The organism is Kitasatospora sp. NPDC008115, assembly GCF_042957205.1.
Lineage (GTDB): Bacteria > Actinomycetota > Actinomycetes > Streptomycetales > Streptomycetaceae > Kitasatospora.
In genome coordinates this window covers 1-230,686 of sequence record NZ_JBIBHU010000002.1, presented here as the reverse complement: position 1 = coordinate 230,686, position 230,686 = coordinate 1, and the positions used below count along the sequence as shown (strand labels likewise).

Here is a 230,686-nt window from a genome sequence, read left to right as displayed (position 1 = left end):
CGACCACGAGGACTACGCGATCACCGCGGCGGAGGCCGAGCGCCGTTCGGAGGACGAACTCGCCGAGGCGCTGCGGGCGGTGGAGCGCGGGCAGCGGATCGGGCCGGTCGGCCGGCGGGAGCGGCTGGCCGCCGGGCTGCGCAGGCTGGCGGCGGCGCTGGAGGGGTCCGCGCCATGATCTGCCCGCGCTGCGAGGCCCGGCTGCTCGCCCGCGAACGCACGGCCCTGACCTGCGGCCGCTGCCGTCAGCCGTTCGCCCTGGAGCCGAAGCTGGCCAAGGGTCTGCAGGACCTCCGGCTGACGCGCACCGTCGAGCGGCTCGGCGACGAGGGGCGGATCGTGCTGACGGTCGACCAGCTCCGCTGGGCGTTCGAGGAGCGGGGCCGGCCGGCGGCCCTGCCCCGCGAGGTGCCGCCGGGGCGGCCGGGCGCCCCCTTCTTCGACGGCGTCGGCGACGTGACCGGCGGCCTCGTCCTCGCCGTCGTCTCACTGGCCACCTCCTACTTCCTCGGCGTCCACGTGCCCGCCGCCATCGTGCTCACCATCCTGGCCGCCTGCTTCGGCCTCGGCCTGATCGCGACGATGGCGCGACCGGCGTTCCGGCTGCTGCGGCGCCGGCGGATCGAGGAGCGCTGGAAGCAGGACCTCCGCGCCTGGGAGCAGTGGCGGGACGCCCTGTGGCGGGAGCAGGACAAGTGGACCGCGCCGCTGGCCGACCGGACCCGCTGGAGCGTCGGGGAGTTCCAGGGCATGGTCGTGAACCGGTGGAAGCAGGTCTACGGCGGCCTCCCGGCGGGCGTGGTCGAGGACTCCGCCGTCACGCCCGTCGTGCCGCAGGGCCCGCCGGCCCTCGCGGTGCTCTGCCCCGACCCGACGGTGACCGCCTTCCTGCACGCCAACGCCTTCCCGGAGCGGCACGGGGCACTGATCGTCGCCACGCCCGGGGAACTGCCCGGGGACCTGCCGGTGGTGGTGCTGCACGATGCCTCGCCGCAGGGCTGTCTGCTGGTCGCCGAGGTCCGCGCCGCGCGGCCGGACCACCCGGTGGTGGACGCCGGACTGTCGGCGCGCGCCGTCCTGACGGCGGAGGACCGCGCCGTCCAGCTGTTCGTGCACCAGCGGCGCGAGCCGCTGGAGGAACTGCTGCGGGGGCTGCCCCGGCTCACCGGGGCGGAGCGCGACTGGTTCGCGGCGGGCCTGTGGAGCCCGCTCGCCGCCGTTCCGCCCAAGCGGCTGCTGGCGATGGCCGAGCGGGCCGCCGAGCGGGCGCTGAACCGCCATGTCGGATTCCTCAGCTGGCCGGTGCCGGAGGTGCCGCGATGATCTGCCCGCACTGCTCGAAGAACCTGCTCCAGCGCCAGCGCCCCAAGCGCCGGTGCTCCTACTGCCGCGCGGAGTTCGCGCTGGATCCCAAGCTCGACGGTACCGGCCTGCACGACCTGCGGATCCGCAAGGTGACGGAGAGGCTCTCCGACGGAGGCCGGCTGACCGTCACCAGCGGGCAGCTGAACTACGCCCTGCAGCACCGGGGCCGGCCGCCGCAGAGGTTCCGGGGCGACAAGGGCAACGCCGTCTCGATGATCGGCTTCGGCGTGATCGGGCTGCTGGTGGGCAGCGCGCTGCTGGACGCACCCGGCTTCGCGCTGGTGCTGGTACTCGTCGCGCTCACGCTGATCGGCTTCGGCACGCGCAGCTGGATCCTGTCCGCGATGCCCGCGCCGGACACCTCGGTGGAGTCACGCTGGACCCGGGAGGAGTTCCAGGACACCGTGCTGAACCGCTGGCGGACGGTCTACGGCACACTGCCCGCCGGACTGGTGGAGGACACGCTGGTGCGGCCCGGACCACCGCCCACCGCCCCGGCGTTCGCCCTGCTCTGCCCGGACCTCACCGTCCGCGTGTTCCTTCGCGCCAACGGCTACCCCGAGCGCCACCGCGCGCTGATCGTCAACAACCTGCGGGCCGTCCCGGCGGGACTGCCGCTGGTGGTGCTGCACGACGCCTCGCCGCAGGGGCACCTGCTGGTCGCCGAGGCCCGGTCCGCGCGCCCCGGCCTGCGGGTGCTGGACGCCGGGCTGTCGGTGCGCACGGTGCTGGTCGACGAGCACAAGTACACGCTGCTGCGCGACCTGGACCGGCCGCGGGAGCTGACCGCGCGGCTGGAGCGCGAGGCGCCCGAGCTGACCGCGAGCCAGCGCGACTGGTTCGCCGCCGGCTGGTGGACCCCGTTGGCCGCGCTGGCGCCCAAGCGGCTGATGGCCGTCGCCGACCGGGCCGCCGAGCGGATCACCGCGCCGCCGGCGCCCCGGGACCCTGCGGCCCTCCGCAGCGGGCCGGTGCGCTCTCCGGCCGCGGGCCGGCCGGAGAACCCGCTGGAGACCCGCCGCCGGGCGCTCGCCGTGGGCTTCATGACCTGGCCCGAGCCCGGGGCGGGCGACGTGTCCGAGGGCGGGGGCCGACCGGACGGCCCCGATCCGCGCAGGGGCCCCGCGTGACGGCGGGGACGAGGAGAGGCAGGAACCCCATGACGCTGCGTCCACTGCTGGACGGCGCGCTGACCGTCGCCGCCACCCGGGCCGGGGCGCCCGGCGGGCTGCGGTACACCGAGCGGCAGCTCTACTACGAGCTGTGCCGGGTGCTCCAGCCGCTGCACGCCGGACCGCGCCGGATCCCCTACACGCTGGCGCCGCCGGTCCGCTACGCCCGGTTCGCGGCCGCGCTCGCCGCGCGCCGCGAGGAGCTGCCCGGCCTGCTGCCGCCGCCCGCGCCCCGGCCGGCCGCCCCGCGGGGGGCCGCGGGCACCGAGCCCGACCTCTACGACTACGGGCTGCCCCGGCTGCTGGTCTGCCAGAGCCCGGAGATCACCGCGATGCTGCTCGCCAACGACCTGCACCTGGAGGCCGCCTGCCCGATCGTCGCGGCCGGTGAACTCCCGCTGGACGAGAGGCTGGTGGCCGGGCTGGAGCGGGCCGGGGGCGCCGTGGTGCACGTGCTTCACGACGCCAGCCCGTCGGGGCTCACCTGCTTCGAGGACGTCCGGGCCGCGTACGGGCCGGACGCCGCGCGCAACGTCCGGGTGCGCTCGATGGGCCTGGTGCCCCGGCACGCCGCCACCCTGCACCTCACCTCCGGGCGCGGCCCGCACGGCTACCGGGGACCGCTGCCCGCCGGGCTGCGCCCCGAGGAGCGGGCCTGGCTGGGCAGCGGGCGCACCATCGAGCTGGCCGCCGTCGCCCCGGCCCGGCTGCTGCACACCGTGATCCGCCAACTCCGCGGCGCGGGCACGGCCGGCCCGCGCCGCACCCCGCTGCGCCGGCGCGTGCGCACCGCCCGCGGCAGCGGCTTCCTCAGCTGGCCCACCGGCTGAGCGCCCGACCCCGCCCGACTCCCGTCCCGATCCGTGAGGACCCCGCACCCATGAGCAACGCACGCCACCTCGGCTACCGCGACGAACTGCTGGCGGACGGCCAAGTGCACCGCCGGTACGAGGACGGCCGCAGCGAGTGGCGCCGGCGCGGCACCGACCGGCAGATCCACTGGCACGACAGCCTCGGCCGCTCCGGCACCGACGAACCCCTGGGCCGCGACCTGGTGAAGCGCCGGTACGCGGACGGCGCCACCGAGTACGGCCGCGACATCGGCTACGGCCGCACCGTGTGGGGCGGCGGGCTGGTCACCCTCAACCGCAGCTCCTTCGGCGGGCGGCTCGGGGTCGTGGTCGGCGCCCTCGGCGTGGCCGGCGTCGCCGCGATCACGGCCGCACAGCTGCCGCCGGACGCCCTGTCCGAGGACGAGGAGGAGGAACTGCGCGCGCAGGCCCGGCAGCAGGCCTCCACCTCCAGCGGCGGGGGCGGTGACGCCGGTGGGGAGGCGGTGGTGGGCCACGACGACCCCGCGGCCGGCGACCCGGACGGCGACCCGGCCGACGCCGACGACTTCGGCGACTGGAACGACTCCGACGACGGCTGGGACGGCGACGACTTCGGCTGAGCCGCCACCGGAACCCGGCCCCGCCCCGCCCCGCCGCACCCCGCCCCGGCGCGGGCCGCCCCTCGACGAAAGGCACCGCACCACCATGCCCCGCTGCTGCGCCTGCGCCGGCCCCGACGCCGACCGGGCCCGCGCCCACCTCGCCGCACTCACCGGCTCCCCCGCGCCCGACGGCGCGCAGGCCGCCCTGCTCCCCGCCGAACCCGGCTTCGCCACCGGCCCGTTCACCGTCGACGGCACGACCGCCGTCGGCGAGGTCACCCTGCACAACCGGCCCGAACTGCTCGCCGCGCTCACCGCGGCCGGCTCCCCCGCGCCCGCCGGCTGCCCGGACGGCGAGCTGCTGCTGCGCCTGTGGCTGCGGCTCGGCGCGGACGGACTGCGGCGGGCCGACGGCATGTTCGCGCTCGCCGTCGTCGACGGCGCCGACCTCGTCCTGGTCCGCGACCACACCGGCACCCGCACCCTGTTCTACGCCCGCGCCGACGGCTGCTGGGCCGCCTCCACCTCGCTGCGCGCCCTGCGCCACTGGCCCGCCCTCGGCACCGGCCTCAACCTGGCCGCCGTCCGCTCCTTCCTCACCTTCGCCTACCTGCCCGGCGAGGAGACCCTGCTGCGCGGCGTCCACGAGGCGCTGCCCGGGCGGGTGCTGCGCCTGGCCGCCGACGGCACCGCCCGCCAGGAGCCGTTCTGGGAGCCCGCCGAGCGGCTGCCCGAGGGCGGGGCGCCGCCCGCCGAGGTGTACGCGCGGGAGCTGCGCGCCCTGCTCGAACAGGCCACCGCGCGGCGGCTGCCGGCCGGCGAGGCGGTCGGGGTGCTGCTGTCCGGCGGCGTGGACAGCTCGCTGGTCACCGCGCTCGCCGCCAAGCTGCACGACCACCCGGTGCACACCTACTCGATCAGCTTCGGCGACCGGCTGCCCAACGAACTGGGGTACTCCGGGCTGGTCGCCGACCACTGCGGCACCCGGCACCGGGTCCTCACCGTCTCCGGCGAGGAGGTCGCCGCCCGGCTCGCCGACACCGTCGCCCTGTTGGACAGCCCGGTCGGCGACCCGCTGACCGTCCCCAACCTCATGCTCGCCGAGGCCGTCGCCGCCGACGGACTCACCGTCTCGCTCAACGGCGAGGGCGGCGACCCGGTGTACGGCGGGCCGAAGAACCTGCCGATGCTGGTCCACGAGATGCACCGGGACGACCCGGCCCCCGAGGCGCGGGCCGAGGCCTATCTGCGCTCCTACCGCAAGTGCTACGAGGACCTGCCCCGGCTGCTCACCGCCGACGCCCTGCGCGCCCTGGCCGGCGAGCCGCAGCCGCGCCGCTTCGTCGCCCCGTACCTGACGCCCGGCCCGATGAACGCGCTGCTCAACCAGCTGCTGCACTGCAACCTGCGGACCAAGGGCGCCCACCACATCCTCACCAAGGTCGAGCGGCTCACCGCCTCGCGCGGGGTGCAGGGCCGCTCGCCGCTGTTCGACCGGCTGGTCGTCGACCACGCCTTCGCCACCCCGCCGACCCTCAAGCTGCGCGGCACGGTGGAGAAGTGGGTGCTCAAGGAGGCCGTCCGGGACCTGCTGCCCGCGGCGGTCGTCGACCGGCCGAAGAGCGGCATGCGGGTGCCGGTCCAGCAGTGGCTGCACGGGCCGCTGCGCGAGCTCTCCGGCGAGCTGCTGCTCGGCCGCACCGCGCGCGAACGCGGACTGGTCCGCCCGGACACCGTCCGCACCTGGATGCGGCGCGAGGGCACCCTGCTGCCGCGCCAGGGCGGCAAGCTCTGGCTGGTGCTCACCCTCGAACTCTGGCTGCGCGCGTACGACCTGTGACCCGCTCACCCGATTCCCCTGCTGCCCCGGCCCGGGAGGCCCCGTCATGGCACCGACCACCAACACCCCCGAAGCACCCGAAGCACCCGAAGCACCCGAGCTCCACCTGACCGACCCGCGCACCGGCCACACCCGGGGCACGCTCGTCCCGGCGCGCGCCGGTCAGGTCGCCGGGACCGCCGCCCGCGCCCGGGCCGCCGCCCCGCGCTGGCGCGCGCACACCCCCCGCGAGCGCGAGCGCCGCCTCGACGCGCTGGCCGACCTGATCGAGCGCCACCTCACCGAGTACACCGTCCTGGAGCAGGCCGGCACCGGCAAACCCGAGGCGGAGGCCGCCGCCGAGATACGCGAGGTCGCCGACCTGTTCCGGTTCTACGCGGGCGCCGCGCGCGCCGGCACCGCGCCCGCCGCCGGCCGCTACCTGCCGGGCCACGAGAGCTGGGTGCGCTGGGAGCCGGTGGGCGTGGTCGCGGCCGTAGTGCCGTGGAACTACCCGCTGCTGATGGCCGCCTGGCGCGCCGCCCCGGCGCTCGCCGCCGGGAACACCGTCGTCGTCAAGCCCGCCGAGACCACCCCCGACTCGGCGACGCTGCTCGCCGCGCACGCCGCCGAGGCGCTCGGCGAGGGCGTACTCACCGCCCTGCCCGGTGACCGCGAGACCGGCCGGCTGCTGGTCACCGCCGACGTCGACCTCATCGCCTTCACCGGCAGCGCGGCCGCCGGCGCCGACATCGCGGCCCGGGCCGGGCACCGCCGGGTCAGCCTCGAACTCGGCGGCAACAGCCCCGTCCTGGTGCTCCCGGACGCCCCCGCCCACACCTGGTCCGCGCTCGCCGCCGCCTGCACCTACAACGCCGGGCAGAGCTGCGCCGCCCCGGCCCGGGTGATCACCCTCACCGGGCACTACGAGCGGACCGTCGAGGCACTCGCCGCCGCGCTCGCCGAACGCGAGGCCGGCCGCGACTTCGGCCCGCTCAACAACCCCGACCAGGCCGCCCGTTACGACCGCATCCTCGCCGCCTCGGCCGCCAAGCGCTCCCCGGCCGCGCCCGGCCGCGCCGACGGCCTCTGGCGCCCCGCCCGGCTGCTCGCCGACCTGCCGGACGACGACCCCGCGGTGCTGGAGGAGGTGTTCGGCCCGCTGCTCACCGTCCAGCACGCCCCGACCGTCGACGCGGCCCTCGCCCTCGCCAACGCCGTCCCGCAGGCCCTCGGCGCCAGTGTGTGGACCGCCGACCTGTCCGCCGCCCTCGACCTCACCGCCCGCCTGAACGCCGGTGAGACCTGGATCAACTGCCACCTCGCGCAGTCCGCCGAACTCCCGCACGGCGGCCGCGGCGCCTCCGGCCAGGGCACCGACCTGTCGGTCCTGGCCCTGCACGAGTACCAGCGCCCCAAGACGGTGACGGCCCGGCTCTGAGTACTCCGCACACCCCGGTCTGAGTACCCGACCCCTGCCCGGCGGCCCGTTCGCCGGGCAGGATCGGGGCCATGACGAGGACAACGGCCCCCGAGCGGGGCGACTGGTCACGGGTGCCGTCGTTGTCGACCCTGGTCACCACGGCCTGCCTGATGTTCGTGCTTCCGCTGCGCGGGTTCGCCGAGATGGCGACCGACCCCTGCTACGAGCCCGGCTCCTGTCCGCGCACTCACGCCGCTCTCGCCCTCGCCGACCGTCTACTGCTGGCCGCCGTCCTCCTGACGGCCCTCCAGTGGCCCCTCGCCTACCTGTCCCGCCGCGCCCGCCTCCCGGCGGGACTCGCCCCCGGCCTCACCCTGCTGGCCGTGGTGGTCGTGCTGTTCACCCTTGAGCCCGGGGCCTGATCCCGGCCGCGGGGACGTGGGGGGTCACCCGTTCGCGCGGTTCGGCGGACGGGCGGGCCCCGGTGCCCTATGGTCGGTGCGGCAAGTGGTCCGAGTGACAGGGGGTACGGCTGGTGCGGTACGGAATCATCGGGACGGGCGGGGTCGCGCGGACGATCGCGGACAGGCTGGTGGCGCTCGGCCACGAGGTGACGCTCGGCTCGCGCAGCAAGGACAACGAGGCAGCCGTGGCATGGGCCGCGCAGGCCGGGGCCACCGGCCACCACGGCACCTTCGCGGACGCCGCGGCGTTCGGCGAGGTGGTGGTCAACGCCACGCCGGGGACAGTGGCGGTGGAGGCGCTGCGGGCGGCGGGGGCTGAGCACCTGGCGGGCAAGCTGCTGGTCGACCTCTCCAACCCGCTGGTCTTCTCCCCCGAGGGCGAGCTGACGCTGGACCCGGTGAACACCGACAGCGTCGGCGAGCGGATCCAGCGGGAGTTCCCCGAGGCGCTGGTGGTGAAGACCCTCAACACGCTGACCGCGCCGCTGATGGTGGACCCGTCCCGGCTGGAGGGCGAGCACAACGTGTTCGTGGCCGGGAACGACGCGGACGCCAAGGCGCGGACGGTGGCACTGCTGGGCTCCTTCGGCTGGCCGGCGGAGTGGGTGATCGACCTGGGCGACATCACGGGGGCCCGGGCGATGGAGATGACGATGCCGTTCTGGATCCGGCTGATGGGGGCGTTCGGCACCACGGAGTTCAACTACTCCTTCAAGCGCGCCCGGTAGCGGCCCGCCGGCACACGGAGGCGCCCCCGTCTCCTCCTCCGCGGAGGAGGAGACGGGGGCGCCTCCTGTCGTGCTCGTGCTCGTGCCCGTGCTCGTGCTCGTGCTCGTGCTACCGGCGGACCGTCGAGGCGTGCACCCGGTCGTCCGAGTCGTCGTCCTCGACCGGTTCGGGCGTGCCCGACGGGCGCGGCACCCGGACGGCGCCGGGGGCGCGGCGGCCCTTGCGGGCGGCCTCGGCGAGGGCGAGCTGCCGGTCGGCCTCGGCCTGGATGGCGTCCTTGTCGCCGATCTCGGCGTCCGGCAGCGCGTCCGGGAGGATGTCCTCCAGCAGGCGCAGCGGCCGGTAGGCGAGGCCCAGCAGACCCCAGACGAAGAGCACCACGCCGACCACCACCAGCAGCAGGCCGGCGCCGCGGCCCGGTCCGGTGCCGAGCACCAGGCCGACCGTGTCGGCGAGCGCGCCGCCGGGGCGCATCAGCGGCTCGAAGACGTGGTCGGAGAGCGGGCCCGCGGTGAGGAAGCCGAGCGGCATCATCGACATGGCCAGCATCTGGTTGGTGGCCAGGACGCGGCCCTGGAGCTCCATGCCGACCTTGGTCTGGATCAGCGACATCCAGTGCGAGTTGAGGATCATCATGGCCGCCCAGAGGACGAAGAGTCCGCACGCGGTGAGGGCGGTCTCGGGGCGGCTGCCGGTGAGGACGGCGGCGAGGCCGACCACCGAGGTGAAGCCGATCATGCCGACGGTGCGGCGGCGGGTGCCGCCCCAGAGTCCCATGACCAGGGCGCCGATCATCGCGCCGAGGCCGCCGAGGGCGGTGATGACGCTGAGCTGGAAGGGCGTTCCGGTGGCCAGCACCATCGGGGTGATCAGCACCGTGGCGACGGCGAACAGGTAGTTGAACACCACGAAGAAGACCACCATGGCGACCAGGCTGTGCCGGCGTGCGATGTACCGCCAGCCGGTGACCACCTCGCGCAGCAGCGGCTCCTCCTGCTTGTCGAACATGGCGTCCGGGAAGCGGACCAGCAGCAGGCAGGTGACGCCGATGAGGAAGGTGGCCATGTCGAACAGCACGACGCCGTGCAGGCCGACCATGGAGACCAGCACACCGCCGGCCAGGATGGCCATCATGTCGCCGGCGCCGGTGCCCAGCTGGGCGAGGCCGTTGGCCTGGCCGAGGTAGCGCTTGGGCACCAGTTGGGTGATCGCGGCAAGGTAGGCGGGCCGTTGGAAGGCTCCACAGGTGGAGCCGATGCAGGCCACGATGTAGATGTGCCAGATCTCCAGGAGGTCGGCCCAGAGCAGCAGGCCGAGGCTGAGCATGCCCGCGGCGGCCACGGTGTCCGTGGCGATCATGATCTTGCGCCGGTCGACCCGGTCGGCGAGCGCGCCGGCGATCGGCAGCAGCAGGACGGCCGGCAGCACCGCGATGAACGAGATCATCGCGAAGTCGAAGGCCGAGTTGGTCTGCTGGTAGACCCAGACGCCGAGGGCGAAGGTGGAGAGGCTGGTGCCGATCATCGAGACGAACTGGCCGATCGCCACCTTGGCGAAGATGCCCAGTTCGGCACGGGCGGCCGGGCGCTTGACCGCGGCCGGGTCGGATATCGCGCCGGTGGCGGAGAACTCCGCTATCACCCGGGCGAGCTCGTCGGCCTGGTGCTTGAGGAAGTAGTGCCCGGCGCGCGGGACGACCGCGAGGTCGACGCTGTCGCCGAAGTGCTCCCACTCGGCGTACCGCTCCTCGTAGAGCTGGGTGGCGCGGTCCTTCTCGCCGACCACGCACAGGATCGGGGCGTCGATCTTCGCGGGCCGCTCGTCGCCGTAGGCGCGGGTGTAGAAGTCCTCGGCCTGCCGGACGTCGTGGCGCAGCGCCCGGACCAGGAAGTCCTGCTCGGCCTGGTCGTAGACGTCGGTGAAGCCGCCCATGGCGCGCAGGTACTCGAGGTAGCCGCGGTTGGAGAGCACCCGGTCGCCCGGCATCCGGCGCGCCATCCACTCGGCGAAGCGGCCGGGCAGCCGGGCGGCGGGGAAGGTGCCGCCGAGGGCGAGGCCGCGCAGGTCGACGCCGGCCGCCTCCAGCCGGGAGCCGAGGGCGGTGGCGAGCGCGCCGCCCAGGCAGTGGCCGTAGAGCAGGACCGGGCCCTCGACCTTCTCCAGCACCTGGGCGGTCAGCGTGTCGGCGAGCTCGTCGAGATCGGCGAGCTCGTCGTCGGGGCGGCTCGGGTCGTGGCCGGGCAGCTCGACGGCGTACAGCCGGTGCCCGGCGGGCAGCGCGTCGGCGAGCGGCTGGAAGGTGATCGGGCTGCCGCCGCCGTAGGGGACGCAGACCACGTTGATCCCGGCCGGGGCGTTGCCGCGGGTGAGCTTGTGCAGCAGGGTGCGCGGGCCCTCGTCGGCGGTGCCGGCGGCCCGGGCGTCGATCAGCGCGGCGAGTTCGCGGACGGTGGGGTGCTGGAAGAGGTCGATGACAGACAGGCCGCCACCGATCAGGCGCACGGCGCGCACGGCGGAGAAGGAGTCGCCGCCGAGCGCGAAGAAGTCGTCCGCCGCACCGATCTCGGCGGCCTCCAGCACCTGCCGGTAGACGTCGGCGACCGCGTGCTCGGAGTCGGTGGTCAGCTCGCCGCCGCCGGAGACCGGCTGGGCGGCGACCGGCTCGGGCAGGGCGGCCCGGTCGACCTTGCCGTTGGCGTTCAGCGGCAGGGCGTCCAGGACGACCAGGGCGGCCGGGACCATGTAGTCGGGCAGCCGGGTGCGCAGCGCGGCGCGCAGCTCGCCCGGGTCGGGCGCGGCGGCCGGGTCGGCGGGCACCAGGTAGCCGACCAGGGAGCGGGCGGCGCCCTCGCCGCGGGCGACCACGACGACCTCGCGCACCTCGGGGCGGGCGGTCAGTTCGGCCTCGACCTCGCCGATCTCGACCCGGAAGCCGCGGATCTTGACCTGGTGGTCGATCCGGCCGAGGAACTCGATCGCACCGTCGGCGCGGCGGCGCACCAGGTCGCCGGTGCGGTAGGCGCGGCGGCCCTCGATCTCCAGGAAGCGCTCGGCGGTGAGGTCGTCGCGGCCGAGGTAGCCGCGGGCGACGCCGCCGCCGGAGACGTACAGCTCGCCGGGGACGCCGACCGGGACGGGGCGGCGGCGGGCGTCCAGCAGGTGGGCGCGGACGTTGCCGAACGGCCGGCCGAGCGGCGCGGTGGCCGCGTCGCCGAGATCGGCGGGCACGGGCGTGCCGAGCATCGAGACGGTGGTCTCGGTGGGCCCGTAGTGGTTGTGCAGCGGCAGGTCCGGCCGGGCGGCGCGGATCCGGGCCACCAGGTCGGGCCGCAGCGCCTCGCCGGCGCAGATGAGCAGCCGGGCGGGGAGGATCGCGCCGAGGCCGGTGCCGTGCGCGGCCAGGCCCTCCAGGTGGCTGGGGACCAGCTTCATGGCGTCGATCCGGTGCTCGGCCGCGTAGGCGGCGAAGGCGTCCGGGTCGGTGGCCTGGTCGCGGGTCAGCAGGTGCAGGCAGCCGCCGCCGGTGAGCGCGCCGAACACGTTGGTGGTGCCGAGGTCGGCGGCGAAGGTGGAGACCAGCGCCCAGTTCCAGCCTTGCTGGTCGCCTCCGATCCGCTCGCGCAGGCCGTGCAGGTAGTTGAGGTAGTTGCGGTGTTCGACGGCGACGCCCTTGGGCGCGCCGGTGGAGCCGGAGGTGAAGATCAGGTAGCAGAGGTGCTCGGGGCGGACGTCCGCCCCGGGCGCCTCGGCGCGCTCCTCGCCGTTCGGGACGACCACCGGCAGGTCGCCGGTGAGCCGCTCGCGCAGGTCCTCGGTGGTGACGACGGCGGCGGCGCCGGCCGCGTCGAGCAGGCCGTGGATGCGCCCGTCGGGGTAGACCGGGTCGAGCGGCAGGTAGGCGCCGCCGGCCTTGAGGATGCCGAGCATGCCGACGACCAGGGCGGCGGAGCGTTCGACCAGCAGGCCGACCGGGCGGTCCGGGCCGACGCCGTGCGCGCGCAGCCGGTGGGCCAGCGCGTTGGCGCGCCGGTCGAGTTCGGCGTAGCTGAGCACGCCGTCGGCGCCGCGCACGGCGGGCGCTTCGGGGGTGCGGCGGGCCTGCTCCTCGACGAGGCCGTGCAGGGTGGCGTCGAGGTCCCAGCCGCGCAGGGTCTCGTCGTCCCAGGCGGCGAGCTGCCGCTGCTCGGACGGGGTGAGCAGGGGCAGGTCGGCGAGCGGGCGGTCGGGGCCGGCGGCCATCGCGTCGAGCACCGTGGTGAGGTGGCCGAAGACCCGGCGGACGGTGGCCTCGTCGTACAGCTCGGTGCGCCAGATCAGGTCGGCGGCGAGTTCGCCGCCGGTGTCGACGACGGCCACCGAGAGGTCGAACTTGGCGGTGTCGGTGCTGACCGGCCGCCAGTGGACGCCGTGCCCGGGGAGCTCGGGGCGGGCCTCGGCCTGGTTGTGGACGTTGAGCAGGACCTGGAACAGCGGGGTGTGGGCGAGTTCGCGCTCCAGGCCGAGGGCGTCGATCAGCCGCTCGAACGGGAGGTCCTGGTGGCCGTAGGCGCCGAGGGTGGCGTCCTTGACGCGGTCCAGGAGTTCGCGCACCGTCGGGTCGCCGGAGAGGTCGGTGCGCATCGCCAGGGTGTTGACGAAGCAGCCGACCAGCGGCTCGGTCTCGCTGCGGGTGCGCCCGGCGATCGGGGTGCCGACGGTGATGTCCTCGCTGCCGGTGTAGCGGCCGAGGACGGTCTGCAGGGCGGCCAGCAGCACCATGTAGACGGTGGTGCCGGTCTGCTCGGCGAGGGTGCGCACGCGCCGGCTTCGCTCGGCGCCGAGTTCGGCGGTGAACCGGGCGCCCGCGGTGCCGGCGACGGCGGGCCGCGGCCGGTCGGCGGGCACGGTGACGGTGGCGGTGGCGCCGCGCAGGCGCTCCTGCCACCAGGCCTGCTGGCGGTCGAGTTCGGCGGCGAGTTCGGTCCGCTGCCAGTGCGCGACGTCCGCGTACTGGACGGGCAGCGGCTCGAACGCCGGGGCGGCGCCGGTGCGCCGGGCGCCGTAGGCGGTGGCGAGGTCGCCGAAGAGCACGCCGATCGACCAGCCGTCGGCGGCGATGTGGTGCAGCACCAGGCTGAGCACGGCGCCGTCGCCGGTGCGCAGCAGGGCGGCGCGCAGCGGCAGGTCGGCGGCGAGGTCGAAGGGGCACTGGGCCTCGGTCTCCAGCCAGGCGTCGACCTGGTCGGCGGGGACGTCGGCGGTGGTGAGGGTGAGGCGGTCGGCGGGCAGCACCGCGGGGCGCACCTCGCCGTCGGCCTCCGGGTAGACGGTGCGCAGCACCTCGTGCCGGGCGACGACGTCGACGAGGGCGGCGCCGAGGGCGGCCTCGTCGGGTTCGCCGTCGAGGTGCAGGGCGAGCGGGATGTGGTAGGCGGCGCTGTCCGGCTCGTACTGGGCGAGGAACCACATCCGGCGCTGGGCCGAGGAGAGCGGCACCGGAGTGCCCTCGGGGCGCGGGGTGATGGTGTGGCGCTCGGCCGTGCCGGCCGCGGCCGCCGCCTTGGCGGCCTTGGCCTTGGCGAGGCGGCGGCGCAGCAGTTCCTGCCGTCTGACGGCGGGATCCGGTTCCGGGACGGTCCCGGCGGTGTTCTGGTCGGTCATGCGCTCTCCCCCGTTCGGGCGCCGGTGTCGCCGGCGGCCGGGCGTGCGTTCTTGGTTCCGGGCTCCCCGGTGTTGCCGGTGGTTCCGGATTCGGTGCGGTGGGTCACTGGGCGCTCCCGGCGGTCTCGTTGAGGTCGAGGCCGTCGAGGTCGCCCAGCCCGTCGAGGTCGAGGTCGTCGATCTCCTCCAGCAGGCGCTCCTCGACCCGGCGGGCCAGGGCGGCCAGGGTCCGGTCCTCGAAGACGACGCGCAGCGGCAGTTCGGTTTCGAAGGTGTCCCTGATCCTGGCGAGCAGCCGGGTGGCGAGCAGGGAGTGGCCGCCGAGCGCGAAGAAGTCGTCGTGCCGGGAGACCCGTTCGACCTTGAGGACCTCGGTCCACAGGTCGGCGAGCAGTTCCTCGCAGTCGCCCTCGGGTGGTGCGCCGGCGCCGCCGAGCTGCGGCACGGGCAGGGCGGCCCGGTCGACCTTGCCGGCCGGGGTGAGCGGCAGCGCGTCGAGCAGGACGAGGCCGGCGGGGACCATGTAGTCGGGCAGCCGCTCGATCAGGGCGGTGCGCAGCGCGTCCTCGGTGAGGCCGGGGGCGACGGCGTAGCCGGCCAGGGCCGGTCCGGCCGGGGTCTCGATCAGCCGGGCGGCGCCCGCGCCGACGCCGGGGACGGCGGTGAGCGCGGCCTCGATCTCGCCCAGCTCGATGCGGAAGCCGCGGAGCTTGACCTGGGCGTCGGCGCGGCCGTGGTACTCCAGGCGGCCGTCGGCGCGGCGGCAGGCGAGGTCGCCGGTGCGGTACATCAGGGCGCCGTCGGTGCGGCCGGGTTCGGCGGTGAACCGTTCGGCGGTCAGGTCGGGCCGGCCGCGGTAGCCGAGCGCGACGCCGGCACCGGCGATGCACAGTTCGCCGATGCCGTTGACCGGCACGCTCTGCCCGGAGCTGCCGAGCAGGTGCAGCCGGGTGTTGGCGATGGGCGCGCCGAGGGCCACCACGCCGCCGTGGGCGGCGAGTTCGGGGGTGACCCGCTGGACGGTGGACCAGACGGTGGTCTCGGTCGGGCCGTACAGGTTCCACAGGGCGCCGGTCCGGTCGAGCAGGGCGCGGGCGAGGTCGGCGGTGAGCGCCTCGCCGCCGCACAGGGCGGTCAGCCCGGGGCGGCCGGCCCAGCCGGCCTCCAGCAGCATCCGCCAGGTGGCGGGGGTGGCCTGGAGGTGGGTGACGCCCTGCTTCTGGACCCAGGCGCCGAGCGCGGCGCCGTCGGTGGCGGTGGCGCGGTCGGCGATCTCCACCCGGGCGCCGGTGACCAGCGGCAGCCACAGCTCCAGGCCGGCGATGTCGAAGGTGACGGTGGTGACGGCGGCCATCACGTCCCGCCCGGTGAGGCCGGGTTCGCGGCCCATCGAGGTCAGGAAGTTGACGATCGCCCGGTGCGGCACGGCGACGCCCTTGGGGCGGCCGGTGGAGCCGGAGGTGTACAGCAGGTAGGCCGGGTCCTCGGGGCCGACGGTGACGGCGGGCGCCCCGGTGGGGGCGGCGGCGTGCTCGGGGCCGTCCACCAGGACGCTCTCGCGGCCGTGCAGCAGTTCGTCGCCGGCCGTGGCGCTCTCGGCGACCAGCAGGGTGACGCCGGCGTCGTCGAGCACGCCCCGGTTGCGGGCGAGCGGCTGGTCGACGTCGAGCGGCAGGTAGGCGGCGCCACTGCGCAGCACGCCGAGCAGGGCGACGGGCAGCAGGCGGCCGCGTCGCACCGCAACGGCGACGAGGCTGCCGGGGCCGGCGCCGCGGGCGGCCAGCAGGTGGGCCAACCGGTCGGCGGCGGCGTCGAGTTCGGCGTAGCTGAGAGTGCCGTCGGCGGCGGACACGGCGGGCGCGTCCGGGGTGCGGGCGGCCTGGGCGGCGACCAGTTCGTGCAGCCGGGCGTCGGGGATCGGCGCCTCGGTGCGGTTGACCGGCTCGTCGGCCGCGACCTCGTCGGCGGAGAGCATGGCGAGCTCGCCGAGCGGGCGGTCGGGTTCGGCGACGGCGGCGGCGAGCAGCGCGACCAGGTGGTCGAGCGCGGCGCGCACGGACCGCTCCTCGTAGCGGGAGGTCCGGTACTCGGCGGACAGCAGCGGGCCGTCGGCCGGGAACTCCAGGAACAGCGAGAGGTCGGTCTTGGCGGTGCTGTTGCACACCTCGGCGACGAACGTCAGGTCCAGGCCGGGCAGCTGGACGCCGGCCACCGGGTGGTTCTGGACGGCGAGCAGCACCTGCGAGATCGGCGAGGAGGTGAGACCGGGCGAGCCGCCGTAGCGCCGGGCGTGGTCCACGAAGGGGTGGCCGGTGTGATCGGCGGCCTCCAGGACGACCGGGCGGACCCGGGCGACCAGCTCGCGGAAGGTGTCGGCACCGGCCACGTCGAAGCGCAGCGCGACGCTGTTGATCAGCGAGCCGATCACCGTCTCCAGCTCGGGCACCGGGCGGACGGCGAAGGGGCTGAGCACGGCGACGTCGGTGCGGCCCGTGTAGCGGTGCAGCACCCCGCCGAGCGCGGCGAGCACCACCATGTAGAGGCTGGCCCCCTCCTGGGCGGCCCACTTCCCGACGCCCTCGACGAACCCGCTGTCCAGCCGACGGGCGATCCGGCGGCCGGCGACGTCCTGCGGGTTGGGGTGCGGGCGGTCACCGGGCAGGAACTGGTCGCCCTCGACGCCGCGCAGCCGCTCGCCCCAGCGCTCGCCGCCCTCGCGGCCGGCCTCGACGTCGCGCAGCTCCCAGCGTGCGACGTCCGACAGCTGGATCGCGGGTTCGGGCAGTTCGCCGTCCCGCAGGGCCCGGGCGGCCTCGGCGAGCAGCAGCCCGGCGGCCCAGCCGTCCGCCGCGGCGTGGTGCACGGTGAGCAGCAGTTCGTGCCGGTCCGTGTCGGTCCGCACGGCGAGGGCCCGCAGCAGCCGGCCGCCGGCGAGGTCGAGCGGGCGGGCGGCCTCGGCGCGCAGCGCGTCGTCGATCGCCTCCTCGTCGGCCACCTGCCCGTGGAGGCCGGTGAGGTCGAGCAGCGGCACCTCGACCGGGTACGGCGGGCGGACCTCGGCGACGGCGTCGTCGTGCTCGCTCGGGTTCTCGGCGCCGTACAGGGCGGTGCGCAGCGCCTCGTGGCGGCGGACCACCTCGGTGAGCGCGCGGCCGAGGGCCTCGCGGTCCAGGGCGCCCTCGGCGCGGATCCGCACCGGCACGTTGTAGAGCGGGCTGCCGGGCTGCACGGACTCGTGCAGCCACAGTTCGCGCTGGAACTCGGTGGCGCGGGCGGGCAGGTGGGCCTCGCGCTTCGGGGGTTCCACGGAGGCCCGTCCGCCGCCGCCGTTGGCGACCCGCACGGCGAGGGAGGCGATGGTCGGGGCGGCGAAGAACTCGGCGAGCGGCACCCGGGTGCCGAACTCGCGCTCGATCCGGGCGAGCAGGCCCGCGGCGAGCAGGGAGTGGCCGCCGAGGTCGAGGAAGACGTCGTGGACGCCGACCTCGGGGACGCCGAGCAGGCCCTGCCAGAGCTCGGCGATCCGGGCCTCGACGGGGGTGCGGGGGGCGACGAACAGCTCGTGCCCGCCGCGGCTGCGGGCGACCGGGGGCAGCGCCTTGCGGTCGGTCTTGCCGTTGGGGGTGAGCGGCATCGCCGCCAGGACGGCGACGGCCAGCGGCACCATGTAGCCGGGCAGGGCGGCGGCGCAGTGGGCGCGCAGCTCGGCGGGCGTCGGCTCGGCGGCGCCGGGGGCGGGCTGGACGAAGGCGGCCAGGTAGTCGCCGGCCTCGTCGCGCTGGACGACGGCGGCGGCGGCCTCGACGGCGGGGTGGCCGGCGAGCACGGCCTCGATCTCGCCGAGCTCGACGCGGAAGCCGCGGACCTTCACCTGGTGGTCGACGCGCCCGTGGTACTCCAGGTCGCCGTCGGGCAGCCGGCGGACCAGGTCGCCGGTGCGGTAGCAGCGCAGGCCGTCGACGTGGACGAAGCGCTCCTCGGTGAGGTCGGGGCGGCCGTGGTAGCCGCGGGCCAGGCCCTCGCCGGAGAGGTAGAGCTCGCCGATGCCGCCGTCCGGCACGGGGGCGCGGTGCTCGTCGAGGACGTGGCCGAGGGTGCCGTCGAGCGGGCGGCCGATGACCGGCTCGCCGTCCGTGTCGCGGGCGACCAGCGACCAGGTGGAGTAGACGGTGTCCTCGGTGGGCCCGTACAGGTTGTAGAGGCGCTCGACGTGGGGCTGGTCGTAGACCTTGTCGGCCACGTGGCGGGGCAGCGCCTCGCCGGCCAGGTTGACCACGCGCACGGTGCCCGGCAGACCCCCGCCGCCGGGAAGGCCGTCGCCGCGCAGCAGCGCCGCCATGGCGCTGGGCACGGTGTTGACCAGGGTGACCTCGTCCCGGGCGGGCAGCTCGGGCAGGGCGAGGACGTTCTCGGCGACGACGATCGTGCCGCCGACGGAGAGCGGGAGGAACAGCTCGTACACCGAGATGTCGAAGCACACGGAGGTGCCGAACAGCACGCCGGCGAGGTCGGCGGCGGTGTAGGTGCCGGCGGCCCAGCGGAGCATGGCGTTGACGCCGCGCTGGGTGACCGAGACGCCCTTGGGGCGGCCGGTGGAGCCGGAGGTGTAGAGCACGTAGGCGAGCGCGTCGGTGGCGGCGTCGCCGGTGGTGGGCCGCCCGGCAGCCGGGTCGAGCGGGGCGGCGGGGCTCTCTCCGTCGACGTACAGGAGGGTGGCGCCGGCGCCGTTCAGCAGGTGCTCGTGGGCGCGGTCGGTGACCACCACGGGGGCCTGCGCGTCGCCGATGACCAGTTCGAGGCGGTCGCGTGGGTACGCCGGGTCGAGCGGTACGTAGGCGCCGCCGGCCCGCAGCACCGCCAGCAGGCCGACCACGAGGTCCGCCGTCCGCGGTAGGCAGACCCCGACCAGTGTCTCGGCGCGCACGCCGGCGGCGGCCAGCCGGCCCGCCATCGCGTCGGCCGCGGCGTCCAGCTCACGGTAGGTCAGCCGGCGCGTGCCGTCGATCACGGCGGTGGCGTCCGGGGTCCGTCCGACCTGCGCGGCTATCAGGGCGGCCAGTGGTGCGGCCGGATCCAGCGGGGGAAGTCCCGTCGAACTCATCAATCTCTCCCGAGGGTGCTGCTGCATCGACTTGTGGTCGGCGAGAAATGGGCGGTGTGCCCTGGGAGATGGTGGGGTAAAGATCTACGAATCACCAGCACATTTCCGCCACTCGTTCGATATGCCGGAAAGATCACCCTCTTCTCCCCCGTCAGCGGTGCTGAAGCGTGACGGTTCGTTGGCGATTTCTTACAGATTGTCAGCCCGCCCGACGCCTCCTTGGCAGAGTCAGTTCGGACCGCTACCGTTCTCGCCAACGGTCCGTCAGCTACGGCACACGTGCGCCCTGCCGACGCCGCAAGCAGATTTCCGGACTTTACGTTGTCCGAGGACAGTCAATCGACCGGGATGGTGGCGAGGCTCCGGGAAGTACGCGAACGGGACCGGCGCCCGGCGGGTACCGGGCACGCCTCCCAAGGTCCGTCACCCGCTGTCCCGGACGCCTGGGGCACCGGCCGCGTTCCGGCCCCGGCCCGGCGGCCGCCCCGTCCCGGGCACCCGCCCACGGCGTTCCGGGACGGCCCGGACCGGACGCCCGGCACGCGCGACCCCCGCGAGGCGCCACAATGGCCCCATGTCCCGACGCCGTTCCGACGCCCGCGCCACCGCCCCCGCGCCGCGCCTGCTGCCCTCCTCGCCCTGCCCCTGCGGCCTGCCCGCCGGCTACGCCGACTGCTGCGGCCGGTTGCACCGCGGCCAGGCCGCCGCGACCACCGCGGAGACGCTGATGCGCTCGCGCTACAGCGCCTTCGCCGCCCAGGACGAGGCCTACCTGCTGCGCACCTGGCACCCGGACACCCGGCCGGACTCGGTCGACTTCGACCCCGGGCTGCGCTGGCAGCGGCTGGAGGTGCTCTCCACCACCGAGGGCGGGCCGTTCCACGCCGAGGGCACGGTGGCCTTCCGGGCCCACTACACGGAAGGGCGGGAGGAGGGCGTCCTCACCGAGCACAGCCGGTTCGTGCGGCACGAGGGCGCCTGGGTGTACCTGGACGCCCTCTCGCTCGGCTGAGGCCCGACGGCCCGTCCTACAGGTAGTCGTCGAGCCGGGCCAGCGCGAAGCCCTGCGCGGTCACCTCGTCGACCACCTTGCGCAGCAGGTCGGGCATGCTGCCGCTCCACAGGTCGGTGCCGCGGAAGTGGGTGAGGATGATGTCGCCCGGGTGGAGCCGCTGGTCCGTGTGGCGGTACTCGATGCGGTCCGGGAACGCCTCCTCGTTCCAGAGCGGCACCGCCTCGATCCCGCAGGAGGCGGCCGCCCGCAGGGTGTCCTCGTTGTACTCGCCGTACGGCGGGCGGAACAGCCTCGGGCGGATGCCGATCTGCTCCTCCAGCTGGTCCTGCTGGCGGCAGATCTCCTCGCGCTGGGTGGCGTAGCCGAGCAGCTTGAGGTTGCGGTGGTTGACGGTGTGGTTGTTCACCGCGTCGCCCTGGGCGGCGAACCGGCGGAAGTAGCCGTAGTCGGAACGGGCCAGGTAGTCCGCGACGAAGGTGGACAGCGGAATGCCCAGCTCGGCGGCCATCCGGTTGAACTCCGGGTCCTTCTCCGCGCCGTCGTCCACGGTCAGGAAGACGATCCGCTCCTCGGTGGGCACCCGGTAGACCACCGGCGGCAGCCCGTCCGCGAGCTTCACGCCCTGGGCGGCGAACAGCTCGGGACGGCTCGCCGGGCTCGGCGGGGCGGGCAGCGGCGGCTGCGCCAGGCCCCAGCGCGCCGCGGTCTCCAGTACCGCCCTGGCGGCCTCCGCCTTGCGGGCCACCGCCTCGCTGCTGGTCTCCTCCTCCGCCCGGGCGGGCCCCGGCAGCACCAGCGGCGCCGCGGGCGGCCTGGGCCCGCCCCGGTCCGCCGCCGCGCTCGCCCCGGTCCGCCCGGCCGACGGCGCCGCGCCGCCCCCGCCCGGCCCGCCGCACCCCGCCACCGCGGCGGCCAGGCAGACCGCCGCGACCAGCCCGTTCCGCCCCCGCCGACGCCCGCGCCCCGCCAACCCCCCACTAATACGACTATCTGATGGTCTGTCCATAGCCCCACTGCTCCCCCGCCACGCCCACCGGCCAATCCCCCCGTCACCCGCCCGGCCCACCGGGGCGCCATGATCGAAAACGGCTCGCGGCGGGAGCGCCGGGCGCCCGATAATGCGCGCATGACGATCAGCACGCAGCGCGGTACGACCGGACTCTGGGCGATCGCGCCCGCCGACGTCGGCTCCCCGGCGGCCCTGGCGCTGCTGCGCGACTACTACACCGACGTCGCCAACAGCTACTACCGGCGGCACCTCGGGCGGGAGGGGACGCCCGAGGAGATCGAGACCGGCCTCGCCGGCTCCCCCAGCGACGACCTCGCGCCGCCCACCGGCGTCTTCCTGCTCGGCCGGTACGACGGCGAGGCCGCCGCCTGCGCCGGGCTGCGGGTCGTCGACGCCGCCACCGTCGAGCTGACCCGGGTCTACGTCCGCCCGGCCCGGCGCGGCACCGGCGGCGGCAGGCGGCTGATGACCGCCATCGACGAGGCGGCGCGGGCGCTCGGCGCCGGGCGGATCGTCCTGGACACCCGGCTCGACCTGGTCGAGGCCCGCGCGCTGTACACCCGGCACGGCTACCGGGAGATCCCCGCCTACAGCGAGCGCCCGTACGCCGAGATCTGGTACGCCAAGGACCTCGCCCGTGCAGACCGTTGAGCTGCTCTGCGACCCGCCGCTGGACCGCGCCGTGCGGGCGCTCTGGCGGCGGCTCGCCGACGGCGGGGTGGACAGCCTCGCCGACAACCCGCACCCCGGCCACCGCCCCCACCTCACCCTGGCCGTCTGCGCCCGGATGCCCGCCGACGCGGGCGAGCGGCTGGACGAACTCCTCGCCGACGCCCTGCCGCTGACCGTCCGCCTGACCGGCCTGCTCTCCTTCGCCGCCCGCAGCCGGCGCCGGGTGCTCAGCTGGTCGGTCGTCCCGACGCTCGACCTGCTGCGGCTGCACCACCGCGTCTGGGAGGTCCTGGAGCACGCCGAGGCCCCCGACCCGCACTACGTTCCCGGCCGCTGGTCCCCCCACCTCGGCCTCACCCGCCGCCTCACCCCGGACGCCGTCACCCTCACCCACACCCTCCTCGGCCGCCACCCCGACCTCACCGGCACCTTCGACACCGCCCGCACCTTCGACTCCGACACCCAGCAGACCCGCCCCCTGGGCACCCGCGCCGCCTGATCCCGTCCGCACCGGCTCCCACGCCACCACGGACGGCGATCCCCACGGCCGCGCCCGCACGACAGCCGCCGGCCCGCCTGACCCGGCACCGGGCGGCCGGGCGCGGGCCCGCACGACCATCCCTGTCGGGTGGCGCCCTCGTTGTTGCCCGCGGGGGCGGCGGCCCCCGACTGCACGACCGGACCTCGACCGCACACCGGCATCCGGCCGGCCCGAACGCCACAGCCGTCACCCGTGCCCCGTCCACGACCGCCCGCCCGCCCCGCCGCGGGCGACCGACGGTCGGGGGCTCACGCGGGACGGCACGACGGACGCTCGGCCGCCCGCAGGGGGGACGCGGGCGGGGATCGGCGGTCCCGGGCGGTCCCCCTGCCGCCGGTCGACGGGCGGCGGCAGGAGAACGGCCGGCGCGGCAGCGGTGCGGGAACCGTCCCACCACCGGCGCGCCGGACAGGACAACCGGGCATGCGGGGGCGGCGGGCAGCACGCCGGCCGACTCCAGGTGCGCGCGGATCAGCCGCCCGTACGGGTCGTCGGCCGGCTCGGTGAGCAGCGCGACCGGCTCCCCCAGCCGCGCCGGCCCGTACGCGACGTTGGCCGGGCTGCCGCCCGGGTGGACGGTGTCGGGCGCGCCGTCGCCGGTGCGGACGACATCGGCGACGCACCCGCCGATCACCACGAAGTGCGGGCTGCTCACGGGCGCGCTCCTGCCGGTCCGGTGCGCCGGCGGGGCTGCTGGGCGGTCGGCGCGACCGCCCGGCCTACGAGTCGGCGGGGGCGGGCGCGGCGTGCGGGCATGAGTACGGCCGCCGGTCCTGGCCAGGCGCTCCGGCGGCCGTGGCCCCGTCCGTCAGGGGGCGGGACTCTTCGACGGTATGACACTGCGCAGCCGCCCGGCCACCACAGTGCTCCGTCCGGGCGATGAGGTGTGTCGGCCGGATTGTCGGTGCCCTCTGTTACGGTCCGTGCCCGGAGGATCGCTCAACGGGACCGGCCCCGCCAGGGGCCGGACGCGGGTCCGTACGACACGAGAGAGGTGATCGCCCTTGTCCAGGAACCGTTCCGGGCACCGTTCCGTCCTGGCTGCCGCGCTCGCGCTGGCGGCGCTGCCGCTGGTGGCGTTGCCGGCCGCGGCCGCGCCGGTCGCGGGCGGCGGGGACCCCGTGTTCCCCTCGCTCGGCACCACCGACTACGACGCGCTCGGCTACGACCTGGCGTTCGACTACCGCCCGGCGACCCGTACGGTCGACGGCACCACCGTGCTGACCGCCCGCGCGCTGACCCGGCTGGCGGAGCTGGAGCTGGACGCGCTGGGCCTGGAGGTGCGCGCCGTGCGGGTCGACGGCCGCCCCGCCGGCTTCAGGACGCACGACGAGAAGCTGACCGTGCGGCCGGCCCGGCCGGTGCGGGCGGGCACCGTGCTGCGGGTGGAGGTCGAGTACAGCGCCGACCCGCGCGCGGCGCTGCCGCACACCGGGTGGGTGGTGACGCCCGACGGGTTCGCGGTGGCCGGGCAGCCGGACGGCGCGCACACCGTGTTCCCGTGCAACGACCGGCCGGGCGACAAGGCCCGCTTCACCGTCGCCGTCACCGCGCCGGACGAGCTCCTCGGCGTGGCCAACGGCCTGCTCACCGCCACCGAGCCGCACCCCGACGGCACCACCACCCGGCGCTACGCCTCGCGCGAGCCGATGGCCACCGAGCTGCTCCAGGCCTCGGTGGGCCGCTACACGGTCCGCGAGCGCCAGGGCCCGGACGGGCTGCCGCTGCGCGACGTCGTGCCCACCGCGCGCGCCGCCGACCTGGAGCCGGCCCTGGCCCTGACGCCCGGCCAGCTGGCGTGGGCCGAGCAGCACCTCGGGCGGTTCCCGCTGGAGACGTACGGGCTGTTGCCCGCCGACACCGACGACCCGGCGGCGTTCGGCTTCACCGGGCTGGAAACGCAGACGCTGACGCTCTACAAGCCGAACTTCCTGCGTCAGCCGGAGCGGCTGATCGGCTCGCACATGATGCACGAGCTGGTGCACTCCTGGTTCGGCAACAGCGTCACCCCGGGCACCTGGGCCGACCTGTGGCTCAACGAGGGCCATGCCGACCTGTACGGCCTGATGTACCGCTACGAGCACGGCTGGCCGGACTCCGGTGGCTTCACCACGCTCACCGACCGGATGCGCAACGTCTACGCCCAGGGCGACCAGTGGCGCCACGACTCCGGTCCGGTGGCCGTGCCGACCGCCGCGACGCTGTTCGACAGCCAGCGGTACACCGGCGGCGCGCTGGTGCTGTTCGCCCTGCGGGAGCGGGTCGGCCAGGAGGTGTTCGACCGGATCGAGCGGGCCTTCCTGCGCCGCCACCGCCACGGCACCGCCACCACCGCCGACTACCTGCGGGTGGCCGACGAGGTCTCCGGGCAGCCGCTGGGCGGCTTCCTGCGCGAGTGGCTCTACGGCGAGCGGACCCCGCCGATGCCGGGCCACCCCGACTGGACGGTGAACCCGGTCGATCCCGGTGCCGCCGAGCGGACGGGGGGTGCGCCGCGCGGGTCGGGGACGCTCTGAGGGGACGCTCCGAGGGAACGCTCCGAGGACGCTCGACAGGAGACGCCCGGAAGGGACGTGCGGGAACGCGAGGGACGGCCCGGGGGCACGCTCCGGGCGGGCGGCGTGAGGCGGACGGGGCCACCTCGCCCGGCGCGCCCTGCGGGTGCCACCGGGCGCCCTCCGCGCGCCCTTGGCGGCCGGCGGCGGGCGGCGGATCGTGGTGCCCACGGCCCGCCCGCCGCCCGGCCGAGTCCCGGCCGGCTCGCGGGCCGTCCAGCGTCCGCGCCCGGCCGCCACCGCCACCGGCCCGGCGCCCCGCGGAACCGCGGCCGGACCGGCCCGGGAAAATGGGCCCGCCGACCGGACAACCCGCAACGGCCCCCAGCGCGTTCAGCAGCCGTGAGAACGACAGTGAGGATCCGGCGGCCATCGCCGACCGGTAGGACCGCCGCCACGGACGTGGCGGCACGGGTGACGGAGACGGCGGCGGGGACGGCATGGCAGGGACGGCAGGATGAAGGGCGCGACACCGGACTTCGAGGAGTTCGTCGCCGCCCGCAGCCCCCGGCTGCTCCGGACGGCCTGGCTGCTGACCGGCGACCCGCACCAGGCCGAGGACCTGCTGCAGACGGCCCTCGCCAAGGTGTGGCCGCGCTGGGAGCAGATCGCCGTCGACCGGCCCGAGGCGTACGTCCGCCGGGTGCTGGTGAACGCGCACGTCTCGTGGTGGCGCCGCCGCTGGCACGGGGAGCTGCCGCACGACCGGCTGCCCGAGCCGCCGACGGCCGAGGACCCGTTCGACGACGTGCTGATGGGCCAGGTCGTGGTGGCGGCTGTCCGGGCGCTGCCGGCCCGGCAGCGGGCGGTGGTGGTGCTGCGCTTCTTCGAGGACCTCAGTGTGGAGGACACCGCCGAGGCACTGGGCTGCAGCACGGGCACCGTCAAGAGCCAGACGCACCGGGCGCTGCGGGCGCTGCGGGGCCGGCTTCCCGCCCGGGAACTGCTCCTGGACGGGAGGCGTCATGACGGGGCATGAGTTCACCCCGCGGGACGCCCGGGCCGGGGAGGACACCGGGGAGGGCGCCGAGCTGACCGCCGAGGACCGCGAGGTGGCGGACGAACTGCGGGTGCTGCTCCAGCTGGCCGCCCCGCACCTGTCGGCGCCCGAGGACCGGATCGAACGCGTGCTGGCCCGGGCGGCCCGCACGCGTCGGCGCCGCCGCCGGGCCTCCCTCGCGAGCGGGCTGGCGATCGGCCTGACCGTGGCGGTCCTGGCCTCGGCCCCCGCGCTGGCGCCCGGGCCGAAGGACACCGCGCTCCGCCCGGTCGCCCCCGGACCGTCCGTCGGCGGAGCGCCGACCCCGTCGCCGACCCCGACCCCGTCCCCGGGCCTCGGGAGCGGGGGCGGATCCGCCGAGACGAAGACCGTGTTGTTCAACGCGCTGGACAGCCTGGTGGTCGACGTTCCGGCGGACTGGTACGACCTCACGGTGCGGCCCTTCCCCGGATCGGCCGAACCCGTCGGCTACCTCTCCTCCCAGCGGATGACCGTCCCGGCCGCCTGTCCGGACCGCGGCGACGCGCCGGTCTGCGTCAGCTCGGGGGCTCTCGACGCCGACGGCGTGTTGATCGCGGTCCGGGTGATCCGCGAGGAGAACGCCCCGGGCAACTACCTGGGCGAGGCGGGAGCACCGGCGAGCATGCCGCCCGACAAGGGGTGCGTCGTCTGGGGCGGCACCCAGCAGACGCGTGCGTACCGGCCGTTCACGCCAGCCAAGGAGGAGGCGGTCGTCCAGCTCACGGCCTGTCTGCGCCAACCGTCGGCGGAGACCCTCAGGACTCTGGAGAAGACGTTCGCCTCGGTCCGCCCGTTGACGACGCCCGAGCTGCCGAAGTGACCCCGGGGCGCGCCGCCGACGCCGCGCGCCCCCAAGAGCGGCCGGTCCGTAACCCAGGTGGCGGAACGTCGTTGGACGGGGCATGAAGAAGCGCAGCATGCTCGCCGTCGCCTCGCTCGCCGTCGGCGTCGTGGCCTCCCTGACCGCCCCCAGCGCCCACGCCGCCGCCCTCGGCGGTCCGGGCGACCTGGCCGGACCGCTGACGGGCGGACCGCTCGCCTCGGTGCCGGACGCCCTGCCGGGGCAGGTCGGCGACGCCGGCGCGGTGGTCGGCCAGGCGACCGGCCACGTCACGGGCGAGGCGCCCGGTCTCGTCGGCCTGCCGGGCTGACGGCCTGCCGGTGACGGACCGGGTCAGCCGAGCGGGGTGCCGAGGTCCTGGGTCCAGTAGAGGCCCCCGGGGCCGGTGGCCACGCCGATGCCGACGTCCTTGAACGCGCAGTCCAGCATGTTCGACTGGTGGATGCCGCCGTCCATCCAGCGGGAGAAGACCTCGGCCGGGGAGCTCGGTCCCCGGTCGAGGTTCTCGCCCCACTGCGACCAGCGGTAGCCGGCGGCGGTCAGCCGGGCGTCCGCCCGGCCGCCTCCGGGGGCCACGTGGTCGAAGTAGGAGCGGGCGACCATGTCGTCCGAGTGCTTCTGCGCGGCGGCGTGCAGCCTGGGGTCGATCCGCAGCGGGGCGCAGCCGCGCCTGGCCCGCTCGGCGTTCACCAGGTCGACCAGTCGGCGCTCCAGGTTGGCCGCGCCCGCCGGGGCGGTGCTCGGCCTGGCGCTGCTCGGGCTCGCGGTCGGGGTGGCCGCCGCGCCGGTCCCGATGGCCGGGGTCTCCGCCGGGGCGGGCGCCACGGCGGCCGGCGGGGTCGCGCTCGGGCTCGGTCCGGGCGGCTGGGCCTCGGGGGCCGGCGCCGCAGAGACCGCCGCCGTCGGCGCCGGTCCGTCGAGGGCGGTGGCCGGGGCGGCCGGTTCGGGTCCGGGGTCGCCCGGTCCGGTGTGCTGGGGCCAGACCAGCGCGAGCGTCGCCACGGCGAGCACGGCCGCCGTTCCGCCCGCCAGCACGGTCTTCCGGCGTGCGAGCCCGGCCCAGCCGCCCGCGCCGCCGGCCGGGTCGGCGGGTGGCGCGCCCGCCGCCGGGCCGGACGCGCCACCCGAACCGGAGGAGACGCCGGAGCCGGAGGCCGGGGACCCGCCGACCGCCGCGCCCGCGGCCTGGAGGGCGAACCCGCCCCGGGCGTCCATCGGTACCGGGACCAGTGCCAGCCCGGCCAGCAGGCCCTCGGCCGGGAAGAGGTCGCGCCCCAGCCCGTCGCAGGCCGCGCAACCCCGGATGTGCCGGGCTATGCGCTTGCGCCAGACCGAGTCCGGCGTGCCGTCCCAGCCCGTCGTCAGCTCGGCGAGGTCCGGGCAGCGCGGGTAGGCCCCGAGCGCGCGGACCACCACCCGGCCGGCCTCCAGCTGCTTCTTCATCCGCTGGACGCGGACGGCGGCGTGCTGCGGCGTCAGGTCGAGCGCCTCGACGAGTTCGGCGCGGGTCAGCTCCCCGGCGGCCTCCAGCCACCACAGGGCGAGCAGTTCCCGGTCGTCCGGGTCCAGCCAGCGGGTGGCCTCGGCGACCTCCCGGCGCTGGCCGGAGAGGCCGAGCCGGAGGACGGTCAGATCGGTGAAGTCGGCACGCGGGTCGGCCAGCTCCCAGCTCTCGTCCAGACCGCCGACGGCCGCCTGCTGCTGGCCGGTCGAGCGGCTGCGGACCTGGTTCATGGTGATCGCGACCAGCCAGGACCGGAACGCCTCCGGGTCGCGCAGGCCCTCCAGGCCGTCCAGGGCCCGGATCATGGTCTCCTGGGCGACGTCGTCGACGTCGGCGTGGCCGTTGAGCGCCCGGCCGGCGACGTTGTAGACCAGCGGGAACCAGGCGGCCACCAGCGCCTCGCGCGCCTGCGGGTCGCCCGCCTGGGCCGCGAGCACCAGGGCCGTCCCGGCCCTGCTCTGCACGTCAACGTTCATGGGTCCGCACTCCGTCTTGCTGTCGTCCGTCCGCCGCTGCCTCCTCGGAGACCTCCGGGGAGTGATCAGATAACAACAATTCGCGCTGATTCGGAAAATCGGGGTGGGCGGGGTCAGGACGGTGCGGCGAAGACCTGGGTCCACCAGGGTCCGCCGGAGCCGGTCCGCACGCCGACGCCGATCTGCTGGAAGGAGCAGTTGAGGATGTTGGCGCGGTGGCCGGGGCTGTTCATCCAGGACTCCATCACCGCCGCCGGGTCCTTCTGGCCGCGCGCGATGTTCTCGCCCCAGGTGCTCCAGCGGTAGCCGGCCGCCTCGATGCGGTGGTCGGCGTGGTTGCCCTCGGGGCTGGCGTGGTCGAAGAAGCCGCGGTTGGCCATGTCGTCGCTGTGGACCTGGGCGGCGGCGGTCAGCCGGGCGTCGACGCTGAGCGGCCCGCAGCCGGCCTGCGAGCGCTGGACGTTCACCAGGTCGACCACCTGCTGGGCGAAGGAGCCGTTGGCGGAGCCGCCCGGGTTGCCGGTGGTGGTCCGGCGCGGGGCGGTCGTCGTCGGCTTGGCGGTGGCGGTGGCGGTGGCCGGCGCGGGGGCCGTGCCCGAAGCGGTGGCGGTGACCGGCGCGGGGGCGGCCGGCGTCTGCGGGTCCGCGGTGGGGCCGGGCGCCGTGCTCGCGGCCGGGGCGGGCGGCGCCGCGGAGCCGCTCCGGCCCGGGGCGGCGGCCGGGGCCGACGGCGTCACGGGGGCGGCCGGCGCGGTCGCGGGCGCGCCGGTGGACGCGGGGTCGGCCGTGGCCGCGCGGGCCGGGTCGGCCATGGCCGGGACCCGGTCCGGGCCGGCGGCGCCCGCGCCGGGCACCTGGATGCCGTTGCGGTCGCCCGCCTCCGCGGCGACCAACGGTTCGTAGGCGACCGCCCGGGCACCGGCGTCGGTCCCCTCCTCGCCCCGGTACACCGCGTACCCGGCGCCGGTCAGCGCGGCGATCACGCCCGTCCCGGCGACGGCCGCCATCACGGCCGCCACCGGCCCGACCGCGCCGCGGCGGCGCCGGCGGCCCTGGCCGCGCCGCCGTTCCGCGGCACGCCGCGCCGCGCGCCCGCCGGGGCCGCCGGGGCCGCCAGGGCCACCGGGACCGCCGGGGCGGCCGCTCGCGGGGAGGATGGTGGTCCGGTCTTCGCTGTTCACCTGCGCACGCTTCCTGTGTTCGGGACCGTCGGGTCCGCCGGAGGGTCCGTCGGACGATCCGGCGGAGGATCCGCCGGTCGGGTGCCGACACCTGGGAGACCGGCGGGCGGTGACCGGATAACAGAAAAGTGCGAACGGATTTCGGAACGGGAGGGCCGGGCGGCCGGGCGGTCCGGTCAGACGCCGGCCGGGGGCATGTCGTAGGTGACGAACCCGGTGCGGGTGGCGACCTGGTCGTACTTGCTCCGGGCGCGGTAATTGTCCTCCGCGGTGATCCAGCGGACGGCGTTCCAGCCGCGCTCGGCGGCGATCTCACGCAGCCGGGTGAGCAGGAGGTCGACCGCGCCGGTGCCCCGGGCGGCGGGGGCGACGTACAGGTCGTCGAGGAAACCGGCGACCGCGCCGTGCAACGGACGGACGAACGGCCGGTAGTGGGCGAGGCCGACCGGGGTGCCGTCGGTGTCGCGGACCAGCAGGCCGTCCAGTTCGTGCGCCGGGTCGGTGAGCCAGGACCACACCAGCTCGGCCTTCCCGTCGGGGACCGGCACCCGGTAGAAGGCGCAGTAGCCGCGGAACAGCTCGCGCCAGGCGGCGAAGTCGGCGTCGGTGGGGGTGTCCACGGTCCAGCGGGCGGCGGCCGGGTCGGTGGCGGCGGTCATGGGTCCTCCCAGGTGGGTGAGTGTGCGGGCCGGCTGCGCGCCAGCATGACGGTCCGTCGGCCCGCGGCCGATCGACGGCGTGGCCAAGACCGCCGCGCCACTGCGCCGAACCGGCGGCCGGGCCGGTCGCGGACCCGTGCGGGGCCGAGCGCGCCCGGCGCGCGCCGACGGCCCGGATCACCGATCCTGGACGCCGGGCCCGCCCAGCCCGTGCCACCCGGCCCGCCCTCCCCAGGAGGCCCGCGTTGCTGCTCCACCGCCTGGCCCTGACCTCGCGCGCCGTGGCGGCCGAGCCCGGCCGCCGGGCCAAGACCGGGCTGCTCGCCGACTGCCTGCGCGAGCTGGGCCCGGACGAGGCCCCGGCGGCGGTCGCCCTGCTGTCCGGCGAGTCGCAGCGGCTGCGCACCGGCCTCGGCCCGGCCGCCCTGCGCGACCTCCCGCCGCCCGCCGCCGAACCGCGGCTCGGGGTGCGGGAGGCCGAGCGGGCGCTGGAGGCGATCGCCGCCGTGCACGGGGCGGGCGCCCGGGCGGAGCGGCGCCGGCTGCTGACCGGTCTGTTCGAGCGGGCCACCGGGGTGGAGCAGGCGTTCCTGCGCGCCGTCCTGGTCGGCGACCTGCGCCAGGGAGCGCTGGACGCGGTGGTCGCGGACGCGGTCGCGCAGGCCGCCGGGGTGCCGGCGGCGTCGGTGCGCCGGGCGCTGATGTTCCGCGGCTCGGCGCGGGCGGTCGCCACGGCCGCGCTGACCGGCGGGGAGCCGGAGCTGGCCGCGTTCCGCCTGGAGGTGGGCCGACCGGTGCGGCCCATGCTGGCGGCCTCGGCGCCGGACGTGGGCACCGCGCTGGACCGGTTCGAGGGCCCGGCGGCCCTGGAGTGGAAGCTGGACGGCATCCGGGTGCAGGTGCACCGGGACGGCGGCGACGTGGGTGTCTTCACCCGGTCGCTGGACGACATCACCGCCCGGGTGCCCGAGGTGGTCGAGGCGGCGCTGGCGCTGCCGGTGCGGTCGGCGGTGCTGGACGGCGAGGCGATCGCGCTCGGGCCGGACGGCCGGCCGCGGCCGTTCCAGGAGACCGCCGCCCGCACCGCGGCCCGCCGCGACCCTGAGCGGCTGCGCGCCGAGGTCCCGCTCAGCGTGCACTTCTTCGACCTGCTGCACCAGGACGGCGCGGACCTGGTGGACCGCCCCGGGCGGGAGCGCTGGACCGCGCTCGCCGGGGCCGTCCCGGCCGGGCTGCGGGTGGCGCGCGCCGAGACCGGGGACCACGGCGAGGCGTTGGCGTTCTTCCGGGACACCCTCGCGCACGGCCACGAGGGGGTGCTGGTGAAGGACCCGGCGGCCGGCTACCAGGCCGGGCGGCGCGGGGCCGGCTGGGTGAAGGTCAAGCCCCGGCACACCCTGGACCTGGTGGTGCTGGCCGCCGAGTGGGGCAGCGGGCGGCGGCAGGGATTCCTCAGCAATCTGCACCTGGGCGCCCGGTCGGGCGGCGAGCCGGGACTCGGCCCGTGGGTGATGCTCGGCAAGACCTTCAAGGGACTCACCGACGAGATGCTCGCCTGGCAGACCGCGGCGCTATTGGAGCGCGAGGTGGAGCGGGACGCCTGGACCGTCCGGGTGCGGCCCGAACTGGTCGTGGAGATCGCCTTCGACGGGGTCCAGCGCAGCCCGCGCTACCCGGCGGGCCTGGCCCTGCGGTTCGCCCGGGTGGTGCGCTACCGGCCCGACAAGGACGCGGCGGACGCGGACACCGTCGCCGCCGTCCGGGAGCTGGGCTCCCGGTAGGCACAGGACCCCCTCGACCGCCCTCCGGGCTTCCCCCGGCCCCGGACAACTCACCGGACAACTCATCTGACGAATGATCAAACTTCATTAATCCCGCACTCGTTCACGACCAGAGGCATATCGGCCATTCTTCGCGAGATGGCCACGCACCCTTCGTGTGCGACAGGGGGCGGGGATAGCTTGACCATGACAGCGGAGGGCGGCCCGGCCCGGGCTGGTGCCGCGCCACGGAGAAGACCGGTGCCACACCACGGAGAGGTGTCCGACATGCAGGTGAACGTCGAACGGGACCGCTGCTGCAGCTCCGGCCAGTGCGTCATGACGGCGCCCGAGGTCTTCGAGCAGGACGACCGGGACGGCCTGGTGACCCTCCGCCGGTCCGTCGTCCCCGCGGAGCTCTCCGCCGACGTGCGCCTCGCCGCCGACCTCTGCCCGGGCGGCGCGATCGCCGTCACCGGGGACGACCGGCCCGGCACCGCCGGCTGACGCCCGCCCCGGGGCCGTGAGCCCTCCCGCCGTCTCCCACCGCCTGGCCACGGGCACCGCCTGGCCACGGGCTCCACCCGTCACGCGAGGAGACCACCTTGAGCATGTCCACCGTTCCCGTCACCCCGATCCCGGCGCGGCACGACACGGCCTGCCCGTTCGCGCCGCCGCCCGCGTACACCGAGGCCGCGAGCACCGGCCCGGTCAGCCGTGCGGAGCTCCCCGACGGCGGCCACTGCTGGCTGGTGACCGGCTACCAGGAGGTCCGCACGGTGCTCTCGGACCGCCGGTTCAGCGCCGACGCCCGCCGGCCCGACTTCCCGTTCCTGAACGAGGGGCGGCGCGAGCTCGTCGCCGCCAACCCGTCCTTCCTGCGCCTCGACGACCCCGAGCACGCCAGGCTGCGCCGCATGGTCACCGGGGAGTTCCTGGTCAAGCGGGTGGAGGAGCTGCGGCCCGGCATCCAGCAGATCGTGGACGAGGCGCTCGACCGGATGACGGCCGGGGGCGGCCCGGCCGACCTGGTCGCCGGCTTCGCGCTGCCGGTGCCCTCGCTGGTGATCTGCCTGCTGCTCGGCGTCCCCTACGAGGACCGGGAGGCGTTCCAGGCGAACAGCCGGCTGCTGCTGACCACGGAGGGCGACAACGACGGCGTCGCCCGGGCGCAGGACGAGCTGCTCGGCTACCTGGCCCGGCTCGCCGAGCGGAAGCGGTCCGAGCCCGGCGAGGACATCCTGAGCCGGCTGGTGCGGCGCGAGGACCTCACCGTGCGGGAGATCGCCTCGACCGGGGTGCTGCTGCTGGTCGCCGGGCACGAGACCACCGCCAACATGATCGCGCTCTCCACCGCGCTGCTGCTGCGCCACCCGGAGCAGGCCGCCCGGCTCGCCGACCCGGCGGCGGTGCCCGGGGCGGTGGAGGAGTTGCTGCGGCTGCTCACCATCGTGCACACCGGGGTTCCGCGGGTGGCGGTGGAGGACGTCGAGCTGGGCGGCACGCTGGTCCGGGCCGGGGAGGGCGTGATGGCGATGCTGTCGACGGCCAACCGGGACGGCGGGCTGTTCGGCGCCGAGGGCCGCCGGGGCGTCGACGAGGTCGACCTCGACCGGGAGGCGCGCCGCCACCTCGCCTTCGGCTTCGGGGTGCACCAGTGCCTGGGGCAGCCGCTGGCCCGGGCGGAGCTGCAGATCGCGCTGGCCACGCTGTTCCGGCGGCTGCCGGGGCTGCGGCTGGCGGTGCCCGAGGAGGAGTTGGACTTCCGCTCGGAGACGCTGATCTACGGGCTGAGGTCGCTGCCGGTCGCCTGGTGACCGGCCGGGCCGGCGGGGCGGGCGGCGCGCCCCGAACCGGCCCGGTTGGCCCTCGACGGGGCGTGGAGGCAGGCTTGAGGGGCGAGAGAGCGAAACCGGCCCGGCGGCCGCCCGGCACCACGGCGTGCCGCGGCGGGTCCGGCCGCCCCAGCCGACCGAGCAGAGGGAGCCCGCGATGACCGACATGAGCGCACGCTCCGAGGTGAGCACCGACCGGGACGAGGACGTCCGCGCGGCCGACCCCGAGGAGGGCATCACCTCGATGCAGAACCAGCACGCACAGGACACCTCGCAGGCGGAGGGCGAGCCCCGGGAGGAGCCGGCGGCGGGCGGCTGAGCCGCTCCGGCACCGCTTCGGCACACGAGTTGCCACAAGGCCGCCCGGCACCGGGGCGGCCTTCGCGACCGCCGGTGCCGTCGCCCGGGCGGCGGCGGACGGCGAGGGAGGATGGGCGCATGACCGATCAGCAGCAGGGCACGGCAGGACAGGTCCCGGGCCCGGCGGGCGGGCCGGGCGGGACGGCCGGGCGGGTGGAGCCCCCGCGCGACCCCCGGGCCTCGTGGGCCACCTGGACCACCCAGTCGATCATCAGCGGGCCCGGCGGGGTCACCACCGTCGAGATCGGCCCGATCTCGGGCGACCTCACCGTGCACACCACCTGGGTGGACGGCGAGGCACGGCTCACCGTGCAGTACACCGGGGCGCTCGACTGGTACTCGGTGGCGGGCAGCCCCGTCCCGGCGGCCGACGAGACCACGGCGCGGGCGGTGCACCAGGCGATGGTGAACGCCGTCAAGACCGGGCGGGGCTCCGGGGCCCCGCAGTCGCCGACCGGCTGACCCGGGCGCCGGACCGGCCGGTTCCGCCCGGGGCCGGCCGCTCCGGCGTGCCCGCCCGCCCCGCCCCGCCCCGCCCCGCCCCGCGGTCAGTCGCCGCGCTCCAGCCGGGGGGCGGGGGCGGCGGCCTCCCAGTACCCCGGGTCCGCCGGGGTGTGCTCGCGCAGGAACGCGCGGACCTCGCGGGCCACCTTGCGGGTGTCGCGCAGATTGATCGTGGCGCCGATGCCCGCGCCGACCAGCAGCGGGGTCAGCGACGGCAGGCGGCGCAGCGAGCTGCGGGTGAGCCGGCGGCGCACCTGCTGGCGCACCTCGCTGCCGAGCGCCATCGCGGCCAGGCCGGCCGGCTTGGCGAGCAGCGTGGGGTCGATGCCGCGCCGGTTGGCCCAGGCGCCGACGTAGGCGCCAGCCCTCTGGGAGGCGGTCCCCTGCGCGGGAAAGCCGTACACCTCGTGCAGTTCGGCGATCAGCTTGATCTCGACGGCGGCGACGGCGATCGTCTCGGCGGCGATCTCCACCGGCATCGCGGGCGGCACCGGGAGCATCGCGGCGGCGCCCACGCCGGCCCCGAGCGCGCTGGAGGCCCGGCTCGCGCCGGTGATCAGCAGGTCGGCGAGCTTCTCCGGGTCGGCGGCGCCGGGGTGCTGGGCACGGAGTGTGGCGAGGTTGCGGACCGGGATGCGCGGGGCGGTCTGGAGCAGTTGCTCGGTGAGGGCCCGGCCGCCGACCGCGGCGCCCTTGGCGGCGGCCCGCCCGCCGGTGCCGAGCCGGCGGGCGATCGCGCCGACCAGCCGGGCGCCGCGCCGCCGGCCGCGTTCGGTCTCCGCCCGGTACTCGGCGAGCTCGCCGGGGCCGCCCTCGCCGGGCTCGCCGGGTTCGAGTTCCTCGACCAGCCCGGCCAGCTCGTCGGCCACGCGGTCCTGGGTGGGCTCGGGCTGCCCGGGGCGTCCCGGTCTCCTGAAGATTGCCATGCCGTGGCCGTACCCGGCGGCGCGCGGCGATACGCCCCGGGGGTGTCCCGGTCCTGCGACAGGACGATGACGGGCGTGTCCCGGGGGCCCTTCGGCCCTCAGCCGCCCGCTCGCTCCCGGGTCACCCGGTGATCTCCACGCCCCGCCAGAACGCCACCCGGCCGCGGATCTGCTCGGCGGCGGGGAAGGGGTCCGCGTAGTACCAGGCCGCGTCCGGGTTGGTCGCCCCGTCGACGTGCAGCGAGTAGTACTCGGCGGTGCCCTTCCAGCCGCAGACGGTGGTGGTGTCGGACGGGCGCAGGTACTCGCCGCGCACGGAGTCGGCCGGAAAGTAGTGGTTGCCCTCGACGACGACGGTGTCCTCGCTCTCGGCGACGACGATGCCCTGCCAGCGCGCTGTGGTCATGCCGGGAGTCTGCCCCACGGGGCGCGGCGCTGTCAGCAGGGCGTCGGGGAGGCGGGCGTCGGGGAAGCAGGTGTCAGGGAAGCGGCTGGGCGTGCATCGGGCAGTGCAGGGTCTGGTGGCCGCCGCTGGCGAGCATCCGGACCTCCCCCGCGTCGCTGATCTCGGCCCGGACGATGCCGGTGGCGTCCTCGTACACCGGGTGACCGCCCGGCCCGGTGGCACCGGTCCGTTCGACCACGACCACGTCCTGCGGGGCCTGGGTTCCGGGGGTGCCCGGGAAGGTGAGTGCGTAACGGGTGACGGGGCTGCTCATCGCCGACCTCCTGGTGCCTGTGGGACGCCGTCCCTAGGCGCCGGCCCGGGCCGGGTGGGCGGGGGCACCGCGGACCTCCAGCTCGGCGAGCAGGCGTTCGGTGGCCGCGGTCACGGCGTCCACGGCCCGGTCGAAGGCCTCGCGGTTGTGTGCGGCCGGGGCCCGGAAGCCGGACACCTTGCGCACGTACTGGAGCGCGGCCGCGCGGTAGTCCTCCTCCGTGGCGTCGGGCGTCACGGGCGGTCTCAGCGTCTTGATACTGCGGCACATGACCCCAGTCTCCCGCGCGGGCGCCCGGGTGGCGACCCCCGTCCGTCACCGGACCGCCTCCCGCACCTCACGGGCGCGTCATCCGGTCCGATTAGGATTCCGGACGAACAATCCCGGCCCGTCCCGTTCCTCCCGGAGTACCCCCTTGCCTCTCGCGCTGGTCGCCCTGGCCGTCACCGCGTTCGCCATCGGAACCACCGAGTTCGCCGCCATGGGGCTGCTCCCCCAGGTCGCGGACGGCCTCGACGTCTCGATCCCGCAGGCCGGCTGGCTGATCTCGGCCTACGCGCTGGGCGTGGTGATCGGGGCGCCGCTGCTCACCGCGCTGGCCGCCGGGCGGCCGCGGAAGGCGGTGCTGGTCGGGCTGGCGGCCTTCTTCGCCTTCGGGAACCTGCTCTGCGCGCTCGCCCCCGACTTCTGGACGCTGGCCGCCGCCCGGCTGGTGACCGGGCTGCCGCACGGGGCGTTCTTCGGCGCCGGGGCGGTGGCGGCAGCGGAGCTGGTGGCGCCGGACAAGCGGGCCAGGGCGGTCGCGGTGATGTTCTCCGGCCTGACCCTGGCCAATGTCGTCGGGGTGCCGGCCGCGACGCTGCTCGGCCAGCACCTGGGGTGGCGGGCGACGATGCTGGTGGTGGTCGCGATCGGCGCGGCCGGGGCGGTGGCGATCGCCCGGCTGGTTCCGGCGCTGCCGCCCCCCGCGCAGGCGGGCCTGCGGCACGAGCTGGGCGCGTTCCGCAGCGGGCAGCTCTGGCTGGCGCTGGCCACCGTGGTCTTCGGCTGCGGCGGCTTCTTCGCCTGCTACTCGTACATCACCCCGCTGCTGACCGAGGTGTCCGGCTACGCCACCGGCTCGGTGACGCTGGTGCTGGCGCTGTTCGGGGTGGGGATGACGATCGGCAACCTGCTCGGCGGCTACGCGGCCGACCGCGCGCTGCGGCCGACCATGTGCGCGGCGTTCGTCCTGCTCGCCGCCGTGCTGGCGCTGTTCGCGGTGACCGCGCGGGCCCAGTGGTCGGCGGCGGTGACGGTGGTGCTGGTCGGGCTGTTCGGGTTCGCGATCGTGCCGGCCGTGCAGACACTGGTGATGCGCGAGGCGCACGGCGCGCCGACGCTGGCCTCGGCGACGGTGCAGGGCGCGTTCAACCTGGCCAACGCCCAGGGCGCGTTCTTCGGCGGGCTGGCGCTGGACGCGGGGCTGGGCTGGACCTCGCCGTCGCTGGTCGGCTCGGGCCTGGCGGCCTCGGGCGCGGTGATCGCGGTGGCCGCCTGGGCCGCCGCCCGGCGGCGCGGGAAGGCGCCGACGGTCGTGGTCGCCTCGGGCCTGGTGCCCGGGCCCGCGCCGGCCCCGGACGACCGGGTCGGCGCGGGCCGCGGCTAGCGGGTGTCAGGCCTGCGGCAAGGGGCGCAGCCCGCGGTGGCCGTCGGCCAGCAGCAGGTAGCCCTCGGCGTTGAACGCGATGCCGGCGCGTTCCTCCTCGGTCAGCTCGCGGCGGATCCTCGCCGGCACCCCGGCGACCAGGGAGCCGGGCGGCACCTCCATGCCCTGCGGCACCACGGCGCCGGCCGCGACCAGCGAGCCGGCGCCGATCCGGGCGCCGTTGAGCACGGTGGCGTTCATCCCCACCAGGACGTCGTCCCCTATCACGCAGCCGTGCAGCACGGCGTTGTGGCCGACCGAGACCCGCTCCCCCATCACCAGCGGGAAGCCGAGGTCGGCGTGCAGGGTGCAGTTGTCCTGGACGTTGCTGCCCGCGCCGACCGTGATCGCCTCGGCGTCCCCGCGCAGCACCGCGCCGTACCAGACGCTCGCCCCGGCGCCGACCGTCACGCTTCCCACCACGACGGCGTTCGGTGCGACGAAGGCGCCCGGGTCGACGGCGGGCACCCGGCCCCCCACCTCGGCGATCAGCGGCTCTGCCATCTCTCGTCCTCCTCGCGACGACTGCCCATCAGGTGCGGGCCATGATCGCAGCCCCACGCTGCCGGTGCGGGGCCGGGTGGCCCTGGTCGGACGCGGGTCACGTCGTCGGCCCGCGGTCCGGACCGGCCGTGGGTCAGCCGGCGCAGGTTCCGGCGGCGAGCAGCTTCCCGAAGGCCTCCTCGGTGGCCGGCGGGGTCGAGGCGCCCTTGGCGTTCATCGAGACCGCGAGCTGGCGGCGGAGGTCGGCGCTGGTGTACAGGACGGTGTTGTAGCCGGGGATGCCGCCGGTGTGGCCCCAGAGCACACCGCAGTCCGAGGGGGCCCGCTCCAGGCCGAGGCCGTACCGGCCCCCGCTCTGCGGGGTGGCCTTCATCATCTCCGCGAGCTGCGGCCGGGGCAGCAGCCGCCCGCCGACCAGGGCCGAGATGAAGGTGTTGAGGTCGGCGGTGGTGGAGATCCCGGCGCCGGAGGAGCCCGCCATGCTCGGGTCCAGCTCGGTGACGTCCGCCGGTCCGGTGGGCAGGTCGTAGTAGCCATGCGCGTGCGGGCCGGGGACGGCCGTCTCGTGGTCGGGCATGGAGGTGCCGGTCAGGCCCAGCGGGCGGATCACCCGGCGCTCGACCTCGCGCTGCCAGCTGCGGCCGGTCGCCCGTTCGATGATCTGTCCCACCAGGACGTAGTTGGTGTTGGAGTAGTGGAAGCCCTGGCCGGGAGCGAAGTACGGCTGGTGGGCGTTGGCCAGCGCGACGAGCTGCTGCGGCGTCCAGCGGGTCCAGCGGCCGGACTCCAGCCACTGCTCGACGGCGCCGGGCCGCTCGAAGTCGAAGGCCTGGTCCTCGGTGTAGTTGAACACCCCGCTGGTGTGGTCGAGCAACTGCCGCAGGGTGATGTCCGCGCCGTTCGGCACCGCGCCCGGCAGCAGCTTCTCCACCGGGTCGTCGAGGCCGAGCCGTCCCTCGGCGACCAACTGGAGGGCGACGGTGGAGACGAAGGTCTTGGTCACGCTGCCGATCCGGAACCGGCCGTCCGCGGAGGCGGGGGCGCCGGTGGTGCGGTCGGCGACGCCGGAGGCGCCCTTCCACAGGGTGCGGCCGTGATCGCCGACCCTGGCCAGCGCGGCGGAGACACCGCCGGAGTCGGTCATGGCGTTCAGCGCGCCGTTCAGCGCCCTGGTGTCGACGCCCTTGCGCGGTCCCCGGCCGGCCGCCTCCGCCGCCGCGGTGTCCTGGACGCCGGTCACCGCCACCGTCCCGGTCGGCTCCGTCGTGCCGAGGGCGCCGGCCGCGGGGGCGGTCACGCCCACCAGGCCCGCCCCCGCGAGCGCGAGCGCCACCAGGCGCGCGGCCGGGCTCCGCCGCCGGCGCCCCGTGCCCCCGCGACCGTCCGGCTCCGCTCCGCTCCCGTGCTCCGCCACGCCCATGCGTCCTCCCGTGTCCGTGTCCGGAGGTGTCCACAACACCCCGTTTGGTTTCGGCACTTGACACTGTGGCAGGCGGCGGCGGAGGGGGCGTCCGACCCTGGGCCGAGCTTCGCCCGGCGCGCCGCTCCCCCTCAGGGAGGGGCCGCCCCCGGGGTCCGCTCAGGGGCTACCCCGAGACCCCGCTCGGGGGCGCCCCCTCCGTCCGGTGGTCAGGCGACCGGGGCCTTGACCCGTAGGACCTCGATGAACGCCCGCAGCCACGCCGGGTGGTCGGGCCAGGCGCGGGCCGAGACGACCACGCCGTCCACCACCGCCTCGCCGTCCACGTACGTCGCGCCCGCCGCCTTCACGTCCGGCTCCAGGGCGGGGTAGGCGGCGCTGGTCCGCCCGCCGAGCACCCCGGCCGCGGCCGACACCAGCGCGCCGTGGCAGATCTGGGCGACCGGCTTCTCGCCCTCGAAGAAGTGCCGGACGATCCGCTGCAACTCCGGGTCGTTGCGCAGGTACTCGGGGGCGCGCCCGCCCGGGATCACCAGGGCCACGTAGTCGGCCGGGTCGACGTCGGCGAACGCCACGTCGGCGGGCCAGGTGTAGCCCGGCTTCTCGGTGTAGGTGTCGAACCCCTCGACGAAGTCGTGCACCACGAACTGGAGCCGCTTCTTCGCCGGCGCCGCGATGTCGACCTGGTAGCCCTCCTCGCGCAGCCGCTGGTACGGGTAGAACACCTCCAGCGACTCCGCGGCGTCCCCGGTGACGAGCAGGATCTTCGATGCCATCGCCGACATCCCTCCGAAGTGATCGATCGTCAGTTCCATTGCCGCCCCGGGCCCGAGACCTGCGAACCGGGACCGCACCAACCTCCCCCACCCGGTACCCCCACGCAACGGCGCGCACCGCCCGAGCACGGCGCACTTCCCCGGGCGCACGCCCCCGAGCCCGGGCGCCGCCGGGCCGGAAACCCGGATGCGGCGGCCCGCGCTGCTCTGGGAACATGCCGGAATGTCCCAGCGTCTCGAATCCCTGGTCGTCCGACACACCCTCCGCCTGCCCACGCCCGACGGCCCGGCCGGGAACGGGGAGGCCGCGGCGCGCCAGTTCGACGCCGCGCTGATGTCCGCGGGCTTCAAGCTCTCGGCCGAGTCGCTGGCCCGGCTGTCGGGGCTGAGCGCGCGGACCGTCCGCGAGACGGCCGTCCGCACCCTGGCCACCGTGCGCGAGCTGGCCGGCGACCACGTCCGGCACAACGCCTACTTCATCGACTTCCCCGCCAACGTGCCGGACACCGTCCACTTCTGGATGCGGTGCATCCGCGAGGCGCTCGCCGACGACGACACCCGCGAGAGCACCCTCGCCCGGCTCGACGCCGGTGTGGTCGACCTGCTGACGCTCCCCCGCTACGGCCGCTACCAGCACACCTACGCCGAACTGCTCGCCGCCCACGACGCGCTGATCGCCGCCGCCGGCGACCGGATGACCGTCCTGCACCCGGGCGGCGCGCTGGAGGACGAGGTCACCGCCCTGTACCTGGCGCTCGCCGGCAGCGCCACCCCGCTGGGCGAGCAGGCCCTGCTCGACCTCGGCGAGCTCGCCGGGCACCGCGTGCACGGGCCGCAGCCCGGGGCGATCCCGGTCCGGGAGAACCGCGCCGTCGTCAACCGGGCCCGCCTCGACGCCGGGGCGGACCTCCTGCTGGACACCGTCACCGACGTGCTCCGCCTGGCCTGCGCGCTGTCGGACGGGGACGTCACGCTCGCGCAGCCGACCCGGTTCCGCCCGTTCCCCCGGCCGGTGCGCCGCGCGCTGCTCGCGGGCCTGGACGCGGTGGTCGCCGCGGCCCCCGCCAAGCTCGGCGATGTCGCCGCGCACCGGGAGATGTTCAAGCGCCTCGGCGAGCGGCTCCACCCGCACGAGTACCCGCGGTGGCCGCACGCCGCCGAGGTGTTCGCGGTCGCCCGGGGCGAGCGGGAGGCCCCGTCCTTCGACAGCCGCGTCGAGCGGGCGCTCGGCGCGGGCGACGTCACCGCGGCGGTGCGGCTGCTGTCCGCCGCCCCGGGCAAGCTGTTCCGCGCGCTCGACCACCTGCTGCGCGCCTGCGCCGGCGAGGAGCAGCGCGAGGCCGTGGTGGCCGCCGCCGAGTCCGCGGCCGGGCGGGTGTCCGGCCGCCTGCTGCTGTCGGTCCGCGAGCACCTCCAGAACCGCGGCGACCGCGCCGAAGGGGACGGGGGGCACCGGGTCTTCGTCAACCGGGCCGGCCGCGGCCGGGTCGTCGCCGACACCCGGCCGCCGCTGCCGCCCGCCGAGCGCGGGCGGCTGATCGCCGCCCTGGACGCCGAGGTGGGCCGCCGTCTCCCGGACCCGGGGCACCTGCTGATCGACCCGGCCGTCCTGGACGTCGCCCTGCCGCTCAGCGGGAACGCCACGTCCGCGGGCCTGGGCGTGCTGCCCCGCGGCTCGCTCTGCCCGGTCGACGGCGAACTGCTGCGCTTCTTCATGTACTGGAAGCAGCGCGAGCGGCGCACCGACCTCGACCTGTCGGCGCTGATGCTGGACGAGTCGTACGAGACCGTCTCCTGGCTCTCGTACACCTCGCTCACCGAGATCGGCGGCGAGCACTCCGGGGACATCACCAGCGCGCCCGAGGGAGCGTCGGAGTTCATCAACCTGCGGCTCGACGCGGTGCTCGGCGCGTTCGTCGTCCCGCAGGTCCACGTCTACGCGGGCGAGGGCTTCGACGAGGTCGAGGAGTCGTTCTTCGGTTTCATGCTGCGGGACGGCGAGCAGGCGGGGCAGCCCTTCGAGCCGCGCACCGTGCGGATGAAGTCGGACCTGCGCGGCCGGGGGCGGATCGCCCTGCCGCTGGCGTTCCTGCGCGGGGGCGACGGCCGCTGGCGCGCCAAGTGGCTGCACCTGCACCTCGCCGGGATGCCGAGCGCCAACCGGGTCGAGGAGAACCAGATGTCCATCGCGACGCTGCTGCGCGGCGTCGTCGAGCGCGACCACCTCACGGTCCGCCACCTCACCGACCTGATGCGGCAGCGGGGCGCGGCCGTCACCGTGTGGGACGGCGCGGTGGTCCCCGCCGGGCCCGTGACCTGGATCGGGCTGGAGCGACCGGAGGGGCTGCACCCGGACTCCCGGGTCGTCACCCCCGAAAATATGCGCGACCTGATCCCCGCCTGACTGGTAGCGTGAGCCGCGGCGAGGCCATGAAGGGGCTTCCTTCTCACTCCAATTGAATCCAGTCCCTTCGCTCTCCTCGCCCTCGACCTCATCGCCGGGGTGCGGCTTCCGCGCCCCGGCGTCGTCGTGTCCGTCCCCGTGACAGCCCCGGAGGGATCGCGCCCCGATGTCGGACCGCACCACCTACCTCGTCCTGCCCGGCTACCAGGGCTCCGGACCGGCCCACTGGCAGAGCCGCTGGGAGGCCGCCGACCCGGCGTCGTTCGTCCGGGTGCAGCAGGAGGACTGGGACCGCCCGGAGGCGGACTCCTGGGTGGCCCGGGTGGACGCGGCGGTCGCCACGGCGGCGGCCGACGGCCCGGTGGTGCTGGTGGCGCACAGCCTGGGCTGTGTGACGGTGGCCCGCTGGGCGGCCGGGGCACCGGCCGGGCGGACGGCGGCCGTGCGCGGGGCGCTGCTGGTGGCGCCCGCCGACGTCGACCACGCGGACGTCCCCGAACTGCTGGGCTTCCGCCCGGTGGCGCTGCACCGGCTGCCGTTCCCGGCCACCGTGGTCTCCAGCACCGACGACCCGTGGGTCGCCCCGGAGCGCGCCCGGCGGTTCGCCGAGGCCTGGGGCGCGCGCCACGTCGAGCCCGGCGCCCTCGGGCACCTCAACGCCGACTCCGGGCTGGGCGACTGGCCGCTGGGGCGGGAGCTGCTCGCCGGGCTCTGAGCGCACGGGCAGGCCGGGCAGTCCGGGTGGTGGGTGCGGGAACTTCTCCCGCAGTTCGCCCGACGGCCACCCGTCCGGGCCCCGCGGCTCCTAGTCTGCGGGCGGCACCCACACCGCGACGCCGACAGCGCGCCGAGCGCGACCTAGGAGCATCCATGACGTACCGTCCGTCCGACGGCAGCACCCCGGCGGAGCCCGCCGGCGCCACCGCCTCCTCCCGCCGGTCCTTCCTGCGGGTCACCGGTGCGGCCGGGATCGGCGCGGCGGCCTTCGCGGCCGGCGCCGGCGAGGCCTTCGCCGCCTCCGGGGACCAGCCGGGCGACGAGCAGTACGGTGCCGCCGACGAGCGCGGCGCCGCCGCAGGCCGCCCGGGCGGCCTGCGCCCGCCGGTGCGCACCGGTACCGGCCTGGACCGCCTGCCGTACCCGCTGATCGTCGGCCACCGCGGCGCCCCCGGTTACCGCCCCGAGCACACCCTGGGCTCCTACGACCTGGCGCTGCAGCTGGGCGCGGACGTCATCGAGCCGGACCTCGTCCCCACCAAGGACGGCCACCTGGTGGTCCGCCACGAGAACAACATCACGGACACCACGGACGTCGCCGACCACAAGGAGTTCGCGGACCGCCGCACCACGAGGACCATCGACGGCGCGGCCCAGACCGGCTGGTTCACCGAGGACTTCACGCTCGCCGAGCTGCGCACCCTGCGCGCCAAGGAGCGCCTGCCGCAGCAGCGCCAGCGCAACACGCTCTACGACGGCCGCTGGGCCGTGCCGACCTTCCGCGAGGTGGCCGACTTCGCCCGCAAGCGCGGCCGCGAGCTGGGCCGGGACGTCTGGGTCTACCCCGAGACCAAGCACCCGAGCTACTTCCGCTCGATCGGCCTGCCGCTGGAGGAGCGCCTCGCCGACGACCTGCGCCGCACCGGCCTCGCGGGGCGGAACGGCCGGGCGATCCTGCAGTCCTTCGAGCCGAGCAGCCTCCAGCGGCTCGCCAAGCTGGTCGACAACCCGAAGGTCTTCCTGCTCAGCGGCCCGACCAGCCGACCGTACGACTTCGTGCTCTCCGGCGACCAGCGCACGGTGGCCGATCTGGTGAAGCCCGAGGGCCTGCGCTGGATCTCCTCCTTCGCGCACGGCATCGGCCCGACCACCACGCTGATCGCGCCCGTCGACGCGACCGGCAAGCTGCTGGCGCCGACCACCCTGGTCAAGGACGCGCACGCGGCGGGCCTGCTGCTGCACCCGTACACGGTGCGCAACGAGAACGGCTTCCTGCCGCTGGACTACCGCCGGGGCACCGATCCCAACGCGTACGGCGACGCGATCGGCTGGGCGCGGTACCTGTACGACCTCGGCGTGGACGGCTTCTTCACCGACCAGGCGGACAGCAGCGTGCTGGCCCGCCAGGACTTCTGGGCGGCCAAGGGCGTGCACTGACGCACCCCGGTCCGACCGCGACCGCGCCCCGGGACGTCCGTCGACGTCCCGGGGCGCGGTGCTGTGCGGAACTCAGCCGTCCTGGTGCTGCTCTTCGGGCGGCGCCTGCTCGCCCTGCGGCTGCTCCTGCTGCTGTTCCTGCGGCGGCTGCGCCTCCTCCTGCCGGGTCTGGGGCTGCGGCTGGGCCGGCTGGGTGGGCTGGGTGGGCCGCGGGTTGGGGTTGCGCGACGGCCGGCCGGGCGTCTGGGGGCGTCCGGGCCAGGTCGGGGCGACGTCGGTGGGCGAGCCGCTGCCCGAGCCGGCGCTCGCCGAGGGGTCCTGCTTCGGCGCCGGGTTGGGGATGTAGACGGTCTCGAACTCCTTCTCCGGCATGCCCCGGACGGCGTCGTTCATCGCCATCTGCCAGATCGGGCCGGGCCCGGTGGCGCCGAAGACCTCGTCGAACCACTTGCCGCCGATCCGGATGTTGCGCATCTTCACGCCGCCGGCCGGGCCGCCCAGCCAGACCGAGGCGGCGAGGTTGCCGGTGTAGCCGCTGAACCAGGCGGACTTCTTCTCGTCGGAGGTGCCGGTCTTGCCGGCGATCTGGCGGTCGTCGGCCAGGCCGAGGTCGCGCCCGGTGCCGCCCTTCTCGGTCACGCCCAGCAGCACGGTGTTGATGACGTCGGCGGTGCTCTCGGAGAACACCCGCTCGCACGTGGCGGGACTGACCGGGACCTCCTTGCCGTCCATCGTGGTGATGCCGCTGATCGCGACCGGTGTGCAGTAGGTGCCGCGGTTGGCGAAGGTCGCGTAGACGTTGGCCATCACCAGCGGGCTCACCTCCTGGGTGCCCAGGCCCAGCGCGGGCAGCTCCTCCAGCGGCTTGCCGCTCGCCTTGGTCAGCACGCCCAGCTTGTTGGCCATCTGCTTGACCGCGCAGAGGCCGATCTCCTGCTCCATCTGCACGAAGTAGGTGTTGACCGAGAGCGCCATCGCCTCCTTGAGCTCGTACGGGCCGACCTCGCCCGCCGACTCGTTGGGGATGGCGCCGCCCTTCTTACCCTTCTCCAGGTTCTTCCAGGTGCCGTCGCAGGTGCTCATCGTCGGCCAGTCCATCTTGTTCGGCGACGGGTAGGACTGGGTGGAGGTGAGCCCCGCCTCCAGGCCGGCGGCGGCCACGATCGGCTTGAAGTTGGAGCCCGGCTGGAAGCCGTTGCCGCCGCCCATCGCCGCGTCCACGTTGTAGTTGACGACCGTCTGGTTCTTGCCCGGGTCGATCCCGTACGGGCGGGTCTGGGCCATCGCCAGGATCTTCCCGGTGCCCGGTTCCACCATGGTGATCGCCGCCGACACCTCGTCGGTGACCTTCACCCTGCTGGTCACCGCCTTGAGCGCGGCCGCCTGCTTGACCGGGTCGAGGGTGGTGTGGATGGACAGGCCGCCCATGTCCCACAGCTTCTTGCGCTCGGCGGCGCTCTTGCCGAAGACCGGGTCCTGCTTGATCACGTGCTTGACGTAGTCGCAGAAGAAGCCCATGCCCGCGTCGGCGGTGATGCAGCCGTTCTGCGGGGCCTGGTAGTGCAGCACGACCGGCCCGGTCTTGGCCTCCTTGGCCTGCTCCGCGGTGATGTGCCGGTTCTCCAGCATCTTGTCGACCACGGTGTCGCGGCGCTTGCGCGAGGCCTCGGGGTGGGCCTTGGGGTCGAACTGGGAGGGGTTCTGCACCAGTCCGGCCAGGGTGGCCGCCTCGGCGACGGTGAGGTCCTTGGCGTTCTTGCTGAAGTAGCGCTGGGAGGCCGCCTGGATCCCGTACGCCTGCTGGCCGTAGTAGGTGATGTTCAGGTAGTTGGTGAGGATCTGGTCCTTGGTCAGCTCCTCCTCCAGCTTGATGGCGTACTTCAGCTCCTGGATCTTGCGGCCCAGGGTCTTGCGCTGGGCCTCCCGGACCGCCACCTTGTCGTCGCCGGCCTTCTCGACGTTGACGTTCTTCACGTACTGCTGGGTGAGGGTCGACGCGCCCTGCACGGCGGTGCCGCTCTCCGCGTTCTTGGTGATCGCCCGCAGGACGCCCTTGAGGTCGACCGCGCCGTGCTCGTAGAAGCGCGCGTCCTCGATGTCCACCTGGGCCTGGCGTATCAGCGGGCCCATCTCCTCGGCGGTGATCACCCGGCGGTCGCGCTCGTAGACCTTGGCTATCTGCTGGCCCTTGGCGTCGTATATCCAGCTGGCCTGGGTCAGCGGCGGGGTCTTGAGGTCGTCGGGGATGGTGTCGAACTCCTCCACGGTGCCCTTCATCCCGAGCCCGAGCGCACCGGCCGCGGGCAGCGCGATGCCCGCCAGCAGGACGCCCGCGAGGGTGCTGTAGCCGAGGAACTTCACGCCGTGGCCGAGCAGGCCGAGCGGGGTCTCGCGGCGCCGGGGGCGCGGCACCCAGGTGTCGAGGGGCTCCGGGGAGGGCGTGCGGCGGCTTCTCCGTGACATAGTCGGAACACTACGTCCACGAAAACCGCCTGTGGGGCCGGTGTTGGCCAACCTTTGTCACAAATCGGCGACAGATCGGCACTGTTGGGCGTGGCGGGACGGGCGGGTCGGGGCCGCATCCGGCCGGGGAAGGGTCGTTCGCCGACGTCCGACCGCACGGGGTGCCGGCCGGAGCGTCCGGGCGGCGCCGCGCCGTCAGCCCTCGCGCTTCCTGCGCCGCAGCCCGAACACCGCGCCGGCCACCGCGAGCAGGAACGCCACCCCGAGCACCTGGTCGCCGGTGCCGGCCGAGGAGGACGGCGGGCCGGCCTCGCCGCCCCCGGACGGCGAGGCGGACGCCGGGGCGGACGGGGCGGGCGTGGCGCTCGGCTGCGGTTCGACCGTGTCGGGCAACTGGTCGTCGTCCAGCGGCGACCGCCAGACCGGGCTGTCCTTGCCCTCGGTGCCGTAGAGCAGCGCCCGGCCGTCGGCGCTGAAGGTGACCGACTCGCCCTGGCGCTGGAACGGGGTGGAGAGCGACTCGCCCCCGCTCGGCGCGCCGTCCTTCCAGCGGTAGAGGGTGGCCGAGAAGTAACCGCGCAGCACCAGCCGGGTGCCGTCCGGCGAGAAGGCGCCGTCGGTGGTCCACGGGGCGTCCGCGATCCGGCGGAAGGTGTTGACGCCGGTCGCGGAGAGCTGCTCGGGGCCCTGGTAGAGGCCGCCGCCGCCCTGCTTCTTGCTGGCGATGTAGGCGCGGCCGGTCACCGGGTGGACCATCAGCGCCTCGGCGTCGCGCGGGCCGTCCTCGTAGCGAACCTTGTAGCGGGTCACCTGCACGGTCTGGTCGTGGAGCTCGGCGGGCTCGGCGAAGGCGTAGATCCAGACCTCGGGCCACTTTCCGCCGAGGTTGTCGCCGATGTCGCCGACGTAGAGCCGGCCGTCCGGGCCGAGCGAGACCGCCTCGACGTCGCGCGGCTCGACGCCGCGCAGGGTGACGGTGGCGACGGTGCGGCCCCGGGAGTCGACGGCGTAGACGTAGGGGCCGTCGTCGCTGTCGTTGTGCGTCCAGTGGACGCCGGGGTGCCGCCGGCTGGCCGCGAGGCCGCTGGACTCGGTGATCCGGGGGTCGTTGATGGTGAACGCCTCCCCGGCGCCGTCCGCCGCGCGGGCCGGCGGGGCGCCGAGCACGGCGGTGCCGCAGGCCGCGGCGGTCGCGCAGGCGGCGGCCAGCAGCGCGGCGGGGAGCCTCGTCGTTCGCATCCTCAGCACCGGTCGATCCTCCCACGCGCCCCGGCCGGGGAACCGGCCGGACCTTTTTCGTCATCTTGACGAGAATGAGTTCCGGCCAATATCGTCATCACGACGATAAGGAGCCTTCCATGGCCGACATCACCAAGCGCTTCGGGCTGCGCCACCTGCGCGCCCTGCCCACCGCCCACATCCGCCACGTCCGGCGCGGCCGCCTCACCCACGACGGCACCGGCCTCGCCTTCTGGTTCCGCCCGCTCACCGCGGCGCTCTCCGAGGTCCCGGTCGACGACCGCGAGCTGGCCATGCTCTTCCACGCCCGCACCGCCGACTTCCAGGACGTCACCGTCCAGGGCACCCTCACCTACCGGATCACCGACCCGGCCACCGCCGCCGCCCGCGTGGACTTCGGCATCGACCCCGACACCGGCGCCTGGCGCTCCGCCCCGCTCGACCAGCTCGCCACGCTGCTCACCGAGACCGCCCAGCAGCACGCGCTCGGCCTGCTCGCCCGCACCCCGCTCGCCGCCGCGCTGGCCGACGGCGTCACCGCCGTCCGCGAACGGATGGCCGCCGGGCTCGCCGCCGAACCCCGGCTGGCCGAGACCGGGCTCGCGGTCATCTCCGTCCGGGTGGTCGCGCTGCGCCCCGAACCGGAGGTGGAGCGCGCGCTGCGCACCCCCGCCCGCGAGCTGGTCCAGCAGGAGGCCGACCGGGCCACCTTCGAGCGGCGCGCCGTCGCCGTCGAGCACGAGCGCGGCATCGCCGAGAACGAGCTCGCCAACCGGATCGAACTCGCCCGGCGCCAGGAGCAGCTGATCACCCAGCAGGGCGCCAACGGCCGGCTCCAGGCCGAGGACGAGGCGGTCGCCGACCGGATCCGCACCGACGCCGAGGCGCAGCGCCGCACCCGCCTGGCCGGCGCCGAGGCCGACGCCGCCCGCGCCCTCGGCGAGGCCAGGGCCGCCGCCGAGGCGGCCTGGCTGGCGGCCCACCAGCAGGCCGACCCGGCCGTGCTGCGGGCGCTGGCGCTGATGCGCCTGGCCGAGCACCTGCCGCGGATCGACAGCCTCACGCTGACGCCGGACGTGCTCACCGGCCTGCTCGCCAAGCTCGGCGCGACCGGCGGCGAGGGGGCGGCGCGATGACGCTCGCGCCCAGGGTGGTCCTGGTCCACCGCCGCACCGAGTACCAGGAGCTGCTCGACCACCACGGCACGCCCGGCCAGGCCGCGTACTTCCTGAGCAGCCGGGGCCGGTCGGTCGAGGAGATCGAGCTGCGCCACCGGCGGCAGGGCCTGGCACTGGCCGAGGCGGCCGGCGCGGTGCCGCTCGACTGGCGGCGCACCCGGATCGAGCGGGCCGACCTGCCGCGGTTCCTCTTCGAGCCGGAGGACGTGGTGGTCGTGGTCGGCCAGGACGGCCTGGTCGCCAATGTCGCCAAGTACCTGGACGGCCAGCCGGTGGTCGGCGTGGACGCGGACCCCGGCCGCAATCCCGGCGTGCTGGTCCGTCACCGGGTGGCCGACCTGGCGCGGCTGCTGCCGGCCGCCGTCGGCCCGGGCCGCGAGCGGCGCACCGAGGAGCGGACCATGGTGGAGGCGGTGGCCGACGACACCCAGCGGCTGCTGGCGCTCAACGAGGTGTACGTCGGCCAGCCCGGGCATCAGACGGCCCGCTACCGGCTGGCCGTCGAGGAGCCGTCCTCCGGCGCCGCGGACGAGGGCGAGCCGCAGGCCTCGTCCGGCGTCCTGGTGGGGACCGGGACGGGCGGCACCGGGTGGTGCCGCTCGGTCTGGCTGGAGCGCGGCGGCCCGCTCGCGCTGCCGGAGCCGGGCGCCCCGGCGCTCGCCTGGTTCGTCCGCGAGGCCTGGCCCTCCCCCGCCACCGGCACCGGGCGGGTGCACGGGCTGCTCGACGCCGGCCGCCGGCTGGTCCTGACGGTCGAGTCGGACCGCCTGGTGGCCTTCGGCGACGGCGTCGAGAGCGACGCGCTGGACCTGGCCCGGGGCCAGAGCGTGCGGGTGGGCGTGGCCGCCACCCGGCTGCGGCTGCTGGGGTGAGCCCGGGCCGGTCCTGCGCGGGGTCAGTCCTGCGCGGGGTCAGTCCTGCGCGGTGTGCTCCGCCGCGCCCTCGGCCGTGCGCTCCGCCGGTTGGCGGACGACGACCACCGGGCAGTGCGCGTGCTGGATCACCGCCTGGCTGGTGGAGCCCAGCAGCAGGCCCGCGAAGCCGCCCCGGCCGCGGGCGCCGACGACCAGCAGCTGCGCCTCGCGGCTCGCCTCGATCAGCGCCGGCCGGGGGTGCGCCTCCACGACCTCGGAGTGCAGCTCGACGTCCGGGTACTTCTCCCGCCAGCCGGCCAGCGCCTCGGCGAGCACCCGTTCCTCCTGGTCGGGCCAGCTCGTGCTCGGGTGCGCGATGTGCAGGGCGGTCAGCGGGGCGCGGCGGGCGGAGGCCTCGGCGAAGGCGAAGCCGAGCGCCTCGGCGCCCACGCCGGTGCCGTCCACCGCGGCCAGCACGGGGCCCTCCGGGTCCGGCCGGCCACGGACGATCAGCACCGGGCAGTCGGCGTGCGCGGCCAGGTGCACCGCCACCGAGCCGATCAGCAGCGCGCCGAACCGGCCGAGCCCGCGGCTGCCGACGACCACCAGCGCGGCCTGCCGCGACCAGCGGGCCAGCACGGTCAGCGGCTCGCCGGTGACCAGTTCGGTCTCGACCGCCAGGTGCGGGTCCAGCGCCTCGGCGCGGGCCCGGGCGTCCGCCAGGACGCCCTCCGCCTGGTGCCGCAGCCCGCCCTCGGGCGGCCCGTCCTGGGCCGGGCCGAGCGGTACCCGCATCAGCGGCCAGATGAACGCGTGCACGATCCGCAGCCCGGTGCCGCGCAGCCGCGCCTCGCGGACCGCGACGTCCACGGCGGCCAGGCTCGCCTCCGAGCCGTCGACACCCACCAGAACCGGGTCACTCATCGCCGGCCTCCTGCTGCTGCTTCTCGTCCCGCTCGTAGGGGACGACGGCGACCGGGCACGGCACGTGGTGCAGCACGGCGTGCGCGACCGCGCCGACGTGCGCGCCGATCGGCGTGCGGCGGACCCGCCGCCCGATCACCACCAGTTCGGCGCCGGCCGCGCGGTCGGCGAGCACCTTGGCCGGGCGGGCGTTCACGGCCTCCTCGACGACCTCCACCTGCGGGTACTTGTGCCGCCAGGGCTTGACCACCCGGGTCAGCTCGCCCTTGGCGTAGACGAGCATCTCGCCGGTGACGTCGACGCTGGCCGCGATCCCCGCGTACTGGTACGTCGCGGGCAGCGTCCAGGAGTACACGGCCCGCAGCGGCAGTCCGCGGCGCTCCGCGACCTCGAAGGCGTGGGCGAGCACCGCGTCCGCGCCCTCGAACGGGTCGACGCCGACCACCACCTCGCGCGGCCCGGCCTGCTCCTCGCCGTCCTCTCCCCTGCGCACCAGCACCACCGGGCAGTCCGTCCGGGTGAGCACCCGCTGGCTCACCGAGCCGACCAGGAACCCGGCCACCGCGCCGAACCCGCGCGAGCCCAGTACCAGCAGTTCGGCCGGCGCACCGTCCGGCTCCTGGGCCCCGCTCACCTCGTCGACCAGCGCCCGCACCGGATCGGTGGGCACCTGGACGGCCTGCACGGTCAGCTCGGGCCACCGCTCCCGCACCCGCAGTTCGGCGTCGCGCAGCGTGACGTCCGCCTGCCGCCGCGCCAGGTCCACCGTGCCCAGCACCGACAGCGGCGTCACCACCGTCGGCCAGGCGAGCACCACCTTCAGCCGTGATTCCCGCCGCGCCGCCTCCTCCGCCGCCCAGTCCAGCGCGGCAAGGCTCTCGGGCGAACCATCGACACCGACGACGACGAACCTTGGCATGACGACCTCCGGCAGTTGCGAACGGGTTGCGGCCGGGCCGGGTGGAGGCCCGGCCGCAACCACCACCCTTCCCGCTCCCGACCAGCACACCCAGGGTCCAAGGTCCCCGCAACCCGGCCGACGGTCCCGCCCTCCGGCCGGAGGTCGTCAGCCTTCCCGCCAGTTCCGGAGCCCGTCCCGACGGATCGCTCCGACGTCACACCCCGCGATCCGGACCACGGCGATCCACCACGCGATCACCGGGTGAGCGCGGGAGGTCCTCGATGAGCAGAGGCCCCGGATGGAAAGTCGCACTGCCAGGCCCCAGCACCTCTTCACCGGCCAGATAGCGGTAGAGCCACTCGGCGAATCCGAAGTCATACTCGTGGAAACCCTCGCCGTCACTCGAGAAGCCGACCACGTGCCACGGGAGGTCAGGTGTGTCCCGGAAGAGGAAGACGACCTCGCCGCGGTCCGTCCGCGCCACCGGAATCAATCCGCCAGGACCTCCGAAACGGGGAACCTCACCACGGAATCCGACCCCGACTGCCCGCCAGTCAATCCCTTCAAAAACCTGGATTTCCTGTGCCACGTTTTCAGCCAGATTGAAGAACCTGGTGGCCGGGTGCCAGAGGATCAGGTGGCCGTTGAGCTGAACCGGCGCATAGGACGCCGCGACCTCCTTATAGTCATCCGGAAAATCTACGCCCAACCCGGCTTCCACCTCGAGCCACTCACACGCCGCCGGCCTCCCGGATCCTGGCGCGCCGAGGACCCTGACCAGCAATTCCACATATTCAGGCATGCTTCAATCCACCCTTATCACATATTGGGGCAACCGCCATTGGCGGTTCCACCCGTATTGCGCGATCGAGATCACACGGCAAAGACGATCGAACGTGCACGACCGGGAACGAGCCCGCCCCCTCAGGGGAGGGTGAGGATGCGGGGGCCGGTCTCGGTGATGGCGACGGTGTGTTCGATGTGGGCGGCGCGGGTGGTGTCGGTGGTGCGGAGGGTCCAGCCGTCGGGGTCGGTGGTGTGGGTGTCGGTGCCGCCGGCGATGAGCATGGGCTCGATGGCCAGGACCAGACCGGGCTTCAGGGGGAAGCCGCGGCCGGGGCGGCCCTCGTTGGGGAGGTGGGGGTCCTCGTGCATGCGGCGGCCGATGCCGTGGCCGCCGAAGCCTTCGAGGAGGCCGTAGCGGGCGGTGCGGGCGACGGTGCCGACGGCGTGGGCGATGTCGCCGGTGCGGTTGCCGACCAGGGCGGCGGCGATGCCCGCCTCCAGGGCGCGGCGGGTGGTGTCGATCAGGCGGAGGTCCTCCGGGCGGGGCGTGCCGACGGTGAAGCTGACGGCGGCGTCGCCCGCCCAGCCGTCCAGGACGGCGCCGCAGTCGACGCTCACCAGGTCGCCGTCGCGCAGCCGGTAGCCGTCGGGGATGCCGTGGACCACGGCGTCGTTGACGGAGGCGCAGATGACGGCCGGGAACGGCACCGGGGCGAAGGACGGCCGGTAGCCGAGGAACGGCGAGGTCGCGCCGGCCCCGCGCAGCACCCCGCGGGCCACCTCGTCGAGTTCCAGCAGGCTCACGCCGACGGCGGCCGCCCGTTCCACCGCGCCCAGCGCCGTGGCGACGACCCGCCCGGCCTCGCGCATCGCGGCCAGGGCCGCCTCCGACTTGAGCTCCACCATGAGGTCCTCCGACCGGCTTCGATCCAATTCTTATACCGGTGTTTGTATCACGGTCGAGCGGTGGGGAATTCGGGCGACAGGAGGGCCGGGTTCGGGGAGGATGGCGCCCGATGAGCGCGAACGACGGTGTGGCCGCAGCGGCGGGGTTCCTGGAGGCGCTGGACGGCGCGACCTGGGACGGGCCGGAGGTGCCGCAGGCGCTGCGGCGGATCGCCCACACGGGTGGGCGGGCGGCGGAGGAGGACTGCTACCCGCTCCACCGGCTCCTCACCCGGGAAGGGGCGCCGTCCGCGGCCCCGGTCGCCCTGCCGTTCGTCATCGCGCTCGCCGCCGACCCGGCGCTGGGCGCGCGGGTCGCCGTCGTCGAGCTGCTGGTCGCCCTGCGGACGCCCGAGCTGGCGGACCGGGACTGGTCGGGCGCGCTCGCCCTGCTCGACGATCCGGACCCGGCGGTGCGGCGCGCGGCGCTGCCGCTGGAGCGCGGGATCGCGCGACTGCTGGAGCGGTGGCGGGTGGAGGAGGACCCGGCGGTGCGGCTCCCGGTGCTGCTCGCCCTCGGCAAGGCCGTGGCCGTGGCCTCCGACGGGACGGGCCCGGCGGCCGACGACGCGAGGGCGGTGCTTGCGGACGTGCTGGGCGGGGACGATCCGGTGCTGCGGGTCGCGGCCGTGCACGCCGCGGCGGAGTCCGACCGGGACCTGCCGGTGCGGCAACTGGACCGGCTGGTCGAGGTGTTCCGCGATCCCGCGCTGCGCCCGCGGTTCGCCGAGGTCTGGCACACCCCGGGCGCCGAGGGCCCGTGGAGCCGCGAGGACGTGGTCCGGTCGACGACCTGGCTGCTCGCACACCGGCCCGAGGCCGAACTCGCCTTCGCGGTGAGGCTGGTGGAGGCGGCGGATCGTACCGGGGACCACGCGCTGTGCCGGGAGGCCCTGGACGCGGCCTGGCTGATGCTCACCCGGCGGCGTTCCGCGGAGGCCGCGCTGCTGCCGCTCGCGGGCGGACTGCTGGCCCACCCCGACGCGGGCGTACGGCTGCGTGCGGCCAATCTGCTGGCGGCGCTCGGCCCGGTGTCGGCCCCGTACGCCGACGGGCTCGCCGCGCTGCTCGACGACGACGGGGAGGACGAGTTCCTCGACGGCACGGTCGGCGCGATCGCCCGGTGGGCGCTGACCCGGGTCGGTGACCCGCGCGCCCTGCCCGGCCTGATCGCGCGGCTCCGCGCCCAGGCGGAGGAGCAGGGCCGCGGCTACGTCGTCGGCGAGCCGAGGCGTCCCGAGGTCGTGGACGTGCTGGTCCCGCTGCGGGCGCACGCGGACGTGCTGCTGCCCGCGATCCGGGAGGCGATCGGCGAGGGCGGGCCGCGGAGCGGGGCGACCCGGGTGTTCCTGGAGGTGCTGGAGGCCTGGGGCGAGGCCGCCCTGCCGGCCCTGCCCGAGGTGCTGTCGCTGCTCGCCGACGACTGGTCCGCGCCGCGGGCCGCCGGGGTGCTGCGGGCGATGGGTCCGCCCGCCGCGCCGACCGACGTACCGCCCGGCTCCGGCCCGACCGCGGAGCAGGTCCGGTCCGTCCTGGAGAACGCCGTGCACCTGCCGCGCATCGACGCGGCGGTCGCCCTCTGCTCGATCACCGGGGAGGCCGGACCCAGCCTGTCGGTCCTGGCGGAGTTCGTCCTGCCGGTCGCGGAGGGCGGTCGCGGCTTCCTGCACTTCCGCGCCGCCCTCCGGGGTCTGCTCCGGATCGGCGCGATCGGCCCGGCGATCCGGGCCGCGCTGCTGACGGTCCGGCGGTCGGACCGCCGGCTGGCCGACGAGGGCGGGTACCCGATGGTGCTGCGCGACCAGGAGCTGCGCGCGCTGGTCGAACGGGCCCTCGCGTGCCCGGATCACCCGTCCGGCGGAGCGTCCTGACCGCCGTGGCCTACCATCGGGGGCATGGTGAGGACTCCGCTGACCCCCGGGGAACGCGAGCGCGGGGAGCGTTTCGGTGTGCTGCTGCGCGAGGCGCGGGGCGGGCGCAGCATGGTCGAGGTGGCGGCGGCGGCCGGGGTGTCGGCCGAGACGCTGCGCAAGATCGAGACCGGCCGGGCGCCGACGCCGTCGTTCTTCACCGTCGCGGCACTGGCGTACGCGCTGGGGCTCTCGCTGGACGAACTGGCCGCCGCCTGCGCGGCCCCCGTCGAGGACGAGGACCAGGCCCTGTCGGCCTGACGCGGCGGCGGCCGGTGGTCCGGCGCGCCAGGCGGGTCGGGCGGCTCAGGCGGTGATGCCGCCGTCCAGGACGAGGTCGGCGCCGACGGTGAAGGCGGACTCCTCGGAGGCGAGGTGGAGGACGGCGGCCGCGACCTCCTCGACGGCGCCGGCACGGCCGGCCGGGACGCTGTCCTTCATCCGGTCCGCCTTGTCGGAGGCGCTCTCGCCGGGCCGGGAGGACATCGTGGTGTCGATCGGGCCCGGGCTGACCAGGTTGATCCGCACGCCGTCGGCGATGTGGTCGCGGGCGGCGCTGCGGGTCAGGGTGGCGACGGCGGCCTTGGAGACGGCGTAGGCGCCGAGGTCCGCCACCCGCAGGTGGGTGCCGAGGTTCGAGGAGATGTTGACGATCGCCCCGCCGCCGTTGGCGCGCAGGTGGGCGATCTGGTGCTTCATCGCGTACCAGGTGCCGTTGAGGTTGATGTCGATCAGCCGCCGCCACTCCTCGTCGGCGACGTCGGCGATCGGGCCGAGGCCGCCGAGGACGCCCGCGTTGTTGACCGCGACGTCCAGGGCGCCGAGGTGCTCGACGGTCTCGCGGACCAGGCGGGCGGCGTCGGCGGGGTCGGCCACCGAACCGGTCAGCGCGACGGCGGTGCCGCCCTCCCGCTCGATCAGGGTGACGGTCTCGGCGAGGGCGCTCGCGGTGCGGCCGGCGACGGCGACGCGGGCGCCCTCGCGGGCGAAGGCGAGGGCGACGGCTCGGCCGATGCCACTGCCGCCACCGGTGACCAGGACGGACTTGCCGGTGAAGCGGGTGGTGCTGCGGGTCATGCGAGTACTCCTCGATCGAGAGTCTAAATTGACCGTTCGGTTCAGAATAGAGACAGCAGAAAGAGCACGAGCGGGAGCGAGGCAGGGCGGCCGGTCAGTCCAGCAGGGCCAGCGCCTGCTCGGCGGCGTCGCGCAGCCGGGCGGAGCCGTCGCCGGCCTTGCCGATCACCCGCATGCCCTGGAACAGCACCAGCAGCATCCGGGCGAGCGCCTGCGGGTCACGGCCCTCGGGCAGTTCGCCCTGGGCCTGCGCCCGGACCAGCGCCGACGCCAGCACGGTCTCCAGCTGTTGCAGGCTGGTCTCCACCCGGCGGGCGGCGCCCGGGTCGTGCGGGGCCAGCTCCACCGCGGTGTTGGTGACGAAACAGCCCCGCCGCACGCCGCACTCGCCGTCCGCGGCGGATTCGCCGGCGAAGCGGCGGACCAGGGCGCGGACGGCCGGGAGGACCGGTCCGGGCTGCGACAGCTCGGCCAGCAGCACGGGTTGCTGCTGCTGCCCGTACCGCTCAAGCGCGCGCAGGTAGAGCTCGCGCTTGCTGCCGAAGGTGGCGTAGACGCTGGCGCGGGCGATCCCGAGGTGCTCGACCAGGTCGGCCATCGAGGTGGCCTCGTAGCCGCGCCGCCAGAACAGCTCCAGTGCCGACTGGAGTGCCGCGTCGGGGTCGAATTCCTTGGTTCGCGCCATGTCTGAAAGGTAGTCGATTCCAGATCGATCGGTCAAGAAAGAAGCCGAGGGGCCGGCCCGCCCCGGCGGGGGGCGGGCCGGCGCGGGCGGTTCATCCCCCGGCGAGGTGGCGTTCCACGGTGGCGACCTTGCTGGTCAGGCCGTCGGTGACCCCGGCGCGGTCGTCGATCTTGATGACGGTGCTGACCCGGCTGCTGTAGGCCTTGACCGCCTCGATCGCCTCCCGGATGACCGGCATCACCTCGTCCCACTCCCCCTCGACGCTGGTGAACATGGCGTCGGTGCGGTTGGGCAGCCCGCTCGCGCGGACCACCTTCACGGCGGCGGCGACCGCCTCCCCCACGTCCTCGCCGACCCCGAGCGGGGTGACCGAAAAGGCTGCGATCACGGCTGCGTCTCCTCCCAGTGCGACCCGATGGCCGGGCGGCCCGGGTCGGCCGCCGGGCCGTGGGCCACCAGGCTAGGGAGCGGAGTCAGACGACGGTCGGCAGCGGCGGGTCGACGGCCAGCGGGGCGGAACTGCGGGCGCGGTGCTGGGCCGCCCAGGTGGTGAGGGCGACCGTGCAGGCGTGGTCGAGGTGGCGCAGCCCGGACCAGTCGAGCTCGACCGGCCGGTCCGCCGGGAGGCGTTCCAGGGTGTCCAGCAGCCGGGGCAGCCGCAGGAAGGTGGCGTTGCCGCTCAGCCGCACGCGCAGGGGGCGCTCGCACGCGCCGGGGGCGGACGGCGGTTCCTCCACACCGATCTGCAGGTGGGAGGTCTGCCAGGCGGACTTGGCCACGGCGAGGCCGACGCCGATCAGCACCCCCTCGAACAGGTCGGTGGTGATCACCGAGACGGTGGTGACGACGAGCACCGCCGCCTCGCCCCGGTGGTCGCGGCAGAGCGCGGCGATCCGCCGCAGCGGGATGAGCTTGGCGCCGGCGTGGACCAGGACGGCGGCCAGCGCGGTGAGCGGGACCAGGTCGAGCACCCCGGGCAGCAGGGCGGTGAACAGCAGCAGCCAGCCGCCGTGCATCACCCGGGAGGCCTTGGTACGGGCGCCGGCCTGGACGTTGGTCGCGCTGCGGACGATCACGGCCGTCATCGGGAGCGCGCCGAGCAGGCCGCAGAGGGTGTTGCCGACGCCCTGGGCGGTGAGCTCGCGGTCGTAGTGGGTGCGCGGGCCGTGGTGCATCCGGTCGACGGCGGCGGCGCTGAACAGGGTCTCGGCGGAGGCGATCAGGGTGAAGGCGAGGATGGTGCCGACGCCGGCCGTGGTGGCCAGGGCGCCGAGCGCGGCGTGGTCGGGCAGCCGGACGACGTCGAGCAGGCCGGCCACCTCGACCCGGGCCACCGGCAGGTCGGCGACGGCGGTGACGGCGGCGGCCAGGCCGACGGCGCCGAGCGGGCCGGGCAACGCGCGGGCGAGGCGCGGCGGCAGGTACTTCCAGGCGACCAGCACCAGCAGGGTGGCCGTGCCGAGCGCCACCGCGCTGGGGTTGGCGGCCCCGGTGACGGCGTCGCGCAGCAGCGCGGGCAGGCCGGCGATCTTCTCCGGCCCCGAGGCGGGCCCGCGGCGGTCGGCGAGCGCGTACAACTGGCCGAGCACCAGGGTCAGTCCGATGCCGGCCAGCATGCCGTGCACCACCGAGGCCGACATGGCGCGGAACCAGCGGCCCAGCCGCAGGGCGCCCATGGCGAGTTGGAGCAGGCCGGTGAGCAGGACCAGGACGCCGAGGGCGCCCAGGCCGTACTCCTGGACGGCCTCGTGGACGAGGACGGTCAGGCCGGCGGCCGGGCCGCTGACCTGGAGACTGCTGCCGGGCAGGGCGCCCACCACCAGTCCGCCGACGATGCCGGTGACCAGGCCGAGTTCGGCGGGTACGCCGGAGGCGACGGCGACGCCGACGCAGAGCGGGAGGGCGACCAGGAAGACCACCAGGGAGGCGGGCAGGTCGTGGCGCCAGGGCACGGCGCGCAGGACGGCGGCCGGGCGGCGGTGCGGCGGCACCCGGCGGGGGCGGGGGGTCGGGTCGTTCACCGGCGCACCCCCGTCGAGACGGTGGGAGCGGCGGGAGCGGCGTGAACGGCGGGCGTGGCGTGAACGGCGGCGAGGGCGGCGGTGGCTGGAGCGGCGGGGCAGGCGGGCAGGGCACAGCGACAAGGCATGAGGAGCTTCCTTCCGCGCACCCGGCACGGCGGCGCGCCGCGGGCGGCGCATCGCTGCGGGTGCGTTGCTGCGGGTGCGTTGCTGCGGGTGCGGTGCTGCGGGTGCGGTGCTGCGAGGTGCTGCTGATGGCTGCGGTGCTGCGATGGCGGCTGGGACGCGCGGGACGGGCCGGCCGGCGCGGCGGGCGTGCTGCGGAGACCCGACGGCCGGAGCACCCCCGCTCCCTGGACGGCCCCCAACCCCCTTGCCGTGACCCCCTGTTGAACATGGCAACCATGACGGGTCCGGCGTGCCACCGACGGTACCCAGCACCCCGGAGCCGGCCAACCTCGCACACCATCCCTTCACCCGAGCGGCACACCGGGGGCGCTTCCGGGCCGGAATCCCGCCGTCGGACGGGTACGCACGTTCGCCCGTCGAGCAGGCGGACGAACCCGCGCCCGCCCGCCGTCGCGCCCCCGCCCCGGCACCGCCGGGCGTTCCGTCCGCAGGCGGTGCGGGTACGTACCAGGGACCGCCCGCGCGCGACGCCCGCGCGCGGGCCTTCCTGCCCGGGAGGCCCCACCGTGTCCTTCGCGATGACCCGTACCGCGTGCGAGCGCTTCCTGGCCGGCGTGCACGTCGGCGTCCTGTCCGTCGCCGGCGCCGAGCCCGGCCAAGCCCCGCTCACCGTGCCGATCTGGTACGCCTACCACCCCGGCGGACTGGTCACCGTGCTGACCGGCCGGTCGTCCGTCAAGGCGCGCCGGATCCGGACGGCCGGCCGCTTCACGCTCTGCGCCCAGCAGGAGGAACCGCCCTGCCGCTACGTGAGCGTGACCGGGCCGGTGGTGGCGATCGAGGACGCCGTCGACCCGGACGAGCGCGCCGCGCTGGCCCACCGCTATCTGCCGCCCGCCACCGCCGCCGCCTATCTGCTGGCCACCGCCGAGCAGTTGACGGCGGACGTCACCGTCCGGATGCGGCCCGAGCGGTGGCTCAGCGCGGACTTCACCACCGTCACCGAGCAGATAGCCGTCCTGGAGCGCACGGCCGGACAGCCCTCGCCGGAACACCCGCCGGCCGGGCGCGGTTGAGCGGGTGGGCGCGCCGGGCGGGATACCGTACCCGCGCGGGCCCGCCCGCCCGCGCACCACCGACAACCGACGACGACCTGCGATCCGCTCCGAAGGGGACCCCACCGTGAGCCTGTACGACATCCCGCTGCGCACCCTGTCCGGCGAGGCCGCCTCGCTGGCCGACTACAAGGGCAAGGCGCTGCTGATCGTCAACGTCGCCTCCAAGTGCGGCCTGACCCCCCAGTACGCCGGCCTGGAGCGGCTCCAGGAGCGGTACGCCGAGCGCGGCTTCACCGTGCTGGGCTTCCCCTCCAACCAGTTCGCCGGGCAGGAGCCGGGCAGCGCCGAGGAGATCCGGACCTTCTGCTCCACCACCTACGGCGTGACCTTCCCGCTGTTCGAGAAGACCGACGTGAACGGCGACGACCGGCACCCGCTGTACGCGCGGCTGACCGAGACGGCCGACGCCGAGGGCAAGGCCGGGGACGTGGCCTGGAACTTCGAGAAGTTCGTCATCGGTCCGGACGGCGCCGTGGCGGCCCGGATCCGGCCGCGCACCGAGCCGGAGGCGGACGAGGTGACCGCCGCCATCGAGGCCGTGCTGCCCGGCTGAGCACACCGTGACCGGGGGCCGGGCCGTCCGCTCTACAGCAGCAGCCTGGTCCCCGGCGGGAGTTCGCCGTCCCGGGCCGCGTCGTGCAGGTGCGCCAGCAGGGTCGCCCGCAGTGCCTCGGCCGCCCGGGTCGGCGGCACCTCGTGGCCGTGCGCGACGGCGATGGTGCGGCCGAGGCCCGGGCCGGCGAACGGGGTCACCGCGAGGCCCGAGCGGTGGGCGACCATGCCGGGCACCACGGCCGGCCCGAGCCCGGCCCGCACGAAGCCGAGCACCGCGTCCATCTCGCCGCCCTCGACGGCGAACTCCGGCTCGAAGCCGGCCGCCCGGCAGGCCGCCAAGGTGGCCTCCCGCACGTCGTAGCCCTCCCGGAACATCACCAGCGGCCGCCCGCGCAGCTCCGCCACCCGCACCGTGCGCCGGGCCCGCGGCTGCGCCGAGACCAGCACCAGGTCCTCGTGCAGCAGCCCGGTGACGGCCAGCGCCGGCGCCGCCTCCCCGCGCGGCGGGGTGATGACCAGCGCGAGGTCCAGCTCGCCCGCCGCGAGCAGGCGCACCAGGTCCCGCGAGCCGCCCTCGCGCACCACCAGCGCCACGCCCGGGTAGCGGTCCCGGAACACCCGCAGGACGTCCGGCACCAGGCTGGTGCACAGGCTCGGCGGCGCGCCGAGCCGCACCCGGCCGCGGCGCAGCTGCACCGTCTCCTGGACGGCCAGGCGGGCGCTCTCGGTGTCCGCGAGGATGCGCCGGGCGAGCGGCAGCAGGGCGTCCCCGGCGTCGGTCAGCGCGATGTTGCCGCGCGTGCGGTGGAACAGCTCAGCGCCCAACTCCCTTTCCAGCGAACGGATCTGTTGCGAGAGGGACGGCTGGGCGACATGCGCGGCCTCGGCCGCGCGGGTGAAGTGGCGGGTCTCGGCGACGGCCACGAAGTAGCGGAGTTGCTGGAGCTGCACACGGCCAGGATAGGCCGCTTCGATAGCCGATGCCTATGGTGGCCAGCCGCATCATGTCTTGGACGCACCCTCGCCCGCCTCCTTACCGTTGTCGCCATGACAACCGCGACTCGGACGGCCCGGCACCCGTCCACCCTGGCGACCCTGTGGCGGTCGACCGTCGGCAAGAAGGCGGTCATGGCCGTCAGCGGACTGGTCATGCTGCTGTACCTGGTCGCCCACATGCTCGGCAACCTCAAGGTCTTCTTCGGCCCGGACGACATCAACGGCTACGCGGCCTGGCTGCGCACCCTCGGACAGCCGTTCCTCGGGCACGAGTGGTTCCTGTGGATCGCCCGGGCGGGCCTGCTGGCCGCCGTCCTGCTGCACGGCGTGGCCGCGTACCAGCTGAGCCGGCGCGACCTCGCCGCCCGCCCGAACAAGTACGCCCACCAGCGGCGGCGGGCGAGCTACGCGACCCGGACGATGCGCTGGGGCGGGGTGATCCTGGCGCTGTTCATCGTCTGGCACATCCTGGACCTGACCACGCTGACCGTGAACCCCGCCGCCGAGCACGGCCGGCCGTACCAGAACATCGTGGCGTCCTTCGGCACCTGGTACTCCTGCGTGATCTACGTCGTCGCGATGCTCGCCGTCGGCCTGCACATCCGGCACGGCTTCTGGAGCGCGGCGCAGACCCTCGGCGCCAACAACGCCCGCCGCCACCGCGCGCTGAAGCTCACCGCCAACGGCCTGGCGCTGGTGCTGACCGCGGGCTTCCTGTCCGTCCCCGTGGCCGTGATGACCGGAGTGGTGAAGTGAGCGAGTACCCGGACTACACCGTCGGCGAGCCGATCGCCGATACCCGGGCCCCCGCGGGGCCGATCGAGCAGCGCTGGGACCAGCGGCGCTTCGAGGCCAGGCTGGTCAACCCGGCGAACCGGCGCAAGCACACGGTGATCGTGGTCGGCACCGGCCTGGCCGGCGGCGCGGCCGGCGCCACGCTCGCCGAACAGGGCTACCACGTCGTCCAGTTCTGCTTCCAGGACTCCCCCCGGCGGGCCCACTCGATCGCCGCCCAGGGCGGCATCAACGCCGCCAAGAACTACCGCAACGACGGCGACTCGATCCGCCGGCTGTTCTACGACACGGTCAAGGGCGGCGACTTCCGCGCCCGCGAGTCCAATGTCCACCGCCTGGCGCAGGTCTCGGTGGAGATCATCGACCAGTGCGTGGCCCAAGGCGTGCCGTTCGCCCGCGAGTACGGCGGCCTGCTGGACACCCGCTCGTTCGGCGGCGTGCAGGTCTCCCGGACGTTCTACGCCCGCGGCCAGACCGGCCAGCAGCTGCTGCTCGGCGCCTACCAGGCGCTGTCGCGGCAGATCGCCGCCGGGAACGTGGAGATGCACGCCCGCACCGAGATGCTGGACCTGCTGGTGATCGACGGCCGGGCGCGCGGCATCGTCGCCCGCGACCTGGTCACCGGCGAGATCACCACCCACACCGCCGACGCCGTGGTGCTGGCCTCCGGCGGCTACGGCAACGTCTTCTACCTCTCCACCAACGCCAAGAACTCCAACGCCACCGCGATCTGGCGGGCGCACCGGCGCGGCGCGTACTTCGCCAACCCGTGCTTCACCCAGATCCACCCGACCTGCATCCCGCGCTCCGGCGACCACCAGTCCAAGCTCACCCTGATGAGCGAGTCGCTGCGCAACGACGGCCGGATCTGGGTGCCCAAGGCCAAGGGCGACACCCGCCCGCCGGCCGAGATCCCCGAGGAGGAGCGGGACTACTACCTGGAGCGGATCTACCCGGCGTTCGGCAACCTGGTGCCGCGCGACATCGCCTCCCGGGCCGCCAAGAACGTCTGCGACGAGGGCCGCGGCGTCGGCCCCGGCGGGCAGGGCGTCTACCTGGACTTCGCCGACGCCGTCCGCCGGATGGGGCGGGACGCGGTGGAGGCCAAGTACGGCAACCTGTTCGAGATGTACGAGCGGATCACCGCCGAGGACCCCTACCGGGTGCCGATGCGGATCTTCCCGGCGATCCACTACACGATGGGCGGGCTCTGGGTCGACTACGACCTGCGGACGACGGTCCCCGGCCTGTTCGCGATCGGCGAGGCCAACTTCTCCGACCACGGCGCCAACCGGCTCGGCGCGAGCGCGCTGATGCAGGGCCTGGCGGACGGCTACTTCGTGCTGCCGCCGGTGCTCAACGACTACCTGGCCGGTGAGCGGCTGCCCGCCGTCCCGCCCGGCCACGAGGAGATCGCCTCGGTGGAGGCCGAGGTCACCGACCGGCTCAACCTGATCCTCGCGGTGAACGGCGACCGCACGCCCGACTCCTTCCACCGCGAGCTCGGCGAGCTGCTCTGGGACGAGTGCGGGATGGCCCGCGACGAGGCCGGGCTGCGCCGCGCGCTGGAGCGGATCCCGAAGCTGCGCGACGAGTTCTGGCGCCGGATCAAGGTGCCCGGCACCGGCCAGGAGCTCAACCAGTCGCTGGAGAAGGCCAACCGGCTGGTCGACTACTTCGAACTGGCCGAGCTGATGTGCCTGGACGCGCTGCACCGCGCCGAGTCCTGCGGCGGCCACTTCCGCACCGAGAGCCAGACGGCCGACGGCGAGGCCGCCCGGCGCGACGAGGAGTACTCCTACGCCGCCGCCTGGGAGTTCACCGGCACCGGGCGGGCGCCCGTCCTGCACCGCGAGCACCTCGACTTCGAGTACGTCCACCCCACCCAGCGGAGCTACGCGTGAACCTCACCCTTCGGATCTGGCGCCAGGCGGGCCCCGACACGCCCGGCTCGATGACCACCTACCAGGTCAGCGGGATCAGTCCGGACATGTCCTTCCTGGAGATGCTGGACACCCTCAACGAGGAGCTGATCACCCGGGGCGACACCCCCGTCGCCTTCGACCACGACTGCCGCGAGGGCATCTGCGGCGCCTGCGGCATGGTCATCAACGGCCAGGCGCACGGCCCCGAGCGGACCACCACCTGCCAGCTGCACATGCGGCACTTCCAGGACGGCGACACCATCGACGTCGAGCCGTGGCGGGCGGCGGCCTTCCCGGTGGTCAAGGACCTGGTGGTGGACCGCTCGGCCTTCGACCGGATCATCGGCGCCGGCGGCTACATCACCGCCCCGACCGGCAGCGCGCCCGAGGCGCACGCCACGCCCGTCCCCAAGGAGACCGCCGACACCGCCTTCGAGCACGCCGAGTGCATCGGCTGCGGGGCCTGCGTGGCGGCCTGCCCCAACGGGTCGGCGATGCTCTTCACGTCCGCCAAGGTGGTGCACCTGAACGTGCTGCCGCAGGGCGCGCCGGAGCGGAGGTCCCGGGTGCGGGACATGGTGGCCACGATGGACGCCGAGGGCTTCGGCGGCTGCACCAACACCGGCGAGTGCGCGACGGCCTGCCCCAAGGGCATCCCGCTGCCGAGCATCGCGGCGATGAACCGCGAGTTCCTGCGCAGTTCGCTGGGCTGAGAACACCGGGACGGCGCCCCTCCCTTTCCGGGGAGGGGCGCCGTCGTCGCCGTTACGCGGGGTCCGGCAGCGCGGCCAGGGTGCCGGCCAGGGCGTGCAGGTCCGCCGGGCGGACGGACGGGCCCATGGCGGCGAGCCGGAACGGCGAGAGCCCGCCGAGCATCGCCTGGAGGCCGGGGTTGGCCAGCATCGGCAGCCGCGCCAGGACGGCCTCGCGCGCCTCCTCGTCCGCCAGCAGCGCGCGCAGCGGGGTGTGCACCGAGCGCGGGCCGTCGGCGAAGTCGCCCGCCTCCGGCAGCGGCTCACCGGCGGCGAGCGCCTGCGGCCGCTGGGCGCGCGCGAGCAGGTGCTCGGCGGTGACCGGCCCTTCGGCGGGCAGGCCGAGCCGTTCGAACTGGTCGGCAGGTGCGTCGCCCTCGCGCAGCGCCTCGGTGAGCAGCGTGGCCATCCGCAGCTCCAGCTCGTCGTCGACCAGCGGGTTCTCCTGCTCCGGGTCGCTCTCCAGGTCGAACAGCAGGGTCCCGAACGCGTACGGGTTGCCCCAGGAGGAGGCCGGCATCCGCAGCACGGGCACGCCCTTGGTGAAGGGCAGCGGACCGGCCAGGGTGGCGCCGGCCAGTTCCCGCGGGGTGAAGTGGCCGCGCATGTGGGTGGGCATCAGGGTGTGCTCGAACAGCGGCCGGTTGGACGGGTCCTTGCAGGCGCGCATGTAGACGTGGCGGCCGTCGGTGATGCTGACGTGCCCGCCGAAGACGCCGAACAGGCCGTGCGGGCGGACCGGGGCGTCGGAGGCGACCGTGTCGACGAGCGGGCGGCCCTGCATGTCGGGGGTGCGCGGGACGTCGAAGTACTCCAGCAGGGTCGGCCCGAGGTCGATGGTCTGCACGAGGGAGGCGCGCCGTCCGGTGGCCCGGCTGCGCGGGTCCCAGACGAACAGCGGGGTGTGGATGTTCTCGTCGTACCAGGGCTGGACGTTCTTGCCCCACCAGCCGCGCTCCCCGAGCAACAGGCCGTGGTCGGTGCAGACGATCAGCAGGGTGTCGTCCCACAGGCCGTGCTCGTCGAAGGCGTCCAGGACCCGGCCGAGCGAGTCGTCGCACATGGTGAGCAGCGCGGCGTACTCGTTGCGGGCGTGCTCGACGGCCTCCGGGCTCTCGGTGACGCGCTTGTAGTCGGGCCAGTCGAAGTGCGGGCCGTCCCAGTCGTGCGGGTAGTGCTTCTTGTGCTCGGCGTAGGAGTAGAACGGCTCGTGCGGGTCGAAGCACTCGATCTGCAGGAACCAGCGGTCCTGCTCGCGGTTGGTGGCGATGAACTCCAGGCCGGCGTCGAAGGTGCGGGTCTGCGGGTGGTCGGCGACGTCGGCCAGGTACTGGCGGTTGACCCAGTCCTGGCGCCACATCGGGCCGTCGCGCCAGGAGAGCGTCTCGGGGATGTCCGGGTCGGCGACGTGGCCCTTCCACTTGTCGCCCTCCTGGCCGCGGAAGAACTCGTAGCTGTTGTAGCGGTTGTGGTAGGTGGCGCCGCCGTCCTCCCAGTAGTGCTGGTGGTCGGTGACCAGGTGGGTGTAGACGCCCGCCTTGCCCAGCAGGTCGGGGACGGAGTCGTCGAAGGGCTCCAGCGGGCCCCAGGAGCGGTGCAGGAAGTTGTAGCGGCCGGTGTGCATCTCGCGGCGGGCCGGCATGCAGGGCATGGAGCCGCCGTAGCAGTTGTCGAAGGTCGCGGCGCGGGCGGCGAGGCGGGCGAAGTTCGGCGCGACGGTCCAGTCGCAGCCGTAGGGCGGCAGGAACCGGCGGTTGAGGCTGTCGAACATGACCATGACGGCTTTCACCGGGGCGTCTCCTCGGGGCTGGTGGTGCTGGTGGTGGGGATGGTTCCGTCGGCGAGCAGCCGGCGGACCCGCTCCAGCCAGTCGATCCAGGTGTCGACGGCGGAGGTGCCGTACTCGTGGGTGAGCTCGCGGATCATCCGCAGCCGCCGGACGTCCGACTCCGGGGTGCCCTCGGCGAAGACCAGTGAGCGGTCCCGGGGGCGCATGAGCGCCACCTGGCGGCGGCGGTAGTCGAGCTCGGTGTCGATCAGCGGGATCAGCTGCTCCGGCGCGAGCTGGGCGGAGAAGTAGAACCGGGCCATGAAGTCCGGGTCCTGGAAGCGGCTGGCCGGTTCGAACGGCGAGCGGGCCTCCCGGATCAGCTCGGCCCGGCCGGCGTCGGTCAGCCGGTAGACCTTGGCGTCCGGGCGGCCGTCGCGCGGGTCGGTCTCGTAGACCACCCAGCCCTGGTCGGCCATCCGCTTGAGCAGCCGGTAGATCTGGCTCGGGTGCGCGTGGGAGCGGACGAACTGCCCCTCCCCCGCCAGCCACTGCTTGAGGTCCCAGCCGCTGCGCGGATGGATGGCCAGCAGGCCCAGCAGGACGTGGTCGAACTTCACCGGTGCCCTCTCCCCGGCTCTCACCGGTTCCTCGGATCTCGATAGGTGCATTCTCACCTAGGTGCAAAGTGCTATAGCTTGGGCCCATGAGTCAACCCCCCGCCGCACGCGCCTGCTGCATGCCGTCGGCCCCGGCCGGCCCAGAACCCGTCCCGCTGCTCCCGCCGCCGACCGCGCCGCAGCTGCCCGAGCACCCCGAAGTGGCGCTTCCCGGCGGGGTGTTCGCGATGGGGGACGCCTTCGGGGAGGGGTACCCGGCGGACGGCGAGACGCCCGTGCACGAGGTGGAACTGGCGCCGTTCACCATCGACACCGAACCGGTGACCACCGCCCGGTTCGCCGCCTTCGTCGCGGCCACCGGCCACCGCACCGACGCCGAGCGGGCCGGCTCCTCCGCCGTCTTCCACCTGTTCGTCCTCGCCGACCCCGCCGACGTGCTGGGCCGCTCCCCCGCCGCGCCCTGGTGGGTCGAGGTGCGCGGCGCCGACTGGCGTCACCCCTTCGGCCCGCTCAGCGACGCGGAGGACCTCCAGGACCACCCCGTGGTGCACATCAGCCACCGGGACGCGCTCGCGTACTGCCACTGGGCCGGGCGCCGGCTGCCCACCGAGGCCGAGTGGGAGTACGCCGCGCGCGGCCCGCTGGCCGGCCGCCGCTACGCCTGGGGCGACGAACTGCGCCCGGACGGCGCGCACCGCTGCCGGATCTGGCAGGGCCGCTTCCCCGACCTGCCGACCGGCGAGGACGGCTGGTACGCGACCGCGCCGGTCGGCCACTACCCGCCGAACGGCTTCGGCCTGGTGGACGTGGCCGGGAACGTCTGGGAGTGGTGCGCCGACCGGTTCGACCCCGCGTACTACGCCCGCTCGCCGCGCTTCGACCCACGCGGGCCGGGCGAGGGGGGCGGTGCTGCCGCGGCTTCGGGGCGGCGGGTGCTGCGGGGTGGCTCGTACCTGTGCCACGACTCCTACTGCAACCGCTACCGGGTGGCCGCGCGCACCGGCAACACGCCCGACTCCACCAGCGGCAACTGCGGCTTCCGCACGGTGGCACGCTGAACTGCGGGACAGCGCGCCGAATCGGGGCACCCTCGAACGCCCGTACGCGGCGCACGGGTTCGGCGCGCACGCCCGGTTCTTCGACTGTTCGTCAGGATCGGTGCTGACTCCCCAAATTTCGCGCTACCGTGGTCCCCGCCGAAAAGGAGTGTGCATATGCCCGAGGTCAAGGCCTGCTCCGGATGCGGCGGGTCCGGGGGAACCCAGAAGACCGAAGCCACGGTCGAACGGGACGAGGAAGGAAGCATGGTGCCCAAGATCCACGTCTACTGGTCACCCTGTGGTCGGTGCCACGGGTCCGGGACGGTGATCGTCGGATGAGGTCGGTCTTCGAGTGCGTCGAGTGCGGCAGCCACTACCTGCCGCCGGAGGCGATGGCGTACCCCGACGGGCCCGCCTCGCCGATCTGGTGCGCCCGTTGCCAGGCCGCGAAGCGCGCGGCGGGCGTCCGGGAGGACCCACTGCTGGCACGGATCGCGCTGGCGACCGCCCGGACGTACGAACTGTCGCGCGGGCACGGCTCGGAGGAGCCGGCGGACGCCCGGCGGGACGTCCGTCCGTCGCGCCCGCCGGTGTCACGGCGGGCCCGCTCCGGGCCGGGCGCGCTGCGCGGCAAACTGGCCTAGGGCTGCCGGTTCTCCCGTGGGGGAACCCACCGGGGTCGGCGGGCCCACCGGGTCAGAACAGCGCCTCCTGGGTGTCCGGCTCGGCCGGGCGGACCCGCTCGCTCAGCGCCAGCCCCGAGGACGGCCGCCCGCCCGCCGGGGTGAGCGTCCAGCCGGTCAGCAGCCGGGTGTCCAGGAGCAGCGGCGCACCGCCGTCCGGCTGGTCGAGCAGCAGGTGCCGGCCGATCGGCGGGCGCAGCCGCCCGGCCAGCACCGCGCCGTCCGCCAGCCCGTCGACCGCCCGGTAGACCGGCGGGGCGCCACCGGTCAGCCCGAAGACCTCGACGTGGTCGGTGACCGGGTGGTCCGCCAGCAGCTCCACGCCGTGCCCGCGCAGCAGTTCGTGCGCCCGGGCCCGGGCGTCGGTGAGCAGCGCGCGGCGGTGGCCGGCGTCGCCGTGCTCCCACCAGTGGTCCACCTTCATCCGGCTCTTGAACCGCTCCCGGGCCAACCCGGAGGCGGCGACCGTCAGTTCGGCGCGGCGGACGGCGGGCAGGGCGCCCCGGGCGGCGAACGTCCAGGCGAGCGCCCCCTGTTCGAGCAGCCGGCTGGTGCCGCGCCGCTCGGCGGTCAGCCCCACCTTGAGCAGCCCCTCGCCGAACCAGGCGAGGTAGAGCCGGTAGGTGCGGCCGTCGTCGAGGATCTGGTCACGGGCCAGCGCCAGCCCGCGGTCCACGCTCTGGCAGGACGCGCACTGCACGGCGGCACCGTCCGGCGCGATCACGGCGTGGTGCGGGCAGGGCGTGCGCGCGTCCTGGCCCTCCAGCAACGCCCCGATGCACCGCCGGGGCCCGCCGAGCAGCCAGCCGACCTCCACCCCCGGCACCACCTCCCGCTCATGCACCCGCCGCCCGTGCACCGCACTCAGCACGGCCCGCCCGTCCCGCCACCCCAACCCCGTGGACACCCACCCATCCACCACGCTCACCGCCACCTCACCACGCCACACCGTCCGAGCCCCCGAGGCTACCGCCGCCCACCGACACCGGGGACCCCGCCGTGTCGCCGCCCCACGAGAGCGGCCGGCCCGTCGGCGCCCTCCTCGCCCGCCGGACCGGGGCCACCGCCCAACGGCGGCAGCCCTTCACCACGTCAAGCGCTCCCCGGGTAGCACGGGCGGCGCCCCTGGCCGACGAGCCGGGCCCGGCCCTCCGGCACGACGGTCCGCTAAAGCGTCCCCGACAGCCACCTCAGCCGGGAGGGCACGAAGCTACGCCACCATCAGCGGCCATCCGGCGATCGACGGCCACCGGGATCACGGCGCTCAGGGCGACACCCACGCGCCAGGTCGACCAAACCAACTCGGCAACCAGGCTGGTACAGCGGGCTCTGCGGCCGGCGGGTCTCGGCGACAGCAGCGGCCGTGCGGGGGGGGGCAGGGACGGCACGGCTCCGCCGCCGAGGCCTGGGCGGAGGGGCAGCCGGTCGGCGGCGGAGCGGGTGGGGTCAATGGTCTTGGCGGCTCCGGGGCGTGCCAGTGCCAGTGCCGGAGCGCAGAAGGCAGGAGCGCAACGAGCCGGCGCCTTCCGTGAGACGACGAAGGCCCTCCGGCCCCGCGGGCGGAGGGCAGCCGATGCGATCACGACGGCCGGGTCGCCTCCCTGGCGGAATGCGGGAGGCCGGGGCCGGAGGCACTGCCGGTCGGCGGCGGAGCGGGCGAGCCTCCACGGCTCCGCCGCCGGGGGCAGCCGGTGGGGCTGCCGCCTCGGCGGCGGGGCGGGCGGGGTCCGCGGGGGTCAGCGGGGGTCAGTGAGGGTGGCGAGGGTGGTGGCGAGGTCCGGGGTCTGGCCGGGGCGGGGGCGGTTGTGCGGGAGGCGGGAGAGCAGGTTGCCCATCGCGCAGGTGTTGGTGACCGCCGAGAAGACCAGGCCCGCGCCGACCGCCGCCGAGACCCAGCGGGTGCCGGGCAGGGCGAGGTCGACGAGCAGACCGGCCAGGACCAGGCCGCCGGCCGTGAAGCGGACCTGCCGGTCCATCGCCCACGGCGTCCGCGCCGGGGCGCCCTCGGGCCGCTGCACCTCGTGGCCGGCGGCGGCCCAGGCGCTGGTGCCGCCGACCAGGGTGGCGGCGGGGATGCCGGCCGCCGCCAGCGACTCGCAGGCCTTGCCCGAGCGGTTGCCGGAGGCGCAGACGATGAGGAGTTCGCCGCGCGCGGCGGCGGTGCGCAGCGCGGGGAGGGCCTGGTCGAGCTTGTCGAGCGGGATGTTCAGGGCCCCGGGGACGTGGCCGGCGGCGTACTCGCCCGGGGTGCGGACGTCGACGACGGTGAGGGCGGCGAGGCGGGGGTGCGCCTGGGCGGGGGTGACTTCGGTGAGCGTGGCCATGGGGGCTCCTTACGAGTGCGACAGAACGGTGCGACAGAACGGGGGGACGGGAGGTCTTCGGGGTCAGAGCAGGGCGTCCACGCCCATCACCGCGGCGACGGCGAGCAGCAGGACGGCGAAGGTCCGCTGGAGGACGGCCCCGGAGAGGCGGGCGGCGAGCCGTTTGCCGTCCCAGGCGCCGAGCACGGCGGCGGCGGTGAACGGGGCGATCACCGCCCAGTCCAGTCCGGCCGCGCCGCCGCCCCGGGTGGCCAGGGAGGCGGAGGCGTTGACGGCGATCACCGGGAGGCTGGTGCCGATGGCGGCCTCCATGGTCAGCCCGACCGCGCCGACCAGGGCCGGGACGGCCAGGAAGCCGCCGCCGACGCCGAGCAGGCCGGTCAGGGCGCCGAGTCCGGCCCCGGACGCGGCGGCCCGTCCCCGGCGGGCGCCGGGCGCCGGCGCGTCGGCCGACACCGGGCGGGGCGGGCGCAGCATGCGGACCGCGGCGAGCGCGGCGACCAGCGCGAAGGCGGCGGTCAGCACGTTCTGCGGCAGCTTGGCGGCGGCCGCTCCGGTGAGGGCGGCGGGGAGCAGCCCGGCGGCGGCGAAGGCGAGGGCGGTCCGCCAGCGGATGGTGCCGGCCTTCATGTGGGCGACGATCGCGGAGATCGAGGTGGCGAGGACGATCAGCAGGGCGGCGGTGGTGGCGGCGGCCGGGGAGAGGCCGAGCAGGTAGATCAGCGCGGGGACGGCGAGGATGCCGCCACCGCCGCCGAGTCCGCCGAGGACCAGTCCGACCACCGCCCCGGCGGCGAGCGCCAGCAGCAGCGTGGTCATCGGCATCGCCCGGGGAGGCGGGCCGTGGTCCGGCGGGGGCCGGCGGAGTGCGCGGGTATTCGGGGGGTGGGTGGTGCGGGGTGGTGCATGGTGGTGCTCCTGCGGGGGTGGTGCCGGGCCGGGAGGGGGCTCAGGCGGTCACGACGGTGAGGCCGGCCTCGGCGGCGGAGGTGAAGGCGTCGTCGACGGCGACGACCTCGCGTCCGGCGGCGTCCAGCAGGGAGGCGGCGATGGCGGCCCGCATGCCGCCGGCGCAGTGCACCCAGACGGGGCCGTCCGGCAGTTCGGTGCCGCGGCGGTGGAGCTGGTGCAGCGGGATGTGGTGGGTGCCGTCGAGGTGGGCGGCGGCCCGTTCGGCGGCGCGGCGGACGTCGAGCACGACCGGGGCCGGCCCGCCGTGGCCCTCACCGTCACCGTCACCGTCCGCGGCCGTGAGGGCGGCGGCGAGGTCGGCGAAGGTGGCGCGGCGGAAGGCTCGCGGCTGCGAGCCGGGCAGCAGCCAGTCCTCGGGGCCTCCGGTGGCCGCCGCGGCGGGGCGGTCGATGCCGACCCGGGCGAGTTCGCGCTGGGCGGCGGCGAGCTGGGCGGGGCTCTCGGCGAGCAGCGTGACCGGCTTGCCCCACGGGATCAGCCAGGCCAGGTACGTGGCGAGCTGTCCCTCCGCCTCGATGTTGAAGGACCCGGCGAGGTGCCCGGCCGCGAAGGCGGTGCGGGCGCGCAGGTCGACGACCCACTCGCCGGCGGCGAGGCGGCGGGCGAGTTCGGCCGCGGCGGCGGGGGCGGGCGGGGTGAGGTCGACGGGCGCGGGGCCGGCGGCGTTGAGCGGGCCCATGTGGGCGTAGTAGGCGGGGATGTCGTCGAGGCCTGCGAGCAGGTCGGCGACGAAGGTGTCGACGTCCTTGACCAGGGCCTCGTTGCGGTGCCGCTCGGCGCCGATGGTGGTGGCGGTGCCGGCGCTCCGGCCGGCGGAGCAGAAGCTGCCGAAGCCGTGGGTGGGCAGCACGGCCACGTCGTCGGCGAGGCCGTCGGCGAGCCGGTGGGCGGAGGCGTGCTGGGCGCGGGCGAGGTCCTCGGTGAGCCGGGGCTCGACGAGGTCGGGGCGGCCGACGGTGCCGATGAGCAGCGATCCGCCGGTGAACGCGGCGACCGGGCGGCCGGCCTCGGCGAGCACGTAGGAGGTGTGGTGCGGGGTGTGGCCGGGGGTGGCGACGGCGCGCAGGGCGAGGCCGGCGGCGGGGTCGACGTCGAACTCGTCGCCGTCGTGGACCAGCACCCGCCGGAAGGAGACGGCCGCGGCGGCGGGGACGAGGTAGTGCGCGCCGGTGATCCGGGCGAGTTCGAGGCCGCCGGTGACGTAGTCGTTGTGGACGTGGGTCTCGGCGACGTAGGCGATCCGCACGCCCCGGCGGGCGGCCGCGGCGATGACCTGGTCGATGTCGCGCGGCGGGTCGATCGCGACCGCTCCGTCCGGGCCGCCGGCCAGGTAGCTGCGGTTGCCGAGGCCCTCGATCTCCAGGGTGTCGACGAAGAACACGTGCCTCTCCTTCTCAGAGTCGTCTCGGAGTCTTCTCAGAGTCGCTGTACCCCCCGGGGTATCTGTCATCGACTGTAGCAGAGATACCCCCCGGGGCATCGAATGCCGCAGGCGCACCCTGGCGGGTAGCGTCCGGGGCATGATCACCACCGGCCCCACCCCCACCGGCCCCACCCCCGACGACCCCACCCCCGACGGCCCCACCCCCGACGACCTGGCCGCCGTACTCCGGCTCGCCGTGGACACCCTGAGCGCCGCCCCGGCCGGCGCCGACTGGTCCCGCCCCGCCGGCGGCGTCGACTGGGACTGCTGGACCACCGTCGAGCACCTCGCGGACGACCTGCTCGCCTACGCCGCCCAGCTCGGCCCCCAGGAACCGCCGCGCGACCGCTACGTGCCGTTCGTCTCGCGGCGGCCCTTCCCCGGCGGGCCGAACAGCTTCGTCTTCGCCCGGCGCGAGGACGGCCCGCGGGGCCTGCTGGAGGTGCTGGAGGCGAGCGGCGGGCTGATGGTCGCGACAGCCCGCACCAGGACGCCCGAGGTCCGCGCCTTCCATCCCTGGGGGCTCGCCGACCCGGCGGGGTTCGTCGCGATGAGCCTGGTGGAGACGCTGGTCCACCTGCACGACGTCGCCGAGGGCCTCGGGCTGCCCTGGGACCCGCCGGCCGACGTCTGCCGCCGCACCCTCGCCCGGCTCTTCCCGGACGTGACACCCGACCCGGCCGCCGGCTCTTGGCGGACCCTGCTCTGGGCCACCGGCCGCACCGAACTGCCCGGCCGCCCACGCCGCACCGACTGGCGCTGGTACGCCGACGTCCCGATGCCCGCCGAGCGAGTCTGACGCCGCCTCAGCACCGGCCGACGCCGCAGGTCGCGGGCCCTTTGCGCACCCCCCCGGTGCACGTTCTATTGTGGCGGGCGCGGCGGCGGCGCGGCCGGGAGGCGGGCGCCGCGGCGGACCGGCGTGGAACGAAGGGGTGGACGTGGCGGGGCGGCGGAACAACGGGGTGCTGGCGGTCTGGGCCGAGACACAGCGGCAGGAGCAGCGCCGGGAGGAGGCCCGGTGGCGCGCGCAGGTCGCCGAGCAGCGCCGGCGGGAGAAGGAGCAGCGCGACGCGCAGAAGGCGGCGGCGCGCACCGAGCGCGAGGCACAGAAGGCGTACCAGCAGTCCCGGGAGGCCGAGGCGGCCCGGCGGACGGCCGAACTGGACGTCCGGGTGGAGGAGTTGCGCGGCCTGCTGGCGGCCGGGCTGAACGCTCCCGCGTTCCGGGCGCAGAGCCTGCTGGCCCCGCGTCCGGTGCCGCCGTTCGAGCCGGGGCGCCTCGGCGAGCCGGTGCCGATGCCGGACCAGTCCCGCTACCAGGTGCCGCCGCCGGATCCGGCGCAGGCCCGCAATCCCGGGGTGTGGCGGCAGTACGAGCAGTACGTGGCGCAGGCCCGGGCCCGCTTCGAACAGGACTGGTACGCGGCGCAGGCGGCGGAGGCCGACCGGCAGCGCCGGCTGGCCGAGTACCACGGGCAGTACCTGGAGTGGGTGGCCGGGTTCCGCCGGGAGGACGAGCAACGGGCCGCCCGGACCGAGGAGTTGCTGCGCCGGCTGCGGTCCGGCGAGGCGGAGGCGGTGCAGGAGTACTTCACCGCCGTGCTGTACGCCTCGGCGGGCTGGCCGGAGGGCTTCCCGCACCGGCTGGTGGCGGCCTGGGAGGCGTCCAGCCGCCAGCTGGTGGTGAACTGGGAGCTGCCGGGCACGGACGTCGTCCCGGCGACCGCCCGGGTGCGGTACGTGAAGTCGGACGACCGGGAGGCCGAGGTGGCCCGCCCGGCGACCGAGCGCAAGGCGCTGTACCGGGAGGTGCTGGCCCAGACCGCGCTGCGGGTGGTGGCCGAGCTGTACCGCGCCGACGGGGACGGGATGCTGGCCTCGGTGGTGCTGAACGGCTTCGTGCGCGGCATCGATCCGGCGACCGGCCGGGAGGCGGAGCGGTTCCTGACCACGGTGACGGTCGACCGGGGCGAGTTCGCCGGGCTGGCGCTGGACCGGGTGGCGGCCGTGGAGTGCTTCCAGGGCCTGGGCGGGGTGCTGTCGGCGCGGCCCGAGCGGCTGGACGAGGTGCGGCCGGACCGGCTGCCGGAGACGGTCGGCGGCAGCGTGGCCGGGCAGGGCGGCGAGGACGACCCGGACCTCTTCGCGATGGACCCGATCGAGTTCGAGGAGCTGATCGCCGAGCTGTTCCGGCTGCGCGGCTTCCGGGTGATGACCACGGCGCGCAGCGGCGACGCGGGGGTGGACGTGGTCGCCGAGGACCTCGACCCGGTGACCGGTGGACGGATCGTCATCCAGGCCAAGCGCTACCGTTCGACGGTCTCCCCCACCGCGGTGCGCGACCTCGACTCGACGGTGCGCCACCACGGCGCGATCAAGGGCATCCTGGTGACCACCGCGGGCTTCGGGCCGGGCTCGTACGAGTACATCCGCAACAAGCCGCTGACGCTGGTGAGCGGGCCCGAGCTGGTGGAGCTGCTGGCGGAGCAGGGGCTGCGCGGGCGGCTGGGCGAGCGTCCGAACGGCGGCGGGCCGGCGGCCGGACGCGAGGCCGCCCCGAGCGCCCCGGCCACCGCGACCACCACGCTGGCGCTGTCCTGGCGCAGCCGGACGGCCGGCGGGGACCCGGTCGAGCTGGACGTCTCGGCGTTCCTGTGCGCCGGCGGCCGGGTGCTGGACGACGAGCACTTCGTCTTCTTCAACAACCCGCAGGACCCGCACGGGGCGGTGCGGCTGCACCCCACCCGCTCGGTGCCGGGCGAGCCGGTCCGCCGCGCCGAACTCACGCTGGAGCCGGGCCGGTTGGCGCCGGGCGTGGACGAGGTGGTGGTGGCGGTGTCCACCGAGGAGGAGGAGCCGCCGGTGCTGCCGCTCGGCTATGTGCACGGACTGGCGGTGACCGGCGCGTTCGGCCCGGACGCGGACGGCCCCGCCGAGTGGGCCGCGCAGACCGGCGGGGTGTCGCAGAGCGCGATGGTCCTCGGGTCGTTCCAACGGCGCGGCGGTGTCTGGCGGTTCACGCCGGGCGGGACGCCGGTGCAGGACGGGCTGGCCGGGCTGGCGGTGCGCTGGGGCGTCGCGGTCGAGTAGTCCCTGCACGGTTCCTCAGGGTCGGAGGTCATACCTGAGGAGGAGAAGCGCCCCCGCCGGACCGCCGGGACGGCGGGGGGAGCCCGTACCCGGGAGCGACAAACCGGACGGTGACCGGTCGGGAGAATGTAAAGGGAAGGCAATCTTCCGATTGTCCTACTCGTATCTCCAGGGAGCCCTCTCGTGACGATGCCCGCAACCGCCGTCCGCACCGGCCAGGCGGCCGCCCGCGCCACCGGTCTGAACAAGGTCTACGGGGAGGGGGAGACCCGCGTCGTCGCCCTCGACAACGTCAGCGTCACCTTCCCGCAGGGCGAGTTCACCGCCATCATGGGCCCCTCCGGCTCCGGCAAGTCCACCCTGATGCACTGCATGGCCGGCCTCGACACCGTCACCTCCGGCTCCTCCACCATCGGCGACACCGAACTCGTCGGCCTCAAGGACAAACAGCTCACCCAGCTGCGCCGCGACCACATCGGCTTCATCTTCCAGGCCTTCAACCTGCTGCCCACCCTCACCGCCCTGGAGAACATCACCCTCCCGATGGACATCGCCGGCCGCAAGGCCGACAAGCAGTGGCTCGACCGGGTCGTCGAGACCGTCGGACTCTCCGGCCGGCTCTCCCACCGCCCCAGCCAGCTCTCCGGCGGCCAGCAGCAGCGCGTCGCCTGCGCCCGCGCCCTCGCGAGCAAGCCCGACATCATCTTCGCCGACGAACCGACCGGAAACCTCGACTCCCGATCCGGCGCCGAGATCCTCTCCTTCCTGCGCAACTCCGTGCGCGAACTCGGACAGACCGTCGTCATGGTCACCCACGACCCCGTCGCCGCCTCCTACGCCGACCGCGTCGTCTTCCTCGCCGACGGCCGCATCGTCGACGAACTGCTCCACCCGACCGCGGACACCGTCCTGGACCGCATGCGCCGCTTCGACGCCAAGGGCCGCACCAGCTGACGCCCCGCGTCCGCCGCCCGCCCCGTTCCCGAACCGGCCGCCGTCCCCACGACCCTCAGGACTGACACCACCCCATGTACCGCACCGCACTGCGCAATGTGCTGGCCCACAAGGCCCGACTGCTGATGACGACGCTCGCCGTCCTCCTCGGCACCGCCTTCGTGGCCGGCACCCTCGTCTTCACCGACACCCTCGGCGACGCCTGGCGCTCCCAGAGCGCCAAGAGCTACACCGACATCGCCGTCACGGTCAGTGACCGCGATGCCGTCGGCCGGGGGTACGACCACGGTGGCAGGACGTCCGGCGGCCCCTCCCTCACGGAGGACACCCGCAAGGCGGTCGCCGCCCTGCCCGACGCCGCCGACGCCCGCGGCGTGGTCAGCGGCTTCGCCGGCATCGCCGACCGCAAGGGTGCGCTGATCGGCAACGGCTTCTCCACCACCGGCACCAACTACGTCCCGGGCGCCGACGGCACCGACCCGCGCTTCCCACTGGTCGACGGCCGCGGCCCGCGCACCTCCGGCGAGGTCGCGCTGGACGCCAGGACGGCCGAGAAGGGCGGCTTCAAGGTCGGCGACACCGTGCGCGTCGCCGTCAACGGCCCGGTCATGGAGCTCAAGCTCACCGGCACCCTGCACACCAACGACCCTCGGGTGGTCTCCGGCGGCTCGCTCGCCGCGTTCGACACCGCCACCGCCCAGCAGCTCTACCTCAGCCCCGGCCAGTACGCCGAGATCGACGTCAAGGGCAAGCCCGGCGCGGACGACACCGCCCTGCTCGCCGCCGTCAAGAAGGCGGTCCCCTCGGCCGACTCCATCGAGGCCCGCACCGGCCGCGAACTGGCCGCCGAGCAGGACCGGATGATCGACGAAGGCACCCAGGGCATGTCCACCGTGCTGCTGACCTTCGCCGGCATCTCGCTCTTCGTCGGCATCTTCATCATCGCCAACACCTTCACCATGCTGATCGCCCAGCGCACCAAGGAGCTGGCATTGCTGCGCGCCGTCGGCGCCAGCCGCAAGCAGGTCACCCTCTCCGTGCTGGCCGAGGCCCTGCTGGTCGGCCTGACCGCCTCGATCGGCGGCCTGGTCGCCGGCATCGGCATCGCCTCCGGCCTGAAGGCGCTGCTCAACGGCCCGTGGGAGGCCAACCTGCCGGACGGCCCGCTGGTGATCGCCCCGTCCACGGTGATCGGCTCGCTCGTCGTCGGCGTCCTGGTCACCGTGCTGGCCGCCCTGCTGCCCTCGCTGCGCGCCTCCCGGATCGCCCCCGTCGCCGCGATGAGCTCGGCCGAGCAGCCCGCCACCCAGAAGTCCCTGCTGGTGCGCAACATCATCGGCCTGCTGTTCGCCGCGATCGGTGTCGGCGGCCTGCTCGGCGGCGCGGCCGCCAAGGAGGTCAACCTGGTGGGGCTCGGCGCGGGCGCGCTGATGATCGGCGTCTTCGTGCTCACCCCGCTGCTGTCCCGCCCGGTGATCGCGCTGTTCGCCCCGGTGCTGCGCCGGCTGTTCGCCACCCCCGGCAAGCTGGCCCGCGAGAACGCCGTCCGCAACCCGCGCCGCACCGCCGCCACCGCCTCCGCGCTCACCATCGGCGTGACCCTGATCACCGCGCTGACCGTGGTCGGCGCCTCGGTGAACAAGGCCGCCGACGAGGCGTTCGCGAGCGACCTCAAGGCCGACTACGCCGTCGCCATGGACAACTTCTCCATGCTCGCCCCCGAGGTCGCCGAGCAGATCGCCAAGACCCCCGGGGTCGTCGCGACGAGCGTGGAGCGCCAGGTGCCGGTGGACTCCGCCACCGACGAGGACGACACCAGCTGGCTCACCGCCGTGAACGCCGAGTCCTTCGACCAGCTGATCGGCCTCAAGGTCACCGCCGGCAACGCCGACGCCCTCAAGCAGGGCCAGCTGCTCGCCACCACCCGCTACGCCGAGCGCAACCACCTCACGGTCGGCTCCACCGTCGACGGCACCTACCCCGACGGCACCCGCGCCACCCTGACCGTCGGCGGCCTGGTGGAGAGCAACAGCGAGATCTCCGGACTGGTCGCCCCCGACCACGTGGTCGGCCCGCACGCCGCCGCCGGCTCCGGCCTGCGGAAGGTGCTGGTCAAGGGCGACCAGGGCGCGACGCCCGAGCTCAAGCAGGCGCTGCGCGACGCCACCGGCGGCAACCCGCTGATCACCGTCAAGGGCGAGAAGGACATCAAGGAGGAGAACAGCCGGTCGGTCACCGCCGTGCTGAACGTCATGTACGGGCTGCTGGGCATGTCCGTGGTGGTCGCCGTCCTCGGCGTCGTCAACACCATGGCGATGTCGGTGTTCGAGCGCCGCCGCGAGATCGGCATGCTGCGGGCGATCGGCCTGGACCGCCGCGGCATCGGCCGGATGGTCCGCCTGGAGTCCCTGATCATCGCCCTGTTCGGCGGCGTGGTCGGCGTCCTCCTCGGCATCGTCACCGCCTGGGCCGCCGTTCGCACCATCTCCGAGGCGCTCAAGAACATCACCATGGTCGTGCCCCCGGTGCAGATCGTCTCCTTCCTCGTCGCCGCCGCCGTCATCGGCCTGCTCGCCGCCCTCTGGCCCGCCCGCCGCGCGGCCCGCATGGACATCCTGGGCGCGATCAAGAGCGAGTAGCCCCGACGCGAACCGCCCCCGAACACACGCCGCCCGCCGGGATCGCCCCCGGCGGGCGGCGTGCTGTCGGGCGCCATGGCTCAGGATTCGGTGCGGGCCGCCGCGCCACCGGTGGCGTCCTCCGGCGCAACGTCTCCGCCGGGTGGTCGCCCGACCTCCTTCAGGGTGGACTGGGCCCGTTCGTCGACCAGCCGGGTCACCAGGTGCTGCGCGGCGCCGAAGGCCACGCCCCAGGCGAGGACCTGGGCGCGGCTGTCGAGGTCGCTCAGGCCGGGGACGAAGGCGCCGCGGATCAGCAGCAGGCCGATCAGCGCGGAGAGGGCGCCGGTGGGGAACTTGAGGGCGGCGGCGGCCAGCGGCAGCAGGAAGGGCGCGCTGGTGCCCTGGATGCGGCGCAGCGAGCCGATCACCGTGAGCGCGGCGCCGGCCAGGCCGGCCACCTCGACGGTGATGATGTCGCCGCTGGTCGCGTAGTTGCCGGCGATGACGCCCTTGGTGCCCCAGACGAACTCGCCGGACGGGCAGACCACCAGCCGGGTGGCGGCGGGGTCGGGCACGACCAGGGCGGGGGCCTGGGTGACGGCGGGAGTGGGGTTGGGGCTGAAGCAGAGGCTCAGCGACTTGGGGTTGAACCAGCCGTAGACCGCCAGTCCGGCCACACCGACCAGGACGCAGAGGGTGGCCGCCCAGAGCAGGTTGCGCAGGCTGCGCACCCGGGCGTACTCGGCGTCCAGGGCCGCGTAGGCGGCGTCGAGGGTGCGGATCAGCAGGTTGCGGTCGGGTTCGCCGATGTTCGCGGCACCGACGCGCTTGGCGAGTGCGACGGTGCGCAGGTCCTTGCGGCCGAGGTGGTTGCGGGCCATGGCGAGGATGTCGATGGCCCGGTCGGGCAGCAGCGCGGCGGGGACGAGTTCCAGCAGCAGGACGTCGGCGGCGCGGACGTTGGCCCAGGCGCCCTCCAGGGCGGTGGCGCCGGACCACGGGCGACGCCAGTGGAAGCGTTCGACGGTGGACGCGGCGGCGCTGTCGAGGCGGGCGCGGGCGCCGTCGGCCAGGACGCGGCGGCGCTCGGCGCCGACACCGGGGAGGTTGTCGGGGAGACCACCGGGGAGGTTCTCGCAGGTCTCGCGGTCGAGCAGGACGCGCAGGTACCCGATCCGGGCGAGTACGCGCTCGCGCCAGGCCGATCGGGGCGGCCGTAATCTGATGCTCTCCCGTACGACGTGCCAGGTGCGGGTGTACCACCTGGGCCGGGCGGCGGTGTTGCCGCTCATCTCGACCACGCTCCCAAGCCGAGACGTTCTCTCCCTCCACCGTAGGCCCATTCGCGGGGCAATGGGGCACCGGCGCCCCCGTGGTGACGGTGGGGCGCCGGTGCATCACAGGGAGCGAACGTTTCCTCAGCAGCCGCTGAGGACAGCGGAGAGGGCGCTCTTCTCGGCGCTGTCGACGGAGAGGCCGTAGTAGTACTTCACCTGGACCCAGGCGCGGGTGTAGGTGCAGCGGTAGGAGGCCTGCGGCAGCCAGCCGGACGGGTCCTGGTCGCCCTTGGAGCGGTTGGAGCTCGCGGAGACGGCGATCAGCTGCGGGCGGGTCAGGTCGTTGGCGAAGGCCTGGCGCTGGGCGGTGGTCCAGGCCCAGGCGCCGGAGCGCCAGGCCTCGGCGAGCGGCACCAGGTGGTCGATGTCGAAGCTCGACGAGACGGTGGTGGTGACGTTGTCGTAGACCGAGAACCAGCTGCCGCTGACGGCGCCGCAGCTGGAGTCGGTGACGACGTTGCCGCCGTCGCGCTTGAGGACCGTCTCGCGGGTGTTGCAGGCGCCGGAGACGGTGATCCAGTGCGGGAAGAGCGCGCGGTCGTAGGTGCTGGTGTGGGAGTCGGCGGCCACCGCGATGGTGGCGAGGTAGCCGCGGGCGGTGGCGGCCGAGACCGGGGTCGGCAGGGCGGCCTGGGCGCTTCCGGCGCCGGCCAGCAGGGTGGTGAGGGCGAGCAGCAGGGCGCCGAGGGCGGCGGCCAGGGCGCGGCGGGGCGCGGCTATGGCGGAGATCGCGGACATGCGGGGGACTCCTGGGTCGAGGAGGGCAGGGGAAAGCCCCCGGGCGGGAACCGGCCCGGGCTGCCAACCAGGATGGGGGCCAAGGGGTTTACGCGGGTAGATCCAGGAGGTGAACTTTTTGACCGACCGTCAGCCACGCCGTCCGCCGGGGGCGCGGGAACGCCGAACGCCCCGTCCTGCGGTGCGAGGACGGGGCGTTCTGCGGTGTGCGGCGGGCCTGCCCGCGGCGTGAACTGTTCGCTCAGACGGCCGAGTTGGCGGTATCCGGCTTCGGGGCGACCGGCTTGGCGGGGCGGCCGCCGAAGACTCCGAAGAAGAAGGCCAGCGTCGGCACCAGGTAGGCGAGCCAGACCACCACCTGGAGGACGGTCGGGTCCGGCTGGAAGTTGAACACGCCCTTGAGCAGGGTGCCGTACCAGCTGTCCTTGGGGATGGTGGAGGAGATGTCGAAGGCGCGGTCGTGCAGGCCGCCCAGCCAGCCGGCCTCCTGGAGGTCGTGCACGCCGTAGGCGAGCACACCGGCGGCGACCACGACCAGCATGGCGCCGGTCCAGGTGAAGAACTTCGCCAGGTTGATCTTCAGCGCGCCCCGGTAGAACAGCCAGCCCAGCACCACCGAGGTCAGCAGACCGAGCGCCGCGCCGATGATCGGGTTGTAGCCGTCCTCGGTGGCCTGCACCGCGGTCCAGATGAACAGCGCGGTCTCCAGGCCCTCGCGGCCCACCGCCAGGAAGGCGGTGACCACCAGGGCGCCGGTGCCCATGGCGAGGGCCGCGTCCAGCTTGCCGTGCAGTTCGGCCTTCAGGTGGCGGGCCGTGCGGCGCATCCAGAACACCATCCAGGTGACCAGGGCGACGGCGATGATCGACAGCGTGCCGCCGAGCGCCTCCTGGGCCTCGAAGCTGAGCTGGGTCGAGCCGAACTGGAGCACGGCGCCGAAGCCGAGGCTCAGGGCGACGGCCACGCCGACGCCGGTCCAGACCGGGGGCAGCCGGTCCTGGCGGCCGGTCTTGACCAGGTAGGCGATCAGGATGCAGACGACCAGGCTGGCTTCGAGTCCTTCGCGCAGGCCGATCAGGTAGTTGGCGAACACGCTGGCTCCCTGGGGGGTGAAGAGGTGGTACGGGCGAGACGGGTGGGGGGTCGGCCTCAGCCGAAGAGGGCCTGGCCCCACCACTCGCCGGGCTTGCGGACGCCCGCGGGGCAGGCGAAGTGGGCCGAACCGACGTGCTGGATGTACTCGTTCAGCGCGTCGGAGGCCGCGAGCCGCTGCTGGAGCGGGACGAACGCCTTGCGGCTGTCGCGCTGGTAGGCGAGGAAGAACAGCCCGGCGTCGAGCCGGCCGAGGCCGTCGGTGCCGTCGGTGAAGGAGAAGCCGCGGCGCAGGATCATCTGGCCGTCGTTGGAGTCCGGGTGGGCCAGGCGGACGTGCGCGTCCACCGGCATCGCCTTGAGGTCCGGGTCGTCGTGCTCCTTGGTCCGCCCGTACGCGGCGCCCTCGCCCTTGGTGCGGCCGAAGACGTCCTCCTGCTCCTTGAGCGAGGTGCGGTCCCAGGTCTCGATGTGCATCCGGATCCGGCGGGCGACCAGGTAGGAGCCACCGGTCATCCACTCCGGGCCCTCGCCGGGGGCGACCCAGACGTGCTCGGCGAGCCTGGCGGTGTCGGTGCCGGCGATGTTGTGGGTGCCGTCCTTGAACCCCATCATGTTGCGCGGGGTCTGGGCGTCCGGGGTGGTCGAGGAGGTCTTGCCGAACCCCAGTTGCGACCAGCGGATGTTGACGGTGCCCATGCCGATCCGGGCCAGGTTGCGGATCGCGTGCACGGCGACCTGCGGGTCGTCGGCGCAGGCCTGGACGCACAGGTCGCCGCCGCTGCGCTGCGGGTCGAGGTTGTCACCCTTGAACCTGGGCAGGTCGATCAGGGCCTCGGGGCGCCTGGCCTTGAGGCCGAAGCGGTCCACGCCGTCCTTCTCGAACAGGCTCGGGCCGAAGCCGATGGTGAGGGTCAGCCGGGAGGCCGGCAGGCCCAGGGCCTCGCCGGTGTCGTCCGGCGGCGCCTCCGGCAGGCCGCTGGCCGCCCCGCTGCCGACCTCGCGGCCGCCGGTCATCGCGGCGGCGGCCTTGGTCCACTCCTTCAGCATCCGGATCAGCGAGTCGCGGGTGGCGGACGAGGAGACGTCGAAGGCGGCGAAGTGCAGCCGGTCCTGGACGGGGGTGGCGATGCCGGACTGGTGGTCGCCGTAGAAGGGGATGTCGCCGCCGGCCGGGGCCGGGGCGGCCGGGGTGTCGTCGTCCTGGCGGGTGGCGGCGGCGACCGAGCCGACGCCGGCCGCGCCCAGGGCGACCCCGGCCCCGGCCCAGCCGATCACGGCGCGGCGGCTGACCGCGGTGCGGTCGGTGCGGCCCGCGGGGGCGACGGCGGTGTCCGGGGCGGCGCCGTCGGTGGCCGGCGTCCCGTTCTGCTGCTGGTTCTCGGCGTCCATCGGCGGGCGGGCCCTTCTCTGTGCTGGACTCACGGACGCCGTGGCGGCCACCGGGGCCGCCACGGCGCAGTGCGGGTGTGGTGCGCGGGTACGGTGCCCGGTGCGCGCCGACGGGCGGGCGCACCGGGCTGCGGGCGTTACTTCGCGACCACCGCGGCGGCCAGCTTCGACAGCGGCTCGCCCAGCGCGTTGACGGCGTCGGACAGGACCTTGCGCTCCGGCTCGGCGACCTTGTCGTAGGAGGTGTAGGTGCCGTCGGCCTGCTTGTACTTGGCGAGCAGGGTCTCGATGGCGGCGAACTCGGAGTCCAGCGTCCTGGCCAGCTCGGCGTCCTTCTCGGAGGCGACCGGCTTCAGCAGCTCATAGGCCTTCTTGGCGCCCTCGACGTTGGCGGCGAAGTCGGCCAGGTCGGTGTGGCTGTAGCGCTCCTCCTCGCCGGTGACCTTGCCGGTGGCGACCTCGTCCAACAGCTCCTTGGCGCCGTTGGCCATGCTGGTCGCGGTGATCTCCGCCTCGGGGATCTTCTTCTGCCAGTCCTTCAGGTCGGCGACCAGCTGGTCGGCGAGCTTCTTCTCGGCGTCACCGATCGCGCCGTCGGCCCACAGCGACTTCTCCAGCTTGTGCCAGCCGGTCCACTCCTGGCCCGGCTCCAGGCCGTCCTCGCGGGCGTCGGTCTTCGGGTCGACGTCGCCGAAGCTCTCGGCGACCGGCTCGGTGCGCTCCCAGCCCATCCGCGAGGGGGCGTAGAGCGACTTGGCCTTCTCCAGGTCGCCGGCGTTGATCGCGGCGGCGAACGCCTCGACGGCCGGGATGGTGAGGTCGGCCTGCTCCTGGGCGTAGGTGCGGTAGGCGTCGACGGCCGCGGTCAGCCGCGGGTCGGCCGGGGCGGCGGAGCCGCCGTCGCCGGTGACGGTGATCTTCTGGCGGATGCCGTCGCCGACCATGCCCGGCTTGCAGGCGATCTCGTACGTGCCGGCCTTGATCTCGGCGGTGATGCTCGCCTTGGTGCCCGGGCCGATGTTCTCGCGCTCGGTGACGATCTTGTCGCCCTCGGCGTAGACGTAGACCTCGGTGACCTTCGAGCCCTTGTTGGCGATGTCGAGCACGACGTGACCGGCCGGGAAGCTGGTCTTCGAGACCTCGCAGGCGGTGTCGGTGGCGTTCACCTTGACCGCGTCCGACGATGCCTTGTCGTCCTTCTTCTGCGAGCAGCCCGCCAGTGCGGCGGTCGCCACGGCGAGGGTGAGCAGCGTGGCTGCGGTGGAACGACGGGCGGACATGCGGGCTCCAGCGGTCAGGGCAGGGTGGTTCAGGGCAGGGCTGAGCACGGGTGGGAGTGATGGCACGGAAGGGCAACCCACCCACTTAGCTAAGGCATACCTTAGGGATATCGGATTTTGCCGTCTACACCGGGGGCGGTCACGAAACGGTGCAGGTGGGAGTAGGCCTGCGGCCTCCCGGCGGTCGGTTCACCGACGATTTTCGGCCACCGGGGGCGCGTCAGGGCGTGGCGAGAATGGCAAAGAAGTGGTAAAGGGGGCGCGCACCGGCGGTGCGCGCCCCCTTCGCAGGCCCGTCCGATGTCAGAGCGCCCCGGTGCGCCCCGACCGCCGGGGGGCGGCGGCCCGGGCGGTCCAGCGGCCCTCGTGCCGGGTGATCCGGATCGGGTGCCCGAAGGTGGCGCTCACCAGATCGGTGGTCATCACCTCGTCCACCGGCCCGGCCGCGACCGTCTCCCCGTCACGCAGCAGCAGCGCGTGCGTGGTGGACTCCGGCAGCTCCTCCAGGTGGTGGGTGACCAGCACGCTGGCCAGCTCGGGGTGCTGGTGGCGCAGCAGGTCCAGGCTGTCCAGCAGCAGCTCGCGGGCCGTCAGGTCGAGCCCGGTGGCGGGCTCGTCGAGCAGCAGCAGCCGCGGACTGGGCATCAGTGCGCGGGCGATCAGCGCCCGGCCCCGCTCCCCCTGGGAGAGCGTGGTCCACGCGGACTCCGCCGCCGCCGTCATGCCGAGGGTGTCGATCAGCAACTCGGCCCGGTCCAGCTCCTCCGGTGCGGGCTTGCGGTGCAGGTCCGGCTCGATGGTGTTGGTCACGCCGGTCAGCACCACCTCGCGCACCGTCAGCGGCGAGCGCAGCGGGTGGCGGGGGTTGACGTGGCCGAGATGGGCCCGCAGCCCGCGGATGTCGACCCGGCCGAGCCGGCGGCCGAGCACGTCCACCTCGCCCCGGGTGGGGTGGGAGACGGCGCCGAGCAGGGCGAGCAGGGTGGACTTGCCGGCGCCGTTGGGGCCGAGCAGCGCCCAGTGCTCGCCGGGGTGGATGGCGAGGTCGATCCCGCGCAGCAGGTGGCGCCCGTCGCGGACGACGTCGACGGCCCGGGTGCGCAGCAGCGGCTCGGCGGCGGACGGCGGCGCCGTGTCCTGCTCGGACGAGATGCGCGGGTCGGGCGTGCTCATGCGGGCGGCCTCCTACGGAACCGGGGCGGGTCACGGGCGCGGCACCGTACCGGAGGACCGGCACGGACCGTCCGCGTGCAGAGTACAACCGTCGGCCCGGACGGCAACCGGCGTGTCCGAGCGGTGGACACCGCGCCGGGGCCGGGCGCCGGGAACGCGGCGAGCCGATCAGCAAGGTGCCGAATTCACGGCGCTACGCTCTGCAGTGGATCGGGTGCCCACGGCGATCCCCCCGGTTGGAGAATCGGCGGGTGGGAGTTCTTCGCCGTGCCTGCCCGGCGTTCAAGTCCGGGACGCACGACGGCCGCAGGAAACCAGCCGGACCGAAACCGACTGCCCCCGCGACCGCCCACCGATCCGCGAAAGCCACCCCTTCGTCCCGGGAGAGAACCGCCATGCGCCAGATCCCATGGGAAACGGCCGATATCGCGCCGGGGCGCGTTGTCCAGTGGCGCATCGGCCCGACGGGCCTGACGGGCCCGCCCCACCGCGAGGAGCGGAACCGAAGAAGCGCGTCGTTCAATCAGGACAAGCACCACGCGCTGATCGACGAATCCCGCAACACCGACGAGCCCCTGGCCTCTTGGCTCGCCGTCACGTTCGAGATCGGGGGAACGCTGAACCGCGCGGCCCTGGAGTCGGCCCTGCTCTACCTGGTCCGTCGGCACGACCTCCTGCGCTGTGAGTTCCACCGGGTTCCCGAGAACCTGTCCTACGCCGTGCACCGGCCCGACGGCATCGGGATCGAAGCCGTCGACCTGGGCGGGTTCGACACGTCCCAGGAGATCCGCGCGTTCCTGGGGGACGGCTTCAGGAAGAGCATCGACACGATGGCCTGGCCGCCGTACGTCATGGGCGCCGTCCTGCGGGACGGCGGCTCCACGACGGTGTACCTCGCCTTCGACCACATCGTGTCCGACGGCATGTCGATGCCGAACGTGGTCCGCGACGTCCAGGTCGCGTACGCCGCGTACTGCCGTGGCGAGGATCCCGGCCTCCCGCGCCCGGGAAGCTACCTGGAGTTCGCCCGCGAGCAGCGCCGGTGCTACGACTCCATCGGTGTCGACGACGACCGGCTCGTCTACTGGAAGGCCTTCATCGGCCGGAACGGCGGAGTCTTCCCGCGGTTCCCGCTGGACCTCGGGGTCGAGCCCGGGCGGCTGTACCCGCCGGTCAACGACACCGCGACCCTGTTGGACGACCGGCAGGCCGAGGCGCTGGAGGCCCGGTGCCGGGACGTGGGCGGGAAGCCGTTCATGGGAGTCCTCGCGGCGGCGGCCGTGGCCCTGCGGGACGAGGGCGGGCCGGACCTCTACCGGGCACTGATGCCGCTCAGCGAACGCGGCCGGGCCACCTGGCGGGACTCCCTCGGCTGGTTCGTGAACACCCTGCCCATCGAGTTCTCCGCCGCCCGGGACCTCGCCTTCGGACAGCTCATCAGGGGGGTCCGGGACGGATTCACGACGATGATGGAGAGCATCGACGTGCCCTTCATCCGAGCCTGGGAACTCTTTGCGCCGGAGCACTTCACGGGCCGCTGCTGGCCGTTCCCGGTCAATTTCCTCTCCTACATCGACATGCGGAGGTGCCCGGGAGCCGAGCACCATCAGCAGTGGCGGCCGACGGCCTACGTGTGGGTGTCTCGCGTGAACGGCAGCGCCTCGTGGTTCCAGCGGGACTCCGCCGGGCTGCACATCAACTCGATCTACGTCGACACCCCGCAGGCCCACCGGACCATGGCCGCTCTCCAGGGCAGGCTGCGCGAGACCCTGCGGGCGATGGCCGGCCCCGTGGCGCTGGTGAGCCCCAGGCCGATGCCTGCCGTCCTCCTGCAAGCCTGACGACACCCCGCTCCCGCACACCTCTTTCCCGGTACCGGAGTTGACGGCACGATACGGGAACCGGAACAGGTGCGCGGAGCGTGGAACCGGTGCGGGACGGCCGGAGGGGGCGGGCATGGCAGGGACGGGAAAGCCGGTCGAGGCCGGAGCGGGACGCGCCGGGACACTGCCCGGACGCTTCGAGGAGCACGCGCGGAGCGCCCCCGGGGCGGTCGCCGTCCGGTGGGCCGGACGGGAGCTGACCTACGGCGAGCTGGACGCGCGGGCCGACCGGCTGGCCCGCCACCTGGCCGGCCTCGGGCTCGGCCCCGGCGGGCGGGCCGCGGTCGCGGTCGGCCGGGGCACCGAGGTGTACGTCGCCCTGCTGGCCGTGCTGAAGGCGGGCGCCGCGTACGTGCCGCTGGAGCCGGGCGCGCCGGACGCGCTGCTGCGGCACGTGCTCGACGAGGCCTCGCCGGCCGTGGTCGTCACCGAGGAGGCCCACCGGATCCGGCTGACCGACGCCGGCGCGCGGGCGCTGGTCTGCGTGGATTCGGCCGCCGCCGCCCTGACGGAGCCGCCCGCCGGGCCGCCCCCGGTGGCGGTCGGGCCCGAGGACGCCGCAGTGGTGTTCACCACCTCGGGCACCACCGGCGCGCCGCGCTGCGCGGTGGTCGAGCACCGCAACCTGCTGGCCGCCCACCACGGCTGGAGCGAGGCCTACGGCCTCTCCCCCGCCGACCGGGTGCTGAGCACCGCGAGCCTGGAGTTCGACGTCTTCACCGCCGACTGGGTGCGCGCGCTCTGCTCGGGCGCCACCCTGGTGGTCGCCCCGCGCAATCTGACGCTGGACCGCGGCGCCGACATCGCCGACCTGCCCGCGCTGGTGGCCGCCGAGCGGATCACCGTGATGGAACTGAACGTGCGCACCGCGCGCCGCCTCACCGCCCACCTCGCGGCGGCGGGCGGCGCGGCGGGCGGCGTGGAAGGCGGGACGGCGGGCGGCGCGGAAGGCGGGACGGAAGACGGGGCAGCGGGCCTGCCGGGCCTGCGGCTGCTCACCGTCGGCGCCGAGAAGTGGTGGCCGGACGAGCACCTGGCGCTGCGACGGCTGCTCGGCCCCGGTACCCGGGTGGTGCACGTCTACGGGCTGGCCGAAGCCGCCGTGGACAGCACGTACTTCGAGCTCCGGAGCCTCGACGAGCCACCGAACAGCGGTGCGGAGTCGGTGGTCGGCGTGCCGTTCCCCGGCTCCCGGGTGTACGTGCTCGGTCCCGACGGCGCCCCGTACACGGACGGCACGACCGGTGAGATCGCGCTCGCCGGTCCGGGCCTCGGCCGGGGCTACCTCGGTCGGCCCGAGGAGACGGCGCGGCGGTTCGTCCGGGCGGACTTCGACCCGGACGGGCGGCTGCTGCGCACCGGGGACCTCGGCCGGCTCGCGCCGGACGGCACGCTGCGCTTCGTCGGCCGGGCGGCGGGCGTGGTCGGGCCGCGGGAGCAGCCGTCGTCCTCCGCCGTGGTGGCCAGGGTGAGCGTGGCGGCCCGCGCCGAGGCCCGGCTGCGCGCGTACCCGGAGGTGCGGGAGGCGGCCGTCACCGAGGTGGAGGTGGCGCCCGGCCGGCGGGAGCTGGTCGGCTACGCGGCGACCGTGCCCGGCACGCCGGGCACCGACAGTTGGTCCCTCTCCACCTACCTCGTCGTCCACCTGCCGAAGGACGAGGCGCCGGCCGCCGTCGTCCCACTGGCCGAACTGCCGCGCACCCGGGCCGGCAAGCTCGACCGGGGCGCGCTGCCGCTGCCCGCGCCGGTCGGCCACGCCGCGCCGCACCGGGCGCGCGGCGGCAAGGGGTACCGGGGCAAGGGCGCGGGCGGCGGGGCGGCCTCCCAGGAGACGCGGACCGGCTGCGCGGTGCTGCTGCTGGCGGTGCCGTTCGCGGCGGCCGCGTGGCTGGTCAGCGGGCAGTTGTGGCCGGGTTCGACGGACGTCTCGCTGGTGCCGTCCCCGTACGACGCCTTCTTCCGGGGCCTGTACCTCTTCGAGTGGGCCTCGTTCGGGCTGGGCGCGGCCTGGCTGCTGGTCGGCGCCCCGGCGATCGGCCGCCTCGGGCGCCCGCCCGGGCTCTCGGTCGCCGCCCACATGTCGGTGTTCTGGCTGCTGGCGGCGTGGTGGCCGCAGGACAACCTGTACCGGACCGCCAACCGGGCGGTGTGGGCCACCGAGGTGTGGCTGGTCTACGTGTTCAATGTGGCGCTGATGGTCTCGGCGGCGGTCGTGGTCCGCTTCCTCGCCTGGCAGCCGAAGGAGCCGCGCCCGCCGCACCGCCGTTGAGCCGACCACGCGCTGCGCCGGCCCCCGCCCGGTCAGCGCAGCGCCTCGAACATCCGGCCCAGCGCGTGGTGGGCCGACCCGAGCAGGGCCTGCGCCGCGTCCAGCGCCTCGGCGTCGCGCGCCGCGAGCGCCAGGCCGACGGCGGGCTCCGGCTCGTAGCAGGCCGTCACGATCAGCGGCAGGACGGTCGCGCCGAGCCGCGCGCACTGCGGGCGCAGCCGTTCCAGGTGGCCGAACAGCGCCTCCTGGGAGAGCCGGGCGCCGAGCGGCATGGCGTCCAGGGTGCGCACCAGGTGGCCGGGGCCGCGCACCTCGTCCAGGCGGTGGCGCAGCACGAAGGCGATCGCGGGGCCGGTGAGCCGCAGATTGGCCTCGGTCGGGGCGAGTCTGCGCTCGCGGTCGGTGACGAAGTCGACGTCGTACCAGCCCCGGTGGCCGGCGGCGGCCAGCCGCTCCCCCACCGCGAGCCCGAACCGTTCGGCGGCGGCCGCTGCGCCGGGCGGCACCACGCCCGGACCGACCGTCACGCCCTGGTAGCGGGTGCCGTCGACGGCCATCTCGCCGACGCCGACCGGGTGCACCCGCCCGTCGGCGCCGATCACCGCGTCGAAGGTAAGGTCGCGCAACCGGCCCGAGCCGGCCGGTCCGCTGTCCACGTACTCCTCCAGCAGGAGGTCGCCGCCGGGTGGCAGCACGTCCTCGCGGACCAGGCGGCGCAGCAGCGCCCGGGCGCCGCCGGCCGCGAGCAGTTCCTGCGGGGTGACCACGGCGGTGCCGTAACCGCCCACGCCGTGCGGGGACTTGAGCACGGTGGTGAGGCCCCGGGCGGCGCGGGCGGCCAGCCGGCGGGCGGCGCGGCGCGGGGTGTCGGCGTGCTCCTGGCGGGGCACCCGGATGCCGGGGTGGCCGGGGGCGAGGGCGGTGAACAGCTCGTGGGTGGCCGCCTTGGACTCGTAGCGGCGCACGGCCGCGAGCTCCGGCCCGTCGCCGAGGTCGGGGGTGCGGCCCCAGTGCAGCACCGGTCCCGGGTCACCGGCGAGCCGTTCCGCCAGGGCGGGGCGGGCGGCGAGGGCGTCGGCCACCGTGCTGCCGGGGGCGATGCCGGAGTGGAACTCGACCGGCCCCCAGTCGAGTTCACGGGCGAGCAGGTCGATCCAGGCCCGGTCGGCCTCGGCGGGAAGCACCAGGGCGGAGGGGTCGGGGCTGTAGGCGACGGCGAGACCCGCGTAGTGGTGGGCCTGGCGCAGCCGGCGGGCGCGACGGTCGGCGTCCGGCCGCTCGTCCTCCTGGCGGAACTGCTCGTTGAAGTCGGCGACGTTGCCGATGTGCACGGCCCGCCGTCCGCCGGTCCAGGCCCCCACCCATCCGTCCATCCCGCGAGCGTACGGGACGGCGCTCAGAGGCGGATCAGCCCGGCGTCGGTGGCGCGGAAGCCGCAGGCGTCGAGGTAGTAGCCGCGCAGGTGGGGTTCGAAGTCGACGTGCAGCCAGTCACAGCCCGCCGCGCGGGCGTTGTCGGCGGCTGTGGCGACCAGCCGGGTGCCGGTGCCGCGCCGCCGGGCGGCAGGGTCGACGGCGGTGTCCAGGAGGAAGGCGTGGACGCCGCCGTCCCAGAGGACGTTGACGAAGCCGAGCAGCGGGCCGTCCGGGGCCGGGCGGGCGCAGACCCAGCCGAGGCTGTGGCGCTCCAGCCGGGCGCGCCAGGGGGTGGGCGGGCGGTCGGCGTCGACCGTGTCGCCGAAGGCGGCGGCGTGCAGGGTGTCGAGTTCACGGTCGGTGAACCCGCCGCGCCAGAGAAGGAGGAGGTCGAGGGGTGCGGGTTGGGGGGTCGTCATGGCACGAGCGTAGGAGCATCGCCGGTCGCCCGGCCCGCCCGCCCCGTCGTCCCTGCGGAGGGACGACGGGCCGGGCGCCAGCGCGACGGCGTGGCGCGGCGGCGCGGCGGCGGCCGGTCTGGGATCTTGGGTCACCGGGGGGCGACATCCGACCGGGGAGACCCTTCATGGCCAAGCTCGTGCTGACCACCTTCCTGACCCTCGACGGCGTGATGCAGGCCCCCGGCGGGCCGGAGGAGGACCGCGAGGACGGCTTCGCCCACGGCGGCTGGCTGTTCCCGTTCGCCGACGAGGAGTTCGGCGCCCTGATGAACGCGGTGATCGGCCGCGCCGGCGCCTTCCTGCTCGGCCGCCGGACGTACGACATCTTCGCGGGCTACTGGCCGAAGATGACCGACCCCGCCGACCCGATCGCCGTCCCGCTCAACACCCTGCCCAAGTACGTCGCCTCGACCACCCTGCGCGACCCCGCCTGGCACAACACCACCGTGCTGACGGGCGCCGCCCCCGGCGGCCTGGCCGGCGAGGTGGCCGTGCTCAAGGACCGGCTGGGCGACACCGAGATCCAGATCCACGGCAGCGGCGCCCTCGCCCGTGCCCTGATGCCGCACGGCGTCATCGACGAGTACCACCTGGTCACCGCCCCCGTCCGGCTCGGCACCGGCCACCGCCTCTTCCCCGAGGCCGGCCCGCCCACCGCCTTCCACCTCGCCAGCACCCGCACCACCCCGTCCGGCGTCACCGCCCACACCTACCGCCCGACGGGCCCGGCGAACTTCGGCACGTTCTAGGGTCCGGGACCGCGCCGGAAGTCGTTTCCCCCGGGAGGGACCAGCCCCGTGGAGGGAGGAGCCGGAGCCACCGGCTCCTCCAGGATGGTCGCTCTCGTTCGCGGCCTGGCTGGACGGCGCCCAGCACACCATGCTCGGGTAGATGGAGGCCACGTCGGCGGGTTCCGGGATCCCCACCCTCGAACTGTTGGCCCTGGCCGGGCCGCACCGGCGGGCGGTGGAAGCGGAGTTCGAGGGCTACGCGGGCGGTGAACTCGTGGTGACCCTGCGGGAGTTCGACAGCACGAGCTGGGACGTCCGGACGGCCGACGAGTGGGTGCTGAGCGAGATCCGCCGCCACTACCCGGACGCCGGGCCGACCCCGCCGAACGCTTGGGGCGGGCGGGAGGGGTAGGACGGGCAGGCGTCCGGCGGACCGGGCCGTGCGGTCAGGGGCCGTTGGTGTCCTTGCGCCAGAAGCGCCGACCGGTGGGCGGCGGCGAGGGCTGCTCGGCGAGCGCGGTCAGCAGACGGCGGTTCCCGTAGCCCGAATCCTTCAGGGCCTGCCGGATCTCGCCCAGCTCCCGGTCACGGAACGCGCGGACCGCCGCGAGGGCCTGTTCGAGATCCGGCCTCGGACCGTTCCGGTCGAGATAGGCCAGGAAGGCGGCGACCTCCGCGGCCCGCTGTCGGCCGCAGAAGCCGTTGGTCAGGCGGACGCGGACTGCCGGCTGCGCCCCCGTGCGGGCCAGCCTCGCCACCACCTCGGCGATCCGGCTGCCGCTGAGCCGGGAAGCCAGGACGGCGTCGATCAGCACCTCGGCGCTCCCTCGGTGACCGACCCGCACCAGGCTGTCGATGAGGTCGGCGGTCGTGTCCCGGGTGACCACGGACTCGGCGATCAGTGCCGCCGCACCCTCCCCGGCGTCCAGCAGTTCGGCGACTCTGGTCACCGGCTCGTCGGCGACCACGCGGTCGATGATCCGGGCCGCCTCGTCCGGGTGCCCCATCCGTCCCAACGCCGCGAGGATCAGCAGGAGTTCGGGGCCCGGCCGGGCCGCCGCGAGGATCCGCCCCGGCTCGGTCCACCCGCCGGGTTCGCCGGCCAGGGCGATCAGCAGCTTGGCGACGGCCCCGGGCGACCGGTGCAGGGCCGCCGCGCCCAGCGCCGCCCGGGCCGTGGCGGCGCCGGCGGCGAGTGCGCGCGGCGGGCCGTCCGCCCCGGTCTCCCGCAGCAGGGCCTTCCGCTGCGGCTCCGGCAACGGCCCCGGCAACCGCCGGTACCACGGGAGGACGTCCGTCTCCCGTGGGAGCTGGTCGAGCAGGACGGCGGCGTACCGGAACCAGCCGAGTGCGTGCATCTCCAGCCAGGGGCCGCAGGCGTCCGGGCTGTGCGCGAGCGCCCGCAGGACGGGAACGGCGCCCTCCGGCAGCCCTTGGTCGTGCAGGTGGTGGAGGAGCTCCATCGCCCGGTCGGCGGAGAGCAGATCGAGGGTCAGGGTGTCCAGCGCCGCCCGGCGCCGGTCCTCGCTCTCCCGCTCCAGGACGGCGAGCAGCGTGACGAGTTCCTCCGTCGAGCGGGACCACGGGACGGCTTCGAGGAGCATGCCGGCGGCACCCCGCTGCCGTCGGACGAGCAGGGCGACCAGTACGTCCCGGCAGAGGTCCGACGGGGCGGACCGGCCCAGGTACTCCGCGACCCGGCGGCCCGCCGGTCCAAGTCCATCGGACTCCACCAGAATCGCGGCGATCTCCAACAGCGGCCGGTTCGCCACCGCCCCGCACACCACCTCGAAGAGGACCGTGTCCCTGAACACGACCAGCAGTTCGCTCACGGCCGGGGGTTTCTGGAAGCGGCCCAGCTGCTCGAACACGGCGAGGATCTCCTCATGGCAGCCGCGCCCTTCCAGTTCCCTGAGGAGTAGGGCCACCTCCCCCGTCCGCATCGGCGTGGGGACCCGGAACGCCTCCAGCACGTAGCGGGTACCCGCCTCCTCCGAGGTCTCGCGGGCGGCGTGGAACAGAGCGGGCGCGAAGTCCCGGACGGCGGCCGCCAGGCGACCGCCGGCCCCGTGCGGGGTGTGGCGGGCGTCCAGTTCCCGGAGGAGGGCCCCGATCTCGTCGACCGGTCTGGCACTGAGGAACAGGCCGAGCAGGGCGGTGACGTCGATGGGCGAGCGGGCGTCCGGCTGCTGGACGTCGAGGATGACCAGCAGTTCCGCCACATCCGCCGGCGAGCGCCCTTCTACCACCCGGCGGAGGATCTCGGCGCGCTCGGCGAGCGGCCCCGGTCCGCCCGGGTGCTGGGTCAGGGCCACGGCCAGCTCGGCCAGGAAGGCCACCGGCCGGTCCTGGGTCGCCTCGACCAGCAGGCGCCGGCCGAGTTCCGGCTGCAGGTACGCCAGCACGCTCGCACCGAGCATGGCGACGCCCGTCGGGCCCCGTCTGTCGGCCACCCGGAGGAGCAGGCGGGCGGCGGGATCGTGCAGGCCCTTGGCCACCAGCAACTGGGCGACCCGCTCCGGGCGATCCGCTCCCAGGCCGAACCCCAGTTCATCGATCAGTTCCTCCTCGGCGGCCTCCCGGCCGTGCGCCCGGAGTTCGGCGAGCACGGCGACGAGCACCTCGTCGTCGGCCCCGTCGACGACCTTCGACGCCATCCAGTGGCCGACGGTGCCGCGCAGGTCCTCTCCGCAGGCCAGGTGGAGGAGTTCGGCGAGCTGGTCCGGGGGCCGGGAGTCCCCGAGGAGGTCCTTCAGGAACGCGGACCGGTCCTGCTCGCCGGCCCCGGCCAGCACGGGCAGGAGGTCCGCCGCCCGCCGCTCACGGACCAGCGCGCGCCGGAAGCGGCCCGCGGCGCCGGTGAGCCCGCGCTCACGGAGTGCCTTGATCAGCGGCACGGCCGCATCCAGCGGATACAAGGGGCCCAAGGACGACATGACCGTCTTGGCGAGACCCCCGGCGTTCCCGAGGTGCCCGACGAGCGCCACCACCTGGGCCGGGGGCTGCTCGGACAGCTCCCGGCAGACGGGCGCCAGCAGCGCGGCGGGTCCGTCTCGGTCGAGCAGGAGAACCAGTTCCGCCGCCCGCTGCGGGCGGAACGGCCGGACCGCGCGGGCCGCCACCGCCTCGGCGTCCTCCGTCGCACCGGCGTCCGTCAGACGCTTCAGCGCCACGCACACGTCCGCCGTCGGGAGCCGGCCGATCTCCTCGTGGACGGTGTCGCGGTGGTTCGCCAGACCGGCGGCGCGCAGCGCCGGTGGAAGGGCATGCCGGTCCCCGGCGGCCACGGCGGTCCTGAGGACGAAGGCGGCGTCCTCGGCGAAGGCGGCGTCCGGGGTAGAGGCGGCGTCCGGGGTGAAGGCGGTGTCCTCGGCGAAGGCGGCGTCCCCGGTGAGGCCGGCGCGCGAACGGCCGGTCGCCAGCCAGGCGACGATGCCGTCCGAGGGCCCCATCGCGAGGAGCGTCAGCACGGTGGTGCGGTGCTCGGCCCGGCCCGCGCGCCCGAGCGCCTCGACGAGGCCGTCCACCGCTTGCGCGCCGTACCCGGTGACCGCCTCCCGCAGCAGCTCACGGGCCTCGGCCGCCAGCTCCGCGGCGTCCAGTGCGGCCAGCAGCGGCAGCAGGCCCTCAACCGTCCGTGGCGTCGCGAGGACCGACTTCGCCTCGGCTCCGAGGTCCGCCCGCTTCAGCGTGACCACGCACGCCGCCAGCTCGGCCGGCGGCAGGCCGCCCAGCGCCCCGAGGACCGTCCCGCGCAGCGCGTCGGCGGTCTCCGGCGGCAGGCCGAGGGCGCCGAGCGCGCGCAACAGCTCGTCCGCCGGCCGTCCGGTGGCCGCCGACTCCAGCACCCGGTGCGCGGCCGCCGTCCGGCCCCCGCCGCAGAGGGCTGCGAGCAGTTCCATCAGCGAGGCGACCGGCCGCCGCAGGCCCGCGGCCGTCCACATCGCGGCGGCCGCCGCCGGGGCGAGGGGCAGCGAGCAGAGCCAGAGCAGGTCGGCCGGCGGGCCGACGGCCGCGCACTCCTCCAGGAACCCGGTCCGCCCGGTGGTCTGCAGTTCGTGGACGGCGCGCCCCAGCAGTTCCCCCGGGTCGGTGGACGCGGGGTCGGCGGCGAGGTCGGCGGCGAGCGGTTGCAGGACCGGCGCCGATCCGCCCGCCCCGCCGGCGGGCGGGGCGACGGTGCGCCGGGCCGGGCCCGCGACCAGGAACGCCGTCTGGTCGACGTCGGTGAGGACCCGGACGTGCTGCGGCCGGCCCTGCTTGCCGTAGCGCTCGTGGTACTCCTGGATCCGGGACTGGGTGCCGACGCGCAACTGCTCCAGGTTCAACGGCCCGTCGTGCGCCAGCAGCACGTCCAGGACGGCGCGCGAGAACAGGCTGAACGAGCCTCCCCCGGCGTCCTGTTGGAGGTCGTCGGAGCCGACGAAGCGCGCGTACTCACCGGGTGAACAGGCGTACAGGTGGGCGACGCTGCGGCCGGCGACGACCAGGGCCTCCCGGGTGCCCCAGCCGATCGTGCCGCTCATGAAGTCCTGCCGGACGCCGTTGCGGCAGGCGTCGATCAGGAACAGCACCTGGGCGGCCGGGGTCCGCTCGACCTCGTACCTCCAGTCGATGGCGACGCAGCCGGACCACGGCGGCTCCACCCCCGAGTGCAGGTCCTCGGGGATCAGGTAGTCCTTGCCCTCCGCGTGCAGCCCGTGGCCGCTCAGGCAGATCAGCACCGTCTCGCCGCGCCGGGCGGTCCGCAGGAAGTGGCCGACCTCGCCGTTCACGAAGTTGGCGCCGACCTGGCCACGCGCCGGGGGCAGCACCACCCGGAAGTCGCGCGCCAGCAGGGCCTCGCCGAGCCGTTCGAGGTCCCGGGGGACGAAGGGCAGGGGTGTGAAGCCCACGAGGTCGTAGTCGCTGGCGCCGAGCAGCAGCGCGGCGAACCCCCCGTGCATCGAGTACGGCCCCGTCGTGCGTCAGCGGCCGAAGACGAAGGTGATCCCGCGCGTGCCCTGCACCTGGGAGCTGCCGATCAGCTGCACGCCGCCGGAGGCCGAGACCTGGAAGCTCAACTGCACCTCCTTGAGCGGCATCGGGCCGCCGCGCTCCGCGATCTGCTCGAACAGCGCCTGCAACGCGTCGACGGTCTCGGTGAGGTTGCTGCGCAGGGCGCCGAGGGGGACCCGGCGCAGGACGGCCTCGCGGTCGCGCCGGAAGACGCCCATGGTGTCGCCGTCCTCCTCGTCGTCCTCGGTGACCCAGAACTCCAGGGAGTCCAGCTCCGTGATCTCCGGCCCGTCCGCCATGTCTCCCCCACCTCAACGGTCCACGTGCCTGTGCGGCTCCGGCGCGCCGGGGCGCACCGAAGCGCAAGGATAGCCGCCCGATGTCGCGGACCGGATACCGGTTCGCCATTTCGATCAAGGAGATTGACGGTTCGTCAGCGAATGGGCCCCGGCCTCGGCCGCGAATGGACCCCGGCGTCGGCCGCGCTGCCGGGACCGCTGCACCGCTACTGGTGCGCGGAGATCCAACCCGCGAGCTCGGCCGGGCGGTTGGTGATGACTCCGTCGACTCCCGCGGCGTCCAGGGCCTTCCATCGGGTGGCGGAGTCGACGGTCCAGACGTTGACCGCGACGCCCGCCGCGTGCAGAGCCGCGACCACCTCCGGGCGGGCCGCGAGGGCTTCGTCGGCGGGGTGGTAGGCGGCCAGACCGAGCTCCCGGGAGACGGCCACCGGATCGTCGTCGAGGCCGCTGCGCAGCAGGGCGAGCGGCAGTTCGGGGGCGAGTTCGCGGGTGTGGCGCAGGGCGTCGGCCTCGAAGCTCTGGACGAGGACCCGGCCGGTCATCTCGTGGCCGCGGACCTCCTGAACGATGCGGGCCACCTCGTCGCGGGTGTGCGGGCCCTTGATCTCCAGCAGGAGGTTGCCGCCGCGGGTGCGCAGGTCGTCCAGCTGGGCGGCGAGGCTCGGCAGCCGCGCGCCGGCCGTGGTCGGGGCGAACCAGGAACCGGCGTCCAGGCCGTCCAGCTGGGCGGCGGTCAGGTCGCGGACGGCACCGGTGCCGTTGGTGGTGCGGTTCACCGTGTCGTCGTGCAGGACGTACGGCACGCCGTCGCGGCTGGGCCGCACGTCGTTCTCGATCCAGTCGGCGCCGGCCCGGCGGGCGACCTCGTCGGCGAGCAGGGTGTTCTCGGGCGCGGCGGAGGAGGCGCCACGGTGGGCGAACACGGCGAGCGGCGCACCCGGCCGGCGGACGAAGGCGCCCGGGGCGAGCGCGGTCACCCTGACGTCGTCGAAGGAGACCGTCGCGCCGTCGACCAGCAGCGCCTGGCCGTCGTCCGCGCTGCGGGCGACCCGGGCGGCGGACATCACCTCGCCGCCGTCGACGGTCCAGCGGGCGGTGGTGCCGTGCACCTCGACGGCGATCCGGACGTCGCGGCCGGCCGTGTCGGTGGCGCTCCGGCCGAACTCCAGGCCGAGGGCCGTCCAGTGGACGTCGTCGACGGCGGTCTCGAAGCGGGCGGTGACCTCGACGCGGAAGTCGTCGAGGTGGCGGCCGAAGGTGATCCTGGTCTGCCGGCCGGCGTCGGCGGAGGTGCCGACCAGCCGGCCGTTCTCCACCTTCCAGTCACCCTCGGCGGCGCTCCAACCGGCGGGGAGTTCCGGGGTGTTGAAGCCCTCGTCCACGACCACCTCGCCGGGCGCGCCGGAGGCGGTGCGCGGGGCGGTCAGCGCGATGGTGGAGACGCTCAGCGCCAGCAGCGCGGCGAGCATGCCGGTGCGGCCGCTCTGGGGGCCGGGGCTCGACGGGTGGCTCTTCGTCATGCGCGGAACGGTATGCGATCGGGGGCGGCACCAGGAACCGCCGCCACGTCAACTTTGGTCGACGTAGGGAGTCGACAGGAATATGTAGACCGGTCTACAGTTTTCCGCATGGGAGTCAAAGGCGAGGAGACCCGCGCCCGGCTGATCGCCGGGACCCGGAGCCTGATCGAAGCACACGGCTACTTCGGTACCGGCCTCAACCAAATCGTGGCCGAGAGCGGCGCACCACGCGGCTCGCTCTACTTCCACTTCCCCGAAGGCAAGGACCAACTGGTCGCCGCCGCGCTCACCCAGGCCGGCCAGGAGGTCTCGGACCTGCTCGCCGCAACCGTGCGCGGGGGCGCCGACACGGCCACCGCGCTCACCGCCCTGGCCCGGACCTTCGCCGACCGCCTCACGCAGTCCGGGTTCACCAAGGGCTGCCCGGTCGCGACCGTCGCCCTGGAGGTCGCGGGCGGCAACGAAGGCCTGCGCCAGGTCTGCGCGGAGGTGTACGCGGGCTGGCAGCGCGTGCTCGCGCAGTGCCTGACGGCCGAGGGCTTCGAGGCGGCCGAGGCGGACGTCGCGGCCGGCCAGGCGCTCGCGCTGCTGGAGGGCGCGGTCCTGCTCGCCCAGGTGCGCCGCTCCGTGGAACCGCTGCTCGACGCCTCCCACGCCGTACGCCATCTGATCACCGCACGCCCGGAGCGGGTCCCGACCCCGGCCCCGGCCCCGCAGCCCACCCGCTGACGCAAGCTGCGGGCGGGCGCCACTCCGGCGCCCGCCCGCACTGTTTGCGCCCCAAAAAATATGCAGACCGGTCTACTTATTAGCTCTAGCTCTCTCGCATGCGCCAAAAATATGCAGACCGGTCTACTGAATCGGAGCCCATCATGAGCACCGCACCAACGCCGCCGACCACCCTTGTCCTCGGCGCCACCGGTTTCCTCGGCCGCTGGCTGGTCCTCGAACTCCTCGACCGCGGCGAACCGACGGCCGCCGCCTTCCGCCCCGACACCGGCACCTCCCGCGACCGCGAACTCCGCACCTGGCTGCGCACACACGGCGTCGACGACCACCAGCTCACCACCGTCGCCGCCGACCTCACCCGCCCCGGCCTCGGGCTCACCCCCGAGGACGACGCCCGTCTCGCCGAGGTCCGCGACGTCCACAACCTCGCCGCCGTCTTCCGCTTCGGCCTCGACCGCGCGACGGCACACGCCGCCAACGTCGACGGCGCGCTCACCGCCCTGCACTGGGCCGCCGGACGACCGCACCTGCGCAGACTGGTCCACGCCTCCGGGTACCGCGTCGGCCGCGACACCGCACCCCGCCACCCGCTTCCGCCCGCCGAGGCCGACACCCTCTACGCCCGCCTCGGCGCGTACGAGGCCTCCAAGCAACTCGGCGACGCAGCCGTCCGGGTGACCGCCGGCCGACTCGGCGTACCGCTCACGACGGTCAACCCGAGCAGCGTCATCGGCCACTCGATCACCGGCGAGTCCGGGCAGTACCTGGGACTCGCCGGCCTGGTCCGCCAACTCTGGTCCGGCCGCCTGCCGCTGCTGCCGGGCACCGCCCGCACCTTCCTGCCCGTGGTGGCGATCGACCACCTGGCCCGGTTCCTCGCCGCCGTCCCGGAGCACGACGCCGGACCGGCACACGCCCACACCGTGCTCGACCCGGCCACCCCGCCCCTGCCCGAGATGATCACACTGCTCGCCGAACACCTGGGCGTCCGCGCACCTCGGGGCCGGGTCCCGGTCGGTATCGTCCGACGACTGCCGCGCGCACTCACCGGCGCCGACCCGGAGACCCTCACCTTCCTCTCCGAGGACCGCTACGACACCACCTCCGCCGACCACCTCGCCCAGGCCGCCGGCCTCCACCACCCGCCCGTGGCCGACGTCCTCCGCCGCTGGGCCACCCGCCTGGTCGCCGACGACTTCGGCGCGGCAACCCCTTCCTGACCACCCCCGCCCCCGCCACGCGAGGCCGACGGAGCCCACCGACCTGACACCCATCTCTTGCCGTACGGCCAAGGCCCCCACTGCACGCCCACGCAAGAGTCCAAGCTGCCCAACTCGCGGCGAGTTGCAGAATCCCCTCAAGAACCCCAGCTCACAAGCCCGCACCCCGCACACACGGGGAGCAGATCGCCAAGTGGTTCACCGGTTTCGCCCGCTGGGGACCATCCCCGCGGGCGCGGGGAGCAGGCCTGGGCCCGTTCTGTTGTCGAACTAGAGGTGGGACCATCCCCGCGTGCGCGGGAAGCAGTCGTCGTGGGCAGTCTGGTGACGCAGGGTGGGGGGACCATCCCCGCGTGCGCGGGGAGCAGCCTGCTCGACAAGCTGGCCGCGGTGCAGGGCGGGGACCATCCCCGCGTGCGCGGGGAGCAGCCTGCTCGACAAGCTGGCCGCGGTGCAGGGCGGGGACCATCCCCGCGTGCGCGGGGAGCAGCATGCCGAGCTGGTCGTCATCGAGGGCCCGGCGGGACCATCCCCGCGTGCGCGGGGAGCAGACCATGTCCGACGCCGTCGAGACCAGATCGTCGGGACCATCCCCGCGTGCGCGGGGAGCAGCGCGCCACAGCAGGGTGCTCGGCCTGCTCACCGGGACCATCCCCGCGTGCGCGGGGAGCAGCCGTCCTCGTTGAAGGCAACGTTCGCGTTGTTGGGACCATCCCCGCGTGCGCGGGGAGCAGCGGCGCCACGGCGACGAGACGCTCGCCACTGCGGGACCATCCCCGCGTGCGCGGGGAGCAGGAGACGTCGAGCGCCCCGGGGTCCCAGTGGTCGGGACCATCCCCGCGTGTGCGGGGAGCAGGGTGCAGGCCTCGCCCTTGCGCTTGGCGTGCAGGGGACCATCCCCGCGTGTGCGGGGAGCAGTCCATTGCCGCCGGTTTGCTGTTCGAGCGCGGGGGACCATCCCCGCGTGTGCGGGGAGCAGAGTTCGCGACCTGGGGCTTTATGCAGGGGCGGGGCAGAGTTCTGCAACTTGTTGGGAATCGGGCATATCGGACTCTTTGGGTAGTTTCTGACGGCCCGAAAGAAGCCTAGCCGGGTTCGGCTGAGGTGGTGGGCGACTGGTGTGGAGTAGGAAGTCGGCCGCTCCGACTTCCCACTCCACACCACAAGGCAAACCGTGCGGCGAGGCGAGGGGTGGGCGTCGCGAACGGTTGAGGGTGGTCTCCCCCTGGCCGGTTGGGTTGGGTCGTGAGCGAGTTCGCTTTCCCGCAGGTGTGGGGCGGCGGTGGAGATCCGGCTTTGCGGCAGCGGGATGCGGGGCGCTGATGTTGGAGGGCAAGGGAGTTGCCATGGAAGACATTTGACGTTCCGGCACGCAGGAACGATGATCACTCCTCATGACGATCGCCCACGAACCCCCGCAGTCCGCCGCCTCGCGGCCCGTGGTGCTGGTCACCGGCGTCGGGCGGACGGTCGGAATCGGCGCGGGTATCGCGTGCAGGCTGGCCGAGGACGGCTGGGATGTCGCCTTCACCTACTGGACCGCCTACGACCGCCGGATGGCCTGGGGTGCCGAGCCGGGTGCCGCCGATGCCGTCGCGCGGGCGCTCGCCGATCGGGGGGCGGCGAGCGCTGCCGTGGAGGCCGACCTTGCCGAAGCGGCGGCGGCGACGGACGTCTTCGACGAGGTGGAACGGCGGCTCGGTGGTGTGAGGGCACTGGTGCTGGGCCACTGCGAGTCGGTCGACTCCGGTCTGCTCGACACCACGGTGGAGAGCTTCGACCGCCACTTCGCCGTCAACGCGCGGGCGAGCTGGCTGCTGATCCGGGAGTTCGGGCGGCGGTTCGCCGGGCCGGCCGGCAGTGGCCGGATCGTCGCGCTCACCAGTGACCACACCGCCGGCAACCTGCCGTACGGCGCGAGCAAGGGGGCGCTCGACCGGATCACGCTCGCCGCGGTGCACGAGCTGGCCCACCTCGGGGTGACCGCCAATGTGGTCAACCCCGGCCCGGTGGACACCGGATGGATGACCGAGGAGATCCGGACCGAGGTGCTCGGACGCACGCCGCTCGGCCGTCTCGGCACCCCGGACGACACGGCGAACCTGGTCGCCTTCCTCTGCTCACCGCAGGGCCAGTGGGTCAACGGCCAGCTGCTGCTGAGCAACGGCGGCTTCGCGGGCTGACGTTCAGGAGCGGTCGGCGCCCGCGAGGACCAGGACGGTCCAATGGACGCCGGAGCGGCCGTGCAGGTCGGGGCGTTCGGTGTGCAGCAGGGGGTGCAGGCCGCGGGCACGCGCGAGGGCGACGGCCTCGGCGGCCGGGGCGTCGTACATCCGGCGCCCCGCCGGGACGGGGCCGTGGCGCACGGAGAGGAAGAGGCGGCCGCCGGGGGCGAGCAGGGCGGTGAGCGCGTCCATGGCGGGCGGGCGCTCGTCGGGGGCCAGGTGCATCCAGACGGCGGTCAGCAGGACGACGTCGAAGCGCGCGCCCTCCGCGCCGAGCAGGGGCAGCGCGGGCAGGGCGTCGTCGACCCAGCGGACGCCACGGCCGGCGTGCCGGTGCTCGCCGATCCGGCGCAGCTCGGCGGTGGGTTCGGCGGCGACCACACGGTGGCCCAGGGCGGCCAGCGCGGCGGCGTCGCGTCCGCTGCCGGCGCCGACGTCGAGGATGTCGGCGGGCCGGGACGGGAACAGGTGCAGGGCCTCGCGGTGGACCTCGGCGAAGGTGACGGCCTCGTACTGCGCCGCCAGCCGCTCGGCCTGCTCGCCGTAGCCGGCGGTGCCCGCCGGGCGGTGACGGTCCGTGCCGCGCGCCTCCCCCACCACCGTGGCCGTTCCCCCTCCGCCCTCGGCGCGGGCACCCGGTGTCCACCGGGGCCGTCGCGGCCGTCAAGCGGCCGGGTCAACCGTACCCCGAATGGCCGTCACGCTTGCGGTCAGGCCTCGCCGGGGTGCCAGGCGGGCCATTCCCACGGGCGGTCCGCCCATGCGACGAGGACCGGGTCGCGGGGGTCGAGGTCCGGGAACAGCTGCTTGACCCGCGGTTCGAACTCCTCCGGGCCGAGCGGCTCCCAGCCGTGGCCCTCGAAGCGGACCAGCCGGTAGCGGCTGTCGGTGCGGAACTCGGCGACCTCGACCTGGGGCTTCGCCGTGCCGGACGGGCTGTTGGTTTCCATGCCCCCAAGCATGTGGCGGACCTCCGGGGAGCGCACCCGGGGACCGGCAGGCAGCGTACGGCCGGGGCGCGAGGCGGCCCGGGCGCGCCCCGGGGCCCACTTCCGGGTCATGTCCCGCCGTCGGCGCGCTCGTTGAGTACGGCGAGCGGGGGCCCTGCGGCGGTGCCGGACCGGCCCCGTTCCCGTACGACCGGGCCGTCCGCGACGGGCGGGCCGCCGGGGAGCCGGAGCAGGCGATGGCAGGAGGACGAGGACATGAGCGGGCAATGGGCAGGCGGCGGAACACCGGCAGGCGGCGGGACAGCGGCGAGCGGAGGTCCGCCGCCGCGCGGGCCGGTGGTGGGCGGCCCGGTGTCGGGCAGACCGCCGTCGGCGGGCCGGGAACGGCCGCCGGGCGCGGGCACCACCATGCCGTCCGGCACCGTGCAGTGGCAGTGGCCCGCGCACGCGTGGCAGCCCCCGCCGGTGCCGGCGCCGCCCACGACGCCCGGCGAGCCGCCGGCCTGGGAGGCGCTGGCGGCGGCGGCCGAGACGGCCCGGCGGAGGCGCCGGCGGATGTGGGTGGCGGGCTCGGCGGGGATCGTCGCCGGGCTGGCGGCGGTGCTGGCGATGTGCGGGCCCGGGCCGGGCGAGGAGTCGTCCGGGGTGGCGGCCTTCCCGGCGCCGTCCGCGGCCCCGCCGCTGCCGCCGTCCCCGGTCGCCTCGCCGGCGGCCGACCGGCTGCCGGTGCCGGCCCCCTCCCCGCTGCCGCCGCCGACGACGACGGGCGGCGAGGGCGCGCGGCTGGAGACCACCGGCCCGGCGGGCGCGACGGCCACCGCGAGCCCGGAGGGTACGGCGGGCACGGCGTCCGCCCCGCAGGCGGGAGCCCGGGCCGACGGCGCGGAGCGCTCCGCGTCACCGCGCCCGAAGGCGAGCCGTACGCCACGCCCGGCGCCCTCCAGGACGGCGGGCGCCCCGGCCGGAGGCCCCGCCCCGGCGCCCGCTCCGGCGCCCGGCGCCGGCGCCGCGCCCTCCCCCGGCGCGAACGCCCCCGTGGCGGGCGCGGTACCTGGAACGGACACCATCTGCGACCAGGCGGAGCGGTTCGGCCGCTGGGCGGCCGGCTCCGAGCAGGCCCGCCTCTGCCGCAGCATCTACGGCTGAGCGGGCGTCCCCCGTGGAACGGCGGCGGCCGCCGCCTCCAGCAGCGACCAGCCGTCGACCCGCACCTCCCGCCGCTCCCCCGGCCGCCATGCCCCGCGCGCCGCGGCGGCGTCGAGCAGGGCCCGGCCGGCGCCCGGTTCGTGCAGGTTCAGCGAGGCGCCGTGCACCCGGCCCACGTCGCCGGAGCCCAGCGGGAAGCCGCCCGGGACGAACCGGCCGGGGCCCTCGGCGAAGACGATGCGCAGCGGTCCGCCGGAGCCGGGCGGCTGCGGGTGCAGCGTGAGGGTCTCCCGGCACTCCCGGGGCCGGTCGCGGCCGGGCACGAGGTGGCTGTGCCGGAGCGTCCACAGGTAGGCGCGGCCGTCGGCGACCAGTCGCCGGGGCTTCCTCGGGTGGCGGGGCACGCCGCCGAGCCTACGCGGCCCCGTCCGCCGGGCACCCCCGCACGGTCCCTCATGATCGGCGGCTGCAACAATCATGATCATGTTCGATCACGAATCGCCGCAAACCGATCCCAACCCCGCATTGCTCACCGTCGCGGCCGCCGCCGTGGTCGACAACGGCCGCCTTCTGGTCGTCAGCAAGAAGGCCGCGCCGGACGTCTACTACCTCCCCGGCGGCAAGCCGGACGCCGGGGAGGGTCCGCTGACGGCGCTGACCCGCGAGCTGGAGGAGGAGCTCGGCGCGGCCCCCGTCGCACCGCGCCACCTGACCGAGATCGAGGCGGTCGCCGCGCTGGAGGGCGTGCCGATGCGGATGACCGTGTTCGAGACCGGACTGGACCGCGCGCCCGCGCCCGCCGCCGAGCTCGCCGACCTGCGCTGGACGGACGGCCTGGATCCGGCCCTGCGGCTGGCCCCCGCCGTGCGCGACCAGGTGGTCCCGCTGCTGCGCGAGCGCGGTCTGCTGCCGCACCCGGCCGGGGCCTGAGCCACGGGACGAAGGCCGCCCACCGCGTGGGCGGCCTTCAGGAGGGGCCGGCCGACCGCCGCTACCGGGCGGCGAGCGCCTTGGTCAGCTTCTCGAACCGCAGGTCGGAGCGGAGCGGGACGCCGAAGCGCTCGTCGCCGTACGGGAACGGCGAGTAGTCGCCGGTGCGCCGGAAGCCGCGGCGCTCGTACCAGGCGATCAGCTCGGCGCGCTGCTCGATCACGGTCATCTCCATCTCGGCCACGCCCCACTGCTCGGCCGCGTACTTCTCGGCGTGCGCGAGTACGGCCCGCCCGAGGCCCCCGCCCTGACGGCCGGGGCGCACCGAGAACATGCCGAAGTAGGCGCTGCCGCCCCGGCGTTCGAGCTGGCAGCAGGCGAGCAGTTCGCCGTCCAGCTCGGCGAGCAGCACCACGCCGTCGGGGTGGGTGACGGCCGCGGTGACGCCCTCGGTGTCGGTGCGCTGGCCCTCCAGCAGGTCGGCCTCGGTGGTCCAGCCGGCCCGGCTGGCGTCGCCCCGGTAGGCGGACTCGACCAGGGCGAGCAGGGCGGGCACGTCCGCGGTGGTCGCGGTGCGGAAGCCGAGCCGGTCGGTGTCGACGGCCACGGAGGGGGCCTCCGCGTCGGCTACGGCCTCGACGGACGCTCGGGTGCTGCTCTCGGGCACGGGTCCTCTTCTCGGACGGGCCCGGACGGGGTCCGGGCGGGGCGGCGGCCGCTCAAGGCCGGTCCCTGGCATCGTGCCACAGCCACCGGGGCCTCCGACCTGCCCGGACCCGCACCCGGCGACCACCCGGACCCGCACCGCGCCGACGGCCAGAACGCGCCGTCCCCGCACGGGCGTCCCGAACCCGCGTCCAACAGCCGGACGACTCCCCCGGGCACCGCGCGGCCTCCGGCAGGATGACCGCGACGGGCCCCACCCGTCCTACCCGCCACACCCGTCCCGCCCAGTCCAGCCCGGTCCACTCCAGCCCAGTCCAGTAACAGTCCAGCCCAGTCCAGTCCAGCCCAGTCCGGAGGCCCCATGACGACCGTCGAGATCCCCGGTTCCAAGTCGGTGACCGCGCGGGCGCTGTTCCTCGCCGCCGCCGCCGACGGCACCACCACCCTGCTGCGGCCACTGCGTTCCGACGACACCGAGGGCTTCGCCGAGGGCCTGCACGCGCTCGGCTACGCGCTCACCCGCGAGCCGGACCGGTGGACGGTCGAGGGCCGCCCGCAGGGCCCGGCCCACGACGCCGACGTGTACTGCCGCGACGGCGCGACCACCGGCCGCTTCCTGCCCGTGCTCGCCGCGGCCGGCCACGGCACCTTCCGCTTCAACGCCTCCGCCCAGCTGCGCCGGCGCCCGCTCGGCCCGCTGACCGAGGCGCTGCGCACCCTCGGCGTCGACCTGCGGCACGAGGAGGCCGAGGGCCACCACCCGCTGCAGATCACCGCCGACGGGGTCCGCGGCGGCGAACTGAGCCTGGACGCGAGCCTGTCCTCGCAGTACCTCACCGCGCTGCTGCTGCTCGGCCCGCTCACCGAGAAGGGCCTGCGGATCACCGTGACCGACCTGGTCTCGGCGCCGTACGTGGAGATCACCGTCGCCATGATGCGGGCCTTCGGCGCCACCGTGACGCGCACCGGCCGGGTCTTCGAGGTCGCGCCCGGCGGCTACCGCGCCACCACCTACCCGATCGAGCCGGACGCCTCGACGGCGAGCTACTTCTTCGCGGCCGCCGCGCTCACCGGCCGGGAGCTGACCGTCCCGGGGCTGGGCCGGGACGCGCTCCAGGGGGACCTGCGGTTCGCCGACGTGCTGGCCCGGATGGGCGCGCGGGTGGAGATCGGCGCGGACCGGGTCACCGTCGAGGGCCCCCGGGACGGACGCCTGTCGGGCCTGACCGTCGACATGCGCGACATCTCCGACACCATGCCGACGCTCGCCGCCCTCGCGCCGTTCGCCGACGGGCCGGTGCGGATCGAGAACGTCGCCAACACCCGGATCAAGGAGTGCGACCGGCTGGACGCCTGCGCCGGGAACCTCCGCCGGCTCGGCGTCGACGTCGCCACCGGCCACGACTGGATCGAGATCCGCCCGGGCACCCCGCGCGGCGCCGAACTCGCCTCGCACGGCGACCACCGGATGGTGATGTCGTTCTCCGTCACCGCGCTGCGGACGCCCGGCATCACCTTCGACGACCCCGGCTGCGTGCGGAAGACCTTCCCCGCCTTCCACGAGGTGTTCGGGCGGCTGCGCGAAGAGTGGGCGACCACCGGCTGACCGAGGCGCAAAGACACGGCGGTGCGGGGCGCCGGGCGGGGCGCCGGGCGGGGCCGGTGCGCGGGGCGCCCGCGCACCGCTCCCGCGCCCGGACCGTCGCCGCGCACCGGTCGCCGCCGGGGCCGCGTCCGCGCAGGTGGGCGGCGCTGCGGGGAGGCCGGGCGGGCTGCCGGGCGGGCGGTCTTCCGGGGATGTTCCGGGGCTGTTCCGGGCGTGAGGAAGGCGGAATGGTGGGTACCACGGCCATGTGACGCCCGTTCAGGATGTTGCCACCGATACCTGGCGGGCTGGCACGTACATGGCTACCCTGCTCCAGCCGGTCGCCGTCACCGGCGCACCGGCTGTCCGCGAATCCAAGGGTCGTCACCACGGACCAGAGGAGTGTCATGCCCAGCACTTCCCGCTCCGCCAGCCCCACCGACCGCACCAGCAGGCAGGGGAACCGCCGGCTCCCCGCGTTCGCCGTCCTCGCCGCCGCGGTCGCCCTCGCCGTCGGCGTCAGCGCCCCGGCGTACGCGGCCGAGCCCGCGCCCGCGCCCGCGCCCGGCACCGCGTCTCCCTCCGACGCCGCCGCCGACAACTCCGCCGCCCGGGGAGGCGGTCAACTGCCCCCGATCCACCCCGAGCTGGACTTCGCCGGCTCCACCGTCGCCGCCCACGAGGGCCGGGAGCCCGGCGCCGCCCCCGCCGCCACCCTCGCCGTCACCCAGACCCCCGGCCTCGACGTCTCCAGCCACCAGGGCAACGTCGCCTGGTCCACGGTGCGCGCCAACGGCGCGCGCTTCGCCTACGTCAAGGCGACCGAGAGCACCACCTACACCAACCCGTACTTCGCCCAGCAGTACAACGGCTCCTACAACGCCGGCCTGATCCGCGGCGCGTACCACTTCGCCCTGCCGGACCGCTCCTCCGGCACCGCGCAGGCCAACTGGTTCGTCGACCACGGCGGCGGCTGGTCGCGCGACGGCAAGACCCTCCCGCCCGCCCTCGACATCGAGTACAACCCGTACGGCGCCACCTGCTACGGCCTCAGCCAGAGCGCCATGGTGAGCTGGATCCGCTCCTTCAGCAACACCGTGCACACCCGCACCGGCCGCTATCCCACGATCTACACCACGACCAACTGGTGGTCGACCTGCACCGGCAACAACGCCTCGTTCGGTGCCACCAACCCGCTGTGGATCGCCCGTTACGCCTCCACCGTCGGCACCCTCCCGGCCGGCTGGAGCTTCCAGACGATCTGGCAGCACTCCGACTCCGGAGTCTTCCCCGGCGACCAGAACCTCTTCAACGGCGCCTTCGACCGCGTCCAGGCCCTCGCCAACGGCTGACCCCGGCAGGGAACACCGAGCCACTCCGTGAAACCGGTGCGGGCCCGCGACGCCGAGCGCGCCGCGGGCCCGTACTCGTTCACAGCTCTTCGGTCGAACGGTGCCTCGGGCGCAAGACCGTCACCTCCGGCGAACACGGCACAACCGCTCGACGGCGAGCGCTCACATTCGGGGACCTGCCACTGGCCGGCCCGCACTCCCAGGAGGAGCCGGCAGTGGCGGAGTTCGTCGACCGGAGGGTTTCGCGCGGGTCTCCATGAAGGAGGGAAGGCTGGACCGCGAGGTCTTCGCCAAGCTGACGCCGCACACCCGTTGGGGGGTCATCGGGAGGCTGCGGGCCGCCGGATCGCCCCTCGCCGAGGGGCTGGAGGAGCCTCCCGTCGAATACGACTACTACCTCTGAGCCTCCTGGCTCCTGACGGACGGCCCGCCCCGGCAGGGCCGTCGCGCTCAGAGGCCGGGCACCGGGAGGGTGAGTTCCCAGGTGTCCACCGCGAAGTCGACCGTCATCCCGTGGCCCTCGTAGAGGGCGAGCGCGCCGGTGGTGTTGGCGGTGTCCACCCCGAGGGCGACGGTCTCCCGGCCCAGCGCCGCGTAGTGGCCGAAGAAGTGGCGCAGCAGGTGGCCGCCGAGGCCGCACCCCCGGGCGGCGGGGAGCACGCCCAGGCGGTCCGCCCATCCCCGGCCGGCGCGGTCGTCGCGGGTGCGGAGCACGGCCACGTCGCCGATGCCCGCCACGGTGGCGATCCAGGTCAGCGACCAGTCGAGGCGGGCGCCGTCGATGTCCTCCCACCACTGCTCGAACGTGCGCGGCCGGGCGTCGAAGTGCGCGGCGAAGGCCTCCTGTTCCAGCCGGTGGGCGGTGCGGCGGTCCTCCTCGCGGCGGCAGTCGCGCAGGGTGACGCCCGGCGGCGGGGCGGGGACGAGGTCGGCGCGCGGGTCGACGCGGCGCTCCAGCACCTGGTAGCGGCGCACGCACGCCCAGCCGCGCCCCCGGATCGCCCTGGTGTCGAGCGTGGGCCGGGTGTTGAGCAGCAGGTGGAGGACGGCCCGGGAGGCGCCGTTGGCCGCCGCCAGCTCCACCGCCCGGCGTTCCATCAGCGCGAACAGGTGCAGCGCCCCGGCCTGGTACTGCGGCAGCACGTACTGGTCGAGGTCGATCCGCCCGCCGCCGGAGCGGTCCCGGACCAGGCCGTAGCCGACCAGCTCGTCCCCGTCGGCGAGCAGCCAGGAGTCGCGGCTCAGGTCGGTGTCCGGGTGCTCCAGGTCCGCCCGGACCTCCCGCAGGTCGGTCTCCGCCCGGCCGATCTCCAGCAGGTCCACCCGGTTGAGCAGGTCGCGGACGGCCGGGGCGTCGCCCGGCGTGGCGGGCCGGACGGTGAGGCCGGCGGGCGGAAGGAAGGTCGTGGTCATCCTGGTGCTTCTCCTGGTCGGGGCCCCGGGTGCGGTCGGCGGGTGCCGAAGAGGCCGTCCGGGCAGCCTGCCGGACCCGCCGTGCAGAACGCGTGCAACCGGCGCGTACGCTGCACCGGACCGTCCGGGGCACGGTCGGCGAGGGCCGTCCGCGGCCGCGCGGCGGCCCGGCCGGTGGAACGGCGCGAGGGAAGGGACGGCGGATGGCCGGGAGGGGTTGGCGGTTCGGTGTGCTCGGACCGCTCGCGGTGCAGCGCGACGGGCGGGCGCTGCCGCTGGGCGGGGCGCGGCAGCGGACGGTGCTCGCGGCGCTCCTGCTGGCGCACGGGCGGCCGGTCCCGCTGGCGGGGCTGGTCGACAGCGTGTGGAACGGCCGGGAGCCCGCCAGCGCGGTCAACACGGTGCAGAGCTACGTCTCGCGGCTGCGCGCCGTCCTCGCCGACGCCTCCGGCGGCGCCGACCGGAGCGCGCCCCGGCTGCTCGGCACCGCCGGCGGCTACCGCCTCGACGTCGGCGAGACCGGGGAGGCCGGGGAGGCCGGAGCAGGGGGACCGGGCGAGGAGGTCGTCGACCTCCGCCGCTTCGAGCGGCTGACGGCCGACGGCCGGGCCCGGCTGGCGGACGGCGACGCGAACGGCGCGCGCGCCCGGCTCGTCGAGGCGCTCGGCCTGTGGCGCGGTCCGGCGCTCGCGGACCTGCGCGAGGTGCCGCGGCTCCAGGCGGAGGCCGTCCGTCTGGAGGACCTGCGGCTGGCCGCCGTGGAGTCGGCGGCCGAGGCCGAACTCGCCTGCGGGCGGGCGACGGCGGCCGTCGACCGGCTGTGGCGCACGGTCGCCGAGCACCCGCTGCGCGAAGGCCCGCAGGCGCTGCTGATGCGCGCGCTGTACCGCACCGGGCGGCAGGCGGACGCGCTGGCGCTGTACGGCCGGACCAGGCGGCGGCTGGTCGACGAGCTCGGCGTCGAACCGGGCGCGGACCTCATGGCCGTGCACCGGGCGATCCTCCGTCAGGAGCTGCCGCCCCCGGACCGGACCGCCCCCGCCGGGCCGGAGGTCCGGGCACTGCCCCGGCCGTTCGTGCCGCAGCGCTTCGAGGTGCCCGACCGGCTGGAGACCCCGGGGTTCCGGCTGCGTCCGATCACCATCCGCGACCTCGCCCAGGACCACGCGCTGGTGACCTCCTCCCGGGACCTGCTCTGGGCGCAGTTCGGCCGGGCCTGGAACTGGCCCCCGCCGGACCTCACCGAGGAACAGGACCTGATCCAGCTCGCCTGGCACCAGCAGGAGTTCATCCGGCGGGAGTCCTTCGCGCTGGCGGTGGTGTCACCGGGCGACGACCGGCTGCTCGGCTGCGTGCACCTGGACCCGCCGGGCGATCCCCGGCACGAGGCCGACCTGTTCTTCTGGACGGGGGAAGGCCCCGGGTCGGCGCTCGACCGGGAGCTGTCCACCGTCCTCGACCACTGGGTCACCACCAGCTGGCCCTGGCGGCACGTCGCCCGGCCCGGCCGCACCGACCCCTGGCCGGCCGCACCCGGGTAAGGAGACGGCCCGGCCGCACCGAGGCGCGGGCGGCCGGGCCGGCGCGGCTCACGCCGAGTGGACGGCGGCTCCCACCGGAGTGCGGCGGTCCGCGCCGCCGGTCAGGGCCTCCAGCAGCAGCCGCCAGGCCGCGTCGTACTCGGCGGGCCCCGCGGCCTCCGGCTGCCCGAAGGAGACGTGCGGGGCGCCGTGCAGAACGGCCAGCAGCAGCTGGGCGACCAGCTCGGGCGGCCGGGGCGCCATGCCGCCCTCGCCCTGGGCGCGGCGGATCAGGGCGACCAGGCCGCGCTGCACGTCCTCGAAGATGTCCGGCGGGGCCGGTACCGGGGACGGCGGCCGGAGGGGGTGCGGCTGCGCCGGGTCCGGGATGTCGGTGGCCAGCCGGAGCGCCGCCCGCAGCCGGACGTCCTCCTTCAGCCGGTGCGCGAGGTCCAGCACCAGCCCCTCCAGCACGGCGGCGGCCTCGGCGCCCGGGACGTCGCGGGTCAGCCGCATCTCGTCCCAGACCCGGCGCGAGTGCGACATCAGCGCACCGGCGAGCGCGCGTTTGGACGGGAAGTGCCCGTACAGCGCGCCCTTGGTCATTCCGGTCCGCTGCGCCACCGCGTTGAGGGTGGCCCGGCTGTAGCCCTGGGTGGAAAACTCCTCCGCCGCGGCGTCCAGCACCTTCTCCCGGGTCCGCCGGGCCCGTTCCTGCTTCATCATGTGCCCTCCCTGGGGAAAGAACATACCTTTCTGAATGAATGTTCTCAGCGGCGACCCCGAACGCGCAGGGTTACCGCACATCGGGGACGATCCGATCGCTGAACGGCCGTCAGCCCGAACGCCGTTCGAGGAACGGCCGGTGACGCTCACCCCGGACCGTCCTGCGCCGCCCACCCCGGGCCGCCCGGTGCCGCGAGGACCGTCGCCGCGTACGCGCGCGCCGCGGCGTCGGCGTCCAGGGTGCGGTGCACCGCCACCGCGCTCGCGTCCCGCCAGGCGCGCTGCAGCGGGGAGGCCGGGTCCTGGCCGTCGGCCCCGGCGGCGAGGAACAGCGTGTCCACCGCCTCCCGGCAGAGCGTGGCGGCCGTCGTGGCGTCACGGCGATTCTCGGCCACCGCCAGGGCGGTCACCTCGCCCCGGTCGGCCCGTTCGCCGGCGCCGTCCAGCAGCAGCCCGGCCATCCGGATCTTCGCGGAGGCCCCGGCCAGCACGGTGTGCGCGGCCGGGTGCGGCACGGCCGCGCGCCGGGCCCCGGCGGTCCATTCGCGCAGCGCGGCGCGGGCGATGCCGAGCAGCGGGGCGGCGAAGACCAGCGCGGCGACCATCGGGTAGGGCACGCTGTGGCAGCGGGCGGCGTCGTCCTGCGGCGGGGCGAGCAGGGCCTCCAGGACGAGCGTGCGGTGGGCGGGCACGTGGACGGCCTCGGCGGTGACCGAGGTGCTGCCGCTGGCGCGCAGACCGGCGGAGTGCCAGGTGTCCAGGACCGTCAGCTCGCCCCGGGGCACGGCGAGGACGCGGTGCTCCCGGGTGGCGCCGCTGCCGGTCCAGGCGGCCAGCAGGATCCACTCGGCGTGGTCGGCGCCGCTCGCCAGCCGCCACTCGCCGTCCAACCGCCAGCCGTCGCCCAGGCGTTCGGCCCGGCCCTGGGGCGGGACCACGGCGGCCGCGATCCGCGCGTCCGGTCCGGCGCCCCACAGGTCGCGCTGTCCCTCGGGCGGCAGGTAGGCGGCCAGCCGGCCGTGCGAGGCGTACAGCGCGGCGCACCAGGCGGTGCCCGCGCAGGACTCGGCGAGCCGCGCCACGGCGGTCACCAGGGCGCCGAACTCCCCGGCGGTACCGCCCCAGCGGGCCGGTACGAAGTGGCGGGCGAAGTGCGCGCGGCGGATCCCGGCGGCGACCTCCTCTGTGAGCCGCCGTCCGGCCTCCGCCCGTGCGGCGTCCCGCCGGGCCAGCGCGGCCAGCTCGGCGACGGCCGGACCATCGAGGCCGGCAACGCCCACGAGGCCCGCGGAGCCCGGGGAGCCCGCAGAGCCCGCGGAACTCGCGGAGCCCGGGGAGCCCGCGGAACTCACGAGGCCCTCGCAGCTCAGCACGCCGCCGCCCCGCGCGGACCGCTCCGCCGCGCCCGCCCCGGCCGTGGGCGCCGCTTGGGCACAACCGATGACAGAACATCCATGATTTCTCCCTCCCCCGCGGTCGCGGAGGCCCCGGCGGGACCGCTACATTGCGGTGCCCCCGCCGGTGCGACGTCTCAGGAACATACCTTCTGGAAGGTTTAGCGTCGAGTCCGGAGTTTCCCGCCATCATGTCCAAATCGACCTGCCCGCCGTCGAGTTGACCGACCCCGAGCCATCCCAGGAGCCGAGCATGCCCGAGCCCGACCAGGCCACCCCGTTCCGGGTGCGGCCCATCTCCACCCGTCGGGGCCCCGATCCCAAGCAGGACCGGGCGACCCGCACCAGGATGCTGGTGCTCACCGCGGCCGCCGAACTGTTCGCGGCGCGCGGCTTCCGCCACACCTCGGTGAAGGACGTGGCGGAGCGGGTGGAGATGACCAAGGGGGCGGTCTACTTCCACTTCCCGACCAAGGAGGCCCTGGCGGTGGCCGTGGTCGAGCAGCACTACGCGCGCTGGCCGGTGCTGCTGGCGAAGGTGACCGCCGAGGGGCACGGGCCGCTGGGGACGGCGGTGCACATGCTCGAAGGGGCGGCGATCGCCTTCCGGGACGACATCGTCGTCCAGGCGGGCGCCCGACTGCAGATCGAACGGCCGCAGATCGACGCCGAACTGCCGACGCCGTACGTGGACTGGACCCGGCTGCTGGCCACCCTGCTGGCGCGCGCCGAGGCGGCGGGCGAGCTGCACCCGGGGGTCTCCCCGCAGGCGGCGGCCCGGTCGCTGGTGGCCGCGTTCTTCGGCACCCAGCACATCTCGGACGTCCTGCACAACCGGGTGGACATCGTCGAACGCTGGGAGGAGACGGCCGAGTTGCTGTTCCGGTCGATCCGTGCCCGGTGAGCTCAGCGGGCAGCGGCGGCCCGCAGCGGCGCCGCGCCGCGCGTGGTGACCCAGGCCGTGGCCGCGGCCACCAGGGCGAGCCCGGTCGCCGCGAGCGGGAACCAGCGCCCGCCGAGCAGGGCTATCGCGGCGCTGCCGACCGCACCGCCGGCGGCCGTGCCGAGGTAGAGGGCGCTGCTGTTGAGCGAGATCAGCACCTGGGCGTTGGCCGGGTCCAGCGAGGCGAGCCGGTGCGGCAGGGCGACCGAGACCGCCCACCCGGCCAGCGGGGTGACCACCGCGTAGGCGAGCGCGCCGGGCATCGAGCGTCCCGCCCAGGGCAGCGCGGCGAACGCGGCCGCCGCCACCGTGCCGGCGACCAGCAGCACCCGCCGCACGCCGACCCGGTCCACCAGCCGCCCGCCCAGCCAGCTGCCCGCCACCGAGGCGACGCCCGAGACCAGCAGCACCAGGCTCAGCCGGTCGGCCCGGCCGCCGGTCGCCGGGGCGACCGCGGTGGCCAGGTAGATGTAGACGGACTGGAAGGCGAGGAAGAACACCAGGGTGGTCCAGGCGGCGCCGAGCACCCTCCGGTCGCGCAGCGGCGCCAGGCGGTCCCGCAGGCCGGGCGCGGCGGCGGGCACCGGCAGCTCGCGCAGCAGCAGCGCCAGACCGGCCAGGGCGGCCGCGCTCAGTACCGTGACCAGCCACATCGTCAGCCGCCAGTCGGTGCGCCCGACCCAGGTGCCGATCGGCACGCCGAGCGCGGTGGCGACCGTCATGCCGCCGAGCACCGTGGCGAGCGCCCGGCCGCGCCGTTCGGGGGCGACCAGGGTGGTGGCGACCGCGTTGGCGGTCGGGGTGTAGAGCGCGGCGCCGGCGGCGGCCACAACCCGGGTGGCCAGCAGCGTCCCGTACGAGGGGGCGAGCGCGCTGAGCGCGTTGGCGGCACCGAACACGGTGAGCGCGGTGAGCAGCAGGCGCCGGCGCGGCCAGCGCGCGGTGAGGGCGGCGAGCGGCGGGGCGAGCAGCGCGTAGCCGAGGGCGAAGACGGTCACCAGCTGGCCGACGGCGGTGACCGAGACCCCGAGGTCGGCGGCGACCGGGCCGAGGATGCCGGCCATGACCAGGGCGTCGGTGCCGACGGCGAAGGTGCCGAGGGCGAGCAGGAGCAGGCGGACGGGCACGTTGATCCCCCCGGGGAACAGGTGTTGTCGGACGCGGAATCGCGGAGCATCGAACGGTTGGACATCAGTCCAACTGTTCGACACTCGCCAAACAGTACGGATCGGTGGATGATTGTCAAACCGTCCCGTCCGCGCACCGCCCCGCGCGCCCGACCCCGAGGAGGCCGCCGGCCATGTCCGTAGACGAGCGGCTGCCCCAGCCCGCCCCCGCCGAGATCGACCTGGTCACCGTGCTGCACGCGCTCGGCGACCCGGTCCGGATGCGCCTGCTGACCAGCTACGCCGACGGCGCGGAGCACTCCTGCGACCCGCGCCACCTCGGCCTCGAACACCTGCACAAGTCGACCGTCTCGCACCACATGCGGGTGCTCCGCGAGGCGGGCGTGACCACCACCCGGGTCGCCGGGCGCAACCGGTTCGTCTCGCTGCGCCGCGCCGACCTCGACGCCCGCTTCCCCGGCCTGCTGGACGCCCTGCTCGCCGCCGCCCGGGCCGCGGCGCGCTGAGCGCACGGCCCCGCGGGACCCCACGGAGCCCCACGACACCCCGCGCGACCGCCCGTCCGGCCGCACCGGACCGGCGCCGTCGCGGTCCGCTCGATAGCGTGACCGGGACGGCAAGGGGCGGCGCGCCCGCACGGCGGCGGCGCCCGGATCAGCGGAAGGCCGGGCGGGTGCGATGGTCGAAGGCGTCGGCGGCGGGCTCGATCTCGGCAGGCTGCGGCGGGTCTACGGCAGCCCCGGCCACCGCCTCTTCTACACCCTGGTCTGCCGCCGCGCCCGGCACTGGGGCTGGACCGAGCCCGGCCAGTCCAAGTGGCGATGCTGGCGGGCGCAGCGCCAGCTGGAGGCCGTCCTCGGCCGCAAGCTCGCCCTGCCGCCGGGCTCGCGGGTCCTGGACGCCGGCTGCGGCTCGGGCGTCGTCGCCCGCCGGCTGGCCGCCCGCCTCGGGCTGCGGGTCACCGGCGTCGACCTGATGGACTTCCACGTCCGCGAGGCGCGCCGGCTGAGCACCCGGGCCGCCCTGGAGGACCGCACCACCTTCGCCTGGGGCGACTTCCACGACCTGGAGTACGCGGACGGCTCGTTCGACGGCGTCTACTCGATGGAGACGCTCTGCCACGCCTACGACCCGGCCCGCGCGCTGGCCGAGTTCCACCGGCTGCTGCGCCCGGGCGGGCGGCTGGTGCTGCTCGGCCCGGCCGCCGTGCCACGCGCGGAGATGCCCGAGCACCAGCGCTCACTGCTGGACCCGTACCTGGACGCGATGGTGCTGCCCGGCGCCCGGCACTACACCACCCGCACGCTCGGCCCCCTGGTCACCGGCGCCGGGTTCCGGCTGGAGGAGGAGCTGGACGCCACCCGCTACTACCTGCCGACCACCGAGGCGCTGTACGCGTACTTCCGGCTGCCGTACGCGGTGCTGCGGCGGTTCGGGGCGACCGACCGGTGGCTGGGGCTGCGCTCGACGGTGGAGATGTACGAGCTGCGCCACCACGTCGCGTGGATGGTGCACACCGCCGTCAAGGACGGCTGAGCGGCGCCGTGCTCAGCGCGCGACGCCCAGCATCCTCAGGACCAACTCGCCGTAGCGGCGCCCGAGTTCCTCGGGTGTCTCACTGCTGCGGTCGGTGTACCAGCGGGAGACGTCGATCCCCAGCGAGGTGACCGCGCGGGCGGCCGTGCGCACCTCGGCGACCTCGAAGGCCCCCGCCGTCAGGCCCGCCTCGATCAGCGCGATGACCTCGCGCTCGATGTCCAGCCGCAGCGCCGCGACGACGGCGTAGGCGTCCTGCGGGAGCGCGTGCAGTTCGTAGTTGACCACCCGGCCGACCGTCCGGGCCCGGGCGTGCCAGGCGGTGAACTCCTCGACCAGGCGCCGCATCCGCGTCACCGGGTCGCCCTCGCCGGCCGCCGCCGCGCGGACCAGTTCGAGCGTCGCGGCGTGCCCGGCCCGGCTGATCTCGGCGAGCAGGGCCGCCTTGGACGGGTAGTGGATGTACAGCGCGGCGGGGCTCATCCCGGCGCCGGTGGCGATGTCCCGGGTGGTGGTGGCGTGGAAGCCGCGCTCGGCGAAGGACTCCACGGCGGCCTGGAGCAGCCGGTACGCCGCCTCCGGGCGGGCGTCGGCGCCGCCGGGCAGGGTGGGCCACAGCTCGGCGATGGGCGTGCTGGTCATGGCGCCATCCTCGCAGATCGGCCGGCCGGGCAACCGTACGGGCGTTCGGCCCGGGAGGCGGCCGCGGGCTGTTGACAGGCTCCCGCACCGCCACCATGCTGAGCAAGCGCTTGGTCATCGCCGAGAGCCGGCGCCGATCCGGCCGCGCGCCCAAGGCCGCGCTCCACGCCGAAAGGACCCCCTGGTGAACTCCTTCAAGGGCCGGGTGGCCGTCGTCACCGGATCGAGCCGGGGCATCGGCCTCGGCATCGCCCGCGAGCTGATCGCCCGCGGGGCCAGGGTCTGCCTCACCGCCAGGACCGCGGAGCCGCTCGCCGAGGCGGTCCGCGACCTCGGCGGCCCGGAGGTCGCCATCGGCGTCGCCGGCCGCGCCGACGACCCGGCCCACCAGGAGGAGGCCGTCACCCGCACCCTGGAGGCCTTCGGCCGACTGGACCACCTGGTCAACAACACCGGCATCAACCCGGTCCACGGCCCGGTGCTGACCGTCGACGAGGCGGCAGCCGCCAAGATCCTCGCCGTCAACGTGCTCGCCCCGCTGGCCTGGACCCGCCGCGCGCACACCGCCTGGATGGGCGAGCACGGCGGCTCGGTGGTCAACGTCGCCTCGGTGGCCGGGATCCGCGCCTCCCCGGGGATCGGCATGTACGGGGTCTCCAAGGCCGCGCTGATCCGGCTCACCGCCGAACTCGCCGCCGAGCTGGGCCCCCTGGGCATCCGGGTCAACGCCGTCGCCCCCGCCGTGGTGAAGACCAGGTTCGCCGAGGCCCTGTACGAGGGCCGCGAGGAGCAGGTCGCCGCCGCCTACCCGCTGGGCCGGCTCGGCGTACCCGAGGACGTCGCGGGCGCCGTCGCCTTCCTGCTCTCCCCCGACGCGGCGTGGATCACCGGCCAGACCGTGGTGGTGGACGGCGGCGTGACCCTCGGCGGCGGGCTGTAGCGGCCCGTCAGCCCTCGAAGCGCATCTCCGGGAAGCGCGGCGAGGGACCGTCCAGCAGGTGGTCGTCGTGGCCGCGCAGCCAGCGGTCGAAGAAGGAGCCGACGTACGCACGGGTGGCGGCCACCGCCCGCTCCGGCCGGACGTCGCCGAGGCCGGCGCGCACCGCGTCCTCCGGAACCGCTCCCTGGCGGGCGAGTTGGGGCAGCAGCGCCGGCGCGTCGGTGTACGAGCCGTGCCGGGAGCCGAGCAGCGTGACGTCCGCCTTCCAGCCCCGGGTGTGGCGCCAGAACGCGGCCCAGCCGGGCTGGGCGGTGTACGGGCCGGAGTCCGCGCTCTCGGTGCCCATCAGCAGGAACGGGCGGTCCAGGCCGTCCTCGGCGACGGTGCCCAGGTGCACCCCGGTGCCGTCCGGACCGGGGAAGTGGAGCTGGCCGTCCAGGTTGACGCCGGCCTTGATCCGGGGGTCGTCGTGCATCGCCTGGGCGGCGGTGAACCCGCCGGCGGAGTGGCCGGCCATGCCGATCCGGTCCAGGTCCAGCGAGCCGGCCAGGGCCGCCGGGAGCCGGCCGTCGGTGCGCAGCGCCGCCAGCTCGTCCAGGACGAAGCGGGTGTCGGCGACCCGGACGGCCAGCGCCTTGCGCAGCAACGCGCCGATGTCCAGGCCGGGTTGGCCGACCAGGGCGGGGAACACCGAGGTGGCCAGCCGGCCGTCGGGGAAGGCCACCTCGGAGGCGTCGTAGGGGTGGTCGACGGTGACCACGACGTACCCGCGTGAGGCGAGGTCCTCGACCAGGCCGGTCCCCCAGGTGCGGGGGTCGCCGAGCCCTGCCGACCAGAGCACCACCGGGCGCGGTCCGGCGCCGAGCAGTGGCGGGGCGTCCGGGCGGGCGTGGGTGCGCACCCAGGTCCAGTCGGTGCGGTCGGCGGTCGCGCCGTAGTTGACGACGGCGGCGCCGTCCGGTCCGCCGAAGTGCCGGCCGGCGCGCGGCAGCATGTAGGGCGCGCGGTCCTTGCCCTGCGCCGGCCGGGTGGCCGGGTACCAGAGGCTGATCATCAGTTCGCGGGCCCGCCCGGGCCGCCAGGGGTCCTCACGACCGGGGTCGGTCAGGCGCAGCGCGGTGGTGCCGACCGGGTAGGGGCCGGTGGGCTGCGGCAGCGCGGCCCGGGCCTGGCGCTCGCTGACGGCCGGCGCCGCGGAGGCGGTGGCGGGCACGGCCGCCGTCCCGGCCGTGACCAGCACCGTGGTGGCCGCCAGGGCGACGGCGACGCCCCTGGGCAGACCCCGCAGGCCCCGCGTCTCCTGTCCCCGGCTCTGTCCCCGGCACTGCCCCCGGCCCCGTTCGCGCATGGTCCCCGTCTCCCCGTCTCCCGCGTGCCGGCCCGCCGCCCGTCGCGGCCGGCCCGTACGGCGAAGGTACGGGCCGGGCCGGTGCGCGGGCGTCATACCGCGGAGCCAACCCGCCGGGTGCTACCGGGGTATGACCCGGCAGGCGGCATCCCCCCGGAGTGCCAGGCGGGTGCTCGGCGGTGGCGGCGCAGCGGTGGCGGCGCAGCTCCCGACCGGCCCGCGGGCGGGGTGTCCTGGCCGACCACGACCGACCACAGCCGGCCGCGGCCGGGCGCGAACGACGGCGGCCACCGGCGATCGGAGGTGATCACCGGTGGCCGCGGTCGTCCGTGGCGGGCGGGCGCTACTTGGCCAGGCGCTGGGTGAAGCGCAGCATGTTGCCCGCCGGGTCCCGGAAGGCGCAGTCGCGCACGCCGTACGGCTGGTCGATCGGCTCCTGGAGCACCTCGCCGCCGGCGGCGCGGATCCGCTCGAAGGTCGCGTCGCAGTCCTCGGTGGCGAAGATGACCGCCCGCAGCAAGCCCTTCGCCAGCAGCTCCGCCATCGCCTGCCGGTCGGCCGGCGAGGCGTTCGGGTCCGCCAGCGGGGGCTCCAGCACGATGTCCACGTCCGGCTGCGAGGGGGCGCCGACCGTCACCCAGCGCATGTTCTCGAAGCCCACGTCGTTGCGCACCTCCAGGCCGAGGACGTCGCGGTAGAAGGCGAGCGCCTTGTCGTGGTCGTCGACGGCGATGAAGCACTGTGAAAGCTTGATGTCCATGGGGCTCACGCTACGGGTGGGACGGGCGTTCCGCTTCTCCGTTCCTGACCGGTGTTCCTGACCGGCCGGGTGTAGAGCTTCGCGTAGCACGCGGGGATCGCCGCGCCGTCCTCGTGGCCGCGCGCCCGGTAGGCGCTCGGGCTCTCCCCCACCAGCTCGGTGAACCGCGAGCTGAACGAGCCCAGCGAGGTGCAGCCCACCGCGAAGCACACCTCGGTGACCGACAGGTCCCCGCGCCGCAGCAGCGCCTTGGCCCGCTCGATCCGCCGGGTCATCAGGTAGCTGTACGGCGTCTCCCCGAAGGCCGCCCGGAAGCTGCGCGAGAAGTGCCCGGGCGACATCAGCGCCACCCTCGCCAGCGCCGGTACGTCCAGCGGCCGCGCGTAGTCGCGGTCCATCGCATCGCGGGCCCGGCGCAGCCGGACCAGGTCGTCCAGGTTCACCCCTCCACCCTCGCACGGGGCGCCGGCGCCGGCCCCATCCGGCTCCCCTATGCTCTGCGCCATGCCAATCGAACACACTTACGACTGTGCCTGCTGCGACGGGCGGCACGACGGCCCGCCGCGCTCCTACGGCGCCCCGGCCCCGGTGAACTGGGAACCGCGCTTCGCCCGGCGCAGGGACAGCGAGCTCACCTCCGACCAGTGCGTGATCAAGGGCAGCCACTTCTACGTCCACGGCCTGGTCGAGATCCCGGTGCTGGACGGCGGCGACCCCTTCTCCTGGGGCGTCTGGGTGTCGCTGAGCGAGGCCGACTTCGCCCGGATGCACGACCTGTGGGAGGACCCGGCGCGGGAGCAGGAGCCGCCGTACTTCGGCTGGCTGACGACCGAACTGCCCGTCTACCCGGAGTCGACGCTGCTGCTCAAGACGCATGTCCGCACCCGGGCGGTGGGCCTGCGTCCGCTGATCGAACTGGAGCCGACCGGCCACCCGCTCGCCGTCGAGCAGCGCGAGGGCATCACCGAGGACCGGGTCCGGGAGTTCGCGGAGCTGCTGCTACGCGGCTGAACCCCCAGCCCGGTCGTCCGGTCCGATCCGGTCGGGCTCAGAGCCCGACGGTGGTGCCGGTGGCCAGCGAGCGCTCGGCGGCGGCCAGGATCTCCACGGTGCGCAGGCCGAAGGCGGCCGAGCACGGGTGCGGCTCGCCGGTGCGGGCGGCGGTCGCCAGCGCGTCCAGGGCGCGGTGGTAGGCCGCGACCGGCCCCTCGCCGCGCGCGGGGAGTTGGACGGTGCCGGACTCGCCGCGCAACTCCATCCCGGTGCCGCCGCCGGCCACCGGGGTGGTCAGGCTCAGCGCGAGGGTGCTGGAGGCGCCGCCTGCGTGGCGCAGCACGAGGTGGACGGTGTCCAGCGGGCCGGCCACCGCGGTGACGGAGGTGGCGTCGCCGATGACCGGCAGCAGCACGGAGAGCGCGTGCGGGCCGACGTCCCACAGCGCGCCCTTCTCCTCCCGCCACGGCGAGGCGGCGTACGGACTGGTGGAGTCGGGGGCGAACACCGAGCCGAACCAGTCCGAGCGGCCGGAGAACCAGCCGCCGACGGCCGCCTGCTCCTCGATCCAGGGCAGCTGGTCGCCGCCGAAGCGGACGGTGAAGAAGACCACCGAGGCGACCCGGTTGGCCTCGGCCGCCTCGACCACCCGGCGGGCGTCGGGGACGGTGAGCGCCACGGGCTTGTCGAGCAGCAGGTGGCAGCCGGCCTCGGCGGCGCGCACCGCGAGGCCGGGCTGCACGGTCGGGGGCAGCGCGATGGAGACGGCGTCGACCTCGGCGAGCAGCCGGTCGAGGTCGGCGTGGCCGGGGACGCCGTAGCGCCCGCCGAGCGCGGCGGCCGCCTCGGGGCGGCGGCCCCAGACGCCCGCGAACTCGACGCCGGGGTGCTCCGCCAGGACGGGCGCGTGCACCCGCTCCGCCCAGGGGCCGGTGCCCAGGAGTCCGATCCGCATGCTGTACCCACTTCTTCGTCGTTCTCGGTGCTGTTCCACGCGAACGCCGCTGCCGGAAGGTGTCCGGACAGCGGCGGGCGTGACGGTCCGGGCGGGCCCGGGAGGTCCGGGCGGCCCGGGGGGGTGGACCCGGGAGGGTCCGGGCCGGTCAGTCCGCGGCGGGCGCGGTGACCGTCGGGGCGGCGGCGTCCTGCGCGGCGGCGGCGTCCTCGGCCTCGTGGGCCTTGGCGGCCTTGGCCGCCCGGCGCTTCATCAGCCACGCCGAGAGGGCGCCGCCGGCCGCGGCGACCAGCAGGCCGATCCAGGAGAACTTCGACAGCCACTGCTCGGCGACCTTGCCGACCTGGTAGACCAGCAGGGTGGTGCCGCCGGCCCAGACGATGCCGCCGAGGACGTTGGCGATCAGGAACTTCCAGTACGGCATCTTCAGCGCGCCGGCCAGCGGCCCGGCGAAGATGCGCAGCAGGGCGATGAAGCGGCCGAAGAAGACCGCCCACATGCCCCACTTCTGGAAGGAGCGCTCGGCGGTGGCCAGGTGGCCGGGGCCGAAGTGCTTGGGGAACCGCCGCCCGAGCTTCTCGAACAGCGGCTTGCCGCCCTTGCGGCCGATCGAGTAGCCGACCGAGTCACCGATGATCGCGCCGAGGATCGCGCAGACCGCCACCCAGACCGGGCTGACCACGCCGCGCGCGGACAGCAGGGCGGCGGAGACCAGGGCGATCTCGCCGGGAAGCGGAATCCCCAGCGACTCCAGTCCGATGATCAGACCCACCAGGGCGTAGACCGCGCCCGGTGGTACGCCTTCGATCCAGGCGTCGATGTGCAGCAAGGCCAGTACCTCCGTGGCAGGACGGGGCCCGCGGCGTCCGGGGGCCGGTCAGGTCCCCGCGGCCCGCACGCCGGTCCCGACGTCGTCCGATGGCGGCACCAGGCCGCTCCCCGAGAGGGCAGCCTAACGTGCCGGGCGGCCCGTCCCCCTGGCCGATCACCGCTGGTTACGACGTACGGAGCCGCTGCCCGGTTCCTGCCCGCACCGCTGCCCTGGTCCGCCCGGCGGTCCGCGAAGCGCAGCGCGATCACCGACGGGCGCCCCTTGACCCGCGCCGCCGCCGGGAGCAGGGCGCGCAGGAGCCCGCGGCCGCCCTCGGGGCAGACCTCGCGGACCCGGTGACGCCCGGGTGGGCGGTGGTCAGCCTGGCCCGCTCGTCCGCGTCCATCCCGAACGGCATCGGCGGCGCCTGGTAGTGGCGGTCGCGCAGCCTGCCCCGCACCGACCGGGCGCTGAACCAGCGCGGCACCGTGTCCGGGACGAAGTCCCGTCGGACCCGAAGGGCGAGTGGTCCGCGCTCGCCGACGCCCTCGGCGGCCAGACCATCACGCTCGGCCCCGGCCTGCCCGGAAAGCTCAACCCGCTGGACGCACCCGCCCGACCGGACGGCGTCGGCGAGGAGGGCTGGACGAGCGAGGTCCGCAAGCGGCGCTGCTGCCGGCGAGCCTCGCGGCCACCGTGCTCAAGAGCGATCCTTCCGGCCAGACGGTAGGGACCGTCCAGGACAGTTTTCGTCCTAGATGAGCGGCCGCCGAACGAACGCGCATCCGAGACTGATGCCGACCAGAAGAGTCGGCCAGAGGTCAGCAGGACGCCCCGGTGACGGCGGCCATGGCCACCATCGGCCTCGTCCGCGGCACGGGCGGCATTCTTCAGGCGGTGCGGGCACCCCGGGAGCCGGTGGCCGAGGTGCCCGCACGACGGTTTCAGTAGAGGCCCTCGGGGGACGAGCTGGTGGTCTGGAGGGGGCGGACGTTGGCGACGGCGTCGGTGGGCCAGTGGTCGGTCGGGTGACGGAGGGCTTGGTCGCGTTCCAGGATGTTGGGGAGGAAGAGATCCTCGTGGAGGACGGTGAGCCGTACCCGGCCGACCGTGCCGGGGGCGACCGGGGTCGAGGGGTCGCCCTTGTCGACCACCGTCATGGTGACCTGCGGGTAGTTCGGGACGTAGCTGATCAGCTCGCCGTCGCGCTCGATGTCCAGGCAGGCGGCGTTGCCGAAGGTGTTGCCGTAGGTCAGTCCGCAGATCCCGCCGTGCAGGGCCGTGGTGAAGGTCCGGTACATGTCGGCGCTGATCTGGGTGCCGCTCAGGCGTACGCCGTCGAGGGCGGCGACCAGTTCGGGCCGGTGCTGGCGGAGGGCCTGGAAGAGGGCCGGGGTGGTGTTGAGGTAGTGGACCCGGCCCTGCTTGAGGACGTCGGTGATCTGCTCCAGCAAGTGGGTGGTGTAGTCGCTGACCTCGGCCAGGCGCCCCGCCCGGATGAGGCGCTTCACCCACCGGGGGTCCATGTCCACGGCGTACACCTGGCCGGCGTGGAGTTCGGAGACCTCCCAGACGCCGTTCCCGATCAGGTGCGGTCCGGTGGGGGTGGCCTGCAGCCAGGTGCGGCCGGGTGCGAAGCCTTCCCTGACGAAGGACCAGCGGCGCCAGAGCGCCCGGTGCAGCAGCATGTCGGGGGTGTAGAACGCCCGGCACGGGGTGCCGGTGGTGCCTCCGCTGTCCCAGACCCGCCCGGCGAGCGGCCTGGGCACCGCCAGCGGGACGAGGTCCGCGGGCTCCTCCGTGCGCAGCCGGTCGAGCGGGAACGGGCCGAAGGCTCCGAGCTGGTCGTAGCGGGTGATGTCGCGGGGGTCGAAGTCCAGCCGGGGGGCTTGCCCGAGCCAGTAGGGGCTTCCGGACACCGGGTCGAAGTGCCGTCGGACCACGGTGCGGGTCCACTCGTCGAGGTCGGTGTCCAGCCATCGCGCGATCTGGGCGTCCGGGTCGGCGCGGGTGGCGGCGGTCACGACAGGGCCGGGGCGCCGGAGAGGTCGATGCCGAGGTCGTAGGCGGTGGTCAGGGCCTGCTCGATGTGCTCGGGCCGCTCGATGTGCACCACCGGGAAGGGGAACGCGAGGATGCCCTCGGGGATCGAGGGGCCCATCACCAGTCCGAGCCGGACGCCCTGCTCCTTCATCCCGGTGTAGACGTCGACCAGGCTGATCGGGTCCGTGGAGTTGCGCTGGAAGAGGTCCCTGACGTCGGCCGCGGTGCGCAGGACCTTGGACTCCAGGCAGGACAGCAGGGGGATTTCGGGGGCGGTGAAGGGGATCGCGTCGATGCGCGGGGACATGAAGTCGCGGTAGGGCCGGCGCAGCGGGGTGTGGACGGCGATGGTGCGTCCGGGGAGCGGTACGACCGTTCCCGGCGGGGCCTCGGCGGCGAGCGCGCCGAGTGCTTCGGCGTGGCCGGCGAGCATCATGATGCGCTGGGTGCCGTCGGCCGTGGGGCCGAAGTCGCCCGCCAGGTAGACGCCGGGGACGCCCTCGCCGGGGTGGGAGGGGGCGCCTTCGGCGAGGGAGCCGAAGGCGATGGCTATCCCCTGCTGCGGGTCACCGGCAGGCGGCTCCGGGGTGTCGCGGGAGCCGGCCAGCATCTCGAACAGTTCCCGTCGCCCCAGCGATCCGGCGAGGCAGCTGGCGGTCATCGCGCCGAGGCTGAGGCCGCCGATGGCCCCGGGTCGCAGGTTGAACGAGGCGAGCACGTCGTGCACGCCGATCGCGAGGGCGGCTTCGCGGACCGTGCCGACGCTCTGGCGCTCCTCCTGGGCGGTCGGGAGGTCCTCCTCCAGGATCTCTCCGACCGTCAGCCCGGTCCACGCGGAGACTTGTTCGTACCAGCGCTGCACGACCTCGTAGGTCCGGTAGAGCTCCAGGCCGTGCGGCTCGGTCCCGACGCCGCCGCCGAACAGGTACCCCAGACTCATGACAGCTCCTGTGAATTGGTGTGAAAGGAGGGGGCGGTGGTGCGGCCCGTGCGAGTGCAGCAGAAGCGCGCCCGACAGCACCATGTCACAGAATCAGCCGTTCGACCGTACGCTCGGGAACCCGTCTCGTGGCGCGATATCGAGACGCTATCCGGCTCTGGGAGAATATCCGAGAGAATACCGACAGAATGCGCCTCCCGCCGTCGGGGAGGATTTCCCCTCGGATCACCCTCCGGGGGGGGCATCAGGGAACAGTTCGTCTCAATCCCTTCTCGGGCTCAAGGAATTCCGGGAGAACGCGGGGTGGCCATGCCCCGACGCTCAGCACACCGAGGGAGTGCGCCCGGGAGACCAGGGCGGACCGGTTGGCGGCCTGGAAGCGGCGCATCATCAGCCCGATGCGGTACTCGATGCCCTGCCGGCTCAGATAGAGCGAGGCCGCCAGCCGTGCGGTCGAGGTTCCGACCGCGACGCCTTCCAGGATGCGGACGTCCACGGCGGTCAGCCACCGGACGCCGGCGCCGTCGGCAGGGCCCCCGTCCGCCGGACGGGCGTCGTCGGCGGGCTCGGACCGCGCCGGCCGCTGCGCGGGCTTGATCTCCTCGGAGGTCGCTGACGGTGTCATTCCTCGGCCCCCCGCTTCCCCGTCGTCCGTGGTCCCGGATTCGCAGCGCGCCGGCGTCGTGGTCGCGGAGCAGCGACGAGCGCGCCCAGGCCGTGCCCGAAGGGGGTCGGGGGGAGGTCGTCCCGGTGGCGCAGCGCTTCGGACGCTTCGCCGGCCGGGCCGCACCGTGCGGCGGACACCGGGAGGTCGGGAATCGCCGGGCCCCCGGCGTGCGGAATGCGGACCGGTCGGCGCGTGGCCGTCGACGAGGGACGTGAGCGACGGCACCACCGGTCGCTGCCCATGGAGCGGGAGGTCATGTCGGCCTTTCATTCCTTTCGAGAAATCCGCGCGGTGCCGGCGGGCGCGGTGTGGTGACCACGTGGGGCATCCTCGGCACCGGTGGACCGGCTGGTACTTGCCAATACGGGGAGCTTCGATCGACGGCGATCGGCGGGTCACGGGCACGGCATATGACAGCCTGCCATGCCCCTCGGAATGTCAGCAAGTACGCATCGGGCGTATCCGGCCGCTCGGCCGCGGGTTCAATTTCGGCCGTTTCTCCGGCGAATGGTGGGAACGTTGCCGTGCGGAGCAATCCTGTGGGATCTACTGGGCTCCGACCCAGCAGCAACGGTCCGGCCGGACCGCCGCACCGCGGATCCGGCCGAGGAGGCGAGGGCACCTCGTGGCAAGGCTGCACCGCCGTCAGCGGCCCCCGTGTCGCCCGTCCGGAGAACAGGGGCGACACCGAGGGGCCGTCCTCGGTGGGCGGGGAGCACCGACTGCTGCCGGCCGGGGGCGTGGGCGAGCAGGCCGCGGGCGTGGAGTGGGTGGCCGCGGGTGCGCGCGGCGTAAACCCGGCATGAGTGCGACACCTTCGATCTAGGAATACACCTAGATCCAACAGGACCACGTTGACCCGCACATGACCACCCAAGACGCTGGAGGCACTCCTGTCCACCGGTCGTGCGATGAAGAGGACTCCCGTTGAACTTCCTGTTGCTGGGCCCGCTTTCCGTCCGGTTGAACGCGCGTGAGGTGCACGTGTCGGCGCCGAGGCAGCGCGTGGTCCTGGCGGCGCTCCTCCTCAACGCCAACCGGGTGATCTCGGTCGACCGGATCGCCGAGTACGTCTGGGACGACGCCCCGCCGCCCAGTGCCGCCGCGACCGTCCGCACCTACGTGATGCGCCTGCGGCAGTTGCTGGGCGAACACGCCTCCGCCCGGATCCTCACCAGAGCGCCCGGCTACCTCCTCGAACTCGGCGAGCACGAGAGCGATCTCGGGCAGTTCACGGCCCACCGCCGGCGTGCGGCGGAGCTGGCCGAGCGCGGAGACCTGGAGGGCTCCTCCGCCGAGCTGGCCGAGGCGCTCGCCCTGTGGCGCGAGGAGCCGCTGGCGGACATCCCGTCGCGGACGCTGCGCGATGTGGAGGGCCGCTACCTCCAGGAGCTCCGCCTGCAGACCATGGAGCTGCGGTTCGACGCGGAGCTGGCGCTGCTGAGGCACGCCGAGGTCGTGCCGGAGCTGGTGCGGCTGGTGCGGAAGCACCCCTTGCGGGAGGCGCTGGTGGGCAAGCTGATGCTGGCGCTGTTCCGCTCGGGACGGCAGTCGGAGGCCCTGGACCTCTACCGGCGCACCCGGGTGCTGCTCGTCGAGCAGCTCGGCGCCGAGCCGAGCGCCGAGCTGCGCGAGGTCCACCGGAGCATCCTCTCGGCCCACGACCGGCCCCGTACGCCTGAACCGCCGGAGCAGCCCGCGACGGCGCCGGCCGCCGTCTGGGACAGGCCCTGCCGGCCGAGTCCGGCGCAGCTTCCCTCGGTGCCGCTGCCGCTGTCGGCCCGCTCCGGTGCGCTGGCACGGCTGCAGCACTTCCTCACAACCGGCGCGATGCCCGCGGGCATGGTGGCGACGGCGGTGGTGACCGGCCGGGGCGGTGTCGGCAAGAGCGCGCTGGCCCTGCACGCGGCACACGCCGTACGCGGTTCCTCGGTGCACGGCCAGCTGTACGCGGATCTCGGCGGAGCTGCGCGGCCGCTGACCGCCCGGGAGGTGCTGCCGCGGTTCCTGGCGGACCTCGGCGTGCCCCGGGACGAGATACCCGAGGAGGAGTCGGAGAGGGAGAGCCTCTACCGCTCGCTCACCGCGGGCCGCCGGCTGCTGGTGGTGCTCGACAGCGCCTCCAGCACCGCGCAGGTGCGGCCGCTGATACCGGGCAGCGGGGGCAGCAGGCTGCTGGTGACCAGCCGGCGGCGGCTGGCCGATCTGGACGGGGCGCGCACCCTTCTGCTCGGACCGCTGGACGAGGCCGGGTCGCTGGAGCTGCTGGGCGGCATCGTCGGCCCGGCCAGGGTCGGTGCCGAGCCGCAGGCGGCCCGTTCGGTGCTGACGGCCTGCGCGGGCCTGCCACTGGCCATCCGGATCGCCGGGACCCGGCTGCTGGAGCGCCCGCACTGGAGCATCGGACACTTCGCCCGGCGGCTCGCGGAGGCCCCGCGGCTGCTGGACGAACTGTGCACGGGCGACCTCGGTGTCCGGCCCTGTCTCGACGCCGACCACGCCGGGCTCCGGCGGACGCCTCCGGCCGGGGTCGACCCGGCCGAGATGTTCACCGCGCTGGGGGCCGCCGGAGCGTCCTCGGTCTCCAGCAGTAGGGCCGCGGTGATGTTCGGCTGCTCCGAGGTGCAGGCCGAAGAGGCCCTGGACGCCCTGGTCGAGGCGAATCTGCTGGGTGCGCCGGCGGGGGGCCTCTACCGGCTGGACGCGCTGCTGCGGGCGTACGCCCGTGAGCGGGCGCAGACGGTCGCCGTGCGGCAGCACGGCAGCCCGTACATGCGCGCCGGGTGACCGTCCCGGCGGCCCGGCGACGGGCACCCGGGGCCCGGTCCCCCTTCGCCCCGGCCTCTTCGACCCGACCTCCTTCACCCCGTTCCTCCTTCACCCCGTTCCTCCTTCGACCCGATCTCCTTCGAGAGGACCCCTCGCCATGGCCGACCAGACAGCAGCCACCCGCGACCTGCTCGCCTACGTCCGGGAGGTCTCCCTCCGTGACGACGATCTACTCAGGGAACTGCGGGAGACCACCGCGGACCTGCCGGGCGGGACCGCCATGCAGGTGATGGCGGAGGAGGGTCAACTACTGGCCCTGCTGGTCGGGTTGACGGGGGCGCGGGCGGTGCTGGAGCTCGGCACCTTCACCGGCTACAGCACCCTGTGCATGGCCCGCGCCCTCCCGGCCGACGGGGTGCTGGTGTCCTGCGACATCGACGACCGGTGGCCGGCCGTCGGCGCCGACTTCTGGAAGCGGGACGGGGTCGACTCCCGGATCGACCTGCGGATCGGCGATGCCACCGCGACCCTGGACGCGCTGCTGGCGGAGCGCGGGCCGGAGAGCTTCGACCTGGTGTTCATCGACGCGGACAAGACCAACTACGTCCGCTACTACGAGACTTCGCTGGCCCTGTTGCGCCCCGGCGGTCTGATCGTCGTCGACAACACCCTCTTCTTCGGCCGGGTCGCCGATCCGGCCGCCACGGACCCGGACACCGCCGGGGTCCGGGCCCTGAACCGGCTGCTCCACGAGGACCCCCGGGTGGAGCTGTCGCTGCTGGTGATGGCCGACGGGATCACCCTCGTGCGCAAGCGCTGAGGGCGGCGAGCCGGAGCCCGGGAGCGCCGGCCGCCGCGGCGGTCACGACGTTCCCGGGCCCCCTTCGGGTGTGTTCAGGTCGGGTGCGTCCACGCTGATGACGGCGGACACCACACGCGGGCCGGGGGCCAGGTGCAGGCGCTGGAGTCCGGTGTCCTCCGGAACCGGTGCGAGAACGGCGGCGCACGGGCACGGCGCTTCGTCCAGGCCCTCGAAGCCCGCGAACCGGTAGGCGATCTCCATCATCCGGTTGCGTTCGGTCGCCCGGAAGTCGGCGACCAGGTGGACTCCGGACCCGGCGGCGGCGTCGGCCAGCCAGTTCAGCAGGGTCGCCCCGGCGCCGTAGGCGACGACCCGGCAGGAGGTGGCGAGCAGCTTGAGGTGCCACAGGCCCGGGTGCCGCTCCAGCAGCAGGACGCCGACCGCGCCGTGCGGGCCGAACCGGTCGGTGAGGGTGACCACCAGGACCTCGTGCCCGGGATCGGTGATCAGACCGCGCAGCACCGCGTCCGGGTAGTGGACCCCGGTCGCGTTCATCTGGCTGGTGCGCAGGGTGAGTTCCTCGACCCGGGACAGCTCATCGCCGGTGGCCCGGGCGATGCGCATCCGCAGGTCCAGGGAGCGCAGGAACTCCTCGTCGGGGCCGGGGGCCGCCGCCCGCTCGGCCTCACGGCGGAAGCCCGCCTGGTACATCCGGCGGCGCCGCCGGGAGTCGACGGTGCTGATCGCGGGGGTGAACTCGGCGAGTTCGGGGAGGGCGAGGACCTGCTCGGCCGGGTAGCACCGTACATCGGGCAGGTGGAAGGCCACTTCGGCGCGTTCGGCGGGTCGGTCGTCGACGAACGCGATGGTCTTCAGCGCGAAGTTCAGCCGGTCGGCGATCCGGCGCACCGACTCGGACTTGGCGCCCCATCCGATCTCCGGCAGGACGAAGTACTCGGCCACGCCGAACGCCTCCAGCCGGGCCCAGGCGTGCTCGTGGTCGTTGCGGCTGGCGACGGACTGGAGGATGCCGCGGGAGTCGAGCTCGATCACCACCTTGCGCACCTCGTCCGGCAGGTGCACCTCGCCGTCCTCCAGCAGGGTGCCCTGCCAGAGGGTGTCGTCCAGGTCCCAGACCAGGCACTTGACGATCTCGGCCATGTCGTCCTTCCTCGTCTCGTCGGCCGCGGGCCCGCTCACGATGCCCCCCGAGCGGAGAGGGCGTGCTGCGCCAGCATCAGCCGGCACAGCTCGTTGCTGCCCTCGATGATCTCCATCAACTTGGCGTCCCGGTACGCCCGGGCCACCGGGTGCCCGTCCCGGGACCCGGCCGAGGCCAGTACCTGGACGGCCGTCGCCGCGCCCCGGGCGGCCTGGGTCGCGCTGACGTGCTTGGCCAGTACGGTCGCCACCACCTGGTCCGGCGACCCTTCGTCCCAGCAGCGGCTGGCGTGCTCGCAGGCCCGCGTGGCCACCTGCTCGGCCGTGTAGAGGTCGGCGAGGTGCCCGGCGACGAGCTGGTGCTCCGCGAGCGGTCTGCCGAACTGCTCCCGTTCGGCGGCGTGTGCGGTGGCCGCCGCCAGACAGGACCGCAGGATGCCCACGCACCCCCAGCCGACGGACATCCGCCCGTAGGCCAGCGCGGTCGTCACCAGCAGGGCGGGCGGCAGTGCGTGACCGCCCAGAACACTGTCGGCCGGCAGCCGGACCCCGTCGAGGTGGACGTCCGCGTGTCCGGCCGCGCGGCAGCCGAGCGGGTCGGCGATCCGCTCGACCCGGACACCGGGCGTGTCGGCGGGCACCACGACGGCCACCGCGCCGTCCTCGTGGCGGCCGACGATCACCAGCAGGTCGGCGTAGTGGGCGGCGGTCACCCACTTCTTGTGTCCGTCGACGACGACCGCGTCGCCGTCGCGGCGGACGGTCGTCGTCATCGCCGCGAGGTCGCTGCCGGCGCCGGGCTCGCTGAAGCCGACCGCCGCCAGTGCGCCGCCGGTCAGCCGGGGGAGGTGGACGGCCGCCTGCTCGGCGGTGCCCAGGCGCTGGATGGTCCACGCCGCCATGCCCTGGGACGTCATCACGCTGCGCAGCGAGCTGCACAGGCCGCCCACGTGGGCGGTGTACGCGCCGCTGTGCATGCTGCTGAGCCCCCAGCCGCCGTACTGCGCCGGGACTTCGGCGCACAGCCGGCCCTCGGCACCCAGTTCGCGGAGCAGGTCCGGCGGGATGAGGCCGGTCCGGTCCCACGTCCCCGCCCGGTCGCCGACCCGCAGGGTGACGGAGGCCATGGCGCCGCTCAGGTCCTCACCCATTGCGGCCCCGGTCGGCGGGCACCCGGAGCCGGTCCACCAGCTGCGCCATCCGCCGTACGGTGCGGAAGTTGTCCAGCCGCAGGTCCGCGCCGCGCACCGCGATGGCGTAGGTCTTCTCCAGGTGCACCACCACTTGCATGGCGAACAGGGACGACAGGCCGCCGTCCTGGAACAGGTCGGTGTCGGCGTCCCAGGCGGTTCCGGTACGTCCTTCCAGGAATCCCAGCAGTTCCTTCTCCAGGTCGTGGGTGTTGGGCGTGTTCGCTGTGGTCATGGCCGTCTCCTCGTCGGGGTGATCAGGTGTAGTCGTAGAATCCGCGCCCGGACTTGCGGCCCAGCCGGCCCTCGCGGACCAGCCGGAGCAGCAGTTCGGCGGGGCGGCAGCCGTCGTCGCCGGTGCGTTGGTGGAGCACCGTGAGGGAGTCGACGAGGTTGTCGATGCCGATCAGGTCCGCGGTGCGCAGCGGGCCGGTGGGGTGTCCCAGGCAGCCCTGCATCAGCGCGTCGACGTCCTCGGCGGTCGCCGTGCCCTCCTCCACGACCCGAGCCGCGTCGTTGATCATCGGATGCAGGACGCGGCTGGTCACGAAGCCGGGTGCGTCCCGGACGACCACCGCCCGCCGCCGCAGCGCCGTGAGCAGGGCCGCCACGGCGGCCATCGCGGGGGCCCCGGTCCTGGCGCCGCGGACCACTTCGGCGGTTCCGATCAGATAGGGCGGGTTCATGAAGTGGGTGCCGACCAGTTCCTCCGGCCGCTCCAGGGCCCCGGCCAGTTCGTCGACGGGGATGGAGGAGGTGTTGGTGATCAGCAGGGTTCCGGGCCGGACCAGTCCGGAGACCTCGGACAGGACGGCGGCCTTGATCGCGGCGTTCTCGGTGACCGCCTCGACGACGGCGGTGGCTCCGGCGGCGGCCTTGAGCGAGGTGTCGGTGGCCAGGGTGCCGAGGGGCGTCCCGGCGGGCAGGGCGCCCATCAGCTCGGCCAGCCGGAGTTCGTTGTCGATCAGGTCCGCGGCCCGGTCGAGCCGCTCCCGGTCGATGTCGACCAGGTGGACCGGCAGGCCGTGCCCGAGGGCGAGGACGGTGATTCCGACGCCCATCACGCCGGCTCCCAGCACGGTGAGGGCGTGTCGCGGAGGGGGGTCGTCGTACGGGGCCGCGGTCAACGGGTTCTCCTTCGTCTTCACAGGTCGTCAGGGGTGCGGAGGACGGTGCCGAGCCAGTCGGCGACGGCGTCGCCGGTGGTCGCGACATGCTGTTCCATGATCGAGAAGTGGTCTCCGGGAACGTCGACGACGGTGTCGGCGCCGGCCCAGGACGAGCGCCAGTCACCGGCTTCGGCGGAGGGGCGGCCGAGCGGGGTGGAGGCGCGGACCAGCAGCAGCGGCGCGCGGACCGCCGGAGGCTTCCAGTCGTCGAGCAGACGGAAGTAGCCGCCCATCGCGGTCAGCCGGGCCCCGTCCATCGGGGCCGCCCGGTCCTCACGGGCGAACATGCCGCCCAGCAGGACGTCGTTGAACTGGGTGATGCCCTGGTTGTCGGAGAGGTAGGTGTCCAGCAGCACCACGGCCGCCGGGCCCTCGCCGCGCCGCTCCAGCGCGGCGGCCACTCCGTGGGCGAGCGTGCCGCCGGAGGAGGAGCCGGCCAGTACGAGCGTCCGTCCGGGCAGTTCCCGCAGCAGCGTCGTCACCTGGAAGTCCAGCAGGGCCGACATGTCGGCCGGCAGTTCCTCCTCGGGGACGAACCCGGGGGCGTCCAGGGCGGCGACGGCGTAGCGGTCCCGGAAGCGGGCGGCGAAGCGGGCGTACTGGTGGGCCCCGCCGAGGGCCACGATGGAGCCGAAGCAGACGAGTACGGGGGCGTCGGCGCGCTCGTTCAGGCGCAGCAGCCGCGGGCCGGTGCCGGCGGCCGCGAGGCCGCTGCCGCTGTGGAAGGCCGGGCGCAGGGCGGAGGCGTTCTTCAGCAGGGCGATGCCCTCGTCGATCCGGCCGAGCGCGCAGGCCCGGCGGAACAGCACGCTCACCGGGTCGGTGTCGGCGGCGTCGGACGCAGCGGCTCCGGTTCCGGTCGGGGGTGCCGTTTCGGGCCGGGGGGTGTCTTCCTTCCGGGCCTCGGCGGCGAGGCGCGCCGCGAGCGCGGCGGGGGTGCCGCTGTCGAAGACGGCGGAGGGCCGTAGCCGCAGTCCGGTGACGGCGGCCAGCCGGTTGCGGAGCTCGACCGCGGTCAATGAGTCGAATCCGACGGAGAGGAAGGGCACCGTCGCCGACAGCGCCCCGGAGTCGGTGTGGCCGAGGACTTCGGCGGCCTGGGCGAGGACGAGTTCACGCAGGAGCAGCTCGCGTTCCTGTGCGTCGGCGGCGTCGAGCCGGTGCCGCAGCGCTGCGGCGGCGGTCGGCGTCCCCTTCGCCCCGGTCGTCGCTGCCGGGCTGCGCCGGACCAGGGAGCGCAGCATCGGGTGCACCGGGCCGTCGCCGCGCACGGTGAGGTCGAGGTGGGCCAGGACGACGGGGCTCCCGTCTCCCGGCGGGGCGGCGTCCGCGGCACACACGGTGTCCAGCAGGGCCATGGCCTCCTCGTCGGACAGGCCGCGGGCGCCGCGCCGGTCGATGCGTCGCCGGTCGGGGCCGCCGAGCTCCGCCGTCATCCCGCTCACCCGCTCCCAGGGCCCCCAGGCCAGGGACAGGCCGGGGAGACCGAGTCGCCGGCGTTCCGCGACGAGGGCGTCGAGCGCGGCGTTGGCGGCCGCGTAGGACGCCTGGCCGGGGCTGCCCAGCACGCCGGCGGCGGAGGAGAAGACGACGAACGCGGAGAGGTCCGCCGCGCGCGTCAGCTGGTCGAGGTGGCGGGCGGCGTCGAACTTGGGCCGCAGGACGGTGGTCATCCGCTCCCCCGTCAGCCCGTCCAGCAGACCGTCGTCGAGCACTCCGGCAGTGTGGACCACGGCACACAGCGGATGGCGTTCGGGGATGGCCGCCAGGGCGGCGGCCAGCGCCTGACGATCGGACACATCGCAGCCGAGGGCGTCGAGTTCGGCTCCCGCCTCGGCCAGCTCCGCCCTCAGCTCCGGCATGCCGGGGGCATCGGCACCGCGGCGGCTCAGCACGAGGAGGTGGCGCACCCCGTGCACGACGACCAGATGACGCGCCAGGACGGCCGCGAGAGCGCCGCCGCCGCTCACCAGTACCGTCCCCTCGGACGGGCCGAACGGGCCGTCCGAGGGGTTCGCCGTCGCGGGAGCGGGGGCGGGGGCGGGGGCCGTGGTGGCCGACGGCCGTACCAGTCGGGGCACGTACAGGACGCCGCCGCGCAGGGCTGCCTGCGGCTCGCCCGTGGCGAGGAGGTCGGCGAGCGCGTCGGCGAGACCGTCCGCGTCCGGCCCTTCGGTGTCCAGCAGCACGAACCGGTCGGGGTGTTCGAGCTGAGCGGCCCTGAGCATGCCCCAGACGGCCGCCGCACCGAGGTCCGCCGGCTGCGCGCCGAGCGGGCCGGTCGCACCCCGGGTGAGCACCACCAGGGGCGTACCGGCGGTGGTGTCGTCGGCCAGGTGGGCCTGGAGGCGGTCCAGGACCGCGGACACGACCGCGTGCACCGCCGCGGGGTCCGCCTCCCGGGCGGGGGCGTCCGCGGTCGCCCCGTCCGCGGTCACGGTGCCGGCGGACGGGGGGCAGGTCAGCAGCATCGCGTCGGGCGTCGCGGACAGGGGTTCGGCGGGGAAGCCGGCCGGCAGCAGCCGCTCGTCCCGCGGGCCGTGGAGGCCCCAGCGGGTGACCGGGCGCGGGCCGGGCCCGGCGGTGAGCGGTGTCCAGCCGACGTGGAAGACGGAGCCGGAGGACGCCCGCAGCGCGGCGGTGGACGCCGTGCGCAGGGTGAGCGAGCCGACCGTCGCCACGGCACGCCCCGAGGGATCGGTGATCCGCGCGGTCACGGTGTCCGGGCCGTCGGGGCGCAGCCGGACACGCAGGACCGGCGCGTCGGAGGCTTCGATCGCGACGCGCTGCCAGGAGAACGGCAGGGGGACGCCGTCGGCGGGCTCCGCGGTCGCGGCGCCTTCCCGCAGACCGGTCGTCTGGAGGGCCGCGTCCAGGAGGGCCGGGTGCACCGAGAAGCCGTCCGTTCCGGTGCCGGAGAGGCCGTCGGGCAGGGCCACTTCGGCGTGGATCGCATCCGCGGTGCGCCATGCGGCACGCAGGCCCCGGAATGCCGGGCCGTAGGCGACGCCCCGGGCTTCGAGCAGCCCGTAGAGTTCGTCCACGTCCAGGGGGACCGCGTCGGGCGGGGGCCATGTGCCGGCCGGTCCGGCCGTGTCGTCCCGGTCGGCCGAGGGGTCCTGGGGGCCGACCGTGCCGGTCGCGTGCCGGGTCCAGGGCCGGTCGGCGGCGCCGACGGCGGCCTCGGGCCGGGAGTGGAACTCCACCGGGCGCCGCCCCGTGCCGTCGTCCGCGCCCACCCGTACGCGCAGTTGTACGGCGTGGTCGTCGGCGGCGCCGCCGGGCAGCAGCAGCGGGGCGGCGAGGGTCAGTTCCTCCACGAGAGCGCAGCCGAGGCTGCGGCCCACGTACGCGGCCAGTTCCACGAGGGCCGCGCCGGGCAGGATCACGGTCCCGGCCACGGCGTGGTCGACGAGCCAGGGGTGTGTGGCCGGAGAGAGCCGGCCGGTGAAGACGGTGCCCGCGTCGTCGGGCAGTTCCACCGCGGCACCGAGCAGCGGGTGGTCCACAGCGGACTGGCCGGTGGCCGCTTGGTCCCGGGCCGCCGGCAGGGCGTCGAGCCAGTAACGGCGGCGTTGGAAGGCGTAGGTGGGCAGGTCCACCCGCTGGGCTCCGGTTCCCGCGAACAGCCGCTCCCAGTCGACGCGCAGGCCCCGGACGTGTGCCCCGGCGAGGGCGAGCTGGAGCCGGCGGAGCCCTCCGGCCCCGCGCCGCAGGGTGTCGAGCACCAGCGTCTCCGGGGCGCCCGCGTCGGCGGCCGTGTCCTCGATCGCGTACATCAGGGCGGGCTGGGGGCTGGACTCGATGAAGACGCGGTGCCCGGCCGCGAGGAGCGCGCGGGTCGCCTGCTCGAACTCGACGGTCTCCCGGAGGTTGCGGTACCAGTACCCGGCGTCCAGCGCCTTCGTGTCCAGCAGGCCGCCGGTCACGCTGGAGTAGTACGGCACCGAGCCCGGGAGCGGGGTGATGCCGGCCAGGTCGGACCGCAGGCGCTCCCGGATCTCCTCCACGTGTGAGGAGTGCGACGCGAAGTCGACGTCGATGGAACTCGCCCACACCCCTTCCTCCAGGAGTTCCTCCACCAGTGCCGCGACCGCGTCCGCGTCACCCGACACCACCGTCGACGACGGACCGTTCACCGCCGCCACCGACAACCGCCCCACCCACCCGGCGATGCGCTCCCGCACCACCTCCACCGGCAGAGGCACCGACGCCATACCCCCACGCCCCGCCAACGCCCCCACTGCACGCGAACGCAACGCCACCACCCGCGCCCCGTCCTCCACACTCAGACCACCCGCCACCACGGCCGCCGCAACCTCACCCTGGGAGTGGCCCACCACCGCGTCCGGAACAACCCCGAACGCACGCCACACCTCCGCCAGCGACACCATCACCGACCACAGCACCGGCTGCACCACATCCACCCGCGCCAACAACACCTCGGAACCCAACGCCTCCGCCAACGACCAGTCAACGTAAGGCTCCAGAGCCCGCCCGCACTCCGCCATCCGCTCCGCGAACACCACCGACCCGGCCAGCAACTCCGCAGCCATCCCCACCCACTGCGAACCCTGACCCGGAAACACCAGCACCGAACGGCCCGGGAGCAGCCGACTGCCGACCGTCACGCCCGCCGTGCCCACGCCCCGCGACAGGGCGGCGACACCGGCCAGCAGCTCGCCCCGGTCCGCCCCCACCACGACCGCACACTCCGCGAACCGCGAACGCCCCGCCGCCAGCGAGTGCCCCACGTCCACCACGCTCAGGCCCGGCTCCGCCACCACCCGCTCGTGCAGCGCCGCCGCCTGGGCGCGCAGCGCGTCCGGAGTGCGCGCCGACAGGATCCAGGGGACGGCGTCGAGCACGGTCTCCGGTGTCCCTGACCCGTCAACGGGCGTGTCCGCGGAAGCCGTCGGATCGGCTGGGGCCTGTTCGAGGATGACGTGGGCGTTGGTCCCGCTGGCGCCGAAGGAGGACACCCCGGCCCGGCGCGGCCGTCCCGTTTCCGGCCAGGGGGCGGCCTCGGTGAGCAGGGAGACGGCTCCCTCGGTCCAGTCGATGCGGGGCGAGGGGCGGTCGACGTGCAGGGTGCGCGGCATCACGCCGTGCCGCATCGCGAGCACCGACTTGATCACCCCGCCCACGCCCGCGGCGGCCTGGGTGTGGGACAGGTTGGACTTCAGCGATCCCAGCCGCAACGGCCGCCCGGCGGGCCGGTCCTGCCCGTACGTGGCCAGCAGCGCCTGGGCTTCGATGGGGTCGCCGAGGACGGTGCCGGTGCCGTGCGCCTCCACCATGTCCACCTCGGACGGGGCGAGTCCGGCACGGGCGAGCGCCTCGTTGACGACGCGCTGCTGCGCGGGGCCGTTCGGGGCGGTCAGCCCGTTGCTGGCACCGTCCTGGTTGACGGCCGAGCCGCGGATGACGGCCAGGACGGGATGCCCCGCGCGCCGGGCGTCCGAGAGCCGTTCCAGCAGGAGCAGGCCCAGTCCCTCCCCGAACCCGGCTCCGTCGGCCGCGGACGAGAAGGACTTGCTGCGCCCGTCGGGTGCCAGGCCGCGCTGGCGGCTGAATCCGACGTACAGGCCGGGGGTGGACATCACGGTCACCCCGCCGGCCAGGGCGAGTGTGGTGTCGCCGGAGCGAAGCCCCTGGCAGGCGAGGTGGACGGCGACCAGGGAGGACGAGCAGGCGGTGTCCAGGGTGACCGCCGGGCCCTCCAGGCCCAGGGTGTAGGCGATCCGGCCCGAGGCCACGCTGGGGATGGTTCCGGTGCCGAGGAAGCCTTCCACCTCGTCGGGCACCCGGCCGAGCCGGGACCCGTACTCGCTGTAGATCACTCCGGTGTAGACGCCGGTGCGGCTGCCGCGCAGGGTCGTCGGGTCGATGCCCGCGCGTTCCACCGCCTCCCAGGACGCTTCCAGCAGCAGCCGCTGCTGCGGGTCCATGGCCAGGGCCTCACGCGGGGAGATGCCGAAGAAGGCGGGGTCGAAGCCGGTCGCGTCGTGGAGGAAGCCGCCTTCACGGACGTAGAAGGTGCCGGGGGCGTCGGGGTCGGCGTCGAAGCCGCCCTCGACGTCCCAGCCGCGGTCGGTGGGGAACGGCGAGACCGCATCGCGTTCCTTGACCAGCAGCTCCCAGAGGTCCTCCGGGGTGCGCACGCCGCCGGGATAGCGGCAGCTCATCGCCACGACGGCGATGGGCTCGGCGGAATCGTCGCGGAGCCGTCGGTTCTCCTGCCGCAGGCGCTGGTTGTCCAGCAGCGAGGCACGCAGGGCTGCGACCACCTGGTCCGTGTCGGTGGACATGGGATTGGGCTTCTCCTTCTGCGGCTGTCGGTCAGTCACGTTCGCCGCCCAGGGCCATCCGGACGAGTTCGTCGACGGCCATGCCATGGATGTCGGCGTCGGGAGCCGGTGGCTCCGGTCGGTCGGCGAGGTCCAGGAGCGCGTCGAGGAGACCGGCCCGACGCAGTGCGGCGGGCGGGATCGCGGCGAGCAGGGAGCTGATCTCGTGGTCCTTGCGGTCCGCCCGGCCCGGCCTCCCGGCGGCCTGCCCGGCGGCGGCCGGGCCGCCCGGCCCGTCGGGTACCAGGCGCCCGGCGAGGTAGGCGGCGACGGCGGCCGGGGTGGGGTGGTCGAAGACCAGGGTCGCGGGCAGCCGGCGGCCGGTGGCGGCGCTGAGCCGGTTGCGGAGTTCGACGGAGGTGAGCGAGTCGAAGCCGAGGTCCTTGAACGCCTGGTCCGGGTCGACGGCCTCGGCTCCACCGTGGCCGAGGACGTCGGCGACCCGGCTCCGTACCAGGTCGAGCAGGGTGGCGACGCGTTCCTCCGGGGTGAGGCCGGTCAGCCGGCGGCGCAGCGAGTCCGCTTCGGCGGCGTCCGCCCCGGAGGCGGGGCGGCGTGCGGTGCCGGGGACCAGGGCGGAGAGCAGGGCCGGGACGGGTGCGGTCCGGGCCGCCGTCCGGAGCCGGCCGAGGTCGATCTTGACCGGGAGGAGTAGCGGTTCGTCCAGGGTGAGCGCCGCGTCGAACAGTGCCAGGCCTTCTTCGCTGCCGATGGCCGCCGTGCCGCCCCGGGACATGCGCCGCAGGTCAGCGGCGGTGAGCGTTCCGGTCATGGTGCTGCGGCGCGCCCACAGGCCCCAGGCGAGTGCCTGGGCGGGCAGTTCCAGGGCCCGGCGGTGCTGGGCGAGCGCGTCGAGGAAGGCGTTGGCGGCCGCGTAGTTGCCCTGCCCGGCGTTGCCGACCGTGGCGGATGCGGAGGAGAACAGGACGAAGGCCGACAGCGGCAGATCACGGGTGAGGGCGTGCAGGTTGAGGGCCGCGTCCACCTTGGGCCGCAGTACGGAGCGCATCCGCCCGGGGGTCAGTGACTCGACCGTCCCGTCGTCCAGGACACCGGCCGCGTGGACGACCGCGCTCAGCGGACGGTCGGCGGGGATGCCGGCGAGCAGGGCGGCGAGCGCGTCCCGGTCGGCGACGTCGCAGGCCTCCACATCCACCCGGGCGCCGAGTCCGCGCAGTTCGGCGGCGAGGGCGGCCAGGCCCGGGGCGTCCACGCCCCGCCGGCCGGCCAGCAGCAGGTTCCGTACGCCGTGCGTGGTCACGAGGTGCTGTGCCACCAGGCCGCCGAGCGCGCCGCCGGCCCCGGTGACGAGGACGGTTCCCCCGGCCGCGGCGATACCGGACGGTGTGTCCGGGTTCGCGAGCGCGTCCGTGGCGGTGATGGCCCTGGTGAGGCGGGCGGCGAGGAGTTGTCCCTCGCGTATCGCCAGTTGGGGTTCCGTGCCGGCCAGTGCCCGGGGCAGCAGGCCGGTCACGGCGGCCGGGTCGTCGGTGTCGATCAGCAGGAAGCGGTCCGGGTGCTCGGACTGGGCGGAGCGGAGGAGGCCGCGGACCGCGGCGCCGATGAGGTCGGTGACTTGCTCACCAGCCGCCGTGCAGACCGCGCCCCGGGTGACGAGTACGAGCCGGGTGCCGTCGTCCCACCGCGGGTCGGCCAGCCAGTCCTGGACGAGCCGCAGGGCGTCGTCCAGTGCGGTGTGCACGGATGCGGCGTCGGGCGGGGACGGGAGGTGCGGGGTGTGGTCGCACCAGGCCAGCACCGCGGCGGGCGCCGGCGCTCCCCCGTCCAGCGCGGCACCGAGCGCGGCCAGGTCCGGATGGCTGTCCGGGAAGAGTTCCCGGCCGCCGAGGACAGCCCAGTCCCCGAGGGGGTCGGCGGGTGCGGTGGCGGGCGCCGCCGACCACTGCAGCCGGTAGAGGGATTCGGGGCCTCCGGCCGGGCGGAGGGTGTCGAGGTCGATCAGGCGGACGGCGAGGGCCTCGACCGACGCGACCGCGAGGCCGTTCGGGTCGGTCGCGTCGATCGACACCGATCCGTCCGGCCGGAAGCCGAGCCGTACCCTGAGCGCGGTGGCTCCGGAGGCGTGCAGCCTGACTCCGCCCCAGGAGAACGGCAGCCCGGCGGACGGACGGTCCGGGCCCGGCCCGGCGTCCTGCCGGGCGCGCAGGAACAGCCCCTGGAGGGCGGCGTCCAGGAGGGCGGGGTGGACGCCGAAGGCGGAGGCGGACCGCTGCTGGTCCTCGGGCAGGCGTACCTCGGTGAAGATCTCGTCGCCCCTGCGCCAGGCAGTGGTGAGCCCGCGGAAGGCGGGTCCGTAGCCGTAGCCGGAGGCGTGGAACCGCTCGTACAGGTCGTCGACGGGGATCGGGACGGCGCCGGGCGGCGGCCAGGAGCCGGCGTCCTCCGGCAGGGGTGCGGGCGGCGGCTTGCGGGTCGTGGCGCCGGCGGTGAGCCGGCCGGTCGCGTGCGCGGTCCAGTCCGGGGTCGCCGCGTCCTCGCGGCAGGAGAACAGGTCCAGGGAGCGGCTGCCGTGCGCGTCCGCGGCGCCGACCCGCACTTGCAGGCGGACGGCGGTGTCGGCGGGTATCAACAGCGGTGACTGCAGCGTCAGTTCCTCCACCGTGTGACATCCGGCCTCGTCCGCGGCGCGTACCGCGAGTTCCGCGAAGGCCGCGCCGGGCAGCAGGACCGTCCCGGCCACGGCGTGGTCGGCGAGCCAGGGGTGGGTACGCAGCGAGATCCGGCCGCTGAGCAGCAGTTCACCCGTGTCGGCGAGCTCGACGGCCGCTCCGAGGACGGGGTGGTCGGCCGGGTCGAGCCCGGCCGAGCGCACATCGGCCGCCGTGGTGGGCGCCGGCTCGGGCCAGTAGCGGCTGCGCTGGAAGGCGTACGTCGGCAGCTCGACCCGCCGCGCCCCCGGGAACGCACCCGACCAGTCCACCTCAAGTCCGCGCTCCCACGCACGACCCACCGCACGCAACACCTGGTCCGGGCCGCCCTCCCCACGACGCAACGTCCCCAGCACCGCGGCCTCCACACCCGCCGCCTCCACCGACTCCCCCACCGCCACCGACAACACCGCATGCGGACTGGACTCGACGAAGAACCGGAAACCCTCCCCCAGCAACGCCTCCGTGGCCCCCGCGAACCCGACCGTCTCCCGCAGGTTCCGATACCAGTACCCGGCGTCGAGGAACGTCGTGTCCAGCCGGCCACCCGTCACCGTCGAGAAGAACGGCACCGAACCCGCGAGAGGCGTGATCCCCTCCAGATCGGCGAGCAGCTGCTCCCGGACCTCCTCCACATGCACGGAGTGCGACGCGTAATCGACCTCGATCAACCGCGCCCGCACCCCCTCCCCCACCAGAACCTCCACCAACGCCGCGACCGCATCCGCATCACCCGACACCACCGTCGACGACGGACCGTTCACCGCCGCCACCGACAACCGCCCCACCCACGCGGCGATGCGCTCCCGCGCCACGTCCACCGGCAGAGGCAGGGACGCCATACCCCCACGCCCCGCCAACGCCCCCACCGCACGCGAACGCAACGCCACCACCCGCGCCCCGTCCTCCACACTCAGACCACCCGCCACCACCGCGGCCGCAACCTCACCCTGCGAATGACCCACCACCGCATCCGGAACAACCCCGAACGAACGCCACACCTCCGCCAACGACACCATCACCGACCACAGCACCGGCTGCACCACATCCACCCGCGCCAACAACACCTCGGAACCCAACGCCTCCGCCAACGACCAGTCGACGTAAGGCTCCAGAGCCCGCCCGCACTCCGCCATCCGCTCCGCGAACACCACCGACCCGGCCAGCAACTCCGCAGCCATCCCCACCCACTGCGAACCCTGCCCCGGAAACACCAGCACCGAACGACCGTCGACCGTGCGACCGCCGTCCCACGCTCCCGAGTCGTCGTCGGCCATCCGGCCCAGCAGGGTCCGGAGTTGGTCCCGGTTCCCGATCAGTGCCTTCCGGTACTCGAAGGCGGTGCGCGCGTGCAGGGCGGACCCGATGTCGCGCGGGTCGGGTGCGGGGCCGCCGTCGAGGTGGCCGCGCAGACGGTCGGCCTGGAAGCGCAGTGCCCGCGGGCTCTTCGCCGACAGCAGCCAGGGCACCGCCGGCAGGGGGGCGCGCTCCGCCGGCGGGCCGTCGTCCTCCAGGGGGGTGTGTTCGAGGATGGTGTGGACGTTGGTGCCGCTCAGGCCGAAGGAGGACACTCCGGCCCGGAAGGGGCGGCCGTGGGACGGCCAGGACTGCTGCTCGGTCACGAGGGCCAGCGCTCCGCGCGTCCAGTCGACGTGGCCGGAGGGCCTGCCGACGTGCAGGGTGCGGGGCACCTGCCCGTGGTGCATGGACAGCACCGTCTTGATGACCCCCGCCACACCCGATGCCGCCTGGGCGTGGCCGAGGTTGGACTTGAGGGAGCCGACCAGCAGGGGCCGGTCGGCGGGCCGGTCCTGCCCGTAGGTGGCCAGCAGGGCCTGTGCCTCGATCGGGTCGCCGAGCGTGGTGCCGGTGCCGTGCGCCTCCACCACGTCCACCTCGGACGCCGTCAGCCCCGCATCCGCCAGCGCCGCCCGGATCACCCGCTGCTGGGAGGGGCCGTTGGGGGCGGAGAGTCCGTTGCTGGCGCCGTCCTGGTTGACGGCGGAGCCGCGTACCACCGCCAGTACCGGGTGCCCGTTGCGCCGGGCGTCCGACAGCCGCTCCAGCAGCAGGACGCCGACGCCCTCGCCCATGCCCATGCCGTCCGCGTCGTCCGAGAAGGCCTTGCAGCGGCCGTCCTCGGCGAGGCCCCGCTGACGGGAGAAGCTGATCAGGGCGCCGGGGGTCGCCATCACGGCGACGCCGCCGACCAGGGCGAGGGAGCAGTCGCCGCCGCGCAGCGCCCGGCCTGCGAGGTGCATCGCGACGAGTGAGGAGGAGCAGGCCGTGTCGATGGTCACCGCCGGGCCTTCGAGGCCCAGGGTGTAGGCGACCCGGCCGGACACGACGCTCGGTGCGCTGCCGGTGAGCAGGTGGCCGTCTCCCTCCTCCGACTGGGCGACGACGGCCGCGTAGTCGGCGTAGTTGACGCCGGTGAACACTCCGGTGCGGCTGCCGCGCAGGGCGGCCGGGTCGATGGCGGCGCGTTCGATCGCCTCCCAGGTGGTTTCCAGGAGCAGCCGCTGCTGGGGGTCCATGGCCAGGGCCTCGCGCGGCGAGATGTCGAAGAACTCCGCGTCGAAGTCGGCCGCGTCGTGGAGGAAGCCGCCCCGCCGGGTGGTCGAGGTGCCGGGGCGGTCGGGGTCGGGGTCGTAGAGGGCCTCGATGTCCCAGCCGCGGTCGGTGGGGAGGTCCGAGACGGCGTCGCCGCCGTCGGCGAGCAGGCGCCACAGCTCCTCGGGGGTGCCGATGCCGCCGGGGAAGCGGCAGGCCATGGAGACGATCGCGATCGGCTCGTCGGGCGCGGGCGGCTGCGCGGCGGTGTCCGGGTCGAAGGGGCGCGGCTCGGTGGCCTGCCGGCCGAGCAGTTCGGCGCGGATCTCCCGGGCGAGCGCGGTGGACGACGGGTGGTCGAAGATCAGGGTGGACGGCAGCCGCAGTCCGGTGGCGGTGTTGAGCCGGTTGCGGAGTTCGACCGCGGTGAGGGAGGCGAAGCCCATGTCCTGGAAGGCCTTGCCGGGCCGGATCGCGTCGACGGAGGGATGGCCGAGGACGGCTGCCGCGTGGGTGCGGACCAGGTCGAGCAGCAGGCGGTGCTGTTCGGGTTCGGCGAGGGCGGCGAGCCGTTGGCGCAGCAGTGCGGCGGCGGGCGCCACCGTGTCGCCGGTCGTGGCCTCCAGGGCGCGGCGGGCTTCGGCGATGCCGGTGAGCAGCGGGCTGGGGCGGGTGGAGGTGAAGACGGCGGCGAACTGCTCCCAGTCGACGTCGGCGACGACGAGTACGGTCTCGTCGTCGTCCAGTGCCTGTTGCAGGGCGTGGAGCGCGAGGTCGGGGGCGATCCGGGGCAGGCCGTGCTGCTCCAGCTTGAACAGGTCGGCGTCCTCTCCGGCGATGCGGTCCTGCCAAGGGTTCCCGGCCTGCCAGATGCCCCAGTCGACGGTGGTGGCGGTGAGGCCGCGGGCCCGGCGGTGCTGGGCCAGGGCGTCGAGGTAGGCGTTGGCCGCGGCGTACGCGCCGTGGTCGCCGCTGCCCCAGACTCCGGCGATCGAGGCGAACAGGACGAAGGCGTCGAGTTCGCGGTCGAGCAGGGCGTCGAGGTGTTCGGCGCCGGCGGCCTTGGCGGCGACGATCTGTTCGAACGCGGACATCGGCGTGCCGTCCAGGGGGGCGAGCGCGACGAAGGCGGCCGCGTGGACAACCGCGGTGACCGGGTCACCCGCCGCCTCCAGGCCGGCGAGCAGCGCCGCCACGGCCTGACGGTCGGCCAGGTCGCAGACGGGCAGGCTCAGTCGTACGCCGAGGTCGGCCAGTTCCGCGGCGAGTTCGGCCGCGCCGGGTGCCTGGGGGCCTCGGCGTCCGGGCAGGACGAGGTGGGTGGCGCCGCCGCGGGCCAGCCAGCGGGCGAGGTGCGGGCCGACGGCTCCGGTGCCGCCGGTCAGCAGGACGGTGCCGCGGGGCTTCCAGGGCTTCGTACGGCCGTCGTTCCGGGGGGCGCGCCGAAGGCGGCGGGCCAGGAGGCCGGCGGGGCGCAGGGCGAGCTGGTCCTCGCGGCCGACGCCGTCCGTGCCGGGGCCGGAGGCCGTCAGTACAGCGGCGAGCCTGGCCCTGGCGCGGGCGTCGAGGTCCGGCGGAAGGTCGATGAGTCCGCCCCAGCGGGCGGACACCTCCAGCGCGGCCACCAGACCGGTGCCCCAGACCAGTGCCTGGCGGGGGTGGGTGACCGGGTCGTCCGGGCCGGTGGACACCGCCCCCGTGGTGGCGCACCAGAGGGGTGCCGTCAGGGCGAGGTCGCCCAATGCCTGCACCAGGGCGACGGTGAGTGCCGTCCCGGCGGGCAGGGCCGGGTGGTCGGGGTGGGGCTGGTCGGCGGCGGCCAGCAGCGACAGCACGCCCGTCGGGACGCGGTCGCCGAGGGCGGTGGCGAGCGTGTCCGCGAGGTCCGTGCGGCGGACGGCGTCGGCCGTGAGTTCGGCCGTGACGACGGTGGCGCCCGCTTCGGTGAGGGCGAGCAGCGGGCCGCGTACCCGTGCGTCGTCGTCGTGTCCGGCGGGCAGGACGACGAGCCAGGTGCCGGCGGCGGGGGTGGCGGCCGGCGGGTCGGGCAGGGGCTGCCAGCCGATGCGGTAGCGCCAGGAGTCGACGACGCTCTCGTCGCGCCGTTGTTTGCGCCAGCCGCGCAGGGCCGGCAGTACGGGGGCGAGGGCGTCCTCGTCGACGGCGAGGTGGGCGGCGATCTCGGCCGGGGCGTCGTGGTCGACCATGTGCCAGAAGGCCGTGTCGTGCGGGTCGGCGGCGGCCGGTCCGGTGCCGGGCACCGCCTCCGGCTCCAGCCAGTAGCGCCGCAGCTGGAAGGGGTATCCGGGCAGGGCGGCCGGGCGGGCGCCGGTGCCGGCGTACACCGCGGACCAGTCGACGGCCGCGCCCGCCACCCACAGTTCGGCGGCCGAGCGCAGGGCCCGGCGCAGTCCGCCGTCGTCGCGGCGCAGGGTGCCGACGACCACGGGCGGCTCCGCGGCGCCGGTGGCCTCGGCGGTGTCCTGGAGGGCCATGGTCAGCACCGGGTGCGGCGACACCTCGACGAAGGCCTCGTGGCCCTGCTCGACCAGCGAGCGTACGGCCGCCTCGAAGCGGACGGTCCCGCGGAGGTTGCGGTACCAGTAGCCGGCGTCCATGACCGTGGTGTCGAGCCGGTCGCCGGTGACGGTGGAGAACAACGGGATCCGGGCCGGGAGCGGGCGTACGCCGGCCAGCGCGGCCAGCACCTCGGACCTGATCAGTTCGACCTGGGCCGAGTGCGAGGCGTAGTCCACGGGTACGGACCGGGCCCGTACGCCCTGTGCGGCGCAGTGGGCGAGCAGTTCGGCCAGGGCCCCGGTCTCCCCCGAGACCACGACGGCGGCGGGCCCGTTGACGGCGGCCACCGACAGTTTCTCGGCCCAGGGGGCGATCTCGGCGCGGACCCGGTCCTCGGGCAGGGACACCGCGACCATGCCGCCGAGTCCGGCCAGCGCCCGGATGGCCCGGCTGCGCAGGGCGACGACCTTCGCCCCGTCCTCCAGGCTCAGCGCTCCCGCCACCACGGCGGCGGCGATCTCTCCCTGGCTGTGCCCGACCACGGCGTCGGGCCGCACGCCCCAGGACTCCCAGTGCGCGGCCAGTGACACCATCACCGCCCACAGCACCGGCTGCACCACGTCCACCCGTTCCAGGGAGAGTGCCCCGGGCGCGCCCTCCAGGACGGCGGGGAGCCGCCAGTCGACATGGGCGGAGAGGGCGGCGTCGCAGGCGGCGAGGCTGTCCCGGAAGGCGGGGCTGGTGGCGAGCAGGTCCCGTGCCATGCCGGCCCACTGGGAGCCCTGGCCGGGGAACACCAGTGCCGTCCGGCCCTCGACGACCCGGCCGGTGCCCACGACGACGTCGGCGGGCGTGGCCGGGGCGGGAGCCGGAGCCGGGCCGGTGGGGAGGTCCGTGCCCGGCCCGGACAGGCCGGCGAGCCCGTTCAGCAGCGCGGGGTGCCCGTCGCCGATCACCACGGCCCGGTGTTCGAAGGCGGAGCGGGTGGTCGCCAGCGAGAACCCGATGTCGGCCGGCCGTGCGGGCGCGTCCGTGGCGAGCCGGGCGCGCAGCCGGGCCGCCTGGTCCCCGAGCGCGGACGCGGTGCGGCCGGACAGCACCCAGGGCAGCACGGCCCCGGGCGCTCCCGGCCCGGCCGCGGTGTCCGGCCCGTCGGTCACCGCTTCCGGTCCGTCGGCCGGTTCCGGCTCCGGGGCCTGTTCGAGGACGACGTGCGCATTGGTGCCGCTCATGCCGAACGAGGACACCCCGGCCCGGCGCGGCCGGTCGACGGCGGGCCAGTCACGGGCCTCGGTGAGGAGTTCGACGGCGCCCGAGGACCACTCGACGTGCGGGGTGGGCGCGTCCACGTGCAGGGTGCGCGGCAGGACGCCGTGCCGCAGCGCGAGGACCGTCTTGATGACGCCGGCGACCCCGGCGGCGGCCTGGGTGTGCCCGATGTTCGACTTCAGCGACCCCAGCCACAGCGGACGCCCGGCCGGCCGGTCCTGGCCGTACGCGGCCAGCAGCGCGTCGGCCTCGATCGGGTCGCCGAGGGTGGTGCCGGTGCCGTGCGCCTCCACCGCGTCGACCTCGGAGGCGGTCAGTCCGGCGTCGGCGAGGGCCGCCCGGATCACCCGCTGCTGGGAAGGTCCGTTGGGGGCGGTCAGGCCGTTGCTGGCGCCGTCCTGGTTGATCGCCGAACCGCGCAGCACGGCCAGCACCGTACGGCCGTTGCGGCGCGCGTCCGACAGCCGCTCCAGCAGCAGCATCCCCACGCCCTCGCCCCAGCCGGTGCCGTCCGCGGCCGCCGCGAACGGCTTGCAGCGGCCGTCCGGGGACATCGCGCCCTGCCGGGCGAACTCGACGAACACCGCCGGCAGCGCCATCACGCTGACCCCGCCGGCGAGGGCGAGCGAGCACTCCCCGGCCCGCAGGGCCCGCGCCGCGAGGTGCAGCGCCACCAGCGAGGCCGAACAGGCGGTGTCCACGGTGACGGCGGGGCCTTCGAGACCGAGCGCGTAGGACACCCGCCCGGACATCACGCTCATCGAGTTCCCCGTCATCAGGAACCCCTGGGCGGCTTCGGCGGCGCCGGATCCCAGCGTCGCGTACCCCTGGTCGATGGCCGCGGCGTACACCCCGGTACGGCTGCCCCGCAGGGTGAGCGGATCGATGCCGGCCTGCTCGACGGCCTCCCAGGACGCCATCAGCAGAAGCCGCTGCTGCGGGTCCATCGCGACCGCCTCGCGGGGCGAGATGCCGAAGAACGCCGGGTCGAAGTCCGCCGCGCCGTCGAGGAACGCCCCCCGCCCGGGGACCGTGCCGTCGGACGGCCAGGCGCTCTCCCAGCCCCGGTCGCCGGGGACGGGCCCGATGGTGTCACGGCCTTCGACGAGCAGGTCCCACAGGTCCTCCGGGGTGCGGACACCGCCGGGGAAGCGGCAGCTCATCGCCACGATCGCGATCGGCTCGCTGGTGCGGGCCTCGGCCTCCCGGAGCCGCTGCCGGGTGTCCCGCAGGTCGATGGTCACCCGGTTGAGGTAGTCGCGCATCCTCTGGTCGCTCACTGGACACCGCTGCTTTCGTCTCGGGCTGCTCGGGTCTCGTCTCGGGGGGCGCGGGGTGCGCGGGGTGCGCGGACCGTTGCCCTGGTCATGCGGATCCCAACTGCCGGTCGATGTAGTCGAACACCTCGTCGTCGCTGGCCGCCTCGATCAGGTCGGGGGCGAGGTCGTCCACGTCACCCGTGGGGCGGACGGTGGTCGCCGGTGTCCCGCCGGGCAGCGGACGGGACAGCACTTCCCGTATCCGGGCGGCGAGTTCGTCACTGACGCCGTCCGGCGGCAGGGCGGCGAGCAGGGTCTCCAGGGTGTCGAGACCGGCCCGGACGGCCGCATCGCCCGTCGGGCGGGCGGTGGTGACCCGCTCGGCGAGGTGGCGTGCCATCGCCTCCGGGGTGGGGTGGTCGAAGACGAGCGCGGCCGGCAGCCGCAGCCCGGTCGAGGACGCCAGCCGGTTGCGCAGTTCGACCCCGGTGAGGGAGTCGAAGCCGAGGTCCTTGAACGGGCGGGCCGGGCGGACCAGGTTCGGCGAACTGTGGCCGAGCACCGCCGCGGCGTTGCCGCGCACCAGGTCCAGCAGGGTCCGGTACAGCTCGGCCTCGGGCAGCTCGGCGAGCTGCCGCGTCATCGAGCGGGCCGGTGCCGCGGCGGAGGCGGAGGCGGCGCCGGTACGGGCGGGGCGGACCAGGCCGCGGAGCACGGCGGGCAGCCGGTCGTCCGCCCTCAGCACGGACGGGGCGATCCTGGCCGCGAGCCGGAAGGCGTACGGGGAGTCCAGTGCCGCGTCGAACAGGGCCAGGCCCTCCACCGAGGTCAGCGCGCCCGCCCCGGCGCCCCGGCCCGTGGTGACCGCGGCCGTCATCTCGCTGCGCTCCTCCCACAGCCCCCAGCCGATGGACAGGCCGGGCAGCCCCTCGGCCCGGCGTTCGGCGGCGAGGGCGTCGAGGACGGCGTTGGCAGCGGCGTAGTTCGCCTGCCCCGCAGCGCCGAACTGGGCGGCGCCCGAGGAGAACAGGACCAGCGCCGCGAGGTCGAGGTCCCGGGTGAGTTCGTGCAGGGCCAGCGCCGCGTCCGCCTTGGGCCGCAGGACGCGGTCGAGCCGGTCCGGAGTCAGCCCGGCGATCGTGGCGTCGTCCAGGACACCGGCCGCGTGGACGACGGCGGTCAGCGGGTGCGCGGCGGGCACCGACCCGAGCAGGGCGGCGAGCGCGGCGCGGTCGGCGACGTCGCAGGCCGCGACCGTCACCGACGCCCCGAGCCCGGTCAGTTCCCGGACCAACTCCGGCATGCCGTCGGCGGATCCGCCCCGGCGGCCCGCCAGCAACAGGTGCCGGGTGCCGTGCGCGAGGACCAGGTGCCGGGCCAGGAGCCGTCCCAGGGTGCCGGTGGCCCCGGTGACCAGGACGGTCCCCTCGGGGTCCGGCGGAGCGGGCAGCAGCAGGACGTTCTTGCCGACGCCCCGGGCCTGGCTGAGCGAGCGCAGGGCGGCGGGGGCCTGCCGGACGTCCCAGCCGGTGACCGGCAGGGGACGCAGCACTCCCTGCTCGAACAGGCCCAGGACGTCGGCGAGCATCTCGCCGATGCGCTCCGGACCGGCCTCCATCAGGTCGAACGCCCGGTAGCGCACCCCGGGGTGCTGCCGGGCGACCGTCTCGGGGTCGCGGACGTCGGTCTTGCCCATCTCCACGAACCGGCCGCCGTTGGGCAGCAGCCGCAGACCGGCGTCGACGAACTCCCGCGCCAGGCTGTCGAGCACGACGTCGACGCCCCGCCCGCCGGTGGCCGTCAGGAACTTCTCGGCGAAGTCGGTGGTGCGGGTCGAGGCGATGTGTGTGGCGTCCAGTCCGCCGGCCCGCAGGACGTCCCACTTGGCGGGCGAGGCGGTCGCGAACACCCGCGCACCGGCGTGCCGCGCGAGCTGCACCGCCGCCATGCCGACACCGCCGGCCGCGGCGTGGACCAGCACCGATTCCCCGCGCCGCAGTCCGCCGAGATCGAACAGACCGTAGTAGGCGGTGAGGAACACCACCGGCACGGATGCGGCGCGGGCGAAGGACCAGCCCGCCGGTATCCGGGCGACGCTGCGGCGGTCGGCGACGGCGGTCGGGCCGAAAGCGCCCCCGAAGATCCCCATCACCCGGTCCCCGGGCACCAGGTCGTCCACCCCCGGGCCCACCTCGATGACGGTTCCGGCGCCCTCACTGCCCAGGCCCTGCTGTTCGGGGTCGGGGTCCAGGCCGAGCGCGGCGATGACGTCGTGGAAGTTCAGCCCGGCGGCGCGCACCGCGATCCGCACCTCACCCTTGCCCAGCGGGGCGAGGACCGCGGGAGCGGGCTCCACCGCGATGTCCTCCAGGGAGCCCCGGCCGTCGGTGGTGAGCCGCCAGGCGGCGCCGTCCGGCAGGGACAGCGTGCCGTCCGGCCGGCCGCCGCGGACCAGCCGCGGCAGCAGCGGCGGTCCGGTCCGCAGCGCCAGTTCGGGCTCCCCGGCGGCGAGCGCCGCGGGCAGGGCGTCCGCCGGCTCGCCGGTCCCGGCCGCGTCGATGAGGACGAAGCGCCCGGGGTGCTCGGCCCGCGCGCTGCGCACCAGGCCCCACAGGGCCGCCTGGGCGGGATCGACAGGACGGTCGACCGGTCCGGTACGGACCGCGTCCCTGGTGAGCAGGGCCAGCCTGGCCGCGGCGAACCGCTCGTCGGCCAGCCACTGCTGGACGAGGGCGAGACCCTGGTGCGCGGTGGCGCGGACCCGGTCGGCGGGGTCGGGCAGGTCGGCGGTGGCGACGGACGCCACGATCACCTCGGGAAGGGCGGCGCCCGCTTCGAGGGCGGCCCCCAGGGCGTCGATGTCCTGCCATGACACCGCGCCGGGGACGGCACCGCCGAGGGCGGCCCAGGAGGGCACGGCGCTGTCGGCCGGGTCGGTGGCCGGGGTCCAGTCGAGGCGGTACAGCAGGTCGGCGTGGGCGGTCGCGGAGAGCGGCCCGCCCGCGGCCGGGGGCCGCAGCAACAGGGCCTCCACGCCGAGCACCTGCCGTCCGGACAGGTCGTGGGCGTGCAGGGTCACGGTGTCCGGCGCGTCGGTGGCGAGCCGCACGCGCAGCGTGGTGGCACCGGTGATCCCGCCGGTCACGCCGTTCCAGCTGAAGGGCAGCCGGGCCCGGCCGTCCTGGTCGGGCAGCAGTGCGGCGCTCTGGAGGGCCGCGTCCAGTAGCGCGGGGTGCAGCACGCATCCGGCGGCGTCGGCGTGCTGCGGCTCCGGCAGCACCACCTCGGCGAACACCTCGCCGTCGCGGAGCCATGCAGCACGGACGCCGCGGAAGGCGGGGCCGTAGTGGTAGCCGGCCTCGGCGAAGCGCTCGTAGAGGTCGCCGGTGTCCACGGGTTCGGCGCCGGACGGCGGCCAGCTCAGCAGACCGGCCGCGGCTCCGGCTGGGTCCCCGTCGGGCCGGAGTGCCAGCGTGCCGGTGGCGTGCTCGGTCCAGGGCGCGTCGGCGTCCCGTGTCGTACGGGCGAACACGCTGAGCCTGCGCCGACCGTCGCCGTCGGGCCCGGCGACCCGGAGCTGCAGGTGGACGGCTCCCTCCTCCGGGAGCACGAGCGCCGTTCCGAGGGTGAGTTCCTCGACCACCGGGCAGTCCGCCTCGGCCCCGGCGCGCAGCGCGAGTTCGAGAAAGGCCGTGCCGGGCAGCAGGACCGTCCCGGCCACGGCGTGGTCGGCGAGCCAGGGGTGGGTACGCAGCGAGATCCGGCCGCTGAGCAGCAGCTCGTCGGAGTCCGCGACCTGCGTCGCCGCACCGAGCAGTGGGTGCCCGGTCGTGGCGAGACCCGCCGAGGCGACGTCCCAGCTCGTGGTCGGAACGTCGAGCCAGTAGCGGCTGCGCTGGAAGGCGTACGTCGGCAGCTCGACCCGCCGCGCCCCCGGGAACGCACCCGACCAGTCCACCTCAAGTCCGCGCTCCCACGCACGGCCCACCGCACGCAGGACCTGGTCCGGGCCGCCTTGTTCACGCCGCAAGGTCCCCAGCACCGCGGCCTCCACACCCGCGGCCTCCACCGACTCCCCCACCGCCACGGCCAGCACCGGGTGCGGACTGGACTCGACGAAGAACCGGAAACCCTCCCCCAGCAACGCCTCCGTGGCCTTCCCGAACTCCACCGTCTCCCGCAGGTTCCGATACCAGTACCCGGCGTCGAGGAACGTCGTGTCCAGCCAGCCACCCGTCACCGTCGAGAAGAACGGCACCGAACCCGCGACAGGAGTGATCCCCTCCAGATCGGCGAGCAACTGCTCACGGACCTCCTCCACATGCGCGGAGTGCGACGCGTAATCGACCTCGATCAACCGCGCCCGCACCCCCTCCCCCAACGCCGCGACCGCGTCCGCGTCGCCCGACACCACCGTCGACGACGGACCGTTCACCGCCGCCACCGACAACCGGCCCGCCCACGCGGCGATGCGCTCCCGCGCCACCTCCACCGGCAGGGGCAGGGACGCCATACCACCCCGGCCCGCCAACGTCCCCACCGCACGCGAACGCAACGCCACCACCCGCGCCCCGTCCTCCAGACTCAGGCCACCCGCCACCACCGCGGCCGCAACCTCACCCTGGGAGTGGCCCACCACCGCGTCCGGAACAACCCCGAACGAACGCCACACCTCCGCCAGCGACACCATCACCGACCACAGCACCGGCTGCACCACATCCACCCGCGCCAACAGCACCTCGGAACCCAACGCCTCCGCCAACGACCAGTCGACGTAAGGCTCCAGAGCCCGCCCGCACTCCGCCATCCGCTCCGCGAACACCACCGACCCGGCCAACAACTCCGCAGCCATCCCCACCCACTGCGAACCCTGCCCCGGAAACACCAGCACCGAACGACCGGAAACCAACCCGCCACCGGACACCGCGGCACCCTGCGCCAGCGCGGTCAGGTGCTCGGCAAGGTTCTCCTCCGTATCCACCAGCACCGCGCGGTGTCCCAGCGCACCGCGGCCCGTGGCCAGGGAGAAGGCCACGTCCACGGCGCGGACGCCCGACCCGTCGCCGATCCGGGCCGAAAGTGCCGCGGCCTGGGCCCTCAGCGCCTCCGGAGTGCGCGCCGAGAGGAGCAGGGGGACGGCGGCCGGCACGGTCTCCGGTGTCCCGGACCCGTCAACGGGCGTGTCCGCGGAAGCCGTCGGGTCGGCTGGGGCCTGTTCGAGGATGACGTGGGCATTGGTGCCGCTGACGCCGAAGGAGGACACCCCGGCCCGGCGCGGACGGCCCGTGTCGTCCCACGGACGGGCCTCCGTCAGCAGTCGGCCTGCTCCCGCCGCCCAGTCCACCTCGGGCGTCGGACCGTCCACGTGCAGCGTCCTGGGCATCACCCCGTGCCGCAGGGCGAGCACCGACTTGATGACCGCCGCCACACCGGCGGCCGCCGAGGCGTGTCCGATGTTGGACTTCAGCGAGCCGATCCACACTGGACGGTCCGCCGGACGGTCCTGCCCGTACGTCGCCAGCAGCGCCTGCGCCTCGATCGGGTCGCCCAACCGCGTCCCCGTACCGTGCGCCTCCACCACATCCACGTCCGGCGCCGACAACCCCGCGTCCGCCAGCGCCGCCCGGATCACCCGCTGCTGGGAGGGGCCGCTCGGCGCGGTCAGGCCGTTGCTCGCACCGTCCTGGTTCACCGCCGAACCCCGGATCACCGCCAGCACCGGATGCCCGTTGCGCCGCGCGTCCGACAGCCGCTCCACCAGCAGCATGCCGGCGCCCTCGCCGAAGGCGGTCCCGTCGGCCGCCGCGGCGAAGGACTTGCAGCGGCCGTCCGGGGCGAGTCCGCCCTGTCGGCTGAACTCGACGAACAGTTCGGGGCTGCACATCACGTTGACGCCGCCGGCCAGGGCCAGCGAGCATTCGCCGGACCGCAACGCCCGGACCGCCAGGTGCAGGGCCACCAGCGAGGACGAGCACGCCGTGTCCACGGTGACCGCGGGGCCTTCCAGGCCGAAGAAGTAGGCCAGACGTCCGGAGACGATGCTTCCCGAGTTGCCGGTGCCGAGGAATCCTTCGACGTCCTCGGGGATGTAGGGCAGCAGCCGGGCCGCGTAGTCCTGCTGCATCAGGCCGACGTACGTACCGACCGGGGCGCCGCGCAGGGCGGCCGGGTCGATGGCCGCGCGCTCGAAGAGTTCCCAGGTGGTCTCCAGGAGCAGCCGCTGCTGCGGGTCCATGGCCAGGGCCTCGCGCGGCGAGATGCCGAAGAACTCCGCGTCGAAGTCGGCCGCGTCGTACAGGAAGCCGCCGTCGCGGGTGATGGAGGTGCCGATGCGGTCGGGGTCGGGGTCGTAGAGGGCTTCGATGTCCCAGCCGCGGTCGGTGGGGAACGCGGAGATGCCGTCGCGGCCCTCGGCCAGCATCCGCCACAGGTCCTCGGGTGAGCGGACACCGCCGGGGAGGCGGCAGGCCGCGGCGACGATCGCGATCCGGTCGTCGTCCGCATCCCGGTTCCGGTCGGCCGGCCTCGCGGGCACGACGGCCGTGGCCGCTTCCGTGTCCGTGAGCCCGGCGCCCAGGAAGCCCGCGAGCGCCGCCGGGGTCGGGTGGTCGAACACCAGGCTGGCGGGAAGCCGGAGGCCGGTGGCGGTGTTCAGGCGGTTGCGCAGTTCCACCGAGGCCAGTGAGTCGAATCCCAGTTCGCGGAAGGCCCGTCCGGGGTCGAGGGCGTCCGGGGAGGCGTGGCCGAGGACGGCTGCCGCGTGGGTGCGGACGAGTTCGACCAGCAGCCGGGTCCGTCCGGTGCCGTCGAGGGCCGCGAGGCGCAGGCGCAGGGCGTTGTCGTCGGCCGTCGCCTCCGCGGCCGTGGCCGCCCGGCGCGGCGGTGTGCGCACCAGGCCGCGCAGCAGCGGCGGCAGAGCGCCGTCCGCCGCCGCGGACCGCAGGGCCGCGGTGTCGAGGCGCATCGGGACCAGGGCGGCCAGGTCCACGGTGAGGGCGGTGTCGAAGAGCGCGAGTCCTCGCTCGGTGGACAGTGGCGGCATCCCGGACCGGGCGAGGCGTCGGACGTCGTCCTCGTCCAGGTGTCCGGTGAGGGCGCTGGGCTGCTCCCACAGGGTCCAGGCCAGGGACTGGCCGGCCAGTCCCGCCGCCCGGCGCTGGGCGGCCAGGGCGTCGAGGAAGGCGTTGGCGGCGGCGTAGTTCGCCTGTCCGGGTCCGCCGAAGGTGCCCGCGGCCGAGGAGAAGAGCACGAAGTGCGTGAGGTCGAGGCCGCGGGTCAGCTCGTGCAGGTGGAGGGCGGCGTCGGCCTTGGGGCGCAGCACGGCGTCCACCCGTTCGGGGGTGAGCGCGGTGACGACGCCGTCGTCGAGGGTGCCCGCGGTGTGGACCACGGCGGTCAGCGGGTGCGCGGGCGACAGGTCCGCGAGTACGGCGGCCAGGGCCGCCCGGTCGGCGGCGTCGCAGGCGACGACGGCGGTCTCGGCCCCCAGCGCGGCGAGTTCGGCCCGCAGTTCGTCGGCTCCGGCGGCGGCCGGGCCGCTGCGGGACAGCAGGAGGAGGTGCCGGACGCCGTGCCCGGCGACCAGGCGACGGGCGACCTGGGAGCCGAGCAGGCCGGTGCCGCCGGTGATGAGGACCGTGCCGTCCGGGTCGAAGGCCCGGAGGGTCGCTGCCGCACCGTCCGCGAGGTCCGGGTCGTTCCTGAGGACCCGGACCAGCCGGGGGACGCGGACGTCGTCGCCGCGGACAGCGGACTGCGGTTCTCCCGAGGCAAGGGCCGCGGCGACGCCCGCGGAGGTGCCGTGCTCGTCGTCCGCGTCGAGGTCGAGCAGGGCGAAGCGCCCGGGGTGTTCGGACCCGGCCGAGCGGACCAGGCCCCAGAGCGCGCTGTGCGCGGGGTTGCGTACGCCCTCCCCGTCCGTGGCGCCGACCGCGCCCCGGGTGGCGAACACCAGGCGCGAACCGGCGAAGCGGTCGTCGGCGAGCCAGGTCCGGACGTCGGCGAGGGCCTGGTGGACGGCCGCGCGGACCGCCGCGGCCGGTCCGGCCGTGTCCGCGGGCTCCGCGCGGGCGAGCAGGACCGTTTCGGGCACCGGGGCTCCGGCGTCGACGGCGGCCAGCAGCGTGGCCAGGTCCGCAGTGCGGTGGACGGGTGCGCCGCTGCCGCGCGGGGGTGCGGTGACCCACTCCGTCGTGTAGAGGTCCTGGTGGTGGCGGCCCTGGGAGGCGGGGTCGGCGCCGAGGCCGACCGTTCCCGCGGGCCGCAGGACCAGCGCGTCCACGGTCGCCACGGGGGCGCCGGTCGCGTCGGCGACGGCGAGCGTCACCGTGTCGGGCCCGGCCGGGGCGAGCCGGACGCGGATCGCGTCGGCGCCGGTGGCATGCAGGGTCACGCCGTTCCAGGAGAACGGCAGCCGCCCCTCGGGGTGAGCGTCCGCGCCGGGGGTGCCGGGCACGCCGGTGGCGTGCAGGGCCGCGTCCAGCAGGGCCGGGTGCAGGCCGAAGCGGGCGGCGTCGGGTGCGGGTCCGGCGGGCACGACGGCCTCCGCGAACAACTCGTCGCCGCGCCGCCAGGCCGCACGCAGCCCCTGGAAGGCGGGACCGTAGGCGAATCCGCCCGCCGCGAAGCGGTCGTACAGTCCGTCGAGGGCGAGGGGTTCGGCGCCGGGCGGCGGCCAGGGCATCGGCCGGCCGGCCTCGGCCCCTGCCGCGCCGTCCTGGGCCAGGACGCCTTCGGCGTGCCTGGTCCACTCGTCGTCGGCGTCGCCGTCGGCGGGTGTGTCCGGCCGGGAGTGCAGGCTGAGCCGGCGGTGGCCCAGGGAGTCGGGGGCGCCCACGGTGAGGCGCAGCACGGTGCCGCCGTGTTCGGGCAGCACCAGGGGGGCCTCAAGGGTGAATTCCTCGACCCGGGGGCAGCCGACGCGGGCTCCGGCCTGGAGCGCGAGTTCCAGGAAGGCGGTGCCCGGGAGCAGTGCCCGGCCGCCGACGGCGTGGTCGGCGAGCCACGGGTGGGTGCGGGCCGACAGGCGGCCGGTGAGGAGCAGGCCGTCGCTGTCGGCGAGGACCACGACGGCGCCCAGCAGCGGATGGTCCGCGGGGGTCAGCCCGGCGGAGGTGACGTCGGCGACGGGCGCGGCGCCGTCCTCCAGCCAGTACGGGTCGCGCTGGAAGGCGTAGGTGGGCAGTTCCACCCGTCCGGGGCGGCGGCCGGCGAAGACGGTGTCCCAGTCCGGGGAGACTCCGCGCAGGTGGAGCTCGGCCAGGGACTCGGTGAACCGGCGTGGGCCGCCGTCGTCGCGGCGCAGGGTGCCCACGGCGGTGGCGTCGGCGCCCGCGTCCTCGGCGGTCTCCAGGACGCCGACGGTGAGGACGGGGTGCGGGCTGCTCTCCAGGAGGACCTGGTAGCCGTCGGCGAACAGGGCGCGGGTCGCCTGTTCGAAGCGGACGGTCCCGCGGAGGTTGCGGTACCAGTAGTCGGCGTCCAGGGCGGTGGTGTCCTCCAGCAGGCCGCCGCTGAGGGTGGAGTAGAAGGGGATGGCGGACGGGCGGGGGGTCAGTCCGTCGAGCCGGGCGAGCAGTTCGGCGCGGATGTCCTCGACGTGGGCGCTGTGCGAGGCGTAGTCGACGGGGATGCGCCGGCTGCGGATGTCCAGGGCCGTCGTCCGCTCAAGGAACGCGTCGAGCGCGTCGGTGTCGCCGGAGACCACGGTGGAGGCGGGTCCGTTGACGGCGGCGACGGAGAGCCGGCCGTCCCAGGGGGCGAGGTGTTCGGCGAGGTGTTCGGCGGACAGGGCCACCGAGGCCATGCCGCCGCGGCCGGACAGGGCGCGGATCGCCCGGCTGCGCAGGGCGACGACCCGTGCCGCGTCGTCCAGGGAGAGGGCGCCGGCGACGCACGCCGCCGCGATCTCGCCCTGGGAGTGGCCGATGACGGCGCCGGGGGTGATGCCGTGGGAGCGCCACAGTTCGGCCAGGGAGACCATGACGGCCCACAGCACCGGCTGCACCACGTCGACGCGTTCGGCCGGCGGGGTGCCGGGGGCGCCGCGCAGGACGGCTTCCAGGGACCAGTCGACGAAGGGGGCCAGGGCGCGCTCGCAGTCCGCGATGCGGGCGGCGAAGGCGGGGGCGGAGTCGAGGAGTCCGACGGCCATGCCGGCCCATTGGGATCCCTGTCCGGGGAACACCAGGGCGACCTCACCGCCGGTTCCGGCGGGGCCGAGGACCAGGCCGGGGACGGTACGGCCGGCGGCCAGGGCGTCGAGGCCGGCCCGGAACTCCTCGGGGTGGGTGCCGATCAGGACCGCCCGGTGCTCGTGCGCGGCGCGGGTCGTCGCGAGGGCGTGGCCGACCTCGGCCGGGCCGGGCCCGGGGTGGGCGTCGAGGTGGTCGCGCAGCCGTGCGGCCTGGGCGCGCAGCGCTTCGGCGGTGCGTCCGGAGAGCACCCAGGGGATGACGGGCGGCGGTGTGCCGTCGGGGTCCGTGGTGTGCCGGGCGGCGCCCTGCCCGTCGGGGTCGGCGGGGTCCGCGAGGTCCCCGGGGTCGTCCCCCTGTTCCAGGACGACGTGTCCGTTGGTGCCGCTGACGCCGAAGGAGGACACCGCGGCCCGGCGCGGCCGTCCGGTCTCGGGCCAGGGGGTGTTCGCGGTGACCAGGCGGACCGCGCCCGCGGTCCAGTCGATCTGCGGGGACGGGTCCTGCGCGTGCAGGGTGGGCGGGACGGTGCCGTGCCGCATGGCGAGGACGGTCTTGATGACGCCGCCGACGCCGGCCGCCGCCTGGGTGTGCCCGATGTTGGACTTCAGCGAGCCGAGCAGCAGCGGCTGCCCGTCCGCGCGGCCCTGCCCGTAGGTGGCCAGCAGGGCCTGGGCCTCGATCGGGTCGCCCAGCGGGGTGCCGGTGCCGTGCGCCTCGACCACGTCCACGTCGGCGGGGGTGAGTCCGGCGTTGGCCAGGGCGTGGCGGATGACGCGCTGCTGGGCGGGGCCGTTGGGGGCGGTGAGCCTGCTGCTGGCGCCGTCCTGGTTGACGGCGGTGCCGCGGATCAGGGCGAGGACCGGGTGGCCGTTGCGCCGGGCGTCGGTGAGGCGCTCCAGCAGGAGCATGCCGACGCCCTCGCCCCAGCCGGTGCCGTCGGCCGCGGCGGCGAAGGACTTGCAGCGGCCGTCCCGGGCCAGGCCGCCCTGGCGGCTCATCTCCACGAACGGGACGGGGGTCGACATGACCATCGCGCCCCCGGCCAGGGCCAAGGTGCAGTCGCCGGCCCGCAGGGCCTGGGCGGCGAGGTGGATGGCGACCAGCGAGGAGGAGCAGGCGGTGTCGATGCTGACCGCCGGGCCCTCCAGGCCGAAGGTGTAGGCGACGCGGCCCGAGGCGACGCTGTCGGAGCTGCCGTTGCCGACGTAGCCGGCCACGTCGTCGGGGACCTGACGCAGCCGTACCGCGTAGTCCTGGTACATCACTCCGGCGAAGACCCCGGTCCTGCTGCCCCGCAGGGCCGCGGGGTCGATGCCGGCCCGTTCGAACGCCTCCCAGGTGGTCTCCAGGAGGAGCCGCTGCTGGGGGTCCATCGCGAGCGCTTCGCGCGGGGAGATCCCGAAGAACCCGGGGTCGAAGTGCCCGACGTCGTCGAGGAAGCCGCCCAGGGCGGTGTGGCTGGTGCCCTCGCGCAGCTGTTCCGGGTCGTCCAGGTGGTCCAGGTCCCAGCCCCGGTCGCGGGGGAAGCCGGTGATGGCGTCGGTGCCGTCGGTGACCAGGCGCCACAGGTCCTCGGGGGACCGTACGCCGCCGGGGTAGCGGCAGCTCATCGCGACGACCGCGATCGGCTCGCGGCCCGCTTGCTCCGCCTCGGTCAGGCGTCGGCGGGTGTGGTGCAGATCCGCCGTCACGCGCTTGAGGTAGTCCCTCAGCTTGTCGTCGTTCACCATCGGGAGCCGCCGTCCTGGTTCGGGTGTCGGGTCGGTGTCATGACAGGCCGAGTTCGTTGTCGATGAGGTCGAAGAGTTCGTCGTCGCTGGCGCCGTCCATGCGGTCCTCGATGGAGTCGTCGGCCGTGCCGGCGCCGTCGGCCGCGGTGGCCGCCGGGTCGAGGCGGCCCAGGAGTTCCCGGAGCCGGTCGGCGAGCCGTTCGCGGTCCGCCGGGTCGTCGAGGGCGCCGTCGAGGGTGCCTTCCAGGCGGTCCAGTTCGGCGAGGCCGAGGACCGGGCCGGGCCCGGCGTCGGGGACCAGTTCGGCGGCCAGGTGTCCGGCGATCGCGGCCGGGGTGGGGTGGTCGAAGAGCAGGGTGGCCGGCAGGGGGTGGCCGGTGGCGGCGCGCAGCCGGTTGCGCAGTTCCACCGCGGTCAGCGAGTCGAAGCCGACCTCCAGCAGACCGCGTCCGGGCTCGACCGCGGCCGGGCCGCTGTGGCCGAGCACCAGGGCGGCGTGGGAGCGGACCAGGTCGAGGAGCACCCGGGCGCGCTGGGTGTCGTTGAGGGAGGCGAGGCGCTGCTTCAGGGCTTCGGGCCCGTCGGGGCCGGTGCCGGCGGCGGGGCCCGCGCTGCCGCGCCGGGCGGCGGGGCGCACCAGGCCGCGCAGCAGGGCGGGGACGCCGCCGGTGGCGGCCTGGGCGCGGACGGCCGCGGTGTCGAGCCGCAGCGGGAGGACGACCGGCTCGTCGAGGGCGCCGGCCGTGTCGAAGAGCGCCAGTCCCCGGGCCGGGTCGAAGGCGACGATCCCGCCCCGGGCGATCCGTCGCAGGTCGGCCTCGGTGAGCCCGCCGGTCATCCCGGTGCTGTTGGCCCACAGGCCCCAGGCGAGGGAGCGGCCGGGCAGCCCGTCGGCGCGGCGCCGGTGGGCCAGTGCGTCCAGGAAGGCGTTGGCGGCGGCGTAGTTGCCCTGGCCCATGCCGCCGAAGACTCCTGCGATGGACGAGAACAGGACGAACTCGGACAGGTCCAGGCCGGCGGTGAGTTCGTGCAGGTTGATCGCCGCGTCCACCTTGGGGCGCAGGACGAGGTCCAGCTGCTCGGGCGTCATGGCGGCGACGACGCCGTCGGCCAGGACGCCCGCGGCGTGCACCACCCCGGTCAGCGGGTGCGCGGGGGGCAGGGCGGCCAGCAGGGCCGCGAGGGCGTCGCGGTCGGCGGCGTCGCAGGCGGCGATCTCGGCGTGCGCGCCCAGGGCGGCGAGTTCGGCGAGGAGTTCCGCCGCACCGTCGGCGGCGGGGCCGCTGCGGCTGGTCAGCAGCAGGTGCCGGACGCCGTGTTCGGCGGCCAGGTGGCGGGCGACGTGGGCGCCGATGGCACCGGTGCCGCCGGTGATCAGGACGGTTCCGTCGCCGCCCCAGCCGGGTGTGCGCCCGGTGGCGGCCAGCGGTACCCGGGCCAGCCGGGCGATGTGGACGGCCCCGGCCCGGATCGCGAGCTGGGGTTCCCCGGACGCGAGGGCTTCGGCGAGTACGGCGGGCGGGGTCTCGTGGGCGTCCAGGTCCAGCAGGACGAAGCGGTCGGGGTTCTCGGTCTGCGCCGAGCGGACCATGCCCCAGAGCGCGGCCAGGGCCGGGTCCGGGACGTCGTCGCCGGTGACCGGGACCGCGCCCGCGGTGACCAGGACCAGCTTGGAGCCGGTCAGGCGCTCGTCGGCCAGCCAGCCGCGCAGCAGGGCGAGGACCGTGCCGAGGCCGTCGTGGACCGCGTCGCGGAGGGTGCCGGGCGGCGCGTACGGGGCCGGGGCGGGCGGGCAGGCGGCCAGCACCAGCCGGGGCGGCGGGGCGCCCGCGTCGAGCAGTGCGGACAGCGCGGCGAGGTCGGTGACCGTACGGCCGGGGAGCGGCGCCGCGCCGGAGGGCAGCGGCGTCCCGGTGCCGAGCACCGTCCAGGACTCCGGGTCGGGAGCGGAGCCCGCCGCCGTCGCGGCGCGCTCGGGCAGAGCCTGCCACTCGGGGCGGAACAGTTCCTCGTGGTGTCCGGCGCGGGTGGCCTTGAAGCGGTCGGGCGAGACGGGCCGCAGGACGAGGGAGCGGGCCGAGACCACCGGCCGCCCGGTGGCGTCGGTCGCCAGGACGGCGACGGCGTCGCGGCCGGTGGGGGTCAGCCGCAGCCGGAGTTCGGCGGCCCCGGAGGCGTGCAGGCGCACCCCGTCCCAGGAGAACGGCAGCCAGCCCTGGGCGGGTCCCTCCAGTACGTCGAACACCAGAGCGTGCAGGGCGGCGTCCAGCAGGGCCGGGTGCAGGCCGAACGCGGCGGCGTCCGGCTGCTGCCGCTCCGGCAGGCTCGCGACGGCGTACACCTCGTCGCCGAGCCGCCAGGCCGCGCGCAGGCCCTGGAACGCGGGGCCGTAGGCGAACCCGCCGGCCGCGAAGCGGTCGTACAGGCCCTCCGTGTCGAGGGGGACGGCTCCGGGCGGCGGCCAGGCCGCGGGGTCCGCCGGGTCGACCGGGTCGGGTTCTCCGGCGACGGTGAGCAGGCCGCTCGCGTGCCGGGTCCAGGGGGTGTCGGGGCCGTCGTCGGCGGCCCGGGCGTGGATGCTCAGCGGGCGGGTGCCGGAGGCGTCCGGGCTTCCGACGGTGAGCTGGAGTGCGACGCTTCCGCCCGCCGGGAGCACCAGCGGTGCCTCCAGGGTCAGTTCCTCGACCTGGTCGCAGCCGACCTGGTCGCCGGCGCGGACCGCGAGTTCCAGGAACGCGGTGGCGGGGAACAGCACGCCCTCGTAGACGCCGTGGTCGGCCAGCCAGGGGTGGCTGCGGACCGAGAACCTGCCGGTGAAGAGGAAGCCGTCGGAGTCCGCGAGTTCCGTTCCGGCGCCGAGCAGCGGGTGGTCGACCGTCAGCAGTCCGGCCGCGGGCAGGCCGGCCGTGGCCGGGCCGGCCTCCAGCCAGTAGCTGCCGCGCTGGAAGGCGTAGGTCGGCAGGTCGACGGCGGAGCGGGACGGGCCGCCGGAGTGGACGGCGTTCCAGTCCACGGGGACGCCCGTGACATGTAGCCGGGCCAGAGCGGCCGTCGCCGCGGGGGCTTCGGGCCGGTCCTTGCGCAGCAGGGGCACCAGCACGGAGCTGCCGGTGGCGCCGGTCAGGCAGTCCTGGCCCATGGCGGTGAGCGCGCCGTCGGGTCCGAGTTCCAGGAACGCGGTCACGCCGTCGCGTTCCAGGTGGCGCACGCCGTCCTGGAAGCGGACGGTGCCGCGCACGTGCTCCACCCAGTAGTCCGGCGAGCCGAGCTGCTCGGCGGTGGCCGGCTCGCCCGTCAGGTCGGAGATGACGGGGACGGCGGCCTCCCCCGGGACGATCCGTGCCGCGACCTCGCGGAACCCGGCGAGCATCGGCTCCATGAGGGGCGAGTGGAAGGCGTGGGAGACCCGCAGCCGGCGGGTCTTGCGGCCGCGCGCGGCGAGCACGGCCGCGATCTCGTCCACCGCCGCCGCGTCGCCGGAGATCACGGTCGAGGCCGGGCCGTTGACCGCGGCGAGGCCGACGTCGCTCTCGCGGCCCGCGAGCAGCGGCAGCACCTCCTCCTCCCCGGCGGCGAGGGCGGCCATCGCACCGCCCGCCGGGAGGGCCTGCATCAGCCGTCCCCGCGCGACCACCAGCCGCGCGGCGTCGGCCAGGGTGAGCACCCCGGCGACGTGGGCGGCGGCCAGCTCTCCCACGGAGTGGCCGAGCAGCCGGTCGGGACGCACGCCCCAGTGCTCGACGAGACGGAACAGTGCGACACCGAGGGCGAACAGGGCGGGCTGGGTGTACTCGGTGCGGTCCAGCAGGCCGTGGCCGGGGTCGCCGGGGGCGGCGTCGATCACCTCCCGCAGCGGGCGGTCGAGCAGCGGGTCGAGTTCCGCGCAGACCGCGTCGAAGGCGTCGGCGAAGACCGGGAACCGCGCGTACAGTTCGGCGCCCATGCCGGTGCGCTGGCTGCCCTGGCCGGGGAACAGGAAGGCGGTCCTCACGGCCGGGCCGGTGACACCGGTCACCAGGTCCGCCGACGGCTCGCCGGCGGCGAGGGCGGTGAGCCCCTGGACCAGGGTCTGCCGGTCCGTGCCGGTGAGGGCGGCCCGGTGCTCGAAGGCGCTGCGGTTCAGCGCGAGGGAGCGGCCCAGGTCCGCGACGGCGAGGGCCGGGGCGTTCTCCACGTGCCGGAGCAGCCGGGCGGCCTGCTCCCGCAGCGCGTCCGCGCCGCGGCCGGAGAGCAGCCAGGGCAGGGCGGGGGCGACGGGCGTGCCGGGGGTCGGCGCGGGGGCCGCGGCCGGGGCCGGTTCGGTGGGCTGTTCAAGGATGGTGTGCGCGTTGGTGCCGCTGACTCCGAAGGACGACACCGCGGCCCGCCGGGGGCGGCCGGTCTCCGGCCACGGGGTGTCGTCGGTGAGCAGCCGGACCGCGCCGGCCGACCAGTCGACGTGGGGTGTCGGCGTGTCGACGTGGAGGGTGCGCGGCAGCGCCCCGTGCCGCATGGCCTGCACCATCTTGATGATGCCGGCGACTCCGGCGGCGGCCTGGCTGTGTCCGATGTTGGACTTCAGCGACCCCAGCCACAGCGGCTGCCGCGCGTCGCGTTCCCGGCCGTACGTGGCCAGGAGCGCCTGGGCCTCGATCGGGTCGCCCAGCCGGGTCCCGGTGCCGTGCGCCTCCACCGCGTCGACCTCGGAGGCGGTCAGTCCGGCGTCGGCGAGGGCCGCCCGGATGACCCGCTGCTGGGAGGGTCCGTTGGGGGCGGTCAGGCCGTTGCTGGCACCGTCCTGGTTGACGGCGGAGCCGCGTACGAGGGCGAGCACCGGGTGGCCGTTGCGCCGGGCGTCCGAGAGGCGTTCCAGGACGAGCAGTCCGGCGCCCTCGGCCCAGGAGGTGCCGTCGGCGGCGGCGGCGAACGGCTTGCAGCGGCCGTCCTCGGCGAGGACCCGTTGCCGGCTGAACTCCACGAACACGCCCGGTGTCGACATCACGGTGACCCCGCCCGCGAGCGCCAGCGAGCATTCGCCCGCCCGCAGCGACCGGGCCGCGAGGTGGACCGCGACCAGCGACGAGGAGCACGCCGTGTCGACGGTCACCGCGGGCCCTTCGAGGCCGAGGCTGTAGGAGATCCGCCCGGACGCCACGCTGCCCGCGCTGCCGATGCCGAGGTAGCCCTCGAACTCCTCGGAGGGTTCGGCGACGCGCGACCCGTAGTCGTGGTGGCTGCATCCGACGAAGACGCCGCTCGCGCTGCCCTTGAGTGACAGCGGGTCGATGCCGGCCCGCTCGATCGCCTCCCAGGAGAGTTCGAGCAGCAGCCGCTGCTGCGGGTCCATGGTCAGCGCCTCACGCGGGGAGATCCCGAAGAAGGCCGGGTCGAAGCGGTCGGCGTCGTGGAGGAAGCCGCCTTCCCGCGCGTAGGTGCTGCCGACCCGCTCCGGGTCCGGGTCGTAGAGGCCGTCCAGGTCCCAGCCCCGTCCGGTGGGGAAGCCGGTGATCGCGTCCCGCCCGCCCGCGACGAGCTCCCACAGTTCCTCGGGCGTGCTGACGCCGCCGGGGTAGCGGCAGCTCATGGCGACCACGGCGATCGCCTCGTCCTCGGGCACCACGGCGGCCGCGGGCACCTGCCCGGGAGCGTCGGGCGTCTGTGTGACGGGCGCCCCCGGCAGTTCGGTGCGCAGGTGTCCGGCCAGGGCCGTGGCCGTGGGGTAGTCGAAGGCCAGGGTCACCGACAGGCGCAGGCCGGTGGCCGCGGCGAGCCGGTTGCGCAGTTCGACGGCGATCAGCGAGTCGAAGCCGATGTCCTTGAACGCCTGGTCGGGTCCCACCGCCTCGGGCCCGGGGTGGCCGAGCACGGCGGCGACCTCGTGGCGGACCAGGTCCAGCAGGGCCCGGTCCCGCTCCGCCGGGGGCAGAGCGGTCAGCCGCAGGACCGCCGGCTCGGCGCCGTCGGCCGTGCTCAGGGACCCGCCCGCGGCGGCGAGTACGTCCCGTACCTCGGGCAGGTCCCCGAGGGCGGCACTGGGCCGCAGCGCGGTGAACGCCCGCGTGAAGCGGTCCCAGGCGAAGTCGGCGACGACGACGGCCGTGTCGTCGTGGTCGAGGGCCTGGCGCAGCGCGAGCGTGGCCACCGCGGGATCCATGGCGGGCAGGCCGTCGCGGATCAGCCGTTCAGCGACCGCTCCGGAGGCGAGGCTGTCGCCGCCCCACAGGCCCCAGGCCACCGAGGTGCCGGGCAGTCCGAGGTCGCGGCGCTGCCGGGCCAGGGCGTCGAGGTAGGCGTTGGCGGCGGCGTAGCTGCCCTGGCCGGTGCCGCCGAGCGTGCCGGCGAGCGAGGAGAACAGCACGAAGGCGGTCAGGTCGAGTTCACGGGTGAGCGCGTCGAGGTTGCGTGCGCCGTCGAGCTTGGGGCGCAGCACGCCGGCCGCGCGTTCGGGGGTGATCGAGTCGATCACCCCGTCGTCGAGGACGCCCGCGGTGTGCAGGACGGCGCGCAGCGGGCGCTCGGCCGGGATGCCGGCGAGCAGCTCCGCCAGTGCGTCGCGGTCCGCGACGTCACAGGCCGCCGCGGTGACGGCGGCGCCGAGTCCGCGCAGTTCGGCCAGCAGGGCGTCGGCCCCCGGGGCCTGGGCGCCGCGCCGGCTGGTGAGCAGCAGGTGCGCGGTGCCGGTGCGGGCGAGCCATCGGGCGATCTGGGCACCGAGGCCGCCGGTGCCGCCCGTGATCAGGACCGTGCCCTCGGCTGCCCAGTCGCGTACGGGGGCGGTGTCACCGAGTCCGGCGTGGACGACCCTGCGGCCGTAGAGGCCGGTGGCGCGCACCGCCAGCTGGTCCTCGCCGTCGGGGCTCGTCAGTGCCTCGGCGAGCCGGGTCGCGGCCCGGTCGTCGAGCCGTCGCGGCAGGTCCACCAGGCCGGCCCACCGCTGCGGGTACTCGACACCGGCGACCCCGCCGAGGCCCCAGACCAGGGCCTGGAGCGTGCTGTCGATCCGGTCGGAGCGCCCGACCGACACCGCGCCCCGGGTGGCGCACCAGAGCGGGGCGTCGGCGCCGAGGTCGCCCAGGGCCTGGAGGAGTGCGACCGTCAGGGCGAGTCCGTGGGGAAGCGCCGATCCGTCGCCGTGCGGTTCTTCGGCCAGGGCGAGCAGCGACAGGATTCCGGCGGGCGGCCCGTCGGTGCGGTCGTGGGCGTCGCCGAGCAGTCCGGCGAACCGTTTCCGGTCGGTCGCGTCGGGGCCCGCCTCGACCAGGACGGGTGTGGCGCCGTGTTCGCGCAGGGAGTCCGCGGCGAACGCGACGGCCGGGTCGTCGGCGGCGCCGGCCGGGGCGACGACGAGCCAGCTGCCGGTGAGCCGGGGCCGCTCGGGTGCCGGCAGGGGCTTCCAGACGACCCGGTAGCGCCAGCTGTCGGCGGTCCGGTCGTCGGCCCGGCCGCGCGCCCACTCGGCGAGGGTGGGCACCAGGGAGGCGAGGGAGGCCCGCAGTTCCCCGTCCTCGACCCGCAGGGTGGTGGCGAGGGCGTCCAGGTCCCCGCGGTCGACCGCCTCCCAGAAGCCGGAGTCGGCCGGGCCGGTCACGGCGTCAGTGCCGGTGATGGCGTCGGCGGGCCGGTCGGGGGCGGTGTCCAGCCAGTAGCGCTGCTGCTGGAAGGCGTAGGTGGGCAGGGCCCGCTTGCGCGCGCCGGTTCCGGCGAACACCGTGCCCCAGTCCACCGGCAGTCCACGGACCTGGAGTTCGGTGAGCGCGGCAAGGAAGCGGCCGGGGCCGCCATCGGCGCGGCGCAGGGTCCCGACGACGGCCCCGTCGCCGGCCCCGGCCGCTTCGACGGCCTGCTGGAGCCAGACGGTCAACGCGGGGTGGGTGCTGCACTCGACGAAGGTGTGGTGTCCGTCGGCGATGAGCGCGTCGACCGCCCGTCCGAACTCCACCGGCCGGCGCAGGTTCTCGTACCAGTACGCGGCGTCCAGGCCCAGGGTGTCCAGGGGGCCGCCGCTGACCGTGGAGTAGAACGGGATGCCGGACGTCCGCGGCGCGGTGCCGGCGAGGAGGGTGAGCAGTTCCTCCCGGAGCTCCTCCACCTGGGGCGAGTGTCCGGCGAAGTCCACGCCGGGGACCGGCCAGGTCAGGACGCCCGCCTCGGAGTACTGCTCGCGCAGTCGTTCCAGTGCCGCCGGATCGCCGGAGACCGTCACCGACGTCGGCCCGTTGACCGCGGCGACGTCGAGTGCCCCGTCGTGGGCGGACAGAGTGTCGCGCACGGCTTCGACCGGCTGCGGCACGAACAGCATGCCGCCGCGTCCGGTCAGGGCCAGCAGGGCCCGGCTGCGCAGGGCGACGATCCGGGCCGCGTCGTCCAGCGAGAGCGCGCCGGCCACGCAGGCGGCGGCGATCTCCCCCTGGGAGTGGCCGACCACGGCGTCGGGGACGATCCCGTGCGCCCGCCACAGCTCGGCCAGCGACACCATCACGGCGAACAGCACCGGCTGCACCACGTCCACCCGGTCCAGCGGGGGCGCGTCGGGCTCCTCCCGCAGGACCGCGAGCAGCGACCAGTCCAGGTGCGGGGCGAGGGCGCGTTCACAGGCCGCGATCCGGTCGGCGAAGGCCGGGGCGTGGTCGAGCAGTTCCCGGGCCATGCCGGCCCACTGGGATCCCTGGCCGGGGAAGACGAAGACGGTCCTGGCCGACCGGGCGACGGTGCCTTCGACCAGGCCGGGTGCGCGGTCTCCCGCGGCCAGCGCGGCCAGGCCGCCCAGCAGGGCCGCGCGGTCGTCGCCGACGACGGCTGCGCGGTGCTCGAAGGCGGTCCTGGTGGTGGCCAGGGAGTAGCCGACGTCGGCGGACGACAGCTCCGGACGTTCCGTCAGGTACGCGTGCAGCCGCTCCGCCTGGGCCTTCACGGCCTCGGCGGTCCGCCCGGACAGGACCCACGGAACGGCGGCCTGCGGAGTGCCCGGACCCGTCGGACCGGACACGTCGGACGGCCCGGCGGCGGGTACGGGGGCGAACCCGGCGGCGGGTACGGGGGCGGGCTCGGCGAGCGGCTGCTCGATGACGACATGGGCGTTGGTGCCGCTCAGGCCGAACGAGGACACTCCGGCCCGGCGCGGTCGGCCGGTCTCCGGCCAGGGTGTGGCCTCGGTCAGCAGGGCGACGGCGCCCGCCGTCCAGTCGACGTTCGGGGACGGCCGGTCGATGTGCAGGGTCCGCGGCAGCTCACCGTGCCCCATGGCCAGCACCATCTTGATGATGCCGCCGACCCCGGCGGCGGCCTGGGTGTGCCCGATGTTCGACTTCAGCGACCCGAGCCACACCGGCCTGTCGGCCGGCCGGTCCTGGCCGTAGGTGGCCAGCAGCGCGTCGGCCTCGATCGGGTCGCCCAGCCGGGTACCGGTGCCGTGCGCCTCGACGGCGTCCACGTCGGCGGCCGTCAGCCGGGCGTTCGCCAGCGCGTCGCGGATCACCCGCTGCTGGGCCAGGCCGCTGGGCGCGGTCAGCCCGTTGCTCGCGCCGTCCTGGTTGATCGCCGAGCCGCGCAGCACCGCGAGCACCGGGTGGCCGTTGCGGCGGGCGTCCGAGAGGCGTTCCAGGAGCAGCAGGCCCACGCCCTCGGCCATGCCGAACCCGTCGGCCGAGGCGGCGAAGGACTTGCAGCGCCCGTCCTCGGCGAGCCCGCGCTGCCGGCTGAAGCCGGTGAACGACAGCGGGGTGCCCATCACCGTGGCGCCGCCCGCCAGTGCCAGCGCGCATTCGCCCGAGCGCAGCGACTGCGCGGCGAGGTGGACCGCCACCAGTGACGAGGAGCAGGCCGTGTCCACGGTCACGGCGGGCCCCTGGAGGCCGAGTTGGTAGGCGACCCGCCCGGACAGGACGCTGGTGGAGATGCCCGCGATGAACAGGCCCTCCAGTTCCTCGGGGATGTCGCGCAGGGTGCCGCCGTAGCCCTGGTAGGAGGCGCCCGCGAAGACGCCGGTCGGGGTGCCGTGCAGGGACGCCGGGTCGATACCGGCGCGCTCGATCGCCTCCCAGGAGGTTTCGAGCAGCAGTCGCTGCTGCGGGTCCATGGCCAGGGCCTCGCGCGGCGAGATCCCGAAGAACCCGGGGTCGAAGCGGTCCGCGTCGCTGACGAATCCGCCGGCGGCGGTGTAGCTCCTGCCGGGCCGGTCGGGGTCCGCGTCGTACAGCGCGTCGAGGTCCCAGCCCCGGTCGGACGGCAGCCCGGAGACGGCGTCGCGCCCGTCGGCGACCAGGCGCCACAGGTCCTCGGGGGTGCGTACGCCGCCGGGGTAGCGGCAGCTCATGGAGACGATCACGATGGGGTCGTCGTCCACGGCGGGTGCCGCCGACGGGGGCTGCCGGACGGTGGCGGGCTCCTCGGCGGCGCCCAGCAGTCCGGTCTCCAGGCGCCGGGCGAGCGCGGTCGCCGACGAGTAGTCGAAGACGACGGTGACCGGGAGCCGCAGGCCGGTGGCGGTGTTGAGCCGGTTGCGCATGTCCACGGCGGTCAGGGAGTCGAAGCCCAGGTCGCGGAAGGCCCGGCCGGGAGCCACCGCGTCCGGCGAGTCGTGGCCGAGGACGGCGGCGGCCTGGTTCCGGACCAGGTCGACCAGCACCCTGGTCCGCTCGGCCGCCGGAAGCGGCGCCAGCCGGTCGCGCAGCGCCGAGGGCGTTCCCTCGTCCCCGCTCCCGCCGGTCTCCGGTTCGGCGGCCAGCGCGGTGCGCACCTCGGGGAGTTCCCCGATCAGCGGGCTGGGGCGCGCCGAGGTGAAGACCGTCGCGAAGCGGTCCCAGTCGATGTCGGCGACCACGACCACCGTCTCGTCGTGGTCCAGGACCTGCTGGAGCCCGGTGATCGCGACCGAGGGCGGCATGAAGAGCACGCCGTGGCCGCGCAGGGTCTCCTCCACCAGGCCGGCCGCCATCCCGGCCCCGCCCTCGGGGCTCCAGATCCCCCACACCACGGAGGTCGCGGCGAGGCCGCGACTCCTGCGGTCCTCGGCGAGGCCGTCGAGGTAGGCGTTGGCGGCGGCGTAGGCGCCGTGGACGGCGCTGCCCCACACCCCGGAGATGGAGGAGAACAGCACGAACGCGTCGAGCGTGTCCCGGTCGAAGAGCAGGTCCAGGTTCCTGGCCCCGCCGGCCTTGGCGTGGAGGGTGTCGGCGAACTCGTCCAGGTCGGTGGCGGGCAGCGGCACCAGCAGCCCGGCGCCCGCGGCGTGGAAGACGGTACTGATCCGGTGGCCGTCCTGTTCGAGGCCGTCCTTCAGTGCGCGCAGGGCCTCCAGGTCGGCGACGTCGCACGAGGCCAGGGTGACCCGGGCGCCGAGGGCGGCCAGTTCCTCGGAGAGCTCCGGCGCGCCCGGCGCCTCCGCGCCGCGCCGGCTGACCAGCACCAGGTGCCCGGCTCCCCGCCGGGCCAGCCAGCGCGCGATCTGCGCGCCGATCCCACCGGTACCGCCGGTGATCAGCACGGTGCCCTCGGGCCGCCAGCTGCGCCGCGGCGCGGTGTCGCCCAGGACGGACCGGACCAGCCGCCGGCCGTGGCAGCCGGTGGCCCGTACGGCCACCTGGTCCTCGTCCCCGGCCTCGCCGGCCAGCACCCGGCACAGCCGCGCGGCGGTGTCCGTGTCCAGGACCTCCGGGAGGTCGATCAGACCGCCCCAGCGCTGCGGGAACTCCAGCGCGGCGACCCGGCCCAGACCCCAGAGCAGGTTCTGCCCGGCGCTGACCGCACGACCGGTGTCCGTGCCCCCGACCGACACCGCGCCCCGGGTCGCCCACCACAGGGGCGCGTCGATCCCGGCGTCGCCGAGGGACTGCACCAGGGCCAGGTTGAGCGCGGTGCCCAGCGGGACGGAGGAGTGCGCCGAGTGCGGGCGCTCGTCGAGGCCCAGCAGCGACAGCACTCCCGTCACCGGGCCGGGCAGCGCGCCGAGGGACGCGCGGACCCGGTCGGCCAGCACGGCGCGGTCGGCCTCCGCCTCGGTGATCCGTACATGGACCACCGAGGCCCCGGCCTGTTCCATCACGTGGACGGTCGCATCCGAGCGGCGCACCCCGTCCTCGGGCTGACCGTCCGACGACAGGACGAGCCAGCTGCCGTCCAGTGCGACCGGGGGGCCCTCGGGCAGGGCCCGCCAGGTCACGCGGTAGCGCCAGGAGTCGACCACGGAACGCTCGGTGCGCTCGGCGCGCCAGGTGGCGAGCGCGGGGAGCACCACGTTCAGCGGGGCCTCGGGCGCGACCCCGAGGGTCGTGGTGAACCGGTCCAGGTCACCCCCGCCCAGGGCCTCCCAGAAGTCGTCGCCCTCCGAGGATGTTCCGGCAGGGCCGCCCGCCGCGGGGCCGGTGTCCTCCAGCCAGTACGGGCGGCGCTGGAAGGCGTAGGTGGGCAGGCGGACGCCGCCCGGACGGTGTCCGGCGAACACCCGGTCCCAGTCGGGCAGCAGGCCGCCCACGTGGGCCTCTCCCAGGGACGTGAGGAAGCGGTCGAGGCCGCTCTCGCCGCGCCGCAGCGTGCCCACGACCACGGCGGGGCCCTGCGCGGAACCGGCGGTGTCGGCCGCGTCGGCGGTCTGCTGGACACCGAAGGCGAGCACGGGGTGCGGGCTGGACTCGACGAAGAACCGGAAACCCTCCCCCAGCAACGCCTCCGTGGCCTTCCCGAACTCCACCGTCTCCCGCAGGTTCCGGTACCAGTACCCGGCGTCCAGCGCCTTCGTGTCCAGCCGGCCACCCGTCACCGTCGAGAAGAACGGCACCGAACCCGCGACAGGGGTGATCCCCTCCAGATCGGCGAGCAACTGCTCACGGACCTCCTCCACATGCACGGAGTGCGACGCGTAATCGACCTCGATCAACCGCGCCCGCACCCCCTCCCCCACCAGAGCCTCCACCAACGCGACGACCGCATCCGCGTCACCCGACACCACCGTCGACGACGGACCGTTCACCGCCGCCACCGACAACCGCCCCACCCACGGGGCGATGCGCTCCCGCGCCACGTCCACCGGCAGGGGCAGGGACGCCATACCACCCCGGCCCGCCAACGTCCCCACCGCACGCGAACGCAACGCCACCACCCGCGCCCCGTCCTCCAGGCTCAGGCCACCCGCCACCACCGCGGCCGCAACCTCACCCTGCGAATGACCCACCACCGCGTCCGGAACGACGCCGAACGCACGCCACACCTCCGCCAGCGACACCATCACCGACCACAGCACCGGCTGCACCACATCCACCCGCGCCAACAGCGCCTCGGAACCCAACGCCTCCGCCAACGACCAGTCGACGTAAGGCTCCAGAGCCCGCCCGCACTCCGCCATCCGCTCCGCGAACACCACCGACCCGCCCAGCAACTCCGCAGCCATCCCCACCCACTGCGAACCCTGACCCGGGAACACCAGCGCCACCCGACCGGACGACACACCGTCGCCCCGCACCAGGCCCGGCACCGAGCGGTCCTCCGCCAGCGCCTTCACGCCGTCGAGCAGCCGGTCCGGGTCGGTGCCCACCACGACGGCCCGCCGCTCGAAGGCGGTACGCGTGAGGGCGAGGGCGCGGCCGGTGTCGGCGGCCCGCAGGGGTCCGGGGGCGGTGCCCAGGTGTGCCAGCAGCCGGGCCGCCTGGGCGCGCAGCGCTTCGTCGGTACGCCCCGAGAGCACCCAGGGCAGCGGGTGCGCATCGCCGTCGGCCGCGGCTTCGGCCACCGGTTCGGCGTCCTCCGCCGGGGCCTGTTCCAGGATCAGATGGGCGTTGGTGCCGCTGACCCCGAAGGCGGACACGCCCGCCCGGCGCGGACGGCCCGGGTCGTCCCACGTGCGGGCCTCGGAGAGGACCTCCACGGCTCCCGACGACCAGTCCACCATGGGCGTCGGCCGGTCCGCGTGCAGGGTCCTGGGCAGTTCGCCGTGCTCGATCGCCAGCACCATCTTGATGACGCCGCCCACTCCGGCCGCCGCCGAGGTGTGGCCGATGTTCGACTTCAACGAGCCGAGCCACAAAGGCCGTTCGGCGGGCCGACCCTGTCCGTACGTGGCCAGCAGGGCCTGTGCCTCGATCGGGTCGCCGAGGGTGGTGCCGGTGCCGTGCGCCTCCACCACGTCCACCTCGGGCGCCGTCAGCCCCGCGTCCGCCAGCGCCGCCCGGATCACCCGCTGCTGGGAGGGGCCGCTCGGCGCGGTCAGGCCGTTGCTCGCACCGTCCTGGTTGGTGGCCGAACCCCGGATGACGGCCAGCACCGGGTGCCCGTTGCGCCGCGCGTCCGGCAGCCGCTCCAGCAGCAGGACGCCGGCGCCCTCGGACCAGCCGGTTCCGTCCGCGTCGGCCCCGAACGCCTTGCAGCGGCCATCGGCCGACAACGCGCGCTGGCGGCTGAACGCCACGAACGCGTCGGGGGTCGCCATCACCGACACCCCGCCGGCCAGGGCCAGCGTGCAGTCGCCGGCCCGCAGGGCCCGGATCGCCAGATGCAGGGCGACCAGCGAGGAGGAGCAGGCCGTGTCCACGGTCACCGCGGGGCCTTCCAGACCCAGGGTGTAGGCGATCCGGCCGGAGACCACGCTGCTCGCGGTCCCGGTGTCCAGCAGGCCCTGGACATCGGGGAGGTGGCGCGAGCCCGCGCCGTAGCCGTTGCCGATCGCCCCGAGGAAGACACCCGTGCCGGTGCGCCGCAGCGTGCGGGGATCGATCGCGGCCCGCTCGACCGCCTCCCAGGCGGTCTCCAGTGCCAGCCGCTGCTGGGGGTCCATGGCCAGGGCCTCGCGCGGCGAGATGCCGAAGAACTCCGCGTCGAACTCGGCCGCGTCGTGCAGGAAGCCGCCGTGCCGGGTGTAGGAGGTACCGGGCCGCTCGGGGTCCGGGTCGTAGAGGCCCTCCAGGTCCCAGCCGCGGTTGACCGGCCAGGCGGAGATCGCGTCGGCGCCCCGGGAGACCAGGTCCCACAGTCGTTCGGGCGTGTCGGCGCCGCCGGGATAGCGGCAGGCCATGGAGACGATGGCGATCGGTTCGTGGCGGGCCTGCTCGGCCTCGCGCAGCTGCCTCCGGGCGTCACCCAGGTCCGCGGTGGCGCGCCTGAGGTAGTCGAGCAGCTTCTTGTCGTCGGACATCAGTGCCAGCTCTCTCTCAGGCGTTGCCGAAGTTGTTGTCGATCAGGGCGAACAGCTCCTCCGCTGTCGCCGTTTCCGTCGCCGCGGCCGTGTCGTCCACCGGTCCGGGCGGTGATGCCTCGCCGCCCGGTGCGCCGGCGCGCCGGCCCCAGCCGCGCAGCAGTTCGTCCAGTCGTTCGCCGACGCCGTCGGTGTCGGCCGCTCCGGGCGGGACCGCCGCGAGGAGCGCGGCCAGCCGGTCCAGCTCGGCCAGCAGCGGCGAAGGAGGTTCGGGCGCGGCGGACAGCTCCGCGTCCAGATAGGCGGCGAGCGCCTCGGGCGTCGGCTGGTCGAAGACGACCGTCGGCGGGACGGTGAGCCCGGTGGCCTCGCACAGTGCGTTCCTGAACCGCACCGCGAGCATCGAGTCGAAGCCGACCTCGGAGAAGGAGCGTTCCGGGCGCACCGGACCGGCTCCGGGATGGCCGAGAACCGCGGCCGCGTGCCGGATGACCAGGTCGAGTATCGCTTGACGGCGTGCCTGCCGGTCCAGCGGGCCCAGCCGGGCGGCCAGTCGTACGGCGGGGGTACCGCCGTCGTCACCGGCGGCCTGCGAAGGCTCCTCGGCCGGCACCCCGGTGGTGGTGGCCGCGGCCGCCGTCCGGCCCGGTGTGGACAGCCAGTACCGGTCGCGCTGGAAGGGGTACGTCGGCAGCGGGACGGGTGCCGGGCCGCCCGGCCCGGGGGTCCCCGTCCAGGGCGACCAGTCCACCGGACCGCCGCCTGCCGCCCACGCCTCGGTCAGTGAGGCCAGCAGCCGCTCCCGGCCACCGTCGCCGCGCCGCAGCGTGCCGACCGCCGACACCTCCCGCCCGGCCTCCGCGGCCACCGCCTCGATCCCGGCGAGCAGCACCGGATGCGGGCTGGTCTCGACGAGCAGGGTGTGGCCTGCGTCCAGCAGGGCGCGGGTCGCTCCGACGAAGTCGACCGGCTCGCGCAGGTTGCGGTACCAGTAGGCGGCGTCGAGCGATTCTCCGGCGACGGGTCCGCCGGTCACCGTCGAGTAGAGCGGGACGGCCGAGGCGCGGGGGCGGATCCCGGTGAGGGCTTCGCGCAGTTCGTCCTCGACCTCGGCGACCTGGGCCGAGTGGGCCGCGTAGTCCACCGGAATCGTCCTGGCCCGTACGCCTTCCCGGTCGCAGGCGGCGAGCAGGGCGGCCAGCTCCTGGGGCTCCCCGGCGACGACCACGGCCTCGGGGCCGTTCACCGCGGCCACGCACACGCCCGCGCCGACGGGCAGCAGGCCCGTGGTCCGCTCGGCGGAGGCGGCGACCGACACCATGCCGCCGCGTCCCGCCAGCCGCAGCAGCGCCCGGCTGCGCAGCGCGACCACGAGGGCCGCGTCGTCGAGCGACAGCGCTCCGGCGACGCAGGCGGCGGCGATCTCGCCCTGGCTGTGCCCGACGACCGCGTCCGGGGTGACCCCGGTGTCGCGCCAGTGCGCGGCCAACGCGACCATCACGGCGAAGAGCACCGGCTGGACGACGTCCACGCGGTCGAGCGTCGGTGCGCCGGGCGCGCCGCGCAGCACCTCGGTCAGCGACCAGTCGGTGTGCGGCGCGAGCGCCCGTTCGCAGTCGGCGATGGCCGCGGCGAACGCTTCGGAGGTGTCGAGGGCCGCCACGGCCATGCCGGCCCACTGTGAGCCCTGGCCGGGGAAGACGAAGGCCGTACGGCCGCCGCGCGCCCGGTCCTGCACGGCGTCGGGCGCGGGTTCTCCCGCCGCGAGGGCGTCCAGCCAGCCGAGGAGTGCCTCGCGGTCGCGGCCGGTGGCGGCCGCCCGGAAGGGCAGGGCGGGGCGGGTGGTGGCGAGCGCACGGGCCAGGGCGGCGGCGCCCCCGTCGGGGTCGGCCCGCAGGTGCTCGCCCAGTCGGCGCGCCTGTCGGCGCAGGGCCGCGGGGGTCATGGCGGAGAGCAGCCACGGAACCGTGGTCCCGGTGTCCCCGGACGGTTCGCCGTCCGTGCCGTCGGGCCGCGGGGCGTCGGCGGCGGCGGGTGCCTCCTCCAGGATGGCGTGGGCGTTGGTGCCGCTCATGCCGAACGCGGAGACGCCGGCCCGGCGCGGCCGGTCCCCGTCCGGGGCGTCCCAGGGGCGGGCGTCCGCGAGCAGCCGGACCTCGCCGACCGACCAGTCCACCCGGCTCGACGCCTCCTGGGCGTGCAGGGTGCCGGGGAGCACGCCGTTCCGCAGGGCGAGCACCGTCTTGATGACCCCGGCGACCCCGGCGGCGGCCTGGGTGTGCCCGATGTTGGACTTCAGCGACCCCAGCCACAGCGGGCGGCCGGCGGTCCGGTCCTGGCCGTAGGTGGCCAGGAGGGCCTGCGCCTCGATGGGGTCGCCGAGCACGGTGCCGGTTCCGTGCGCCTCGACCAGGTCGATCTCGGCGCCGGACAGTCCTGCCGCGGCCAGCGCGGCCCTGATCACCCGCTGCTGCGCGGGGCCGCTCGGGGCGGTGAGGCCGTTGCTGGCACCGTCCTGGTTCACCGCGGTGCCCCGTACGAGGGCGAGGACCGGATGCCCGAGGCGGCGCGCGTCGGAGAGGCGTTCCACGAGCAGTACGCCCACGCCTTCGCCCCAGCCCGTACCGTTCGCCCCTTCGGCGAAGGAGCGGCAGCGGCCGTCGGGCGACAGACCCTGCTGACGGCTGAACTCGACGAAGACGTCCGGGCTCGCCATCACCGCGGCGCCGCCGACCAGGGCGAACGAGCAGTCGCCGGCGCGCAGGGCCTGGCCGGCCAGGTGCAGGGCCACCAGCGAGGACGAGCAGGCCGTTTCCACGGTCACGGCGGGACCGCCGAGCCCGAGGGTGTAGGCGACGCGCCCGGAGGCGACGCTGGTGACCGTGCCGCTGAGCAGGTGCCCCTCGACCTCGTCGGACGGGTTCTGCGGGCCGGTGCCGTAGCCCTGGGCGGCGACGCCGACGTAGACACCGCCCTCGCTGCCGCGTACCGACGCGGGATCGAGTCCGGCCCGCTCCAGTGCCTCCCAGCTGGTTTCGAGCAGCAGTCGCTGCTGCGGGTCCATGGCCAGGGCCTCGCGCGGGGAGATGCCGAAGAACTCCGCGTCGAACTCGGCCGCCCCGTCCAGGAATCCGCCGCCGGTGGTGTAGAAGGTGCCCGGGTGCAGGGGGTCCGGGTCGTAGAGGGTGTCCAGCGGCCAGCCGCGGTCGGCGGGCAGCGCGGTGACCGCGTCCACCCCGTCGGCCACCAGTCGCCACAGGTCCTCGGGCGAGCGGACGCCGCCCGGGAACCGGCAGGCCATCGAGACGATCGCCAGGGGTTCGTCGGCCGCCCCGGGCCCGGCGGCGGAGGAGTCCGTCGCGGCCGGGCCGGTCGTGCCGTCGGCGGCCGGTGCCGTGCCGCTCAGCCCGGCGAAGAGGTGCGCGGCGAGGCCGGCCGCCGTCGGGTGGTCGAAGACGGAGGTGAGCGCGAGCGGCAGAGCGGTGGCCTCGACCAGCCGGTTGCGGAGTTCCACGGCGGTGAGCGAGTCGAAGCCCACCTCGCGGAACGGGCGGTCGGCCAGGAAGCCCGAGGCCGAGTCGTGGCCCAGCACGGCGGCCGCTTCGCTCCGGACCAGTTCCGTCAGCAGTTTGCGGCCCTCCGGCTCGGACAGCCGACGCAGCCGGTGCCGCCACGACGGGTCGCCGCCCGTACCCGGTCCGGCCCCGGCGGAGGTGTCCGCGGCAGCGGGGCCGCCGTCCGCCGCCCGGGGCTCCGGGGCGTCCGGCAGGCCGCGCAGCAGCGCGCTGTCGCGCACCGAACCGAAGGTGGGCGCGAAGCGGCTCCAGTCCAGTTCGACGACGACCGGTTCGCCCTCGTCCAGGGCCAGCGCCAGGCCGAGCGCGGAGAGCGCCGCCGCGGGTGCCATCGGCACCAGCCCGTGGCGGCGCAGGCCGTCGCCCACGGCGCCGTCGGCCATGCCCGCGCCGGCCCAGGGGCCCCAGGCCACCGAGGTCGCCGTCAGGCCCCGGCCGCGCCTCGCCGCGGCGAGGCCGTCCAGGTAGGCGTTGGCCGCCGCGTACGCGCCCTGGCCACCGCTGCCCCAGGTGCCCGAGATCGAGGAGAACAGCACGAAGGCGTCCAGTGGGCGGCCTTCGAACAGGGCGTCGAGGTGGGCCGCGCCGCGCGTCTTGGCCGCCGTCCGCCGGGCCAGTTCCTCCGGCGTGCAGTCCATCAGGGCGGTGTCCGAGGTGAGTCCCGCGGTGTGCACCACAGCCCGTACGGTGTCGCCCTCGTCGCGCAGCCGCTCCAGGACCCGTTCCAGCGCGGTGCGGTCGGCGACGTCGCAGGCCAGCAGGGTGCTCCGGGCGCCGAGCGCCGCCAGGGCGCCGACCAGCGCGTCGGCTCCGGGGGCCTCGGGGCCCCGCCGGCCGAGGAGGACGAGGTGTTCCGCGCCGCGCTCCGCCAGCCAGCGCGCCACCTGGGCTCCGAGGCCTCCGGTGCCGCCGGTGACGAGGACCGTGCCGCGCACCGTCCACGGTGCGGGCGCGGGTGTCGCGGGCTCCGGCGCGCGGACGAGCCGACGGCCCAACGGCGCCGGCGCGCGTACGGCCACCTGGTCCTCGCCGTCCCGTCCGGCCAGCACCGCGCACAGCCCGTCCAGCGCGGGCCCGTCCAGCAGGTCCGGCAGGTCGACCAGGCCGCCCCAGCGCCGCGGGTGCTCCAGTGCCGCCACCCGGCCCAGACCCCACACCTGGGCCTGTTCGGGGCGGACCTCCTCCGTGGCGTGAACCGCCACCGCGCCGCGGGTGGCGCACCACAGGGGTGCGTCGATGCCGCTTTCACCCAGGGCCTGGAGCAGCAGCAGGGTCCCGGTCAGGCAGGCGTCGAGCGCCGGCAGGCCCGGGTGGGATCCCCCGGCCAGGGCCAGCAGGGACAGGACGCCCTCCAGGGTGCCGAACTCCGGGAGCAGCGAGGCCAGCTCGGCGCGTTCGACGGCGACCCCGACCCGGATCACGACCACGTCGGCGCCGTGTCCGGCGAGCGCCTGTTCGCAGGCGAGTGCGGTGTCCTCGGCGCCGGGTCCGTCCGGGGTGACGAGCAGCCAGCGACCGGAGAGGCGGGGTTCCGCGGGCGCGGTGAGCGGCTCCCATGCGATGCGGTAGCGGTCGGGGCCGGCGGGGACCGCGGTCCCCCGGCGGCGGGAGCGCCAGGCGGCGGGGGCCGGGTCGAGCGCGGCTTCGGGCCAGAAGCGCCTGCGCTGGAAGGCGTAGGTGGGCAGGTCGACCCGCCGCACGTCGGTGCCGCTCCAGCCCGCCGACCAGTCCACCGCCACGCCGCGCAGGTGGAGCGAGGCGAGTGCGGTGCGGACAGCGTCCGACTCGCCACGGCCGTCGCGCAGCAGCGGCACCGTCCCGGGGCTGCCGGGGGCGGGGCCGGCGGCGGGGGCGGGGCCGGCGGCGGGGTCGGGGTCGGGGAGGCAGGCGTGGAGCATGCCGGACAGCACGCCGCCCGGTCCGAGTTCGAGGTACGTCGTCGCCCCCTCGGCCCGCAGCCGACGGGCCCCTTCCAGGAAGCGCACGGTGCCCCGGACGTGGCGTACCCAGTGGTCGGGGGAGCGGAGTTCCGCGGCCGTGGCCGTACGCCCGGTCAGGTTGGAGACGATCTCGATGCCGGGCGCGTGGTAGGTCAACGACTCGGCCACGTCCCGGAACGCGTCGAGCATCCCGTCCATCCGGGCGGAGTGGAACGCGTGGCTCACGCTCAGGCGCCGGGTGCGCCGCCCGCGGGAGCGGATCGCCTCGGCCACGCGCCGCACCACGTCCGCGTCACCGGACAGGACCACGGAGGCGGGCCCGTTGACGGCGGCGATGTCCACCGCGCCCCGGCCGGCTTCCCGCTCCGGGACGGGGTGTTCGGTGCGGTCGTCCAGCAGGGCGCGGTGCACTTCCTCCTCGGTGGCCTCCACCGCCACCATCGCCCCGCCCTCGGGGAGTTCGTCCATCAGTCGTCCCCGGGCCGCCACCAGCGCGCAGGCGTCGGGCAGGTCCAGCACGCCCGCCGCGTGGGCGGCGGCGAGCTCGCCGATGGAGTGCCCCATCAACAGGTCGGGCCGCACACCCCAGTGCTGTACGAGCCGGAACAGCGCCGTCTCCAGGGCGAACAACGCGGGCTGGGTGTACCGGGTGCGGTCGAGCAGATCCGCACCCGGGGTTCCGGGCTCGGCGAACATGAGGTCGCGCAGGGACAGGTCGAGGTGCGGGTCCATGCCGGTCAGCACCTCGTCGAGGGCATCGGCGAACACCGGATCGTCGCGGTAGAGCTCCGCACCGGCTCCGGCCCGCTGGCTGCCCTGTCCCGGGAAGAGGAAGGCGGTCCGGCCGGAGCGTACGGCGCCGCCGGTGAGCAGCCGGCCCGCTGCCGTGCCGCGCGCGAGTGCGGTGAGCGAGCGCCGGACCGATGCCCGGTCCCGTCCCAGGACGGCGGCCCGGTGTTCGAGCGGGGCTCGTCCCGTGGCGAGCGAGTAGGCGACGTCCGCCAGTTCGGCGTCCGGGTCGGCATCGAGCCGGCTCACCAGCCGGCCGGCCTGCGCCCGCAGGGCCTCCGGTGTCCTGGCCGACAGCAGCAGCGGCACGGGCGGGCCGGTACGGCGGGCCGTGGGGGTGGCGGTGACCGCCGCGACGGCCATCGTGACGGTGGCGGTGGTGTCCGAGGTGGGCACCGCCGGGGCGTCGGTCCGGTCCAGGGTGTCGGTCCGGTCCGGGGCGGGCACGACCGCGATGGCAGGCGCCTGCTCGATGATCACGTGGGCGTTGGTGCCGCTGATGCCGAACGACGACACGCCCGCCCGGCGCGGGCTCCCGGTCTCCGGCCACGGGGTGCGCGCGGTGAGCAGACGGATGCCACCGCCGGACCAGTCGACGTGCGGGTTCGGCGTCCCGGCGTGCAGGGTTCCCGGCAGTTCGCCGTGGCGGATGGCCAGCACCATCTTCATCACCCCGGCCACCCCGGCCGCCGCCTGGGTGTGCCCGATGTTCGACTTCACCGAGCCGAGCCACAGCGGACGGTCCGCCCGGCGCGCCGGTCCGTGGACGGCCTGGAGCGCCTGTGCCTCGATGGGGTCGCCGAGCCTCGTGCCGGTGCCGTGGGCCTCGATCGCGTCGATCTGGCCGGCGCTCAGCGCGGCGTCGGCCAGGGCGGCGCGGATGACCTTCTGCTGGGACGGGCCGTTGGGGGCGGTGAGCCCGTTGCTGGCGCCGTCCTGGTTCACGGCGGTGCCGCTGATCAGCGCGAGTACGGGGTGGCCGTGGCGCAGGGCGTCGCTGTGGCGCTCCAGCAGCAGCACTCCGGCGCCTTCGCCCCAGCCCGTGCCGTCCGCCTCCGCCGAGAACGCCTTGCACCGTCCGTCGGCGGCGAGCCCGCGCTGACGGCTGAACTCCACGAAGAGCCGCGGGGTGCTCATCACCGTCACCCCTCCCGCGAGGGCCTGCTCGCAGTCGCCGCGCCGTAGTGCCTGCACGGCCAGGTGCAGCGCCACCAGCGACGAGGAGCACGCGGTGTCGACGGTGAGTGAGGGCCCCTGGAGGCCGAGGACGTAGGACAGCCGCCCCGAGAGCACGCTGGCCGTGTTCCCGGTCAGCAGGTGCCCCTCGGACACTCCCTCGGCGCCCTCCAGCAGCGCGGAGTAGTCCTGACCGTTGGTACCGATGTAGACGCCGACCTGCCGGTCCTTCAGCGCGGTCGGATCCTGTCCGGCGCCCTCGACCGCCTCCCAGGCCGTTTCCAGGAGCAGCCGCTGCTGCGGGTCCATGGCCAGGGCCTCGCGCGGGGAGATGCCGAAGAACTCCGCGTCGAACTCGGGGGCGTCGTGCAGGAAGCCACCCTGCCTGCTGTACGTGGTGCCGGCGCGGTCGGGGTCCGGATCGTACAGCCCCTCGGTGTCCCAGCCCCGGTTCGACGGCCAGTCGCCGACCGCGTCGGTGCCCTTCGAGAGCAGGTCCCAGTAGTCCTCGGGCCGTGCGACCCCGCCGGGGAAGCGGCATCCCATGCCGACGATCGCGATCGGCTCCTTGCTGCCGGGCTCCTCCGCCCGGGCCGCCTCGGCGCCGACGGGGCCGGCGGACCCGGCGGTGCCGCTCGCCGCGTCCGGCAGGTCCAGGTCCGCGAGCAGCCGGCCGGCCAGTGCCGACGCTGTGGGATGGTCGAACAGGACGGTGGCGGGCAGCGCCAGTCCGGTGACGGCGGCGAGCCGGTTGCGCAGCTCCACCGCCGTCAACGAGTCGAAGCCGAGCGCGGAGAACGCCTTTCCGGGCTGGACCGTGTCGACGTCGGGGTGGCGCAGGACCGTCGCCGCGTGGGTGCGTACCAGTTCGGTGAGGGTCCTGACCCGGTCCTCATGGCGCGGCAGTACGGCGATCTGCTGCCGCAGGGCGTCGGCGGAGCCGCCGCCCCCGCGGGCCGCCGGCGGTGCGGCGGTGTCCGGAACGGGCCTCGCGGCAGCCGGGTCCGGTATCCCGTCGAGCAGGGCGGCGGACCGCAGGCCCATGCCCGTGGTGAAGCGCCTCCAGTCGACATCGGCGACCAGCACCAGCGCGTCGTCCGCCGCGAGTGCCCGGCCGATCGCGGTGACGGCCGTTTCGGGCTCCATCACCGGCATGCCGAGGTCCCGCAGCCGCGCGGCGACCTCGTCCGCCAGCATGCCCGGCCCGGCCCAGGCGCCCCAGGCCACGGACGTGCCGGGCAGCCCGGCGGCCCGGCGGGCGGCGACGAGTGCGTCGACAGCCGCGTTGGCGGCCGCGTAGTTGCCCTGCCCGGCGTTGCCCACGACGCCCATCACCGACGAGAACACCACGAAGGCCGACAGGTCGAGACCCGCCGTGGCCTCGTGCAGGTTCCGTGCGGCGGTCAGCTTGGCGCGCAGCACCACGGCGAGCCGCGCGGGGTCCAGCGCGTCGAGCACACCGTCGTCGAGGACGCCCGCGGCGTGGATGACGGCCGACAGCGGGTACCGCGCCGGGATGTCGGCGACCAGCGCCGCCAGTGCGGCCGGGTCGGCGACGTCGCAGGCCGCGAAGGCCACGTCGGCGCCCAGCCCCGTCAGTTCCGCCCGCAGCGCGTCCGTACCGGGTGCGTCGGCACCGCGACGGCTGACCAGCAGCAGCCGCTCCGCACCCTGGCCCGCGAGCCAGCGCGCCGTGTGCGAGCCGACGCCACCGGTTCCGCCGGTGACGAGGACCGTACCCTGCCACCGCGGTCGCGTCCGCCCCCGTCCGGCCGCGCCACCCTCACGGGGCTGCGGCGGCACGGACGACGCGGGCCGGAGACGGCGTCCGTGGACCCCGGTGGAGCGCACCGCCACCTGTTCCTCGTCGGCCACGGCTCCCGCGAGCACCGCGCACAAGCGGCGGGCGGCCCGATCGTCCAGCACCTCGGGCAGGTCGACCAGACCGCCCCGGCGGTGCGGGTGCTCCAGTGCCAGCGTCCGGCCCAGGGCGGCGGACGCGGCCTGACCGACGTGCCCGGGCCGCTCCGCGCCGCCCAGGACCGCCGTTCCCTTCGTCAGCGTCCAGAGCCGGGCGCGGATGCCCGCGTCCTCCAGCGCCTGGGCCAGCGCGAGGGTCAGCGCCGGACCACCGGGCAGGTCGGGATGTTCGGGATGGGGGCGCTCCTCCCAGGACAGCAGGGACAGCACGCCGGCGATCGGCTGCTCCCCGGCGGTCTCCGTGAGCAGGGCGGCGAGTTGTTCGCGGGTCGCGCCCGGATCGGCGACGACGCACCGGAGGAGGTCGGCGCCGGCCTCGCCGAGGGCGTCCAGGACGGCCGCCGCCTCGTCGCCCTCGGGACGCAGGGCGAGCCAGCGACCGGGGAGGCCGTCCGCCGGCGCGACCGACAGCGGTGCCCAGGCAACGTGGTAGCGCCAGGAGTCCGCCCTCCGTTCACGGTTCCTGGCGGAGCGCCAGGCCGCCAGGGCGGGCAGGACCTCGTCCAGGGCTTCACGGCCGACCCCGAGGGCCTCGGCGAGCCGGGCGGGGTCCTCCCGTTCCAGGTCGTCCCAGCGGTCCTCGGCGGGGGCGGCCGGGACGGCGGCGGGGGCGGTCAGCCAGTAGCGGCTGCGTTGGAAGGCGTACGTCGGCAGCTCGACCCGCCGCGCCCCCGGGAACGCACCCGACCAGTCCACCTCAAGTCCGCGCTCCCACGCACGGCCCACCGCACGCAACACCTGGTCCGGGCCGCCCTCCCCACGACGCAACGTCCCCAGCACCGCGGCCTCCACACCCGCCGCCTCCACCGACTCCCCCACCGCCACGGCCAGCACCGGGTGCGGGCTGGACTCGATGAGGACGCGGTGCCCGGCCGCGAGGAGCGCGCGGGTCGCCCGCTCGAACTCGACGGTCTCCCGGAGGTTGCGGTACCAGTACTCGGCATCCAACGCCTTCATGTCCAGCAGGCCACCGGTGACGCTCGAATAGAACGGCACCGAACCCGCGACAGGGGTGATCCCCTCCAGGTCGGCGAGCAACTGCTCACGGACCTCCTCCACATGCACGGAGTGCGACGCGTAATCGACCTCGATCAACCGCGCCCGCACCCCCTCCCCCACCAGAACCTCCACCAACGCCGCGACCGCATCCGCATCACCCGACACCACCGTCGACGACGGACCGTTCACCGCCGCCACCGACAACCGCCCCACCCACGCGGCGACGCGCTCCCGCGCCACCTCCACCGGCAGAGGCACCGACGCCATACCACCCCGGCCTGCCAACGCCCCCACCGCACGCGAACGCAACGCCACCACCCGCGCCCCGTCCTCCACACTCAGACCACCCGCCACCACGGCCGCCGCAACCTCACCCTGGGAGTGGCCCACCACCGCGTCCGGAACAACCCCGAACGCACGCCACACCTCCGCCAGCGACACCATCACCGACCACAGCACCGGCTGCACCACATCCACCCGCGCCAACAGCACCTCGGAACCCAACGCCTCCGCCAACGACCAGTCGACGTAAGGCTCCAGAGCCCGCCCGCACTCCGCCATCCGCTCCGCGAACACCACCGACCCGGCCAACAACTCCGCGGCCATCCCCACCCACTGCGAACCCTGACCCGGAAACACCAGCACCGAACGACCGGAAACCAACCCGCCACCGGCCACCGACCCTGGTGCCGAACGCCCGTCCGCCAGCGCCTTCACGCCGTCCAGCAACCCGCTCCGGTCCCCGCCCACCACCACGGCACGGTGTTCGAAGGACGCACGCCCCACCGCCAGCGAATAACCCACGTCCGCCTTGTCGAGCCCGGGCTCCGCCACCACCCGCGCCACCAACGCCCCCGCCTGCGCCCGAAGGGCCTCCGCACTGCGCGCCGACACGGGCCACACCACCGGCCCGGGACGCCGGGCACCCTCCACCGCCCCGGCCGGAGCCTCGGCCGGCGCAGACTCCAGGATCACGTGAGCGTTGGTTCCGCTGATGCCGAAGGAGGACACCCCGGCCCGGCGCGGACGGCCCGTGTCGTCCCACGGACGGGCCTCCGTCAGCAGTCGGCCTGCTCCCGCCGACCAGTCCACCTCGGGCGTCGGACCGTCCACGTGCAGCGTCCTGGGCATCACCCCGTGCCGCAGGGCGAGCACCGACTTGATGACGCCGCCCACCCCCGCCGCGGCCTGGGCGTGTCCGATGTTGGACTTCAGCGAGCCGATCCACACCGGACGGTCCGCCGGACGGTCCTGCCCGTACGTCGCCAGCAGCGCCTGCGCCTCGATCGGGTCGCCCAACCGCGTCCCCGTACCGTGCGCCTCCACCACATCCACGTCCGACGCCGACAACCCCGCGTCCGCCAGCGCTGCCCGGATCACCCGCTGCTGCGACGGACCGTTCGGCGCCGTCAGACCGTTGCTCGCACCGTCCTGGTTCACCGCCGAACCCCGCACCACCGCCAGCACCGGATGCCCGTTGCGCCGCGCGTCCGACAGCCGCTCCACCAGCAGCATCCCCACGCCCTCGGCCAGGCCGAAGCCGTCGGCGGCTGCCGCGAAGGCCTTGCAGCGGCCGTCCGGAGCCAGACCGCCCTGACGGCTGAACTCCACGAGCATGCCGACCGTGGACATCACGGTCGCGCCGCCGGCCAGCGCCAGCGAGCATTCGCCGGACCGCAGCGCCCGGACCGCCAGGTGCAGGGCCACCAGCGAGGACGAGCACGCCGTGTCGACGGTGACCGCCGCTCCCTCCAGACCGAGGGTGTACGCCAGTCGGCCCGACGCGACGCTTCCGGTGTTGCCGGTCAGCAGGTGACCGCCCTCGTCGGCGCCCTGTTCGAGAGTGGGCCCGTAGTCCATGGTCATCGCCCCGACGAAGACACCCGTCGGGGTCCGCCGCAGTGTGGCCGGGTCGATCCCGGCCCGCTCCAGCACTTCCCAGGTCGTCTCCAGCAGCAGCCGCTGCTGCGGGTCCATGGCCAGGGCCTCGCGCGGCGAGATGCCGAAGAACTCCGCGTCGAACTCGGCAGCACCGGCGAGCGTACCCGCCTCCCGCTGGTAGTAGCGGCCCGGCGTCCCCGGTGCGGGGTCGTACCGTCCGGCGGTGTCCCAGCCGCGGTCGTCGGGCAGCGCGGAGACGGCGTCAGCACCTGCCGCCACCAGCTCCCACAGGTCGTCGGGGCCGGTGACCCCACCGGGGTAGCGGCAGCCCATGCCGACGATCACCACGGGGTCGTCGTCCGCGGCCCGCCGTACCGGCTCGTCAGCGTCCGTGTTCCGGCCGGGCCGGTCGCCGCTGATCGCGGCGCAGAGATACTCGGTCAGGGCCGTCGGGGTCGGGCAGTCGAAGACGGCCGTCGCCGGGATGCGCAGCGCCGTCGCCGCACTCAGCCGGTTGCGCAGCTCCACGGCGGTGACGGAGTCGAATCCCAGGTCGAGGAAGGCGAGGTCGGCGGGGACCGCATCGGACCGCCCGGTCAGCGCGGCGATCTCCTCGGCCACCAGCCGTGCCAGCGCGGCACGCCGCTCCGGTACGTCCAGTCCGGCCAGCTCCGCTCGGAACGCGCTGCCGGCGTCCCGGTCACCGCCCGCGCCGCCCGCGCCGTCCGGCCCGTTCGCGTCCTGCGGGGCGGGCTCCGCGAGCGCCGCCAGAGCAGCCGCCGGCAGTTCCCGTACCCGGGCGTGCCGTCCCGCGAACAGCACGTCCCGTTCCGGGGTGACACCGTGCACGTACAGGTCGCCGAGCGAGGTCAGGAACCGGCCCGGACCGCCCTGGTCGCGGCGCAGCGTCCCGAGGACGGCGGCCTGCGCACCGTGTTCCTCCGCGCAGTCCGTGAGGGCGGAGGTCAGCACGGTGTGCGGGCTGACCTCCAGCAGGACCTCGTACCCGTCCCGCAGCAGGGCCCCGGCCGCCTGGTGGAACCTGACGGTGTTGCGCAGGTTGCGGCACCAGTAGTCGGCGTCCAGTACCGGGACGTCCAGTCGTCCCCCGGTCAGTCCGGAGTAGTAGGGCAGCTGCGGTGTGCGGGGCCGGATCGGTGCGAGGTCGGCGCGCATCCGGGGGACGATCGCGTCGATGTGGGGGGAATGGGCGGCCAGTCCCACCGCGATCCGCCGTGCGTGCACCGCGTCCGAGGCCAGGTCGGCGAGGAGTTCGGCCGCGGCGTCGCGGTCACCGGAGACGATCACGGACCGCGGGCCGTTGTGCGCGGCGACGACGAGGCGGCCGTCCCAGCGGCGCAGGCGCGGCTCGACCTCGTCGGCCGGGGCCATGACGGAGACCATGTCGCCCTGCCCGGCCAGGGTCGCCTGGGCCTGGCTCCACAGGGCCACCACCCGCGCGCAGTCGTCCAGGGACAGCGCGCCGCAGACCGCGGCGGCGGTGACCTCGCCGACGCTGTGCCCGAGCACGGCCGCCGGTTCCACACCGTGGGACCGCCACAGCGCGGCGAGTGACACCGTCACGGCGAACAGCAGGGGCTGCACCACGTCGGCCCGGTCCGCGGCGGGTGCGCCCGGCGCGTCCGGGTCGCGGAGCACGTCGATCGGCGACCAGTCGACGAACGGTTCCAGGGCCTGCGCGCAGGCGTCCATCCGGTCGCGGAACACCGTGGAGGTGGTCAGCAGGTCCACCGCCATCCGGGGCCACTGCGCGCCCTGTCCGGGAAACACGAAGGCGACCCGGCGGCCCGCCCCTGCCGCACCCTCGACCAGGCCGGGCATGCTCCTGCCGTCGGCGAGCGCGTCCAGCCGCTGCAGGAACCCTTCACGGCCGGCCGCCACCAGTGCCGCCCGCCGGCTCCCCTCGGAAGCGGTGCGCGCGAGGGTGAACGCGATGTCCTGGGGGCTCCAGTCGTCACGACCGGCCAGGTACGCGTGCAGGCCGCGCGCGCCGGCCGCCAACGACTCCTTGCCGCTGCCGGCCAGTGTCCACAGCAGCGGTGCTTCCGTACCGTCGGGGTGCTCCATCGTGTGTTCGGACTCCTTCACGGCGTGCAGGACCATCAGTTGCCGGATCGTGGCGGGGCACCCGTTCCCACGGGTCGCGCGCCGGCCGGGACGCCTTCGTCACGCCCGGCGTGTACCGCCACCGGACCTGCGGCATCGATCTTGCCCAAGTCGAATAGCAGCCCGATAGCGCAGGCCGCGACACGATGCGGGCACGGGGAGCGGGCGGGTCACGGAGCCGCGGGAGAGCCGCGCGCACCCCGTCATGGGACGGGTCAGCCGTCCGTTCCGGCGGGCCGCCGCGGGCCCGGGGTCCGGGGCACCCCCAGCTCCCGCCAGATCCCGTCCAGTGCCGCGACGAACCCCTCGACCTCCGCGGGCTCGTGGACGGCGCCGGGCGCGCTCCTGAGGATCTCCTGGCCCGCGCGCACGCTCGGCGCGTTGATCGCCTGCACGTAGATGCCGTGGCGTTCCAGCAGCAGGGCGGAGATCCGCTGGGCGAGTGCGTCGTCCCCGACGAAGATCGAGACGATGTGGGACTCGTCGGAGACGAAGGGGATGCCGTGTTCCGTGAGCAGCCGGTGCGCCAGTCGCGCGTTCGCGCGCAGCCGGTCGCGTTCCTCGTCCGAAGCGCGCAGGTGCCGGACCGCGGCGAGCGCGCCCGCCACGACCGCCGGTGGCAGGGCCGTGGTGAAGATGAAGGAGCGGGACAGCAGGCGCACCGCGTCGACCAGCTCGGCGGGGCCGGCGATGTATCCGCCGGTGGTGCCGAATCCCTTGGCGAGTGTTCCCATGATGACGGTGAACTCGTCCGCGATTCCCAGGCTCGCGGCGATACCGGCCCCCTCCGGCCCGTACATCCCGACCGCGTGGACCTCGTCGAGGAAGGTCATCGCGCCGTGCTCGCGGGCGATCCGGGCGATCTCGGCGAGCGGGGCGACATCACCCGCCATCGAGTAGACGGACTCCATGACGATCATCTTCGGCCGGTCGGGATCGACGGCGGATATCAGCTCCTCCAGATGCGCCGTGTCGTTGTGGCGGAAGATGTGCTTCTCGGCGCCGCTGTGGCGGAGTCCGTCGATGATCGAGGCGTGGTTCATCTCGTCGGAGAAGACGGCGCAGTTCCCCAGCCGGCCGGCGAGGACCGTGAGGGCTCCGTCGTTGGCGGTGTACCCGGAGGAGAAGAGAAGGGCGTCGGCCTTTCCGTGCATATCCGCCAGTTCCTTCTCCAGCAGCACGTGGTAGTGGTTGGTCCCCCCGATGTTGCGGGAGCCGCCCGAGCCCGCACCGTAGTCGTCGAGGGCTTCGCGGGTCGCCGCCAGGACCAGCGGGTGCTGGCCCATCCCCAGGTAGTCGTTGCTGCACCACACGCTGATCTCGGAGGCGATCCCGTCCCGCAGGCTCCGGGCCGCCGGAAACCTCCCGGCGAGCCGGCCGATCTCGAGAAACTCCCGTTTCGCCGCCGGGGATCCGCCTTCCTTCATATGCCGCGAAAAGAGCTCCAGGTACTGGTTCATGACGACCCTTTTCTCTGAGAACTGCGCCGATGCGGGGCCGGACCGGTAGACGGGATTGTCTCAGAACGAAATATCACTTCGATGGCGCGGTCTGCGACAATTTCAGAACCGCCCGCCCGTCCCATTCCTCGGCCCACGCTCCTGACAGACCTGCTTTATGCGTTGTAGGCTGTGCGGAAATTCCTCGAAACGGCGCCACTGGAGTTCTCTATGCCGTCGGACGAAACGTATGTCAGTCAGATCCTTGAGGTGATCTCCGCGGAGCCGGAGAAGGTGGTCCTGTCGTGGCGCGACAGGACGCTGACCGCGGCGGAGCTGACCGCTCTGGTCCGGTCGGCCGCGCAGGCCCTGCACCGGCACGCCGGCGGGAGCGGCGGCGACGCCGTGGTCGCCGTCCTGACCGTCACCAACACCGGCCCGACCCTGGTCCTGCGGTACGCCGCGAATCTGGTCGGAGCCACGGTGGTCCATCTGCACACCACCAACGCGGTCGACCCGGCGGACCACTTGGCCGCCGGCGCCAAGCTCAAGATCCTGCGGGACACCGGTGCGACGCACCTGGCCGTCGACGCGGAGAACCTCGCGACCGCCCGTGAGCTGCGCGAGCGGCTGGGCACTCCGCTCACCCTCGTCGCCCTCGGCGATCTCGGCCCCGACGTCCTGGACCTGACGACCGGGGACCCGGACGCGCTGGATCCGGCCGGCATCGAGATCGGACTCGACCGGCCCGCGGTGGTGACCTACACGAGCGGCACGACCGGCGAGCCGAAGGGCATCGCCTTCGACTTCCGGGCCCGCAACGGCTTCATCTCCGCCGGACTCCGGATGGGCTGGCGGTCCGTCTACCTGGCCTGCCTGCCGCTCAGCCACTCCAGCGGCGCCACGGCCGACGACTCACTCGCGTCCGGCGGCTCGGTGGTCCTGCGGGACGGCTTCGACCCGGGCGACGCGCTGCGTGCCGTACAGCGGCACAAGATCACCCGGATGCTGCTCTCCCCTCCCCAGCTGTACCTGCTCATGGACCATCCGGAGGCGGGCCCGACCGACCTGTCCAGTCTCCAGATGGTCACGTACGTGGGCTCCCCGGCGTCCCCCGAGCGACTGGCCGAGGCGGTCAAGGTGTTCGGCGACGTGCTGATCCAGGTCTACGCGACCAGCGAGGCGGGCTTCGTCAGCATGCTCTCGCCCGCCGAGCACCTCGACCCCCGGCTGCGGGTCACGGTCGGCCGCCCGATCCCCGGCTGGGTCCGGATCACCGATCCGGACGACCACCGCGACCTGCCGCCCGGCGAGATCGGCGAGGTCTGCGTACGGTCGCCCTTCACCATGAGCGAGTACGTCGCCGAACCCGAACTCACCGCCCGGACCGTACGGGACGGCTGGGTGCACACCGGCGACCTCGGCTTCGTCGACGGTGACGGCTACCTCCACCTGCGCGGCCGGATCGGCGAGGTGATCAAGACCAATGGCATCAAGATCCACCCGGTGACGGTGGAGAACGCCCTGCTGGCCCATCCCGATGTCGTGCAGGCCGCCTCCTTCTGCGTCCGGGACCAGGACCGGATCGAGTACCTGCACGCCGCCGTGGTGCTGCGCGAGGCGGGCACGGCCGGCCCCGACGAACTGGCGGAACACATCCGGACCACCATCTCGCCCAAGCACGTCCCCGCGCGGATCCACGTCCGCGCCACGCTGCCCCTCACCGGCGTCGGCAAACCGGACAAGGCGCGGCTGGCCGTGGAAGCGAGCGGGTGACACCCCCATGACCCTCTCCGTGGCAGCCATACTCGCCGAGTCCGCGCTACGGCGACCGGAGCACCCGGCGGTCGTGTCCGGTACGCGGAGGACCACCTACCGCGAGCTGTGGGACGGCGCGCGGAGATACGCGGCGGCGCTGCGCGCGCGGGGCATCGGCCCCGACGACAAGGTGGCGCTGCTGCTGCCCAACACGCCGCACTTCCCGTTGGCCTACTTCGGTGTGCTCGCGCTCGGCGCGGTCGCGGTCCCGGTCCACGCGCTGCTCCGGGCGGACGAGATCGCGTACGTCCTGAAGGACTCCGGGGCGGCGGCGCTGATCTGCGCCGCCCCGCTCCTGGCCGAGGGCGGCAGGGCGGCGGAGACGGCCGGCACGCCCGTGCTCACCGTCATGGAGGAAGAAGGGGACGGGGAAGAGGGGAAGAGAGGTGCCCGCGCGCCGCGGCTGGACGCGCTCGCGGCGCGGAGCACCCCGATCGACCGTCAGGTGCCGCGCGCCCCCGGGGACATCGCGCTGGTCCTCTACACCTCCGGCACCACCGGCCGGCCCAAGGGCGCCCTGCTCACGCATCTCAACGTGGTGATGAACGTCGGCACCACCATGCTGTCGCCGTTCGACCTCACCGCGGACGACGTCCTGCTCGGCTGCCTGCCGCTGTTCCACACCTTCGGCCAGATCTGCGGCATGAACACCTGCTTCCGGGCGGGCGCGACCCTGGTGCTGATGCCGCGGTTCGACGGACCGGGCGCGCTGGACCTCATGGTGCGGGAGGACTGCACCGTGTTCATGGGGGTCCCGACGATGTACACGGCGCTCCTCGACGCGGCCCGAGCCGACCCGCGCAGGCCCGCGCTCGACCGCGCGTTCTCCGGTGGCGCCGCGCTGCCGGTGGCGGTCCTGGACGCGTTCCGGGAGACGTTCGGCTGCCCGGTCCTCGAAGGGTACGGGCTGACCGAGACGTCTCCGGTGGTGGCCTACAACCAGAAGGCGTGGCCGCTCAGAGCGGGCACGGTGGGCCGGCCGATCTGGGGCGTCGAGGTCGAGATCGCCAGAGCGGAGGTGGAGGACAGGATCGAGCTGCTGCCCGCCGGCGAGACGGGGGAGATCGTCATCCGGGGGCACAACGTGATGGCCGGCTACCTGAACCGGCCGGAGGCGACCGCCGAGGCCATCGTGGACGGCTGGTTCCGCTCGGGCGACCTCGGCGTCAAGGACCACGAGGGCTACCTGTCCGTCGTCGACCGCAAGAAGGACGTGGTGCTGCGCGGCGGGTACAACGTCTACCCGCGGGAGGTGGAGGACGTCCTGGCCCGCCACCCGGCGATCGCCCAGGCGGCCGTCGTCGGACTCCCCCACCCCGTCCACGGCGAGGAGGTCTGCGCGGTGGTGAGGGCCAGCCCCGGCACGGTGGCGGACCTGGCCCTCGGCGCCGCGATCGTCGCCTGGTGCAGGGAGCGGATGGCGCCGTACAAGTACCCGCGCCGGGTGGATTTCGTGGACGCCTTCCCCCTCGGCCCCAGCGGCAAGGTACTCAAACGGGAGCTGGTCGCCCGGCTGACCGCCACGGCCCCCGACAACCCGCCGGGCGACCGGCCGCGCCCGCACTGAGCCCTCGCACGGGCACACCGGTCCCGCCCGACACCTGGCGCAGGCAGTGGCTGGGGGACGTCAAATTACCGGGCACGGTGCCTCTCTCCTGCGCATCCTGGCGAGAGGCCGATCTTCATGTGGCGGTCAGGTTTGGCCCGGCCGTTGATTCCTTGCAGACCCACCTTCCCAGTGCAAGGGCGGACAACGCCTTGGACTCCGGCCGGCTGCGGCTCCGCGACACCCCACTCGATGGCACAGCTGCTCGACTATGCCGGTTCGGGGCCTTCGGCGAAGTTCAGGACCATGACCGACGGCCGGTGGGCGGCCGGCCACGGGACGGTCAGGGCGAGCGGCAGGAGGGCGCCGAGGAGACCGCGTCCGCCCGTCGGGCGGACGTCGCGGACGGCCGTCACCGCCGGGCTCGCGGTGCGGAGCTTGTCGCGCTCGCCGGCGTCCATCGCCCAGGGCATGGGGGGTGCCTGGTAGGCGGCGGTGCGCATCCTCCCGCTCACGGTGAGCCGGGCGAACCAGCGCGGTACGGCGTCCAGGACCATGGAGCCCCCGGGGAACCGGTCCGCGCAGCCTGCGATCAGGGCCTTCACCTGGGCCGGGGGAAGGTACATGCACAGGCCCTGCGCAGTCACCAGGACCGCCCGTTTGCGGTCCACCTCGTCGGTCCACGTCAGGTCGGTGGCGTCGGCGGCCAGACAGCGCCGGCGCGGGCCGGGCGGCAGCAGGCGCTCGCGCAGGGCCACCGTCTCGGGGAGGTCGACGCCGAGCCAGTGGGCGCGGCCGTTGTCGATGCGCCAGTACTGGGTCTCCAGACCCTCCCCCAGGCAGACCACCGTGCCGCGTGGCTCGCGGGCCAGGAAGTCCGCCACCTCACGGTCGAAGCAGGCCACCCGCAGCGCCTGGAGCTGGGACTGAAAGCCGCTCGTACCGAACCGCTCCGCGAAGGGGTAGTCGATCCGCTCGACCAGGTCCACCGCCTTGGGGTCGTGGAGCACGGCATCCGGCCGTCGGGCCTCTACGGCCCGCTGCCAGAGCGTCCACAGCGCCGTCTCGGGCACCGCCGCCGGCTCAGGACGCTCCACGCTGCTCATCTCTCGCTCGCTCCCTCGGAGGTGGCGGATCTCCCCGCCCGGACCCGCCGATTCTGACACCGGGGGCGCGCGGACGGGGGTCCACGCGGCGTCGGCGCGCCGAACGGCTCAGCCGACGCTGAACGCGCCGTCCGGGGGCGGCGGGGAGTCGGCGGCGGTGGCGTCGGTGACCGGCGCCGTGCGGGCGGCGAAGGCGGCGAGGTCGGCGCCCTCGGTGAGCCGGGCCGGGAAGATGTCCGCGGCCAGCCGGCGGGCGAGGTCCTCGACCGGCAGCGGCCCGGCGGAGCCGACCAGCAGGATGTTGCCGTACCGCCGCCCGCGCAGCACCGGCGGCTCGGCGATCAGGCAGGCCTGCGGGAAGACGGCGAGCAGCGTCGCCGCCTGGGCGCGGGCGAAGGCGAGCGGCGGGCCGTCGGCGAGGTTCGCCGCGTAGCAGCCGCCGGGGCGCAGCGCGGCCGCCGCCAGCCGCAGGAACTCCACCGAGGTGAGGTGCCCGGGGGTGCGCGAGCCGTGGAAGACGTCCGCGACGATCAGGTCCAGCGCGCCGGGTTCGGCCTGGGCGCGGGCCGCGAGGGCGGCGCGGGCGTCCCCGACCTCGGCGGTGATGTCGACGCCGGGGCCGTGCCACGGGAGGTGCCGCTCGACCAGGTCGAGCAGCGGGCCGTCCACCTCCACCACCCGCTGGCGCGAGCCGGGGCGGGTGGCGGCCAGGTAGCGGGGCAGGGTCAGCGCGCCGCCGCCCAGGTGGAGGGCGGCCAGCGGGCGGCCGGGCCCGGCGAGCGCGTCCACGAGATGGCCGAGGCGCTGGGTGTACTCGAACTCCAGGTGGGCCGGGTCGCCGAGGTCGACGTAGGACTGCGGGGTGTCGTCCAGGGTCAGCAGCCAGCCGCCGTCGTGGTCGACGTCGGGCAGCAGCTTCGCCTGCCCGAGGTCGGTGCGCCGGGCCACCGGCACGGGCTCGTCGGCCGGGGAGGGGGCGGCCGGGGGCGGGGTGGACGGATCGGGCGTCTCGGGCATGTGCGCAGCATAGGCGCCCGGCCCGAGTCGCCGTCACGCCGGAGGCTACCGGCCGGTATCGTCGTGCTCCCCGAGTCTTCGAGCAGAAAGCGGGTGCACGTGGCCATGGAGTTCCGCGAAGACATCCTCGGCGCCCCCTACGAGGCCGCCGAGCTGCCGCTGCGGCCGGACGAGGAGGGCGAGGTCTCGGCCACCCTGGTCCGCCGGCTGGTCCCGGGCTCGGACCGGGCCGTCCTCTACATCCACGGCTACAACGACTACTGGTTCCAGACCCACCTCGCCGACCACTACACCGCGGCCGGTTTCTCCTTCTACGCGCTCGACCTGCGCAAGTACGGCCGCTCGCTGCGCCCGCACCACTCGCCGAACTTCGTCCGCGACCTCGCCGCGTACGACGAGGAGCTGGACGCGGCGGTGCGGATCGTCCGGGAGCAGGACGGCCATTCCCGGCTGCTGGTCAACGGGCACTCCACCGGCGGGCTGATCGCCGCGCTGTGGGCCGGGCGCCGCGCCGGGCGGGGCCTGGTCGACGGCCTCTTCCTCAACAGCCCGTTCCTGTCCATGCCGGCCGCCGTGGCCGTGCGCACCCTCGGCGCCCCGGCGCTGGACGCAATCGGCCGCCTCGCGCCCACCCGGGTGCTGCCCTCCGCGCTCAACCCGCACTACGTGCACAGCCTGCACCGCGACTTCCGCGGCGAGTGGGACTTCGACCTGAGGCTCAAGCCGGCCGAGGGCGTGCCGCTGTTCGCCGGCTGGCTGGCGGCCGTCCAGCGCGGCCACCGGGAGCTGCGGCGCGGGCTCGGGATCGACGTGCCGGTGCTGCTGATGGCCTCCACCGCCTCCATCTCCACCACCCGCTGGCACGCCGCCCTGCACCACGCGGACGCCGTGCTGCGCGCCGATGACATCGCGGCCGCCGGCCCCCGGCTGGGCCGCCATGTGACGATCGTCCGGATCAAGGGCGGCATGCACGACCTGGTGCTGTCCGGCGAGACCGCCCGTACCCAGGTGTTCGCCGAACTGGACCGCTGGCTCGGGGCGTACTTCCCGCTCGCCGTGCGCTGAGCCCGGCCGACGCCCCGGTGGGGGGCCGGGGGTGCGCCGCCCCCGGCCCCCCACCCGCTCCCCGTGCGCCTGCTGTGCGCCCGCGTGTCTGTGGAAGGCTACCCGGGCCCCTGTCACTTCCCTTGCCGAACAGGCGAGTTGAGGAGCCAGCATGTCGCATGGACACGGCCCGCAGCACGACCGGCAGCCCGGCCACAGCGATCCCTCCCTGTACCGCACGCCCGCCGAGGCGATCGCCGCGCCACCGGAGCGGCTCGCCTACGTGGCGGGCTTCGACCGCTCGGCGCGGCGGCCGGACGCGCTGATCACCGTCGACACCGACCCGGCGTCGCCGGGCTACGGGCGCGTGCTCAACCTCACCGACATGCCCGGGACGGGCGACGAGCTGCACCACTTCGGCTGGAACGCGTGCTCCAGCGCGCTCGCCCACGCCGGCCACCACGACGCCGAGCGGCGCTACCTGCTGCTGCCGGGCCTGCGCTCCTCGCGGCTGCATGTCCTGGACACCCACCCCGACCCGGTCCGCCCGCGGCTGGTGAAGACGGTGACGGCGGAGGAGCTGGCGGCCAGAGCCGGGTACTCGCGCCCGCACACCCTGCACTGCGGCCCGGACGGCGTCTTCCTGTCCTGCCTGGGCGCGGCGGCCGGCGGCGACGGCCCCGGCGGGGTCGCCCTGCTCGACCACAGCACCTTCGACGTGCTGCGTCCCTGGGAGACCGAGCGCGGCCCGCAGAACTTCGCCTACGACGTGTGGTGGCACCTGGGCACCAACGTGGGCGTCACCAGCGAGTGGGGCACCCCGTGGATGGTCGAGGACGGCGTGGTGCCGGAGCTGCTGCTCGGCCGCAAGTACGGCCACGCGCTGCACTTCTGGGAGCTGGACTCGGGGCGCCACCTCCAGCGGATCGACCTGGGCGACCAGTACCAGATGGTGCTGGAGCTGCGCCCGGCCCACGACCCGCAGGCGGAGTGGGGGTTCGCCGGGGTGGTCACCAATGTGGAGGACCTGTCGGCCTCGGTCTGGCTCTGGTACCGGGACGGTGAGGCGTTCACCGCGCGCAAGGTGATCGAGATCCCCGCCGAGCCGGCGAAGGCCGAGGACCTGCCGCCCGTGCTCCAGCCGTTCGGCGCCGTGCCGCCGCTGGTCACCGACATCAACCTGTCGGTCGACGACCGCTGGCTGTACGTCTCCGCCTGGGGCACCGGCGAGCTGCTGCAGTACGACGTGGCGGACCCGTTCCACCCCCGCCTCACCGGCTCGGTGCGGCTCGGCGGGGTGACCGCCCGCACGCCCCACCCGGCCGAGCCGGAGCGCCCGTTGAGCGGGGCGCCGCAGATGGTCGAGATCAGCCGGGACGGTCGGCGCCTCTACCTCACCAACTCGCTGTACGGCTCCTGGGACGACCAGTTCTACCCCGACGGCATCGAGCCGTGGATCGTCAAGCTGGACGCCGACCCGGAGCGGGGCGGACTCACCGTGGACCCGCGGTTCTTCCCGCACGGCGAGGACTTCCAGGGGCTGCGGGTGCACCAGACCCACCTGGCGGGCGGGGACGCCTCCTCGGACTCCTACTGCTACCGGTAGGGCCGGCCCGCGGCTGCGGGGCTCAGAGGCGGGCGAGCACCGGGTCGTGGTGGATCCGGGCGGACGGCAGGCCGGAGGCGACCAGCCGGGTGCGGACCTCGTCGACCAGGCCGGCGGGGCCGCTGACGCAGGCCAGGTGCTCGGACCAGTCGCCGGACCGGCTGACCGCCTCGGCCAGCCGGCCGCCCGGGCCCGCGGGGCCGTCGGTGGCGTCGTCGGCGACCGGGACAAGCTCCAACCAGGGCTTGCGTCCGCCGAGTTCGGCCAGGGCCGGCCAGTCGTAGAGGTCGGCCCTGGCCCGCGCCCCGACGAACAGGTGGACCCGGCGCCCGCGCGGACGGTGCTCCACCAGCTCCTCGACGATCGCCTTCATCGGGGCGAGCCCGGTACCTCCGGCCACCAGCAGGAGGTCCCGGGTGTCGTCCTGCGGCATCAGCGTGCCGCGCGGCGGGCCGAGCCGCAGCCGGTCGCCGACGGCGGTGTGCCCGACCAGCGCCTCGCTCACCCCGCCCGGGCCGGTGCGCCGGACGTGGAACTCCAACTCGTTGTCGGCGCGCGGGGCGCAGCCCATCGAGTACTGCCGCCAGGTGTGCGGCAGCAGCGGGTGCTCCACCGTCCCGTACTGCCCGGCCCGGTACGGGTACGGCTCTCCGGTGCGCACCCGGACCACGGCGAGGTCGGCGCGGCGGCGCTCGTGGCCGACGACGGTGGCGTGCCAGTACGGCGGCTCGGTGAGCGCCGACTCGGCGCCCGCCACCATCAAGCGGACGCCGAAGCGCAGCATCCGCACCCAGGCGCCCTCCAGTTCGGCGCTCCAGGCCGAGCCGGCCCGGAGCCTGAGCGCCTCGCGGAGCGCCTCCTCGAAGGCCTCGTAGTGGACCGGGCGCACGCCCAGCTTGCGGTGGTCGCGGCCGAGCTGGGTGAGCGTGGCGGAGAGCCGCTCGGGCTGGTCCAGATGCTCGATCAGGTACTCGAACATCCGCTCCAGGTGGACCTGCTGGAACTCCATGGACTCCGGGAACAGCGCGCGCAGGAAGGGGCGGCGGCGGAACATGAACGCGTAGAGGTGGTCGATGAGGTCCGCGAACGGGGTGACCAGGCCGAGGCCGCCGAGGATCAGCCGCTGGTCGGCCGCGGCGTCGTGCCGCCCGTCGTACCCGCCGTCGGCGCCGTGACCGGCGCGGGCGCCGTCGGCGGCCGGGCCGGCGGCGTGGCGGAGGCCGTCGCCGGGCGCGCCGCCCGGACCGGCGGGCGCTGCGGCGAAGGACGGCGCCGGCGCCAGGATCTGCCGGCGCAGGCGCATGGCGTGGTGGCGCGCGATCAGCCGGTCGTACTCGGTGGTGCTGCTGGTGCTGTCCATGTCCATGAACCGCAGCCTAACCACGCGTCAGCCACCCTCCGGACGCCCGGTGTTCACCGTCCGGAGGGGTTCCCGGCCGGTTTCGGGCAGGGGGTGGCCAGGACCGGCGCAGGTCCAGTAAACGGCCTTCCGCGGCGCCCCGGACAGGGCCGGCGGTCCCGGTGGACCCGGGACCATCGGACCGGGTCGCGCCCGGTGAAGAGGACTACCGGCCTGTCGACGGACCGGGTCCGGGCTCCGGCTCCGGCTCGGGCGCGGACTCGGGTGCGGGCGCCGGTGCGGACGCCGGAGCCGACCGCGGTTCCGGCACCGCCCCGGGCGCCGCCGCCGTCCAGCTGGCCAGCAGCCGCAGCGACTCGGCCGAGGCCGAGCCCGGGTCGGCGTGATAGACGACCAGCACCTGGCGCGGGTCCCCGGCCGGGCGGAAGGTCTCGTAGCGCAGGGTCAGCCGGCCGACCACCGGATGGTGCAGCTCCTTGACGCCGTGGCCCTTGTCCCGGACGTCGTGCGCCGCCCACAGCCGCCGGAAGTCCTCGCTCTTGACGGACAGTTCGCCGATCAGCGAGGCGAGCCGGGGGTCGTCGGGGTCGCGGCCCGCCTCCAGGCGGAGCATCCCGACCAGGTCGGTCGCCTTGCCCTCCCAGTCCAGGTACAGCTCGCGGGAGGACCGGTCGAGGAAGACCTGCCAGGCCAGGTTCCGCTGCTCCGGCGCCAGCGCGGCGACGTCGCCGATCAGGGCGTTGCCGAGGCGGTTCCAGGCGATCACGTCGAGGCGCCGCCCGAGGACGTACGCCGGGACGCCGTCCATCGCGTCCAGCAGCTGCTGCAACTCGGGTCTGACCCGTTGCGGGCGCGATGCGCGGGGCCGCCCGGCGCCGCGGCGGGTCGGCCGGGCGATCCGGCGCAGGTGGTCACGCTCGGCGGGGTCGAGGCGCAGGGCGCGGGCGATCGAGTCCAGGACGGCGGTCGAGACGTTGTCCCCGTGCCCCTGCTCCAGCCGCACGTAGTACGCCGTGCTCACCCCGGCCAGTTGGGCCAGCTCCTCGCGGCGCAGCCCGGGCACCCGCCGCCGGCCGCCGTAGTCGGGCAGCCCGACGTCGGCGGGCCGCAGCCGCGCCCGGCGGGACCGGAGGAATTCGCTGAGCTCGGTGCGCTGGTCCATGCGAGCAGTATGGGCCCAGGTCCGGGATCTTGGGGGTGTCGAGGGTGATTCCACTCGTAGTAGGAACGGGGAATGTACGAGAATCACTGATCTGTCCGGCCGCGGTCGGTACGCCGAACCTTGAGGCATGACGAACACGACGATCACCGACACCGGCACCGCTGCCGTCGGAGGCGCTGCCGGGGCCGGCCGGATCGCGGCCTACGCCGCCCCGGCCCCGGGGGCGCCGCTGGAGCGGACCACCGTGCCGCGCCGGGCGCTCGGCGCCCATGACGTCCTCATCGACGTCCACTACGCGGGCATCTGCCACTCCGACATCCACCAGGTCGGCGACGACTGGGGCCCGGGCATCTTCCCGATGGTCCCGGGCCACGAGATCGCCGGGGTGGTCGCGGAGGTCGGCCCCGGGGTCTCCCGCTGGTCGGCCGGCGACCGGGTCGGCGTCGGCTGCTTCGTCGACTCCTGCCGGGAGTGCGACAACTGCCGCGCCGGGCTCCAGCAGTACTGCACGGGCGAGGGCGGCGTCGTCTTCACCTACAACGCCCGCGGGCGGGACGGCGCGCCGACGTACGGCGGGTACGCCCGGCAGCTGGTGATCGACGAGCAGTACGCGCTGCGGATCCCCGACGCGCTGGCGCTGGACACCGCGGCGCCGCTGCTCTGCGCGGGCATCACGCTCTACTCCCCGCTCACCCACTGGGGCGCCGGGCCCGGCCGGAAGGTCGCCGTCGTCGGCCTCGGCGGGCTGGGCCACCTGGGGGTGAGGATCGCCCGGGCCAAGGGGGCCGAGGTCACCGTGCTCAGCCAGTCGTTGCGCAAGCGCGAGGACGGGCTGCGGCTCGGCGCCCACGACTACCGGGCCACCTCCGACCCGGCGACGTTCACGGAACTGGCGGGCCGCTTCGACCTCGTGGTCAACACCGTCTCGGCCGGCCTCGACCTCAGCGCCTACGTGGGGCTGCTGCGCACCGGCGGCACGATGGTCCAGCTCGGTGCGCCGGACCGGCCGGTCGGTCTCAACGCGCACGCGCTGCTCACCGGGCGCCGCTCGCTCGCCGGCTCGATGATCGGCGGACTGCCGGAGACGCAGGAGATGCTGGACTTCTGCGCCGAGCACGGGATCGGCGCGGAGATCGAGCTGATCCGGGCCGATCAGATCAACGAGGCGTACGAGCGCGTCCTGCGCAGCGACGTGCGCTACCGCTTCGTCATCGACGCGTCGACCATCTGACGCGGCGCCCCCGAGCGGCACGGGTACGAGGCCCCGTCCCCGGCGCTCTCCCATCGCCGGGGGCGGGGCGCGGCGGCGCTTGGCCGGAGGACCGGCCGCGGCCGCGCCGGACGCGGGGTCTGCGTCGGGCGCCGGCCGCGGCCGGCTCAGACGCCGGCCGGGTCGGCGGCCTTCCGGCGGGTCCGGCCCCGGCGCAGCAGGTGGCGGCGCGGGGTCTGGTCCGGCAGCCAGCCGAAGGTGAGGCAGCTGCCGGTCACGCCGACCAGCATGCCGATCAGGAAGCCGCCCAGGTTGGAGGTGAGCCAACTGCCCAGCGAGGCCAGCACGGCGAGGATCGAGTAGAACAGCCGCTGGGCCGGGTTGAACAGGATCAGCAGGCCGCAGACCACCATCACCGTGGGGACCAGGTAGCCGGACAGCCCCTGGAGCCCGATGTGCAGGACCACGGGCAGCGGGGCGCGCAGGGTGAAGAGGATCTCCGCGCCGCCGGACAGCACCAGGACCCCGCCCCAGAACGGCCGCCGGCCCCGCCAGCCGCGCAATCCCCGCCAGGACGGGCGGCTGCGGGCGGCGGTCGGCGCGGGCTCGGGCTCTGCCGGCTGCGGCCCGGCCGTCAGCTGGGGCTGGGGCCGGGGCTGGGGCTGCTCGGGCGTCGGCTGGGGCCGGGGGGTCGGCTCGGGCACCGTCAGCAGCCCTCGGAGCTGAAGCTCAGCCGCAGGTTGGGCAGTTTGAAGGCGGCGGCGGTGGTGGCGTAGTTGTGCTGCCGCAGATTGCGGATCGTGACGGCGTCGGCCTGCTGCCCGAAGACGCCGGGCAGGCCCTGGACGCCGGCCTTGGTGAAGGTGCTGGCGTCGCCGCCGACCTCGATGTTCGTGAACTCGGCGTCACCGGTGAGCAGGTCGGAGTCGGTGGTGAGGTCGGTGGCGGTCACCGGTGTCCCGGCGTCGCCCGCCCTGATCAGCAGGTTGATGCCGCCGAGTTCGACGCTCTGGCACAGCCTGGTGAGCGTGGCCTGCTTGATCGCGGAGACCGCGACGAGCACCTGCCCGCCGGTGTCCCCGGCGTTCGGACTGTCCTCGATCATGTGGTCCAGGCTGCCGAACTGCTCGAATCCGACGCCTTCCAGGCTGTCGGCGGTGACGGTGAACGGCATGCCGGAGATCGCGAACTGGGCGGCGAGCACGCCCTGCGCGGTCAGGGTCATCAGCACGGCGCCGGCGGCGACGGCGGGAACGGCCATCAGCGCGGTGCGCTTGAGCCGGACCCGGCCCCGGCGCCGCACGGGCGGCTCCGCGGCGGAAGTGCTCTCGGTGTTCCGGGCGGCGTCCTCGGACGTGGCCATGTGTGCTCCCTCGGATGATGGGGACAGGCAGTCACTGGCACGTTGTCCTGGCGCGGACAGCGTTCCGCGGCACGGCCGGGAGGGGCCGCCCCTCGGCAGCGGGGCGGGCCGGTCGGGCCGCGGTGGGTAACTGGGAAGCTACTGCCCAGTATTGAGCGGGTCAAGACGGGTGCACGAAGGATCACCGCCCGCTCCCCGACGGCCCCCGCTACGGTGCGGAGTCCACCGCCAGGCGGCGCGCGGCCTCGGCCGGACCGAGGAACGGGGCCAGGCAGAACATGCTCAAGGTCGGCAGCAGGTCCGGGAGTTCGGCGGTGCGGCCGTTGTCGATGCAGCGCTGCAGCGCGCAGTAGACGCCGCCCACCACGGCGTCGACCATCGCCTCCGCTGCCACCCCGCCCGGGAGTTCGGGCACCTCGGCGAAGAACGCCCGGAAGCGGGTGAGGAGTTGATCGCGTTCCCGGCGCCCGGCCGGGCCGACCGCGTCGAGCTCGATGACCGCCATGGTCGCGAAGGCCGGCACCCCGGCGAGCAGTCCGAGCATCGCCCGCAGTGACTCCCGGATGCCGGTGCACCAGTCCGGCGCCGCCGCGAACGCCGCCGCCATCCGCCGGATCACCACCCCGGTGCCGTGCCGGTGGGCGGCGAGGAAGGCGTCCTCCTTGCCGGTGAACAGCTCGTAGAAGACCGGCCTGGTCACCCCGGCCGCGCGGCAGATGCCGCTCACCGTGGCGCGCTGGTAGCCGTGCTCCGCGACGGTGAGCACCAGCCCGTCCAGCAGCCGCTCGCGCTGGGTCGCGGCGACCACCGCCGGGGGCAGCCGGCTCGGGCCGCGCTTGATCGACCGGGCGGGGTCGCGCCCGGTGCGCGCACCGGGCAGCAGGACGGTGTCGGCGTTCCGACGGGCCTCCGGGTTCATCGCCAACTCCTGTGCTTCTCCTTGACATTGACGCGAAATCCGGTTTACAACACTGACGGGTTTCCAATTCGCGGCCGACCGCCGCCGGAAGCCCGCACGCGTTCCGACTGCTCAGTATGGCGAACGCATGCCCGGTGGTGGCAGCCGCCGACGTGCACCCCGCACCGCGCACCTCTCGCCCCACCCTCGCCCCACCCTCGCTCCGACTCCGCTCCATCTCGCCGTACTCAGCCGTACTCGACCGCGGCCGGCCCCGGCCGGCCGTGCGCGGTCGACCCGGGCCGCGCCGTACCCGCCGCACAGCGTCGTGCCGCCGGTACCGCCGCCCGTACGGGCGGGCCCGTGGCGCCGGGCCCGCCGAGTCGCCGTCCGCGGCGCCCCACCCCCGCACCACCCCGTCGCGGTCACGCCGCGGCCGACGCCACCGCGCCCGCCCCACGCCGTCCGCACGGGCTCCCCCACCCGAATCCGCCCGGAGAGGCACACCCTCATGCGCATCCGCCGTACCCTCGCCACCGCCGCCATCGCCACCGCCGCGGCGCTGGCCGCCGCCGCCGTCGCCCCGGCCCAGGCCGCCGACGACGCCGCGGCCCCGGCCACCGCCGCCGTCGCCGTGCTCACCCACACCTCGCTCGCCGGACCGAACGTCTCCGTCGGCGACGTGCTCGTCGCCGACCTGGTGGCCGGCACCACCGCCAACTTCTCCTCCAGCGCCACCGGAACGACCGGCATCAAGTGCGCCACCTCCGCGTTCTCCGCGACCGTCCTCACCAACCCGGCCGCCCCGGGGGTGGCCACCGAGTCGCTCAACACCCAGACCTTCGGCTCCTGCACCTCCAACGTGATCGGCGTGACCGGGGTGCAGAGCGTCACCGTCAACAACCTCGCCTACGTCAACTCGGTCGGCGACGCCGCGGGCCACCCGGTCTCGCTCGACCCGGGCACGGCCGGCCCGGTGCAGACCACCGTGGTGCTGAAGACCATCCTCGGCACCATCACCTGCGTCTACCGGGCCGCCGGCGGCCTGGCCGGCACGACCAACAACACCGGCCAGACCATCGGGTTCAGCGCCCAGGCACTGCCGAAGTCCTCCGGCCCGAGCACCTGCTTCCCGGTCGGCTACTTCACCGCCACCTACGGCCCGGTCCGGGACGTCTCGGTGGCCGGGAACCCGGTCGTCTACGTCAACTGACGCCCCCGCGGCACCGGTGACCCGCCCGGTCGGCGGCCTCGGCCACCGGCCGGGCGCCTTCGCGCCGCGCTCCCCCGGCCCGGGCCCGGGACAGCGAAGTGACCCACCGGTAGGGTGCTGGCGACAGGCACCGGACGACGGGGATGTGGGGCGCGCATGGGCGGCGAGGGCACGGGGTTCTTCGAGTCGGTGGCCGACACGGCCGCCCGGCTGGCCGAGGCCGGCTACCTGGCCTCCACCGAGGTCGCCACCACCGTCTTCCTCGCCGACCGGCTCGGCAAGCCGCTGCTCGTCGAGGGGCCGGCCGGCGTCGGCAAGACCGAACTGGCCAAGGCCGTCGCCGCGATCGGCCGCGCCCGGCTGGTACGCCTCCAGTGCTACGAGGGCATCGACGAGTCCCGCGCCCTCTACGAGTGGAACCACGCCAAGCAGCTGCTGCGGATCACCGCCGGGCGCGACGAGGGCTGGGACCGGACCCGCACCGACGTCTTCGGCGAGGAGTTCCTGCTCACCCGGCCGCTGCTGACCGCCATCCGCGGCGACGAGCCGACCGTGCTGCTCATCGACGAGATGGACAAGGCCGACGTCGAGGTCGAGGCGCTGCTGCTCGAAGTGCTCAGCGACTTCCAGGTCACCGTGCCCGAGCTGGGCACCATCACCGCGAGCCGCCGCCCGTTCGTCCTGCTCACCTCCAACGCCACCCGGGAACTCTCCGAGGCGCTGCGCCGGCGCTGCCTCTTCCTCCATCTCGGCTACCCGGAGGCCGAACTGGAGCGCCGGATCGTCCGGCTGCGCGTCCCCGGCCTGGACGCTGCGCTGGCCGAGTCGCTGGTCCGGGTGGTCGGCGCGCTGCGGGCGATGGAGCTGCGCAAAGCCCCCTCGGTGGCCGAGACCGTCGACTGGGCCCGTACCCTGCTCGCCCTCGGCGCCGACACCCTCGACGAGACGGTCGTGCGCGCCACCCTCGGGGTGATCCTCAAGCACCAGGACGACGTGCTGAAGGCCGCGCAGAAGCTCACCCCCGCATGACCGTCCCGCCCCTGCCGGGGGACCTCGCCGCCCGGCTGACCGGCCTCGTGCGCGCACTGCGCACCCACGGCCTGCGGATCGGGCCCGCCGAGACGGTCGACGCCGCCGCCGTCCTGGAGGTGCTCGGCCTCGCCGACCGCGAGCAGGTCAGGGCCGGGCTGGCCGCCGCGCTGCTGCGCTCCGACGGTCAGCGCGGGGTGTTCGACGCCGCCTTCGACCTGTTCTTCCCGCTCGGCGTCGGCGACCCCGAGGCCGTGCGCCGGGCCGCCGACCCGACCGCGCCGGACCCGGCGGCACCACGCCCCGCCGCACCGGACCCGGCCGCCCTGCGCGAGGACCTCCGGCAGCGGCTCGCGGCCGCGCTCGCCGCCGACGACCGGGCCGCCCAGGCCCGGCTCGCGGGTGAGGCGGTGGCCGCGTTCGGCCGCTACGGCACCGCCGGCGGCCCGGGCCGGCCCGGCAGCGACGGCTGGTCGGCCCACCAGACGCTCGGCCGGCTCGCCCCGGAGACCCTGCTGGCCCGGGTCCTGGCGGCACTGCGCGCGGGCGCCGCCGCCCGCGACAGCGACGGCAACGACACCGGCACAGGCACCGGCACCGGCCCGGCCGACCACCTGCTCCCCGACGAGATCCGCCGCCGCATCCAGGGCTTCCGCGCCATGGTCGGCACCGAGGCACGCCGCCGGGCGGCCGAGCTGCGCGGCACCGGGCACGTCGCCGAACGGGCCGTCGCGCCCAGCGCCGACCGGATCGACTTCCTCGCCGCCGGCCCCGACCAGCTCGCCGAACTCCGGCGCACCGTGCACCCGCTGGCCCGGAAGCTGGCCACCCGCCTGGCCGCGCGCCGGCGCCGGTCGGCGCGCGGCCACATCGACCTGCGCCGCACCCTGCGCCGCTCGCTGTCCACCGGCGGCGTCCCGCTGCGCCCGGCCCACCGGCTGCGCCGCCCCGCCCGGCCGGAGCTGGTGCTGATCTGCGACGTGTCCGGCTCGGTGGCGGGCTTCTCCGACTTCACCCTGCTGCTGGTCCAGGCGATGCGCGACCAGTTCAGCAAGGTCCGGGTGTTCGCCTTCGTCAACCGCACCGCCGAGGTGACCGGCCTGCTGACCCGCGGTGGCGGCGACCCGGCCACCCTGGCCCGGCGGATCATCACCGAGGCCAAGGTGACGGGCCACCACGGCAACAGCGACTACGGCTCAGCGCTCGGCGAGTTCGCCGAGCGCCACCTGGACGCGGTGGGCCCGCGGACCAGCGTGCTGATCCTCGGCGACGCCCGCACCAACCACCGGGACCCCAATCTGCCCGCCCTCCGGCTCATCGCCGCCCGCGCCCGCCGCGTCCACTGGCTCAACCCGGAGCAGCCCGCCCTCTGGGGCACCGGGGACTCCGCCGCCCCCGTCTACGCCCAGGCGGTCGGGATGCACTGCTGCCGCAACGCCCGCCTGCTGGGCGGGTTCATCGCCCGGCTCCTCCCGGCCTGAGGAGAGGGGCCGGGCGGCTCCCCCGGGCCCGGGGGAGCCAGCGGCGGCCTCAGCCGTCCAGGTGCCGGAGGAAGTCCAGCAGCGCGGCGCTGACCTCGGCCGGGCTCTCCTGCTGCGTCCAGTGCCCGACGCCCGGGAGGGTGACGCGCCGGAACAGCTTGGGCGTCAGGTGCTCCAGCAGCAGCCGCATCGCGTCCTCGGGAATCTGGGACGTGACCATGTCCTGGTCCCCGGCCACGTAGAGGGCGGGGACCTCCACGGGCCGGCCGGCGAGCCCGGCGAGCAGCTCGTTGTTCCGGTCGATGTTGCGGTACCAGTTGAGGCCGCCGGTGAACGCCCGCTCGCCGTGCTCGGCGTAGTCGGCGACGAAGGCCTCGATGTCCGCCTCCGACAGCCAGTCGGGCAGCTTCTCCGGCGCGACGAGGGCGTCCAGCAGGGTCTGGCCCTCGCCGACCACCCAGGCGCGCGGCCCCGGGTCGCGCGGACGGTCGCCCGAGCCGCTGTAGAGCAGACGCCGGAACGTCTCGTGCGGGTCCCGGGCGAGTTCGGCGTCGGCGACGCCGGGGCGCTGGAAGTAGATCTGGTAGAAGCCGTCGCCGAACCGCTCCCTGGCCTGGGCCAGCGGCGGCGGGCCGAGGGTCGCCAGCGGCGGGACGCTGAGGCCGGCCACGCCGCGCACGAGATCCGGGCGGAGGGTCGCGGTGGTCCAGGCGACCGGGGCGCCCCAGTCGTGGCCGACCAGCACCGCGTGCTCCTCGCCGAGCGCGCGGATCAGGCCGGTGACGTCGCCGACCAGGTGGAGCAGGGTGTAGGCGTCGACCGCCTCCGGCTGCTCGCTGCGGCCGCAGCCGCGCTGGTCGACGGCGGCCACCCGGTAGCCGGCCTCGGCGAGCGGGGCGAACTGGTGCCGCCAGGAGTACCAGTTCTCCGGGAAGCCGTGCAGCAGCAGGACCAGCGGGCCTTCCCCCTGCTCGGCGACGTGGAGCCGTACCCCGTTCACCTCGACGTGGTGGTGCGAGATCTGTCCGTACGCCTGCTTGGTCATGCGGACCCTCCTTGTCGACGACTCGTCAACCGTCGGAACGGACAGCGGCCGAGCGTCCGTTCCCGCCCCCGACCACCGAACCGGGCCGGCGGCCGGCCGTCACCGCCTGGGCCGAGGAGTCCCTCGACTGCTACCTCCGCCACCCCTGGGTGCTGCAGGTCTCGCAGGCCCGCCCGGTCCTCGGGCCCGGCGAACTGGGCGCGATGGAGGCCCTGCTGGGCATCCTCCGGGGGCCCGGCTCGATCCCCGGCGGCTGCGGGGCGTGGTCGCCGCCCTGTGGCAGTTCGTCCGCGGGGCCGCCCGGACCGCGGCGGAGGCCCGGGCCGCCTCGGCCGCCACCGGCGTGCCGGACGAGGAGTGGTGGCACGCCCGGGCCTCCCAACTGAGCGAGCCGGCAACCGACTTCGCCGAGCGCTTCCCGCTGCTCACCGCCCTGGAGCAAGCCGGCCCCGCCGAGGCCGGGGAGCGGTCCGCGGCCGGGAACCCCGCCCCCGACCGCACCCGGGAGGCCTTCCGCACCGGGCTGGCCGTCCTGCTGGACGGCATCGCCGCGGCGGCGGACGAGTCCTGACGCCGGCCGCCCGCACGGCCCCGGCCTCAGTCCCTGGCGCCCAGGCGGTCCAGGAGGCCGGTGCCGAGGGCGAGCAGGGTGCCCGCGCCGATCATCACCAGGTGGCCGACGGTCTGGTGGTCGGCGGGAACGAGGTAGCGGACGAAGCCGAAGAGGCGAAAGCCCCACAGGTGGTCGGCGACCAGCCCGCTGATTCCGCCGATGATCAGGACGAAGCTGACGAAGCCGAGGAGGTTCTTCATGACCACGACGTTAGGCAGCCGCGTCGGGGGCGGGATCCGACTTTCGGCGCGACCCGGCGTCACCAAAGTCGCGTGTGCGGAGCACGGGCGCGGCGGCCAGGGCCGGGGCCGCCGCGAGGGCGAAGCAGAGCGGTAGCGGCAGGTGGCCGACCAGCAGGCCCACGCTCGCGCCGCCGGCCGCCGACCCGGCGTTGAAGGCGGTGTTCACCCAGGCCCCGGCGCGGGTTCGGGCGTCGGGGGCGACCGCCTCGTCCGCCACCAGGTAGGCGGTGGTGAGGGCGGGTGAGACGAAGAGCCCGGCGAGTGCGACGGCCGCGCCGAGCAGCAGGAGGTTGGGCGCGAGCCCGGCGGCGGCCAGCGCCAGGCCGAGGCCGGCCGTGAACAGCGGCAGCCGCACGGCGTTCGGCAGCGGACGGTCCAGCGCGCCGAGCCCGAGGCCCCCGACCGCGCTCCCGGCCGAGAGCGCGGCCAGCACCCAGCCGACCGCCGCCGGCCGGCCCTGGTGCTCGGCGAAGGCGACCACCATGAGGTCGAGCGCGCCCAGCGCCAGCCCGGTCGCGGCCGCCGCGAGCACCGCGCACCGCAGCGCCCGCCCACCGCCGAGCCGTCCCGCGCGCCCCGCCCGGCGGTCGCCGCCCGCTTCCGCCCGCCCTCCGCCCGGCGCCGCCGCGAGCGGCGAGGCCACCAGCAGCAGCGCGCCGGTGAGCAGCAGCGCCGCGCCCGCGACGACGGCGCCGGCGGGCCCGACGAACGGCAGCAGCACGCCGACCAGCAGCGGTCCGCCGACGAAGAGCAGTTCCTCGGCGACCGCGTCGAGGCTGAAGGCGCGGCGGAGCAGGGCGGGCTCGGGCAGCAGCCGGCGCCAGAGGGTCCGCATCACCGGGCCGAGCGGCGGGGTGCAGGCGCCCGCCGCGACGACCAGCGCGGCGAGGACCGCCGGCGCCGTGCCGGGGCGCGCGGTCGCGGCGGCCACGGCGAGCAGCAGCGCGGTGTACAGCACGGCCATCGGCGGCAGCGCGCGCCGGGGCCCGTGGCGGTCGACCAGGGCGGCCCGGACCGGGGAGAGGAGGACACTGGCGAGACCGAACAGGGCCATCGCCGCACCCGCGGCGGAGTAGGAGCCGGTGGCGTCGCGGACGGCGAGCAGCAGGGCGAGCGGGACCACGCCGTAGGAGAGCCGGCCGAGCAGCGCCGCGGCGAAGGTGCGGCCGGCGTGCGGGGCGCGGAGCACGGCGCGGTAGCCGGGGCGTGCGGAGGGGCCGTGCGTGGGCACGGGGGCGGGGGAGGGCATGCGGAAACGTTCCTCGGTGGAGACCGGGCGGTGGGCGGGCTGCGCCCAGCGGCACCGGATGCGTGCGGGGACACCGGAGTACCGCGCCGACGGCAGTGGTCGGGGCGCGGTCGCGACGGGTCGGCTACGCACGAGGGACGAACATGGTTCCGAACCGTACCAGCCCGGGGCCCGGGGCTCCCGGCCCGGCCCCGGGGCCCGGACGGAGCAGCGGGCGGGGCGGGGCGGCGGTCCCCCGGGTTACGTTCGCCGTGTGCACCAGAGGTCACCCCACGTCAGCCGGCGCACCCGGGCCGGGATACCCGCGGCGGCCGGCGCCGTCGCCGTGCTGGCCCTCGCGGCCGGTCCGCCCGCGGCGCTCGCGGACACCCTGCCCACCGGGCTGCCGGGCGCCGCCGCGACCTCGCCCGCCGCCGTCGTCGTCTCCCCCGCCGTCTCCCCCGCCGCCTCCCCGCCCGCCGAAGCCGACACCGCCCCGGCCGTCGCCCCCGGCCTCGCGCAGGACGCGACCACCGTGATCGGCGGCGAGCGGCTGGGCCGGCCGACCGTCCAGGTGGCGCCCGGGGCCGGGGCACCGGAGCTGCCCGCGGGACTGACCGGGCTGTCCTGGCTGGTCGCCGACGCCGCGACCGGCGAGGTACTGGCCGCCCGCAACGCGCACCTGCCGCTGCCGCCCGCCAGCACGCTCAAGATGCTGTTCGCCGACACCGTGCTGCCCAAGTTCGACCGCGCCCTGGAACACCGGGTGACCCCGGCCGAACTGGCCGGGGTGGGCGCCGGGAGCAGCCTGGTCGGGATCAAGGAGAACCTCCCCTACCGGGTCGAGGACCTCTGGCGCGGGGTCTTCCTCGCCTCCGGCAACGACGCCGTGCACGTCCTCTCCCACATGAACGGCGGGCTGGCCCGCACGGTCGCGCAGATGCAGGAGCGGGCGGACGCCCTCCAGGCCCGCGACACCCGGGTGGTCACCCCGGACGGCTACGACCAGGACGGCCAGGTCTCCTCGGCGTACGACCTCACGCTGTTCGCCCGGGCCGGGCTGCGCAACCCGGACTTCCGGGCCTACTGCGCGACCCGCACCGCGCGCTTCCCCGGCGGGCTCGACCTGACGACCGGGCAGCGCACCGCCTTCGACATCGCCAACACGGACCGCCTGCTGGGCAAGTACCCCGGTCTCATCGGGGTGAAGAACGGCTACACCACCAACGCGGGCGCCACCTTCACCGGCGCGGCCGAACGCGGCGGCCGGACGCTGCTGGTGACGGTGATGCACCCGGAGCAGCAGTCCAGGGTGTACGACGAGGCGGCGGCGCTGCTGGACTGGGGCTTCGCGGCGGCCGGCCGGGTCGCGCCGGTCGGCGCCCTGGTGGAGGAGTTGGAGGACGGGGACGAGGCCGACGAGGCCGACGAGGGGGAGGCCGGGGAATCGGCCCCGGACGCGGAGGACGAGGCTCCGGACGGCACCGGGATCCTGCCGGAGGTCGTCCGGGAGGCCGACCAGGCCCTCCGGCAGGCGGACCACGCGCTCGGCCCGGCCGGCTGGACGGCGGGGGCCCTGTGCGGGGCGCTCGCGCTCTGGGCGGCGGCCCGGGCCCGGGCCCGCCGGCGGCTGCACCCCCGGTCCGCCGTGGCTGCCCGGCCCCCGGTACGGCCGGGCTCCCCCGCCCCGTCCGGCGGCACCGCCCCGCGCGGCGCCACCGCCGTGGGCGGGTCCACGGCAGTGGGCGGCGGCGGCCGTCGCCGGCTCGCCCGCCGGGCCCGGGGCCTGGTCCGTTCGACCCGCGCCCGGCTCGCCCCGGCCGGCGCCCGGAGGCCGTGACCCGGCAGCGCCCTAGAATGCCCGGCATGAGCGCCGCCACCCCCCACCCCGACCCGCACCGGCAGAAGCGGCTCGAACGCCTCGTCAGCCTCTCCTCCGGAAGCTATCTGCTGGTCACCACCTTCAAGAAGGACGGCAGCGCCGTGCCGACCCCGGTGTGGGTGGTGCGCGACGGCGAGGCGCTCGGCGTCTGGACCGTCGCCGACTCCTGGAAGGTCAAGCGGATCCGCAACCGCGCGGACGTCCTGGTCGGCCCCTGCGACGTGCGCGGCAATCCGACCGGTGAGTCCCACCGGGCGACCGCCGAGATCCTCGGCCCGGAGCGCACCGCCGCCTACCGGACGCTGCTGCGGCAGAAGTACGGTCTGGTCGGCGTCCTCACCCTGCTCGGCAGCCGGCTGCGGCGCGGCGAACGCGGCACCGTCGGCATCCGGCTCACCCTCACCGACGACTGACGCCCGACGGACCTGACGGACCCGACGGACCCGACGGACCTGACGGACGCCCGACGGACGCCCGACGGACGGCCCACCGGTCACACCGGCAACGCCGGCCACCAGGAACCCGTCCGGTTCATGTCAGCCGAAACGTTCTCCCGTTGTACGTCTGGTGGTCCGCCGGAGCGCGCGGTATGGCAACGGTGGCGCTGCTACAACACACAGCGCCCCACCATCATCCGTTCGCGCGTCAGGAGGACGCCCCATGCGGCGAACCGATCGAGTCCGGCTCCGTGCGCTGGCGGTGGCATCGGCCGCCGCCGTCGTGGGAGCGCTCATAGCCCTGCCGGCCGGCACCGCGCACGCGGTGTCGCCGGACATCGTGATCAGCCAGGTGTACGGCGGCGGCGGCAACTCCGGCGCCCCGTTCACCAACGACTTCATCGAGCTGTACAACCGCGGCACCACGCCGGTCACGGTCACCGGCTGGACCGTCCAGTACGCCTCCGCGGCCGGTTCCTCCTGGTCGAGGACGACGCTGTCGGGCACCATCGCCCCCGGCAAGTACCACCTGGTGCAGGAGGCCGCCGGGGCCGGCGCCGGCGCCGCCCTCCCGACGCCGGACACCACCGGCACGATCGCCATGGGCGCCAACGCCGGCAAGGTCGCGCTGGTCACCAACTCCACCGCGCTGACCTGCTCCACCGGCTGCGCCACCCAGCCCGGGGTGAAGGACCTCGTCGGCTACGGCACGACCGCGAGTTCGGCCGAGGGCTCGCCGACCGGCAACCTCGCCAACACCACCGCCGCGCTGCGGGCGGGCGGCGGCGCCACCGACACCGACAGCAACGCCGCCGACTTCGCGGTCACCGCGCCCACCCCGCGCAACTCGTCCTCCACCGGCGGCGGCACCGGCGGCACCCGCATCCACGACATCCAGGGCGCGGCCCGCACCTCCCCGCTGGCCGGCCAGGCGGTCGGCGCCGTCCCCGGCGTCGTCACCGCGGTCGGCCCGAGCGGCTACTGGTTCCAGGACCCGCAGCCCGACGCCGACCCGGCCACCAGCGAGGCCGTCTACGTCTACACCGCGGGCGCGCCGGGCGTGGCCGTCGGAGACTCGGTCAAGGTCGGCGGCACGGTGAGCGAGTTCCGCCCGGGCGGCACCGGCGGCACCACCAACCTGACCATCACCGAACTCACCGCGCCCACCACCAGCGTCCTCGCCCACAACGCCGCGCTGCCCGCCGCCACCGTGGCCGGCGCGGGCGGCCGGGTCCCGCCCGCCTCGGTGATCTCCAGCGTCACCACGGGCGACGTCGAGACGGCCGGCGGCTTCCAGCCGGCCACCGACGGCCTGGACTTCTGGGAGTCCCTGGAGGGCATGCGGGTCCAGCTGAACGGCGCCGCCGTGGTCGGCCCGCGCAGCTCCTTCGGCGAGATCCCGGTCGTCCCGCAGGGCTCGGCCACCCGCACCAACCGCGGCGGCATCCTGGTGCAGGCCTCCGACGGCAACCCCGAGCGGGTCCTGCTGGACGACGTGCTCGCCCCGACGCCGACCGCCAACGTGGGCGACACCCTCTCCGGCGCCACCGTCGGCGTCCTCGACTACTCCTTCGGCAACTTCAAGCTGCTGGTCACCGCGACCCCGACCGTCGTCAGCGGCGGTCTCGCCGCCGAGACCACCGCCGCCCAGGCCGCCGGCGAACTCGCCACCGCGACCTTCAACGTCGAGAACCTCGCCCCCGGTGACCCGCAGAGCAAGTTCGACGGCCTCGCCGCGGCCGTCGTCGGCAACCTCCGCTCGCCCGACCTGATCGCCCTGGAGGAGATCCAGGACAACTCCGGCGCGACCGACAACGGCGTCGTCGCCGCCGACCAGACGGTGGCCAAGCTGGTCGCCGCGATCAGCGCGGCCGCCCGGCCTACTCCTCCCGCCAGATCAACCCGGTGAACGACCAGGACGGCGGCCAGCCCGGCGGCAACATCCGCCAGGTCTTCCTCTACCGCACCGATCGCGGCCTCACCTTCACCGACCGCCCCGGCGCCGGATCCACCACCGCCAACTCGGTCGTCAACAACGCCGGCACGCCCGCGCTCGCCTACTCCCCCGGCCGGATCGACCCGGCCGACCCGGCGTTCAACGCCAGCCGCAAGCCGCTCGCCGGCGAGTTCCGCTGGAACGGCCGCCCGGTCTTCGTGGTCGCCAACCACTTCAACTCCAAGGGCGGCGACCAGCCCCTCTTCGGCCGCTACCAGCAGCCCTCCCGCCCGTCCGAGACCCAGCGCCACGCCCAGGCCACCGCGGTGAAGACCTTCACCGACCAGATCCTCGCGGTCGACCCGAACGCCTCGGTCATCGTCCTCGGCGACATCAACGACTTCGAGTTCTCCCGGACCACCGACCTCCTCACCGCCGGCGGCTCCCTGGTCGACCTCCCCCGCACCCTCCCCCTCGCCGAGCGCTACACCTACGTCTACGAGGGCAACTCCCAGGTGCTGGACCACATCCTCATCTCCCCCGCCCTCGCGGCCAAGGCCTACAGCTACGACATCGTCCACCTCAACAGCGAGTTCGCCACCCAACTGAGCGACCACGACCCCCAGATCGTCCGCATCCCCCTCCCGTAAGCCGCCCCGCCCCTGCCCGGCCGTCCCCCTGCCCCGGCGTCCTCTCCCCGACGCCGGGGCAGCGCCGTACCCACCGACGGCGCGGCACCGGCCCCCGGGACACCTTGGAGAAGCCGCGGCCCGAACCGGGCGGCCCGCTGCTGGAGGGCCCTCGTGGATCACCGGGTTCCGGCTCCCGCTGTCCCGATGGGACCTCGGGCGCGGTGAGCCGGTGGCCGGACGGTCGCGACGGGCCGGGGCGGGTGCGGGAGACCGTGGGCGCCCCGGCCCGGCGCCGTGTGCGGGCACGGGCACGGGGTGGGGGTATGTGATTCGGGTCATTCGGGGTGTACGGGAACTCGCCGGGGCGGGGGCACGACTGGTGGGGGGTGAGTGGGATGTCGCCGGGTGGCCGGCCGTTGAGTGTGCTGGCGGGGTTCGCCCTGCTGCTGGTGGTGGTGTTCGTCGTGGCCTTCGCGGTGGGGCGCGGGGCCGGGCCGGTGGCGCCCGGGCTGACGCCCGGGGGCGGGGGCGGCGGGGAGCCCGGGACGCATCGGATGGGGGCGGGCCGGTGAGGGCGACCGCGGAGGCCGACGCGCTGGTGAGCACCGATCTGGCGGTCGGCGGGATGACCTGCGCCGCCTGTGTCGGCCGGGTGGAGAAGCGGCTGGCCCGGATCGAGGGCGTGAGCGCCGGGGTGAACCTGGCCACCGGGCGGGCGCGGGTGCTGCATCCGGCCGCGGTGGGCGTCGAGGAGCTGGTCGCGGCGGTCGAACGGGCCGGATACACGGCCGAGTTGGCCGATCCCGGGACGGTTCTGGAGAGCGCCGGGCAGGAGGACGCCGGGGACCGGTGGCGGCTGCTGGTGACCGCCGTGCTGGCCGTGCCCGTGGTGGTGCTGTCGATGGTGCCCTCGCTCCAGTTCCCGGCCTGGCAGTGGGTCTGCTTCGGGCTGGCGCTGCCGGTGGTGAGCTGGGGCTCGGCCGGGTTCCACCGCCGGGCCCGGCAGGGCCTGCGGCACGCGGCGGCGACCATGGACACCCTGGTGAGCCTCGGTGTGGTCGCGTCGTTCGGCTGGTCCGCGTACGCGCTGCTGTTCGGCGGGGCGGGCGCGATCGGCATGCGGATGCCGTTCTCGCTGACCGCCGACGGCGGCGGCACCGCCCACGTCTACCTGGAGGCGGCCGTCGGGGTGCCGCTGTTCGTGCTGGCGGGGCGGCTGCTGGAGGGCCGGGTCCGGCGGCGCAGCGGTTCGGCGCTGCGGGCGTTGGCCGAACTGGGCGCCAAGGAGGTCTGCGTCCGCGATCCGCGCACCGGCGAGGAGCGGCTGCTGCCGATCGAACGGCTGCTGCCGGGGCAGGAGTTCGTGGTCCGGCCCGGCGAGCGGGTGGCCACCGACGGGGTGGTGGTCGAGGGCGGTTCGGCGCTGGACCTGAGCCTGCTGACCGGTGAGTCGGTGCCGGTGGAGGTCGGGCCGGGCGACCGGGTGGCGGGCGCCACGGTGAACGTCGGCGGGGCGCTGGTGGTGCGGGCGACGGCGGTCGGCGCGGACACCCAACTGGCCCGGATCACCGCGCTGGTGGCGGATGCCCAGGCGGGCAAGGCCAGGGCGCAGCGGCTCGCGGACACGGTCGCCGGGGTGTTCGTGCCCTGCGTGCTGACCGTGGCGGTCTGCGTACTGGGCTTCTGGCTGGGCGCGGGCGCCGATCCGCAGGCGGCGGTGACGGCGGCGGTCGCCGTGCTGGTGGTGGCCTGCCCGTGCGCGCTGGGCCTGGCCACGCCGACCGCGCTGCTGGCGGCGACCGGCCGCGGCGCCGAACTGGGCGTGCTGGTGCGCGGCCCGGAGGTGCTGGAGAGCCTGCGCCGGGTGGACACCGTGGTGCTGGACAAGACGGGCACGCTGACCACCGGCCGGATGGAGCTCACGGCGGTGGCCGTGGCGGCCGGCGCGGGGGTCGGCGAGGACCGGGTGCTGCGGCTCGCGGGAGCGGTCGAGCACCGGTCGGAGCACCCTGTCGGGCGGGCCGTCGTGGGGGCGGCCCGGGCCCGGTGCGGCTCCGAACCGCTGCCGGCGGTGGCCGGGTTCACGGCCACCGCCGGAGTCGGGGTGTCCGGGGAGGTCGAGGGCCTCCTGGTGCGGGTGGTGCGCCCGGAGGCGGCCGGCGGGCCGCTGCCGGAGGAGCTGGCGCGGGCGCTGGCGGACGCCTCTGCGGCGGGCCGCACACCGGTGGTGGTGGAGCTGGACGGACGGCCGGCGGCCGTGCTGGCGGTCGGCGACACGGTGCGTTCGGGCAGCTGGCGCGCGCTGCACCGGCTGCGCGGCATGGGCCTGGAGCCGGTGCTGCTGACCGGCGACGGTCCCGGCGCGGCGCGGGCCGTCGCGGCGGAGCTGGGCATCGAGCGGGTGCACGCCTCGGCCTCGCCGGAGCGCAAGGCGGAGGTGGTGGCGGAGCTGCGGGCCGCCGGCCGGACCACGGCGGTGGTCGGCGACGGGGTCAACGACGCCGTCGCGCTGGCCTCGGCGGACCTCGGGGTGGCGCTCGCCTCGGGAAGTGACGCGGCGATCGGCGCGGCCGGGCTGACGCTGGTGCGCGGGGACATCGAGGCGGTGGTGGACGCCGTCCGGCTGGCCCGGCGCACCCTGGCGACGATCCGGGTGAACCTGCTCTGGGCGTTCGGGTACAACGTGGTGCTGATCCCGCTGGCGGCGGTGGGGTTGCTGAACCCGATGCTGGCGGCGGTGGCGATGTCGCTGAGTTCGCTGCTGGTGGTGGGCAACAGCCTGCGGCTGCGGACGTGGCGCCCCGGGCGCGGCGCCGGCCGTACGGACGCCGGTGGCACGGCGGGTGCGGCGGGTGCGGCGTGGTGAGCGGGCGGACGGCCCGGGTGCTGGGGGCGGCCCGGCGATTGCGCGTGGCGGGGCCGCCGGTGGCGGCGGCCGGGGTGGCGCTCGCGCTGCTCTCGGGGTGGACGGCGGTCGGCGGGGCCGGGACGGCGCGCCCGGTCGAGGTGGAGCCCGGGTGGCTGCTGCTGCCCACGGCGAGCGGGGCGCCGGTCACCGCCGCCTTCTTCACCGTCCGCAACCCGGGCGACATCCCGGACGAGCTGACCTCCGCCGGCTGGGAGTTCGGCGGCAAGGTGACGCTGAAGCGGCATCTGCACCAGGGCGCCGCGGGCCGGTGGGCACCGGCCGCGTCGCTGCCGGTGCCGGAGCGCGGCGCGTTGGTGATGTCGCCGGAGGACGCCGATCTGATGATCACCAATCCGCCGCCGCTGAAGGTCGGGCAGTGGGTGGAGTTCACGCTCGGCTTCCGCAACAGCCCACAGGTGCGCGTCAAGGCGGAGGTCCTGCCGCCCGGCGGCCGGCGCGGCGGCTGACACGGGCCGGCGGCTCGGCCGGGGCGGTGACGGCCGGTCCGGGGCGGCGGTCCGGGGCGGCGGTCCGGCGCGGGACACCGGGCGCCGCCAGGGGCTCGGCTCGGGATTGTCGGCAGGTTCCGGTAGTTTGTGCCCATCCTGCGGAGGGCGCCGGGGAGCCGTGTGCCCGACCCGCAGGTCCCGTGCCCGTCCGTGTCACGCCGTCACGCCTCGCGCCGTCACTTCGTGCCCGGACGAACGCACGCCCGTACCCGCAGCACCGGCACCCGCCGCCACACCCAGGAGCGCTCCCATCAACACCGTGATACGCCGGACTGCCCGCACCACCCTGGTCGCGGCCGCCTGCGGCACCGTTCTCGCCACCGGCCTCGCCGCGTGCGGCACCGTGCAGCAGCTCAGCGCCGCCGACAAGGTCTCCACCGCGTTCGAGAAGCTCGGCCAGGGCAAGTCCTTCAGCGCCAAGCTGTCGGTCGACGCCACCGCCGAGCAGATCGAGGCGTTCGGGACGGCCACCGGCGAGAAGATCGAGAAGGACGACGCGGCCGCGCTCGCCTCCCTCAGCCTGTCCGTCGCGGTCAGCGCCGACAAGCCGCTGAAGGACGTCCAGCCGTCCAAGGGCGCCGACGGCGCGGCCCCGAAGACCGACCCGTCGCTCTCCTCCTCCTTCGCGCTCACCGGCAAGGGCGGGGCGTCGCTGTTCGAGCTGCGCCAGGTCGGCGACCGGGCCTTCGCGAAGGCGGACCTGGCCGGCTTCGTGAGCCTCACCGGTGAGGACGCCTCCGAGGTCGACCAGCTGACCGCGAGCCTGCCGGCCGCCATCCAGGGCGCGCTGACGGGCAAGTGGGTCGCCTTCGACGCCAAGGAGCTCCAGGCGGCCGGCGGAGCGGACGGCACGGGCGCCGCCGGGGCCTCCCCCGCCCCGTCGCTCGACCCCAAGCTCACGGACGGCCTGGCCTCGTCGCTGAAGGACATCCTCAACAACGACCTGTCCTTCGAGGACAAGGGGAAGAAGGACGGCAAGGAGCGGATCACCGTCACCGCCCCGGCCCGCAAGCTGGCGGACGACCTGCTGAAGGCCTTCCAGCCGCTCACCAAGGACCTCCCGGACCTCGACGCGCTGCCGAAGACCGCCCCGACGGAGATCCCGGACCGCAACCTGTCCCTGGACGTCCTCCTCGACGGCGGCGCGCTGTCCGCCGTCACCTTCGACCTCGCCCAGCTGGAGGAGAAGGCCACCGCCACCCCGCTGCCGCTGCCGCTGCGGATCGCGTTCGGCAAGGACGCCCCGGCGATCCAGGCGCCCGCCGACGCCGCCACTCTCACCTCCGAGGACATCCTCGGCCTCCTGGGCACGTTCGCCGGCGGCGCGTTCGGCGCGGACCCGCTGGGTGCCGAGGCCAACGGCACCGGCACCGGTGTCGGCGGCCCGGGCGAGGCGGCCGCGCCGCTCACCGACGCCCAGGTCAAGGAGCTGACCGCCGGCGGCACGATGAACGAGGAGCAGGTCCGGCTCTACAACAAGCTGGGCATGAACTACCAGGACATCAAGGACCTCGCCGCCATGGGCTCCTGACCGTGAACCCCCCGCCGCCGGGCGTCCGTCTCCTTCACTGAGGGGGCTGCCCGGTCGGCGGGCGGCCTCGGCCGTACCGACCGAGGAGTGTCCCGTGAGGAAGATCAGGACGGCGTTGGCCGCCGCCGCTCTCGCCGCCGTCGCCGTGACGGCGGCGCCCGCCGTCGCCGTGGCGGAGCCGATGCACTGCACCAGCCCGGCCTGGGGCGGGGAGTACCTGTGCGGCAACGAGTACGGCTCGCCCGGCATGGCGGAGTACGTCTACCGGGACGGCCGCCGCCAGGTGTTCGTCATCGGCACCGACCACGCGGTGTGGACGCGTTCGAGCAGCGCGTCCGGCAAGAAGGGGTCCTGGTCGTCGCTGGGCGGCTACCTGATCGGCGGCGTCGGCATCAGCGCCTCCGACATGGGCAACGGCCGGTTCGAGATCGCCGCCAGGGGCTCGGACTACAAGCTCTGGGCCCGACGCCACGCCGAGGACGGCAGCTGGAGCGCCTGGACCCGGATCTCCTAGCGCGACGGCCTGCCGGGGGGGCGGGGGCGTGCCCCCCCCCCCCCCCGGCCCCCCCGGCCCCCCCCCCCCACGCCGGCGGCCGGTCGCGGTCGTACTCCACCCGCCGGCGCCGGGTGGGGGCACCGGGCGGGCCGGAGCCCACC

157 protein-coding genes, 1 pseudogene and 1 CRISPR repeat array (1 of these 159 cut by a window edge) are annotated in these 230,686 nt (G+C 75.2%); of the genes and pseudogenes, 79 read left to right on the top strand and 79 right to left on the bottom strand.

Annotated elements, in window-relative coordinates; translation table 11 throughout:
• From ACFZBX_RS03345 to ACFZBX_RS03305, 9 genes are all read left to right on the top strand, one after another.
• Positions 1-178: the end of a cupin domain-containing protein gene (locus ACFZBX_RS03345; RefSeq protein ID WP_391531251.1), read on the top strand. 494 nt of this gene lie to the left of the window's left edge; only the last 178 of its 672 coding nucleotides appear in the window; its start codon lies beyond the left edge, outside the window; it ends in the stop codon at positions 176-178.
• Entirely contained in the window at positions 175-1,323 is a 1,149-nt protein-coding gene (locus ACFZBX_RS03340; RefSeq protein WP_391531250.1) for a hypothetical protein, read from the top strand. Before ACFZBX_RS03345 ends, ACFZBX_RS03340 begins: the two co-directional genes overlap by 4 nt.
• On the top strand, positions 1,320-2,495 hold the full coding sequence (locus ACFZBX_RS03335; RefSeq protein WP_391531249.1) for a hypothetical protein: 1,176 nt from the start codon (positions 1,320-1,322) through the stop codon (positions 2,493-2,495). The genes ACFZBX_RS03340 and ACFZBX_RS03335 overlap by 4 nt, the downstream gene beginning before the upstream one ends.
• Before the next feature lie 29 nt (positions 2,496-2,524).
• The gene (locus ACFZBX_RS03330; RefSeq protein ID WP_391531248.1) at positions 2,525-3,367 is read left to right on the top strand and encodes a hypothetical protein; all 843 of its coding nucleotides are present in this window, start codon (positions 2,525-2,527) and stop codon (positions 3,365-3,367) included.
• A 50-nt stretch (positions 3,368-3,417) separates the two neighbouring features.
• A complete protein-coding gene (locus tag ACFZBX_RS03325) occupies positions 3,418-3,990 on the top strand; it encodes a hypothetical protein (RefSeq protein WP_391531247.1) in 573 nt (190 codons plus the stop codon).
• An 85-nt stretch (positions 3,991-4,075) separates the two neighbouring features.
• Positions 4,076-5,812, top strand: a complete 1,737-nt coding sequence (locus ACFZBX_RS03320) for an asparagine synthetase B family protein (protein WP_391531246.1) — start codon at positions 4,076-4,078, stop codon at positions 5,810-5,812.
• Positions 5,813-5,858: 46 nt separating this feature from the next.
• The gene (locus ACFZBX_RS03315; protein ID WP_391531245.1) at positions 5,859-7,232 is read left to right on the top strand and encodes an aldehyde dehydrogenase family protein; all 1,374 of its coding nucleotides are present in this window, start codon (positions 5,859-5,861) and stop codon (positions 7,230-7,232) included.
• 71 nt (positions 7,233-7,303) lie between these two features.
• The gene (locus tag ACFZBX_RS03310) at positions 7,304-7,636 is read left to right on the top strand and encodes a hypothetical protein (protein ID WP_391531244.1); all 333 of its coding nucleotides are present in this window, start codon (positions 7,304-7,306) and stop codon (positions 7,634-7,636) included.
• Between the two features lie 113 nt (positions 7,637-7,749).
• On the top strand, positions 7,750-8,406 hold the full coding sequence (locus ACFZBX_RS03305; protein WP_391531243.1) for an NADPH-dependent F420 reductase: 657 nt from the start codon (positions 7,750-7,752) through the stop codon (positions 8,404-8,406).
• 109 nt (positions 8,407-8,515) lie between these two features.
• On the opposite strand, the gene ACFZBX_RS03300 is transcribed toward ACFZBX_RS03305, so the two are convergent.
• A complete protein-coding gene (locus ACFZBX_RS03300; protein ID WP_391531242.1) occupies positions 8,516-14,047 on the bottom strand; it encodes an amino acid adenylation domain-containing protein in 5,532 nt (1,843 codons plus the stop codon).
• 103 nt (positions 14,048-14,150) lie between these two features.
• Positions 14,151-19,148 (bottom strand): amino acid adenylation domain-containing protein, encoded by a 4,998-nt coding sequence (locus tag ACFZBX_RS03295; RefSeq protein ID WP_391531241.1) that lies wholly within the window; start codon positions 19,146-19,148, stop codon positions 14,151-14,153.
• Between the two features lie 574 nt (positions 19,149-19,722).
• Between ACFZBX_RS03295 and ACFZBX_RS03290 the strand changes: the two genes are divergently transcribed.
• Positions 19,723-20,160, top strand: a complete 438-nt coding sequence (locus tag ACFZBX_RS03290) for a YchJ family protein (RefSeq protein ID WP_391531240.1) — start codon at positions 19,723-19,725, stop codon at positions 20,158-20,160.
• A gap of 16 nt (positions 20,161-20,176) precedes the next feature.
• Here ACFZBX_RS03290 and ACFZBX_RS03285 read toward each other — a convergent pair whose 3' ends face one another.
• Positions 20,177-21,133: a polysaccharide deacetylase family protein gene (locus tag ACFZBX_RS03285; RefSeq protein ID WP_391531239.1), complete on the bottom strand. Its 957-nt coding sequence runs from the start codon at positions 21,131-21,133 to the stop codon at positions 20,177-20,179.
• A 156-nt stretch (positions 21,134-21,289) separates the two neighbouring features.
• Here ACFZBX_RS03285 and ACFZBX_RS03280 point away from each other — a divergent pair, with 156 nt between their 5' ends.
• Together ACFZBX_RS03280 and ACFZBX_RS03275 are read left to right on the top strand one after the other, a co-directional pair.
• On the top strand, positions 21,290-21,823 hold the full coding sequence (locus ACFZBX_RS03280) for a GNAT family N-acetyltransferase (RefSeq protein WP_391531238.1): 534 nt from the start codon (positions 21,290-21,292) through the stop codon (positions 21,821-21,823).
• Positions 21,810-22,343: a 2'-5' RNA ligase family protein gene (locus ACFZBX_RS03275; protein ID WP_391531237.1), complete on the top strand. Its 534-nt coding sequence runs from the start codon at positions 21,810-21,812 to the stop codon at positions 22,341-22,343. The genes ACFZBX_RS03280 and ACFZBX_RS03275 overlap by 14 nt, the downstream gene beginning before the upstream one ends.
• Here the strand turns inward: ACFZBX_RS03275 and ACFZBX_RS03270 are convergent.
• Positions 22,264-23,019 carry a PfkB family carbohydrate kinase gene (locus tag ACFZBX_RS03270; RefSeq protein WP_391531446.1) on the bottom strand — a complete coding sequence of 252 codons (756 nt, stop codon included), beginning with the start codon at positions 23,017-23,019 and terminating at the stop codon, positions 22,264-22,266. The genes ACFZBX_RS03275 and ACFZBX_RS03270 overlap by 80 nt on opposite strands.
• A 370-nt stretch (positions 23,020-23,389) precedes the next feature.
• Between ACFZBX_RS03270 and ACFZBX_RS03265 the strand changes: the two genes are divergently transcribed.
• The 4 genes from ACFZBX_RS03265 to ACFZBX_RS03250 all read left to right on the top strand — a co-directional run bounded on the left by ACFZBX_RS03265 (position 23,390) and on the right by ACFZBX_RS03250 (position 27,112).
• A complete protein-coding gene (locus tag ACFZBX_RS03265; RefSeq protein ID WP_391531236.1) occupies positions 23,390-24,901 on the top strand; it encodes a M1 family metallopeptidase in 1,512 nt (503 codons plus the stop codon).
• Positions 24,902-25,397: 496 nt separating this feature from the next.
• Complete coding sequence (locus tag ACFZBX_RS03260; protein WP_391531235.1) at positions 25,398-25,919, top strand: SigE family RNA polymerase sigma factor; 522 nt, start codon at positions 25,398-25,400, stop codon at positions 25,917-25,919.
• The gene (locus ACFZBX_RS03255; protein WP_391531234.1) at positions 25,906-26,781 is read left to right on the top strand and encodes a hypothetical protein; all 876 of its coding nucleotides are present in this window, start codon (positions 25,906-25,908) and stop codon (positions 26,779-26,781) included. Before ACFZBX_RS03260 ends, ACFZBX_RS03255 begins: the two co-directional genes overlap by 14 nt.
• An 82-nt stretch (positions 26,782-26,863) precedes the next feature.
• A complete protein-coding gene (locus ACFZBX_RS03250) occupies positions 26,864-27,112 on the top strand; it encodes a hypothetical protein (protein WP_391531233.1) in 249 nt (82 codons plus the stop codon).
• A gap of 23 nt (positions 27,113-27,135) precedes the next feature.
• Here ACFZBX_RS03250 and ACFZBX_RS03245 read toward each other — a convergent pair whose 3' ends face one another.
• The 3 genes from ACFZBX_RS03245 to ACFZBX_RS03235 form a co-directional block, all read right to left on the bottom strand.
• The gene (locus tag ACFZBX_RS03245; RefSeq protein WP_391531232.1) at positions 27,136-28,782 is read right to left on the bottom strand and encodes a sigma-70 family RNA polymerase sigma factor; all 1,647 of its coding nucleotides are present in this window, start codon (positions 28,780-28,782) and stop codon (positions 27,136-27,138) included.
• Between the two features lie 113 nt (positions 28,783-28,895).
• Positions 28,896-29,963: a CAP domain-containing protein gene (locus tag ACFZBX_RS03240; RefSeq protein ID WP_391531231.1), complete on the bottom strand. Its 1,068-nt coding sequence runs from the start codon at positions 29,961-29,963 to the stop codon at positions 28,896-28,898.
• A 176-nt stretch (positions 29,964-30,139) separates the two neighbouring features.
• Complete coding sequence (locus tag ACFZBX_RS03235) at positions 30,140-30,622, bottom strand: GNAT family N-acetyltransferase (RefSeq protein ID WP_391531230.1); 483 nt, start codon at positions 30,620-30,622, stop codon at positions 30,140-30,142.
• A 245-nt stretch (positions 30,623-30,867) separates the two neighbouring features.
• On the opposite strand from ACFZBX_RS03235, the gene ACFZBX_RS03230 reads away from it, so the two are divergent.
• The 5 genes from ACFZBX_RS03230 (at position 30,868) to ACFZBX_RS03210 (ending at position 35,039) form a co-directional block, all read left to right on the top strand.
• On the top strand, positions 30,868-32,403 hold the full coding sequence (locus tag ACFZBX_RS03230) for an ATP-dependent DNA ligase (RefSeq protein WP_391531229.1): 1,536 nt from the start codon (positions 30,868-30,870) through the stop codon (positions 32,401-32,403).
• 267 nt (positions 32,404-32,670) lie between these two features.
• Positions 32,671-32,889 carry a ferredoxin gene (locus tag ACFZBX_RS03225; protein ID WP_391531445.1) on the top strand — a complete coding sequence of 73 codons (219 nt, stop codon included), beginning with the start codon at positions 32,671-32,673 and terminating at the stop codon, positions 32,887-32,889.
• Positions 32,890-32,993: 104 nt separating this feature from the next.
• Entirely contained in the window at positions 32,994-34,199 is a 1,206-nt protein-coding gene (locus ACFZBX_RS03220) for a cytochrome P450 (protein WP_391531228.1), read from the top strand.
• A 175-nt stretch (positions 34,200-34,374) separates the two neighbouring features.
• Positions 34,375-34,536, top strand: coding sequence for a hypothetical protein (locus tag ACFZBX_RS03215; RefSeq protein ID WP_380297650.1), 162 nt, complete (start codon positions 34,375-34,377; stop codon positions 34,534-34,536).
• A 119-nt stretch (positions 34,537-34,655) separates the two neighbouring features.
• Complete coding sequence (locus ACFZBX_RS03210; RefSeq protein WP_391531227.1) at positions 34,656-35,039, top strand: hypothetical protein; 384 nt, start codon at positions 34,656-34,658, stop codon at positions 35,037-35,039.
• Between the two features lie 86 nt (positions 35,040-35,125).
• On the opposite strand, the gene ACFZBX_RS03205 is transcribed toward ACFZBX_RS03210, so the two are convergent.
• The 4 genes from ACFZBX_RS03205 to ACFZBX_RS03190 all read right to left on the bottom strand — a co-directional run bounded on the left by ACFZBX_RS03205 (position 35,126) and on the right by ACFZBX_RS03190 (position 36,996).
• Complete coding sequence (locus tag ACFZBX_RS03205; protein WP_391531226.1) at positions 35,126-36,007, bottom strand: hypothetical protein; 882 nt, start codon at positions 36,005-36,007, stop codon at positions 35,126-35,128.
• 121 nt (positions 36,008-36,128) lie between these two features.
• Positions 36,129-36,413 (bottom strand): DUF427 domain-containing protein, encoded by a 285-nt coding sequence (locus ACFZBX_RS03200; protein WP_391531225.1) that lies wholly within the window; start codon positions 36,411-36,413, stop codon positions 36,129-36,131.
• Between the two features lie 73 nt (positions 36,414-36,486).
• On the bottom strand, positions 36,487-36,726 hold the full coding sequence (locus tag ACFZBX_RS03195) for a DUF6296 family protein (RefSeq protein WP_391531224.1): 240 nt from the start codon (positions 36,724-36,726) through the stop codon (positions 36,487-36,489).
• Positions 36,727-36,759: 33 nt separating this feature from the next.
• Complete coding sequence (locus ACFZBX_RS03190) at positions 36,760-36,996, bottom strand: DUF2277 domain-containing protein (RefSeq protein WP_391531223.1); 237 nt, start codon at positions 36,994-36,996, stop codon at positions 36,760-36,762.
• 145 nt (positions 36,997-37,141) lie between these two features.
• On the opposite strand from ACFZBX_RS03190, the gene ACFZBX_RS03185 reads away from it, so the two are divergent.
• Positions 37,142-38,374: an MFS transporter gene (locus ACFZBX_RS03185; protein ID WP_391531222.1), complete on the top strand. Its 1,233-nt coding sequence runs from the start codon at positions 37,142-37,144 to the stop codon at positions 38,372-38,374.
• A 6-nt stretch (positions 38,375-38,380) separates the two neighbouring features.
• Here the strand turns inward: ACFZBX_RS03185 and ACFZBX_RS03180 are convergent, their stop codons facing one another.
• The 3 genes from ACFZBX_RS03180 to ACFZBX_RS03170 form a co-directional block, all read right to left on the bottom strand.
• Positions 38,381-38,917: a gamma carbonic anhydrase family protein gene (locus ACFZBX_RS03180; RefSeq protein ID WP_391531221.1), complete on the bottom strand. Its 537-nt coding sequence runs from the start codon at positions 38,915-38,917 to the stop codon at positions 38,381-38,383.
• Between the two features lie 133 nt (positions 38,918-39,050).
• Complete coding sequence (locus tag ACFZBX_RS03175) at positions 39,051-40,331, bottom strand: serine hydrolase domain-containing protein (RefSeq protein ID WP_391531220.1); 1,281 nt, start codon at positions 40,329-40,331, stop codon at positions 39,051-39,053.
• A gap of 215 nt (positions 40,332-40,546) precedes the next feature.
• The gene (locus ACFZBX_RS03170) at positions 40,547-41,113 is read right to left on the bottom strand and encodes a DJ-1/PfpI family protein (RefSeq protein WP_391531219.1); all 567 of its coding nucleotides are present in this window, start codon (positions 41,111-41,113) and stop codon (positions 40,547-40,549) included.
• 223 nt (positions 41,114-41,336) lie between these two features.
• Here ACFZBX_RS03170 and ACFZBX_RS03165 point away from each other — a divergent pair, with 223 nt between their 5' ends.
• The 3 genes from ACFZBX_RS03165 to ACFZBX_RS03155 all read left to right on the top strand — a co-directional run bounded on the left by ACFZBX_RS03165 (position 41,337) and on the right by ACFZBX_RS03155 (position 45,671).
• Positions 41,337-43,517: a hypothetical protein gene (locus ACFZBX_RS03165; RefSeq protein ID WP_391531218.1), complete on the top strand. Its 2,181-nt coding sequence runs from the start codon at positions 41,337-41,339 to the stop codon at positions 43,515-43,517.
• 166 nt (positions 43,518-43,683) lie between these two features.
• Entirely contained in the window at positions 43,684-44,232 is a 549-nt protein-coding gene (locus ACFZBX_RS03160; RefSeq protein ID WP_391531217.1) for an RBBP9/YdeN family alpha/beta hydrolase, read from the top strand.
• A 155-nt stretch (positions 44,233-44,387) separates the two neighbouring features.
• Positions 44,388-45,671, top strand: a complete 1,284-nt coding sequence (locus ACFZBX_RS03155; protein WP_391531216.1) for a glycerophosphodiester phosphodiesterase — start codon at positions 44,388-44,390, stop codon at positions 45,669-45,671.
• 72 nt (positions 45,672-45,743) lie between these two features.
• On the opposite strand, the gene ACFZBX_RS03150 is transcribed toward ACFZBX_RS03155, so the two are convergent.
• Together ACFZBX_RS03150 and ACFZBX_RS03145 are read right to left on the bottom strand one after the other, a co-directional pair.
• Positions 45,744-48,134: a transglycosylase domain-containing protein gene (locus tag ACFZBX_RS03150; protein ID WP_391531215.1), complete on the bottom strand. Its 2,391-nt coding sequence runs from the start codon at positions 48,132-48,134 to the stop codon at positions 45,744-45,746.
• Positions 48,135-48,329: 195 nt separating this feature from the next.
• On the bottom strand, positions 48,330-49,373 hold the full coding sequence (locus tag ACFZBX_RS03145) for a hypothetical protein (protein ID WP_391531444.1): 1,044 nt from the start codon (positions 49,371-49,373) through the stop codon (positions 48,330-48,332).
• Between the two features lie 119 nt (positions 49,374-49,492).
• Between ACFZBX_RS03145 and ACFZBX_RS03140 the strand changes: the two genes are divergently transcribed.
• A complete protein-coding gene (locus ACFZBX_RS03140) occupies positions 49,493-50,509 on the top strand; it encodes an SPFH domain-containing protein (protein WP_391531214.1) in 1,017 nt (338 codons plus the stop codon).
• Entirely contained in the window at positions 50,506-51,423 is a 918-nt protein-coding gene (locus ACFZBX_RS03135; protein ID WP_391531213.1) for a hypothetical protein, read from the top strand. Before ACFZBX_RS03140 ends, ACFZBX_RS03135 begins: the two co-directional genes overlap by 4 nt.
• Positions 51,424-51,462: 39 nt before the next feature.
• Here ACFZBX_RS03135 and ACFZBX_RS03130 read toward each other — a convergent pair whose 3' ends face one another.
• From ACFZBX_RS03130 to map, 4 genes are all read right to left on the bottom strand, one after another.
• Positions 51,463-52,329 carry a universal stress protein gene (locus ACFZBX_RS03130; protein WP_391531212.1) on the bottom strand — a complete coding sequence of 289 codons (867 nt, stop codon included), beginning with the start codon at positions 52,327-52,329 and terminating at the stop codon, positions 51,463-51,465.
• Positions 52,322-53,248, bottom strand: coding sequence for a universal stress protein (locus ACFZBX_RS03125; RefSeq protein WP_391531211.1), 927 nt, complete (start codon positions 53,246-53,248; stop codon positions 52,322-52,324). Before ACFZBX_RS03125 ends, ACFZBX_RS03130 begins: the two co-directional genes overlap by 8 nt.
• A 196-nt stretch (positions 53,249-53,444) precedes the next feature.
• The gene (locus tag ACFZBX_RS03120; RefSeq protein WP_391531210.1) at positions 53,445-54,032 is read right to left on the bottom strand and encodes an SMI1/KNR4 family protein; all 588 of its coding nucleotides are present in this window, start codon (positions 54,030-54,032) and stop codon (positions 53,445-53,447) included.
• Positions 54,033-54,154: 122 nt separating this feature from the next.
• Positions 54,155-54,922 (bottom strand): type I methionyl aminopeptidase, encoded by a 768-nt coding sequence (gene map, locus ACFZBX_RS03115; protein ID WP_391531209.1) that lies wholly within the window; start codon positions 54,920-54,922, stop codon positions 54,155-54,157.
• Positions 54,923-55,032: 110 nt separating this feature from the next.
• On the opposite strand from map, the gene ACFZBX_RS03110 reads away from it, so the two are divergent.
• Both ACFZBX_RS03110 and ACFZBX_RS03105 read left to right on the top strand, forming a co-directional pair.
• Positions 55,033-56,832, top strand: coding sequence for a hypothetical protein (locus tag ACFZBX_RS03110; protein ID WP_391531208.1), 1,800 nt, complete (start codon positions 55,033-55,035; stop codon positions 56,830-56,832).
• Positions 56,833-56,856: 24 nt separating this feature from the next.
• Complete coding sequence (locus ACFZBX_RS03105) at positions 56,857-57,132, top strand: helix-turn-helix domain-containing protein (protein WP_391531207.1); 276 nt, start codon at positions 56,857-56,859, stop codon at positions 57,130-57,132.
• Between the two features lie 45 nt (positions 57,133-57,177).
• Here the strand turns inward: ACFZBX_RS03105 and ACFZBX_RS03100 are convergent, their stop codons facing one another.
• From ACFZBX_RS03100 to ACFZBX_RS03085, 4 genes are all read right to left on the bottom strand, one after another.
• Positions 57,178-57,948 carry an SDR family NAD(P)-dependent oxidoreductase gene (locus ACFZBX_RS03100; RefSeq protein WP_391531206.1) on the bottom strand — a complete coding sequence of 257 codons (771 nt, stop codon included), beginning with the start codon at positions 57,946-57,948 and terminating at the stop codon, positions 57,178-57,180.
• Between the two features lie 94 nt (positions 57,949-58,042).
• A complete protein-coding gene (locus tag ACFZBX_RS03095; protein ID WP_391531205.1) occupies positions 58,043-58,633 on the bottom strand; it encodes a TetR/AcrR family transcriptional regulator in 591 nt (196 codons plus the stop codon).
• A 91-nt stretch (positions 58,634-58,724) separates the two neighbouring features.
• Positions 58,725-59,021, bottom strand: coding sequence for an MTH1187 family thiamine-binding protein (locus ACFZBX_RS03090; RefSeq protein ID WP_391531204.1), 297 nt, complete (start codon positions 59,019-59,021; stop codon positions 58,725-58,727).
• An 85-nt stretch (positions 59,022-59,106) separates the two neighbouring features.
• Positions 59,107-60,624 (bottom strand): SulP family inorganic anion transporter, encoded by a 1,518-nt coding sequence (locus tag ACFZBX_RS03085; protein WP_391531443.1) that lies wholly within the window; start codon positions 60,622-60,624, stop codon positions 59,107-59,109.
• A gap of 737 nt (positions 60,625-61,361) precedes the next feature.
• Between ACFZBX_RS03085 and ACFZBX_RS03080 the strand changes: the two genes are divergently transcribed.
• Positions 61,362-61,859, top strand: coding sequence for a pyridoxamine 5'-phosphate oxidase family protein (locus ACFZBX_RS03080; protein WP_391531203.1), 498 nt, complete (start codon positions 61,362-61,364; stop codon positions 61,857-61,859).
• Positions 61,860-61,965: 106 nt separating this feature from the next.
• Complete coding sequence (locus ACFZBX_RS03075) at positions 61,966-62,454, top strand: glutathione peroxidase (protein ID WP_391531202.1); 489 nt, start codon at positions 61,966-61,968, stop codon at positions 62,452-62,454.
• Between the two features lie 32 nt (positions 62,455-62,486).
• On the opposite strand, the gene ACFZBX_RS03070 is transcribed toward ACFZBX_RS03075, so the two are convergent.
• Complete coding sequence (locus tag ACFZBX_RS03070; protein WP_391531201.1) at positions 62,487-63,407, bottom strand: LysR family transcriptional regulator; 921 nt, start codon at positions 63,405-63,407, stop codon at positions 62,487-62,489.
• 96 nt (positions 63,408-63,503) lie between these two features.
• Between ACFZBX_RS03070 and ACFZBX_RS03065 the strand changes: the two genes are divergently transcribed.
• Genes ACFZBX_RS03065 through ACFZBX_RS03055 form a run of 3 tightly spaced genes read left to right on the top strand, consistent with a single transcriptional unit; the run spans position 63,504 to position 66,885 of the window.
• Complete coding sequence (locus tag ACFZBX_RS03065) at positions 63,504-64,208, top strand: succinate dehydrogenase cytochrome b subunit (protein WP_391531200.1); 705 nt, start codon at positions 63,504-63,506, stop codon at positions 64,206-64,208.
• On the top strand, positions 64,205-66,151 hold the full coding sequence (locus ACFZBX_RS03060; protein WP_391531199.1) for a fumarate reductase/succinate dehydrogenase flavoprotein subunit: 1,947 nt from the start codon (positions 64,205-64,207) through the stop codon (positions 66,149-66,151). The genes ACFZBX_RS03065 and ACFZBX_RS03060 overlap by 4 nt, the downstream gene beginning before the upstream one ends.
• Positions 66,148-66,885: a succinate dehydrogenase/fumarate reductase iron-sulfur subunit gene (locus ACFZBX_RS03055; RefSeq protein ID WP_391531198.1), complete on the top strand. Its 738-nt coding sequence runs from the start codon at positions 66,148-66,150 to the stop codon at positions 66,883-66,885. The genes ACFZBX_RS03060 and ACFZBX_RS03055 overlap by 4 nt, the downstream gene beginning before the upstream one ends.
• A gap of 52 nt (positions 66,886-66,937) precedes the next feature.
• Here ACFZBX_RS03055 and ACFZBX_RS03050 read toward each other — a convergent pair whose 3' ends face one another.
• Positions 66,938-68,713, bottom strand: a complete 1,776-nt coding sequence (locus ACFZBX_RS03050) for a sulfatase (RefSeq protein WP_391531197.1) — start codon at positions 68,711-68,713, stop codon at positions 66,938-66,940.
• Positions 68,710-69,312 carry a PadR family transcriptional regulator gene (locus ACFZBX_RS03045; protein ID WP_391531196.1) on the bottom strand — a complete coding sequence of 201 codons (603 nt, stop codon included), beginning with the start codon at positions 69,310-69,312 and terminating at the stop codon, positions 68,710-68,712. The genes ACFZBX_RS03050 and ACFZBX_RS03045 overlap by 4 nt, the downstream gene beginning before the upstream one ends.
• 86 nt (positions 69,313-69,398) lie before the next feature.
• Here ACFZBX_RS03045 and ACFZBX_RS03040 point away from each other — a divergent pair, with 86 nt between their 5' ends.
• Both ACFZBX_RS03040 and ACFZBX_RS03035 read left to right on the top strand, forming a co-directional pair.
• Positions 69,399-70,370 (top strand): formylglycine-generating enzyme family protein, encoded by a 972-nt coding sequence (locus ACFZBX_RS03040; RefSeq protein WP_391531195.1) that lies wholly within the window; start codon positions 69,399-69,401, stop codon positions 70,368-70,370.
• A 317-nt stretch (positions 70,371-70,687) separates the two neighbouring features.
• Entirely contained in the window at positions 70,688-70,996 is a 309-nt protein-coding gene (locus tag ACFZBX_RS03035) for a hypothetical protein (RefSeq protein ID WP_391531194.1), read from the top strand.
• A 52-nt stretch (positions 70,997-71,048) separates the two neighbouring features.
• Here ACFZBX_RS03035 and ACFZBX_RS03030 read toward each other — a convergent pair whose 3' ends face one another.
• From ACFZBX_RS03030 to ACFZBX_RS03015, 4 genes are all read right to left on the bottom strand, one after another.
• The gene (locus ACFZBX_RS03030; protein WP_391531193.1) at positions 71,049-71,942 is read right to left on the bottom strand and encodes a DUF2797 domain-containing protein; all 894 of its coding nucleotides are present in this window, start codon (positions 71,940-71,942) and stop codon (positions 71,049-71,051) included.
• Between the two features lie 829 nt (positions 71,943-72,771).
• Positions 72,772-73,359: a rhodanese-like domain-containing protein gene (locus tag ACFZBX_RS03025; RefSeq protein ID WP_391531192.1), complete on the bottom strand. Its 588-nt coding sequence runs from the start codon at positions 73,357-73,359 to the stop codon at positions 72,772-72,774.
• 63 nt (positions 73,360-73,422) lie between these two features.
• Positions 73,423-74,178, bottom strand: a complete 756-nt coding sequence (locus tag ACFZBX_RS03020) for a TSUP family transporter (RefSeq protein WP_391531191.1) — start codon at positions 74,176-74,178, stop codon at positions 73,423-73,425.
• A 130-nt stretch (positions 74,179-74,308) separates the two neighbouring features.
• Positions 74,309-75,712 carry a rhodanese-like domain-containing protein gene (locus tag ACFZBX_RS03015; RefSeq protein WP_391531190.1) on the bottom strand — a complete coding sequence of 468 codons (1,404 nt, stop codon included), beginning with the start codon at positions 75,710-75,712 and terminating at the stop codon, positions 74,309-74,311.
• A gap of 139 nt (positions 75,713-75,851) precedes the next feature.
• Between ACFZBX_RS03015 and ACFZBX_RS03010 the strand changes: the two genes are divergently transcribed.
• The 4 genes from ACFZBX_RS03010 (at position 75,852) to ACFZBX_RS02995 (ending at position 82,439) form a co-directional block, all read left to right on the top strand.
• Positions 75,852-76,553: a maleylpyruvate isomerase N-terminal domain-containing protein gene (locus tag ACFZBX_RS03010; RefSeq protein ID WP_391531189.1), complete on the top strand. Its 702-nt coding sequence runs from the start codon at positions 75,852-75,854 to the stop codon at positions 76,551-76,553.
• Between the two features lie 142 nt (positions 76,554-76,695).
• Complete coding sequence (locus tag ACFZBX_RS03005) at positions 76,696-78,846, top strand: restriction endonuclease (RefSeq protein ID WP_391531188.1); 2,151 nt, start codon at positions 76,696-76,698, stop codon at positions 78,844-78,846.
• A gap of 189 nt (positions 78,847-79,035) precedes the next feature.
• Complete coding sequence (locus ACFZBX_RS03000) at positions 79,036-79,800, top strand: ABC transporter ATP-binding protein (protein ID WP_391531442.1); 765 nt, start codon at positions 79,036-79,038, stop codon at positions 79,798-79,800.
• 74 nt (positions 79,801-79,874) lie between these two features.
• Positions 79,875-82,439, top strand: coding sequence for an ABC transporter permease (locus ACFZBX_RS02995; protein WP_391531187.1), 2,565 nt, complete (start codon positions 79,875-79,877; stop codon positions 82,437-82,439).
• 80 nt (positions 82,440-82,519) lie between these two features.
• On the opposite strand, the gene ACFZBX_RS02990 is transcribed toward ACFZBX_RS02995, so the two are convergent.
• The 6 genes from ACFZBX_RS02990 to ACFZBX_RS02965 form a co-directional block, all read right to left on the bottom strand.
• Positions 82,520-83,713 carry a hypothetical protein gene (locus ACFZBX_RS02990; protein ID WP_391531185.1) on the bottom strand — a complete coding sequence of 398 codons (1,194 nt, stop codon included), beginning with the start codon at positions 83,711-83,713 and terminating at the stop codon, positions 82,520-82,522.
• 126 nt (positions 83,714-83,839) lie between these two features.
• A complete protein-coding gene (locus tag ACFZBX_RS02985; protein WP_391531184.1) occupies positions 83,840-84,496 on the bottom strand; it encodes an HNH endonuclease family protein in 657 nt (218 codons plus the stop codon).
• A gap of 241 nt (positions 84,497-84,737) precedes the next feature.
• On the bottom strand, positions 84,738-85,589 hold the full coding sequence (gene efeU / locus ACFZBX_RS02980) for an iron uptake transporter permease EfeU (RefSeq protein WP_391531182.1): 852 nt from the start codon (positions 85,587-85,589) through the stop codon (positions 84,738-84,740).
• A 56-nt stretch (positions 85,590-85,645) separates the two neighbouring features.
• Positions 85,646-86,980 (bottom strand): iron uptake transporter deferrochelatase/peroxidase subunit, encoded by a 1,335-nt coding sequence (efeB, locus tag ACFZBX_RS02975; protein ID WP_391531180.1) that lies wholly within the window; start codon positions 86,978-86,980, stop codon positions 85,646-85,648.
• Between the two features lie 137 nt (positions 86,981-87,117).
• Positions 87,118-88,260, bottom strand: a complete 1,143-nt coding sequence (efeO, locus tag ACFZBX_RS02970) for an iron uptake system protein EfeO (RefSeq protein ID WP_391531178.1) — start codon at positions 88,258-88,260, stop codon at positions 87,118-87,120.
• Between the two features lie 303 nt (positions 88,261-88,563).
• Positions 88,564-89,433, bottom strand: a complete 870-nt coding sequence (locus ACFZBX_RS02965; protein WP_391531176.1) for an ABC transporter ATP-binding protein — start codon at positions 89,431-89,433, stop codon at positions 88,564-88,566.
• Between the two features lie 395 nt (positions 89,434-89,828).
• Between ACFZBX_RS02965 and ACFZBX_RS02960 the strand changes: the two genes are divergently transcribed.
• Complete coding sequence (locus ACFZBX_RS02960; RefSeq protein WP_391531174.1) at positions 89,829-91,274, top strand: condensation domain-containing protein; 1,446 nt, start codon at positions 89,829-89,831, stop codon at positions 91,272-91,274.
• A 115-nt stretch (positions 91,275-91,389) separates the two neighbouring features.
• On the top strand, positions 91,390-93,585 hold the full coding sequence (locus ACFZBX_RS02955) for an AMP-binding protein (protein ID WP_391531172.1): 2,196 nt from the start codon (positions 91,390-91,392) through the stop codon (positions 93,583-93,585).
• Positions 93,586-93,617: 32 nt separating this feature from the next.
• Here ACFZBX_RS02955 and ACFZBX_RS02950 read toward each other — a convergent pair whose 3' ends face one another.
• Both ACFZBX_RS02950 and ACFZBX_RS02945 read right to left on the bottom strand, forming a co-directional pair.
• The gene (locus tag ACFZBX_RS02950; RefSeq protein WP_391531171.1) at positions 93,618-94,958 is read right to left on the bottom strand and encodes a hypothetical protein; all 1,341 of its coding nucleotides are present in this window, start codon (positions 94,956-94,958) and stop codon (positions 93,618-93,620) included.
• A gap of 23 nt (positions 94,959-94,981) precedes the next feature.
• The gene (locus tag ACFZBX_RS02945) at positions 94,982-95,419 is read right to left on the bottom strand and encodes a GNAT family N-acetyltransferase (RefSeq protein ID WP_391531169.1); all 438 of its coding nucleotides are present in this window, start codon (positions 95,417-95,419) and stop codon (positions 94,982-94,984) included.
• Between the two features lie 167 nt (positions 95,420-95,586).
• Between ACFZBX_RS02945 and ACFZBX_RS02940 the strand changes: the two genes are divergently transcribed.
• Together ACFZBX_RS02940 and ACFZBX_RS02935 are read left to right on the top strand one after the other, a co-directional pair.
• Positions 95,587-96,210, top strand: a complete 624-nt coding sequence (locus ACFZBX_RS02940; protein WP_391531168.1) for a dihydrofolate reductase family protein — start codon at positions 95,587-95,589, stop codon at positions 96,208-96,210.
• A gap of 142 nt (positions 96,211-96,352) precedes the next feature.
• Positions 96,353-96,604 (top strand): hypothetical protein, encoded by a 252-nt coding sequence (locus ACFZBX_RS02935; protein ID WP_391531166.1) that lies wholly within the window; start codon positions 96,353-96,355, stop codon positions 96,602-96,604.
• A gap of 34 nt (positions 96,605-96,638) precedes the next feature.
• On the opposite strand, the gene ACFZBX_RS02930 is transcribed toward ACFZBX_RS02935, so the two are convergent.
• From ACFZBX_RS02930 to ACFZBX_RS02920, 3 genes are all read right to left on the bottom strand, one after another.
• Positions 96,639-101,138 carry a hypothetical protein gene (locus ACFZBX_RS02930; protein WP_391531164.1) on the bottom strand — a complete coding sequence of 1,500 codons (4,500 nt, stop codon included), beginning with the start codon at positions 101,136-101,138 and terminating at the stop codon, positions 96,639-96,641.
• Positions 101,139-101,159: 21 nt separating this feature from the next.
• Complete coding sequence (locus ACFZBX_RS02925; protein WP_380756192.1) at positions 101,160-101,489, bottom strand: hypothetical protein; 330 nt, start codon at positions 101,487-101,489, stop codon at positions 101,160-101,162.
• 206 nt (positions 101,490-101,695) lie between these two features.
• A complete protein-coding gene (locus tag ACFZBX_RS02920; RefSeq protein ID WP_391531162.1) occupies positions 101,696-103,012 on the bottom strand; it encodes a glycerophosphodiester phosphodiesterase in 1,317 nt (438 codons plus the stop codon).
• A gap of 108 nt (positions 103,013-103,120) precedes the next feature.
• Between ACFZBX_RS02920 and ACFZBX_RS02915 the strand changes: the two genes are divergently transcribed.
• From ACFZBX_RS02915 to ACFZBX_RS02905, 3 genes are all read left to right on the top strand, one after another.
• A complete protein-coding gene (locus tag ACFZBX_RS02915) occupies positions 103,121-103,741 on the top strand; it encodes a TetR/AcrR family transcriptional regulator (protein ID WP_391531160.1) in 621 nt (206 codons plus the stop codon).
• A gap of 143 nt (positions 103,742-103,884) precedes the next feature.
• The gene (locus ACFZBX_RS02910; protein ID WP_391531159.1) at positions 103,885-104,961 is read left to right on the top strand and encodes an SDR family oxidoreductase; all 1,077 of its coding nucleotides are present in this window, start codon (positions 103,885-103,887) and stop codon (positions 104,959-104,961) included.
• A 217-nt stretch (positions 104,962-105,178) separates the two neighbouring features.
• Positions 105,179-105,940: a CRISPR direct-repeat array (repeat unit 29 nt; unit sequence GGGACCATCCCCGCGTGCGCGGGGAGCAG).
• 415 nt (positions 105,941-106,355) lie between these two features.
• A complete protein-coding gene (locus ACFZBX_RS02905) occupies positions 106,356-107,144 on the top strand; it encodes an SDR family oxidoreductase (protein WP_391531157.1) in 789 nt (262 codons plus the stop codon).
• Positions 107,145-107,147: 3 nt separating this feature from the next.
• Here ACFZBX_RS02905 and ACFZBX_RS02900 read toward each other — a convergent pair whose 3' ends face one another.
• Both ACFZBX_RS02900 and ACFZBX_RS02895 read right to left on the bottom strand, forming a co-directional pair.
• Positions 107,148-107,783: a class I SAM-dependent methyltransferase gene (locus tag ACFZBX_RS02900; protein ID WP_391531155.1), complete on the bottom strand. Its 636-nt coding sequence runs from the start codon at positions 107,781-107,783 to the stop codon at positions 107,148-107,150.
• A 113-nt stretch (positions 107,784-107,896) separates the two neighbouring features.
• A complete protein-coding gene (locus ACFZBX_RS02895; protein ID WP_391531154.1) occupies positions 107,897-108,136 on the bottom strand; it encodes a hypothetical protein in 240 nt (79 codons plus the stop codon).
• 351 nt (positions 108,137-108,487) lie between these two features.
• On the opposite strand from ACFZBX_RS02895, the gene ACFZBX_RS02890 reads away from it, so the two are divergent.
• On the top strand, positions 108,488-109,282 hold the full coding sequence (locus ACFZBX_RS02890) for a hypothetical protein (RefSeq protein ID WP_391531152.1): 795 nt from the start codon (positions 108,488-108,490) through the stop codon (positions 109,280-109,282).
• On the opposite strand, the gene ACFZBX_RS02885 is transcribed toward ACFZBX_RS02890, so the two are convergent.
• A complete protein-coding gene (locus tag ACFZBX_RS02885) occupies positions 109,273-109,686 on the bottom strand; it encodes a hypothetical protein (RefSeq protein ID WP_391531151.1) in 414 nt (137 codons plus the stop codon). The two genes, ACFZBX_RS02890 and ACFZBX_RS02885, sit on opposite strands and share 10 nt — an antisense overlap.
• A 79-nt stretch (positions 109,687-109,765) precedes the next feature.
• On the opposite strand from ACFZBX_RS02885, the gene ACFZBX_RS02880 reads away from it, so the two are divergent.
• Positions 109,766-110,212, top strand: a complete 447-nt coding sequence (locus tag ACFZBX_RS02880; RefSeq protein WP_391531150.1) for an NUDIX domain-containing protein — start codon at positions 109,766-109,768, stop codon at positions 110,210-110,212.
• Between the two features lie 61 nt (positions 110,213-110,273).
• Here ACFZBX_RS02880 and ACFZBX_RS02875 read toward each other — a convergent pair whose 3' ends face one another.
• On the bottom strand, positions 110,274-110,819 hold the full coding sequence (locus ACFZBX_RS02875; protein ID WP_391531441.1) for a GNAT family N-acetyltransferase: 546 nt from the start codon (positions 110,817-110,819) through the stop codon (positions 110,274-110,276).
• A gap of 420 nt (positions 110,820-111,239) precedes the next feature.
• Between ACFZBX_RS02875 and aroA the strand changes: the two genes are divergently transcribed.
• The 3 genes from aroA to ACFZBX_RS02860 all read left to right on the top strand — a co-directional run bounded on the left by aroA (position 111,240) and on the right by ACFZBX_RS02860 (position 114,218).
• A complete protein-coding gene (gene aroA / locus ACFZBX_RS02870; RefSeq protein WP_391531148.1) occupies positions 111,240-112,484 on the top strand; it encodes a 3-phosphoshikimate 1-carboxyvinyltransferase in 1,245 nt (414 codons plus the stop codon).
• Between the two features lie 386 nt (positions 112,485-112,870).
• Entirely contained in the window at positions 112,871-113,815 is a 945-nt protein-coding gene (locus ACFZBX_RS02865) for a lysozyme (RefSeq protein WP_391531147.1), read from the top strand.
• 256 nt (positions 113,816-114,071) lie between these two features.
• Complete coding sequence (locus ACFZBX_RS02860) at positions 114,072-114,218, top strand: hypothetical protein (protein ID WP_391531145.1); 147 nt, start codon at positions 114,072-114,074, stop codon at positions 114,216-114,218.
• Between the two features lie 47 nt (positions 114,219-114,265).
• Here the strand turns inward: ACFZBX_RS02860 and ACFZBX_RS02855 are convergent, their stop codons facing one another.
• On the bottom strand, positions 114,266-115,228 hold the full coding sequence (locus ACFZBX_RS02855) for a GNAT family N-acetyltransferase (RefSeq protein ID WP_391531144.1): 963 nt from the start codon (positions 115,226-115,228) through the stop codon (positions 114,266-114,268).
• Positions 115,229-115,431: 203 nt separating this feature from the next.
• Between ACFZBX_RS02855 and ACFZBX_RS02850 the strand changes: the two genes are divergently transcribed.
• On the top strand, positions 115,432-116,769 hold the full coding sequence (locus ACFZBX_RS02850; RefSeq protein ID WP_391531142.1) for a BTAD domain-containing putative transcriptional regulator: 1,338 nt from the start codon (positions 115,432-115,434) through the stop codon (positions 116,767-116,769).
• 48 nt (positions 116,770-116,817) lie between these two features.
• Here the strand turns inward: ACFZBX_RS02850 and ACFZBX_RS02845 are convergent, their stop codons facing one another.
• Both ACFZBX_RS02845 and ACFZBX_RS02840 read right to left on the bottom strand, forming a co-directional pair.
• On the bottom strand, positions 116,818-117,474 hold the full coding sequence (locus tag ACFZBX_RS02845) for a TetR family transcriptional regulator (protein ID WP_391531141.1): 657 nt from the start codon (positions 117,472-117,474) through the stop codon (positions 116,818-116,820).
• A gap of 146 nt (positions 117,475-117,620) precedes the next feature.
• Entirely contained in the window at positions 117,621-118,754 is a 1,134-nt protein-coding gene (locus tag ACFZBX_RS02840) for an oxidoreductase (RefSeq protein ID WP_391531139.1), read from the bottom strand.
• A gap of 367 nt (positions 118,755-119,121) precedes the next feature.
• On the opposite strand from ACFZBX_RS02840, the gene ACFZBX_RS02835 reads away from it, so the two are divergent.
• Entirely contained in the window at positions 119,122-119,772 is a 651-nt protein-coding gene (locus ACFZBX_RS02835) for a ScbR family autoregulator-binding transcription factor (RefSeq protein ID WP_391531137.1), read from the top strand.
• Between the two features lie 2 nt (positions 119,773-119,774).
• Here ACFZBX_RS02835 and ACFZBX_RS02830 read toward each other — a convergent pair whose 3' ends face one another.
• Positions 119,775-120,938: an MFS transporter gene (locus ACFZBX_RS02830; protein WP_391531135.1), complete on the bottom strand. Its 1,164-nt coding sequence runs from the start codon at positions 120,936-120,938 to the stop codon at positions 119,775-119,777.
• A 173-nt stretch (positions 120,939-121,111) separates the two neighbouring features.
• On the opposite strand from ACFZBX_RS02830, the gene ACFZBX_RS02825 reads away from it, so the two are divergent.
• Together ACFZBX_RS02825 and ACFZBX_RS02820 are read left to right on the top strand one after the other, a co-directional pair.
• Entirely contained in the window at positions 121,112-121,444 is a 333-nt protein-coding gene (locus tag ACFZBX_RS02825) for an ArsR/SmtB family transcription factor (protein ID WP_391531133.1), read from the top strand.
• Positions 121,445-121,616: 172 nt separating this feature from the next.
• Entirely contained in the window at positions 121,617-122,474 is an 858-nt protein-coding gene (locus ACFZBX_RS02820) for a class I SAM-dependent methyltransferase (RefSeq protein WP_391531131.1), read from the top strand.
• Between the two features lie 12 nt (positions 122,475-122,486).
• Here the strand turns inward: ACFZBX_RS02820 and ACFZBX_RS02815 are convergent, their stop codons facing one another.
• Positions 122,487-123,116: a TetR/AcrR family transcriptional regulator gene (locus tag ACFZBX_RS02815; RefSeq protein ID WP_391531129.1), complete on the bottom strand. Its 630-nt coding sequence runs from the start codon at positions 123,114-123,116 to the stop codon at positions 122,487-122,489.
• 181 nt (positions 123,117-123,297) lie between these two features.
• On the opposite strand from ACFZBX_RS02815, the gene ACFZBX_RS02810 reads away from it, so the two are divergent.
• Positions 123,298-124,056, top strand: a complete 759-nt coding sequence (locus ACFZBX_RS02810; RefSeq protein ID WP_391531440.1) for an SDR family oxidoreductase — start codon at positions 123,298-123,300, stop codon at positions 124,054-124,056.
• A gap of 7 nt (positions 124,057-124,063) precedes the next feature.
• On the opposite strand, the gene ACFZBX_RS02805 is transcribed toward ACFZBX_RS02810, so the two are convergent.
• From ACFZBX_RS02805 to ACFZBX_RS02795, 3 genes are all read right to left on the bottom strand, one after another.
• Entirely contained in the window at positions 124,064-125,404 is a 1,341-nt protein-coding gene (locus tag ACFZBX_RS02805) for an alpha/beta hydrolase family protein (RefSeq protein ID WP_391531127.1), read from the bottom strand.
• A 343-nt stretch (positions 125,405-125,747) separates the two neighbouring features.
• Positions 125,748-126,164 carry a VOC family protein gene (locus tag ACFZBX_RS02800; RefSeq protein WP_391531125.1) on the bottom strand — a complete coding sequence of 139 codons (417 nt, stop codon included), beginning with the start codon at positions 126,162-126,164 and terminating at the stop codon, positions 125,748-125,750.
• Between the two features lie 5 nt (positions 126,165-126,169).
• Positions 126,170-126,607: a helix-turn-helix domain-containing protein gene (locus ACFZBX_RS02795; protein WP_391531124.1), complete on the bottom strand. Its 438-nt coding sequence runs from the start codon at positions 126,605-126,607 to the stop codon at positions 126,170-126,172.
• 61 nt (positions 126,608-126,668) lie between these two features.
• Between ACFZBX_RS02795 and ACFZBX_RS02790 the strand changes: the two genes are divergently transcribed.
• Entirely contained in the window at positions 126,669-127,175 is a 507-nt protein-coding gene (locus ACFZBX_RS02790; RefSeq protein ID WP_391531122.1) for a DUF2199 domain-containing protein, read from the top strand.
• 37 nt (positions 127,176-127,212) lie between these two features.
• Here the strand turns inward: ACFZBX_RS02790 and ACFZBX_RS02785 are convergent, their stop codons facing one another.
• Both ACFZBX_RS02785 and ACFZBX_RS02780 read right to left on the bottom strand, forming a co-directional pair.
• A complete protein-coding gene (locus tag ACFZBX_RS02785; RefSeq protein ID WP_391531120.1) occupies positions 127,213-128,112 on the bottom strand; it encodes a Gfo/Idh/MocA family protein in 900 nt (299 codons plus the stop codon).
• 148 nt (positions 128,113-128,260) lie between these two features.
• On the bottom strand, positions 128,261-128,938 hold the full coding sequence (locus ACFZBX_RS02780; protein WP_391531439.1) for a DedA family protein: 678 nt from the start codon (positions 128,936-128,938) through the stop codon (positions 128,261-128,263).
• A 487-nt stretch (positions 128,939-129,425) separates the two neighbouring features.
• Here ACFZBX_RS02780 and ACFZBX_RS02775 point away from each other — a divergent pair.
• Positions 129,426-129,593, top strand: a pseudogene (locus ACFZBX_RS02775) (ATP-binding protein); the annotation flags it as partial.
• 274 nt (positions 129,594-129,867) lie between these two features.
• Here the strand turns inward: ACFZBX_RS02775 and ACFZBX_RS02770 are convergent.
• The 3 genes from ACFZBX_RS02770 to ACFZBX_RS02760 form a co-directional block, all read right to left on the bottom strand.
• Positions 129,868-130,947 (bottom strand): arylcarboxylate reductase, encoded by a 1,080-nt coding sequence (locus tag ACFZBX_RS02770; protein WP_391531118.1) that lies wholly within the window; start codon positions 130,945-130,947, stop codon positions 129,868-129,870.
• Positions 130,944-131,906 carry an ACP S-malonyltransferase gene (locus ACFZBX_RS02765; protein ID WP_391531117.1) on the bottom strand — a complete coding sequence of 321 codons (963 nt, stop codon included), beginning with the start codon at positions 131,904-131,906 and terminating at the stop codon, positions 130,944-130,946. Before ACFZBX_RS02765 ends, ACFZBX_RS02770 begins: the two co-directional genes overlap by 4 nt.
• Before the next feature lie 244 nt (positions 131,907-132,150).
• The gene (locus ACFZBX_RS02760; protein WP_391531115.1) at positions 132,151-132,531 is read right to left on the bottom strand and encodes a LuxR C-terminal-related transcriptional regulator; all 381 of its coding nucleotides are present in this window, start codon (positions 132,529-132,531) and stop codon (positions 132,151-132,153) included.
• 1,026 nt (positions 132,532-133,557) lie between these two features.
• Here ACFZBX_RS02760 and ACFZBX_RS02755 point away from each other — a divergent pair.
• Both ACFZBX_RS02755 and ACFZBX_RS02750 read left to right on the top strand, forming a co-directional pair.
• Complete coding sequence (locus tag ACFZBX_RS02755; protein WP_391531113.1) at positions 133,558-135,360, top strand: BTAD domain-containing putative transcriptional regulator; 1,803 nt, start codon at positions 133,558-133,560, stop codon at positions 135,358-135,360.
• A gap of 139 nt (positions 135,361-135,499) precedes the next feature.
• Positions 135,500-136,162, top strand: a complete 663-nt coding sequence (locus tag ACFZBX_RS02750) for an O-methyltransferase (RefSeq protein ID WP_391531111.1) — start codon at positions 135,500-135,502, stop codon at positions 136,160-136,162.
• A 42-nt stretch (positions 136,163-136,204) separates the two neighbouring features.
• Here the strand turns inward: ACFZBX_RS02750 and ACFZBX_RS02745 are convergent, their stop codons facing one another.
• From ACFZBX_RS02745 to hemA, 10 genes are all read right to left on the bottom strand, one after another.
• Positions 136,205-137,305: an HAD-IIIC family phosphatase gene (locus ACFZBX_RS02745; RefSeq protein WP_391531109.1), complete on the bottom strand. Its 1,101-nt coding sequence runs from the start codon at positions 137,303-137,305 to the stop codon at positions 136,205-136,207.
• Between the two features lie 35 nt (positions 137,306-137,340).
• Positions 137,341-138,456: an acyl-CoA dehydrogenase family protein gene (locus tag ACFZBX_RS02740; RefSeq protein WP_391531107.1), complete on the bottom strand. Its 1,116-nt coding sequence runs from the start codon at positions 138,454-138,456 to the stop codon at positions 137,341-137,343.
• Positions 138,449-138,730 carry an acyl carrier protein gene (locus ACFZBX_RS02735; RefSeq protein WP_391531105.1) on the bottom strand — a complete coding sequence of 94 codons (282 nt, stop codon included), beginning with the start codon at positions 138,728-138,730 and terminating at the stop codon, positions 138,449-138,451. The genes ACFZBX_RS02740 and ACFZBX_RS02735 overlap by 8 nt, the downstream gene beginning before the upstream one ends.
• Positions 138,731-138,752: 22 nt before the next feature.
• Complete coding sequence (locus tag ACFZBX_RS02730) at positions 138,753-139,622, bottom strand: 3-hydroxyacyl-CoA dehydrogenase family protein (RefSeq protein ID WP_391531103.1); 870 nt, start codon at positions 139,620-139,622, stop codon at positions 138,753-138,755.
• A 17-nt stretch (positions 139,623-139,639) separates the two neighbouring features.
• The gene (locus tag ACFZBX_RS02725; RefSeq protein ID WP_391531101.1) at positions 139,640-145,975 is read right to left on the bottom strand and encodes a type I polyketide synthase; all 6,336 of its coding nucleotides are present in this window, start codon (positions 145,973-145,975) and stop codon (positions 139,640-139,642) included.
• Between the two features lie 31 nt (positions 145,976-146,006).
• Entirely contained in the window at positions 146,007-156,305 is a 10,299-nt protein-coding gene (locus tag ACFZBX_RS02720; protein WP_391531099.1) for a type I polyketide synthase, read from the bottom strand.
• 85 nt (positions 156,306-156,390) lie between these two features.
• Entirely contained in the window at positions 156,391-168,207 is an 11,817-nt protein-coding gene (locus ACFZBX_RS02715) for an SDR family NAD(P)-dependent oxidoreductase (RefSeq protein ID WP_391531438.1), read from the bottom strand.
• Between the two features lie 40 nt (positions 168,208-168,247).
• Positions 168,248-183,307, bottom strand: coding sequence for a type I polyketide synthase (locus tag ACFZBX_RS02710; RefSeq protein WP_391531098.1), 15,060 nt, complete (start codon positions 183,305-183,307; stop codon positions 168,248-168,250).
• Positions 183,308-183,323: 16 nt separating this feature from the next.
• Positions 183,324-197,735 carry a type I polyketide synthase gene (locus ACFZBX_RS02705; RefSeq protein WP_391531096.1) on the bottom strand — a complete coding sequence of 4,804 codons (14,412 nt, stop codon included), beginning with the start codon at positions 197,733-197,735 and terminating at the stop codon, positions 183,324-183,326.
• Positions 197,736-197,989: 254 nt separating this feature from the next.
• Entirely contained in the window at positions 197,990-199,234 is a 1,245-nt protein-coding gene (hemA, locus tag ACFZBX_RS02700) for a 5-aminolevulinate synthase (RefSeq protein WP_391531094.1), read from the bottom strand.
• Between the two features lie 210 nt (positions 199,235-199,444).
• On the opposite strand from hemA, the gene ACFZBX_RS02695 reads away from it, so the two are divergent.
• Both ACFZBX_RS02695 and ACFZBX_RS02690 read left to right on the top strand, forming a co-directional pair.
• Complete coding sequence (locus ACFZBX_RS02695; protein WP_391531093.1) at positions 199,445-200,989, top strand: class I adenylate-forming enzyme family protein; 1,545 nt, start codon at positions 199,445-199,447, stop codon at positions 200,987-200,989.
• A gap of 7 nt (positions 200,990-200,996) precedes the next feature.
• The gene (locus ACFZBX_RS02690; protein WP_391531091.1) at positions 200,997-202,598 is read left to right on the top strand and encodes a long-chain fatty acid--CoA ligase; all 1,602 of its coding nucleotides are present in this window, start codon (positions 200,997-200,999) and stop codon (positions 202,596-202,598) included.
• Between the two features lie 248 nt (positions 202,599-202,846).
• On the opposite strand, the gene ACFZBX_RS02685 is transcribed toward ACFZBX_RS02690, so the two are convergent.
• Both ACFZBX_RS02685 and ACFZBX_RS02680 read right to left on the bottom strand, forming a co-directional pair.
• Positions 202,847-203,683, bottom strand: a complete 837-nt coding sequence (locus ACFZBX_RS02685; protein ID WP_391531090.1) for a class I SAM-dependent methyltransferase — start codon at positions 203,681-203,683, stop codon at positions 202,847-202,849.
• 108 nt (positions 203,684-203,791) lie between these two features.
• Positions 203,792-204,700 carry a spermidine synthase gene (locus tag ACFZBX_RS02680; RefSeq protein WP_391531089.1) on the bottom strand — a complete coding sequence of 303 codons (909 nt, stop codon included), beginning with the start codon at positions 204,698-204,700 and terminating at the stop codon, positions 203,792-203,794.
• 105 nt (positions 204,701-204,805) lie between these two features.
• Between ACFZBX_RS02680 and ACFZBX_RS02675 the strand changes: the two genes are divergently transcribed.
• Together ACFZBX_RS02675 and ACFZBX_RS02670 are read left to right on the top strand one after the other, a co-directional pair.
• A complete protein-coding gene (locus ACFZBX_RS02675) occupies positions 204,806-205,765 on the top strand; it encodes an alpha/beta hydrolase (protein ID WP_391531087.1) in 960 nt (319 codons plus the stop codon).
• 151 nt (positions 205,766-205,916) lie between these two features.
• Positions 205,917-207,350, top strand: a complete 1,434-nt coding sequence (locus ACFZBX_RS02670) for a selenium-binding protein SBP56-related protein (RefSeq protein ID WP_391531085.1) — start codon at positions 205,917-205,919, stop codon at positions 207,348-207,350.
• A 22-nt stretch (positions 207,351-207,372) separates the two neighbouring features.
• On the opposite strand, the gene ACFZBX_RS02665 is transcribed toward ACFZBX_RS02670, so the two are convergent.
• Complete coding sequence (locus ACFZBX_RS02665; RefSeq protein WP_391531084.1) at positions 207,373-208,716, bottom strand: globin domain-containing protein; 1,344 nt, start codon at positions 208,714-208,716, stop codon at positions 207,373-207,375.
• Positions 208,717-208,915: 199 nt separating this feature from the next.
• Entirely contained in the window at positions 208,916-209,872 is a 957-nt protein-coding gene (locus ACFZBX_RS02660; protein WP_391531083.1) for a helix-turn-helix domain-containing protein, read from the bottom strand.
• 127 nt (positions 209,873-209,999) lie between these two features.
• On the opposite strand from ACFZBX_RS02660, the gene ACFZBX_RS02655 reads away from it, so the two are divergent.
• Positions 210,000-211,103: an NAD(P)-dependent alcohol dehydrogenase gene (locus ACFZBX_RS02655; protein WP_391531081.1), complete on the top strand. Its 1,104-nt coding sequence runs from the start codon at positions 210,000-210,002 to the stop codon at positions 211,101-211,103.
• 146 nt (positions 211,104-211,249) lie between these two features.
• Here ACFZBX_RS02655 and ACFZBX_RS02650 read toward each other — a convergent pair whose 3' ends face one another.
• The 3 genes from ACFZBX_RS02650 to ACFZBX_RS02640 all read right to left on the bottom strand — a co-directional run bounded on the left by ACFZBX_RS02650 (position 211,250) and on the right by ACFZBX_RS02640 (position 213,364).
• Positions 211,250-211,786 carry a DUF6114 domain-containing protein gene (locus ACFZBX_RS02650; RefSeq protein WP_391531080.1) on the bottom strand — a complete coding sequence of 179 codons (537 nt, stop codon included), beginning with the start codon at positions 211,784-211,786 and terminating at the stop codon, positions 211,250-211,252.
• Between the two features lie 2 nt (positions 211,787-211,788).
• A complete protein-coding gene (locus tag ACFZBX_RS02645; RefSeq protein ID WP_391531079.1) occupies positions 211,789-212,445 on the bottom strand; it encodes a DUF6230 family protein in 657 nt (218 codons plus the stop codon).
• 208 nt (positions 212,446-212,653) lie between these two features.
• A complete protein-coding gene (locus tag ACFZBX_RS02640; protein WP_391531077.1) occupies positions 212,654-213,364 on the bottom strand; it encodes a TetR/AcrR family transcriptional regulator in 711 nt (236 codons plus the stop codon).
• A 490-nt stretch (positions 213,365-213,854) separates the two neighbouring features.
• On the opposite strand from ACFZBX_RS02640, the gene ACFZBX_RS02635 reads away from it, so the two are divergent.
• The 3 genes from ACFZBX_RS02635 to ACFZBX_RS02625 all read left to right on the top strand — a co-directional run bounded on the left by ACFZBX_RS02635 (position 213,855) and on the right by ACFZBX_RS02625 (position 217,066).
• The gene (locus ACFZBX_RS02635) at positions 213,855-214,556 is read left to right on the top strand and encodes a Tat pathway signal sequence domain protein (protein ID WP_391531075.1); all 702 of its coding nucleotides are present in this window, start codon (positions 213,855-213,857) and stop codon (positions 214,554-214,556) included.
• Between the two features lie 156 nt (positions 214,557-214,712).
• A complete protein-coding gene (locus tag ACFZBX_RS02630; protein ID WP_391531074.1) occupies positions 214,713-215,585 on the top strand; it encodes an AAA family ATPase in 873 nt (290 codons plus the stop codon).
• Entirely contained in the window at positions 215,582-217,066 is a 1,485-nt protein-coding gene (locus tag ACFZBX_RS02625) for a VWA domain-containing protein (RefSeq protein ID WP_391531072.1), read from the top strand. The genes ACFZBX_RS02630 and ACFZBX_RS02625 overlap by 4 nt, the downstream gene beginning before the upstream one ends.
• Before the next feature lie 49 nt (positions 217,067-217,115).
• On the opposite strand, the gene ACFZBX_RS02620 is transcribed toward ACFZBX_RS02625, so the two are convergent.
• On the bottom strand, positions 217,116-218,111 hold the full coding sequence (locus tag ACFZBX_RS02620) for an alpha/beta fold hydrolase (protein WP_391531071.1): 996 nt from the start codon (positions 218,109-218,111) through the stop codon (positions 217,116-217,118).
• 262 nt (positions 218,112-218,373) lie between these two features.
• On the opposite strand from ACFZBX_RS02620, the gene ACFZBX_RS02615 reads away from it, so the two are divergent.
• Positions 218,374-218,682 (top strand): hypothetical protein, encoded by a 309-nt coding sequence (locus tag ACFZBX_RS02615; protein ID WP_391531070.1) that lies wholly within the window; start codon positions 218,374-218,376, stop codon positions 218,680-218,682.
• 26 nt (positions 218,683-218,708) lie between these two features.
• Here the strand turns inward: ACFZBX_RS02615 and ACFZBX_RS02610 are convergent, their stop codons facing one another.
• Complete coding sequence (locus tag ACFZBX_RS02610; protein WP_391531068.1) at positions 218,709-218,924, bottom strand: hypothetical protein; 216 nt, start codon at positions 218,922-218,924, stop codon at positions 218,709-218,711.
• Between the two features lie 10 nt (positions 218,925-218,934).
• The gene (locus tag ACFZBX_RS02605) at positions 218,935-220,215 is read right to left on the bottom strand and encodes an MFS transporter (RefSeq protein ID WP_391531067.1); all 1,281 of its coding nucleotides are present in this window, start codon (positions 220,213-220,215) and stop codon (positions 218,935-218,937) included.
• 253 nt (positions 220,216-220,468) lie between these two features.
• On the opposite strand from ACFZBX_RS02605, the gene ACFZBX_RS02600 reads away from it, so the two are divergent.
• The 9 genes from ACFZBX_RS02600 (at position 220,469) to ACFZBX_RS02560 (ending at position 230,543) form a co-directional block, all read left to right on the top strand.
• Positions 220,469-222,034: a D-alanyl-D-alanine carboxypeptidase gene (locus ACFZBX_RS02600; RefSeq protein WP_391531065.1), complete on the top strand. Its 1,566-nt coding sequence runs from the start codon at positions 220,469-220,471 to the stop codon at positions 222,032-222,034.
• A 26-nt stretch (positions 222,035-222,060) separates the two neighbouring features.
• Positions 222,061-222,489, top strand: a complete 429-nt coding sequence (locus tag ACFZBX_RS02595) for a PPOX class F420-dependent oxidoreductase (protein ID WP_391531064.1) — start codon at positions 222,061-222,063, stop codon at positions 222,487-222,489.
• Between the two features lie 247 nt (positions 222,490-222,736).
• Entirely contained in the window at positions 222,737-224,422 is a 1,686-nt protein-coding gene (locus ACFZBX_RS02590; RefSeq protein WP_391531062.1) for a lamin tail domain-containing protein, read from the top strand.
• The gene (locus ACFZBX_RS02585) at positions 224,419-225,099 is read left to right on the top strand and encodes an endonuclease/exonuclease/phosphatase family protein (protein ID WP_391531060.1); all 681 of its coding nucleotides are present in this window, start codon (positions 224,419-224,421) and stop codon (positions 225,097-225,099) included. Before ACFZBX_RS02590 ends, ACFZBX_RS02585 begins: the two co-directional genes overlap by 4 nt.
• A 398-nt stretch (positions 225,100-225,497) precedes the next feature.
• A complete protein-coding gene (locus ACFZBX_RS02580) occupies positions 225,498-225,653 on the top strand; it encodes a hypothetical protein (RefSeq protein ID WP_391531458.1) in 156 nt (51 codons plus the stop codon).
• Positions 225,650-227,947, top strand: coding sequence for a heavy metal translocating P-type ATPase (locus tag ACFZBX_RS02575; protein ID WP_391531058.1), 2,298 nt, complete (start codon positions 225,650-225,652; stop codon positions 227,945-227,947). The genes ACFZBX_RS02580 and ACFZBX_RS02575 overlap by 4 nt, the downstream gene beginning before the upstream one ends.
• A complete protein-coding gene (locus ACFZBX_RS02570; RefSeq protein WP_391531056.1) occupies positions 227,944-228,456 on the top strand; it encodes a copper chaperone PCu(A)C in 513 nt (170 codons plus the stop codon). Before ACFZBX_RS02575 ends, ACFZBX_RS02570 begins: the two co-directional genes overlap by 4 nt.
• Positions 228,457-228,757: 301 nt before the next feature.
• Positions 228,758-230,029: a hypothetical protein gene (locus tag ACFZBX_RS02565; RefSeq protein WP_391531055.1), complete on the top strand. Its 1,272-nt coding sequence runs from the start codon at positions 228,758-228,760 to the stop codon at positions 230,027-230,029.
• A gap of 94 nt (positions 230,030-230,123) precedes the next feature.
• Positions 230,124-230,543, top strand: a complete 420-nt coding sequence (locus ACFZBX_RS02560; protein ID WP_391531054.1) for a hypothetical protein — start codon at positions 230,124-230,126, stop codon at positions 230,541-230,543.
• The last annotated feature ends 143 nt before the right edge of the window (positions 230,544-230,686 follow it).

Coding starts and splice junctions, on each gene's coding strand:
- ACFZBX_RS03340 (WP_391531250.1), top strand. CDS start 175: ATGATCTGCCCGCGCTGCGAGGCCCGGCTGCTCGCCCGCGAACGCACG.
- ACFZBX_RS03335 (WP_391531249.1), top strand. CDS start 1,320: ATGATCTGCCCGCACTGCTCGAAGAACCTGCTCCAGCGCCAGCGCCCC.
- ACFZBX_RS03330 (WP_391531248.1), top strand. CDS start 2,525: ATGACGCTGCGTCCACTGCTGGACGGCGCGCTGACCGTCGCCGCCACC.
- ACFZBX_RS03325 (WP_391531247.1), top strand. CDS start 3,418: ATGAGCAACGCACGCCACCTCGGCTACCGCGACGAACTGCTGGCGGAC.
- ACFZBX_RS03320 (WP_391531246.1), top strand. CDS start 4,076: ATGCCCCGCTGCTGCGCCTGCGCCGGCCCCGACGCCGACCGGGCCCGC.
- ACFZBX_RS03315 (WP_391531245.1), top strand. CDS start 5,859: ATGGCACCGACCACCAACACCCCCGAAGCACCCGAAGCACCCGAAGCA.
- ACFZBX_RS03310 (WP_391531244.1), top strand. CDS start 7,304: ATGACGAGGACAACGGCCCCCGAGCGGGGCGACTGGTCACGGGTGCCG.
- ACFZBX_RS03300 (WP_391531242.1), bottom strand. CDS start 14,047: ATGACCGACCAGAACACCGCCGGGACCGTCCCGGAACCGGATCCCGCC.
- ACFZBX_RS03295 (WP_391531241.1), bottom strand. CDS start 19,148: ATGAGTTCGACGGGACTTCCCCCGCTGGATCCGGCCGCACCACTGGCC.
- ACFZBX_RS03290 (WP_391531240.1), top strand. CDS start 19,723: ATGTCCCGACGCCGTTCCGACGCCCGCGCCACCGCCCCCGCGCCGCGC.
- ACFZBX_RS03280 (WP_391531238.1), top strand. CDS start 21,290: ATGACGATCAGCACGCAGCGCGGTACGACCGGACTCTGGGCGATCGCG.
- ACFZBX_RS03260 (WP_391531235.1), top strand. CDS start 25,398: ATGAAGGGCGCGACACCGGACTTCGAGGAGTTCGTCGCCGCCCGCAGC.
- ACFZBX_RS03255 (WP_391531234.1), top strand. CDS start 25,906: ATGACGGGGCATGAGTTCACCCCGCGGGACGCCCGGGCCGGGGAGGAC.
- ACFZBX_RS03250 (WP_391531233.1), top strand. CDS start 26,864: ATGAAGAAGCGCAGCATGCTCGCCGTCGCCTCGCTCGCCGTCGGCGTC.
- ACFZBX_RS03245 (WP_391531232.1), bottom strand. CDS start 28,782: ATGAACGTTGACGTGCAGAGCAGGGCCGGGACGGCCCTGGTGCTCGCG.
- ACFZBX_RS03235 (WP_391531230.1), bottom strand. CDS start 30,622: ATGACCGCCGCCACCGACCCGGCCGCCGCCCGCTGGACCGTGGACACC.
- ACFZBX_RS03225 (WP_391531445.1), top strand. CDS start 32,671: ATGCAGGTGAACGTCGAACGGGACCGCTGCTGCAGCTCCGGCCAGTGC.
- ACFZBX_RS03220 (WP_391531228.1), top strand. CDS start 32,994: ATGTCCACCGTTCCCGTCACCCCGATCCCGGCGCGGCACGACACGGCC.
- ACFZBX_RS03215 (WP_380297650.1), top strand. CDS start 34,375: ATGACCGACATGAGCGCACGCTCCGAGGTGAGCACCGACCGGGACGAG.
- ACFZBX_RS03210 (WP_391531227.1), top strand. CDS start 34,656: ATGACCGATCAGCAGCAGGGCACGGCAGGACAGGTCCCGGGCCCGGCG.
- ACFZBX_RS03205 (WP_391531226.1), bottom strand. CDS start 36,007: ATGGCAATCTTCAGGAGACCGGGACGCCCCGGGCAGCCCGAGCCCACC.
- ACFZBX_RS03200 (WP_391531225.1), bottom strand. CDS start 36,413: ATGACCACAGCGCGCTGGCAGGGCATCGTCGTCGCCGAGAGCGAGGAC.
- ACFZBX_RS03195 (WP_391531224.1), bottom strand. CDS start 36,726: ATGAGCAGCCCCGTCACCCGTTACGCACTCACCTTCCCGGGCACCCCC.
- ACFZBX_RS03190 (WP_391531223.1), bottom strand. CDS start 36,996: ATGTGCCGCAGTATCAAGACGCTGAGACCGCCCGTGACGCCCGACGCC.
- ACFZBX_RS03180 (WP_391531221.1), bottom strand. CDS start 38,917: ATGGCAGAGCCGCTGATCGCCGAGGTGGGGGGCCGGGTGCCCGCCGTC.
- ACFZBX_RS03170 (WP_391531219.1), bottom strand. CDS start 41,113: ATGGCATCGAAGATCCTGCTCGTCACCGGGGACGCCGCGGAGTCGCTG.
- ACFZBX_RS03165 (WP_391531218.1), top strand. CDS start 41,337: ATGTCCCAGCGTCTCGAATCCCTGGTCGTCCGACACACCCTCCGCCTG.
- ACFZBX_RS03160 (WP_391531217.1), top strand. CDS start 43,684: ATGTCGGACCGCACCACCTACCTCGTCCTGCCCGGCTACCAGGGCTCC.
- ACFZBX_RS03155 (WP_391531216.1), top strand. CDS start 44,388: ATGACGTACCGTCCGTCCGACGGCAGCACCCCGGCGGAGCCCGCCGGC.
- ACFZBX_RS03150 (WP_391531215.1), bottom strand. CDS start 48,134: ATGTCACGGAGAAGCCGCCGCACGCCCTCCCCGGAGCCCCTCGACACC.
- ACFZBX_RS03145 (WP_391531444.1), bottom strand. CDS start 49,373: ATGCGAACGACGAGGCTCCCCGCCGCGCTGCTGGCCGCCGCCTGCGCG.
- ACFZBX_RS03140 (WP_391531214.1), top strand. CDS start 49,493: ATGGCCGACATCACCAAGCGCTTCGGGCTGCGCCACCTGCGCGCCCTG.
- ACFZBX_RS03135 (WP_391531213.1), top strand. CDS start 50,506: ATGACGCTCGCGCCCAGGGTGGTCCTGGTCCACCGCCGCACCGAGTAC.
- ACFZBX_RS03130 (WP_391531212.1), bottom strand. CDS start 52,329: ATGAGTGACCCGGTTCTGGTGGGTGTCGACGGCTCGGAGGCGAGCCTG.
- ACFZBX_RS03125 (WP_391531211.1), bottom strand. CDS start 53,248: ATGCCAAGGTTCGTCGTCGTCGGTGTCGATGGTTCGCCCGAGAGCCTT.
- ACFZBX_RS03120 (WP_391531210.1), bottom strand. CDS start 54,032: ATGCCTGAATATGTGGAATTGCTGGTCAGGGTCCTCGGCGCGCCAGGA.
- map (WP_391531209.1), bottom strand. CDS start 54,922: ATGGTGGAGCTCAAGTCGGAGGCGGCCCTGGCCGCGATGCGCGAGGCC.
- ACFZBX_RS03110 (WP_391531208.1), top strand. CDS start 55,033: ATGAGCGCGAACGACGGTGTGGCCGCAGCGGCGGGGTTCCTGGAGGCG.
- ACFZBX_RS03105 (WP_391531207.1), top strand. CDS start 56,857: ATGGTGAGGACTCCGCTGACCCCCGGGGAACGCGAGCGCGGGGAGCGT.
- ACFZBX_RS03100 (WP_391531206.1), bottom strand. CDS start 57,948: ATGACCCGCAGCACCACCCGCTTCACCGGCAAGTCCGTCCTGGTCACC.
- ACFZBX_RS03095 (WP_391531205.1), bottom strand. CDS start 58,633: ATGGCGCGAACCAAGGAATTCGACCCCGACGCGGCACTCCAGTCGGCA.
- ACFZBX_RS03080 (WP_391531203.1), top strand. CDS start 61,362: ATGACCCGTACCGCGTGCGAGCGCTTCCTGGCCGGCGTGCACGTCGGC.
- ACFZBX_RS03065 (WP_391531200.1), top strand. CDS start 63,504: ATGACAACCGCGACTCGGACGGCCCGGCACCCGTCCACCCTGGCGACC.
- ACFZBX_RS03040 (WP_391531195.1), top strand. CDS start 69,399: ATGAGTCAACCCCCCGCCGCACGCGCCTGCTGCATGCCGTCGGCCCCG.
- ACFZBX_RS03035 (WP_391531194.1), top strand. CDS start 70,688: ATGAGGTCGGTCTTCGAGTGCGTCGAGTGCGGCAGCCACTACCTGCCG.
- ACFZBX_RS03025 (WP_391531192.1), bottom strand. CDS start 73,359: ATGGCCACGCTCACCGAAGTCACCCCCGCCCAGGCGCACCCCCGCCTC.
- ACFZBX_RS03020 (WP_391531191.1), bottom strand. CDS start 74,178: ATGACCACGCTGCTGCTGGCGCTCGCCGCCGGGGCGGTGGTCGGACTG.
- ACFZBX_RS03010 (WP_391531189.1), top strand. CDS start 75,852: ATGATCACCACCGGCCCCACCCCCACCGGCCCCACCCCCGACGACCCC.
- ACFZBX_RS03000 (WP_391531442.1), top strand. CDS start 79,036: ATGCCCGCAACCGCCGTCCGCACCGGCCAGGCGGCCGCCCGCGCCACC.
- ACFZBX_RS02995 (WP_391531187.1), top strand. CDS start 79,875: ATGTACCGCACCGCACTGCGCAATGTGCTGGCCCACAAGGCCCGACTG.
- ACFZBX_RS02990 (WP_391531185.1), bottom strand. CDS start 83,713: ATGAGCGGCAACACCGCCGCCCGGCCCAGGTGGTACACCCGCACCTGG.
- ACFZBX_RS02985 (WP_391531184.1), bottom strand. CDS start 84,496: ATGTCCGCGATCTCCGCCATAGCCGCGCCCCGCCGCGCCCTGGCCGCC.
- efeB (WP_391531180.1), bottom strand. CDS start 86,980: ATGGACGCCGAGAACCAGCAGCAGAACGGGACGCCGGCCACCGACGGC.
- efeO (WP_391531178.1), bottom strand. CDS start 88,260: ATGTCCGCCCGTCGTTCCACCGCAGCCACGCTGCTCACCCTCGCCGTG.
- ACFZBX_RS02965 (WP_391531176.1), bottom strand. CDS start 89,433: ATGAGCACGCCCGACCCGCGCATCTCGTCCGAGCAGGACACGGCGCCG.
- ACFZBX_RS02960 (WP_391531174.1), top strand. CDS start 89,829: ATGCGCCAGATCCCATGGGAAACGGCCGATATCGCGCCGGGGCGCGTT.
- ACFZBX_RS02955 (WP_391531172.1), top strand. CDS start 91,390: ATGGCAGGGACGGGAAAGCCGGTCGAGGCCGGAGCGGGACGCGCCGGG.
- ACFZBX_RS02950 (WP_391531171.1), bottom strand. CDS start 94,958: ATGGACGGATGGGTGGGGGCCTGGACCGGCGGACGGCGGGCCGTGCAC.
- ACFZBX_RS02945 (WP_391531169.1), bottom strand. CDS start 95,419: ATGACGACCCCCCAACCCGCACCCCTCGACCTCCTCCTTCTCTGGCGC.
- ACFZBX_RS02940 (WP_391531168.1), top strand. CDS start 95,587: ATGGCCAAGCTCGTGCTGACCACCTTCCTGACCCTCGACGGCGTGATG.
- ACFZBX_RS02935 (WP_391531166.1), top strand. CDS start 96,353: ATGGAGGCCACGTCGGCGGGTTCCGGGATCCCCACCCTCGAACTGTTG.
- ACFZBX_RS02930 (WP_391531164.1), bottom strand. CDS start 101,138: ATGCACGGGGGGTTCGCCGCGCTGCTGCTCGGCGCCAGCGACTACGAC.
- ACFZBX_RS02925 (WP_380756192.1), bottom strand. CDS start 101,489: ATGGCGGACGGGCCGGAGATCACGGAGCTGGACTCCCTGGAGTTCTGG.
- ACFZBX_RS02920 (WP_391531162.1), bottom strand. CDS start 103,012: ATGACGAAGAGCCACCCGTCGAGCCCCGGCCCCCAGAGCGGCCGCACC.
- ACFZBX_RS02915 (WP_391531160.1), top strand. CDS start 103,121: ATGGGAGTCAAAGGCGAGGAGACCCGCGCCCGGCTGATCGCCGGGACC.
- ACFZBX_RS02910 (WP_391531159.1), top strand. CDS start 103,885: ATGAGCACCGCACCAACGCCGCCGACCACCCTTGTCCTCGGCGCCACC.
- ACFZBX_RS02905 (WP_391531157.1), top strand. CDS start 106,356: ATGACGATCGCCCACGAACCCCCGCAGTCCGCCGCCTCGCGGCCCGTG.
- ACFZBX_RS02895 (WP_391531154.1), bottom strand. CDS start 108,136: ATGGAAACCAACAGCCCGTCCGGCACGGCGAAGCCCCAGGTCGAGGTC.
- ACFZBX_RS02880 (WP_391531150.1), top strand. CDS start 109,766: ATGTTCGATCACGAATCGCCGCAAACCGATCCCAACCCCGCATTGCTC.
- aroA (WP_391531148.1), top strand. CDS start 111,240: ATGACGACCGTCGAGATCCCCGGTTCCAAGTCGGTGACCGCGCGGGCG.
- ACFZBX_RS02865 (WP_391531147.1), top strand. CDS start 112,871: ATGCCCAGCACTTCCCGCTCCGCCAGCCCCACCGACCGCACCAGCAGG.
- ACFZBX_RS02860 (WP_391531145.1), top strand. CDS start 114,072: ATGAAGGAGGGAAGGCTGGACCGCGAGGTCTTCGCCAAGCTGACGCCG.
- ACFZBX_RS02855 (WP_391531144.1), bottom strand. CDS start 115,228: ATGACCACGACCTTCCTTCCGCCCGCCGGCCTCACCGTCCGGCCCGCC.
- ACFZBX_RS02850 (WP_391531142.1), top strand. CDS start 115,432: ATGGCCGGGAGGGGTTGGCGGTTCGGTGTGCTCGGACCGCTCGCGGTG.
- ACFZBX_RS02845 (WP_391531141.1), bottom strand. CDS start 117,474: ATGATGAAGCAGGAACGGGCCCGGCGGACCCGGGAGAAGGTGCTGGAC.
- ACFZBX_RS02835 (WP_391531137.1), top strand. CDS start 119,122: ATGCCCGAGCCCGACCAGGCCACCCCGTTCCGGGTGCGGCCCATCTCC.
- ACFZBX_RS02825 (WP_391531133.1), top strand. CDS start 121,112: ATGTCCGTAGACGAGCGGCTGCCCCAGCCCGCCCCCGCCGAGATCGAC.
- ACFZBX_RS02820 (WP_391531131.1), top strand. CDS start 121,617: ATGGTCGAAGGCGTCGGCGGCGGGCTCGATCTCGGCAGGCTGCGGCGG.
- ACFZBX_RS02815 (WP_391531129.1), bottom strand. CDS start 123,116: ATGACCAGCACGCCCATCGCCGAGCTGTGGCCCACCCTGCCCGGCGGC.
- ACFZBX_RS02805 (WP_391531127.1), bottom strand. CDS start 125,404: ATGCGCGAACGGGGCCGGGGGCAGTGCCGGGGACAGAGCCGGGGACAG.
- ACFZBX_RS02800 (WP_391531125.1), bottom strand. CDS start 126,164: ATGGACATCAAGCTTTCACAGTGCTTCATCGCCGTCGACGACCACGAC.
- ACFZBX_RS02790 (WP_391531122.1), top strand. CDS start 126,669: ATGCCAATCGAACACACTTACGACTGTGCCTGCTGCGACGGGCGGCAC.
- ACFZBX_RS02785 (WP_391531120.1), bottom strand. CDS start 128,112: ATGCGGATCGGACTCCTGGGCACCGGCCCCTGGGCGGAGCGGGTGCAC.
- ACFZBX_RS02765 (WP_391531117.1), bottom strand. CDS start 131,906: ATGAGTCTGGGGTACCTGTTCGGCGGCGGCGTCGGGACCGAGCCGCAC.
- ACFZBX_RS02760 (WP_391531115.1), bottom strand. CDS start 132,531: ATGACACCGTCAGCGACCTCCGAGGAGATCAAGCCCGCGCAGCGGCCG.
- ACFZBX_RS02750 (WP_391531111.1), top strand. CDS start 135,500: ATGGCCGACCAGACAGCAGCCACCCGCGACCTGCTCGCCTACGTCCGG.
- ACFZBX_RS02745 (WP_391531109.1), bottom strand. CDS start 137,305: ATGGCCGAGATCGTCAAGTGCCTGGTCTGGGACCTGGACGACACCCTC.
- ACFZBX_RS02740 (WP_391531107.1), bottom strand. CDS start 138,456: ATGGGTGAGGACCTGAGCGGCGCCATGGCCTCCGTCACCCTGCGGGTC.
- ACFZBX_RS02735 (WP_391531105.1), bottom strand. CDS start 138,730: ATGACCACAGCGAACACGCCCAACACCCACGACCTGGAGAAGGAACTG.
- ACFZBX_RS02725 (WP_391531101.1), bottom strand. CDS start 145,975: ATGTCCACCGACACGGACCAGGTGGTCGCAGCCCTGCGTGCCTCGCTG.
- ACFZBX_RS02710 (WP_391531098.1), bottom strand. CDS start 183,307: ATGTCCGACGACAAGAAGCTGCTCGACTACCTCAGGCGCGCCACCGCG.
- ACFZBX_RS02705 (WP_391531096.1), bottom strand. CDS start 197,735: ATGGAGCACCCCGACGGTACGGAAGCACCGCTGCTGTGGACACTGGCC.
- hemA (WP_391531094.1), bottom strand. CDS start 199,234: ATGAACCAGTACCTGGAGCTCTTTTCGCGGCATATGAAGGAAGGCGGA.
- ACFZBX_RS02695 (WP_391531093.1), top strand. CDS start 199,445: ATGCCGTCGGACGAAACGTATGTCAGTCAGATCCTTGAGGTGATCTCC.
- ACFZBX_RS02690 (WP_391531091.1), top strand. CDS start 200,997: ATGACCCTCTCCGTGGCAGCCATACTCGCCGAGTCCGCGCTACGGCGA.
- ACFZBX_RS02685 (WP_391531090.1), bottom strand. CDS start 203,683: ATGAGCAGCGTGGAGCGTCCTGAGCCGGCGGCGGTGCCCGAGACGGCG.
- ACFZBX_RS02680 (WP_391531089.1), bottom strand. CDS start 204,700: ATGCCCGAGACGCCCGATCCGTCCACCCCGCCCCCGGCCGCCCCCTCC.
- ACFZBX_RS02675 (WP_391531087.1), top strand. CDS start 204,806: ATGGAGTTCCGCGAAGACATCCTCGGCGCCCCCTACGAGGCCGCCGAG.
- ACFZBX_RS02670 (WP_391531085.1), top strand. CDS start 205,917: ATGTCGCATGGACACGGCCCGCAGCACGACCGGCAGCCCGGCCACAGC.
- ACFZBX_RS02665 (WP_391531084.1), bottom strand. CDS start 208,716: ATGGACATGGACAGCACCAGCAGCACCACCGAGTACGACCGGCTGATC.
- ACFZBX_RS02660 (WP_391531083.1), bottom strand. CDS start 209,872: ATGGACCAGCGCACCGAGCTCAGCGAATTCCTCCGGTCCCGCCGGGCG.
- ACFZBX_RS02655 (WP_391531081.1), top strand. CDS start 210,000: ATGACGAACACGACGATCACCGACACCGGCACCGCTGCCGTCGGAGGC.
- ACFZBX_RS02645 (WP_391531079.1), bottom strand. CDS start 212,445: ATGGCCACGTCCGAGGACGCCGCCCGGAACACCGAGAGCACTTCCGCC.
- ACFZBX_RS02640 (WP_391531077.1), bottom strand. CDS start 213,364: ATGAACCCGGAGGCCCGTCGGAACGCCGACACCGTCCTGCTGCCCGGT.
- ACFZBX_RS02635 (WP_391531075.1), top strand. CDS start 213,855: ATGCGCATCCGCCGTACCCTCGCCACCGCCGCCATCGCCACCGCCGCG.
- ACFZBX_RS02630 (WP_391531074.1), top strand. CDS start 214,713: ATGGGCGGCGAGGGCACGGGGTTCTTCGAGTCGGTGGCCGACACGGCC.
- ACFZBX_RS02625 (WP_391531072.1), top strand. CDS start 215,582: ATGACCGTCCCGCCCCTGCCGGGGGACCTCGCCGCCCGGCTGACCGGC.
- ACFZBX_RS02620 (WP_391531071.1), bottom strand. CDS start 218,111: ATGACCAAGCAGGCGTACGGACAGATCTCGCACCACCACGTCGAGGTG.
- ACFZBX_RS02610 (WP_391531068.1), bottom strand. CDS start 218,924: ATGAAGAACCTCCTCGGCTTCGTCAGCTTCGTCCTGATCATCGGCGGA.
- ACFZBX_RS02605 (WP_391531067.1), bottom strand. CDS start 220,215: ATGCCCTCCCCCGCCCCCGTGCCCACGCACGGCCCCTCCGCACGCCCC.
- ACFZBX_RS02595 (WP_391531064.1), top strand. CDS start 222,061: ATGAGCGCCGCCACCCCCCACCCCGACCCGCACCGGCAGAAGCGGCTC.
- ACFZBX_RS02590 (WP_391531062.1), top strand. CDS start 222,737: ATGCGGCGAACCGATCGAGTCCGGCTCCGTGCGCTGGCGGTGGCATCG.